Here is a 230,686-nt window from a genome sequence, read left to right as displayed (position 1 = left end):
CCATAAGTTGGATTTTTTTCTTTTTGAGTTAGATTCTCTTTTTTATTTTTGTCACTTTATAGATCAAAATGATTTTGAGTTTGGAGTTGCACGCTACTCAATGCCCGATGTAGCTAAAAAATACCCTGAACCCATTCGATAAACCATAGCATCTCAGGTTCAACCACTTAATCTTAGTGTTAAATTATTTAGCAAAATCACTGATGTTTCATCCATCAAAATGAACGGAATGGTTCATCACATTAATACCAAATTGATGGCATCCCATTGTTGACATAAGGATCGAGCAGATCAATAATTAAACATATGGATAAATAATTTAGCTCCTAAGGGATGTATAGAACATCAATCTAAAAGGGAGATGACAATCTTGATTCATTCCTTGAGAATTTATATCAAGCCCTTGTGTATACCAGTAAGCCTAAATGATCTGCACCGGCATCCTGGCTATACAAAAACAGATGTGTCCCGGAGAGCTGCCTGTAGAACTCGGAGTTAATGAAGCTTACTGATAACTTCTATAAAAGCCTAAAGATATATCTGAGGAGAAAAATGCTATGAAAGATAAGTCAGAAATTTTACCAAGCAAGCGTTCACCAAGACGCTCTCCTCCACGGGATCGTGTTGGAGAACACGTAGACCCATCCATATCTAGCAGCAACGAAGACAGCGAGACCCTAACCCTCGCGATAAAGCAAACTCTCTCAGCTCGCGCAACCCTATATTGGCCTTCGAAAGAACTAAGAGATGAACTAGCTCTAGCTGCCAAAGGATTGATGGGATACTTAGATTTCCTTAAAACACAAGAAGATGGTGACATGCTTGTAATCGGCTTATGTGCTCGTCTGCTTGGCCCAGAAGGTTTGGATCCTCAAGATTTCTTTCTCGAGGTAATTGAAAATAAGGGTGTTGTAGAGGATCCTAAAAAGCTAGCTAAGCTCTGCCTACATACGTTAGAAGGCCATCTCTTAGGCGTTGAAGATGGTCATAAAGGCCCGGAACTTGGACACTCACGCGCGGTAACAATTGCCCTTCTTGGCGATGTGGGCGCGTTTACGACTCACAGTGCCCCTGCCACAGGAACTGTGCGAACTAAAGAAGTGCATACTCGACTTAAAGAGTCATTCAGTGATTATGCGCTCCAACTCGAAGGCAAGAGTAGTGAATATAGACAATTGGTTGATCAATCAACAAAGCGTGCTAGAAAATTTGGTGGTGGAGAGATTGTTGGCCCAACAAAAAGCCAAGAAAGAAGGCGTGTTGAGGAAGAGAGTCTACCAAGGACGGGAATACACGACTGCGGTAAAGATGTAGATGAGTTGCTTGGCCGATTTGAGAAAGAAGGACATCTCGTACCAACGAAATGGTCATCCGCTCGACTGCATGTAAAACGGGTGGAAACGATTCAAGAGCCTTTGGCAGGACATATGTCAGCATCACCATCCGAGATTCTTTGGACTTGGGATATACTTGCAGGCCGAGGGCTGGATTGTGCATATACAGGTAACCCTGATAAGGAAACAGACTTTTTTTCCTCAGCCCGAGCAGGAGGAACATGTGCATTTTTAATAGGTTGTGGATACCACAGTGCCCTGGAGGTACTGCACGGGACAATGCTCTATGTTGGTCAAGATCTTCAGCATGTGCTGCCTGAGGCCGTAGAAATTAGGGAGAAAGAGACCGGATTTAAAGAACCACTGGATGCAGGGACTCTTTTTCACTCCGGTGCTGCGACAAGTTTAGTCGAAGATCTCCTAGATGATATGACTTCAACTGTTGGACGCGAAACCAAGTCATCTATAAAAATTGTGCAGGAAGAAACGCCTTCCATAGAGATGGTGCACAAAGAAAAGTTTAAAGAAAAGTCTGTCCTGAAAGAATCTGTTGAACCTAAAGTATCTACCAAGAAAAAACCAATGTGGCAAATACTGTCTGATCTGGGGTTCGAAAGTGTTGCTGTCCCTATATTTAGGGTAGCCCATCAACTTGAAGAATTAAGTAAAAAAAACCCGAAGCAGGCAATTAAATCTGGCGAAGAATACTTAGCTCATAAAACACATAAAAAAAATACAGAATATGTTCGAAAAATCCAAAGCTTTGTGGATCATTTAAAAATGGAGCAACTTAAACAAGTGAAAAATGAATTACATAAATTTAAAGAGGAACAAAACCCGAAACATGACAAAGATAGCCAATTTAAAGTTTAGTATTATCTTGGCATCCTAAATTTGTGCTCAATTTGATATTCCACGCGATTTTGAGATCAAAATTTAGCGATATGCTTTCGCGTGGAATCGCACCATTTCAATAGGCTAGTGCTATTCAATAAACTATAACACCGATGTTTCAATCCTTTAGTATTCAACACCATCATTCCTTGGTTATTTTCTCACAAGAAAGAAGAATCTGACTTATTTTTAACTAGTTTGTTTGAAATGAATGCTATATTACATTAATATTTAATTATAGTGACCAACTTGTGCGCAACCATGAAGAAAAAGATAGAGAAAGAGAAAGTAACCCTACCTATCTCAGTAAATAATTCTTTCGCAGAGGAAAACCGTTCAAGTACGGTTTTAGAGGACTCACAAAAAGATATAAAGTATCCTTTTACTATCCTTGAGCACTCCATGACGCCTTGGAATGTACTTAAAGACACTTGGCGTACTTATCAGCATGCCAAAGTAGAATTTAGACATCTTGTTGCGTTAAAGCCGGAACGACTCATTTTTCATGAGCTTGTAGCGAGAATGCAAGGACTTGTAGTACAAGAAGACTCTCCAGCGAAAGGAGAGGAAATTTTTCAACAAATGATCAAGATAGCAAGACAAGACGTTGTTGAAAATGAAGATTATGAACTAATAATAGAAGCAATTAATAAGGAGTATGACGAGTTATGCGAACTACTAGCTCCCATCAAGGAGGGCAATTACAAGGCATTAAAATTAGATTTTGAGGGACAAAAAATTGCAGAGCAATTTTTAAAAGAGGCTATAAAAGCGAATCGCAATGAAGAGTTGACCGAAGAACAAAATGCGGCCTGTTTTCAAAGAACGCTCGCCACCCTTTATACGAGAAAAGCGAGAGAGCTTGCAGCAAAATTTATGAACGAGAAGTTACCAGAAATTTTAAAAAAACATGACTGGGAATTTCTACCTACAAAACCTGTCGACGAAAGTATTTTTTTATTTACAACGGGAGGCTCTGCTTCGGGTAAGACCTCATCTCTTATAAAGGTAGCTACGGGAATAGAAGAAGAGCATCATGTTCAATGGAAAGATATGTCACATCACAACACGGATAGGTTATGTACCATTGTATTTGATAAAAAGGTCGATCCGAAACAATATTTTTACCTTGCCGGCGATGAAGCACGTTTGATAAAAGAAAGAGAGTTAGAGGTATGTGATGAACTTACCACTCAGTATGGATTGGCTGTTGACGAAGTAGATGATGCCGTTAGCATTAGGCTCGATCGATTTGAAGATGCAATTAATAAGAGAAAAGAAGTTGTGGTGTGTGCGGTTTCTACTGATACTGAAACGGCATTTCACCGAGCCTATTCGAGAGGTCAGCAAGCAGAGCGCTTTACCAATGCAAGTGCGTTATTAAAATCCCACAAAGACGCACCAAATAGTTTGAAAGAAGCCTTTTCTAAGTTTAAGGAGGATACAGATAATGTATCTATTCTCATGTATGACAATAATAGTGATATAGAAGGTGAGTCTGATCTTTTCTGTACGATTAGTTCAGGTTCAAAAAGCATCAATGTAATTGATTCGTCTCAATTGAATTTATGGTTAAAAAAATGCAACATGAACGTTGAGTTAGGTAAGCTTGAGAATGATGAATATTATGAGTTGGACCTGTATTCACAACCACCAATAACCCCAGAAGAATACTTTGAGCCATTGCTTAAGTTAGGTTATAAGATAAACTACACCAAAAAATTGGAGAGCGAAACCACCCATTCTGATGTATCTGTCGAGCAAGAGTCTGTTGAGCCTAAAGTGTCCTCAAAGAAAAAACCAATGTGGGAAGTATTGTCTGATATGGGGTTCGAAAGTGTTGCTGTTCCTATATTTAAGGTAGCGCAGAAACTTGAAGAATTAAGTAAAACAAATCCGAAGCAGGCAATTAAATCTGCCGAAGAATACTTAGCCCATAAAACACATAAAAAAGATACAGAATATGTTCGAAAAATACAAAGCTTTGTGGATCACTTAAAAATGACACAAAGCAAACTGGTGAAAAGTGAATTACATAAATTTAAGGAGGAGCAAACCCCTAAACCCAAAGACAGCCAATTTAAAGTTTAGTATTATTGTACAGGGGTCTAAAACTATTGATTTAATCATGTGAATTAGTTTCGACTTAATCTGACACAAGTACTTGAAAAAGAGAGAGTTTCCGGTTTTGATAGAAGTGCGAACTTGAAACAAAACCAAAAGGAAAACTCTCATGATAGATAATACAGTTAAAATTATTAAACATAAAGTTGGCTTATTAAACCTTGCTGAAGAATTAGGGAATGTATCTAAGGCATGTAAAGTAATGGGCTTATCCAGAGATACATTTTATCGCTATAAGTCGGCAGTAGAATCGGGAGGAGTTGATGCTTTATTCGATCAAAGCCGAAGAAAACCTAATCTAAAAAATAGAGTAGAAGAAGCAATTGAACTCTCGGTAAGGGAGTATGCGATCGCATTTCCAGCCCATGGTCAGCTTCGTACGAGCAATGAGCTTCGTAAACAGGGTATTTTTGTTTCTCCAAGTGGAGTTCGTAGCATTTGGCTGCGATATGAGCTTGCCAATTTTAAAGACCGCTTAAAAGCATTAGAGGCTAAAGTAGCTTCTGAAGGAATTATATTGACGGAAGCGCAGGTCGTAGCTTTGGAGAAAAAGAAATTTGATGATGAGGCATGTGGTGAAATCGAAACAGCACATCCTGGTTACCTCGGCTCGCAAGATACTTTTTATGTGGGTACGCTTAAAGGAGTCGGTCGCATTTATCAGCAAACTTTTGTTGATACCTATAGTAAAGTGGCATTTGCCAAGCTTTATACGACTAAAACGCCAATTACTTCAGCAGATTTACTGAACGATAAGGTTTTACCCTTCTTCGAACAACACGATTTACCTATACTGCGTATTTTAACAGATAGGGGTACTGAATATTGTGGCAAGGTAGAAGAACAGCATGATTATCAGCTTTATTTGGCAATTAATAACATTGACCATACAAAGACAAAAGCAAATTCACCTCAAACAAATGGGATTTGTGAACGTTTTCATAAAACGATTTTACAGGAGTTTTATCAAGTAACATTCCGAAAGAAAATTTACGAATCAATCGATGAATTGCAAAAAGATCTGGACGAATGGATGGATTACTATAATAATCAACGTACTCATCAGGGTAAAATGTGTTGTGGACGTACCCCAATGCAAACTTTGATAGAGAGTAAACAATTCTGGATGGAAAAATTTATAAACTAAATTTGACCTGACAGACACTTCTTAAAAACCGGTAACTGTCAGATCAAGTTGGAACTACTACAAATCATGTGATTCCCATAAAGCGCTTCAATTTTTTCATACTCAAATCGGTATAGGATTCAAACGCGTTTTTTAGAACTATTGATTGAATCAAATTTCGAACAAGATCTTTTTTTATTACACCAAATGTTCTTTTATTGTCTTTACTGTGTTGTTCATGTGATTTATACTAGCGCAACTATCTGACTATACATTAATTCACAATAAAGAGATTGTATGCCAACACTTAAACTACCCGAACGCTTTCAATCCGCTCCGTTTAATGGCAATTATTATAAGATATTAGGACTTAACAATAATCCTTCGCCCACGAGAGAACAAATAACTACTGCTTATCACTTAACAGCCATTCAGTATCATCCTGATAAAATATCAACATCCTCTGTGAAACCACCATTAAGTATCGAAGAAGCTAACGAATGCTTTAAAGCGATCGGTGCAATTAAATCCATTCTATTATCTCAATGCGCAGAGGTTATCTATACTTCAGTAACATCTGTTGGTAAAGCATCAAGTGTAAAAGAAGAAATACGCTCCGCTGACGACTTGTCTCCTGGAGAACAATTAAAAGCGGTTATGCTTGCCTATGTGCGCTCTGCAAGGTTTTGTGACTATGCTCCAGGTACAGGTCCTGGTGTAGGTGGATATTGGTCTTACATCGTGGGGGGGAAGAATGGTATTGAACAAGGGACATCTAAGTACAGCGGCAAATATGCTATTGCTACTGTATCTTACCAAGTCGAGCTTGATGACACATGGGAGCAGCCTCTAACTGTTTTGAATAAAAGCACGAAACCGTTTACAAAAATCCAGGATCCTCGTGTAATAAGCGAAGTGTTAACGATGTTGGCTGATTCAATTCCTAAAAAGCTCCGGGATCATTGTGCAAAAATTTATGGAAGTCATGTGCGTGAAGTGCCTGTTTTAGCAGCAAAAGAAACTCCTGTGATGGTGACCTCTAAGCCCTATGTTATTATAGATCCTCAAGGGAATAATTATGCTGATGGGATTCGTCAAAATAAAGATCATTCATTTACAATTTTTGGTAGAAATTGCAATGGTCAACCGAGAGAAATCACTCTCTTCCAAGATGGCCAAGTTTTAGGTTTTAATCGAAATCCAAATCTTGGAGTCGTAGGAAATCAATTTTTTGAAAACAGAAAGGAACTATTTCAGCATTTCGGTCTAGATATATCTGAAGCAATACCTAGCCTAAGTAGCCTAAAACCCCTGAGCTTTTAATGTGCGCTATGTGAATAAAATAAGTGATGAGACAATTGGCAGTGTCAATCAAATTCAATAAAAATCTTATTGAATCGGATTTATTCAACTGCCAATTCGATAGGTCATTTTTTTGCAACGTATATGAACCATCCCTTCTTGCAAGCTAATTTTTTCAGAAAGTTATAGATAATAGTTGCTGTCGTATATTCGGCGTTCAAGCCAAGTTTGCGCCCTGATGTAAATTCGCACTCTATTTCCTAATCGGAGCCAAGGCTTCAAGAGCCGTGTTGCAAAACAGGTTTTAACAGAGTTAGTTTTACCTATTAACTATCATTAAAAATTAACCAAAGCACACTTAAGAATTATATTTTATGTTAAATTAGGGTCTGTTGACAATTCACCTGCCGCCTACGTGCCGCGGCTTGTCCGCGGCATCCAGTAGATGGTCAAATTAAAAGCTGAACAACCTAATTGATTGATTAATGGAAGCAAACTCATAATATAACGGCTCAGATACCAAGTATAAAACGAGTTTGCAATGCTTAGACTTATGCTCAATGACGAGCGTTGGTCAAAGCTGAGGGAGAGCATGCTACAGCACAGAATTTATGACAAGCCCAAGCTTCGTAGGATAGTTGAGGCAATGTTATATCGCATGCGGGTTGGGTGTCCTTGGCGTGACCTACCGATAGATTTTGGATGCTGGAATTGAATTTATCAACAATTTAATCGATGGTCATCTCAAAAAAGTTAATTCAAATTTTTAAAACGCTTGTGCAAGAGCCCGATTTAGAATGGGAGTTTATTGATGGCAGTATTGTCAAAGCTCATCAACATAGTGCTGGCGCGCCTAATAAGGAAGAACAAGGCATTGGTAAGTCGGCTGCTGGAAATACAACGAAGATTCATATGGCCGTTGATGCTCACGGATTACCTATTGATTTTGAAATAACAGGTGGCGAAGTGCATGATTGCAAAGTGGCACCAGAATTTATCGAAAAGTTACCTGCTGCAGAACATACTATTGCAGATAAGGGTTATGATGACAGGCCATTATTTGTGCTCGATCAAAACATAAGAATCACGCAAAATTTACTCTCAGCCATTAAAGTACTTGTGTCAACTACATTATCTATACATCCAGCGCTGAGGTATATGGCGATCCATTAATCATTCCAACTCATGAAAAACATCCAATTCATCTCACAATGGATGATCGCGATTCTTATGCGGCTTCCAAAGCTATAGGAGATTTTTATATACGCTTATTTTCAAAACAGAATAACCTCTCCTATTTAATACTTCGAGTATTTAATTTGTATGGTGAACGAATGATCGGAACTAAATATGGACAGGTTATCCCTGAATTCATTCATCGTATATTGTATGAAGACAAATTCACAATCATTGGTAATGGCAGCAACACACGTAGTTTTTGTTATATTAAAGATGCAACATGGGCAATAAGAGAATTAGTGGAAAAAAAATATCAGGCGTAGTTAATTTAGGCAGCGATAAGGAAATATCCATTTTAGAACTGGCCAAAATGATTCATCATCTTGAAAAAAAATCATTTAATCCTGCGATTCTCCCAGCTCGACCAAATGACCATGCAAGAAGACAACCCGATATATCCCATTTAAAATCGATTTTAACAAACATATACTTTACTGATTTAAAAACAGGGTTAGAAAAATTGCTTTTATATTATAAATTTATTAGGTCTAGTGCTCCGAATTCAAACCCCACACAAATTTAGCATTCATTATGAACCAATCATCTATATTTAGCTCAATTAGATTTTTTTGAGACTATTTTCCCTACAATCAAATATTGCTAAGCAATTTTTTCCATCATCGCGCAGTTCACCATTGGGCGATACGTGTCTATATAGTGTTTGCTTTGTAATCCCAAGCTCTTCACATAAGCTGCCAATTTTAGTTTCGGTTTTTCCCATAGCAGCCATGACTAGACGAAGTTTTGCAGCTGTCATTTTATAAGGACGCCCGCCTTTTCGGCCACGTGCTCTTGCAGCTTGCATGCCTGCAATCGTTCGTTCTTTAATCATTTCTCGTTCAAATTCGGCGAGAGTCGCAAAAATACCAAATACTAATTTTCCGCCAGGCGTTGTTGTATCAATAGCTGCACCATGGCCAGTGAGCACTTGCAACGGAGCCCTTTTTATTCCTGAGACATTCTATGTTGTATTCTTATAACCACATACGCTGAAAAACTTTGTCTTTGTTAATAACAAGATGTTTCATTGCAGCAAGAATATGAAGTGCGATTAATACAACTAAAGTCCATGCAACTACCTCATGCACTTCGAAAAACTGTTCTGATATAGCATGACTTTTATTAACCCAACTTGGTAATTCTACTCCAAAAAAAATAACACCATGCTTGCTATATGAAGCCCCGATAAAGCCAGTAATTGGCATTATGAGCATGCATAAATAAAGCAACAAATGAATTGCTCTTGATAATATTGCTTGCCAATGTGGAACACTCGATGGAAGCGGAGCGGGTTTATGAGTAAACCGCCATATCAATCTAAAAAAAATCAGCATGGCAGCGATAAGGCCAAATGATTTATGAAGGTTAAAATACCAACCACTATAAGGCTGATCTTCAATGGACATCATATACCAACCTATACTAATTAATCCTATCAAAAGGAACGCTATCACCCAATGAAGCAATCTAGTGATAGTGTCATAATGCCAATTTTTATTGTTCTCCATGACAGTTCCTTTCCAACCGGTTTATTTAATCCTTAGCAATTTTTCTAGGTTAAGATATATATCAGTATTAAACAAGCATATAAATTGATATATTGAAAGTAGCTAATTTAAATTATGGAGAGCATATATGAGACTAAGCGGAATAAAAATAGCCTTTATATCTACATTATTAGTATCAGGTTTTATCTCACCATCGTTATTCGCAGGATCTAAAGAAACAGCAATTAATAATAAAATAAATGCAGTCATTTCCCCAAAGGTTTTTGAAATGGCAAAAAAGAATGAAAACTGGAAGTTAGCACTGGTGACAGGTAAAGATGCGCAGGTTGTTTTCATGAATATCACTCCTAAGACCAACCCCAACAATGAGATAGGGATCGAAACACATCAATTTGATCAAGTTATCTTTGTTGTTGAAGGTCAGGCTAAATCTGTCCTCAATGGCAAAAAATCAACTGTTACAGCAGGTGATATGATTTTTATCCCTCAAGGGATTCCTCATAATTTTATTAATCTCAATGTAAAGAAACCATTCAAAATAATTAGTGTTTATTCGGCTACAGATATCCCTGAAAATGCGGCATATAAACAGAAATCTGATACACCACAAGAGTGACTCTGTAATAAATTGACGCAGATTTATTTAGTGTAGGAGTTCTGATATAAATGCAACATAAAGAATATCATCGAATTGAGCGAATTGGCTGGTTACGAGCTGCCGTATTGGGTGCAAATGACGGTATTATCTCTACTGCGAGCTTATTGATTGGTGTTGCTGCTGCTCATACACCTTATAGTGGAATATTTGTAGCTGGGATTGCAGGATTAATTGCTGGCGCCATGTCTATGGCTGCAGGTGAATATATATCAGTAAGCTCTCAAGCGGATACAGAAAAATCTGCCTTACGACGTGAAAAGGCAGAACTTGCAGAGAGTTTACCCAATGAAGTTGAAGAGTTAACCGCTATTTATATTAATCGTGGATTGGAGCGTGATTTTGCTAAAGAAGTTGTAAAACAATTGATGGCTAAAGATGCATTAGGAACTCATGCTCGCGATGAGCTTGGTATTACTGAAGTAACTAGTGCTCGTCCACTTCAGGCAGCGCTTTTTTCAGCCTGTAGTTTTACACTTGGCTCATTATTACCACTATTAATGATTTTTATTGTTCCTAGAATCTACCTTGTTCCATCAGTATCAATAATGGCTGTTCTATTTTTGGCATTACTCGGAGCAGTCGCAGCAAAGGTTGGCGGAGCTCGAATAGTATCAGGAGCATTGCGTGTTGTGATATGGGGAACAATAGCAATGCTTGTAAGTGCAGGTATTGGCTCACTCTTAGGTATAACTGTGCAAAATTAAACCACAAGGCATGCAATCGATCCAATCATTTTTTAAGTAAGGAAATGAGCATTACCTGCCCCCCCCCGGCCTTGAAATAGTTGGATGGGGTAATTCGTCCATTAATAAAATTAATAATATCTTCTTCTTTATCCTCCTGCTATTATCCCAAAATTCTTGCATGTGAGGCTTGGCAAGCCGTTCAAAAATAATGCTTTCGCGATGATGATTAATTTTCTCAAAAAAGCAATAGATTGGAGCTATTATGTAGACTCATAATGCCTCCTTTAATTTGTTAATTAACGCTTTAAGTGATAGATATTTTCCATAACCTAAATATGTTGCAATAATTTTTTGGATGGGTACGCCTAACTGATAAAGATGAAAAATTTTTTCTCTGTCTTGATCATACATTGAATCTTGTATTACCCCTTTGGGTTTACCAAGCTTGATGCCTTTGGCGGCGCGTGCACGCACCCCCTTTTTTGTTCGCTCAGAAATAAAATCTCGTTCTAATTCAGCAAGCATTGAAAAAATAGTAATGCGTACTTTGTTTGCCACGTTATTTTGGCATTGGAGTTTAAATCCAATTTTGCTTGATAAGTATGAGTCTAGATAATTTATCCTGGACAATTGTTTCTATAGTATTCAGTGGTACTTTAATTGATCGACCAAGCCTTGATAATTCAGAAGCAATAACAACATTATCAGGTGACAATCTGTCTAGTAACTCATCGATGCGACGTAATGGGTTGACTTGCGTGACGACATTTCTAACTCAATCCATTCATCAACCATTAGTTTTTGCTCAATGCAATAACGACTAATGCTGATATCACCTGGTTCATTTTGAATCTCCCATCCAGTTTCAAACAGTCAAACAGTCAAACAGTCAAACAGTCAAACAGTCAAACAGTCAATTTGAATACTAAGCTGGTTACTATTAAATGCCAACTCAGTGGGTGGAATGGTTCATTACATTGGAGCCATGGAAAACACGTGAGATTTATCGTACTGGAGCATTTTTCATGTAATTAGAGTCTATTGACAATTGACGAGTCACAGAAAGGTGGCGGGTAATTGTCAACAGACCCTTGAGATAACTTTATTCTTGCTCTCATAGGAGCCGTCTTTTTTCAAGACATCTCACTCTCCTTCATAGAGAATAAAATTAGATTAACTGTTACCTATGTATCCGGTGTTACCCGGGTTGGACCTTCCTCACAATCTTAGTACGGGAGAGAATAGATCGAAGTAAATTCAAAAAATCCGTGAACATCTTAAGAGACAATAGCGTGTAAAAAACTTCAGGGACGTTACCTATTTACTTATTATTTTTTTTAACGCATGGTCGTATTTAATTAAAGTTGGAATTACTTGACCTAACGTGTCACAATTTAGCTTCTTTTTTATGCTTTCGAAATGCCTTTCTACGGTACGTTTGGATATTTCCAAAATGGAAGCAATACGCTGTAGACTAAAATCATTGAAATACAAATATATCATTTCTTTTTCTCTATGAGTCAAATCTTTAGCTGCTAAAAAAGTAAACGGCAGCTGGTTATAATCGAAAACTTCATCTTTGATAAGTTCAACCATATTCTGATGAGAGGATTTTAAAATCAGATCTTTTAGATTGTCCTTCTTTGTTTCAGAGCCCTTACAAATTTGTTCATTCATCCGAATAATGCATTCTTTTGGAAGAATTAAATAATTATCTTTTGTGTGTAACCTTCTAACTCTATTCGACAGATTGGCAGCAATCATATTTAAGAAATCAATATTATTAAAAATAAAATTATTTGTGTCATTAGGACTGTGGGATGAGGCGAAAGTTACCATTTCCACTCGATGTGTGTCTTGACGAATAATATCAACAAAATAGGTATAATCACGATTAAGTAGACAGTCTTTTATTCCTGAGGCAATGATATTATCACTATCAACATTGCATACATAAAAACAATCATGTTGGTAATTTTTTTTGCACAAATTCTGCTCAATGAATAATTCTTTTGACAAAATATCCGTTATAATTGAGTTTTCCGAAATCAGTTGTAAATAACGTCCTTGAAAATCGAAATATAAGTAACCCCAAAAGTCTATTGGGGTATTTATGAAAATATCCTGATAACAATTAAATAAATAACTGGTATAGGATTTCATTGTGGATACAGCATTCATTGACGCATATTTCCTAATATTTTAAATAATTATAGAACAATTTGTATTTATTTTTACACAAAAGAGTGCGTAAGTCCTAAAATCTGCTGTATCAACGATGTAATTTAACTGAGGGATTGGTTTACATGAAAAATGAAACTGTCTATTTGGGTTATTCAAATTAGTTCCTTTAAGGTGTTTTAATCGTTTCGAACATATCGAAAGCCCTCCCTGGCAACCGATTTACCTAAACAGAAGTTGGGCTTAATCGTGTCATTTCATTTATTTTTTCATCGGCTTATTGTAATACTTCTAAAGCTTCTTTGGAGGGATTCTCTCTCATTTGTTTTGATAAAGTGCTGAAGAACAACAACTCATTTTCGAGCTTCTTATCTCTCTGTATTCTAATATTTTGGTCTAAATACTTGAACTTATCTTTTAGTGAAAACATATTTGCGTTATTTTTGTCCAACATGTTTGATGCCTTATTAAAAAGTCTCTAAATTAAGATACATGATTATAAAAAAAATAAAGAGGCTTCGCTTTGGAAGCCTTGTCAAAAATGGAGTTTTATATTTCAAATCGGGATTTAGTAGCAGGAGTTTCTTCAGTTTCTTGTTTTAATTGCTTAAAGAACAAATAACCCAATTTATTGTTTCATTGGGATTGCTTGCCCTCAAGTTTTTCCCCAATGTGCACTACTTGCTCTCCAACTATATCTAACTTTTGTTCAAGCTTTTCTGGGCATTTTGTATGTCATCATATTCTTTGCCAATTTTGGCTACTTTTCCTTCAGTTTCGTCTATCGCAACATTAATGCTTATCCATTTATCTACTTCTTTAACAACTGATGAGTCCTTGTTTTACTTATTTAAAAAAGATTTCACTTTTTCTTTTTCATATCCCTCTGCATTAAACATTGAAAAGAATTGATCCTTAATGTGTTTTATAAAATTTTGCTCACCTGCTTCTTTTGCAATTTCTTCTTTAGCCTCTTCAAGTGCTTCTCTTATGCCCGCTTTTTTTTAACTCATCCTTTTTGGCACAGTCACAGTTTTCTTTTCTTGAGATTGCACAGAAGTTTGAGACTCAATCTGCTTTTATACCTTATTATATGTATCAAGCTCTTGTTGTAACAGGCTCTATTGAATACCCTCAAGTACTGCGGCTTTAGTTTGGTTTTCCAGCCACTTAGGATTATCCATCATTGGATTAGAAGAATTGCTATTCGCTTTAGTGGCATAAGGGCGAACAGATGCTCTACTTAAAATTCGGGGTAATTTGGTAAACATAATTTTCCCCTAATGTTTAAATTTAATTTTTTCAGTCTATATGTTAACCAATTGAGACTAATGTTAAATGAGCCTTAATGTCGTAAATACGACATTGCTATTTATACTCAAGATTCAGATATTCCCACTTGAAAATAATGGGCTATAAGCGACTGCAGCACTTTGCTGTTTCTTTAAGGTACAAAATGCAATATGTAGCCGTTTGCCAGCAGAAGGAATTTGTATTTGTGCTGGATTGCCTTCTCTATTCCACGATCGGTATGTACATGCTTCATGCCCTTAGCATTTTCTACTAAAATCCTTTAACAGGGACATCTTTTGGATCAGGACTATTCACAGTATTTTCCAATTTTTTAGCCCTTTGAAAGAATGTATGTCCCGAAGACTGCCAAAATTTTGGTGTATTCCCGGTTATAGCAGAATAAGCAAGAACACCTAGGCCAGGAAGAATACCAGTCACCAGTATACTTAAAGCGATCATTGTATATCTTTTCCAGGCAGGATCTCGATGTGCCTGGATGAGTCGTTCTCCTTCATTTAATTGATTATAGAATTGACCCACTTTGATACTGGGCTTGTTCTTTGTTTCAAGGATGTCATACAACTCGCTAACCTTATCAAATTTCTGCTTTAGAATCTGAGTAAATTCGTTTTCTGGCCAGCTTTGAATTTTTCTTACATTGTTAACAAGATTAGGAAAGTCATTAATATCCAAAGAGGGATCCACATATTTTTTTATTTCTTTAGCTAAATGAGCTAAATAATCTTTAGTTAATGGAGTGAGCTCTCTTTTAATAATGATTTGAAGATCAAGCTCACGCTCATCATCAATTGTAGCTGTTGCGCTTTGTTTTGCTTTTAATAGGTTCAATTGTTGATGGAGATGAGCTATGTTGCTCCGAAGATTAGGATTTTCTTCCTCAAGCAAAGTATTTACTCTATCTAATTCGCCAATTAACTTGTCTTGCTCTTCATTGGTAGAGGTTAAGGAGTTGACTAATTGCAGTTGCTGGTCCTTTTCATCAGTCAACAAGACAATCAGTTTTGCTTGCTCTTCAACGTTAAGCTCTAATTTGTTAATCAGTTCTGCTTTATCTTTAACCTCAAGTTGCAACGTGCTAATCAACTCAGCTTGTTGTTGCCTATCTTGCGTCAACAGCGATATCTGATTTGCTTGTTGTTCGTTAGTTAAAGATAACTCGTCAATCATATGTAATTTTTCTTGAATAGTTAACGTTAAAGGATTACCTCCCCCCATTCCTGTAGCTAGTCCTTCAATTTGTTGGAACAGATCTTGATTTTCATCTCCAAATATTCCTTTAACATTTTGTAAAGGTATCTTATGGTGATAAATGTATTGAGCTACTAGATAAATGACCCGCGATTTATATTCTTCCAACTCTGTTTCAAATTGTTCGTAATTAAGGGTACTCTCAAGTACTTTGAAATCCGGAAGCGCTTTTCTAAATTTATCGAGTTCATTGGAACATGAAATAACTTCTTGAATAATATGGGGTAATAAATAAGTGAGATTTTCATCCACCGCTTCCTCGACTACTAAGCAAGACCACTCACGGCTATTTACAGCTAATTCACTGGAAAACTCAAGTTTGGATAATTCTGAAAATTCTTGAGTCAAAAATTGTTTCACCTCATAAGACAGTGGATTCTTTTCCTGAAGTTGTTTGGATCTTGATAGAAATCTTTTTAATTTTTCTATTAATAATTCGTTTTCGAAGGTATTTCCCTCTGCCCTCTTCTCTTCGAGGTTATCAATAATCTTCTGAATTTTACCATCTAACTCGTTAATAAATCGTTTTTCTTTTAATTTATTGGCCAGCTCCTGGTATTGACCTTTTAGAATATTGCGCTTCATGGTCAAAGTGGACTCTAAATCAGATTTTAATTGCTCAAAAATTTTTGTGACTAATTCATTATGGGGATCGTTTTGAATAAAACTTGAAAACGCAGAAAATGTTCTTTGAACTGCTTCGTAAACAGCTAATTGTTCTTCGGGATTTATTAATTTATTTTGTAAATAGGATTGTCTTACCTCTTCAATAAGAGTAGTTATACCTTGTAGAAGTAAATCAAACCCCTCTTTAGAATCGACAGCATGAGCAATTTTATCAACCATGATGGATTCACTTATGTCCTGAAGTACTACTTTTGGCTCGTTTTGTTTCGAATCTTTCAACCCTTGCAACTTCTTTGTGTGTTCACAAATTTTGACCAAACGTTGTGTAGCAATATCTAAAGTCTCACTAAGGGGCATATCATCTGATAAACCTAACTCATGATTTAAATGCATGCGCGCATGCTCGTAATTGAGGAAATATCCACCTGGAACAGGTGGAATAATTGCATCTAAAAAAGTATCATTATGTGCTAAATAGTGCACGATCCGCTGATCAGTAACATTCCATATTAATTTGAGTAGCGCTTGTTCTTGCCCAAGTACTGCATAGGAAGTTTTATTGTAATTTAAGTAAGCCTCCCTATTTTCGATAATCTGATTGTACAATTTAAAATACAAATCTTTTAATCGTTTTCCCCAAGAAAGAAACTCTTTTCAAAGAGCGCAGACATTAATTCAGCAAACGGATCATCTTTCTGCGCGCGGGGAGTAATGTTTACTCCATTTCGTTTTAAGAAATCAATAAGTTTAACCAAAGCAAGTTCTTGTACATGAGCCGTTGATTTTTCAGATGGATTATTACCTCTTTGTTGAGCCAAAAGATTTCCAGAACCTGTTCCATGATGCCCTGGTAAACTTTGTAGTTTAAATTTAGTTTCTGGAGAAAAACATTTAGGTACGATTGGTTTAAAACAACGGGTACGCTCATTTTCATAAACAACCTGTTCGTATTCTTTAACAATTTTTGGCACCTCATAAAAACGAGGATCTCTCCATGCGAGTGAAAGAACATGAGTAACTCCTACATAATTTCCTCCAGGGACAGGATCAATATTCAACATAGATATTTTTACATCATCTATATGTTCAATGATTTCATCCCATTTTAAATTCTCAAAAACACCTTTATGAGACCGAGACATCGCCGTTTTCGTATACTTACATACACTATTTAAAATTTCGGGACTAAAACTGTCTAATCGCTTTTCTTTTATTAGATTTTGTAGACGTTCTAACTCATGAGCAACCAATATCGACTCAAAAGCGCCTCGGCTATGATCAATGATATTGATATGAGTTTCTCCTCTGCTTATTGCCTCCAGTACTGCAGCAACTCCCCGTGCAATTCTATCGCCAACCTCTGAACACAAAGTACTGGGACCATCAATCACAGCTACGTCTTGGTTTCTAAAGCGAATCACATCATCCGTAGGCATTGTCGATTCTTTGTTAATTAGCGTAGAAATGTAACTTAATGTTTCTGCTTTCTCATATGCATTTTCCAAGTGCTCTGGCGTAAATTGGGTATCAGTACCTAATAAAGTAAGAGTGAAAGGCATAATTAATCCAAAATAAATCTAGATTTCTTGAGTATAAAATGAGGATGTTAAGTAAATATTAATTCCGGACTACTTAACTCGCATGCAAAGAACAACTTTTGTATGGGGCAAAAATGAAGAATATATGAGTTAATTCCTTGTGGTTAATTTCTAGAGCGCCAATTTCTTTAAAATTTGGCAGACTTCAACTGTTAGACAATAAAAGCTCATCACTTTCTATTTCAATTACGCCAAGTAATTTGACAGTATATAAACAGACTTATCCACAGAAAATGTGCATAACTTAGTGAAGATAATTTGATTTAAAATAACAATAAGCCTAGATAAGACAAGGATCTTAGAAAGATTTATACTTGAGTGCACTTATTGGGTTAAATAAATATCCACAGAACCGGATATTTGAAAAGGATTAAAGCGTGGCTATTTTAACAAACAAAAACTAAAAAAACAGTCTTGACTTGAACTATTTTTTTATTTATTTCTATACCTCCTGAAAAACTAAATATCTAAATAAAAGTGATGGCTTCGTTTTTTCATGTATTGCATTTGTATGTGGTTGAGCTTTAGCATTGATCCGCTCCAAAACCTTAATAGTCAAATTAACAACAAACTCTATTTTTCTTCAAATGCAACTAGAATGGGACATAGAGCCGAATCAGTTTTTTTACACTCGTTAATTAAACGGTAAAGAGACTCTCGAGCTTTTGTGAGTTCAGCAATTTGGGCATCCAGTTTTGTAATGCGGTTTTGAGCGATGCATCTCACTCGCTCACGATCATTCATTGCATCGAGCTCTAATAATTCTTTTATTTCCTTTAGAGTAAACCCGGCTTTTTTTGCTGAAAGAATAAACTGTAAACGTCGGATATCATGCTCACCATAACGTCTGACTTTTCCGGAGTGAAACTCTTTTGCAAGCGATGGGGTATTAAGAATTCCTTGTCGTTGGTAATAACGTATCGTTTCTACACCAACCCCGCATGATCTAGCAAATTCACTAATTGTTTTATCATTCATTACTTGACTCCGTACTATAGTACATACTCTATATTATTTATAGGCTATGAATCAATGGAGTACTCCAATGAGTAATACAGCAGATAAAAAAGCAACTCTATATCGCATGGTAATACCAAATCATATATGTCCTTATGGCCTTAAAACCAAAGATTTATTGCAACGCCAAGGTTATATTATCGAAGATAAATGGCTAACCAGTCGTGAACAAGTTGATGCATTTAAAGAAGAACATAACGTGAAAACTACACCTCAAACCTTTATCAACGGAAAACGGATAGGTGGTTATGACGATTTACGCCGCTATTTTGGAAAAAAAGTGCAGGATCCCAAGGAAAAAAGTTATCGCCCAGTCATTGTTCTTTTTCTGTGACTGCACTTATGGCACTTGCTGCAAGCTATGCATCCACTGGTATCGTGTTTACCACTCAGACTTTAAGTTGGTTTATTTCCTTTAGTATGAGCGTTCTTGCGCTTTTAAAGCTACAGAATGTCGAAGGATTTTCAACCATGTTTCTGAATTATGACCTCTTAGCCAAGAGATGGGTCCCCTACAGCTACATTTATCCTTTTGCGGAAGCATTAGCGGGGATTCTAATGATCGCAGGGGGCTTTAGGTGGATTTCAATTCCAGTTGCTCTGTTTATAGGAACAATAGGCGCCATTTCTGTATTTAAGGCAGTATATATTGAGAAACGCGAATTAAAATGTGCTTGTGTCGGAGGCGATAGTAATGTTCCATTAGGATTTATTTCACTTACCGAAAATTTGATGATGATTGGAATGGCAATGGCAATGTGGTACATGTATTGAAGCCATCTCTCTATTTCCTTAAAGCAATATTAATACATTAGATTCATCCGTTAACATATCAGGAGTAAATGCATGCGGTATTTATATGTTCTATTCTATTTGGCACTTATGTTTGTCGGAGCCCTAGCATACGCTCAAGGGCAACACGATCATGCCCACCAATACCCAGTAAAAAATGAAGCGAACAACAGTAGCATTAGGATTTTTCTTGAAAAAGAGCCCAAAATACTCACTGCTAATAAACCAGTAACCCTCAGATTTCAAGTGCTAAAAAACAATAAGGTGCTTACATTTGATGAGTTAAAAGAAGTACATACTAAGAAAATTCATGTATTAATCATTGATCCCTCTCTTAGTGATTATCATCATATTCATCCGGTGATAGATAATAAAAAGCAAGATTTTGTATTTAGTTTTACCCCAAAAAAGACTAGCTCTTATCAAATGTGGGTGGATATTACTCCTCTCCAAACGAATAAACAGGAGTTTTTAGTCACTGATTTAGGCTCTTTTTCCCCGCATCCTTTGATTAAAGAAAAAGTAGTATTAAACACTGCAATGGCTCCTTATGAATTTACTTTAAAACTAAACAGTGAACCTAAAGCTGGACGGGAAGTTATGGCAACCATTACTGTTACAAAGAATGGCAAACCATACAAGAAGCTAGAGCCTGTAATGGGAGCATTCGCTCATGTTGTTGGTTTTAGTGGGGATCATTCATCGATTCTTCATATCCATCCGATGGGAAAAGAACCTACTACGGAATTCGATCGCGGTGGCGCTGAGCTAATGTTTCATATTGGGCTTAAAAAAACAGGCTTTGTGAAGTTATTTGCGCAATTTCGAATTAATAATCAAGATGTATATGTTCCTTTTGCAATTAGGGTGAGTTAAGAAAAAAATCGATTGTGAGTAAGGCTTTTTTCGTAATATATCGCGTGCTCTATGTGGATTTGATTATACCATGGAGAGCGATACTCTCATTCCTATGTTTCTCTTATTTTATTAGGGTCTGTTGGTTTGATTTAATTATCATAAAAGTTTGACAGAATATAAACAGACTTATCCACAGAAAATGTGTATAACTTAGACGCCTCATTACAAGAGCGGTGAACGTCCACTTATTTTCTCTATTTATAAATCAAATTCTGAAAAATGAATAGGTTCTAATTTAAGTACATAGTATTCTTGTTGAAATAACAATCCACTTAAAATACCAATACCATCTTTTATCTCAATGATACAATTCAAGCTTATTCGAAGCGCATTCCTTTTTTCGGAAAAATCAAACACCTTGACAACAAACATGCCGCACTGTAAAAATTAAAACATTAATAGGGAATAAAAAGGGATAACGTTATGGAAGGAAAACTAGAACTTTATCAGCAGGAAATTAACTCTCAAACTCAAGCGATTTTTGCGCGTCTAGAATACTATCGTAAGGCCATGTTTGAAATAAAAAATTATTAAAGGATTATTTCTTTAATACATGGCGAACACAAAAACTTACAGAAGTTGCCCAGGGAGATGAAGTCGTTTTTAGTTTCAACATAGTCCAGAAAGCCATGGAAAATTGCTTGGTTGATGAGATAATATTAGTAGAAGATGCTCAGAAAATGGCAAAAGAAGGAGAAAATCCAAGCCTTATAGCCGCTTTTGATCCTTATGTTTTAAAAAGTGGTTTACCATTGGAGTTATATCAAGAAGATGGTTTGTTTCTCTTTAAACCCGAAAAACCATACACACCTATGGCCCAAGTTTTTATGTGTCAATTTGCTTATGCTCTGAGCATTTATCGTGTAAGTTTAGGTCTTTGCGAAGCTTATTGTGCTATTTATAGCCATCAAGTCATAGAAACCCAGCGACAGAAGCAATACATTGAGTCAGCAACTTTTTTAAAGCAACAACTTACTGAAGAAGTTGATTTAATTTCTTTAAACCAAGAAATAATAAAAATTGAAAATGAAATCTTAAGCTTGCTTTGCACTGAAAAAGTTCATGAGGGATTAGATCAATTTAAAAAGGATATTGACACACTTAAAATTAAATTGGTTACATTATTGGAGTCTGGAGCAAATTATTTACAAAACTCCTATAAAGAATTCCCTAACAATCCCATATTTTGGATACTTCATGATCGAAGTTGGCATGCACTACTCAAGACAATTTCAGGCCTCCTTTATGCACAGCAATATAACTATTCTACTTGGGATGGTACATTAGTAATTAAGAAAGAGTTTATTAGTTTAATTAAGACAGAAATAGAAAAATTTGATACCACTGTAATAACGCAAACTCCTTTACTTAAAATTGAATTATTAAAAAAAGCAGCAAAACTTATTAATGAAATAAAAATTGATACGCTAGCGGAGCTTTCTGCAAGAAAAATGGAAGTGATTGAAACACCCAAAGTCGCTATCTCTTCTTCATCATTATCTAATAATATCTATGGACTCTATTTTGCTTATCATAAAAGTCAGCTGCCCAATAAAGACCCTGCAGAAGAAGAGCGCATTGAAAAAGATGAGGAAGTACACGCTTTGATAAATATGTAGTGACCAATAATCTCTACAAGCCGGTTTTACAGAGTCTCATTTACCGCGGGCTTTTGACCATAGAACCGCCTTTTAAATCATCCATGCCTAGGCGAAACAACTCTATCTTCAGTCATACATTCATTGCCAAAACCAATATGGAAGCGGCAATTGCATGCTTTTCCCTGAAAAAATCACTTTAGTCCATAAAGTATGATTGCGTTACAGTTTAATATTCGTCTATGATTTTCTTATTGCCTGATGAGTCAAACCAGGAATCCCTCAGCAATAATTAATCTTGAAGTAAATAATGGTTACTCTCCTCCATGAATCATTTCACTCAAAAAATAGTTGCATGTCCTTATGTGGAATCCCGGCATCCATGTATTCATCACTGCATATCAGAAAACCCAATTTTTCATAAAAGGGGATTGCATAGGTTTGTGAACTTAATTTAATTTTTTTTATCAATGTACGCTCTTGAAGATCAGACAAAATAAATCGCATGAGTGCAAATCCTAATCCTTTTCCTTGATACTCATCCAATATAGCTACTCGCTCGATTTTAGCAAAATTCTCTACATACCTCACCCTGACCGTCCCACAGGGATGCTCATGGTACCATAAAAGATAGTGCTCACTCTCAGTATCTTTTCCATCCACCTCTTCCTGTAAGGGAACATGCTGGCCTTCAACAAACACCTTGAAGCGAATTTCCAAACATTTTTTAATATCCTCATCAGAAGAGACCTTTTTTATAAAAATTGTCATATTAGAATCCATGTTTATTTATGGCTCATTATACTTAACTTGACGAGCAACCTGCTAGTGCAGCATATTAAAAAAGACACACTGGAAAATGATACAGCACCTCTTTTGCAGCTAATTATCACGAGGAGTTTGACAATCTATAAACAGACTTATCCACAGAAAATGTGCATAACTTAGAAAAGTAGTTTCCAATTTAAAGCACACAAAACCTTGATAAAATCAAGACTTAAGAGTGTATTTAAAGTTTGTTGAATATTAGGCAGAAGAAAATATCCACAGGATTGGACATTTGAAAAGAATGAAAAACTGGACATTTTAAACAAACAAATTTAAAAAAAACAGTCTTGACTTAATTATTTTTGATAAATAGTGTTATAGCTCCTTAGCTAAATAGCATGAATGAGCAAGCACTTCGCAACTTGTACTATAAATAAAAATTTCAGCCTAATTCATGGATTTCAATTCGATGTTTGTCCTTATTTTTAATATTACTGGGATTTAAATTAGAATTAACTTCGAAAAAATTACCTCCTTGCTCTTCTCTTAAATAATTTAAATAAGATGAAACCTCATTATAGACAGTTGGAATTTTAATATCTTGTTCATTTAATAAATCATAACGAGTACAAGAATCAACAAATTGTAGCATTGAATTAAAATATCCTTCTATGTTAATCAGCCCAAAAGGTTTTTTAATAACTCCTATTTTGATAGCACACCAAGTTTCAAACAGTTCATCAAATGTACCAATTCCTCCAGGCATCACGATTAACTGCGATGATTTTTCATGAATTAAACGTTTTCGTTCATACATAGAGCTCACTACATACAGTTCATCCAAAAACTCACTTGGCGTCTCTATTTTAGCAAGATATTCAGTAGTGACTCCGATAACGGCTCCACCATGAGATTTAACCGTTTGAGCAAGAAGTCCCATTAAACCAGTTCCTCCTCCACCATACACCACCGTATAACCTTGTTTGGCTATTCCTGCTCCTAAAGACGCGACGGCATCTTTAAAAGATGGATTATTTCCCATACTTGATCCTAGGTAAACCCCAATTGTTGGAGAAACAATTACTTCTGTATTATTCATAAACTAAATACCTTGTAGTGGTGACCCAATAGATTGAGCTTATTGCGTTTTTTATATCGACATTTCTATAGTTACTTGATATTTCTGCTATAAAATTAAATAAGCATTGATACTTTTTTTCAAACTGATCAACTACACGTGAAAAAATTATGGCTCGTAATTTTAAAATCAGCATACGCATTAGTATCATGGCCTTATTTGTATTTTTGTTAAGTCTGATAGGTTTTACCATTATTGGTATTAATTATCTCGCTTTCAATAAGGTTCTTAATAATAGTGCAAAAGATTTAATTGCAAAAACATCTTTATTCGTCAACGAGCGATTTCAAGCTTATTTAGATCCCTTAAACCATAATCTAATTGAAATTCGAAATGCGATCAGGAGTGATATTATCAACTCTAATAAAGAAGGGTTATTTGAGCAATTTCTATTCGATACAATCCAAGATAACCCAGAAATATTTATGATTCACTACGGAGCAGCAAATGGTGATTTCTTTGATATAAATAGAAAAGAAAAAAGAGGATTGCAATTAATCCACACAGTGAACTCAAAGCCCCCTTTCGTCAACATTCGTTATGAGTTGGATCAACAAGGAAAAATAATTAAAAAAGAATCGATAACTATTCCCTATGATCCAAGAAACCGTCCTTGGTACCAAGAAGTTGTTCGCTATAAAAAACCGATATGGACCAACACCTACAAATTTTATTTGTTTGGTAAAAGACCCGGTGTTGCTGTTGCTGCTCCCGTATATGATAAAAATAATAATCTAAAAGGTGTTATTGCAATTGCGTTGACCACCACCGACCTTCAACAATTTATAAGAGAGTTGGAGTTAACGAAAAATACAATGATTTTTGTCATTAACAATGAATCAAATGTCATTGCCTTTCGTGATCCTCAGACTTCGGAAAACATTTTAGGAAAAAAATTAAATCCTGATTTACTAAAAAAACTTAATATTTCATCAACGATACTCAATGAGCGTTTTCATTCAAAAATACAATCCTATGTGTATGAAGATCAGAGATATTTTTTCTCATACCAACCGATAATAAATAAATTAGGGATAGAGCCTTGGCATATTTTAATTGTTACCCCAGAAAGTGATGTCATTAAGCCTCTAAAAAATTTAAGTAAAGGGTACATCTTGTTAACTATTGTAGTTTTATTTTTTGGAACACTCTTAGTTCGCATCATCTCTCAGAAAATATCAAATCCAATCATTCAATTAGCCGAAGAATCAAAGAAAATTACTATGTTTCATCTTAAATCCAAATCTCCACTCAAAACCATAATTAAAGAAATCAGTTATTTGGATAAAGCCTTATCAACCCTGCGTTCGAGTTTAACGTCCTTTCAGCGTTATGTTCCTCACTCTTTAGTTAAAAAATTAGTGCATACTGGACAAATAGCTCAGGTTGGTGGCCAAAATCAAATCATTACTATTTTATTTTCAGACATCAAAAACTTTACAACAATTTCAGAATCAACATCTCCTCAAAAACTTATGACTTATTTATCTGATTATTTTCAGTCAATGACAGAAGCCGTGATTCAACACGAGGGTACCCTGGATAAATACATTGGTGATGCCGTTATGGCTATATGGAATGCCCCTTCAAAAGATGTAGAACATGCATTTCATGCTTGTGAAACTGCCAGAGTCATGCTGGAGCGTCTTCAAATATTAAATCAAAAACATAAGAATGACGGGTTTCCAGAATTTAAAATTAGAATAGGTATTCACACTGGCGAGGCAATTGTTGGTAATGTAGGTTCTGAAGACAGACTGAGTTACACAGCCTTAGGTGATACGGTTAATTTAGCAAGCCGCTTGGAATCAATAAGTAAAAATTATAATACGCAAATTATTGTTAGCCATGCAACATTTAATCATGTATCCGATAAATTTCTTTTTCGCTTTCTAGATGAAGTTGCTGTTCGTGGTAAACAAGAAAGCATTGCAATTTATGAGCTGATCACTACTCAAAATATTGGAAGCCTGGAGCAACACAAACAAGAATTTACAAAAGCCTTTTCCCTGTATCAAAAAGGCCTATGGGAAAAAAGCATAGAAGCTTTTATGACACTTACTCCTGCTTATCCTGGCGATCAATTAGCTTCGATCTATATTGAGCGCTGCCGCCTGTTAGCTCATACCCAACCTGCTCATTGGGACGGTGTATGGCGCTGTTAAAGTGAAAAAAATTGCCTGCTTGTAGCAATATGTTCATTGATTTTCCTATAATAAATAGTATGAATAAAGCAAAGGATGAATTCATGGAAGTACAATTCTTAGGCGCTACTCAAACAGTGACAGGGTCGAAATATTTAGTAGAAACTGAAAATATGAAAATTCTTGTCGACTGTGGTCTTTTTCAAGGTTATAAAGAACTTCGATTGCGAAATTGGGCTTCTTTACCTGTTAATCCTCAAAATATTAATTATGTTTTGCTAACCCATGCTCATATTGATCATAGTGGATATATTCCCTTGCTGGTGAGAAATGGATTTCGTGGAAAAATAATTTGTACCGAGGGAACCTATGATTTGTGTAAAATTCTATTACCCGATAGCGGCCATCTTCATGAGGAAGAGGCTTATTATGCAAATAAAAAAAAATACTCCAAGCACCATCCCGCCCTCCCTCTATACACGCAAGAGGATGCTGAACGCTCACTAAACTACTTTCAGCCTACAGACTTAAACAAACCATTTAAAATGCATAAAGATTTTTATGCAAGCTTTCATTATGCAGGCCATATTCTTGGCGCATCATTTATCCAGATTTGTCATCATAATGTATCTTTGCTCTTTTCAGGTGATCTTGGCCGAACAGAGGATCCAATTATGAATCCACCTCAAGCGCCAATAGAATCCAATTATTTAGTAGTTGAGTCAACCTATGGCAACCGTTCACATGATAAAACAGATCCTGAGAAACAACTTGGAGAAGTAATTAATCGTACAGTGACGCGCGGTGGTATTGTTTTAATCCCTGCTTTTACAGTGGGTCGCACTCAATCTTTGTTATATTACATTCAACAATTAAAATCAAAAAAAATAATTGCAGATATTCCTGTTATTGTTGACAGTCCAATGGCTACTAATGCAACAGAACTATTTTCTCGTCATACCAATGAAAATCGATTAACTGCCCAGCAATGCGCAGCACTTTGTGGTAGTGCACGTTACATTCGTACTACAGAAGAGTCTATTGCCTTAAGCCACCAAAAAATGCCCATGATCTTAATCTCTGCAAGTGGGATGGCCACAGGAGGTCGGGTGGTACATCATATACGAAATTTTGCCCCAAACCCTAGAAATACAATCCTGTTTAGTGGCTTTCAGGCGGGTGGAACCCGTGGTGATCGAATGGTCAGTGGTGAAAAAGAAATAAAGATGTTTGGGCAAATGGTGCCAATTCAATCTGAGGTAATTCAGATGGAAAATATGTCTGCACATGCAGATTATACTGAAATACTCGCTTGGTTAGCCCATTTAAAAAATGCACCCCGAAAAATTTTTATCACTCATGGTGAAAAAGAATCATCCGAATCTCTGAAGGTAAAAATAGAGCAGAAATTTCATTGGAACTGTGTGATTCCTAACTATTTAGATCAAGAACAATTAAAATGAATACGCCAAAGAGATCCAATAAGTTAAAATTAGTTAAATTAGGGATTGATACAAAACAGGAGTTTATTCTTTTTATACGCTCAGATTGTTTTATTTGTATTTCAGAAGGATTTGAAACACAGGCCCGAGTTATCGTTCGGTTAAATAAAAAATCGATTATTGCAACCATGAATATTATTCACTCTCAGATTTTGCAAGACTCCGAAGCTAGTCTTTCCGAAAGTGCCTGGGAAGAACTCAATGCTAAAGAAGGCGACTGTATTAATATCTCTCACCTACTTCCCGTAAAATCTATAGACTACGTACGCTCTAAAATATATGGTAATACGTTAACCGCATCACAGTTTTATGAAATTATCAGTGATATAGTAGCCGGCAAATATTCCGATATTCATTTATCAAGTTTTATTACTGCTTGTGGTCATGATAACCTCAGCATTGACGAAATTATTTACCTGACCCAATCTATGGTTAAAACAGGCGAGCAATTGCATTGGAACCATCCGATTATCCTTGATAAACACAGCGTTGGTGGTATTCCAGGCAATAGAACTACTCCTATTGTTGTAGCAATTGTGGCTGCAGCCGGTCTCATTATTCCCAAAACTTCGTCACGCTCAATCACGTCTCCTGCAGGAACTGCTGATACCATAGAAACGATGACCGCAGTAAATCTACCTCTTTCTAAAATCCGTAAGGTAGTTGCGCGTGAAGGAGGTTGCATGGTTTGGGGTGGTGCATTAGGCTTAAGTCCGGCAGATGATATTATTATTCGAGTAGAAAGGGTGCTGGATATTGATCCAATGGGACAGATGATAGCCTCCGTTCTTTCTAAAAAAATTGCAGTAGGCGCAACACACGTGCTTATAGATGTACCCGTTGGACCAACAGCAAAAATTCGTTCTGAACTTGAATTTTTCAAATATCAAAATTATTTTTCTTTAGTAGGTCAAGCCCTCAATCTGCAAGTTATTACTTTAAGAACAAATGGCAACCAACCTCTTGGGATCGGTATTGGCCCCGCATTAGAAGCAAAAGATATTTTGTCCGTGCTACATAATAATAAAGACGCCCCTATCGATTTAAAAAATAAAGCCATTACACTTGCTGCGATCTTGCTTGAATTGGGAAAAAAAATATCGCGTCAGGAAGCTACAGAGTTAGCAATAAAATTACTGGAAAGCGGCATTGCTCTAAAAAAGTTCTTAGCAATTTGCGAAGCTCAAGGTGGTTTTAAAATCCCATCTACTGCATCATTTACACACGATATTATTGCAACACAAAATGGGATTATTACCGAAATTGATAATAGAAATTTAGCGAAAATTGCAAAATTAGCGGGAGCTCCTTATGAGCCTGCTGCAGGCATTGAGTTTTATGCAAAATTAAATACTCAAATAGAAAAAGGACAATTGCTGTATCGCGTGCATGCTGAATCTAAAGGGACTCTAGATTATGCCTGTACTTATGCTTCATCTATACCCAACATTATTAAAATCACGCCCGAACTAACATAGTCTAAGGGTAACCCTATGGATAAATATATTCTTTTTTCATTACCAGGAAATTCAGAACTTACAAAAAAGTTAAGCACTAACCTCGCTATTGAAATCGGTAAAGCAGAAATACGAACCTTTCCTGATAAGGAATCTTATATTCGCATTCATTCAAAAATTAGAAATAAAACAGTTTTTTTAGTCTGCACACTTGCTCATCCTAATAACAAATTACTGCCACTTGTATTCATGGCAAAAACTCTTAAAGAACTTGGAGCAGATAAAATCTGTTTAGTATCGCCTTATCTCGCATACATGCGACAAGATAAGCGTTTTCATTCAGGTGAGGCCGTTACCTCGATGATTTTTGCTCAATTACTTTCAAGTTGTCTTGATGGGATGATTACTCTTGATCCACATTTACATCGAATACATCAACTTTCAAAAATATACACGATGTCCCCCCTGTTAGTACTGCATGCTACAAAAAATATCTCGGAATGGATTTCTCTCCATATTAAAAATCCTATTTTAATAGGGCCCGATGAAGAAAGCAGGCAATGGATTTCTGAAATTGCTCATTTTAACAATCTGCCTTACGTAATTGCTCAAAAAAAACGTTTAGGCGATAAGCATGTTGTTGTGTCCCTACCTGAGATAGAGAATAGCAAGGGCACGGCAGTCCTTGTTGATGATATTATTTCTTCTGGAGCAAGTATGTTAGATACGCTAAAACAAGTAATAAATTATGGCTTTAAAAATTCAATATGTATCGGCGTCCATGCCCTTTTTAATCTCCAAACGAAAGATATGCTCTTAAACGCAGGAGCACAACAAATAATTACCTGCAATACCATCAGACATTCCACTAACCAAATCGATATTTCAAATATTCTTGCAAACGGATTGTTAAACATTATTAAAAAATTTAACCCAGGGCATGAAAATTAAAATCGATTTACCCAATGCGTTTTAATGCCCTAATCCAATGCAATAAAATTGGATGGCTCTCTGTCAATAAACCGTTTGATTAATTGCTTCCAAAACGGACGATATAAGACATTAAATAAAGGATGTGAATCATCAATAGGAAAACATGGTCCATGATTCACTTCCAATAGCCAAAGCTTATTACCCTCTGCTTCAACCATAAAATCAAAACCAAAACAAGCAATTCGAGGCTGGCTATCTTGCCAGACAGTGGCAAATTGCTTTTTTAAGCTCTTCACTACAAGTTGGCACATAGAAATAATGCCCTGCTTATAGGGTTGAAAAATGGCCATATCATCACTTAAACGTTGGACAACATTAAGCCGCTCATCACTAAGATGTTCATTGGTGAGATGGGCTTCTAATAGATTAAAATTATCTTCTTGATAAGGTTTTAAGGCAATATTTAGATAACCACTAGGAAAAAGAGCTGAGCCTACATGGGTAGATACCACGAGCAATTCTCGAATAGAAAACTTATGTCCAAATGTAGGGCCCTGAATAAGTTGCGGCTTATCTATATAACGCTGTAACACTTGCGGCCCCCCCATTCGATGGTGGGAAATAAAATGTGTTTCAACATCATTTAGGTCATGAAATATATGAATATGTTGTCCATTATTCAACATGGAGGGTTTCAAAATCCAAGGTAAGTTAGCAGATTGTGAGCTGCCAATGTCAGCCAATACTAAAGGCCAGATTTGATCATCGATAAAAAAAGTCTCAGGCATCAAATATCCGAGATCATTTTCTTGGAGGAAGGATGCCAGCAGATGCTTATACTCCAATGTTTCACTAATCACTGGGGAAAACTCAAGCCACTCTTCATTCACTGACGCCAAAGCCGAAAACTTGCTTGGTTTCCATCCCTCTGCTTTCAAAAAGCGTATCAAATTAGCATGTGTTGGCGATTTGTCTTCTACTAAATGAAATTTTCTCATCATCTTATGCTATTCATTTTTTCAACTCTGTAGTTTATAAACAAGTATAGCCTTCATTAAATGCATTCGTAATCCATAATTTTAGAGAAGGCCGTGTTTAGAGAAATATGGAGTTCTATTATTAACATTATTTATCTTCTTTGATGACTGACCAATAGCCTATATAATCTTTATTTACAAATTCATATTAAGGTTAGGCTGCTAAAGCTCAACCATAGCGAAGCTAAAGGATAACTATGTTTCAATCCATTTTAATACTTGTATTAATGACTTTGAGCGTCATCACCCAAGCAGCCCTTCCCAATGATTCAATCCAACGTTGTTTGGATATTAGAAGGCTTGCAGATTTTACTACAAGACAAAAAATGGCTGCCAAAGAGCCTGGGGTATTACGTTTTAAATTTCATAAAATTTCAGCATCAGAATTACCGTTAGATAATCCTGTGGGAAACATGGATGAAGTAATTAAGGCATTAAATAATCAGATTGAAAACTGTAATAAAAAACACGCTGAATTTCAAACAGTTACGATTGCTGGTCAAAAATTCAAGCGCCAAGAATGGTGCCTTAATACCAACAAAAAAATGCTTGCTCTTGCAAAAGAAGCCCATGGTAATTTTCAAAAATATCTGGCATCTATTAAAAGCGAGTTTGACTGGTATAAAAGTGATGGCTGGCCTGAAAATCATGCAGGATTTAAAAAAGGCGAGTTCCAATTTACTGCTTATTACGCGCCAGCCCCTCTTGAAGCTCGTACCAAATATGATGGAACATTTTTATACCCCATTTATAGTAACCCAGGAGTTGTCCAAGCAACATCGGAAAGCAAAAAATTTCATTTGCACACACCTCTTTGTGGCGTGGATCCACTGACTAAAGTGGCACGTGGATTTTGCTTGAAAAATGCCAATAACACCTACTCTTTAGTGCCGGATCGAGAGGAAATTAATCATGGAGCTTTAAATTCAAAATATATTATTGGTTATGTTAAAGATCCCAATGATCCAGCTTTTTTAATGCTTCAAGGCTCTGGTTCATTGCTTCTAGATGGCAAATTATTTCGTTTAAATTACGATGGTGCTAATGGCAGGCCCCGGACTATGCTTGGCCGCATAGTTCAATGCGCCCAAGACCCGACTTGTGGCGGCAATCTGAATACAATTGAACGTTGTGCTAAAGATCCAAAATGTCATGATGAAGCTAAATTACGCTGTAACGTGTCTAAAAGAATTAAACAAAGTGGGGGATCAGAAAAACTAATTCGTCAATACTTAAATACGCTACCCCCGGAAAAAGCTGATGATTTAAGAAATCGTGATCAAAGTTATGTTTTTTTTGCTAAAGAAGATGGAGGGCCGTATGGTTCAGATAATATTCCTCTAACACCTCATGCCTCATGTGCAACCGATCACAGGGTCATTCCTATTGGAATGAGTTTTATTTATCAATCCAAAAAATCTACTTCCTGGTGTGTGGCTCAAGACGCTGGTGGAGCTATTGTAGGGGCTCATGTTGACGTTTATAAAGGTGAGGGAAATCAAGCAGGTATAGAAGCCAATGGGTTAAATCACGCAGGCTCATTATTTGTGGCTCTACCCAAACATCAATAGGACCTGGTATCTGCACCTTAGTAATAATGCTGCTCACTGGTGAATCAGCGATCTTTGCTCATCCGCGCTTGATGTCGAATTAAACGTTAATTGAATAGCGTATGTTGCAAAATGCGGTTAAAACAATACTTGTGGATCCTCAACCCTCTGCCTTTTCGCGGAGGGTAACTCACTTTATATTTACAACATTAAGTAGAGCGCCGCCCTCTGCGAAAGGAAAAAGTCTATTTAAAAAGCACCTAAATGGTTAAATTTAGAATCAACCCTCTTGAGCCTAACCCCTTTTTGGCAGAGAACTCATCTCAACGTAGCAAAATGCGGGATAATATTCGAGAAATGGAGTTTCGGGCCAACGTTGTTTTAACTCACTTAATAGGGCTATCGCCATCTCGCGTAAATGAGGTAATTGCTGATGGGATGTTGTTTTATCAATAAATGCTTGTAACCTTGAAAAAACTCTTGGTCTTACCCAATTATCTTCTACCTTCCATAAAGAATTCTCAGGTACAGGCCCAGAAGGTCCATTTCTGTCTTTTTCCCAAATTGACTCAATGAATGGTATTGTTTGTTGCAAAATCCAAAAACCACATGCATAGGTATAGGCTTTCTCATATTCCGCATTATCTGCGGCTGCCGGAATATTTTGTTGGAGCTCATCTCTATAAATGAGCTCTAAATGCTCGATAATATCAAGAGGAATTGCTTTTGCACACCAGCAAGTAGGCATACTCATACGTAAATAGGTTCCATCTAGCAATGCATTGCGTACAACACACCATTCAAAATCAATAAGCTGTAGATCTTTGGTTTCTGTGTGGTCAAACACATTATCAGGGCAAATGTCACCATGTGTCAGAACGGTAAAGGGTCCTGGTTTTATCACGTACTCAATGACAGACTTCGCTTCATCAATGCATTCATCGGTCAAAATGAAACTTATTTTTTTATTTACAGCATCCAATTTTGGTAACAAATCAGTAAGCATGAAATCACGTTCGCTATCAATTGATTGAGCATCTTGATTAATGGATATTAAGATACGCTCATAAAGCTCAGTATTTCCAAAACTTGCTGCATGAAAACTGCCCAGAGCTTTCACGAAACGAGTCAATGACGCCGTAGCTATCTCCCGATTTGCTGAGGTCAGCGAATCAACTAAACTAATATGTGGCATCCCCAAGTCTTCAATTAGAATAAATCGCTCCTCTTTATCGCCCCCATAAAATTTTGGTACATTATGACTCGTTTGTTCAATTCGACTTGCAAACTCAAGGCCAGCCCAATCCCGAGCAAATCGCGCATACGCCTCTTTATCATCAACATCAGTTTCCTCTCGTAAAGATTGCTTCAAAATAATACTAGCAGGTACTGTTTCCACTTTGCTTGATAAAACCAGTCTTACGACACTGTTTCTACGCTCTGGCTCACTTAAAAACTGAGAGGAGCATACCTCAATTTCTGCAGCAAATTTTGTGTTTAACAGATGGGTAATCTTCTCAAGCATCTCAGGATTAAAAGCTGTCTTTTTTATTGTCATAAAGTAATCCGCTTTAATTAATACGCCCTTGTGTTTCCGGCTCTTCCTCAAAAAACTTAACAAAAAATGTTTTAGAAAGCTCGGGGTTCTTTTTATTAATTCGAGTAAATTCCTCCTGAAAACCACACTTTTTATAAAATTCTGGAGCTTGAAAAGCACTGGTACATAAATTAATGTTGTTAAAACCTTGGCCTTTGAAATGGACTTCAAGAGCTTCTATCAATTGCCGTCCATATCCTTTACCGCGATGATTTGTATCGACCCAAATATCATCAATATAAATTTCAGCAAAAACAGTAAATGCATTGATAACACCGCATACTTCATTTACTTCATTAGCAAGCACTACTGAAAAGCGTTTATAATTGACATCAATTCCATGCTTTCTTTCATAAGCAATTAGATCGTCAGTCATGTGTTTTTCGAGCGACTCACTGAGTTGATCGACAAAAGTAATTCGCGACACATTACGCTTTAGATCTTGAGATTCAGAAATTTTTGTTTCAAAATTTAAAATAATTCGCTTTGGCTGATATGGATCATAATCGATTTTTTTTACCACCTCGCTATATTTTCCCTCAGTATATACAGATATTGTTTTACGCCAAAAGGATAATCCATCCTTATTTTCAGGAAAAATAGAAACCTCCCAACGCCCAGGATAGGTGTTCCAAAGGTCATGAGCCACTAATCGGCCTATACCCTGCCTCTGAAATCGTGCAAGAATAAAAAATTCGCCGACACTCCAATGAACATCGGAAGACGTTGCAACTTGATTCAAAAGCACAAAACCGGCCAATTCATCTCCAATTTTAATTAAAAATGCTTTTCTGTCCGCATCTTCAAAATAATTTTTACAAGCAAACGCTTCATAAAGTCCATCGACAGGAATGGCCCAATCAACTGAGCTATGCCCACAATTTCGTGATAAATCATAAACATAAAATCGGGCCATATTTCGAATTATTGGATAATCATTTAAACTAGCTGGAATTAATTGTGGTTTTATTGCCACAGGAGTGTGATGCATGATTTATAAAAGCTCTGAATTACAAAATACTTTATTGTACCAAGCACAAATAACTTACAAAAGTCACACCTTGTCTCGTACACAAGATACCGACAAAGGTTATGAAAATCGATGTTCAGACCAATATCGCTAACTTCCATGAAGAATATGAATCATGCAAAACACAAAAAACAATAAGGTAACTACAGCCACTATATTCATAATATTTTGGAAGCTGGGGTGTATTAGTTTTGGCGGCCCTATTGCACATATTGGTTATTTTCGCCATGAGTTCGTAAATCGTCTAAAATGGTTAAGTGATTATGCTTATGCTGATTTAGTCGCATTATGCCAATTTTTACCAGGGCCTGCGAGTAGTCAGGTGGGTATCGCTCTGGGTTTGTCAAAGGGTGGTATTCGGGGTGCCATCGCTGCATGGCTTGGGTTTACCCTGCCCTCTGCCTTACTGATGGTATCGTTTGGTCTCCTTTTTATCAAACTGGGAATCCATGATAATGCTCCTTGGTTGCATGGCTTAAAAGTAGTCGCTGTTGCAGTTGTTGCCCAAGCAATTTGGGGAATGAGTGTCTCGTTATGTCCCGATAAGACAAGAGTAAGTCTTGCCGTATTTGCTTGTATTGGTTCAAGCATCATCCCTTATGCTGTGGGACAAATACTCATGATCATTATTGGTGGTATTTTTGGTTTACTTTTTCTGCATACCAAACAAGCACTCCCAACAAGTGAGCTGGTGATTAACATCCGTAGAGGCACAGGCATTTTCTTATTATTTTTTTTCTTTATCTTACTGATTTTTTTACCCATTTTAGCTTCTTATACTGCAAATTATCCTTTGCAATTATTTGATGCATTTTATCGCTCAGGCTCTCTAGTTTTTGGAGGAGGACATGTTGTTTTGCCTCTATTACAAGCAAAGGTTGTTCCCAATGGATGGGTGGATAATTCTCTTTTCCTAGCTGGCTATGGTGCGGCACAAGCATTGCCTGGCCCACTTTTTACTTTTGCAGCATTTTTAGGTGCAGTATCAACGCAAGTCCCCCATGGATGGCTTGGAGCGCTCATTGCATTAGTTGCTATTTTTTTGCCCTCTTTTTTACTAATAGTTGGTACATTACCCTTGTGGAAAAATCTACGACAACATCCATCGATGCAAAGAGCAATCCTTGGAATCAATGCTTCAGTTGTTGGACTGTTGTTAACAGCGTTTTATCAACCGGTTTGGTCAAGCGCTATTTTCTCATTATATGACTATTTATTAGCAATTACGGCTTTTCTTTTGCTGCAATTTTGGCGAGTTCCAGCTTGGGTTGTCGTACTTTTTTGTGCGATTATCTCCCAAATTTGATCTCAAGCTCCATTCAAACTCATTCCAACTCTAACAGGGTCAATGATTCCTTTCATAGAACCATGTTCTTCCATAGGTCAAATTTATCTAAAGTTTGGGTATTAATTTAACGTGAGTTCGATTCATCCAAAGCATGTTCCATACAATTTTTTAGTATTATTTGTTCGTTTGATATATGAAATAAGTATTTTTTATTGGACTAAAAATAATCCTTTAGATTTAATGTATACCATGAAATTCATTTTAAATACAAAAAAATATGCCAAGATATCAAGATATTGCCTCGAAAACGATCATGGGCTCCATTCCTCATGGGAAAAAAGTGTTTGCTATTAAAACCGAAAAATCTCCTCATAAATATGCTGCAGAACTTATTAAACATCAAGATGCACATTATCATCTCAATTTAACAGTGCATGGTCGAAGTGGTAAAAATCAACGAGATGGAACGCTCAATGATATTGCAGAATTTATAAAGGAGGTTAAAAACAAATTTACACCAGATGAGTGGAATGCCATCAGTGAGATCACCTTTGGCGGAGATGTCAATTTTGCAACAGTGACCAATCAGGTAGCTGAAGCAGGAATGGTAATTGAAAATCGAGAGAAACTACATTACGTTTTATCTACCGAATTTTCAATGGGATATGATATCAGTGTTTGTTATCCTACAGAGGTTACGACTCAAAAACGCGCTGAAAAGTCATCACAAAATTCACAGTATTTTAAAAATGGCGCCACTGACGAAAGTACCACAGATGTCATGGTTGGTGTGTTGATCACAAAGAATCAGACTCCAACAGAGAAATCTCCTCCTATCCAAATAATACAAGGTCAAAATCCCGTTGCTATGCATTCTAAAACATACCAAGCAGCGACTAGTTGTCCAGGAGCAGGAGACCTAAAATCTTGTCTTGATCATAGTATGGTATTTATTCAAAGCCAAAATAACCTGAATGTTTACGTAAATATAATACCCGCCCGCGGCTGGAATGGTTTACAAGCGCCCAAACCAGGAATTAATTCCGCAGTAATCGAGAACCAATATGAAGCGCTTCAACTTAGGATGGAAGATGAATGGCTAAAAATGAAGGCAAAACTAACCCCCGAAGACTCTCGGACAATTAAAGAGTGGCAATACCTATTTTCTAAACCAGTTACGCAAGAACAATTAGATAAATGCAGGACCGGGATTCGCAGCTGTATCGAAGCAATTTTCCTATCAACTGAATACCAGATTATTGCTCAACAATTGTTTCACGCAATACCACCACAAAATGAAGAAGAAAAGAATGATCATGGGAAGGAGTTTATTTTACCAACAGAAACCGAAAAAGAGAAAACAGGCGCGTGGCGTAAGCTCGGTATTTATCTAAGTGGTCAATCAGAAGAAATGCTTCATCAGCTTATAGATCGATATATGTATAACATGAATACCTCTATGTCTCGACTTGAAGGTGATATGCAACATAATCCAGAAATGTATAAAGAATATAAATCATTTACATTTAACAATATAGCCAATGATATATTTACAGCCCTTGGACAGCAAATGTTAGGTGGATATCCTGTACCCGAAGACATTGCTAGCAGAGCAAGAGCAGCCGCTTCGTCATTAAATCCCAAAGAAGAAATCGATGCCATTTGTAACGAAATGGAAGATGCTCAACTTGCACAAATTGAACAGGCTATCCGACAATATTTGTGGGACAACCAGGTTCCAGAAAGTATGGAAATCGTAGTTCACGCTGTAGAAATTGGAGATAATCAACGCTTTAATGCGGAGATAACACCGCATCCTCAATTACCAAAAAACTGGATAGGCCAGGATTTAGCACAGCGACGAGGCATCAATATCAAACTCGGTTTAAACGCAATTAAAAATGAGGACTCTATTCCAAAAGCGGAAATTAGTTTGCGTCCGCTGGTATTGTAAATACGGTATAAGCTATCAAGATTTAGAAGAAATGATGGCAGAGCGTAGACCGAGTATCGACACGCCAATAATTCATCCAATACTTAAGGATGATTTGATAAGTTGAATTATTTTTTTACTCACAGGATTTTTATGTTTTTCAGGCCTGTAGACTAAACAAATCTCATCGTGAAATACAGGAGCATCTTTTAATTTTTTTAGATGAGTATATTGAGATGCGACTCTTGAAGGTAAAAAGCCGTATCCAAGGCCTAGTGATGTTAATTTAGCAACAACCTCAAGGTTTGCAGAGTTAAGCACACCATTAAAAATTATTTTCTTACCTAATTTTTTAAGTATATATTGTGATTGGGCGAGGTTTTGATCATAAATGAGTTTATCTTGAGCATTCTGAGCATAAAAAACTGTGACTTCATCCTCACGTAACTTGTTAATAACAAGATCAGGATGCTTTATAGGGTTAACAACGATCCCAAAATCAGCCTCCCAACTGATAATTTTTTCATTCATCTCTCTAGAAAGACCATGAATAAAATTAAAATTAAGCTTTGGAAAGTTACCCTGGAGTTGTGGCATAAAGTATTCGAGGGTATGAAGAGCAACTGAAGGATGAATAGCAATGGTGTAATTTGCCTGTATAAGCCCTGATTCAGAATTAGCTAAATTTTGGGCCTGCTCCCACTCATATAACAAACGATAGGAACGTCGCTTAAACTCCTCTCCAAGTTTCGTTAATTGAATACCCGTTTTAAGACGAATGAGTAGCTGTCCACCCAGTTTACTCTCTAATCTTTTTACAGCATAACTGAGCGCAGGTTGAGATATTCCTATAATTTCAGAAGCCCGCGTGATGTTAAGGGTTTCACTTACAATTATAAAATATTTTATGTCATCTAATAATAAAGCCATAAAAAAATTTTATCACAACAATTAAAATAAGTCATTTTATTTATCTCTTGAAAGTAAGTAATCTAAATTCAGGAGAGAAAAAATGAAAAATAAAACATTATATTTAAGTACAATTCAGAAGCAGTCGATTAAAAATTTTGAGCTTAGAAAATCATTAGATCGCAATTCAGTTATTGAAATGGCTAAAAAAATATTGGCTGAGTTCATGGTTTTTCGTCGTGCTCCAAAGTCAATAAATACTTGTAGCGATATAAATTGCCAAAAATGTTCTTCACCACATTTACCAAATATAATTTCAGCAGTAAAAAAAAATGAACCCGTGACTTTTGTATTGCCGGCTTTCCCAGGAAAGTCTCCAAACCCTGAAAAAGTACTGAGTCATTTCCCTGATCATGCAGAAAAACTTGCACTAAATTTTCTTGGAACTCTTTGCCAAAAAATTAAAAAATTTTATCAGCCTGGAATTAAAATCATTCTGTGTTCTGATGGAAGAGTATTTAGTGATGTAGTTGGAATGAAAGAAAGTAATGTAACCGATTACCAAGTTGAATTAGATAAACTGATACAGGAAATGACCCTGGCAGACCTATCAACATTTAATCTTGATAACTTTTATAGGGGACTTAACTTTATTCAAATGCGTGAGGAACTCATGAAAGGTTATGGCCAATCACTAGATTTTCTTAAATATAAAATCCGCAATGGCGCAAAATCTACTGCAAGCCTAGATGAACAAGAGTCAAATCGTATGTATTGTGGCATCACTCGCTTTTTATTTGAAGACTCAAAATATCAAGGTCAAACTAAAAGCCGTACTACTATCCAAAAAGAATCTCGTTCTAAAGCATACGAGGTTATAAGAAGAAGTAATGCCTGGAGTCAGTTAATTGCAGAGCATTTTCCTAAAGCCGTTCGACTGTCTATTCATCCGCAAACTTGTGGTGCAAAAAAATTAGGAATTCGTTTAATTGGAAATGAAAGCTGGATGACTCCTTGGCACGGCGTTGTCATTGAAAGCAGGAAAGGCTATATATTGCTAAAACGCTCTGAGGCTGAGGCCTTAGGTGCTCAATTAATTTATGCCACGGATGGACGTCCAAGCCATTATAAATTAATTGCAGATTAATGCTTATCGATAGAAAGGATAGAGTATGAATTACAAAGTTACTGATCTAAAACCATTTGGTGTGCTCTTAGAGCCTCTGAGCGAAAAAAAGTATGTTGGAGATCTTCATATAGAAAATTTACGTCATTTATTTTGGAAGAATCAACTCGTTGTATTGAGAGGGTTTGATACATTTCAGAATGCGGAAGATTTTTCTAATTATTGCGAACGCTGGGGAGAAGTGAGTATCTGGCCATTTGGAAAGGTCCTTGAATTAATTGAGCAAGAGATCCCAGAAGATCACATTTTTGATCATAGTTACATGCCACTACACTGGGATGGTATGTATCGTCCCCAGGTACCTGAGTATCAGATTTTTCATTGTGTCAAAGCACCTTTACCGGGACAAGGAGGAAGGACAACTTTTTCAAACACCATTTTAGCTTTAAAACATACATCTTCTGAAGAAAAAGAGCTTTGGCAAAAGGTAACTGGTACCTATCAAAGAGAAATGAAATTTTATAATAGCAAAACAATATCACCAATCATTACGGACCACCCTCAAAAAGGTTTTTCAGTTATTCGCTACAATGAGCCCCCTTCTCAAAATAAAGGCCATTTCGTCAATCCACCAAAACTTGAATTTACAGGCATTAGTCATGAAGAATTAGATGTCTTTCATGCAAGCTTGGCAAAGGCTCTTTATTCTCCTGGTAATTTCTATGCCCATGAATGGCAAACTGGAGATATAGTTATTGCAGATAATTTCTCACTTTTACATGGACGAGAAGAATTCACCTCTAAGTCTCCTCGCCATATTCAACGGGTTCATGTTTTGAGTAACCCTCCTTTTGATAACCCAGGTTTGGAATCTTACACATGAGTACACTAACAACAGATATTGTAATAGTTGGCGCAGGCCCAGTAGGGCTTATGTGTGCGTACTTAGGACAACTTTGTGGTATGCAAACTGTTATTGTCGATAAATCTGATGGCCCCTTAGAAGTTGGGAGAGCCGATGCCCTTAATGCACGTACATTACAACTTCTTGAACTCGTTGATTTATTTGATGAACTCTATCCTTTGGGAAAGACATGCAACACCAGTGCCGTATGGGCACATGGGAAATTCATTTCACGCCAATCTTCGTGGTGGGACGAACTCCAAGGATGCCTCCATAAACATTTCCTGATGCTTGGCCAGTCCTATGTAGAAAAGCTGTTGGATAGGAAGCTTAAACAAATTGGCGCATCTGTAAAACGTTCCGCTGCAGCTGAAAACATTACACTCAATAAAGAAGGATGCCTCACCACACTTTCAAATAAAGAAAGCATTAAATCACGATTTGTCATTGGTGCCGACGGATCTCGATCTTTCGTTAGAAATCACTTTAAAATACCTTTTGAGATCATAAGACCACAGATTATATGGGCTGTAATTGATGGCATTATAGATACAGATTTTTTAAAAGTTCCTGAAATCATCGTTTTTCAAGCAGAAACATCGGATGTAGCATGGATTCCAAGAGAAGGTGAAATTGATAGATTTTACATACGAATGGATACTAAGGAGTTTACCCTACAAGAAGCAATTGACAAAATTAATCATGCTATACAGCCTCATACCTTACGCTTTAAAGAAATTGTATGGTTTTCACATTTTTCAGTCAAAGAATCTTTAGCCGAGAAATTCTGCGTACAAGATCGCATTTTTCTTGCGGGCGATGCATGCCATATTCATTCCGTAAACGGAGGTCAAGGTCTTAATACAGGTCTTGCTGATGCATTCAATCTCATATGGAAGTTAAATATGGTAATCAATTATGGTGCCTCTCCAAAACTTTTGCAAAGCTATGAAAACGAGCGTAAACCGGTTGCGCAAAGTGTGATTGAAACATCAGGAGAACTGGTTCGTTCTACTAAGTATTCACAGAATGGAACCCATGCCCAGGATTATGTAAAGATTGTACAAAAACGCGCGGGGAATATTACAGGAATGGGAGTTTGTTATGGTCATGGCGAGCTCAATGGCTCTCGACTTTTTGACTTTGAAATTTTTAAGGGGATCATAAAAACCCGCCTTTACTCTCTTTTAGATTATACCCAATTTACCCTGTTAATTTTTAATGATTATGCCGTTGATCTCAACGTACCTGAATTCATAAAAGTTATTCAAATTTACTCATACGAACAGCAGGCAAACTATTGGACCCAGCACACTCAATATAGAAACCATGCAATTTTAGTCAGGCCGGATTCCTATATTGAATCGTCGACGTCGTTCGATAAAGTGGAATCGCTATGTGATTGGAGTTTTGGCAAGACTCGAATCATGTTGATGAAAAATTTAAATAAGGAGGTAGTAGGTGAATAGACCCGTCGTCATCGTTAATCCATTATCATCAGGAATAGATTTAGCGCCTGCTTTTAAAGCTCGAGGAGTACCTGTTATTGCAGTCACTCTTCAATCTATAGAAGAAAGTGGATTTGGATTAAAAGTTCAAACTTCAGATTTTATCGAAATTATTCCCGACCATCCAAATCTAGTGGAGGATCTTAGAAAGCACCATCCTATTGCGATTATTCCTGGTGACGAGTTAGGAATTTCTTTGGCAGAGCGTCTAACGGAGGTTTTAACGCCTCAATTCGCCAATGACCCCAAAAAATCGCTTAATCGATTACACAAGGCCCTTATGCAAAATGCTTTGAAAGAAGCTGGTGTTCCTGTTCTTAAAACGCTTAATACGTCATCGGAACATGAAGTGGATACCTGGATTAAGGAAAACGACTTAGTTGATGCTCCGCTTGTAATTAAACCACCAATGTCTGCTGGTAGCGATAAGGTCTTTCACATTCCAGCAAAAGGAGATTGGAAACTGGCCTTCAATCGAGTTATGACCGAGCCCTCTAAAGTTACTGGGGCGATTAGCGAAACCGTTGTCGTGCAAGAACAAGCTATTGGTACTGAGTTTGCTGTCGGAACTGTAAGCGCTCAAGGCAAACACTATTTAGCGCATTTAATCAAATATAATAAGATCCCATTTAATAATCGCCACACTGTTTACGATTATGTTGAATTTGTACCCTATAGTGAACACGTGTATGGGGAATTATTTGATTATACCCAAAAGACGTTAGATGCTTTAGGAATTCGTTGGGGGGCTACGCATACTGAAATTATGCTTACAAAGCAAGGACCACGCCTTATAGAAACAGGTGCTCGAATGTGCGGCGGTCCAGTTGTGAGGTTTGCACGAGCAGCAAGCGGTAGTAGTCAGGCAGATAAATTAGTTGAAATTTATATTGATGGTGATGTACTCACTAAAAAATATCTATTCAAAAAATCAGTGATACCCGTTTTTTTGAAAGCGGTCGCTCAAGGTATCATATCAAATGTTGAAGCTCTTGCTGAAATTTCTAAATTACCGACCTTTCTCAGTGAACATATTTGGTTTAAAAACGGGGATCGGGTACCCCAGACTGTAGATTATCTCACGAGTATTGGAATTATTGGACTAGCTGGTGATCGCGAATCAATTTTATTAGATTATGAAAAAATTCGAAGCATGGAATCGAAATTAGTTATTTCATAAGGTAGACACATTGCCAGTCGAACCTTTAACTATTCCATTCTACATCCATTTGAATGAAAAAAAATTGTTAATATTGAACAATATTTATCCTTACAAAATGGGCTATGTTATACTAAAACAAAATTATTAGCATAGCCTTCTATGGAAAACTCACCTACTTCGCAGATTTATGCTAGAGCATTTACAAAAATGGATAATATGGTTTATCTCATTGATAAAGATGGTTTTCTTATTGATTGTAATGCTAATTTATTACGCTTTTTAGGTTGTAGTCATATCGAAAATAACTCCATATGCTCGATTTATGAAATGATGCGTCAACAGGGTTTATGGACTTCTGAACAAATTGATAGCGTTCAGCAGCAGGACATTGCCGCCCTCATATCCGGGAAAAGCGAAGTCGAACCACAGGCAATTATCAAAAATAATGGTAGTATTATTTATTTTGAAATTTCACGAATTCCCTTGGCAGATAAATCAGGAAAGGCTCTCGGTCTGGTTGTGACTATCCGAGATATATCCAAGCAAAAACAATTAACAGATCAACTAAAAAATTTAAAATCCCAAGTTAACTACAATCATAAAACAGTTACAAATCATCTTATCTCTGAAACAACAGGACAAACCAATAAATTAAAAATTTTGCTTATAGAAGATAATCTGATTGCACAAAAAGCAGAAAAAACAATTTTAATGAGCTGCAAATGTTTAACAGATGTTGTTGCCACACCCAGCCAAGCATGTGAGATTTTTAAACCAGCAAAATATGATTTGATTTTAATGGACTTAACTCTAGAGGAAGGAGATGGCTATACTTTGACAGCAACATTAAGAAGCAAAGAACAAGGAACACAGTGCAGGGTTCCTATTATTGCTTTAACAGGACATGATCCAATGGATGTTGGTTTTAACTGTGAAGATGCTGAAATGGATGGTATTCTTCGCAAACCGCTCACTATCGAACAAGCAAATCAACTGATACAACGCTATATTCGCCACATTGATATCAAAGTTAAAGGATTGATGGAGTTTAAACAATGATACATAGCAAGCGTTTATGCCAGGATCAAAAGCCCCTAATCTAATTTTATTTTTAGTGTGTTTTTATAAGGAAGTATATGAATAAAAATAACAAATCCCCGATTACCATTGTGGCGAAAAATACACCAGCGCGTAAAAAACCTTCTGTTTATCCAGAACCATTTGCTTCAATGATGGCTGGGCGAGAAAAACATCCATTAGGCGATCTATTTGGGATAAAAAATTTGGTGTCAATTTAACTCGACTTGCTCCCGGAGCGCAATCGGCATTACTCCATCGACATTCAGTACAAGAAGAATTTATTTTTATTTTAGAAGGACAACCATCATTAGTGACTGATGTTGATGAGTTTCAATTGCAACCAGGGATGTGTGCTGGGTTTACTCCTGATGGTGTAGCACATAAATTAATAAATCGAACATCGAGTGATGTTATTTACCTGGAAATTGGCGACCGAACTGAAGGAGATAAAGTACATTATCCCAATGACGATCTAGTAGCTGTCTTTGATTCAAATGGGCAGTGGCAATTTTCTCGAAAAAATGGTGAATTCTATTAAAGAGAGTCTTATGGATAATTAGATAACGAGCTAATTCCACAAAAAAACTTAATTTTTTGCTAAATGAATGTCTTAAGTCCGGCGGCTTATTCATAAAACCAACTGTACTCTGATCATTGAGTTAACTAAAAAAACAAATTGACCAAATAATAACACAGTGGTATAATTTTTAATCTTATTGAGTTGTATAAATAGCTTTTATGATCCCTGAAAAACTCTTGACCTATACAAAAACAATTTTTGAATATTCCCATAGTACCGTATACATCAAAGATAAAAATTGTCATTACCAGTATATGAATAATAATGGGCTCAAACAATTGCAACTACAAGAGCAAGATATTCTCCACATGCCAGATAAAGCACTTCCCTTTCGAAAGTATGCGGATTTTTATAATAGCCATGATTACTCCGCAATGGAAGAAATTATTTACTTTCAATTAGATGATTGTATTACTAAAAATGGCGAAAAACTCTTTGCCTTATCTCACAAATTACCGCTTAAAGATGAAGATGGAAAAACGCATGGCGTCATTGGTTTTACCAAATTTATGACTCTCCAAGAGCTGATTAGTAACCTCAATTCAAAAAATACTTTTTTAGCACCTAACCTTAAAATCAATATTAATATTGATGATTGGTTAAAAACAACGATTAATTTGTCTCGCCGGGAGATGGAGGTTTTGTATTATTTTTTACAAGGCAAAACCATCAAGATCATTGCACCATTACTTCATATAACTGAAAGAACAGTTATTTTTCATCTTAATAATATAAAAAGCAAATGGGGTTGTTACAATAAAGAAGATATTTACACTAAAGCCATTGAAAAAGGCTTGAAAAATCTTACAATTATCTGGGATTTGTTAGCGATGCGTTCCTAACAATCCCGGTAAAAAATGAATATATTATAATTTAAAGCTTGAATTGGTTAAATTTCGATACTCAATATCTTGTAAGAAGCCATTTATTTTTCTTATAATATTAGCCTCACTGGCATGCATCGATTTATTCTGATGATGAAGAATAAAATCATATAATGCCTGAGGTATGTCTTGAGACTCTTTTTCATTCATTATCTGATTTAGTTCATTCATCATTTTTTGTATTGTGGTAAAGCGCCCCACTGTTTTTTTAAAAAGTGTATTACTGCGATAATGAGAATATTGGCTGGGAAGATACTCTAATAACTCCAGTAAATCTCTTTTGATATCTTGTTGAATACTTAATGATTTAGGATAAGAACTTCCTGTGCTTTCAATTCGCGTTTGAAAAAAGTGGTGATTATTAATAGGTGCATGATTTTCTATTGTAAGTTTAGGTAATTTATGTATCGGTGCATTAATGGCTACTAGTCGCTCGAAATGGTTTATTGCGGAATCAATATCTGTTCTATCATTTTGAGTTTTTGCTAACATTGGCTTCAAAAATGGTTCTACCCATTTAGCATCTGCAGGCAAATTCAGGTTTTTTGCTGCATTTTTGCTTTTCTTAAAAGGATTACCACTTAAATAGTTTTCAGGACTTTCGCCCCATAAGAAAGCAATTACTCTTCCCATTGAAAAAATATCCGCTTTATTATCATGGGGTGAGCCGGTAAATAGTTCAGGTGCTGCCCAAATTTCGCTTCCAGGGAATAGTCCATCTTCTTCGCCTGCTTTTTTTGCAAGTCCGTAATCAAAAATATTTACTTCAACAGGCTCCGCTAGTTTAACATGAATATTTTCAGGCTTTATATCTCGATGAATAATTCCTTTATCAATCACCTGGTTTTTCAAAGCCAACAATAAGGCATAGGTTATCTGAATTTTTTGATTATCTGTAAGACAATCAGGATCATCCATTAATTTACTAAAGATATCCTCTAAATTCTTCCCTGGCATTCGTTTCATTGTCAGATAACATTTATTATTCTCGTATACCGGCGGTTTTATACTTAAATGCCCTGCTTTTCGACAAAAATCAAACTCTTTTTCAATTAAATTTTCTATATTTAAGTCATGATATTTGTTTTTAAGTTTATTTAAATTAAATTCCTTTGTTACAAATTTTTTATGGTGAGTAGATTTTTTAGCTATGCCAGTTTCATCTTGTCGATATAAAGTGACCGGATAAACAGAAGCAAATCCACCTTCTCCTATTGGCTTTTTATCAATAACTGAAAAAAGATGTCCTTGTTTTGCCCTTCCTTTTTTATCAACTTGATTTCTAGGACCGCCGATAATTGTTCCGGTATGAGGAAGTACATCCTGTTCTTGTAATTCATTGATTATTTCTTTTAGATTGTTATCAAGCATGTTTTAATTACTCCAAAATAGTTGTTAATGATTTTGCTATCTCTTCTAAAATTGAAAAATTTAATCAAATTTTAATCATTTTGAATCAAAAATATAACTGTTAAAATCCAACAGTTATGAGATTTATTCATTTTACTTATAATCGCGCCGGCAGCTTATTTCTGCTTTTATCATTTAAAATAACAGGACTTAATATATGAAAATTACTGGAACAATTAAGATGCTCCAAACCCCTGGGCGAACAGATAAATTTGTGAAAAAGCAACTACCAAATGATTATTTTTTAGCACTCGAAATTACTGATATTGATGGGAGTCCCATTTCAACCTTATCAAGTGTTTTCAATACATTAAAACCTAATTTCCCCTCAATTCAAGTTAATAATGAAGAAGTGAGTGATTTGTTTGACACATATAAATTATCCGTAGGAATGACCGATGTATGCCATCTATCTCTTGCTTATTTTGGCGATTTTAGAATAGAAAGAAATACGGATAACGATCTTGATCAACAAAAAGTTGATACTGCTTATGAAGAATTAGATGGGCAAAAAATATCGTTTGAAATTGATGGCTGCCCTTTCCAAATCGTATCAACAAGTAAAGAGTTCAATAAAATAAGCACCGAAGCTAACTTGGCTTTTGCACCCAATGTAGGCATGGGTAGAGATACCATTGTAAATCTTTTACCCAGTAAAAAAATACAGGATATGTTTTCTAATAAACTTTCTTGTGTCTTTGGTGAAGGATTTAAAATTTGGAATAGTCAGAAAAAGGAAATCCCATTCCATGTCACTATTGCACAAACTGATAAGTTAAATTTAAAGTTAGCTGCACTTCAAGATAATCTAGAAAACGTTGAAATGGCTCGCACCTTGGCTCTGTAAACACTAACAGAATCTTGATTATGGATTAATTGTAGGTTTTTTCCTAAGAAAGAACTTACAATAATCGATAAAAAAATTTAGAAATACCTGCATATCTCCATTAGATTACTCTGATTCCATTCTTTTTATACTTAGACTCTTTCAATTCCACTGTAAAAACATGACAGTTATTTATTTTACTTTACCGGGGTATAATTGAAAAAAAATTAATCTTTATGTTTGGTAATTGATTCATTAAATTATTTAAAATTAATCAAGGAGTTAACTATGACCAAAGAGCTAATTTTTATTGATTGGGATGATACCTTAGTTAATAGAGAGAATGCAGAGGATTTTGAATCGGTAACAGACGAAAACAATACCCTATATCAAATGTCACCTATGTTCAGTGGGGCAACAGAGGCACTGAAACAACTTCAAGAAAAATACCATGTTGTGATCGTCAGTTCACGAGGAGAGTTAAATAGATTAAGACAACTCCAATTACAAAGTTATGGTCTAGAATCTTCTGTTATGCCATTAGACAACTTCACATTTGAAGAGAATGATACTCGTCTATTGTTTACTCGATATGGTGAAACAAATTTTCCTGATAAAGCAAGTTTCATCTTATATATCCAAAAAATGAGTGGCAATAAGATTAAAGTATTTATCGATGATGATCATACAGAAATTGAGGCTGCGCAGACAAAAGGAATTCCCACTATTCACGCGACTCATAAAAATTATCTGGAAAAATCAGAGCAATTTTTTTCTGGCTTAATTCATCGAGTAAATAATATGGAACTTTCTCATATTTTTAATAAAGTAGCAGCTGAAATACGTAACAACTCTCGTTCAATGTATTGGGGAAGCAAAATTGCTGGCTTCTTTTCACTTCACCTGCCTGCAGCAGAAAGTTTGGATACTTTGGCATCAAAATTACAAAGAAAATCTGCCAAAGAGGTTAGCGAAGAATTCGATCGATATCTTGAAAAAATAGCTTATGATCCAAATAAAAAAGGAGATATAACAGGAAGTCTAACTAAAGCTAAAACAGCAATAGATAACTCTCTGTCAGCTCCGATTGAACTCCAAAATGAGCAACAATTTCTCAATAGAATGCGTTAATAATTGATTTTAGCCACAGAAGTGTTGGCATGTACTAGCACTTCTGCCACTAACTTAAGCTCCCTCCTTAAGCGACAGCCCGCAGCGACTCCGGAATATAATCCGGCTGAAAGACATCGGGGTCTGTAAACAAATGCAGGATAAAAAATTAAGGATCTACTCCTTAATCCAGCAGTAATGGTCCTCAAAAAGAACTCATTGATTGATGTATTTTAATTCAATATCCCAGAATTTAATTTTATGCCTGTTAACTTAATGCATTTCCAACATCATTTTTATGAAGTTTAAAATGCAAAGAGAGCTTTTCACTGGCAAATACTTAATTTACTATGAATTAGTTTATATCTAAAAAAATAAGAAATTCATTAAGTGAGAATCCCATGAGACTCTGGATGCGGTACCTATTTAGAAGATGTTATATAGCAATCTTTTTATTAGCCGTTAACCCTATTCTTTTTGCAAAAGCAATCATTGATATAGATGTTCTCAATACGGTAAAACATTTAAAACACTCCAAAAGATTAGAAGTAACTCATCCCCCCTTATCACTCCTCATTTTTTTACATAATTTTTCAGAAAAAGAATCCTTTATTGAGGAAATTAAAAAAATTAGAGGAGTACGAGTACAAGATTTAGGCTTCATGCCTGCTGTTGCAATACAACTTCCCATGAATAGTAGTTTAATCGAGCAAATTGCTAATTTTGATGCCGCTGCGCAAATCTCTTTACACAGAGGAGCCGAGACCGAATTAGATATTACTATTCAAGCTTTAAAACTAGCGCCCTCTCCTTTTTATCCTAATGTAGATAATTGGTGGACTCATGGCTATACAGGACAAAAAGGAATTATTGGTATTATTGATACAGGAGTAGATCCATTACATCCTGCTTTATCTAACAAAAGGTTAATTGTCCGCCAAGATGTAGGCTCAGGGTATTCCAATCATATTAATGGTGTAAAAGAACCCCATGCGACAGGTGTCGCATGTATTTATACAAGTACCCATGAAAAATATAAAGGCATAGCATATGGAGCATCCACTATTATTTCTGGGTTAGCAGGAGAAGAAACAGCCGATCCAGCCAGTATTTTGCTTACTATGGAAACATTAGATTGGATGTTGAACCGTTCTGAAGTGAAGCCCACCCTCATTAATTACAGCATGGGAAACGGCCGATTAGATTTAAATTGTCCTTCTTGTCCTGAGTGGAGTGGTCTTGCAAAAGTCATAGATTATGTCGTAAATACAAAAAAAATCCTTTGGGTAAAATCAGCTGGAAATGCTGGATATGTTGAAGGGACGCAACAGTTTCCTTATGCTTCTACGCTGACTGTTCCAGGGGACAATTATAATGGGTTAACTATTGCTAATATGAATACGCTTGTCATTGAAAATGATATTGCGATTAAAACTCCTGATAGAAGAAAGCATCTTATAAGAAATACCAGTAGTCGAGGCCCGACCCCTTTTGGGAGACGTAAACCTGATTTAACTGCTCCTGGCCATGATACGATGACCTGTGCCCCTGATCCCGGGGTTTATGGCTTTATTTACTCCAATGCAATGAACTATAAAGACGGTTATCGTCTCATGGGTGGAACTAGTTCCGCAGCACCACATGTAGGTGCTTCCGCACTATTATTACAAGATGCAGGAATTCAAAATCCTATGGCAATTAAAGCATTGCTTATCAATAGTGCCGATACGTGGACTGATGCAGGGACTGCTACCTCCAAACATTCTAAAATTATGGGCTCAGCCTGGAATAGAACTTACGGCTGGGGTTATCTTAATATGGAAAAGGCGTTCCAACAAAGAAACGATATTGTAGAAGGTGAACTCAGTGTAGAACATCCTATATGGGAATATCGTACTGTACTTAAAAAAGGACAAAAAATTACTTTAGTTCATGAACGACGCGTAGGATATACTCCTGAAGGATACGAGTGGCAACTGAGTCATTTAGAATTGACCGTTTTTGATTTGAAAAAACGAAAAATGATTGATAAAGACAGCAGCCCTGTAGATACGGTTCATCAAGTTTCAAATTGTAAACGCGAATTGTATGACATAAAATGCTCCGAAGACAGTCACACTACTGAGGTTTTAATACGAGTCAAATTGTTAAGTAAAACCATAGATGGTAGTTCTATCGAACCTTTTGCTATCGTAGTCCCTCCGGCAAAAGTTGAAGCCAGTACACTGTAAAACGCTCAAATATGTTTGCTCTTTATGCTATAGTTTTCACATCCTAAATTCGTTAGAGAAGCTTAATTATGCACAAGGAATATCAAGGTGTTATTACACGGTTTCTTCGTAAAGATGAGCGGCTTATTTTATCTGAAGAAGAACAAATGCCGTTGGTTATCGAGGCTGATAAATCTGCTGATCTCGAATTTTTGCACCAGTTTCTGAAATCTTATTCTCCTCAAATTATTCAGGATATGGCTCAATATGGTGCCGTGCTTTTAAGAGGATTTAATATTGATACTGAGGAACAATTTGAAAATATTATTTTAAGTATTCCTGAGTTTCGTGGCATTAGTGACGCTTTTATGTCTGAAAACGGTCGCGTCCATGTTGGTGATCTAAAATATGTTTTACATACCAATTCTATTTACAAGACCGGTGGGACGTTATACCTTGGAGGGTTTCATACTGAAAATTATTATTCCACTGATGTGCCTAGTTATTTATGTTTTTGCTGTTTTCAGCCTTCCGCATTGGGCGGAGAAACCGGTTTAATTAATACACAAAAAGTCTATAATCATTTATCTAAAGAATTAAAAGAAAAATTAGAGAAGAGTTCTTTTTTGTATGTCAATGGTCAATTAAAGAGATTGCCGAAAGGTATCAGATTGCTGAAGATGAGGCAAAAAAAAAATGCGAGCAATTTGCTCTTCCTATTGAAGGTGAAGGAAGTGAGTCTTTTGCTGTAATGTATAAACCAAGCGTTTTAGAACATCCCTTAACTCAAGAAAAGGCCTTGCAAATCAATTTGTTTGAACTTGCAGCCTTGAATTATGAATTAAGAAAGTGTTTTATGAACGATTATAAAGACAAGAAATGGTTTTGGCATCGTTTCTTTTGGAAACTGCCCACCTCTATTTTTAATTCGATAGAGTTTCTGGCTATTCTATTTATTTCTTTTTTTAATTCTCCAAAGAATTCTTATAAAATTTTGCGCACCAAATTTTATAATTTTAAAGCAAAAAGAAAAAATAAACTTAGGTCATCAAATAAGAAAAAGGTAGGAAGTTGTTTTAGCCATCAAGAGGTAAAAGCGCTTGCACAAACAATGCGTCATTATTATTCTTCATGTATCTGGAAAAAAGGAGATCTGTTGCTGATTGATAATAAAAAGGTGATGCATGCAGGAATGCCAGGAATAGGTCCCCGATTGATTCGAGCAATGATTTGTAATCCTTTGGCTATGAATTATTACTCTTCAGCGTCAGGTACTTCAGTAGCTACTGAGCGAGTGACCGAAACTTTAGGTGCATCAATGACTGTAAAACCTCCAGATTAATATTGGTGTATGATCATTTGATTTTAAACTGGGAAAAGAAACGTTAAATTTATAATACTCTTTATACATCGCTACTGGACCTAACCCGTTAATTACTTTGCACTGCTAAGGCTAGATTTAGTGATATACCTCCCATTATCTGCAAAAATTCCTGTGCTATTTTCATTTTGAACTCCGGAGTTAAATTTGCCGAAATTACCAAATAGTAGGCTTTTTGATCTTCATCATATAGAAAGCATGCTTCAAAAATATAATCGATAGCCAATAAATCTCTCTGCTGGAGATCCGCACACTGGTTTTTAAGACCAAATAACTGGGTTTGGTTTTCATCATGAGCTAGAAAATTATTTCTGACATTCAGATTGATAACAAAATAATGATTGCGTTTAAACAACATGAAACGACTGATACAACGTTGTAATATTTTGCGATAAATAAGTGGGGTTTGCAAAATCTTAGTAAATACTGGAGTTACCAACTTAATTAAAGAGCTTTGAATTTTTTTCTTTTTTGTATTTAAGGTGCTCACTGCACTCAGTTTGATAAGATTAGAGCAATGTTGATGGTTACTCGTTTCAATGATTGATTGTTGGATTTGCTGCGATAAACTCTCTAAAGTCTCATTATTATCTAAAGCAACTTTAATGGGTTCAACTCTTAAAAAACAACCAATTGAATTATCATAGCTCGGATTATCTCGCGTCGATTTAATAATATTCATAACCTTGAAAGACTTATCATCGCTAAAACTGCCGCAGCAATTACGCAAGGCCAATGCAAGTACCGTGCATAAACCATTATTCATGCTAATATGATGCTGTTCGCAAAAATGTTTTAGCTTACTCACAGTTTCTATGGGTATTGGCATGTATGTCGAATAAGCAAGATTTTCTTTTTTCATATTACGAACGATGTGCTTTTTAGGGAATGCAAAAAAAGAGGCATTGTGCAAATATTTTTCCCAAAACTGACTGTCTTTCTCTAAAGAGCTTTCAAGTAATTGCTGCTCCGTAAAAATATATTTTCTAAATTGCCTATCCACTTCTATTGCTGATAATAGCTCATTTGTCCCGGAAGTAGTTGGAGACCCTATTTCATTTAATTTCTGTAAATAGAATTTTGACAGATCATTAAACAAAATATCCACTGATGCATTATCAGAAATCAGATGGGGCATACAAATCTGTAACTCAGACTCTTGTTCATTTAAGTAAAAAAGACGAGCAAGTATCAAGGGAGCATTTTTTGGCCAACGCTTAAAATATTCCAACTCATGCATTGATTGGTCAAGACTTTGCTCTGTTTTAGCACCAGACAAAGTACGAAGATCTTTTGTAACTAATTTGATGGATAAATTTTTACTTGATTTTTGTTTTGGTTTTAACTTAAAAAGATAATACATGAGCACTTCATGTCTTTTTAAGACAGCTTGAAATGCAAAATCTAAAGATTCTTTATCAAAATGGCCTTTCACGCGCTTTCTGGCAATAATATTTAATCTTTTTGCCTTAGGCTCAAAAGTATCAGCCATCCACAGTACAAATTGGAAATCACTTAACGGTGTTGTTTCTAATGTCTTTTGATTAACAATAACTTTTGTACTTCTTTTGGTGTGTTGCAGTACGGGGATTAAATCAGCAATACACGTAGCTTTATAAAAATCATAAAGTGTAATATCTCTTTTGAGGGTATGATTGATTTTACACACCAGACGTGCAGCAGAAAGAGAATGTCCGCCCAGCTCAAAAAAATTATCTTTTAAACCAACTAATTTTACTCCTAATTCTTCAGCCCAAATACGCGCAAGCTGTTTTTCCAAAACGGTTACAGGTTCAATATAATTATGACTTACATGCATTTTAGGCAAGGGTAACGCTGATTTATCTAACTTTCCATTTGCAGTTAACGGTAAAAAATCCACCCTTATAAAAACTGAAGGAATCATATAATCAGGAATTTGTTTTTCTAAAAATTGACGTAATTGTGTGGCATTTAGTTCAGGATTTTTATTGTCCAGAACATAATAAGCTACTAGTTGTTGTTCTTTTTGTTCATTTTCTTGCGTCACCACAGCAACTGACTTAATTAAAGAATGGCTTGCCAGGCAGTTTTCTACCTCTCTTGGTTCCACGCGAAAACCTCGTATTTTAACTTGATCATCGATACGTCCAAAATATTCAATCACGCCATCCACACGTTTTCGGCATAAATCACCCGTTTTATAAAAACGACTATTTGCTTCCTGGTTGGAAAAATCCGTAATAAATTGCTTTTCAGTTAAATCTGGACGATTCAAATAACCACGTGCAAGACAAATGCCACCTATAGCCAGTTCACCTTTATCACCATCAGCTACTGGTTGATGGTATTTATCGAGAATATAATATGAAATTTGTGGTCCAACCTTACCGATAGGCACGTGGATATCAAAATCCGTAATACCGTCTCGGTGTACTTTATATACTGAAACCGCAACTGTCGTTTCTGTAGGTCCATATTCATTATATAATATATGTTCTGGGTATAACCTAAGCCAGTCTTTGCATTCAACAGCAGCAAGATTTTCCCCACCTAAAATAATCGATTTTAAGTGAGGTAAGGCAATAAAATTATTCTTAGCTTCTTGAACCAGGAGTTTAAAATAGCTGGGCGTGAGCTTAATCGTATTAATTTGTGAATCCGCTAAATATGCTAAATATGCTTTAGAATCTTTTTTAATTTCTGTATCACAGATGACAATGGTTAAACCTAACATGAGTGGCGCTAAAGAAACAGAAACTGCCATATCAAAAATAGGACTGGCAGAAAAATCTATGCGTTGTTGCACTTTACTTTGAGTATATTCTCCAAGCCATTGATAATAATTTATAATGGATCGGTGCTCGATGAGCACGCCTTTAGGCGTTCCTGTAGAACCTGAAGTGTAAATGATATAGGCAAGGTGCTGGTCAGAAATCAAATTTGATGGATTATTACTAGGTTGCTGATCGAGTAATGCTTGACTCTTATCCAGTAAAACTATCTTACCCTGATATTGTGAGAAGTGATGAGCAGAAGCAGCTTTAGTAATTAAAATCGGGGCTTGGCTATCATTTAAAAGAAATAAAAGACGCTCTTCAGGTTGTGAAGAGTCAATAGGCAGATAAGCACCACCAGCTTTTAAAATGGCTACGATAGCGATTAAAAAATCAAAGGAACGCTCGAGACATAATGCAACCGGCGTATCAACATTAAGCCCCAGGCTTCGCAAATAATGCGCAAGTTGATTCGCTTGTTGATTTAATTGATCATAAGAAAGAATTTGTTGGCCATGAATTGCAGCAATATGAGCGGGAAACTGAGCAGTATAAGCTTCAAACCTACCGGGTATTGTATTTTTATTATCCATTTTGATATCCCTTATCATTTGGGTAATACACAACCTTGCCATTTAGGCACATACCAGTTCCATAATTGAACTATCGCTTTAGTGGCTGGTACTAAAAAGACATCTATAAAAAGAGTAACAACACTACCTAATCCAAATGCTTTAACACATCAACCTGAAGCACTACGACTAAGTGTATTCATTAAAACTGCTTCTAATAGTAAGAAAATGGAGCTAAATAATAAAAAGTATAAGATATGAAAATTCGATTATCCATTTTATGGAGTGAGATAATATTAACAGATGATATTTAGAAACATTCATACTAGCGATAGCTCCATTAGGTAAATTCTATCGTGGTAATCCTAGCTGCTATCTGCAATCAAAATGAACCAATCAAAAACAATAAGAAAATTAATAATTCAAAATAAATAATTTTCAAGCGTTCTTAAGGTTATCTTAATGTTTAGAATATATCATATCAGCTCAATATTTGATCTTTATGATTTATTTTTGCATTCCACGAGTTTATGACTAAATAAAGCTCGGGAGATTAAATAGAAAATCAAAAAATTCATTGGAGTACTATTATGCCGCACCCCCTAACTAATGATATTTTGAATATCATATCTGAACATCGAAAAATTCCTGACAATGAAAAAGAAAGTCATACAGTCGCCGAATTTTCAGAGGCAATTATCAATAAAATTGATAATATGGTACTTGAAGGAAAAAAAATACGACTTGTGGCACCAGCTTTCCCAGAAAAAGCACCAGTACGCGGTAAGACTTTAGGCGACACTCCTGATATGGCCGAATTAGTCTCCTTACAACACTTAAATAATATTTGTAAAAAAATTGCGGCTGTTTATGGCCCTGGAGCCGAACTGGTAATCTATACAGACGGATTTGCATTTGCAGAGGTATTCCCTGATATTCACACTAAAGAAAAACGTGAAAGCTATCTTTCAAAATTAAATGAAATGATAGAAAAAAACGATTTAAAAAATATTAAAGTTATTAACCTGGCAGGCACAGTTGATTTAAACGAATATGCAGAATCTGAAACAAGTTTCAGACAAAGAGTTGCAAAACCGAAAAATGATGATGATATAAATAGCCTTAATTTATACCGAGGCCAAATTCAATTTTTTACAACAGAACTCAGTATGGGCTATCCAGAAAAGACGAAATCAAAAATTAAAAAAGAAGCTGAAATCATTTCTCGTGGTGTAGCACGAATGAGTAACGCACTTAGCAAATATTTATCAATAATTGAGCCAGAAGCACTGCGATTGTCATGTCATCCTAAAACAATAGCTGCTGACAAAATTGGAATATGGTTTAATGAAGATCATGCCCCGGGTGGTACACCTTGGCATAATGCTGCTGTTTATGAGATCAGTGACGCAACCAACAAATGCGTGGTCTCCTTTATGAAGGCTCAAGAAGCACGTGAAAAGGGTTACCTTTTAAAATCGGATCCGGAAGGAAAACCAAGTCATTTTGTATCAGAAACTGTCTATCGTCATGCATGTACATTACAGTCTTTTTTTAGATCAATACACAATAAAAAAATGGAAGCGGAATCTCCGAAGGAACCGATGAAATCAAGCAATCTCGAGCTTATTTAATAATAACTTTAGGTTGGTCTTGCAAAATGACTAACCTAAAAATATCTATTCTTTGTTGTGCCATTGCTTTACTGAATCCATTTAAGTTAAAGTATCAATCCACTCAATGTTTAAAATTAAATCATAAATGCAACACTTTTTTGTTAACTAGCGTAGATGAAGGACAATTAATGAAAATTTGGATTGATGGTGATGCCTGTCCAAAGGCAATTAAACAAATTTTATTTCGTGCGGCCATGAAACGCCATATTTTAGTCATTATTGTTGCGAATCACTTAGTAACTATCCCGCCTTCACCGTTTATTAAAAGAGTTAAAGTTGAAGCAGGGTTTGATGGGGCAGATAAATACATTCTTGATCAAGTACAAAGCAAAGATCTGGTAATAACCGCTGACATTATTTTGGCAGATCATATTATTACAAAACAAGCGTTTGCACTTAACCCACGTGGCACGCTTTATTCTACCGATAATATAAAACAAGTTCTCACTATGCGTCATTTAAATGAATCTCTAAGAGAAAGTGGTTTAATTCGCGGAGGATTAGACACGTTAAGCCCTAAAGAAATTCAACATTTTTCAAACCACTTGGATCGCATGATTACTCAATTACATATATAACTCACTCATGTTATACGTTGAAAGTGAGATTAGTCCGTCTCTTTACCTAATCAAGTTAATCATAAAACCAATGAGCATAGTCTCTGTAGCCTAAAGAACCAAATCTCATTCCTGTTTGGATAAGCTCAGCAGGTATAAGTCTTTATTTCTTAAAATTGGTTTTTCGTACCCCTCACGAGCAATTTTTATCATTGCTTGTCCTAATAATTGAGTCGACGAAATAAGATTGGGAAAAAAATAACGCAACATTGGAAGCATGGGCTTTAATACACGATACCCTAATCGATAGAGACGGACTCTACTCTGAATCCCATTCAAAGGTTGAATTATCCCTGGGCGAACAATATAGACTCTCTTAAATGGCATTCGAAGTAATTCATTTTCAGTTTGACCTCGCACTCGCGCCCACATTAAAGCCCCTTTCTCACTACTATCCGCTCCTTCTCCAGAAATGTATATAAAAGAAAGTTGGGGGTTTAAGCGCAATAAAAGTTGTGCTGCGGTTAAAGTCAGATCTTTGGTAATTCGAGTATACTCAGCTTCAGTTTTTCCAGTCGATGGAGTACCAAGACAAAAGAAACACGCGTCGATTCCACTTAGTTGTTCTTCAATATTATGATAATCGAATAGATCCGCACGTACAATTTCTCGTAGCTTGGGATGAGTCTGGCCTATAGGTGTACGGCCGATTACAGTAACTCGCTCAATATGGGTATCTAATAGGCTTTCCCTCAGCACTCCTTGCCCAAGCATACCTGTAGCACCATAAATTATAATCGACTTCATTTTTGTCCATGAATTTTTCTTTCAGCCTACTTGAATACGAATTAAAAATCTACCATTAACCTTTAGGCCCTGGCATTAATTTTTATCTCCTTAAAACTCTAAAATACCTAAAGTTGCTTTTCCTAAAGCTTACAGTGAGTTAACATAACGAACAATCTGGAAGTTATATGTTTTTGTAATTACAATATTGTGCATCACAATAGGAAAAAAGAAGACTTATCCTTAAAAAATGATTTATTTCCATATTGCATAAAAAACACTAAGCCTAGATCACTAAAGGGAGGTACAATGGGCATTTTTAGAGAGATTGCAATCCGTTATTGTGAAAAAATATACGATGCCTACAAATTACAAGCGGATGAAAAAACCTATAAAGGTAAGGAAGCAGAATTATTAATCGAAAGAAATGAGTTCGCTCGATGTTTAATTAAAACACTTAAATCCAAGGAATTTAATGATGATTATAATGAGTATTTTCAACAACTTTTGAGTGAAATTGCCTCTGCACTAGAACACGTGAATACTACTGTTATTGATTATAATAGCAAATACAACACCGCATTCACTTCCGATTTGTATGAAACATTTTTACGTCCAGTTTGAAAAACTTTATTAACGCTTTAAGCGAGCTATATCAAAAGAGTCCTGAAATCATCAAGAGCATTCAAGACAATTCATCGTTTAACAAAAATAGAAGTATCCCCTGGATTTACCAATTTTCTTTTGTATTGTACGAATACATCCTTGAAAAAGAATTCGAACTGGCTACCAATAAAAACAGTAGAGATATCTTTGATACAAAAATTCAATTGATTCTTAAGTATGTCCAAAATGCTGCAAGTCTGTATTCACGTTTTGAAAATAATGAACATGATAGTGAATACAAAGAATTGATGAAAATGTTATTGCAAAGAATGCAAACAGATGAAAATGATATTCAACGGCGTAAATCTCAACAAAGCAATACAAGCTCGGTGTATTCTTATTTTTCGCAAACATTTTATAAGGCCAGTGAAACAATCATGGGGAAAAGTCAGTTAGGAGAAACAATTGATTTCTTGATAAAGGAGTTTAATGAGCGCTCCATGACAAAGACGCTTCAGTGTTGTTAATCTGTAACTATCTCCTTAATTAATGTGAAGATTATCTTAAACTCTATTGTCATACATCATTCAAAGTTAGATGTATTTTCACAATAAAGCACAAAGATGAGATCGATCAATAGCTGCAGATGAGCTAACTCCCATCAAAGTCATCGCAATAGCCATTTCATTTTTAATTATATCGAGCAGATGCTCCACCCCTGCTTGTCCTCTTGCAGCTAAAGCATATACTGAAGGTCTACCCAGAAGTATTGCTTGAGCTCCTAGAGCAAGCATACGTACCACATCTAATCCCGAGCGAATTCCAGAATCAACTAGAATAGTGAGATCTGAACCTATTTTATCAGCAATCATGGGCAGTGCTTTCGCCGTGGATAATACCCCATCAAGTTGTCGACCGCCATGATTAGAAACAACAATTCCATCTGCACCAAATCTCACCGCATCTTTTGCGTCTTCGGGATCAAGTATTCCCTTAATGATCATGGGCCCTTTCCAATAATTACGGATCCATTCAAGATCAGACCAACTGATCGCAGGGTCAAAATTTTTATTTAACCATCCAATATAATCTTCTAAACCTATAGCGTTCTTCAAATAAGCAGAAATGTTTCCCAGATCATGCGGACGGCCCATAATACCAACGTGATACGCCCATGAGGGTTTCATTATGGCTTGCAAGAAGCGACGCTCCCGGGAAAATGGACCAGCCATTCCTGAGTGTAAGTCTCTATAGCGTGCACTTGGTGTCGCCATATCTACAGTGAATACCAGATGAGTAGCACCACAGGCTTGTGCTCTATCGAGCATATTCTTCATAAAACCGCGATCTTTGAGTATATAAAGCTGAAACCAGATGGGTTGAGCGCTCTGACGAGTAACTTCCTCTAGAGAACAAACAGAAACCGTAGATAGAGTAAAAGGAATGGCTTTTTTTGCAGCAGCTTTAGCTACTTGTACTTCACCTCGTCGTGCGTACATCCCTGTAAGGCCTATAGGGCTTAAAATGAGAGGCATTCCAATTTTTGTCCAAACAGTTCAGTTTCAAAATCAAGGTGCTCTATATTTTTTAAAATACGTTGTCGCACAATAACCTGTTGAAGATCCGATGTATTGGCTTTCATTGTCTGTTCTGTATAAGACCCGCCATCAATATAATCAAATAAAAAACGAGGTAATCTTCGTCGTGCAGCCTCACGGTAATCAGCAATAGAAGAAATAATCATATTAAAATCCAAATTTTTAGCTCGCTCCCTACTACTCAGCGAATATTATAAAAATCCTTTGCCGTATCCGCAAAAAGAAATTGTTGTTCTTGTAGTGAGAAATCTTTAACAATCGATTGGTATGCCTCATAAAGCGCCTTCGCTCCTTTTGAACATTTAGCAATGGGTAAATGGCTACCAAACATACATCGTGTCGGGCTAAAAAGATCAATCGTTGTTTTTATCCAAGGAGTAATTTGGGTTAAAGACCATTCAAGACCAAAAATACACTCGATAGCGGTGATTTTCACATAGACATTCTGGCATTGGCTTAAACGTTGCATCTCGTTTTTCCATTTTGCAAAACCAGTTCGAGTCTGATCTAACGGCCAACCCAGACAATGTAAGGCAAATTTAATCTTAGGAAATTTTTGTGCATAATGAAGTACTGTGGGTATTTCATGTGCATAAACTTCAAATTCAAAATTAAAAGGATAATCTTGAAGTATTGTAAACGATTCTTGCACGATAGGTTCGAGAAGAATTCCCTGCCTGTCTGTGTAACATCGATTAGGATTATTAGGATCCCAAAGCAAATGATCACGAACAGAGCGTATCAAAGGAATTTGACGATATTCTTTAAGAACTAGCGACAGATTTTTATCTCGTAAACTAATATTTGCAATTGCTGCTGATAGGTGTTGATTCTTATTAGCAATATTACTAGCAAACTGCATTTCTTTGAGTGGATCGGTCGAAACCAACTCAGCCATAACCAATCCCTCTATTTCTACTTCCCCCATATCTTTAAAATAATCGGCAGGAAGATAAGACTCAGGGAGTTTCTGCTGATAGTTTTTTCCCCACAATAAGGCAAGTTTCTCATCATAATTTGTTAAAAAAGGGTAATTATGTATTTTCTTATCATAAAAATGAAAATGAGAATCTACGATTTTTAGTGCCATTTATTTCTCCCTACTCTATATTGTTTAAGCTGGGATTCTGCAATGATAGAAGATATAAATATACATCTCATTATTAACAAGCACCAAAGAAATAGCATCATTTTTTAGGATCTCTTCCATGATTTTTCAATAATCTTAAGATTTTGGATTTTTGAGTCATTATGGATAATAATATAATTATTATGAATAAGTTTCATCCTCGTGTTGTTTTAGATTCCCAGACACTCTTAGGTGAAAGTCCGTTATGGTCACCGCATGAGGGTGTGTTGTATTGGTTGGATTGTTTACAACCCGCGATACATTCTTTTAATCCTCAAACGGGTATTAACAAATCTATTGTCTTAAACCAAATTGTCACGAGCATCTCTTTATATTCTGCAAATAGTTTATTAATTACTGTTGAAGAAGGATATGCTTTTGCAAATCTTTTAACCGGCTCCTTAACGCTTATTGGCAACCCTTATGCACATCAAGCAGTTATTTTTAATGACGGTAAGTGTGATCGTGAGGGGCGTTTTTGGTCGGGTACCGCAGCAAAAGATTGGCAATCTCCCATAGGAGTGCTTTTTCAATTATCCGCTGATTTAACATTTAAACCTATGGACAAGGGCTTTATCTTGTCAAATGGTATAGGCTTTAGCCCTGATAATAAATATTTGTATTTTTCTGATTCATTAGCTCACACCATATATCGTTATGATTTTGATTTATCCTCTGGAGCAATTACAAATAAAAAATCATTTATTAAAATCGCCGACTCTGAAGGATTACCTGACGGTATGACTGTTGATGCTCAAGGTTTTTTATGGGTTGCTATGTGGGATGGGTGGAGTGTTAATCGTTATGATCCCCAAGGGAAGAAAATGGACTCTATTAAGTTACCGATCCCTAGACCAACTAGTGTTGCTTTTGGCGATCGTCATCTTATTACCTCAGCGCGTATGGGACTTAGTGAGGAACAATTACAACACAGCCCTTTATCTGGAAATCTATTTGCAATCAAAACTTCTTTTAAAGGTTTGCCTGAACCCTGCTTCAAAGTGAACTCCAAACTCTCTTACTGAGTTTTCAATGAAGCATCTATAGTACAAAACTTAGGATACAATTTTATTTCAATGTTACGTGTTTTGGTCAAAAAGAGACACGTTATTGTACTTAATTGAAACAAAACATTAAAAAACAGCTCTTTTTCTATTAAAAGCATATTGAATAAAGCAGACAAATGATATTACCATGAGCAATTTTTGGTGCTTATTTAATTCGAGCAATATTTTTATAAAGAAATAGGTTTAACTAGATAATGAAGAAGAGTTTTTTTCAAGGTACAAAACGATTTATCTATTCTATTTTTTTATTATTCCTTTTTAAAAGCTCCTTGGCAGAGCATCGCTACGATACCATAATTATTGGTGCTGGAGTATCTGGACTCACTGCAGCAAAACAATTGCATCAGGCACAGCAAGATGTACTTATTCTTGAAGCAAAAAATCGTATCGGCGGCAGAGTAGATACAGACTATAATTGGGGATTCGCCATTGAATTAGGTGCCTCTTGGATTCACGGTATTGAGCACAACCCATTAATCCCTTTACTGGGAAAATTATCTATTGCAACAACAAGCTATGATAATTCTAATCTAATAGCAATGCTTGAGGATTTTGCTTTATATGGCAACAGCGGAAAACCTGTATCGAACTATGAGTTACATCTATTTTCTAGCTTAGCCTACGAGTTCTTACAGTATTGCCAAACGCGTAACACGTTAATCTCCTTTGAGCAAAATTTTACTGAATTCGCAAAACAAAAAAAATTAACCTCAAAACAAAGTTCCTTGTTATATTATGCCTTGGATAATATTTATACTTACGAATTTGCAGATAATTTGCCTCAATTGTCTCTTAACTCCTATTTCGTTTCTGAAGAATCAACTGCGACTGGCAAAAACGCCATTATTCCAGCAGGATATTTTCAGATTTTCCAACAATTTTCACAGCATATTCCTCTATATTTGAATCAAGTTGTTCGAGAAATTGATTATGATGCAGATGGAGTTACCATTATTACCCAAAATGATACCTATTATGCCAAACGAGCCATCATCACTGTCTCCTTAGGAGTACTTAAATCTAATAAAATTCTATTTCGTCCTCGTTTACCTAAAGAAAAACGGGATGCAATTGCTCAATTGCAAATGGGTAATTATGAAAAACTGTATTTATTATTCGATAAAGTCTTTTGGGATAAAGATAAAGAGTGGATTGGTATGTTACCTCGCAATAAAGAAGAAGCATATAACATATTCAATCTTTACAAATACACTCAAAAACCGATTCTTATCGTATTTACTAGTGGCAAGCTGGCACGCAATATGGAAAAGGGTCCCCTCATCCACTGGGTTATGCACCATCTACGACAGATTTATGGAAGTAATATTCCTGAGCCGATCAAAACAAAAAGAACCCATTGGGCTAGTGATCCCTATACTCTGGGCAGTTACTCCTATTTACCGAAAGATATCGATAAAAAGATGATTACCCTATTAGCCAAGCCCGTTGCAGGAAAACTTTATTTTGCAGGAGAAGCAACTTCTACAACGGATCTAAGCACCGTTCATGGGGCGTATTTATCAGGAATGAGGGTGACACAGGAAGTGCTCCGCGATGTCAAAAAAAACAAAAATCATTCTAAAGTTAGGAATTAATGTCTGGGAACGTTTAGCGACATAAAAGATATGTCTATGCCTTATGTCGCGCTCAGGTCAAATAATGTACTGCTGCAAAAAGTCATACGCTTTTTTAGCATACTCAAGTGGAGGCGCTTTGGCTGGATCTTGTTCCGCCTCAACGATCATCCATCCAGTATATTGATGTTTTTGTAAGGCTTTAAATATGGATGCGAATTCAATAGCACCATCGCCTGGTACTGTAAAAACACCATTGCGTACCGCATCCATAAAACTCAGTTGCTCCCTCTCAACCTTGTTCAGAACATTTATGCGAATATCTTTCAAGTGAACATATAAAATCCGCTTGCAGTATTTATTTATCAAATCCACAGGATTCATACCAGCAAACACAGCATGCCCAGTATCCATTAATAAAGAAATTAATTGGGGGCTAGTGTTCTCCATTAAAAAATCAATTTCATGCTCATAAAAAACTCCTGTTCCTGCATGATAATGATAAACAAGATGCATATTAAAATCATAGGCAATACGCCCAATAGCATGAAGTCCCTGAATCAACCTTTCCCACTGCTTTTCGTTAAACTTAGGTTTGTCAGAACCTAAAATAGGTGATCTTGTTCCTTGAATTGCGTGTCCACATTCACATATATTTATGAAGGATGCTCCCATAGCTTTCATAAAGCTTAAGTGTTCCATAAACCGTGCTAAAGTATTTTCATACTGTGCTGACTCTGTAAAAAAAGTACTAAACCAGGAACTGGATAATTGTAACCCATAATTATTGAGTGCCTTTTTTAAAACAGACACATCCCGAGGATATTTATTACCTAGTTCTGTACCACTATAGCCTGCCTCTGACATCTCACGAATACATTGCTCGAAACTAATCTCTTTACCCAACTCTGGATCATCATCATTACACCAATTAATTGGTGCTATTCCCAATTTGATGTGCATCAATAATTCCTCTATTAAAATCAAAATAATTTGACTGAGAGACTCTCAAAAAATTTAAACTAAAAAATACTTCTGATCCATTTGCTATTGAGATCGCTCGTACTGAAGAAGCATTGGGTTCCCGCTTTCGCGAGGACGACAATAAGCCCCCAGTTTCTTCAATATTCCCTGATCTGTTTCAACTGATTGCACATCACTTGATGTGCCCTAGTCACTTCTTCAGAATTCGATATTTCTGCAACCGCTACTCGCCACCAAGTTTGATAACCATTACTCATAGTTTTAGGCAATATCGGTAACACAAGTACCGCAGAATTTGTTTCATTTCTAGCAGCCTCGATTGCAATACCCAACTGTTCATAAGAGTTCACATAGAAAGAGCGAGCACCTAATCCTTCAGCATACTTACAAAAATCTATAGGTAAATAATCTCCTGATAACCGATTCGTTTTATTCTCTCGAAAACGAAACTCATTGCCGAAACCTTGGCTACCATGGCTTTCCTGTAAATTTCTAATACATTGAAAACCATGATTATTAAAAATAATGATAATTATTTTCTTGTGCTCTTGAATGCTAGTAAGCAGCTCTGAATGCATCATCACAAAACTGCCATCACCTACCAAAACAAAAACCTCGCCTGGATTATTTTCTTTAGCTAATTTCACCCCAAAGCCCGCCGCAACTTCATAGCCCATACAGGAATAAGCATATTCCAGATGATAATCTTTAGGAGCTTTGGAGTGCCAAAATCGATGTAAATCTCCTGGTAAACTCCCTGCCGCACCAATAATTACATCATCTTCAGTCACCATTTCATTCAACAGACTAATTACCTTAATTTGAGATAAACCACTTACTGAAGCCTGAGTTGTCGCACAAATATGTTTTAGCTCCTTCTGCCATTCATTTTGATAATTCCGCACCAATTGCTGATATTCATTGGTTGTTTGATAACTTCCTAATTTTTTTCCTAATTGTTCTAAACCTGTTTTTGCATCCCCTTTCAACATCAAGCCATTCATTTTTAATGCATCAAAACGGGAAACATTAAGGTGTATGATTTGACATTCTTCATTTTTAAAACCCCACTTGGACGCTGTAGTAAAATCCTGCAAACGGGAACCTATTGCTAGAATTACATCAGCTTGTGCGGCAAGAATATTTGCTACTTCAGAACCAGTAACCCCTATTCCTCCTACATTCATGTGGTGACTTTCTGGTAAAGCACTTTTACCCGCTTGTGTTTCAGCTACTGGAATCTTATGGTGTTGCGCGAACTGCGCTAAGACATTTGTAGCAAAAGAATAATGGACTCCCCCCCTGCTATGATTAATGGCTTTTTTGCTTTAAGAATAAGTTGAATCGCATCATCAAGGGCGCGCTCACTGACAGGCTCTCTATCAATGTACCAAAAACGCTTTTCAAAAAAAGAATTTTCGTAATCATATGCTTCTGATTGTACATCTTGAGGTAAACATAGCGTAACCGTACCTGTTTCAACTGGATCTGTTAACACTCTCATCGCATTCATGCAAGCAGTCATCAATTGCTCTGGTCGAACAATTCTATCCCAATATTTACTCACTGGTTTAAAACAGTCATTCACGGATAACGTATAATCATGTGATATCTCAAGTTGTTGTAAAACAGGATCCGGTTGTCTGCAGCTAAATACATCCCCTGGCAATAACAATAAAGGGATTCTATTTGTGGTTGCCGTAGCCGCAGCAGTAACCATATTGGTTGCACCAGGGCCTATAGATGAAGTGCAAGCAAAAATGCTTAATCTATTTTTTTGTTTTGCATAAGCTGTGGCGGCATGCGCCATTCCTTGTTCGTTATGACCTTGATAATAAGTCAAACCATAACTGTCATATTCAAGTGCCTCACCTAAGCCAGTCACATTGCCATGCCCAAAAATTCCAAATACTCCTGCAATAAATTGATGTTCTTTGCCATCCATTACTAAGTATTGATTCGCCAAAAATCGCAATAATGCCTGAGCCATAGTTAATCGAATTTTCATTAATACTAATCCTTAGTTTTCCAAACCCTATTATTTGCTTTACTTGTTCTTGTCCATTCATGCTCTTTTAGAAAAGTTGGCGTATTGTAAGGATTGTCGGTTAAATGACGGATAAACCATAGTGTATAAAGAGCATATCCTGGAGCCGTACAATGAGCATGAGTTTGGCCCGGAGCGATTTGATACGTATCATAATGCTCAATACGTAAAACCTCTTTCCCATTTTCGCCAAATGCGTAGCCTTGCGGCTCTGAGAAACGATAGTGATAAATTTCAGGTTGATCATGATAATGAGAGGGGTAACTTGACCAACGCCCCTGAAAAGTAATAATTTCCCCAACGACCAAATTAGACTCTGGTCTATTACGTTTATCAAACACCGTTCTTACAATACGATAGGAACTGTCATTTAAAATATCTTTTCCTCGATTATCTAACTCCAAAAGGTTCGATTTGTCGAATAATATAGGAGCAAATGAAGCATTATTTTCTGTTTCGATCAATAAAATCTCACAATCAGTCAGCGCTTCAACTGAAGCTATTTGGCCTGAAGCACAGTGCAAAACTATAGGCTCTTGGAGAAAATAATCATATCGGTACACTTGTTGGCTTTGTTCACCATAATGAAATACTACCTTTCCAGTCATTAGTAAAGCAGCGAATTCATAATGGTCATTAAATGAATATTTTTCCCCAGCAATCAATTTTAAAGCACTAAAACTCATGCTGTCCTTTACTACAGGATTCATAGTCACAATAGGATTACATCCTTGATTAAAACCTTGTGAATTCTTAATAAGACAATGTGCATTTCGCATCTCTCTTATTTGATGCATTTGCATCAAATAAGTACTCTTCCAAATCTGCGGCTGTTCATCAAAATGTTGAATGAAATAGTTCAGCTCCTCTTTATAAGGAATAGCTGGAGCACAGCCATGACGTGTTACTACTAATGCACCGCTTGCATTCGCATAAGTAGTAGCAATCTCCCACGGCTTCCCATACAAAAGAGCGGATAAAAGACCGGCCATAAAACCATCTCCTGCACCAAGTACATTAAGCACTTCCACCGGGAATGGTTTCGTCTTTAAAGGTTGATTATACTTTACAAAATAAACGTCACAACCCTTTTCACCTAGCTTTACAACTACAGGTGCCTGAGTTAATGCTCTTATTTTCTCTAATGCCTTTTCGACGTCATCACAGCCACCCGCGATACAAATTTCCTCTTCAGTACCTACAATTAAATCACAAAACGATAAAATACGTTGATAAGTAGTACTTACACTCTGGCTCTGAGCATATCTCGTTTCTCCATCACCTACCTGCATTAATCCCCACAGAACAGGACGATAATCCAGATCAAAAATTACAGCTGTTTCGGCATGTTTTGCAAGTTGGATCACTTCTTCTGTTGTCTGTAACATAGCAGCTGTGGATAAGCCTGTCCCTGTCACTAAAATGGCTTTTGCCTTCTGGAGTACTTCACTGTTTATATGATGCGCCTTAATTTGCATATCCGCACAATCAGTACGATAAAACATTAAGGGAAATTCTTTAGGGGGGTTTATACCTAATAGTACAAGTCCGGTTAAATGATGTTCAGTTTCTTGTAGTAAATCCGTATTTACCCCTTCCGATTCTAATTCCTTTTTCAGAAAATATCCCATCTCATCTTTTCCAATACAAGAAAACATCATGCACTTAAGGCCAAGACGAGATCCACCCACAGCAATATTTCCAGCACAACCGCCCAAATATTTTTTAAACCTTTCTGCATCCCTTAATGAAGTTCCAATTTGTTCTGAATAAAGATCGACTGCCACACGACCCATACAAATCAAATCTATTGGTCGTTTTGCATCAAAATAAAATGGTGGGTAAATCATGTCGCTCCTCAACTTAAAAAAACAGGTAATTTACTCGCTAAAGATTGTTTTGCTGCTTGGGCTATTCGCAAAGCTTGCAAACCATCTTTCCCGGAAGCAGGGCTGGGTTTGTTATTCAACCAAGCATCATAAAACGAACGTAACTCTGCTATAAACGCTTGATGATAGCGTTCAAGAAAAAAATATTTTGGGTTTGCTTGTTCAGTACCCGTATTTGAATAACAAAACACGGAATGCTTTAGTTGATTTGTAGCTAATAGCATCCCTTCTTTACCAAATACCTCTATACGTTGATCATAGCCATACACGGCCTGGCGGCTATTATCAATAACCCCCAGAGCGCCGCTTGCAAAACGCATTTGTATTATTGCAGTATCCACATCATCCAGAGCTTCAAAATCAGCATTGATGAGTACCGCACCTGTAGCATAGACCTCAACAACTTCTGATTGCGTTAAAAAACGCGCCATATCAAAATCATGAATGCTCATATCCATAAATATGCCGCCTGAGTTTTTACAATATTCATGCGTTGGACAAGCAGGATCCCGAGAGGTAATTTTAACCACATGAACAGCACCAATTTCCCCCGCCTGCACCTGTTTCTGCAAATAAGAAAAATTTGGGTCAAAGCGTCGATTAAAACCAATTTGTAATAATGTATTGTTAGCTTCAATTGTATTTAGGGCATCTACAATTTCTTCTTCACTCAATCCTATGGGTTTTTCACAAAAGACCGCTTTATCTGCTTCGCTAGCTGCTTTAATTTGTGCTACATGTAAATTCGCTGGGGAAGCAATAAGGACAGCATCTAAATTTTGATGAAAAAGTACCTCTTCAGCATGATTATACTGCCCTTGAATTGACAGTTGGCTTGCCCATTCTCTGTCTAAATAAGGATCTGCGATGGCCTGCAATTCATATTCTGGTAAATGATATTTAATATTTTCTGCATGCAATTTACCAATGCGTCCTGCGCCAATGATACCAATACGACATCTTCTTTGCTGATTGATACTATCCATTTTAATCTCTCATTAATTCAAATTTTTTAGTTTTTAGTGGATTCGATAATTGTTTGCCAATAGCTCTAATTTTTTTGCCTGACATCAAATTTTTTTCTATTTTCTCCAAAGAAACGCCGGTAGTTTCTGGTATAAAATGGTAAATAAATAAAAAAGCGCATAAGCATAGTGAACCAAATAAAGCAAAAGTAAGCATTTGCCCTAAATTTTGGTAAATAGCCAAAAAAGATATTGAAACTAAAAAATTAGCTCCCCACTGCACTACTGTAGCAATGCTCATCGCTAAGCCACGTATATGCAAAGGGTAAATTTCAGAGATTAAAACCCAGAATAAAGATCCTACACTAATACAATACCCCATAATGTAGAGTGATAAGAAACCCAATATCCAGAATTTTTGCCCAGGCATGGCCGAATTAAATAATAAGGCAACCGCAAAGAGACTAAATGCAGCAATAAGAGTACCACCTAATAATAAAAAACGTCGTCCAAATTTATCAATATAAAACAAAGTGAGTACTGTAAATAAAAAATTAACCACTCCCATACAAAAAGTTGCCAAAATGGCCTTAGAAACTGGATAAAAACCTGCTGATTCAAAAATAACTGGCCCATAATACATTACAGCGTTAATTCCTGAGAGTTGCTGGAATACACCTAAAATAATCCCGACTGCTAAAACATAAACAATTGGCGGTTTAAGTAATAAATCATAGCCTGGTTGAGTTTTTTTGATGTGGCAACCAATTTCATCTATTTCTTGTTGAATGTTATAACCGGATGGACGAATACGTTTTAAAGTTTTTATTGTTTCATCCACCCCATATTTTTTCATTATCCAACGAGGTGAATGAGGCACAAAATACATTCCTATAAATAATACCAATGCAGGAATACCACCTATTGCGAATAAAAATCTCCAGCTGTTTGTAGAGCAATCATGAAGAAAATAACCGATTAAATACGCGATAGCCTGACCGGAAGTAATCGTTAAACCATTGATCAAAACTAATGTTCCCCTTCTATTCGGAGGAGCGATTTCTGCAATAAATAAGGGAGCGATATAAGAAGCAATGCCGATACAAATCCCAATAATAAAGCGTCCTGCTAATAATACGATTAAAGAATTGGTCAAAGCACATAAGATTGTTCCTACAATAAAGCCCAGGGCAACTGTTTTTAAAAGACAGCGTCGACTTATCTTATCCGCAAAAAAACCACTTACTGGAATACCAAGAATACACCCAATTAAACTAATGCTGACTACCTGAGACCATTCCCACCCTGTCAGGGACAATTGCACCACAATCTGATCTTTAACATCTGCAATAACACTGGAATCAAAACCAAATAAAAAGCCACCAAATCCAGCAATCGAGGCGACAAAAAAAATAAATGAATTTACTCCCTTATTCATCAGCGCTACTTTCCTTAGCTCATACTTAATCGTTGATGATGTTATCACCTTCTATAGGGAATAAACAGCAAATAATGGTACTGAAAATAATCATTTTTTCATTAAAATATGCATTCTCTTTGGAGATAAAAAAAGTGGCTTTGTGGGAGGAATAAACAATAAAGTCAAAGCAGCCCAAAGTCATTGCCATGGCTTTAAAACCATTTTTCAGCGTTTGATTATTGACGTTCAACGGTTAGAAAATTTGTACATCACTAATTTTACAGAGGCTCAAAAGCGTCATAAATTTCTTACCCTTATGACCTAATGAGTTGACTTTACTCGCACTGTATTCGCTAAAATACGTGTGTTTTGAACCATGTCTCAGTTCGACAGATACGGAAAAAGAACGTTCATTTGTTGTTCCTATTAATCCCATATATCAATAAATTTCATAACCCGCAGTAAAACTATTTCTTTGCTATTATTAAATAAAATATTGCTTAAATCTGGAGAATGAATTATGGCTGACATAAAGACATGGGGAGAATTTGAAGGTGCAATAAAAGAAATAATAACTGCAATTGTAAATAAGACTAACCCACCTAACGATTATCAGGCAACAGTACGCACACAATCTTTGTATTCTACACTTTCACCAGCCATCAATGAATATTATAGACAAATGAAGACCGGTGAGCTTGGTGAACCTAATGAAGAAAATCTTAACAAAATGATGAACTTGTTTTGGAATAGGTTGAAAAATAACAGCTCTGTCGAAGATCAAAGAATGAATAAAGAGGGTTTTTTTAAGGCAATGAATGAACAAATAATAGATCATCAACAGCAATTTGCAAATCACAAAAATACTATTGATTCTATAGCCTGCTTTAGATTTGCTGCAGACGGCAGACTTGATGATGGTGAATATTGGTCCTTAGAAAATTTAGGTAATTTGGCAAGCACCATGGAGTCCTTAGATGTTCCCCTTACCATCGACAGCAAAGATGTAAGAAAAGCGATTATGGGTGAACTAGGTAATCACGCAACCAGACAATGTGGTCAGCCTGTGGATGAAGAAGAGGTCACCGTCTATCTTTGCGGTGGTTATGGGGGCGGAGGTAGTTCAGAAGAGGATAAAAATGACATAGGCCATGGGCAGCTTCTACCCGAACATATGTGGATAGAAGTACATAGAAAGGGTAAACCTACAATCTCTATAGATACATTCCCAAGTAGACCACCTCATGCAATGATCGGTGCGAGACTTAATGAAAATTTTGAGGGACCTCCCTCTGAGCCTCGTCGTATTCATACCGATGACAAAACATTTAAACAAAAAATTCCCGGATTACCATTAGGGGTTATGCAAGCATTAGCTAAGGAAGATTATACAATTCATAACAATAAATATATGAGAACCGTAAGTAATCCTGGAGGGTTATTTATAAAGCCAGACGGGACTTTATTGAAAAATGCTGAAGCGGTAAACGCATTTGATCGACTGACAAATCCTTTGAATGCATTGCTTCAAGACTGCAATGCCATTAAGCCTGAACGAATAACAAAATCTAAAACGATGAGAGAAGCAACTGAATGTAAGAATGAGTTGCTCGAAGAATTAAGAAATCTTGAGAGGCAGAAAGATACCTTGGTTAAGGGAGAAGATAAAATTGCACTTCAAGAAAAAATTGACGAAAAAAAACAAAAAATTGACGAACTATTTACAGCAAAGGAAAAGATTGGCAATACCATAAAGAACGTAAAAACCGCTGCAGAAAAATACTTACAATGGTCCAACGCAAATGCTACAGGGTGGCGACTCTCTAATTGGTCTTATGGTTCGTATGGAAGAGAACAAGCAGACAAATTAATAAAAATGATTGAGCAGGATAAGCCTATGGCCGAAATATTAAAAGCAACACATGACATAGTGAACACTTCAGGTGTTAATGCAAACTCATTTACTCGTTATTTACATGATGCACTTCACACTGAAGAACCAAAGCTAGTTGGCCGAGAGACTCTTACGGAGAGATTTAAAAGCTATAAGGAAAAACTGCAAGGTGAATTGAATGATTTGGAAAGAACAGAGGAGAGAAACAATAGAGTGAGACTTAACTAATGAATTACATGTAGTAGTTCAAATTTGATCTGACAGTTACCGGTTTTTAAGACGTATCTGTCCGATCAACTCAAGTTTACAAATTTCTCCATCTCGATGAATTATGATTTGCGCCTAAAATGTCGAGATGGAAAAATTCTGATGACAGACCCTAAAGATAGAATTTAATGAATTAATTAAACTTCAGGCCACCAATATGTTCAATAAACTCTTCAAGGTGTGCTTCTTTTTGTTTTATCACTTCATCCATATCTTTTATAAAATTAACCACATCCGCAAGAACAAAATTCCGACGTTGATGTTTGACATAACCAATATAGCGTTGGGCTATTTCTCTACACTTCTCCGGAGAATACGCCTCATTCCCACTCACACCCTCTTGATACATTTTTCTTAACACCTTTGCGACGCTCGGTCCTGTTTGTTTGTTTTCTCGAATATATCTGGCAATTTCCTCAGGATAGGTTTTATGAATTGGTGCAGAAGGTATTTTGAACAAGGTATGTTGAGAAAATTTACTAACCAGGCCTTTTTGAGATTGGCTTGCGCTTTCTTCGTGATTGGCAACCTTGGGAGGTAATGATTCTTTATGTTCAGATGCTTTTGGTAATTCTTTTCTTTCTGAACTGAATGAAGTAGGACGTGGTCGTGTAGTGATCAATGATTCACATTGAATCAATCCCGAACTTATTTTCTTATCTGCCATAAAGATAGGAATACATTCGAGCAAAGCAGAGAAAAAATGAGAGAGCATAACTCTCCAATAAGGATAATTACCTAATGTCGGCATCATCTTACCAAGAATTTGCATTGAATCGCCCATTGCCTTTTCTTTCATTTCTCGGCTAGGATTATCTTTCATGGTACCCAGTTGAGCTCTTAAAGCAAGAAGCCACTCATTCGAAACAACGACCTGTTTTTCTGAACCTTGAGGTATACTTTCATATTCCATCTGCATGTCATCAAGCAATTGATAAAGTTTTTGCTCTTGAGGAGTATACTTTAATACAAATATTGAATCAGGTATTATCGAAGTCCAATGAACATTACCTTTATTATTCACAATCATTTCGGGACTTCCAGATTGATCATAGGAAATTCCATCATTTCGATACAGATGTAAGATAATCTCTCTATCATATAAAACTTGGGCTCTCCCCTCATTTCGAACTACATGTTCTCCTTGAATCGCCCGATGTAGCACGAAAAGCGTTTCTTCGGTACCCCAAACGCCCTCTTGTTGGAGATGATGAACATATTGATCCAGATGCTTGTCTTCTTCCCCTAAAAAAAACTCGATTGTTTCATTTCTCAGAATTTTATCTAAAAGAGTTCTTTTTTTAGATTGAATCTCGCGTTCAGTGAGTTCTTTTTTCTGCTCAATAAATTCTTGTTCTTTAATACTCCACTCACGATTGAATTTTTCAATAACATAAGGCAATCGAGCGAGAGAATACTCTTGCATTGCCATATCCATGCCTTTGACTTTATAAATTTCTGCTCCAATATAATCTGGATTATCAAACTCATGCTCGATGAGATGTGACAACTCCGAACCATTAATCCGCATAGAACATTTAAAACAAAACTCTAATCCATAATGAGCGGAAGAAAATAAAGGAGCATCTTGAGGAGATAATTTAAATTCTTTTTTTGTATATTCTGCCGCTAAAGTGCGAGTTGCTTTTCCAAGAATGGGTTCAATGATGTTTTTAATTTCAGATGAAGAAAACTCTTGTTCTGACTTTTTAGATAATAGAATTCGTAGACGAATCTTTTCCTCTTCTCCAAGCTTTAATGTATTAAAAATATCTTCAGTTACCTCAGGAATATTCTTGGCTCGTAGAAAATACATTAAAGAAATACTATACGCATAATACATACAATTGCCTTTACCACTATTATCCACTTGAAACATATTTACTCCTTTTTGGAAATTGTTAATCCCTTCGTACAGGACAATTTGGTGTTTGAACTTAACCACAGTATCTAGATCACTTATAGAAGCTATGGACAAGACACAACGGATAGGGTTTAAAATTTTTGCCCAGTGCAAAGCGTTAATCCTTGATTTTGCTCTCTGTTAATAATTTTTTTCTATCCTCCTTGATAAAATAATGAGTATTGAAGCTTAGTTTGTTTTAGCGGTGCGAAGCTAATATTGATCAGTCATATAAATCATTGGTGCGTCACGCTGTATCTCTCACCCTAAGAGTCTTTTGACATTAAATGGAGCATTCATTCTAGCGAAGTAAACGTTGGCATTTTCGTCCATGGCGTCTAATTGAATGAGGAGATCCCAATACGTTGACACAACATTAATCCTTTAGTTTTTATTTAGCATAAAATGCAATTTATACGATCAAAATGATATATGCAATATCTTTATGCCATTATCCGATCAACAAGTGCTAATTGTGATATAAATTGATTTCCTAAAATTCTGAGTTTTACTAACCCGGTTCCAAGGCGCCTTGCCGGCAAACACTTTTGTATTGTATTCTGAGTGAGTTTCTGGTTTGGATGCTCATTTATGAAAGGATACACCAACTTTTTAGAGTTATTAGTCATTATTTTAATCTCGCTACTCATTCTTGTAGCAGTATGGAATATATCCCAAAAAAAACACACCATTTTAAGGAACTTTCCTCTTATTGGTTATATACGGTATATTGCCGAGAGATTAGGAGTGTACTTAAGACAGTATTTTTACGCTCGAGACCGAGAAGAGCTGCCCTTTAACCGCACTGAACGTACATGGGTTTATGAAGCAAGCAAAAATACAGACACCACCATAGGATTTGGATCCACTAGAGATCGCAAACCGATCAATACAATATATTTTGTAGATTCTCCATTCCCAGTACTTAAGCGTGATGTCGTAAAATCTAACTCGGTTACCATAGGCAACCATTGTGAATTTCCTTATACAACAAGCTCATTAATTAATATTTCCGCGATGAGCTATGGAGCCATTTCAAAAAATGCAATTTTAGCCTTATCACATGGTGCTCAAAAAGCAGGTTGCTGGCTTAATACTGGTGAGGGCGGGTTATCCCCTTATCATTTAGATGGTGGTTGTGATTTAGTTGTCCAAATTGGCACTGCAAAATATGGATATCGTGATGAACATGGCAATTTATCAGATGAGAAATTGAAAGAAGCTGCAGCACATCCTCAAATTAAAATGTTTGAAATTAAATTAAGCCAAGGAGCAAAACCTGGAAAAGGAGGATTATTACCCGCAGTAAAAGTTACTCAAGAAATTGCTAAAATTCGCGGAATTAAACCTCACCAAGACTCAATAAGCCCTAACCGTTTTCCTGAAATTTCAAACTCTTTTGAATTGCTCAACATGATTCACCATATAAGAGAAATAACGGGTAAACCTACGGGATTTAAAGTCGTTTTGGGAAATTATGAATGGCTCGATGAGCTTTGCCAAGAAATTATTAAAAGAGGGGTTGAATATGCGCCTGACTTTATAACATTGGATGGTGCTGAAGGCGGGACAGGAGCCACTCCACTTACTTTAGCAGATTACATGGGATTGCCTTTAACAGAAAGTCTCCCTGTTCTTGTTGATAAACTTGTTGAATATGATTTACGTGAACGAATTAAAATTATAGCATCAGGAAAATTAATAACTCCTGGCATGGTTGCATGGGCGCTCTGTGTCGGTGCTGATTTTGTAAATTCCGCACGTGGCTTTATGTTTGCTCTCGGCTGTGTTCAAGCATTAAAATGCCATAAAAATACCTGCCCTACAGGAATTGCGACTCACAATAAATGGCTTGTTAGAGGTTTAAATCCCAAAATTAAAGCAAACCGTGTATATCACTATGTAAAAAACCTTACTTATGAAGTAGGCGTCATTTGCCATTCCTGTGGCGTAGAAGAGCCACGTGAATTAAGGAGGCAACATGCTCGGATTGTCTCAGAGCATGGTACTTCTGTATCCTTAGCAGACATATATCCACCCAAAGAAAAAGGTTTAAAAATTAAAAAAACATAAATCACAACTGCAATTTTTAAAGCTTTTGATGAAGTATGCAACGATGTGTCGAGCGTAGCAGATGGTGCTATTACAATGCTATAAAAAGATATATTTCTGTAAGAAGACTTTATTAATTGTATTTATCGTTCTACCCATAAATAAGTGAAATTTCCCATCGTCAACAATATACTGCTTTATAAATGGATGACTTAAATAACTTTCTGCCTTTTTTCCAAATTTAAAAAGTATATCTTCCAGTCCTTTCTCAGAAAATTTAATTCCAGAATGGGATGCTTTATTTAGAGTATCCATAGCAACAGTTATATTTATCAAATTCTTACTTGTTCTTTCTATGTAAGATTGTCTCTCCACTTTTGGTATCTGAAGTCTGTTTGTAAAAAACTCATCTCTAATTGCGATTTCAAAAGCGAGGTTCTTAATGAGACTATCAACTACTACTTTTTTTCATGTAAGGTGCAGCATGTCCGTTCTAAATAAACCCTATCTTCTATATGCTCTTGAAGCAGTTTATTTTTCTCTTTTATTATTTCTTGAATTATGTATTTTAAGGTATCCAGACAACTCATTTTTTCATACCCATTTTGTCTTAATCGCGTTCTGATTGCTTCAATAAACCAAATTTCCACCATCAGTTTGCTACAGCTAATTTTCACTTAATTTAAACATTAAGATCAATTAATATCCAATTGATTGTTCTTATATGTTATACGAAAATTTCAAATATTAATTTATTTTCAACATGTTAAAAGATTAATTGCCTACTTTCTCATACTAATTTTAGATACCACTATGACTAATTAGCTCATTTCATAGCACCAAGAACTGTATAAAATAAATAAAAATGCACAAATTAATGTTTACTGTTCTATTAAGGATTGTTTATAATCTATCTTAAGCTCCTCTCCCCAAAATTATGAATTGGAGCTAGCATGGTTATCGATGGTGCTTAATGCCAATAAATTTGGTATTAAGTATCAAACCATGTGTAAGGTGTACTATGTAAGTAAGGCAAAATGTAACATCTCTCAGCTCGTAACACGTAACACATAATTTTTCAATATAAGCTTTCCATAATTTTGGATATTTCAAAATGAGTCATTTCTTAGATTTTTCTCTACTAAAAAAAAATCGTGATTTTCGATTGCTCTATTCAGGGCAATTCATTTCATTTATTGGTACCATGATCACTAGTGTTGCCCTGCCCTACCAAATTTATCAAATAAGCCATTCGAGCTTTATGGTTGGACTATTAAGCCTTGTGCAATTATTGCCTCTCTTAATCACTGCATTGATTGGAGGGGTATTTGCCGATCGGTATAATCGTAGAGGATTATTAATTATCAGTGAACTATTTCTGACTGGAGGCTGTTTCTTACTGGCATTAAACTCTTATCATGCAACTCCGTCTACATGGCTCATTTTCATTGTTTCTGCTGCAATGTCAGCCATTAATGGATTACATCGCCCTGCTTTTGACAGTGTTATCCAACAGATTGTCAAGCCAAGTGATTATAAAAAAGTAGGGGCACTCGCCACATTTAAATTTAGTTTTTGCATGATCTGTGCGCCTGCGATTGCTGGGCTACTCATTGCCCATTATGGCATTGTGGTTACTTATTTCATTGATTTAATTACTTTTTTCTTATCGTTAATTACCTTGGTAAGAATGCGTACTTTACCTAAACCCGAAATTCAAGAACACCCATCAATTTTATCCTCTCTAAAACAAGGAATTTCTTTTGCTTTTAATCGACAAGAATTAATGGGAAGTTATTTTGTTGATTTTTTTGCTATGATTTTTGCTTGGCCCAATGCATTGCTTCCTGCTTTAGCACAATCATTTGGTGGCGCAAAAACTTTAGGTTTACTCTACTCTGCTCCAGCAATTGGTGCGCTTTTTATTTCTTTTTTAGTGGATGGACTTCAAAAATAAACCAGGATGGTAAAGCAATTGCAATAGCTGCCCTACTTTGGGGTGCTTCAATTATTGGATTTGGATTAGCAAGTTCCCTTTGGGTAGCCCTGATCTTCTTAGCTTTGTCGGGTGCATTTGATGCCATAAGTGGTATTTTTCGCACTACCCTCTGGAATAATACTATTCCAACTGAATACAGGGGAAGGTTAGCGGGTATTGAAATGATTAGTTATTTAAGTGGGCCTAAATTAGGAGATACACGCGCCGGATTTATCGCCTCTTCTCTTGGTATTTCTACAGCATTGATCTCAGGCGGAATATTGTGCATTGTTGGAGTAACTGCATGCTGTTTGTTATTACCCAAATTCTGGCATTACCAATCTCATGCGGCACCCTCCAAGGATTAAACATAAGGATCGACCTTATCCCAACTTACATTGACTTATGGTTTTCGTCATTTTGCAAAGGAAATCCATTTTATAAGGGTACTATGCCTCCACCAATCTGGGTTCGCAATTGCATGAGGATGAGTACATGTTCCTTCGCTCCAGACCATTGGCGGTTATGAATAAACACTTTACGTGCTCTTATTCAAATTTCGACACGAAGAAATCAAATCAAATGTTGAATTATATTCTTTTGTTTTCACATCAAAAAAAGCCAGTAATGTAGAAAAAAGATAGTCATGAGAGAGAGAATGCGATTGTTTATCGCGTAGACAGTCCTCTTCTATTACTAATTGTTTTGCAAGCCCTCGGGACATCCATAAAATCATGGGAACTTTTTTTTGTTCATCAGGAGCCATAAAATAGGGTAGTCCATGTAAATACAACTTATGTTCTCCCAATGATTCCCCATGATCAGAAACATAAATCAGTCCTGTATCATGAGTTTTAATCGTATCCAATAAATCAATAGCATCCGCTAACATTGTATCAGTATACAAAATAGCATTATCGTAAGTATTGATCAGAGCTTTTTGCGAGCAACTGGATAAATCCGTGGTTTCGCAGGTAGGTTGCCAATGTTTAAATTGCTTTGGATAGCGTTCATAGTATGCTGGACCATGATTACCTAACATATGCAGTATTATTAACTGATCTTCTTTGTTTTTAACAATACGTTGCTTAAGTTGATGTAAAAGAATTTCATCAAAGCAACGCCCTTTTTTGCATAAGGCATCTATTTCCAATTTTTCAGTGATTAAGCCGTCGCACACACCTTTACACCCGGATTGATTATCACGCCACAATATTGAAATATGAGTTCGATCAAGGAGATGGAGTAAAGACTCTGTTTGATTTATTTTTTGACTGTCATAAGCATGGATTCCATAAGGAGAAAACATACAGGGTAGAGAAACGGCAGTCGTGGTGCCGCAACTCGTTACTTGATTAAAATTAATGACATGACGTTTTGCCAGTTCAGGAGTTGTTTGCCTGTGATAACCATTCAATCCCCAATTTAGTGCGCGAACCGTTTCACCAACAACAAGTACCATGACCCGAGGTTTGCTATTTTCTACACGTGGGAGCTGATATGCATCTTCTCCAATTTTGATTTTTGTTTTATCTGCTTGAACAGAGCGAGTTTTACTATATGCTTTTACAGAAGATGAAATTAAATTTAAGGGAGTGATCAAATATGCAATTTCCTTTCGCTCTCGATGTATGGGGCCAAGATCATGAAATACGGCCCATCCGCCCCCAAATACCATACATAATGATAAAAAAATTGTTCCTAATCGTCCGATCCAATAAGAAATCAGACTTCTTTTATAAATTTTAATGTGCCATATAATCGAACAAGGAAGGACACCCAATAATAAAAAATAAGGCAGAATTCGCCATTGCAGAAACTCTCTACTTTCATGATAATCCGTACTCATGATATTAGTGATCATTGTTGAATCAATGTACACATGAAAAGTACTCATGAAATAAACTGCAATAGATGTAATCAAAAAAAGACAAATGGTAACCCATTTAAAAGTCCAGCGATTAATCACTAATAAGAGCAGAAACCATTGTAATCCAGTGATTGCGATTGCTGTACCCAAAATAACAAACCAAGTATGAACATTCATCAATTCCTTATTGCGCAATAATTCAGTCCAAAAAGAGCTATTACATGCTAAGGTAAAAAAATGCTGCATAATAAAGTGATTAATTCACTAGACCAATAACTAGTATGTTTCAATATGATGGTTTACTCCTTAAAAGGGAGCATAGTTTACAAATTTTTTTATTATTTAGATAGGGGTTGCCTGGTTAAGCCTTGAAAACCAGCAGAGTTAAATTTTGCAAGCTCAGTATCGCTACTGAAGCAAAATCAGCTTAAATTATCTTAATTAGAATTAAACCTATAACTCCCAGTAGGTGATAGTCCACCTACTGGCTCATAAAGACATCGATATGATTCAAGCAGGATATTTAAACCAGATTGGCATAATCTTATTAAGATAGACCATAAACTTCCATAGTCCTACCTGAGATTCTACGTTACCATAGATATCAGCTCTGGTTTCAGGATATGCAATACCCAGTCCAAATAATCCTGGGCCAATAATACCCACATAAGGATTATGATGAGAATATTCATAATCACCGATAACAATCGTTTTACGTCTCTCAAAACCTACGGCATAAATGACATGCTCACATTCAGGTAAAAAACGTGCAATATTGGGTTCACTCACATTATAACGTATAAGATTGGGAGGTAAAACTCCATCAATATTTTCTCGAGCCCATAACGCACTTTGACCTTTAAGTCCCGTATTATCAAAAAGAATCCAATCATCCATTTCAATGGCATAACAACAAGGCGAACGATAAAAATTGATAACTTTTTTTGCACCTAACTCGACTAAATGTTTTAGGATAATCATTGCGGAATGAGACGAACCGAATACTCCATAGGTTTCATCTCGATGAAATATTGAAGACAATTTGTCTTTATCAATCGCAATATCAAAAGGAATGACATTGACTCCAGGATAATTAAGCGTGGAAGGCAATGCTCCCGTGGCTAAAATCACATTTTTAGCCTGATAGGTTTCTGTTTCTGAACTTAAGGACCATAATCTATCAGATAAAAACATAGTATGAATTATTGTTTTTACAGACTGTACTTTTTTTAGAAGATGGTCAGTAACCCATTGCAAGGGTTCAACCGCATAACCTAAAGTACACGTTTCATCTTCTGGTAATTGGTTTAATTTAAACTCAATAGCAGCGTCCTTGTAATGAAAGGAGTGAGCCGCTAATAAGAAATTTTTAAAGAGTTTTACTTTAGTATTACTCGAAACGTTAGGCCAAAAAAGACCCAAATCACCCACTTTAAAATGCGGATCTAACCAAAGAATATCCTCTGGCAAGACACCGTGATCCAGTAACTTACCTACGGCTGCAATTCCTGCCGGTCCTGCTCCGATTACTGCCCATTGAAATTTATTATTATGCATAATCTGTCTTTATTCACACGTATTTACTAACATGCATGTACCTGTACTGCAATCATCGATTGTTTGACATGAAGGATCATAATAGCCCTCATCAGGCACCCCTACTACTCCATTTGTATCATCATTTAGATTATTATCATACCAAATTCCATCATCCCATGAATTGACATCTACAGTTCCACCATACCAAACGTTATTGTGATAGCCGTTATAATATCCATTGTGTTCATAATTACCGCGATAGTAGCTCCCACCAGAATGATATCCACCATATTCATAAGCAAAAGCCGAGGTATTTGAAAATAACAATAAAAAAATGAGAGAAGAGATATGTATTTTCATTTTATTTCCTTAAGATGAATGAGCCTTATTTAGTAAGTATAACCGAATTGATTGAAAACTATCTTTGATTGCAAAAGCAATTCGATGACATACAAAATCAGTTATGCTAAAATTGTCCGCGTTCCAGAAAACATCATTTATCTCATATCTCACAGTTGAAGGTATTTTTGTTACATCGAAGCAATATTGAATAAGAAGCGGCGGAAAGTCATTTTTAATGAAAGAGTAACAAAAAATCATCTGTGATAAGTGATTGATAATGCCAGAAATTTTTGTTTAATTTAGCCACTCTATAAACTATGGAACAATAATAAATAACACTTTTTGGATGCATAATGGCGGTTACAATAAAAACTCCTGACGAAATAGAAAAAATGCGTATCGCTGGCAAACTTGCCGCAGAGGTTCTTGAAATGATAGGCCCTCACGTACAAGAAGGTATTACAACTGATGAGCTTAATACCCTATGTCATGACTACATTGTAAATACACAAAAAGCCATTCCAGCCCCTTTAAATTATAATGGTTTTCCAAAATCTATTTGCACTTCCGTGAATCATGTCGTATGTCACGGAATACCTGGGAAAAAAATTTTAAAGGATGGAGACATCATCAATATCGATGTGACTGTCATAAAAAATGACTATCATGGTGATACCAGTAAAATGTTTTTTATTGGCAATCCATCAGTTAAAGCCAAGCACGTCGTCCAGGTAGCCCATGATTGCCTTTTTATTGGAATAGAGATGGTAAAACCAGGCGTTCATTTAGGAGATATAGGCTATGCAATTCAACAACACGCTGAGAAAAGCCGTTGCTCCGTTGTTCGCGACTATTGCGGCCATGGTATAGGTCGTATTTTTCATGAAGATCCCCAAGTATTGCATTATGGAGTGCCTGGAACTGGAATGAGACTAGAACCAGGCATGACTTTTACAATTGAACCAATGATCAATGTTGGAAAACATCATACACGGTTATTACCTGATCATTGGACAGTAGTCACCAAAGATCACAGCCTTTCGGCCCAATGGGAACATACCTTATTGGTAACAGATAACGGTGTAGAAATTTTAACTCTGCGCAATGAAGAACGAAAGTAAGCTTTCTACTACTGCTCATTCCCTCTTATCCGGGATGTCAGTAAATTTAAATCAGCTTAAAAATTCGGTTAAAGAGTTTAAAGAAAAACTTAGGGAAGAGTTTGATTATAAAACAAATGTTACTACAATCATTCGCAAATTGGTCGCCTTTATTGATGAGTTGGTGATCGCCCTTTTCATAAAAAACAAATTGGACCATGATGTTTTTTGTTTACTTGCTTTAGGTGGTTATGGACGCCGGGAGTTGCTGCTTTATTCCGACATTGATTTACTTTTACTCCATACGGATAAAGTTTCAAAAGCACAATTACAACATGCGCAAAATTTCATACAAGACTGTTGGGATGTAGGCTTAAACCTAAGCCATCAAATTACAAGTGTTTCAGATTGCGCAGAATTAGCAAGACAAGATATTACCGTCATCTCTAGTCTTATGGACATGTTTTTATTATGTGGCCGTGGTGCATTGATGGAAGAATTAACTTATCAAACTCATCCTTTGCATATGTGGACCAGTCATGATTATTTTTTAGCAAAACGTCAAGAACAGGAAAAACGTGACGCCAAATATGGTGAAACAGCATACAACCTAGAACCCAATGTTAAATATGGACCGGGAGGATTGCGTGATTTACAGATTTTACTAAGTATAGGTAAACGTCATTTTAATATTAAAAAATTAGCAGATGGTATTAGCTACGGATTTATCACTGATAAAGAATATGAAAATCTAATGTATTGCCAACATTTTCTTTGGCGCGTACGTTTTGCCTTGCATGTATTGGCTGAAAAAGCAGAAGAACGTTTATCTTTTGATTATCAAATTAAATTGGCTCAGTTTTTTGGTTATAAGGATAAACCTCATTCATTAGCCATAGAACAATTTATGAAAGATTACTTTAAGATCATTAAACGTAATAGAGAACTGAATGAAATGTTATTGCAATGGTTTGATGAAACTATTGTGCATGCTCCTAAGCAACAACTGTTCCATTTAGATAATGAATTCCAACTCTGTAATAATTATATTGAAGTAAGAAACTCTCGTATCTTCAGCCAACACCCCCAAGCACTTTTAAAATTGTTTCTTTGGATTGCAAAAAGAACCGATATTGAAGGGATTAGAGCAAATACGATTCGATTAATTAGAGAATCGCTCTATCTTATGAACAAGCGTTTTAAAAGCTCCCAAGAAACAACAGACCTATTTATGAGTATACTTAAAACAGAGAATGATCCTTATAAAGCACTTCATAGAATGAGCCGATATGGTGTTTTAGCTCATTATATTGAATGCTTTGCTATGGTTACTGGACAAATGCAGTATGATCTTTTCCATGTTTATACAGTTGATCAACATACTTTGTTTGTAATTCGTAATCTCTCTCGCTTCAAACAAGAAAAATATGCAAAACAATTCCCTCTTTGCTCTCAAATAATGCCTACCTTGAACAAACCCGAACTTTTATATCTAAGTGCATTATTTCATGATATTGCCAAAGGGAGAGGCGGTGACCACTCGGAGTTGGGAGCCATTGAAGTACTTAATTTTGCGCAAAATCATCATCTTAAGAAAGAGGACTGTGATTTACTTGTCTGGCTTGTACGCAATCATTTAATCATGTCACAAACTGCACAACGACAAGATATTTACGATCCGAATACAATAAAAAACTTTTGTCAACTATTACCTCAACCCTACTATTTAGATTATTTATACTTACTTACCGTAGCGGATATTTGCGGTACTAATCCTACTTTATGGAACTCATGGAAAGATTCTCTGCTTAAAGAGCTATATCATGCAGCAAAACATATGCTTCATAAAGAGCAAGAGTTAATGGATGAATCCATGCTCATCAGAGTGCGAAAGCAAAATGCCTTATCAGCATTAATTGCTGAAGGTGTAGCCTCTAAAACAGTAGAGCAGTTATGGATGCAATTTAAAGATAAGTATTTTTTGCATGAGTCTTCTGAAATCATTGCACGCCACACCAAGGCAATATTGGCTTGCACTCATTTCCCATTAGTCATGATTATGCCTCATCATAGTCAGGGTGGAACTGAAGTATTCATCTATATGCCTCATTGCGATGATCGGTTTGCCATCGCGACAACCGTATTAAATAATCACAACGTTACTATTCAGGAAGCAATGATTCTAACTTGTGATAATCAATACGATTTAGACACCTATATTATATTAGACGAACAAAATCAGGCATTTTTTGATACCCAACGCTCCATCGACATTCAAGAAGCATTATGTATTCATTTAGCTCAAAATAATCAATTGCCCGTTGTAGTAAAAAGAAGATTACCTCGTGCTTTAGCGCATTTTAATGTTAAAACTCAAATTCATTACTACGATGAAATTGCGAATAATCAAACTCGCTTGTTTTTAGTTACGGGGGATAGACCAGGGCTTCTAGCAACAATTGGCAGAGTATTTTCAACACATAAAATTCATTTACATAATGCTAAAATTGTAACTGCTGGAGAACGCGCTGAAGATACGTTTTATATTACAAATCAAAAAAATCAAGCATTAATTCCTGCGGAAAAGGAAGTGCTACGTGAAAAGCTTATTGAGGAGCTTTCCAATGCATATTAAAGCTGCTCAAGTCATTTCTTGATAAAGTTGCGTTAACACTGTGTCAAACGAATCAACACGTATAAAGCCAAGACGAGGGAATTCCATATCAATAATAATATAAACGGTGGTTGCTATAACGAATGCATAGCTTATAAAGTGTAAAATACTGCCGTCATTTTTTTCTCCAATATTATACCCTGCAATTAAAGCCCCAAGCAAAGCAAGTCCTACAAGTAATATAAAAACAATCAATGGTGGATGAACATAAGAATTTTCGTATCGAGTATTAGCAACATCAAACATATTATTTAAACTAGATAGAAGAAGAGAACACCCATACTGTTGCTCTTTAGAGACACATCCTTTTGATGCTAATTCCCATATTTTGCGCTGCATCTCTTGCGTTTTTTCATGAGTTGATCTAAAAATACCAAGATCAGATACGTTTTTATAATCATCGATTTGATAAAATAAATACTCTTTAAGTACTTGGCGTAAGCTTTTTTGTATTTCGGGGTTTACTAAATCTACTCTGAAATATGCCGCTCTAATTGCATTTGCTTCTTGAATGATTACATAGCGTCGATCATCAAATCGTTGATTAGCCGTAGAAAATGTAAAGGCCACGATTAATCCTAGTAAAGTAAAAATTGCCCCCTCTACAATTTGTAAACCCGAGTTAGTACTTATTTTCTTATTTTTAGCATTGCGTTGTGCACCATAAATACCTAAGTACAAAAATAATAAGATACATACGAAAAAAAAGATAAGAAAAAAGAATGCAATCAATTGAAACTTCATAAGAATTTGCTCCAATTCTACATCAGTCTAATCTTGGTGGTAATTTTGAGTCAACAAACACAAGTTCTTATATTATTTAGAGTATAGGCTCATAATTTTAATATTTATACACTATTATATTATTCTCAAATTTTTATTACTGTTTACTGATTAAGCCATCGAGTAAGATATTCTCTTCAATGGGTAGTGTTTAAGTTTACCTTTTTAATATAGATGTCTGCATGGCATTATAAATTTATTACACTTAAAAAAACATCTTCAGAGTAGAGACTCTTTTTATCTAACCTCATTCGCACGCAATTTTTCATTATTTGTTATGTTATAACAATAAAATTTGGTATCAACAGCCATAATAGGAAAATTCTTAGGTAAAAATTCTTTTTCAATTTCGATAAATCCATTTTTTTCATAAAATCGATGTGCCGATAAAAACACTGATCTTGTGCCAAGATAAATTTCTTTGATGTTTTTAACCTTGCTCCATTGAAGCATCACACCAAGCAATTCATTAGCCACTCCCTTTTCTTTTCCTCTGTGATCTTTTGATACAAACATTTTTCTTAAGGCGCCTTGATCATGATCTATATCAATTAGCCCTATTGTTCCTACTATATTATTATCTAGTTTAGCTACCCAAAAGTTTCCTTTGCTTTGTTGATAAAATGATTTGACATTTTCAAGATCTGGCTGATCTTTTCTACCAATTGGTGAGCTAAACTCGTTAATTTGAATATCTAAAATCAGGTTGATCACCTGCTCTTTATATTGATCTTTAAATGGTTCAACAACTAACATAATTTTCTCCTCAGCTTATATTTTTATAACTCGCTGTCGTAGATAACAGATAACCGCCTTAATAACTTTTTATAAAATACTCAGCTTGTTCGGGTAGTCCTCATTTTTTGAAAATGTAACTATGTGGTGATTATGTCCTAATTTTTTTCATTTCTATGGCTCATTTTTTTGATGAGAAAATTATAATCTCCCACGCATTAAATATAGCGTCTATTAGTCGTTATTAGGAGGAAGTATTAAATGAAATTTTTATCAGGACAACTACAAAATTAAAATAAGAACAAATTTGTCGCTAAACCAGTCTGACGTATTCACCAGGACTTACAGTTGATCTTCATCTATTTTTAATCCCCGAAACTTAAATAAATTTTCATGTAACACTTTGAATAATAACTAATATTTAAATTAATTATATTAGTTATAAAAACATCCAATTAGACAGATATTGCGCAAAGTGCGCATAATAACAAAAGCAAAGTGTGAGAATACTCAACAAATATTTTTACATTTTTAGATCAAATCAACGTAAAAGAGGCACTATCATGACTGCAAATTTACAGCATCTATCTAAGACCACAGGGATCAGCGAAACTGTATTAGAAGCTATGCAATTTTTACACCAAAGCAAAAAAATAATAATGTAGTGCCTGAACAGCGAGACTCTATTCAAAAGATGCTTGCTGATTCTATAGGAAATATGGATCTTAATAAAAAAATGGGACTCATTGATAAGTTTGAGTCACGCGTTTCGGGGATTGGGGCGATGACCACCAAAGACATCAAAGCACTCTCCTTTAGGACGCGAAATCTTGAATTAATTGCTCCTAGAATTAATTTACTCTTAAACAACATCAATGATGTAATAGAAAAGGAGAGAAGGCTAGATACGAACCAAAAAATCTCACTTAAAGAATATGGGATGCTTTATGATTTATCCAATTTATACGCTGAGGTCATGTGGGACTTGGATAAAATAGGATTAATTAAGGGTAATGAAAAACTTGAGCAAATCTATACCTATGCTGAAGAAGCTCACGCGATAATTTATTTTCTGGATTCTAAATTTAATCAGCAATTTAGCGCGCCAACAGGATCGGTCGTATTTGATCACACTAAGGATAAATCAGAAATCTATGGAAAAAAATTGAATTTTATGGAACAAGTGGTTGCAAAGGTAACCAAATATGGTCATGCATCAAAAGCAATAACGATAACAGACGCTAACGATAACCACTTGAATGAAATTTCTCATATTAATCCTGGATACAAAGAAGAACAATTCTCTCTTCGTAATTTTTTATATAGTGATGTATACAAAATTAAGCTTGAAAATTTAATTGATAAAGTGAATCAAAAATTACTACAAAATAGTCTAGGTGAAAATTGGTTGCAAATATTAGAGCAAAGATATGGGCAAATAGAACACCAAATACATCACCAAGCCCGTGAAAAGCATGTGCATATAAGCGCCGAAGGTGGGGTGGCAAGATTTGCATCGATAGGAACAAACAAGTTACATGGTGGATATAAAAACTTTATACTTCATGACCATAAAAACTCTGAAATTAGAGACGATATTATGGGAAACAATATTACAGACGAAAATCGTGAACAAAGCAAAGTGCTGTGCTCTGAATTTATAAGTAAAACATTAATTGCAGCCATACAAGAATTAAATGATTGTTTTGTTAAAGAGTTACGTGACATTCATGGAGTTCAAAATGTTCCTGATCGGCTTATAAAATCTCCTATTAGCCAACGAGATAAACTAGAGTTAATGACTCCGGAGCACTTATTTAAGACTTTATCAGAACGTAAAGCGATTGAAAAAGTAGAAACACCATCAGTAATAGATGAATTAATTCATAAAAATAGAGATGTTATTACTCCAAGCGTTACCTCACGCTTTAAAGGACAACTAAAGGCGATGAAAGAAGAAACCAAGATGAGCGAGGAACAAGAAAATTCGATGATTACCTACTCACACTAACCTATTAAATCATATAGGGTTGTTATTAAAAATAAGGAAACAATGATGAAATTTTTTAAATTAGAAAATAAAGATGATGTAAGGCATGTAATTGTTTTAGGAAATAATAATAGTGGTAAAAAATCTTTTCTCTTATTCTATAAAGATGGAGAGTATGCAGCTGATCGAAATATACCACCCTTTAATAATATTTCTTATAGAATGGTAAATGGTCTAGCACATCCTACTTTTATAAGTTTTGACTTAAATAATCCAAATGATAACCTAATTCCATCTTTAGTCTATAAACACAAGAAAGTGGATGCTGTGCTTATTCTTGTTGATCTCTCTTCTTCAACTGCGAAGGCTGATCTGGCGTTTTATACCAAATTTGCAAAAATACATTATAAGGATGTAAATGCCTTATTGGTGGGGACTAAAGCGGATAAACAGCATCAAGAGAATGATATTACCGACCTGATAGTTACTTCTGCAAAAACTGGGACAGGTTTTGCAGAGTTTCATGACCAGTTACTCGATTCCCTTTCATTAAAGCATACGCCTAGCGCAGATTTAAAAACTTCATCAAAAAATTAAAAAAACTTCTTACTCCCTTTTTTATGCACACAATTAACTCATTGTGTGCATAAGTTAACAACCTTATTTTTAATTAGTTTCCTTGTCTTATTTAAGAAATAGAAACAAAAGATAACTTATCGGCAGGCTTTAAAAAACTCGCTTAATAAACTTGCGCACTCAGCTTGCATTATTCCTTCATCGACCTGAACTTTATGATTGAGCGGATAACCTTGTAATAAATTATAAACAGAACCCGCTGCTCCTGATTTAAAATCACGTGTTGCAAAAACCAATCTACTAATGCGCGCATGAATCATAAGTCCTGCACACATAGCACAAGGTTCCAATGTTACATATAGAGTTGTGTCCAACAAGCGGTGATTGTGTAAGCGTTGCGATGCCTGTCTGATAGCATGAATTTCTGCATGGCTTGATGGATCATGACTCTGTTGGATAAGGTTTCTCCCCGCGCCTAATAACTGATTCTCTTTACTCACTAATACCGCGCCTACAGGCACCTCTCCCTCAGTTTGAGCGAGAAGTGCCTGCTCATAGGCCTGACACATCCAGTATTGATCGTTCATTTCATAAAGACAATTTAGATAACTTTAAAAAAACGCAAGTTATAGCCGTGCGCGGTATATGTCATTCCCATTCAATAGTAGCTGGCGGTTTGCCCGAGATATCATAAGTAACACGTGATACACCATCCACTTCATTGATTATACGATTAGATACTTGGCCAAGAAAATCCCAAGGTAGCTGTGCCCAATGTGCGGTCATAAAATCAATTGTTTCGACGGCACGAAGGCAAATGACATAATCATATTTACGACCATCTCCCATTACCCCTACACTTTTAACGGGTAAAAATACTGCGAATGCCTGACTCACTTTATAATAAAGATCGGCTTTTCTCAATTCATCGATGAAAATGGCATCTGCCTTACGTAAAATATCAGCATATTCCTTTTTCACTTCAGCTAATATTCGTACCCCTAAACCAGGGCCTGGAAATGGATGACGATAGATCATATCATGAGGTAAACCCAGTTCAAGACCTATATTACGAACCTCATCTTTAAATAATTCACGTATAGGCTCTAATAATTTCAAATTTAACGTTTCAGGCAACCCGCCGACGTTATGGTGAGATTTAATAACCATTGAAGCACCATTTGTACTTGTTGCGGCAGATTCTATGACATCAGGATAAATAGTTCCTTGAGCGAGCCATGAAACACCAGGAATTTTGTGCGCTTCTTCATCGAATACCTCAATAAAGGTATGACCAATAATTTTTCGTTTTTCTTCAGGACAGGTGACGCCTTTCAATGCATTTAAAAATTTTTCTTCAGCTTTTACAGCAATAATTTGTATTCCCATGTTCTTGCCAAACATATTCATAACCTCATCTGCTTCATGAATACGTAATAAGCCTGTATCTACAAAAACACAAATTAATTGCTTTCCAATTGCTTTGTGTAATAAAGCAGCAACAACTGAAGAATCTACACCCCCAGATAATCCCAGTAAAACTTTCTCTGTTCCTACTTTAGACCTTATTTCACTAACCGTTTCATCGATAATAAGCTCAGAAGTCCAATTGGTCGAAGCGTTACAAATATCCACCACAAACCGATGCAAAAGACGCAATCCTTGTAAAGTATGTGTTACTTCAGGATGAAATTGCACCCCGTACATTTGACGACTTTCATCTGCCATTCCAGCAATAGGAGCATTGCGTGTTTCACAAACAATCTTAAAACCGGGCGGTAATTGCGTTACCTTGTCACCATGACTCATCCAAACATCTAATAACGCACAACCTTCAGAATTGATACGATCTTCGATTTGTGAAAACAATTGGCTGTGGCCATGTAGTTTTAATTCCGCATAACCAAACTCTCTAAGTGAAGAAGATTGAACCTCTCCTCCCAATTGAACGGCCATTGTTTGCATTCCATAGCAAATTCCTAAAATAGGTATCCCAGTAGTAAATAACCATTCAGGCGCACGCGGGTTCATATCATAGGTTACTGTTGCAGGGCCCCCGGATAAAATCACACCACATGGATTTAGTGCAATAAATTTTTCTTGATCCATATTAAAAGGATGAATTTCACAATACACACCTAGTTCACGAACACGTCGTGCAATCAGTTGTGTATATTGAGAACCGAAGTCAAGGATTAGCAAAGGATGCTGTTTTAAATCTTTCATGATTAATTATCCACCTGATAATTTGGTGCTTGTTTTGTAATATTTACGTCATGAACATGCGACTCCCGCATCCCGGCACTCGTCACTTGTACAAACTCAGCTTTAGTATGCAATTGCTCAATGTTTTCACACCCAGTGTAACCCATACAAGAACGCAATCCCCCCAGCAATTGATGGATAATTGCTTGAGTTAATCCTTTATAAGGAACACGTCCTTCAATCCCTTCTGGAACCAATTTTTCAGAGCCTAATGATGCATCCTGAAAATAACGATCGCTTGATCCTTGGGATAACGCCATCGCACCAATGGATCCCATTCCTCTATAACTTTTGTATGTTCTGCCTTGATAGAGTTCTATTTCTCCTGGAGACTCCTCTGTTCCAGCAAACATACTGCCCAACATTACAGTATCTGCCCCTGCTGCAAGCGCTTTACAAACATCGCCAGAAAAACGAATACCTCCATCAGCGATAATCGGAATTTTACCTTTAAGTTCTTGCGCCACATTCGCAATGGCACTAATTTGAGGAACACCTACACCAGTTACAATTCTTGTAGTACAAATAGAACCTGGGCCTATACCTACTTTTACAGCATCTGCGCCGGCAGCATACAAATCTCGAGCAGCAGCGGCAGTAGCAATGTTACCACCAATTACTTGTACATCAGGGAAGAATTTTTTTATCCATTTAACGCGATCGAGTACGCCTTGTGAGTGTCCATGTGCCGTGTCAACAACAAGAACATCAACACCCGCTTCGACTAATGCTTCAATACGCTCATCTGTTCCCTCACCCACACCAACAGCAGCACCAACACGCAATTGCTCTGCTTCATCTTTACATGCATAAGGATTTTCTTTTGCTTTTTGTATGTCTTTTACAGTAATCAATCCTCGTAAGTGAAAAGCATCATTAACCACGAGTAGTTTCTCGATACGATGCTTATGCAATAGACTCAAAACCTCTTCGCGGCTAGCACCTTCTTTAACAGTAACTAGTTTTGTTTTAGGCGTCATAACCTGCTCTACATTCAAAGACAGATTTGTTTCAAAGCGTATGTCTCGGCTGGTTACAATACCTACTAAATCTTCGCCATCGACAACTGGGACACCTGAAAAATTATATTTTTCCATCACATCCAATAACTCTCTAACAGTGATATTGGGAGTAACTGTAATTGGATTTCTAACCATACCACTTTCAAATTTTTTCACTTTTCTAACTTCATCAGCCTGAGCCGCAATTGTCATATTCTTATGAATAATACCAATCCCCCCTTCTTGGGCTAAAGCAATCGCTAAACGGGCTTCAGTTACAGTGTCCATAGCAGCTGAAACAAGAGGGATATTTAGCTCAACACCTCGAGTCAGTTTTGTTTTTAAAGAAACATCTTTAGGAAGTACCAAAGAATGGGCGGGAATAAGAAGAACATCATCAAAAGTTAATGATTGCTGCACAATAGAAAGAGCCATTTTATTCTCATCACTACGGAGTTAAATTAACAGAGTAGTTTACCATAAATAGTAGACAAATTAAACAGATAATTAACAGTAAATAGGCTTATCGGCTGATATTTTGTTATAATTTTAATTGTTTTGCTCTCTAAGTTAAGCAGATTAAAAAATTCAAAAAATACTCACGATTGTAGAATGAGCCTACAAAAATCAGAATCATTTTTTATAAATGATTATTAGAATCCGCCAAGGCAAATCATTAAAAAATGTTTTTCATAGATCCGAATACAGCACTTGAATTACTTATTGATTAACGTGTACACTGTTGGTTAAATATTGTGTTGAATCAAAAAATAGGATGGGTTCAGCGTTGGCTAAGATAATTGTTATTACATCAGGTAAAGGTGGAGTAGGAAAAACTACTTCTTCTGCCGCTATTTCTTCGGGTCTTGCTCTTTTGGGGCACAAAACAGTTGTCATTGATTTTGATATTGGTCTAAGAAATCTAGATATCATTATGGGATGCGAGCGCCGTGTTGTCTATGATTTTGTTAATGTTATCAATGGTGAAGCAAGTCTTAATCAGGCATTAATTAAAGATAAGCGCATTGCAAACCTTTACATTCTTCCTGCATCTCAAACTCGAGATAAAGATGCATTGACTCTTGAAGGCGTTGAAAAAGTACTCAAAGATCTCTCTAAAGATTTTGATTTTATCATTTGCGATTCCCCTGCGGGAATTGAAACTGGTGCATTAATGGCTATGTATTTTGCTGATCATGCAATCGTAGTGACTAATCCAGAAGTTTCTTCTGTACGTGACTCTGATCGTATCTTAGGAATACTTGCCAGCAAAACAAAAAGAGCCATTGAAAATGCAACACCAATACAAGAACATTTATTGTTAACCCGTTATGATCCAGAACGTGTTGAACGTGGCGATATGTTATCAGTTAATGATGTAAAAGAAATATTGGCTATTCCCTTAATTGGTGTCATTCCCGAATCAAAATCAGTGCTTAAAGCTTCAAACACAGGTACCCCAGTAGTGCTTGACGAAACCAGTGATGCCGGCATTGCTTACCAAGACGCAATTGCTCGTTTTCTCGGTGAAGAGAAACCAATGCGTTTTATAAGTAATGATCGTAAGGGATTATTGCGTCGCTTATTCGGTAAAAACAAGGAGGAAGTAACCGTATGAGTATTTTTAATTATTTGCGTAGAAGGAGTGCTACTGCATCCGTTGCTAAAGAACGTTTACAGATAATCATTTCTCATGAACGCTCACAACGACATACACCTGATTACTTACCCAAACTTCAAGAAGAAATTTTGGCGGTAATTGCCAAATACGTTCATGTTACTCGAGATCAGGTCAGTGTAAACCTTGAACGTATGGGTGATAACTCCGTGCTTGAATTAAACATTACTATGCCGGATGATGCCTTAGAAAGCGCATAACAATTAATTTTTTAATTACCACGCAAAATTTGATGACTATTTAAGAAATTCTTGGATTAATCAATCTCATAATTTGGCCGCACGTATATTTTCTAAAATTGTTTTTGGTCCTGAAGTTTTGACACACTTTTGCATCTTCAATTTGCCACCGATTTTGAATTTATTTCGGTCTACCCCCTCACCTGCGCTATGAATTTAAGTGGTATGATGATGCTTTTGGCAGCAGAAGAATTAGTGAGAGGAAATGGACAAATCGATGCTAAGACAAATAACTCGTGATTTAAGGTAAATACGATTCAAAATGATTTGTTAAATGATAGTTTTTATCCTTTTCCCACATTTAGTGGTTATCAAAATTTACATTAGATACGGAATTAATCATACCTTGATTGGACGTTAGATTTGACTTTACGTCCATGATAAAGCTTTAAATAAGAAATGGCTGAACTTTAGCCTCTATTACGGTGAAGCATCAGGCACTTGAGAAGATCCTGGTGGTGTTTGTTTAATGACAGACGATGGGTATTGATTAGAATCTTTAGGCTCAACTTTCTGGAACACATCATTGAAATTTTTTTTATTTTTAGGCTTAACTTTTTGAAATATATCATTGAAATTTTTTTTATCTTTAGGTTCGACTACTTGAAATACATCATTGAAATTTTTTTTATCTTTAGGTTCATTTTTTTGAAATACATCATCGAAATTTTTTTTATCTTTAGGTTCATCCTTTTGAAATACATCGTTGATAGTTAAAGGTTGATTCGATGATACATCCGACCAATGAGTTTTTGGGGAGGGTAGATAACTTAGCCCTCCATTAATCGAAGTAAGCCTTACTGTTTGATAGAAAGATGCTGCAAAGGTCATGGTAGAGATGAAACATGCGAAACCTCCCAGGAGAGAAGTCCACATCATATTATATTTTATGGTTCCAAATTCCATACGCTACTCCAGAAACAAAATGAGCCTAGCCCCTTCTCTATCTTATCTATTAATTATAGCTAAAAATCAAAACTCTTCTCCGTCACGAAGTCGGCGACTTAACAACTCATCTATTTTAAATGGCTTCTCAACCAACTAAAGTTTTTCAATAAAAAGATAATGTATTGATGTTAAGAGAGATTGCACTTAGTTTTTAGCCATCCGCTGTTCCCCCAGTAAAACTGTATTTTATTCGACCCGACCTCATTTTTATATTGAAAAGGATACTTTCGTCTCCTCACCACTGGCTTATTACAGCTAGTTATATCCGATAAACAATAGAAATGCATCGCTTAGATTCCCTTAATTACCAATTGATAGAATAAAAAATGAGCAACATAAATCACTGTTATTTAAATAATAGTTTGGGGGTATAAAATGAAAATTGTAGTTTTTAGTAGCTTCTGCAATAATTTTGGCGATCTAGCGTTTGGTAAAAAAATTGGATTAAAACTAAGGGATAAATATCCAGAGACAGAAATTTCTCTAGTGACAGATTCTAAAGAAAGTCTTAAAGGAAGACAAGCCAAAGACCATCTTGAAAAAATCAATAAAGATTCAGAGTTTCCTCTAGTACCAATTGATGATTATCAACAAAATTATCGATACGATGTTCCTGCTGATTTAATCATCATAGGCCCTGTTTTAAATTTTAAGGTAGATTTAGTGATTAATGTTTTAATCAACAATAATCCTAAGGTACCTATTGTATTGATGACTGAATATAATTTTCCTGATTGGGTCATGAGGGATTTAATAGATGGAATAATACAACAAGAGGGATTTTCCGGTTCGATTCTTTGTTTACCGACGGGTATCAATAACCCTGGCGGCATTTTTATTGAAAACTCACTTGTTGATTGTGATTTAAAGAAGGACAAAACGCGACAAAATATTTTTAATAGAATGCCCCTGTCAAGTGAAATTATACTAGGAAAATCAAGCAGTTACGACTACATAAATAACACAAATATTGCTGTTAATTACAGTCATAATAATGCTCGTCGATTTTTAATAGTGCATAGTTTAACAGCAATTCCTGTTACAAATGTCGATGTAATTAATCTGGGCGATAAAAATCAAATTGACAAAGTAGTATTAAAAGAACAATCAGATATGCTATTGCAGAAAGGTTTTTCTAAGGTCATTTATGCGTCTGTAGAAAATGGCTCAGAACTTATTGCCGAAACCAATAATAATGGCCCCATTTACCGAGTGGTCCATACAGGCATGGTTTCAGCTGATGAATCGCTTGCGCTACGTCAATTATGTGGTGATTTTGGAGGCGCAACGGGGGATCAGTCCTATAGTGAAGCGATTTCAAAGAGTTCTATTGTTGTGTATGAATGTCAAACGTGGAAAAACGATTTTTTAATGGAGATGATTTCACTAGGGAACGATATTGATGCGAGTGGCAAATTAGGGGAAACAATTAGATTGCTAGGCACTGCTAATAGTGAAAAAGAATATGCAACGCTATCCTCCAATCTGATTGACGAAAATATATTAAAGGGGTTGCACGATTTTCGCTTCACCATTTTACAGAACCACAACTTATCGATAAACCTTCATAGATACTTAGATTATTTTTGGGAGAAAGATATAAAAAGGAAATTGATTGATCAGCTAAGTGATTTCTCTTATCAAATTAAATTAGAATCAAAGAATGAGTATAGTGATGTTACTGTGACTTTAAACGATCTTATCGGTAGGGTATATGACAGCCTCAAAAATGAACAGCCTTTATCCGAGGTAATACAACGTTGGAAAGTTGATAATACTCATGATCTTGGAAGGAGCAATTATGAAGTATTATTCCATAATAAAAATAAAATTTCTTATCAAATCAAATGCGCGATCGACAATTATTTTTCTAAAAGCCAAATAATAGATAAAACGAACATCGAGGAAAATTTTTACGTTGATATGAAACAAAGTATAACTTTTCCTGATTACCATAAAAATCAACCACAAACTCAGATAACTAGAGAGTCAGCAAAAGAGTATCTTAATGTAATTCTAAAATTCGTTAATGATCTAGAGAATCATTTACATCAAAACAATCCTCAAACCAACCCAAGCAAAAAGCTCCTGCAACTATACAATGGATTAAAACACGAGATCAGTAATACCCTAATTGCATTAACCAATGAAAAGGCAATGAATCCAAGTATTTTCAATTTTATTGTCTCAGAATTTAAAAACAAAATTACTGTAAAGCTAAATAACTTTCAGGCTCATTCTATCCATTTATTACCGAGCAACAGTTTGAATACATTTGATTTACTTAAATTTACAATCCAAAGCCCTATAAATGAAGGTATTTCAAATTCCAATAGTGGGATCCAAAAATTAATAAACTCTAGGATTATTAAAAATGCTGCTGTATCTAGTGAAGAGATTGACGTATTTACTAATTCAGCGTTCCCTAAACGAGTAAGCATAGAAAAAGCTACTCAAAATATAGAGAACAAAGAGCAAGCTACAGCAGCCATGGGACTTTATCATAAACAACAATCAATGCGGGGTACTATCAAAGAGATTCGTAAGTCAAATGACCCTATATCATTAAATAATTTAAAATTTACATAAAGAACATAAATAGCGAAACTTTATGGATATCCTAATTAAGATTCTCGAGCTCATTAAAAAAATGATGCTATTGTAATGAAAAGGTAAGCACTCAATGTCGTTAAAAGTTACATTCAACGAACATTAAAAAGAACGAGGTTAACGGTATTATCTACTATGAGAGATTTCTTATTAAGTTGATTAAAGATTACCACTTCTATCAACTGGAAACTCTCATCTTTTCATGTCATGCGTCTGATTAAATCAAAAAAATACGCATTGTTTTATCCTAGGGACATTATTTAATGTAATCAGAATCAATTATGAACTTTTGATAGCGAATTGTTTCCATCCGGAAGATGCATTGATAAATTGTTGTAAATACCCTATCAGTAGCCTAAGCATTCGTTCTTCTTTGCGTTTCATTAAAAAATATACATGAAAGTCGATATACAAATCACTGCCTTCAACCTTAATAGGCGATAAGCCGGGCGTCAATAAACGTTCATAAATCACTGACCACCCCAATCCTTGTTGGGTCATGGCGATATTATTATAGATAGTATTGGCTTCAGATATCACCCTTAGGTTCAAATTATTACTCCATAGAAGCTCGTCAATTTTCTGGCGTATTGCTATTTCTTTTTCCATCACAACAGCATCATAGAGAGCTAGTTCCTCCAGTGTTACATTTTCTTTATGGTGGAGAGGATGATCATCAGCAGCAACAATTATAAGTTTTTCTCTCCACAATGGAGTTGAAGCTACCGTTTTTGGAAAACTAAAGCACAAAGGAGAAATAATCACATCAAAATTACCGCTAAATAATCCATCGGCAACATCTCGTTCATGAATTAATTTCACATTCATGAGCAAATTAGTATTAAGAGAACTTATATATTTTTGAATCTCAGGAAGTACCGATTGTGCGATATAAACTGAAGCACCAATATTGCTAAGCAAACGTGAATGGTCATCTTTTCCTGCCAGTTGAAACATTAATCCCTCATAGGTATGCAGTAATTGCCTAATATAAGGAATACTTAGCTTACCTTTGTCAGTTAATTCCGTTCTCATGCCTGATTTTTTGAATAACTGTACTCCAAGCTCTGCCTCCAACTTTTGTATGCGCTTGGTGATTGCAGGCTGAGTAACATTCATTTTTTTAGATGCCAAAGAAATGGAGTGATATTCAACAACAGCAAGAAATGATTTTAATTCAACGATATTCATTTTTATCCGATATATATGTTTTGCTGATTAATTACAGCATCCTTGTTTGTATCGTACAGCCACTTGATCAACTTTTCAACATGATGGATCTATAACATTTTCATGAATTAATGAGCAGCCTTCTGCGGCATACATCTTGAATTAAGCCCGAAAAATAAATTAGATCATTATATCCTTCATTCGCTTTGTTTCATATTTTTCGTGGGGATATATCAGTTATCATAGCAATAATATCTTGTCTGAAATGTTGAGGTTAAGATGTGTCAGAGTACCAACACACCTTAGAAAAGCCTGCAAAATTTTTTTCACCATTTAAGTAAACTGGCAAAAAAATGGGCTAAATAACTTCTGACTCCATGCCATCCTTAATTTTTTTGCTTTGTACCGGTTTTGTTGACATAGGACGACGCAGATCCTCATCATTGAAATCATCTACCTTGATTACTTCTTGACGAGCCAATTCAGCTTCTTTTAATTGGTTTGCTTCTTTTTCGCTGAGTACCCCACAAGCCAAAGCCTCATCGATTTGTTCAAGCAAAGTAAGAGACTTTAAAACATTTTCTTTTACTGCTCGCATTACCTTTCTTTCTAACTCTTCTGCAGCACAAATTTTAAGGAATGCTTCTTCCGTACGACCTAAGGGACAATTCTCCCCAGCTTTTTTATAAACTAACCGGGTTAAACGTGCTCGAGTTTCATTAGGTTCAATTAAAAGGCGTGCTAACTGATGTCCCAATTGATCATCTGGTTTATTTCTACGATTACCTAATGGCTTGATAATCAAGCGTAAGATAATTCTAGCCCAACGCGCAGGAAAATTAACGATCACTCCCTGCATTGCTGTCTCACAGTCATACAATAATTGCTGACAACTCCATTCAACCAAAGGAAAATCAGCTTTTGGCTCTCCATCCTCATGAAAGCGTTTCAAAACAGCCGAAGCTAGATACAAATTACTCAGCATATCCCCAAGCCGTGAAGATAATTTTTCTTTACGCTTTAAAGCCCCCCCCAAGACAGTCATTGAAAAATCGGCAAGAAATGCCAAATGAGTACTGTATCTATGGACTAATTGATAATATCGTTTTGCGCTACTTGCAGGTGCTTTGGATAAATAAGCATCCGTCCAAGCAAAAATAATGGACTTAGTCAAATTAGCCAGGAAGAAACCTGCATGTGCAAAAAAAGCCTGATCAAAATCCACGAGATTATTATTTCGGATACTCTCTAGCTCATGATACACATAAGGATGACAACGTATCGCACCTTGACCAAAAATAATTAAGCTTCGGGTTAATATATTTGCACCTTCAACAGTAATTCCGATAGGAGATCCTTGGTAACCTCGGCCTAAATAATTATTAGGACCAAGACAAATTCCTTTGCCGCCATGAATGTCCATAGCATCGAATGCAATTTGTCTTGCACGTTCAGTTGTATGATATTTTAGGATAGCCCCAGCAACAGAGGGCTTTGCTCCATGATCAATAGCCGCAGCAGCCATTGTTAAAGCAGCATCAATAATATAAGTATTCGCAGCAATACGTGCTAAAGGTTCTTCAATTCCTTCAAATTTCCCTATAGGTTGATTGAATTGTTTTCGTATGCGTGCATATGCTCCTGAGACCAAAGCTACTGCCTGGGCACCTCCATTAGCACTTGAGGGCAAAGAAATTGCTCTGCCAGCACTTAAACACTCCATAAGCATACGCCACCCACATCCTGCCATATCAGCGCCACCAATTAGATAATCCATAGGTATAAATACATCTTTACCTTGAGTTGGCCCATTTAAAAATCCGGTATTTAATGGGAAGTGCCGGCGTCCTTTAGTAATTCCAGGTGTATTGGCTGGTATTAATGCACAACTAATACCCACATCTTCGCCGCGACCTAATAAATTCTCAGGATCGAATAATCGAAATGCCAGACCGATTACTGTAGCTACTGGGCATAAAGTAATATAGCGCTTGTCCCAATTTAAGCGTATTCCTAATATTTTTTGGCCATTAATTTCTTGATGGCAGACAATTCCTTTATCTGGAATCGACGCAGCATCTGAGCCTGCATTAGGGCCAGTCAGTGCAAAACATGGAATTTCTCGTCCATCCGCCAAACGTGGCAAATAATAGTTTTTTTGTTCGTCGGTTCCATATTTCAGTAACAGCTCACCTGGTCCCAGTGAGTTGGGAACAGAAATAGTTGTTGCTGCAGTGATGGAACGTCCATAGATTTTTACTAAAACTGACATTTGAGCTGTGGCAGAAAATTCAAGACCACCATAACTCTTAGGGATGATCATACCTAAGAAACGATTTTCTTTAATAAATTGCCAAATTTCAGAAGGTAAATCGGTAAGATTGTGAGTTATATTCCAATCATCAATCATGGAACATAAAGTATTCACAGGCCCGTCAAGAAATGCTTGTTCCTCAGCGGTTAAATGCACAACTGGAGCATTTCTAAGTGCGGAAAAATCAGGAGCACCACTAAATAAATCACCTTCCCAACTCACTGTCCCTGCTTCTAGAGCTTCCCTTTCTGTGACAGACATAGAAGGCATTGCTTTACTAACCGCTCTTAAAAAGTACTTAGACAATAATTCTCTTCTTAAAGGCTTTATAGAACTGATAATTAAAATGAGTTCAATAATAACAAGGGTCATTTTAGTGAATAAACCGGGAGAACCATAGGAAAAAATAAGTGCACTAAATAAAGCAAAGCTAATAGCCCAAACCGAAATGGCTGCCTGTCTCGTGAGTAAAATTCCTGCTGCTCCAACGATTATGAGCACTAAAATAGCATGTAGCACAGTATTCTCCTTAATTAATGAAACGTTTGATATAAAAATGACGCCCAGTTATATCAAACTGATCTTATTTGGTACATGTAAAGGTCTATTGAAACAAGAGACAATTTTTATAATTTGCTTTGCCGCCAATTCAGGATGCTCCATAGGAAATAAATGGGTTCCTTGAATCCGATGGTTGATTACATTGAAATATTTTTTCATGTAACGTATATCCATTTTACCAACCACAGTACTTTTGTCACCATAAATTAATGCTGTTGGAATGAAAAGCTTACCTTCAAAATTAGGAATGACATGAGGGATCGTACGATAAATTTGATATTCAATATGTCTGTCGAAGCGTAAATAATAGCCATCGTCCATATGTTCTAGTCCATAACTAATATAATCATTTAAACACTCATCAGTAAATGTTTTAAATAAATCTCTTGTTTTCAAATAGCTAATTAATTGCTCCTTATCTTTCCAATACATCCGGCGTCCTCGTGTCCTTTGTGCTGGTGTTATCCTATCAATAATCCCCAAAGTTTTTGCAAGACGAACCATACTTGATTTAAAAGTACCAAGTAATGGCGAGTCTAACATAATTACCGCTTTAAATAATTCGGGTTGTTCTATTGCGGCTAATAAACTTAAAACACCCCCTAAAGAATGACCAACTGCAATAACAGGGCGAGTTGCCTGGTCTTTTACGCTATCAATAACTTCCAACACCAGATTGTGCCAATTTTCACCCACTGGAAATAACGGATTGTGTCCAATCCTATCTATATAACAGTAATCAAATTGAGTCTCTAGGCAATCCAGCATTTGTTTATAGCACAAAGCTGGGAAGCCATTTCCATGAGCAAAATGAATCAATTCTTTCATAAAGTCACCACTTCTTCTTATGATTGTGGAAACATTTTAATTCAATCATGTCCTAACAACTTTTTTACTCTCCGCGCGCAGAGCAAATAGAGCATAACTGAAATACCCAATCAGCAAAAATAATAAAATAAATCCCGAGCCGGGAAATATATAATTAGATGTTAATAAAAGAATCAGCGCGATCAGCATTGGTGTTGCTGCAACAATTAAAAGTCGGCAAGATTGCTTGAAAGTAATACTAAAGGAAAAAAATACACTAGAAAAAACTTGTCCTAAAAATCCAAATACTAAAAAAAACGTAATAAACATTGAAAAAAGTACCGCAACAATCATGGGATACATCAATACTTGTGCAAAGTATTTCATATTTGTTATTGTTTTTTCTTTTGCAATCATTTTACCATCAAATACAGCATTATCTTCCTTACTAAACTCTTGCACCATTGGAGGCCCACTACTAAATTGAGCTTGAGGCATATTAAATAATTGTAAGTTAGGTATTTTTAAAGAGATTTTATTTTTATTGACCAAAATAGCGAGCGAGGGATATTTAGAAAAATCATTAACTTGTCCTGTAGTATCTATAATAATATTCACCTGTCCTTTATCGTTTTTGACTAAATAAGGCATAGGTTTGTCAAAAACAACATTCCCCTCCTGGATATAAAAAATCGGAATTTCCTCCAAAGGTTTAATAAGTTGTTCATTAAAAGAATTATTGAAACTTAAATCCATTCTTATAACAAATGGAATTGAAAACAAAGCTATAGCCAATAAAAGATAAAGAAAACCGAGTCCCTTCCAACGCTTTCCGACATCGACATAAAGAAGTCTGGAGTAAAGTGACATATACAACGCAGACCAATAGCGATAATTGGGCGTATCAATTGATTTTAGTTTGTTTTTTTCTTTACTCATATCACATCTCCAATTCGTTTTCCCGATTGATGCTGAAATAGATGTATCTTTATTTTAGGTAGCGCTACATAAAATTGTCCACTAGGAAGAAATTGATCAGCTGTAATGCGCAAATTCAAAATCAATCCATTTTTATTCGTTTTAGCTCTTATTAATTTATCGGCTCCCATATCATCCACAAACTCAGCTTGGATTGGTATTGCTTGTGGTTCTTTTTCTGAGCAAAGTAACACATGCTCCGCTCGAATCGCTAAAATGACGTCCTCTTTATCTTGTAAATTCTGAGTCAAATAAGGAACAGGAAAACTCAATCCTAATTCAGTTTGTACGCAATGGCTGTTTTTATCATAACAACCAGGTACAAGATTCATAGGGTAATGACCTGTAAACCCTGCTACAAATAACGTTGCAGGATTTTGATACAACTCTTGTGGTGTTCCTATTTGTTCAACAACTCCTTGATTGAGTACCATTACCCGGTCTGCCATAGTCATGGCTTCGGTTTGATCATGTGTCACATATAAACTCGTTGTATTCAACTGTTGATGTAAGCGTCGAATTTCATGTCGCATCTCAGTGCGCAATTTTGCATCTAAATTAGATAAAGGTTCATCAAATAAAAAAACAGCAGGAGATCGCACCATCGCTCTTCCCATAGCAACTCTTTGTTTTTGCCCTCCAGACAGTGCTTGCGGTTTACGTGCCAAATAAGGAGTTAAACGTAATAATTGGGCTGCCTCATGAACTCTTTTTTGAATCTCTGCTTTCTTAAATCCCCTCATTTTTAATCCATAAGCCATATTTTCGAATACAGTCATATGGGGATAAAGTGCATAATTTTGAAAAACCATAGCCATATCTCTTTTTGCGGCAGGAATTTCATTCACACAGTGATCATTGATTAAAATTGTACCTGAGCTTAGATCGTCCAAACCAGCAATTAAGCGTAATAAAGTTGTCTTTCCGCATCCGGAAGGACCAACAATTACCATAAACTCACCTTTTTTAATACTTACATTAACGTGATTTAAGATATTTGTTTGTCCAACCCGTTTAGATACCTCAATTAAATTGACTGTTGCCATATTTATTTTAACCCTTTTTCAAACCAGCGCTGCATCAACATCACAACTAAGCATGGTGGAATTAATGCAATTAATGCAATAGTCATAATATAATGCCATTGAGGAATTTGGTCAGCGACTCCAGCAAGATAGCGAATCCCCATTACTACGGTAGCCATTTTCGTTTCTGTAGTGATCACTAATGGCCAAAGATATTGATTCCAACCATATACAAATAAAATTACAAATAGTGATGCAATCTGTGTTTTAGATAAAGGTAAAAGAATATCAAAAAAGAAACGTATCGCCCCTGCTCCATCCAATTTCGCGGCATCAACCAACTCTGCAGGGATAGTTTTAAAAAATTGACGAAATAAAAATGTACCCGTTGCCGAAACAAATAAAGGTAAAGTTAACCCAGTGAATGAATTTAACAATCCAAAAGAAGCAACCACCTGAAAAGTTGGGACAATTCTGACTTCAATGGGTAACATCATCGTGGTAAAGATTAATGCAAAACACAGTTTTTTAAAGGGAAAATCAAAATAAACCAATGCAAACGCAGAGCCTAAAGCAAAAATAATTTTGCCAAAAGCGATTGCTAAAGCCATACATAAGCTATTGAACAGCATGAAAGTTATCGGTTCCCCTCCCGTAACAGATAGACCTTTTGTCAGTACCGTTTTCAGATTTTTAAATAATAACGACCCAGGAACCATAGGAATATGGGATTGCATCATGATACTACCGTCATTACTGGCGGCTACAAGTGCCAAATATACAGGCAACAACATTAAAAGTACGAAAATACATAAAAAGCCATGAGATAAAGCACACGTGAAATAACGTTTCATGCGTAATGAACCTTCTTTTCAAGGTATTTGAATTGCAGCAGAGAAATAATGGTAACAATAACCATTAGTAGTACTGACTGAGCCGATGAGCTTCCTAAATCCATCCCTTCAAACCCATCTTGATATACTTTATAAATTAAATTAGTCGTACTATTACCAGGACCACCATGAGTCATGACTTGAATAATGCCAAAAGTTTCAAAAAAACCATACATTAAATTCATAATGAGTAAAAAAAATGTTGTTGGAGATAAAAGAGGAAAAATAATCTGCCAGAAGCGTTGCCATACAGAAGCACCATCAATAATTGCTGCCTCAATTAACGAGGGTGGTATCGCTTTTAGCGCGGCGAAATAAAATAAAAAATTATAACTAAATTGCTGCCAGCTCGCTGTAATTATAACTACTAAAAGTGCTTGGTTTACATGATTAACATAATCAAAATGTATTCCAATTGATTGCAAAAAATGAGTCACCCAACCCAAAGTTGGGTGACATAAAAAGCGCCATAAAATTGCAGCAACTGCAGGCGCTACAGCATAAGGCCAAATTAATAAAGATTTATAAACCCCTTGCGTCTTACCTCGATTATTCACTAATATGGCAATAAAAAGGCCTAAACTCATAGTGAGAAACGTGACACTAAAAGCGATGCTAAATGTAACCCCAATTGCCTTGCTGTAACTTGGATCTCGAAAAAGATCTAAAAAATTGGCAAGCCCAGCGAAACGTTTATGTAGACCAAAAGCATCTGTATAAAAAAAAGAGTGCAGTAATGCATTGCATGCAGGCCAAATAAAAAACATCAAGGTTACAATAAGTTGAGGAATTATAAAAAACCAAGCATAGAGACGTTGATGATTGAATTTAGCCATTGCCCAACGAATAAAAAGGTAGGTATAAGCATTATATAGGGATAGTTATTGAAGTAAAGTGGGGGTTATTTACATTTTGCTTGCTCAAATCCGAATGATTGATTTTCAAATCAACACGCGGCAAAAGAAACCATGCGAGAATCGGTGCTGAAGATTCACTTAGTTTGACAGAGATATATAAGCTCGCTAGTAATCTAAGAGAATGGAATGCGAAGACAAATTGCAATTTAATGGATCAGGCATAACCTAGGTACAGCGAAACGAAACCCAGGTTTAACTGGTATAAGAGTCCTGGGATTCGCGTGCTGCGCCCAGATTATGGTAAAGAAGGAATATATGCGCTACGTACACATAGACAATCCTGGGTCACATAGTCGGTTAATTATTGAAAACGGCATCAAGCCTGAATACAGCGACTCACAAATTCTGGTGCGGGTTCAAGCAACAGCCCTGAATCGAGCAGATATTATGCAACGGTATGGAAAATATCCTCCTCCCCCAGGAGAATCCGAAATTCCCGGCTTGGAGTTAGCAGGGGATGTAATCGAGGTTGGCACAAAAGTGAGCCAATTCAAGCCTGGGGATAAAGTCTACGGATTAGTGGGTAGTGGAGCATATGCTGAGTTTTGTCCTGTAGAGGCATCGCTTGCACGCCACATTCCTGAAAACTGGGATTATATGCTCGCCGCAGCCCTGCCTGAGGCATTAACCACTGCTTATGCTACCCTGTTTGATCTGGGAAATTTTCAATCGGGACAAAATCTACTTATTCATGGTGCAGGAAGCGGCATCGCTTCACTCGCAATTCAAATGGCAAAACTTGTTCATGGAAATATAATCACAACTGTAGGAACAGATGACAAAGTAGAAAAAGCAATCACATTAGGTGCAAACCAAGTTATCAACTATAATAAACACGATTTCGAGGATTTAATTGCTGATCACAGTATTGATTTAATCGTTGATTTTATTGGCGGCGATTATTTTAATAAGCATTTGCATCTACTTAAACCAAAAGGCAAATTAATTCAGATTGCTTGTCTTAAAGGTAGCACTGTTGAATGCAATTTGGCAGTGATTATGCGTAAGAGGCTGAAAATTATAGGTTTTGTACTTCGCGCTCAAAGTATCGAAGAAAAAACGAAACTATGGGATGATGCCCATAAGATGTGGCTTGAGCCCCTCAAAATAAAACAACTTACTCCAATTATTGATTCCAAATTTAATCTGGAGCAAATTGAAGAAGCTCATCAATACATGCAATCAAGTGCTCACTTTGGAAAAATTGTGGCACTGGTAGGCTAAAATTATTACAACGCTGCTCTAATAGCCTCACCAAACTAAGTTCTAGACAAGGCGCAAGTAAAATGAATATCAAAAGTACATGACTGTGCTGAATAACCTTACAACATGTATAGAACTTAGTAGACGATGCGATACTATCTTATCTTTTTATTTACAAGAGTCCTATGCAATAGCTGCTCATAAATTGGGCCATTCGGAGCCAGCTGCAACACAATAGTTGCTGTAATACAAGCCATCATTACAGGAAATATAAGATAATAATTATGAGTCATTTCGACCACTAATACTGCTCCAGTGATAGGAGAGCGAGTCGATGCAGCAAAAAGCGCTGCCATTCCTGCGATAGCAAACATACCTGGTTCTGTTAAAAAATCAATGTGCATAAATTCTAATATACGGAACATCGCTAATCCAAGAAGCGTGCCTAAAGAAAGAATAGGAGCAAAAATTCCTCCGGGTACAGCCGTCCCATAGCACGCCATCATACCTATAAATCGGACAATCAATAAAAAACACAACAGACTAAAGCTTGGCGATAATGTGATTGCCTGATGAATAATGTCCATTCCACCACCTACCGACGCAGGATGATGTACTGCCAGAAAACCGACTAAAAATCCTACCATTAAAACATAGCATGATTTCTGTTTTGACGTTAATTTATCCAAAAGCTGCAAAGTCTTCATTAAAGAGAGATTAAACAAAAGTCCTAGCAAACCAACCACAATACCAAATAAAGCAAATAGCCATAAAGCGTCAAGCTGTGGGAACTCAAAGACATTCATTGGAATAGTTGGCTGCGGTCCAATTATAAAATCTAAAATTACTGTGGCTGTAATACAACAAATAACTACCATACTGAAACTTGTGAAAGAATAGTTAAATTGGTTACGCATTTCTTCCATAACAAAAATTACTCCTGCTAATGGAGCATTAAACGCAACAGACAAACCCGCAGCAGCTCCTGCTGCAATCAAACTATCTTTTCTCCGTCGAGCCAAATTAAATAAACCACCAAGCATTTCTCCCAAATTACCACCAATATGAATGGTAGGTCCTTCCCGGCCTAAAATCATTTTTGCGCCAAGCGCTAAAATACCAAAAAAGAATTTTACGGGTAATAAACGTCGCCAAAATATTGGTCTTACATGGAGTAATGCCCCCTCTATTTCTGGAACTCCGCTTCCTGAAGCCTCGGGGGCAAAATGCTTCACGGCAAGATAAGCAGCATAAACCATAATCATAGAAACTAATCCAGAAATTAGTCCTGATGGCCATCCATTGATACTTAGAAAATGATAAAAGTGATCTAATAAAGCACTCAATACATCAATGGATAAACGAAAAGTTGATCCCACTAAACCAACTACGATGCCCAATACAACAGATACAACATAGAGTATCAATATTTTATTGCGCATTCTTTTATATCATCCCCATCAGATTTGTTATAATTTTTATTCCTGCCTGGTTTACTAAAGATAATATTGTTTCAGGATGAAATTGCACGGCATGAATCGGCAAACTCTGGTGTGAGACAGCCATCACAATACCATCATCACTCACTGCAGTAACATTCAATACTTCAGGCATAGTTGTTAACCGAGCATAAAGCGAGTGATACCTACCCGCTTTGAAACTCTCACCTAAACCTGAAAATAAACGGGAATCATGCGTCACCTTAACGATGGATGTTTTGCCATGCATAGGATAATCAAGTACATCTAAAACACCACCAAAATGTTCCACAATACCTTGTAAGCCTAAACAAACACCAAATAAAGGAATACCTCGAAAAACTACTGCAGCTATTGTTTCTGAAACATGAAAATCACTGGGTTTACCTGGGCCGGGAGACAAAACAACAAGGTCATAATTTTGTTCTTGTAAATAATGTAATGCCTTATCAAATCGTATGGTGCTTACTTCAGCGCCTGTTTGGCGGATGTAATTTGCCAAGGTATGAACAAAAGAGTCTTGGTGATCAACAAGTAAAACACGTTTCCCTTTTCCAGTTAAGGGCAAAGAAGGTTTAACTTGCGGATTAACTCCCTTTTTTTGCAGTATGTCTAAAAAAGCAGATGCCTTCAAACGGGTCTCTTGCTCTTCAGATTCAGGTACTGAATCATAAAGCAAAGTAGCTCCTACTCGGATTTCTGCTATTCCTTTTTCTATGCGAACGGTTCGTAATACCAAACCTGTATTTAAGTTGCCATCAAAACCAAACCATCCCACCGCACCCGCATACCATTTACGTGGCGATTTTTCATGCTCTTCAATAAAATTAAGCGCCCAGATTTTCGGAGCACCGGTAACCGTTACCACCCACATATGAGTTAAAAAAGCATCAACCGCATCAAAATCTTGTCTTAAAATTCCTTCTACATGATCTACGGTATGAATGAGCCGAGAATACATTTCAATTTGTCTTCGTCCAATGACTCTCACTGAACCTGCTTCACAAATTCGCGACTTATCATTTCTATCCACATCCGTGCACATTGTCAATTCAGATTCTTCCTTTTTTGAGTCGAGTAAAGCCTGAATATTTTGGGCATCTTCAATCGCGTCGGCACCTCGTTTAATTGTTCCCGAAATAGGGCATGTTTCTACTCTTCTTCCTTGCACGCGTACATACATTTCTGGGGAGGCGCCAACCAAATATTCCTCTTCACCTAAGTTAATAAAAAAACCATAAGGAGAAGGATTTAATTGCCTCATTTGTTTGAATAAAGCAGAGGGCAGCTCGGTATAATGTGTATAAAAGGTTTGACTAGGAACTACTTCAAATAAATCACCACAAGCAAAACGATTTTTAGCGATATTGACTATTTTTGCATATTCTCCAGGCAAATGATCACAGGTTGTTTTAGGTTTTTGCAAAGCCTCATACGGCACAGAAACGCCTTCTCGCACTAAAGATCCAGTAGATAAGTTTTGAAATTGAAACTCATAACGACGTACAAAGGCTTCTTCTTTTTGATGGTTTACGACAAAAATTTCATCAGGAAAATAAAGAACCATATCTCTTTGCGATAAATCTCGCTCTTTATGTTTTTGCAAATCTTCAAAGTGAAAAATTAAATCAAAACCAAAAGATCCATATAATCCCAAATAAGATTCATTTTCCATTTTAAAAAAAGCCAATAGCAAACGGATGACAGTAAAAACTGAGGGTTGATGACTACGCTCTTCTTCACGAAACACCTGCTCAGAAGCTTGAATTTTAATTTGCACGGAGGAATTATTTTGCGTCACAAGTTGCAAAGAATTCTCTTTTGCCAATAAAGGAACAATAAAAGCCAACAATATATGCCCCCGCTGATTCAATGCATCGATTTGCACTAAGTTTTTTCGACAGACAAGAACTAAGGGAGGATTATAAAAACCTATATCCCAACAGGTATAACGTCCTGGATATTCAAAACTTGAAGCAAATAAAGCGCCTCGTTGCGTGTCTAAGTGTTCAAGAAGATTTCCTATACCTTGGGCATAATCTAAGCTTTGTTGAGTACACTCAATCTCAACACCGCCTTGGGTTTTATATTGTTGCAACATAAATAGCAAACTCAAAGAATGATTAGGATGACTTATCATTGTACTTTAAAAATGCTGTTCTGCAAGAATCTCAATTTTGTACCTAATTTAATCACTTATATGCCAAGATTTTTCCAACTCTGCCTGCAATTTTAGCCGCACTTAAAGTCCAAATAACGATCAGATAGATTAAAAAATTGTGAATCAGATTTTTTTCTGTTATAAAGTTAGAGACCGAGTCATTAGTCGAGTCTGGCCATACAAATAGGTGGCTCATCATATGAACGCTGGTTTATACTTTTTTTGAGAGGCATGGCAATAATGAACTTTTTTGAAAAATTAGACTTACTTTTAAACGATGTCGGAATTAAGGATCGGAATCTTTTTATACATTGGGTTATGAAACAAGTTCAATTGGAACTTGATGAAGATACTGTGTCTATTGAGCAAGCACATCATCAATTATTATTGAAGGTGAACCACCTTTCAGAAACGGATCTAACGAAGCTGTTGTTATTTTTTAATCTTCCAGAAAGTACTCTGCCAATCGAAAACAGAATAGAGCTCAGTGATCAATTCCTATCAGAGGTAATTTTTCCGCAATTTGAAGAGTACGTGAGAAATTTAGCTGCAAATAAGACTGAAGTAGAGAGCTCTGAGCAAATCACTAAGTCACTCGATGAAGTGGAGGAAGAGTTTACTGACATTGATGATTTTATTCTTGTCGACAGCAATGGAGATCAAGAAGAAGAAATTGATTACGAAAGCTACCCTTGGTTGAACCCCTCTCATCCCTTGTATTTTCCCGCAACTCAAGACACGAATCCGACTTCGTTAACCAGATGGGAAGCAGTGGATAAGTTTTCAGTAGAAAATTGGTATCCACATTTGAAAAAGTATACATTCGAATCTTGCTTTTTCACACTAGACCATGCTGACATTCAGTTTTTACTCGGCAACGGCTCCTCCGAATACCAGAGTACCAAATTAGAGCAGAAATTTGACAAACTCCTTTCCCAATTCAACAATCAAGAAGTATTTATGAGGTTGTCTACGCGCAGCCCTAAAGATTCCAGATATCTATTTGATGAAGCTGCAACCATGATGAGTCATGATTTCTCTTATTGGAAAGATACAGACAACAAGAATCAACAACTCGTTTCTTTTGTCGCATCAATGGCAAAATCAATGAAAATTAACAACGGCAAGAAAATAATTCAAATGATTCAAGAAAGTCCTAGAGTCCAAAACGATTTATTTGCGCTTCTTAATTCAGAATCGCCTTCTGATTGTAAAACGAATATTGTTTTGCGTGAATGGCATAATATACGTCCCGATCATGAGTTTAGGCTTTTTGTATCAAGACGTTGTCGTGAAGAAAGTATTGTGACGGCTGTATCCCAATATTTTCACTTTTTGTATTTTGATAAAGCCCCTGGAGATTGCTTTAATTTTTTAGATGAATCAATAAAAAAGAGTCTTATTTTAAAATTTCAAAATTATGTTCTGAAGTCCATAGATCCTGCCGTTGCGAAATTCTTAAATTTTTCAAAGGAACAAGACGATGATAATTCTATAAATTGTATTCGTGAATATATTGTTGATTTAGCCCTAGTCCCTATAAGCGAATATCATGGTGAAGTAACCGATGAAAATAAAATTGAGCTGGGCGAAAACACTTATATCCTGATGGTAATAGAACTCAATCCATTTGCACCATCAGCAACCGGATGTGGTTTATTTAATTGGGAAAAAAATTTAGACATCCTTTGGGGAAAAGCTCCCTGTGAGTATCCTATATATAGTTTTCGTACAAAACCTCGAGAAAATCTCAGTTCAGTGACTTTGTTGCCGTCAAATTATGAGCAAGTTATTGAACGTGCACTTGACAAAAGATTGGCGGCCTCTCTACCTTCTTTAGATCCACAAGTAAGTCCCTCTATGAGTACAGCAAGCCATAGCAATCGATTTTTTACTGCGCCACATCAACAAATTGATGATACTTCTTCTTTAGGGCTCGTTCATGATGGTATGAGGTGTTTTCCATAATCAAAAAATTGGATTTCAATGCTTATAGTGCTTAAATCACAAACCTAGAAAAAACTGGACCATTCAATTGTTTTTTCTAGGTTAAAAAAGTTTGCTTAATTATCTTTTTCCTAACAAATGATGTTGATTTTTTCTCGATGCCTTGATAAAGTACTATATGATTAAATAAAATACGAATATAGCATGAGCCATGCACGCAGAACTATTTTTACTCTTCTTACTTTAAGTGACTTTTTAAAGTTAAATTTTTTAGAAGAAATGACCCTTAAGAAGATTAAACAGGGATCGTTTGATGAGTCAGCCTTTTTTTCCTCTGCAAAATCTGTAGCGGATATTGGTTTTATTACCAAAATGTCGTATGCAAGTTCTGAATTTGCAACGATGTGTAAAAAAGATCTATATCGGCAATTATGGAGTGATTTATATTCTCAACTTGGGTTGTCTGTATCTGCTTTTACCGAAAAACAAATTACTTTTTACGAACATGAGAATATTGATAGTTTTGATTTGCTACGAGGCACTTATTTTTTCTATCTTTCCCAGCAAGTAAAAGCAGCATTGCCAAATAAGCTTTCATACAGTGAACTTCGCTTTTTGAAGGAAGCAATTCGTTTTAATTCAGTTCATGCGGTACAACGATATAATGTTGTTTTATTCGATAAAGTGACTCATGAGCAGTTAGAAGAGGACGAGAGCGCTAAAGAATTGCTCATGGAGGCTATTAATAATGCAAAATCCCTATTGGAGCTTTATGGTAGTTATGCGTACATGTTATTGGCTGAAGCATATTATCAATATGCTCAATGGGCTCAAGAGCATGAAAGTATTACTACCTATCGTCGTGCGTTACAAGCAGCTATTGCCTCTTGCGATAATGCCACGAAATATTTAGATAAAAGCCAATATTCAATTCATAATGCCAGCTTTGGCCAAGGGCTAGGTTTTAGCAATTCCTTTGGTCTTAATTCACCAGCGAAAGCAAAAGAAGTTCTCGAAGACATGTTGAAACAAAGTTTAGAAAAAATTGCTACTGCAAAAATGAGCTAAATTGAAGAAATTTAGCTCCTTCATACTGCTTGAAAAAGTTTTACAAAATAAGTTTTTTGCAAGTGATAATTGGGGGCTTGTTCGATATTTTTATTCAGCAAAATTCAGCAGTGAGTGCTGTTTGAGCACTCACTGCATTAGTGTTTATTTAATGCAACAATAACACTTATTTTCCTGCGCTCACTGATATAACATTATGATTGGGCACTTCTTCTTGTTCTTTTTTAATTCCTATTAATCTATCTTTTATGTCTTGGGTCACTCCTGAATTATTTATTGGATGCTGTCTGTTTTGCGCCAGTTGATCACCAGTGATGTCCTCTACAAGGAATAAATCATCTTCAATTTCAATAATTTCAATATTTTCTGGTGATTTATTCTGAGTAATCAGTGTACTTAGCGATCCGTAACCTAGATTCGCCATTCCTTCATTAATGATTTTTTTCAAGCGGCTGTCACTCAAATATGCCATTTTTTGTTCTATTGCCAGTAAATTGTCGGGCGTATTTGCATTTTGTAATTTATGGACCAAAGCAATTAACTCTTTAGTGAGCTCAATCTCTTCTTTTCCGGTATTAAGGTATTGCTTTTTAAATTCTTCTTGTCGTATTTGTAAAAAATTTTCTAAATTTTCGCGAAAATGGCCAAGCGCCTTTTCTGGAGCTACTCGTTCATCTCCAGAACGAAATATTTTGTCGCCATATTTATCAATTTTTCCAAAAATTTGGTTAAATGGCTCGCTGTAATTACTCAACTTGGTGATATCAACGCCAGCTACTTCTGCAGCCATCCAAGTCATCACAAATCTGCCGCAGTGAGTTTGTAAGGGTAATTGCAGTTTTAGGTTACGGACGTTGGTTGAAATAGGCTCCATCTCTAAGCCCTTGCTAGCGAAGAAATCACTAACTGTTTGTTTTGTTTGTGCTACACATTCCAGTTCTTGAGCTTTAAAGGGATCGCTTACTAATCCTTCATATAAAGTCACATCACAGTTTATTTTATTATCCACCATAGTCAAGGTAATGGCTTGCATAGTTACGTGACTGTAGGAGGGGTTTCTTACTGTAACCGGGGATAAAATTTTTATTGTTTTTGATACTCCACCAGTTATTTCTCCATCTTCACCAAAATGTTGAAGTATATAGTTATCAAAAAGTCCCTGATCTATAATATCCTTCAAACAAGAATTTATATTAGTTGTTATATAAGTATCCTGTGAAGTGCCCTCATAGAATGCGAACCCTTTTTGATGATCATATTCCTCCATAAGTCCTATTTCATAGGGTACCGATGTGGGAATCCTTCGGTCTGTAAGTAGTAGATTATCTGTTGCTGAGTTTTTCAAGCAGTCTAGAGTAGAAGAAAGTCCTCCTTGATATAAACCTTGCTCGTTTTCTTGCTTATGTTCTTTAAAATAATCAATTAAAGAATTCATTTTATTTAAATCATCTTTAGTTTGAAAAATACATCGTTCCCACTGATGCTCACGCGTCCCATTAACGTTGTTGAAATTATATTTATTGCAATTGAGCCATACTAAAGGATAACCATATTGTTTACCCATCGTGTTTGATATTTTAGAGGTATAACTATCGTCATCTGCTCTAAGTTCTAATCGTTCCAGGTTAGGGTATTTTTTTGCTAAATATTCACTGATGCTTACCTTATCCAAGGACGTGCTATCGAGCTCATCTTGAGTGCTGGGGGTTATTCCATAATTGCCTTCCAAGAGCTTCTTTTCTACATCTTTGTATATAGATACAATTTCTTCAGAACCACGGACGCCTATATAATCTCGAGTATCTCTCTTATTCTGCACATTTTCATGTGCTACATCACTTTTAATTGTAAATAAGTATTTACCATTTACATATGCGTGTATGTTCATCTCTAGGCCTTTATTTTAATGTTGTTAATCAATTTTACCTTACTAAGATTAAATAAAGATTAATATGTTTGTTTTTTGATCTACAGACAAATGAGTTACACGGATTGAAAATACGCGCGTAACACAGGTAGCATTTTTGGTCCAACAGGATTGGATTTAGTGAAAATAACTCTAATGAAAACATCCAGGAACTACTTGGTGAATTTCCCCATGAGCTAAGTTTTCATCGCATCAGAGGCTTGACTGCCAGTTTGTCAGCCAATGTAATGAAACTGTCTACATTCAAGTCAAATAAGTTCTCGGGGGCTGTGTCTGGCTTACTATTTGGTCCCAATTCCCATGGTCGACTAATAAAGGCCGTTCTCATTCCAAACGCTTTGGCTGCATACAAGTCATATTTGTGACAAGCAACCATCAGTATCTCATTCGCATTAAACCCCAGATAGTCTACCGCCAATTGATAAACTGCGGGTGCCGGCTTGTAATTTTGGATAAGCTCAGCGCTAAGAATTGCATCAAAAGGAAGTTTGGCATTTTTGGTAATAGATACCAAAGCCGCCATGCCTGCATTGGACAAGGTGCTTGTTACAAATTTTTGCCGTAGACGTTCCAGCCCTTCGATGCTGTCCGGCCAAGGATCAAGTTTCAACCAAATAGTATTCAACTCATCGCGCTCTTGTGCAGTAAAATACGTGGATAACTCCTGCTCGTTAAGCAGGATATCCAGAGCTTCCCGATATATTCTGTCTACCCGCTTCCAGGGCCTTTTTCCCTGGATGATGGCATTAAGAATATCACGATAAAGCATGCGCCATTCTCTTGATACCAATGACCAATCAATTGACAGTTGTTTTATTGTGTTAAATAGCTCACCCATTCTAGAAAGTGGTTGATAAAAGTCGGCGCAGGTACCTTGTACATCAAAAACAATCGCCCGAATAGATTGCAGTTTTTTATCCACATGCACCTCAGCTTTTGTCATATTATTTCTCCTGAATCTTTAATAACATTTTTCGACCATTTACTTCGAGTTGTTCCAGCGCTAATACATAAGCGGCGCAATTTTCAAGTTCTACATGATTGGGTTCGGATAATCCTTTGACTCCCATCAAAATTTCCAGAGCCTGTTGGGCGTAAAGATGATCAGGAACCAACATAGAGCAGCTAGGCTTGGAACAATACAGTTCAAGAATCTTGCGCTCAAGCACTGACAAATCTATACCGTATGTACTTGCTGATTTTATAGCACGTTTTCGATCCATACTTTCCCGTACATTATTAAGGGTAACTTGTATGGAGTTGAGCAGTCTTTCCATTTCGATTGCCCGGTCAATTTGCCATTGCCGTGGGGTCCATTGTGTTCTTGGTGTATGCACTAAAGCATATTTTTGTGTCGCATTACTCAAAAGCTCACGGCAGGTCCAAAAGGTATCTATCAAATCAAGGTATTTTGTTTTCTTATCGTTCTCTGCTAACAAGCACGCTACATTATGGGCAAGATTTAATTGTAATTTGGATAAATATCGGCAAATCATATCTGTCAAACTCATCCTACAAATTAAATTAGCTACCACAAAACTTGCGGCTATACCAATCACAATCCCTGCCATTCTCTCTATTGCAGGCAAGACCGTCATCACTGACGCTCCATGTTCAGCCATTACCAGAATGATGGCAACGTTCGCCTGCATTCCTAAATATGCATAATTAATGTGCCTGAAAGAAAATAGACTGAAAGCCCAAACAGTAAAAAAAATAATAACAAGAAGAAGGTAGAGGCTCATGGTAAAGGTCATTATGAAATACAAACCTGTTCCGCCTCCCAATAAACATCCTAACAAGCGCATAGTTCCAGTATTTTGCATGTCATACAGATTTCGTCGTGCTGAAATGACAATGCTGCTGATAATTCCGTTTAACCCACCTGGCAGAATCATAAATAACCATAAACCTAATGCCAGCATTGTAGTTAATCCAGCCTTTATACTGTGGGTAATCACATTGTAGTCATGTTTTAATTGCTGGCTTGTATTGATGCAATCTAGATTAGAATGCTTATAACTTCCTTGAAGCGAAACTTGAATTCCAATCAGCATTCGGTTTGTTTGATAAAAAAAATGACGCCAGGCTTTTGCTGATTTGAAATCATTAGGGGTTGCCCATACTGCCCACGAGTATTGTTGGTCAAATTTATTTAACGCAGACTCTGTTAACAACGTTGTGGGGGGGGAAATGTTAAAAAAATTAGCCTGTAAATTTGAAATATCGAATCTGATGGCAGATATGGTTTCCTTGATGGGCAACGTGCTAATCGCTGCAAAGGTATTTAATGATAAAAAATAGTTTAGGGCACGACAAAATATGAGACAAGTATCAAGCAAAAAACGATATTGATTCAATTGAGTTTCATCGAGCTCAAATTCATAGCGTATTAAAACGATCGTTTGTAGGGATTGGCGAGCCCGGTTTTTCAACTGAGAATTTTGATCTTTGATATCCTGTATTATTGAACGATCTTGCTCCATCAATAACCGATCCAGATTAACAAAGAGAGCATCAACAGTCGCAAATATCAGGTTTACATCATGCACTGTTTTATCAGTAATCCGATTTGGCAAAACAAAAAAGGCGAATATTGACGATACTATTACACCCAATGCGATTTCAATAGGTCGCCAAATAGTAGAACTCAGAACGTCCTCGGGTGTGATGGCCACACCCGAAATCACAATAAATGCAGCAATAGCCCCCAACAACCAAGCATAGGCATACTTGCTGCAGTTATAATAATAAACAGCAATCGCAACAATGAAAAAATTCAGGCAAAAATACAGCAACAAACTGTCCACAACAAAAGCTGACAAGAAATAACCAATTAATGCGCCAATCACAGTTCCTAAGATGCGCATTAACGCCTTAACCAAAATATCTCCCGTATATAGATTAGCTACAAGCACGACTGTCATCCCAGACCAATATGGCTTGTCCAGATGACATATAAAGGCGATGATTAGTGAAGTTACAGCTGCTAGAGCGGTTCGTAGTGCTGCTCTATTTTCTATGGTTAATGAACTCACATCATGGCCTATATACAGTCGTTGTTGCGCTTGCTCCCAAATGCAATGGGTATGCGGGATCGACAGCGTCTACACGGATATGTACCGGAAATCGTTTGGCTATTTTAATCCAGTTTTGTGCCGATTGTGTGTGGGGTGAGAGGCCGCCAGACGCACCAGCTGCCCAATATATACGCTCCACATGCCCCGAAAACTCAACTCCCGGATACATACTTAACCTGATTTTAGCTTTATCACCAGGTTTTATAAGACGGATGGCTGTTTCACGATAGAGCGCCTCAATCCAGTAGGATTGAGGCTTGATAATAACCAATACTCTGTCTCCAGGAGATAGATATTGTCCAGGTAGGACCCGAATCTCACCGACGATACCATCTGTAGGAGCCAACAAGGTAGTATGGTCATAATGGTATTGAGCTAGAGCAAGGACTGCCTTAGTCACACTAAGTTCATTTTCAGATGAGGACTGCTTGTTTTTAGCGAGATTATACTGAGCTTTCGCAAGTTCCAGTTCATAAAGGTAGAGAGATTTGTCCAATTCGATGAGTTTGTCGCCTTGTTTGACGGACTGATTGGTTTCCACATAAACTCTTGCAACAGAGCCTGGAACCAGCGCTGATAAATGAGTTATTGCTCCTGCCACAAACGCATCAGAACTGTGTGTATCATAGTAAGTATTATATCGATAACCAGCTATCGCTAAAACAACAATCAACGCGGTTAAGAGTTGGGGCCAAAATTGAAAGTTGAACAGTCGATTGCGAATCATCAGCAGGTTCCTTTTGCCAGATTTTTTTCATGCTTTCTTTCTACAGTTTATATGGCTCAAAATATGAAAACAATACAAGTGGCGATAGAAAACGCCATCTTGAAACGTTCCTTATCTTTATATTTTAATCTACCCAGTCTTTACATTTGAAACAGTAATCTATTTTCTTGATACCTCAATCTCTCAGAGGGCAAAACTGGGTTTTACAAGTACAAGTGATACAATTTCACTGAATACGTCGTTTACGAAACTTACATTTTCAACACAAATTAATTGTTTTCACGATAAAATTACTCAATAAACCATCAAAAGGCACACGCTTATTTTGTATCATCACGACAATATTGAGATGGATAATTCGTGGTTACAACCCAAAATAGCTCATCAATTCTCCTTAAAATTTACAATACTACCATAAAATTTTCCTTGAAAAACAGACCAACATTTGAACTATACAATCAAAATCAACTCAATGATAAATTGATCATTCCCACTATTTGGTCTACCTCCATCCTTTTCGGAATCTATACATTTTATTAATAAAAATCAAAACTACTCCGAGGATTGAATTTATTTATCTATAGCCTCGTGATAAAATCTGCCCCCATTAATTGCGAAGGTGTTCTATAACCACCTTTTACTTTGTTTTTTAGCAAATACTCAGCAATCTTTAGGCTACTGGCTACAGTGAGAGCATAGCCATTAGCAGTTGTAATCCGAACTGTTTTGCTGATGCCGTGTGCGTTTTTTGCTTCACCCCAGACATACGTTAGCTGGCTTTTAAATTGTTCCGTATTAGGCCCCTTTTGCCCAGCAGCTTTCTTTTTAAGAAAATTTTGTATCAGGCTCAAACCTAAAAGCCATCGTATATAATTGGCTCGTTTCAAAATAGATAATCTCTTAGGGCTTATTGGGACATATACTTCAATATTAGGTATGCCTGTAGTGTAAAAAGCCGTACTTATATCTCCCCAAGGAATAGTGGTGGCTAATTTTTCGCCCCTACCAAAGTCAATGAAGCGAGTTTTCCAGGCCAGAGGGACTATTTTTATTTGACCGTTAATGCGAACTTTTCCACCAAGAGCTAAACCTTCTACAGCTGTTTTTGCTGTACCAGGTGACATGGCGGAGTTCGAATCAAATCCCAGAGCCAAATAATTTGCATCAGGAAGCATTTGTTTTAATTGAGCTGCGATACAGTCCGTTGGTGTCACATCAAATCCAACTCCTGGGCAAAGAACAATATTAGACTCCTCTGCTCGCAGATTTTGATTATGGGCGTATTCAAAAGTTGAGATTTCGCCAGTAATGTCGATGTAGTGACTTCCAGACTGAATACATGCTGTTATCATTTGCTGGCTTGTGGCAGAAAAAGGACCTGCGCAATTTAAAACCAATTGAACATTAGAAAGCTGGCTAATTATATTTTTCTGATCACTGAGGTCAAAAACACGGCTATTAAATCCCAGTTCTTTTGCTAATGATAAGAGTGCTTTCTGGTTGCGCCCGGCGAGGATAGGATTAAGTCCTCTAACTTTTGCTTCTCTGGCAATTAATTCCCCAGTATATCCATTTGCTCCGTAAATCATCCAATTATTCATTTCATTATTCCCTTGATTTATCTTCGCGCAGCTTTAGTCCGTATTTCTCTAATCGTTTGGGGAGTGCTTTGTAGCGCCTCTCCTCATTCTCACTGAGCATTGTTGCATGGATAAATAAATGGTGCAAAGCGACGCGTTATAGGAAAATATCGAAGCAATTCTTAAAAGCTGTAACAACATCACCGTGGTGGTAGACGACATGAAAAACTGCCTCCAATTATTCAACCAGGTTTTCAGTAACTCATTTCAAAAAGCGTGAACTTAATGGAACCATTTTTCAAAATCTCTAAAGGCTGTATATCCCGTTTTACACGTGATATACAGCGAATAAGCCAAAGAGTTACTCAAAAAGCATTTCATTGATTTTTAATAATTTCACTCAAGGAACAGTTATGTTCTATTGCTTCTTTAACCCACGATCCAACTTGATGGTGTGCGTCCCTAAAGGGTACTCCCTGCAATACCAATGATTCTAAAAGTGCCGTAGCATCCAAATAGCCACTACTTGCCTTTAATTGCATCACCTTTGTATTAAATTGCAGGCTTTGTAAGAAAGGAATCATAATTTCCAAACAAACACTCAAAGTATTTACAGTATCAAACAAACATTCCTTGTCTTCTTGCATGTCTTTATTATAAGCCAAGGGCAAGCTTTTCATTACGGTCAAAATACCCATTAGATGCCCATAAACACGACCACTTTTTCCCCTGATAAGTTCTAAAACATCAGGATTTTTTTTATTGGGCATTAAAGAAGAGCCTGTAGCAAATGCATCATCAAGTGTGATAAAACCAAATTCTTGTGTCGCCCAGAGAATTAAATCCTCAGATAAACGCGATAAATGCATCATGATTATTGCAGCAACGGAGCAAAATTCAATAATAAAATCTCTATCGCTTACTGCATCTAATGTATTTTGAATAATCCCTGTAAATCCCAACGTTTGCGCTACCCATACTCTGTCGAGAGGTAAAGTGCTTCCTGCCAAAGCCCCTGCTCCTAAAGGAGAATAATTCATCCTTTCATGCCAATCGTTTAAGCGGTCTAAATCTCGATGAAACATTGCTTTATAAGCTGCAAAAAATTGACCTAAATAAATAGGCTGAGCCTGTTGCAAGTGAGTATAACCAGGCATTTTATCCTGAGCATGGTATTTTTCGAGATCTTCTAAAACACAGAGTAGATGATTTAAAAGCTTACTGATATGCATTCCCATATCACGCGAGTATAACCTTAAGTCCAAAGCAACTTGATCATTACGACTGCGACCTGTATGCAGCTTTTTACCTACTTCACCAATTTTAACAATCAATAATTGTTCAACGAGCATATGAATGTCTTCACAAGTCTCATCAAACTCGTGAATTTTATTTTCGAGCTCCTGACCAATTTCTTCCAAAGCGCTACAAATACAGTCTGCTTCACTTTGAGTAATTAGTCCCTGACGAGCAAGCATTTTTGCATGCGTCTGGCTTCCCAATATATCATGCTTAAAAAGTATCTTATCAAAAGGTAATGACGCATTAAAATGCATCACTCTGGGATCCAGTGCTTTCTTAAATCGTCCTCCCCACGTTTTATGACTCATTGCAGCTCTCCTTGCTATTATGTACCTTACCATAGACCTGAGCTGACAGAGAAAATAAATTAATAAACCCTTCAGCATCTTTTTGATTATAAACACTATCCTCTTCAAAAGTAGCTAAAGCTGGATCATGAAGGCTGTAAGGTGAATGCATACTCTCAGGAATTATATTCCCTTTAAATAACTGCAGAGCTACAGTACCTGTAATATGCTGTTGTGTCACATCGATTAAGGCATCCAATGCTTTTTTAGCATGAGAAAACCAACGTCCCTCATAAACAAGATTGGCATAAGTGTGTTGCAAGGATTGTTTTAAATGCAATGTTGATCGATCTAAGCATAAACTTTCTAGCATTTGATGTGCTTTGTAAAGCACTGCCGCCGCAGGAGCTTCGTACACCCCTCTGATTTTCATTCCAACCAATCGATTTTCGACAATATCCGCCACACCTATTCCATGTGCTCCTGCTATTTGGTTTAACTCTTGCAGCAACTTAACTGGCGTTGTTTTTTTAGAATTAAGTGCAACAGGTATACCTTGTTCAAAATCGATGTATACAAGCTCTGAGTGATTAGGCGTATGCTCTAAAGCGGTTGTCATTAACAACAGATCATTCGGTTTAGGGAGTCCTGGATCTTCCAATACACCACCCTCGTGGGAAATATACCAAAGATTATGATCTCGCGAATAAGGAGATTTAGGCGTTACCGGTACTTCTATTCCATGTAATTGGGCGTATTCTATTGCTTCTTGTCTTGACTTTATCGTCCAAATTCGCCATGGAGCAATGATTTTAAGTTCTGGAGCTAGAGCTTTTATCGTATATTCAAAGCGCACCTGATCATTACCCTTACCAGTTGCTCCATGAGCTATTGCATCTGCATTTTCTTGCAAAGCAATTTCAACTAGTTTTTGCGCGATTAAAGGTCGAGAAATAGTACCTAAAACATATTGATTTTCATAAAGTGCTCCTGATTTTACTAAGCGCCATAGATAGTTACTTACAAATTCTTCTTGAACATCCATCACATAGGCTTTTGTAGCACCACTTTTAATTGCCTTTTCCTTAATTGAAGATAAATCCTCATTTTGTCCTAAATCACAAACCATCGCGATAATTTCTGCTTGTTGATAATGCTCCTTAAGCCAGGGAATCATCACTGAAGTATCAAGGCCACCTGAATAAGCAAGAACAATTTTTTTTATGGATTCAGTCATCGTTTACTCCTGATAATATTGTTTTAAATGTGCTATTGGTTCAGCTAATTCTTTAGGTACCACATCTGCTACTAATTGGCCGTCTTTAAGAATAATTAATCGATCAGCCATCTTGCTTAAGAAATCAAGATCATGCGATGCAATGATCATCGTAACTCCTAAGGATTTTACTGAATTTAATAAACTAATCACCTCATCAATTGTTGCCAAATCAAGTCCTGATGTAGGTTCATCACAAAGCAGCAATTGCGGTTTCATCATCAAACTTCGTGCTAAAGCAACGCGCTGTTTTTGTCCACCAGATAACTGTTGAGGATAAACATAGGCCTTATCACTAATACCCAAACTTTTTAAGAACGCATGTGCTTGCTCTTCATGGTTTACGTTTTTATGATGTAATTGTGGTGCGTATACTAAATTTTGCATTACGGTCATATGAGGAAAAAGTTGAAAATCTTGGAACATGAAACCACTTTTACCTACCACTTCAATTGTTCCAGAATCCAATGTTTCTAGTTGTTGGATACAACGTAATAATGTAGATTTCCCACTTCCAGATGGTCCAGCCAAACCAAGAACAGTGTGCGCTTTAACATGAAGGTCTAAATTGTTTAATACCGGTAACTCACCAAAGTACTTACATGCTTTATTAATAATTAACATAAAGCCCCCTTTGCTCTATTTTTTTGCCTAAAGATTCAATTAGGAGAACCAACGCATAGTAATAACAGCCCGCAATACAAAGAGGGATAAAATAAGTAAATTGTTCCGCAGCAACAGACTGTGCTCTACGCATCAAATCCATACCGCCAATGGTCGCAATTAAAGCAGTTTCTTTGAGCAGCGCAATCATTTCATTAATAAATGCAGGCAAAACATTTTTAATTACTTGTGGTAAAACAATATCCTTCCATAAATAAAAATTGGGGATGTGTAATGTTTTTGCCGCTTCAAACTGCCCCTTTGGTAAATGGTCGATCCCTGCTCGTAAAATTTCAGCTATATATGCAGAACTGTTCAAACCAAACGTGATTAACCCTGCCACCATAATATTTGCTTTAATTCCAATTAATGCAGGTACTGCAAAATAAATAAAACTTAGCTGTAAAATTACCGGGGTTCCTCGCATTATCGAAATAAATCCATTAATAAGGGGTTTCATTATTCCTTGATAACGTAATAGCGCCAGCAAAGTCCCCAATAAAGTTCCTATCAACAGCCCCCCAAACAATAGGATTAGTGTCACTAAAATCCCTTCACCAATATAGAAAATGTCTTGATTTAATTCTATCATTGGTCACCCCCGAACCATTTTTTCTTCAGTTGGGATAACTCACCACTTTGATCTAAATCATGTAAAACATTATTGAGTTGCGGCGTTAAAAGTGATCCTTTTTTTAGGGCAATACCATATCCATCTGCTGACTGAGCAATAACAGAAAAAGACAATTTAGGATTTTTTTGGCTGTAAACAGCCCCTTGTACTCCATCGACCAAGACCAAATCCACATGACCTGCTTTTAACGCGGCTATAGTTTGATTGTTATTATCCATCACCAGTATGTTGGCATTAGGCACGTTCTTTTTTAACCAAATTTCCATCGTAGTTCCCAATTGCACGGCTATTTTTTTATCAGTTAATTCTTTTACATCCTTAATGGGTTTTTCTTTTGGAAATACTACCGCCATGCTTTCGAAATAATAAGGGTCTGTAAAATCAAAATTCTTTTGTCGTTGTTGGGTAATCGTAATTGTAGAAATAGCAGCATCAACTTGTCCCAAGCTTAATGCAGGTAAAATACCGCTAAATTGCATCGCATCGAAGTAGGCTTCTTTACCTAATTTTTTAGCGATTAAACGTGCTAGGTCAATGTCAAATCCTTTAATCTCCCCATAATCATTATATTCAAATGGTGGATATTCTGCGGCTACGGCAAAGTGAATTGTTTTTGTGTTTTCATCAGAAGAACCTGCATAGCATAGGGTCATAACACAAATTAAGCTTGCTAAAAAGATAGAGTAAATTATTTTCATTTGAATTTAAATCCAGTTTTTATTCGTTTTTTAAATTTAACAACACCTACTTGTTTTGTCAAGAAATTGTGAATATAATTTCTTAAAAATGACTATATATTCAAAATATCGCGTGAAAGGGAGCGAACTATGAGCCAAGATCCAGCTCTGGATGGACATATATTAAATATTGTGCAGACAGAACAAATTGAAGAACAAATAGATTTACAAAATGCTTTAAAAAAACGAGGTTACACGATTCCTCAAGCAACTTTATCACGCCGACTCAAAAAATTAAAAATTGCGAAAATTGGTGGCACTTATCAAGTTATCGATTTTAATCTACCTAATTTACCTTTGGTTCTGAACCTGCAAATTTCAGAATATGGATTAATAATACTCCATACTCATCCCGGAAACGCAAACAGTCTTGCTTTTTATATTGATAGAAAATATGTTTCTTTTTCACTTCAGAATACACAAAACTCGGGGATTTTAGGGACTATTGCCGGTGATGATACAGTGCTTCTCATCATAAAAAATAAGGAGTTACTGCCTACTGTAGTCCAATTGCTATACGATGAATTTCCTTATTTAAAAAGATAATTGATGAGACATTAGCCACAATTTCATCTTAAGAAACTTAAAAATGAGAAGTCCATTTCTCTGCAGAACCGAGACATTGCCATTGACTTAAAGAATCTTTTCTTATTTCTACATCCCGCAGAAAATAGATTAAAATCATTTTTAATTTAATTTTGTGAGCAGAACTCCGTTCCAGGAACTGATAACCTCTACTTTCTGGCCTCATGGTTTATCCTACGATTACATGAATGAGCTCATCTCACCAGCAATATAATTATATTTGTAAGTTCTTACATCCTAGATATAATAAGATTTCAACGTGCAAGGTACCTAATTTATGACCATCTCAGTAAAAGAGTTAGAGAAGATTTCTCAACTAGCCTATCTCGATACGGATATAGAGCATTCACACAAACTTATCGAAGATATTAATGCCATTATGAACTTTGTCGATCAATTGCGAGCTGTTAATACTGAAGCAGTAGAACCACTTTTTCATCCACTTGCTCTCAATCAAAGCCTAAGACCTGATGTAATTACGGAAGAAACCTGCGTGACTGAATTAGCAGCACTAGCCCCAAAATTTGAAAATGACCTTTATCTAGTACCACAAGTAATAGAACAGAGTAAATAACTATGGAAATCCTATCTATAAAACAATGTGCTCATGCTTTGCGTCAAGGTGAACTTTCTAGCGTTGAATTAACGAAACATTATCTTGCTCAAATTGCAAAACAAAGCGATTTAAATGCCTTTATTAGCCTTGATGAAGAGCATGCTCTAATTGCAGCCCAAAAAGCCGATCAAGAATTAAAAAATGGTCAAGGAAAAGTGCTCACTGGAATTCCAATGGCCCTGAAAGACTTATTTTGTACTAAGAGAATGACAACGACCTGTGCTTCTAAAATGCTTGCTGATTTCCGAGCTCCTTATGAAGCAACTCTGGCGAATAAACTTTTAGAACATGGTTCCATCCTTCTTGGTAAAACCAATATGGATGAATTCGCCATGGGCTCATCCAATGAAAACAGCTACTTCGGTATCGTCAAAAATCCATGGGATAAAGAACGTGTTCCAGGAGGCTCTTCTGGAGGTTCCGCGGCTGCTGTGGCAGCAGGCCTAGTGCCTTTTGCGATAGGATCTGATACCGGTGGTTCGATAAGACAACCTGCTGCTTTATGTGGAATAAGTGGAATAAAACCCACATATGGCCTTATTTCTCGTTATGGAATGATTGCCTATGCATCCAGCCTGGATCAAGCGGGACCTTTGGCCCGAAGTGCTGAAGATCTAGCTCTAGTGCTCCAAGCTATAGCTGGACATGACCCTAAAGACTCAACTTCCGTTGCATCAGCAATTCCTAATTATGATGAAGAACTCAATAAGCCATTGACCAAGCTAAAAATTGGTCTGCCTTCATGTTTCTTTCAACCCCAAGTAGAGCAAGGAGTACAACAAGCAATTCGTAGCGCAGTGAACGTTTTTGAGGGAATGGGGGCAGAAGTTATTGAGTTGGATTTGCAACTACAACCATTATGGGTGCCTTGTTATTATGTGATTGCATGCGCTGAAGCATCATCTAACTTATCGCGTTATGATGGACTGCGTTTTGGTTACCGCAGTGATAAAGCGAAAAATTTAACCGATCTAATTCGCAACACACGAAGTGAAGGATTTGGTATTGAAGTGAAACGCCGTATTCTTACTGGAACTCATGTACTTTCTTCCGGCTATTTTGATGCGTACTACTTACAAGCACAAAAAATTCGTCGTTTAATTCAAGAAGAACTCATTACTACCTTAAAAACGGTCGATATAATTTTAGGACCAACCTCTCCAACATGTGCCTTTAAAATTGGGGAAAAAACTGCAGATCCCATTCAAAATTATCTTGCTGATGTCTTTACTGTAGCTGCTAATCTTGCTGGACTGCCTGCAATTTCCATACCCGCAGGATTTACTCACGGATTGCCCGTAGGACTGCAACTTATGGGCAAGCATTTTAGCGAACACCGTTTACTGCAAGTTGCTCATCATTATCAACAACAGACCAACTGGCACTTAGCCAGTCCAAATCAATAAGGGTGAACTATGGAATGGGATACTGTCATTGGGCTTGAAGTTCATATTCAGCTTAAAACGAAATCTAAGCTTTTTTCTGGCGCATCTACCGCTTTTGGCTCCACTCCTAACTCACAAACATGCTTCATTGATGCAGGACTTCCGGGAGTTCTGCCCGTATTAAACCGAGAAGCGGTAATTATGGCGATTCGATTTGGTTTAGCCATCCAAGCAGAAATCGAGGATCAATCCGTTTTTGAGCGCAAAAATTATTTTTACCCAGACTTGCCCAAAGGATATCAAATCAGTCAATTTCAAAAACCAATTATCAGCAACGGTAAATTAACCGTCGTTTTGGATGATGGCAGCGAAAAAGAAGTTTTAATTGCTCGTGCCCATTTAGAGGAGGATGCGGGTAAATCATTGCATGGCGTGTGTTCTGGTTATAGTGGAATTGATCTGAACCGTGCAGGCACACCATTGTTGGAAATCGTAACAACTCCTTGCTTATCTTCAAGTCATGAAGCGGTTAGCTATCTCAAAAAACTGCACCAATTAGTTCAGTTTTTGGATATTTGTGATGGAAACATGCAAGAAGGTAGTTTTCGCTGTGATGTGAATCTCTCATTAAAACCCAAGGGATCTGTTGCATTAGGAACACGAACAGAATTAAAAAACCTCAACTCTTTTCGCTTTATTGAAAAAGCAATCGCGTATGAACAAGTACGACATATGGATTTATTGGAAAGTGGGCAACAAATAATCCAAGAAACTCGTCTTTATAACCCTGATACTCATACTACTCATGCAATGCGCAGTAAAGAAAATGAAAATGATTATCGTTATTTCCCCGATCCTGATTTATTACCCATTCAAATCCTTCCCTCCCTTATCGCTGAAGTAAAAAATAATTTGCCTGATCTTCCCGATAAAATTCATCTGGAATTAAAAAATATTCCTTCATTAAATGAAAACGACATCAATTTTATTCTTTCCTCGCCAGCTACTTATTATTTTTATAAAGAAATAAAGACACAATGCCATGCCTCTGAAAAAATGATCATCAATTGGTTGAAAGGACAATACGCTGCGGCATTGAATGAAGAAAATCTAGCCTTCGATACACCACGTGTATCGGCAAATCTTATGGCAAATCTACTCAATAAGTTGCAGGATAATATTATTTCTCTAAATAATGCACGCACCATTTTTACATTATTGTGGTCTGGTGAAAAAGATATTGAAGCAATCATTGAACGTGAAGGGTTTCGTCAATCAGATAACACTGCCCTTTGGGAAGATATGATTGTGGCATTAATAAATCAATATCCAGAGCAAGTTGCCGATTATAAAGCAGGAAAAGAAAAATTATTGGCCTTTTTTGTTGGGCAAATAATGAAACAAACCAGGGGAAAAGCAAATCCTGAGCAAATTAATCTTCTTTTGAAGAAACATTTAAAAGGAAATTAATCGCATTTATCGCGGTATTGAAAATTCACTAAATAACTTTGAGGTGTTAAGAATTTAGCATTTTGCTGCTTATTGGATATTTCACTTAACTTAATTCCACTTATGCTCAAACAATGGTGTTTTTCATGACACCATTGGCTGAATGTTTATCAAAAAAAGTTTCATATTTGGTCATTTTGTATTATAATTTTATATCACAATTTTAATGGATAAGGTGATGAAAAGATATCTAGATAAAATTAACGCTCAGGGTCAATACACAGAGTTTCCTGGGGTTACAGTAATTGCAAATGCATCAAAAAGCGACAGTGCTTTTTGGAGTAAAATTCATAATGTTCTTAATTCAAACTTAGTATCTAGCTATTTTGCACCCCTTCCTCCCAAGAGTTATCATATGACCGCAATGGATCTTTATACCGAGATGGCTGATGGAGGCGATAACTGGGGAAAATTTATAACCGAACGATTAAGTGCATTTAGAAAATTATATACTGTTTTAGAGGAAAACAAAATTTATCCTCAGATTAAGCTTAAATCTATTCGTACATCCAGTGTGATCCAGCTTCAAGTTGAAATACCCCAAGAACAAAGAGCAACAATTGAAGCAATTGCAGAATTATTTAATATTGCCCATAAAATTCCTAAAGAGATGCATATTACCCTAGCCTATCAATATAAATTGGTGGCAGGAGCTGATGGAGAAAAACTTAAAAAATATCTTGAAGAAGAAATTCAACGTCTTTTTGATGAGCACCCTTCGATTACACTAGATGCACCTCAATTATCTTATTTCAAAAATATGGAAAAATTTGTGCCTTGGGATGGTAAAAAAAATCCATTCACTCCGAAGCGCTTCACATTATTTCAATGTTTTAGTACCACTGATGAAGGGGATAATGAAGCAAGTGAAGAGTCCAAATTGAAATTAAATTAATTTAGTGTTTAATCTTTTTATATTGCTATCATTTTAAGTTTTTTCAGTCAGACAATAAACTAATTCACTTAATTAAATAAAGGCATTTCATAGATAAAAAATGCCTTTATTTTTTATACTAGTTCGGCTTAGAAAGCACTATATTTTCTGAAGCAATTTGTTGTACGTTTTCATTTTGCTCTATTACTGGTGCTCTGAGCTGTTGAAGTCGTTCTTTAAAACTCAAATTGGCGCTGGCTATATTGTCTTTTTTTGCAAATTTGCCGTCTAATTCTGAAAGTATCTCATGTATTTCTTTGGCCATTTGGTATGATTTTTTTTCTCCACCAGTAAATCCTTTTTTTCCATAGTCCTGTTCTAACTTATTCATGAGTTTCTCAGACATGCTCAGAGCATCTTTTACATTTCCTGTTTTTAACTCCGCTATAATTTCCTCTATTGCTGGTTTTATTTTGTCAACTTTTTCACTTGCAGTTCTATGGCTGGAAAAAAACATTTTGCCAACACTAGTTTCATATTGTTCTGCTTTTTGTGATATATCATTAATAGCTTTTGCCAATAACACTTTATCTTGAAATGATCCTACAAATTTGATGTCTTGGTTCAGTTTCTGTCTTTGTAAAAATTGTGCGTTATATGTTATCGCATCATTTAATGCATCATCAAATGCTTTAGCATTATGATCAAGGAACATTGTGCCCAGATCAAGTTCCGTAAACCCATCCACTCCCGAAAATTCACTACGTACTTCGTCTAACTGTAATGGATAAGTGTACTCATTGAGCGAATGTCCGCCGCTTCCATAAAGCATGGCAGCAATAAATACTCGAGAGTATTTTTCCATTTCTGCTGCTGAATCCGTTATTCCTGATGCATTAGCTCTCTCCCCATTTTGTTGTTCGGCTAAATTTCTTAATTGGCAAAGCATTGTTCCTGAAATCGCGTTAGAAAATGGATGAACTAATCCTGCAAAATTCATTTCAACCCATTTAGCATAATTCCCATCATCTTTATAAGTCGCTTGATCTGAAGGCTTAACAGGTGGTGCTGCACTAGTGGATGTGGCAATATCGTGCTGACCAACAGGCATATAGTTTTTCATCAACCCCATATGCGCGTTAGCAGTAGAATCTTGATCTTGAACAAGTTCTTTTCCTTTCCAATTGTCAGAATAAAGTGGTGCAGTCTTATAAATATCTATAGGTAGCTCTTTAGGTCTTGCTTGTGCATTGGCAACCCCTAATAGAGAACTTTGTACCAACAAAATGATTTTTTCCCTTTGCTCATCATTTAAATCACCATACAATTCTTTGCTTTTAATTTTTGCAATATAATTAGCATACTCTTTGTGAAGTTTAGAGTCTTCTTTATGAATGTCTCCGGAAAACACTCGCATACAATCTTTCGCATCTTTCGATTCTGGATCATTCTTCGTTAGTGCCGCAGTCAGAAGCTCTACTTGCTTTTGTAAAAGTGCTTTGTCAATACCATCAATTTGATTTTTAACAGTTTCATAAGCAAGATGTGTTTCAAAATACCTGCGTGTAGGATCATTATTGATTACTTTTTTATCTCTTGAAACTTCATAAGCTGCTAAACAAGGATCTGACAGATACTTGTTCATCTTACTTAAATCCTCTTCGTTTGGTTCAAATTTACGCGCTTTATTATCCCCTTGACCTATTCTTACCCCAACTAAGTATAGTTTTTTTAACTCAGCTACTTTCTCAGGGTCATTTTTATAATGATCGATTAATAAAAGCATTGCTTGTGAGGGAGAAATAACTTGTTTTTTATGTGAAGGTGGCTCTACACTTTGTATATATTGGACATGTGAATATTGAGATAAATTCTCACTTATTTTTTCTTGATCTTTCTTTGAATGTTTTGAGATTATCCATTGGCCTAATTCACTTTTAGGACCAAAAGCATCATGAACTAATTTTTGACATTCAGGATGTTTTTGAGCAATTTCAATCGCTGCCTGTGCCATATTGTAAGCACCTAAATATTTATCTGTAGTACCAATTTTTTGAGCTTTATATGCCTGAGCCAATTCAATGTAGGCTTGAACCTTATCCTGGGCACTAAAATTTTCATCTATTGGTTTGACGCTTTTTAGCACCAACCAAAGTGCATTCTTATCTGCCTTATATAACTCATCTAAAGTTTTAGCATCAAATTGAGCCGGATCTAATTTTATTTGACTTGATTCCTCATCTAAACCAGAACCAACAGCTTTATGAATATTTTTAGTGCGATCATTATCCACGCCTCCTTTTATAATAAGTTCTTCTTTTGAATTAAGTGCAAAAGTATCTGGATAACATTGAACTAACACAGCTTCCAAGTAAGCTGGAAAATCTTTAACACGAGCTTCACCCGTATTGGTATTTGGTGCGTTTAAATTAAGATTTAAAATTTCTCGCAAGAAAAAAGCTTGTTTTTGTTCAACACTGGATCCGGACTCTTTTTTGGAATATAGAGCTTCCGCTTGATTTGCAACCGTTTTCTCGCCAATCTTTTTTTGCAGTTCAGAGTTTTTAGGTCCTGAACGTTCAAGACATCCAGCAGTCTGTGCGAATAAACTTTCAATAGCTACATTTGGTGTGTTAGGTTCTTGTTGATCAAGATGATAATCAGGTGCTGGATCAGCATCTCTAAATCTTGTTAATTGGTCATTTATCGCTCTAACTACCATTGATACTCTTGGCAAGTTTTGCGCTGGCATAATTGTAAACGTGGTTATATCTCTTGTTTGGGTACCTCTCATTGGATTATTGGGACTGGAGTTAGGATCTAAAGTGGTTCTTGCTTGATTATACACAGCATTTTTTCTTATCAAGGTATCTTCATATTTTTTACATACAGTATTAACTTTTTCTCGGTCATATTCTAAGCTAGCTAGCTGTTCCATCATCTCATAAAATTTTGGATCATTGTATTTTTCATTTAGTCTTTGTATAACTTCCTCTGGACTTGTATTTTTATCTGTAATTAATGGATGACTCTGATTCAATTCATCGTACAATCGAACCAAATTGTCAATTTTTTCAACATATCTGTCGATAATTTTTTGTTCCTTCTCATTTAGTGAGCTGTTTCCTGATAAAGTTATTAATAAATTTTTCACATGCTGCATATCAGCACTAAATTTTTCTTGGACTAGAACAGCCTCTTTTACAGCATTAATAATACCTGCAGACAAATGATCTTTTGTACCCGCTTTTTTCAGTTGCTCCTCCCCCCATTCATTAGCGAGTATTAATTTTGCATCCAGTTTTTCTTGTATTTTTTTATTTTCTAAAATCGGAGAATAATTTTTTAATTTCTTTGGCATATTAAGGCTCCCAGAACATACAGCTTCTCCTCTAATTATGGTGTATAAATATTAAGCGTTTATTATCAAATACAGATCTTAATGAATATTAAAAACACAAGAGCACTCGCAGGGAAAAATTGCTTGATTTGTCTGATTTAATTTATGATAAGCTTCATGAAATAGCATAAGGATTGCTAAATGGAGCGACATCGAATTGATAAAATAGGTATTGTAGTTTTAATTGCTTTAGCTACGAGAATAAGTTATGCGGGCTCTCCCGTCTGAACATTCACACCGGATGCCAATTTTCCCCCGGCAGTAACAGTCGGCAAAGCGAATACTGCCACGATTAAGTAACCTATTCCCATAACCGATGGACAATTAAACCCCGGAGGAGATGGATTAGTAGCATTCGTTAGTATGGCAAAACCCAAAGACGCTTAATTATGCTTAGTTTTTTGCAACCGGGTTTGTATCAACCGTGTTGCAAAAAACCAAGGATCAAACCAATAAATTTGAGTAATACCACCCCAGCCCCAATAATTTCTTTATAGTGAGCAATTTGCTTGAAATAATAAAAATTTGATACTAAGTATTATTAATCACATCACAATAAATTGAGAAAAAACAAGTAACCAACCGACTGAAATAATTAATTTTGCGGAAAGAAATTCTGTGTCTCTTTAATATGGATCAGTATTAATTTGGGAGAAGTTAATATGGCTAAAAAGATGCAAGGGAAGCCAATATGGGATAGAGTCGCCTTCTTATTTCAGGGAGGAGGAGCTTTAGGAGCTTTTCAAGTTGGCGTTTTTGACGCCTTACAACAAGCAGGATACCATTTTGATTGGGTGAGTGGCATATCAATTGGCGCAATTAATGCGGCTATTGTTTCAGGAAATAAACCAGAAGATCGGGTGAAGAAACTCAAAGAGTTTTGGCAAATAATTAGCTCCCCTGAATCCTTGAATTGGTGGCATCATTTGGGTTCAGAAGAAATCCTAAGGAAATTGTATAATCAATGGCACGCTCATGCAACGTTACTCTTGGGGCAACCTGGTTTTTTTCAGCCACGCATGATATCCCCTCATTTTCTCCATCAAGCGCTCCCCGAGGAGATCAGCTTTTATGACACCTCCATGCTTCGTACTACGTTGGAACATCTAATCGATTTCGATCTTTTAAACAGTGGTAAAACTCGCCTCACTCTATCTGCAGTAAGAGTAGATAATGGGCAAGAAGTCCATTTTGATACAAAAAACCAAAAGATATATCCCGAGCATATTATGGCTAGTGGTGCTTTACCACCGGGATTTCCTGCAGTAAAAATTGATGGGGAATATTATTGGGATGGTGGGATTGTCAATAACACACCAATTGAAGTAATTTTGAATGATTTACCACGCAAAAATACTTTGTGCTTCATGGTGCACTTATTTGATCCGGATGGAGACTTGCCCTCTAATCTAGACCAAGTCTTATTAAGGCATAAAGATATTAGTTATGCGAGCAATTATAAACGCGTAATAAAATCCTTTAGTGAAGCTCACGAAATGCGGCATGCAATTTCTGCTCTTTATGATATGCTTCCAGATAAAATAAAAGAAGAGCCCCATGCTCGACAATTAAGAGCACTAGGCTGTAAATCGACAATGCTGATGGTACGTTTTCATCGCCATCATACATCAACTGATCTCTCTTCCAAAGACTATGCCTTTTCACCCGCAGCAATACGCGAAGGTATTGAAATGGGGTACGAGCAAGCAGCAATGGCCCTTAAAAAATCCCCTTGGCTTAAATCGATACCCAAAGATGTAGGAGCGGTTTTATACGATATGCATTTGCACGATGAGTCACTGGCTCATCATAGGTGAAATCACAACTATATTTGATTAGCATATTATTTAATAAGGAGTTAGCCATGAAGGATTTCCGTTGGATTTGGCAAGGGGCTGTTGCAGGAATCATTGCAGGTATTGTGTTTGCATTTTTTCTTGTTCATGCGGGTATGCTCGAGACATTAGGAAATATCATCAACCTTCCTACTGTGACAGGTGGTTTATTAGTTCATGCTGTCGTAAGTATAGGGGGTGGTATCGCATTTGCTTTAATTTTAGGATGGTTAATTAACTCCTGGATTTCGGCTATAGGTCTTGGTGTACTATTCGGTTTTGCTTTATGGGTAGGAGGTCCTATGACGCTACTGCCTGCACTTTCTTCAGGCGCATCTTTGTTTGCCAAATGGACTGCTGAAGGCATCAAACAAAACATACCTGCGTTGGTAGGACATATTGTATATGGTGTTGTCTTGGGCATTAGCTATTTTATACTGAAACAAAAAGCTAAGTAAGTGACAGAAATTTGGTAACCATGGAGTATTAATTAAGGATAAATTAAAATGAGTCAAGAATTACATCATATCGTAGTTGTCGGTGGAGGAGCTGGTGGAGTTGAGTTAGTTACTCGTTTAGGTAAGGATTTAGGCAAAAAAGGACTAGCAAACATTACTCTTGTGGATAAGCAAGAAATCCATATATGGAAACCGTTATTGCATGAGGTAGCTGCAGGTTCACTCGACTCCAACATGGATCAGCTTAATTTTTATTCTCATTCAGTATCACATCACTACAACTACCAACCAGGCGCTATGATAGGCTTGGATCGTAAGGAAAAAATCATTCATATTGCTGCTCTTGTAGATGAAGAACAAAATATTATCGTGCCTGAACGAACCTTAAAATACGATACATTAGTGATTGCCGTAGGAAGCCAAAGCAATGATTTCAATACTCCTGGAGTTAAAGAGCATTGCTTAAGCATTGACAATCTTGATCAAGCAAATCATTTTCAAAAAAAATATGTAGATAAATTATTATCCCTACAATATGCTCCTGAGGGAGAAGCCCCGTCAGATTTTAATATTATAATTATTGGCGGAGGAGCCACCGGTATCGAATTAGGTGCAGAATTACTCCACACCCTCAATCAAACTGAAAAATATCAATTTAATCATATGGTTAGAAAATTAGCGAAAATTACTATCATTGAGGGAGCTCCTCGGATTTTACCAGTCCTTCCTGAGTTACTTTCTGCTTCAACTACTAAAAAATTACGAGAATTAGGAATTGAAATTTTAACAAATGAAATTGTAAGTCAAATTGATCGTGAAGGAATTCACACTAAAAGTGGGAAAACTTTACCTGCAAGTATCTGCGTGTGGGCTGCTGGAGTTAAAGCTCCTGAGTTTTTATCTACCTTAGACGGATTAGCCGTAGATAATTTAAATAGAATAATGATCAATTCAAAACTACAAACCACGAATGACGCACATATTTTCGCGATTGGCGATTGTGCTCAAGTACTAGATGTTGCTACTGGGAAACCCGTACCACCACGAGCACAAGCGGCTCACCAGCAAGCTCAGCTCCTGGCAAAATCATTGAAGAATAAATTGAGTAATAAGGAGCTACTTGATTTTAAATATGAAGATCGAGGTTCTTTAATTGCACTAAGTTGTTATGGAGCCTATGGTGATATTTCAGGTATGGGCAAAGTACGTTACTTTCTAGGGGGCAAAGTTGCTCAACTTGCTTATCGTTCATTATATTTAATGCATTTATCCGTATTGTATGGGATATGGTGTTCATTTTTACTCCGAATAGCGAATAGGATGCTAAGCCGTGCACGACCAAAATTAAAATTACACATTAGCAAACACTGAAAAATGAGAACTTACATTTTATATTTGAAGATAGAACATTTGAAATAAGAAGAGTCGGTCGATAAGCCGGGTTCTGTCGTGGACAATCATTCATCTGGGACGTGTGTCACCACACGCCTCAAGCAACCTACCCGAATCCCGTGTGGGCCACACGTATTAGCCATTATAGCTAAATGGATTCCTATTTGGTCTTGCTCCGAGTGGGGTTTTCCCTGCCACGACTGTTACCAATCGCGCGGTGCGCTCTTACCGCACCATTTCACCCTTACCTATAATAGGCGGTATATTTTCTGTGGCACTTTCCGTAGACTTACATCTCCCAGGCGTTACCTGGCACTCTGCCCTTTGGAGCCCGGACTTTCCTCCCTTTGCATCAGCAAAGAGCGATTGCCTGACCAACTCTGTTATCAATAGTAGCAGAGTGCCTACCGAAAGACCACTGTTTGGGGGTAATAAATTGAAAAATGCTATTGAGAGTTTTAGGTTAAATTAATTAGAAATCACGAGTTCCAATAAATTCATCGTCAAAATAGCGCTTCAACTTAGTACGTAAAGTTCCACGACTTACCCCAAGAACACGTGCTGCTTTTGATTGATTGTAGCGAGTTAATTCCATAACAGTTCGAAATAAAGGTGCTTCGACTTCTTCAACGATCAATTGATATAAATTCAAATTAGAATCTTTATTGTTAACACTCGTCAAATACCCCTTAACAGCACGAATTACTTGATGTGAAAGTGCTTCGCTGCTTTGCACCATTGTTTCTGTGCTCATTTAAGTCTCCTAGTACAAATTAATAAGTAAAATTATGCCCAGTACACACACTCACCGAACACCATGGTCTATATAGTATCAAACATCTCAAAGAGTGTAAATATTGTTTTAATGATATTCATTTATTAAGGAAATATTAAGTTAAAAAATTCTACCATTTTAACTGTTAAATGGACAAGGTGAATTTATTAATTAATTAAATTGCTGCATTTTGTGGTTCGCTCAGTGACATAAATATAAGTACAACAAGCACCCTCGAAATATATTTTTGTCACACACTTAAATATTCTGCGGCAGCATAGACAGGTCTTGTGAATCGGATTAATGCTTGAAGTTCTATGCTCATTCAAAAAGATCGAACAAAGCGCGCTGTCGCGCGCAAAGTCGTTAGGTTTTGTATCATTTCTGAGAAGTATGGGGATGTATCAAAACTTCAGAGATATTATTTCCTCGTCTTATTTCAAAGCAGGAGAAATGGTTTGCAATAAAGATTTAAATACCTTAGGAGTTCCTGCAACAATATCCCCATATTTAATAAAATCATCTCCTCCTTGTAAATCGCTAATCAACCCACCCGCTTCTCTGATTAATAGTGAGCCTGCAGCAATATCCCATGGGCGTAAACCAATCTCCCAAAAACCATCCAATCGTCCACTAGCTACATACGCTAAATCAAGAGCAGCAGATCCTGTTCTTCTTATACCAGCACACTTACCCAATAATGCTCCTAATGTAGGTAAATATCTCTGCGCCACATGAACATCTCGGGATGGAAATCCTGTTCCTAGTAATGCGGCCATCAGTTGAGTTTGTTTCGAAACACGAATTCTTCGGTCATTTAATCGAGCTCCTCGCCCGCGACTGGCAGCAAAACACTCATGCCGTAATGGATCATAAATTACTCCATGCTCTATTCTTCCTTTAATCTGTACCCCAATAGAAACTGAAAAAAAGGGGAACCCATGTAAATAATTCGATGTTCCATCCAAGGGGTCAATAATCCAAACTGTTTCTCCATCCCCTTCTTTTATACCGCTTTCTTCAGCTAAAATTCCATGCTCTGGATATGCTTTATGAATGGTATTAATAATGGCCTGCTCGGCTTTAATGTCTACTTCGCTAAAATATTCATGGTTATTTTTAGCGGTAATTTTAAGACGGTCCACTTGCTCCATATGACGAATTATTATATCACCGGCTTGTCGTGCTGCATTAACTGCTATATTTAAAAGTGGTTCCATGAATATACTCTATGTAATCTACAAAGTTGGCGATTCTATCATACTTTTTTTGCACAAAGAGAGTTAAATGTTATGATCGCATGATCGAAATGCATTAATTACTATTTTTTATGACTCTAAATTCTATTCGCATCATTTTAGTAGCAACCTCTCATCCAGGTAATATAGGCTCTACAGCTCGAGCAATGAAGACTATGGGGTTAAAATCTCTTTATTTAGTTAAACCCAAATCTTTTCCTGATCTGCGCGCCCAAGAAATGGCTGCGGGAGCAGATGATCTTCTGAGAAGTGCCGTAGTTACAGAATCATTAGACCAGGCATTGGTGGGATGTCAACTCATTTTAGGTACCAGCGCAAGACCTAGAGGAATTTCTTTGCCAGGTTTAACTCCCTCATCTTGTGCTGATTTAGTCAATCAACAAGCAGATAACACTCAAATTGGTATTGTATTTGGGCGTGAACATGCGGGTCTTACTAATGAAGAACTGCTAAAATGTCATTATCATATAAATATTCCAAGTAATCCTGAGTACAGTTCGCTGAATTTAGCTCAAGCCGTACAAATCATTGCATATGAATTGCGTATGAAATTGTTAGCACCTAAAGCAGAAGTAGCGTTACGACAAGATGAATATGCAACCGCAGAAGATATCGAACTGTTTTATGAACATCTCAAAGAGGTTTTTATTAAAATTCAATTTTTAAAAACGTCTAATCCACGACGTTTAATGCAACGTGTCCGACGATTGTTTAATCGCGTGAGCTTAGAGAAAATGGAAGTGAACCTTTTAAGAGGAATGTTAAGCCAAGTCCAAAAATCAATTGAATGGGCAAATAAAAGAGGCAGGAGTGAACACGATCATTAAAAAACCAATTTATTTTGATTACATGGCGACAACACCTGTTGATCCACGTGTTGTAGCGCGTATGCTCTGCTATTTAGGACCTGATGGAGATTATGGTAACCCTTCATCAGCTACTCATGAATATGGTAGAACCGCGGCACGTGCTGTAGAACATGCCCGCACACAAATTGCAGAAACAATTCACGCCTTACCTCAAGACATTGTTTTTACATCAGGGGCAACTGAAGCAAATAATTTAGCAATAATTGGCGCCGCCCAATTTTACCAAAATAAAGGAAAACACCTCATTACAATGAGTACAGAACATAAAGCCGTACTCGATAGTTTTAACCGCCTAGAAAAGGATGGTTTTGAAGTAACCTATCTTAAGCCAAAAACCAATGGTTTATTAGATCTTGAACAATTAGCCCAAACATTAAGGCCCGATACCATTTTAGTATCTATTATGCATGTAAATAATGAAATTGGAGTTATACAGGATATAGAGGCTATAGGCTCATTATTACGCCACAAAGGAATTATTTTTCATGTGGATGCAGCACAAAGTGCGGGAAAACTTCCCATAAATTTAACCCAGTTGTCTGTAGATTTAATGGCATTTTCAGCACATAAAAATTATGGGCCAAAAGGTATCGGTGCATTGTATGTCAGACATAAACCTAGAATTCGTCTTCAACCCCAAAGTTTTGGAGGGGGGCATGAAGGAGGACTGCGCTCAGGAACATTAGCAACCCATCAAATCGTCGGTATGGGAGAAGCATTTGCATTAACTGAACTCTTGCGTCAAGAAGAACAGGCACGTATCTTAAGTTATAGTAAACGCTTATGGGACGGTATAAAGCATTTACCTGGTATCCAGCTTAATGGTGATGCACATCAACGAATTGCTGGAAATTTGAATATGAGCTTTGCGGGCTTGGATGGTGACTCGTTACTTTTAGCATTAAATGAATTAGCAGTTTCTACTACATCAGCATGCAGCTCTGCAAGCATCCAACCCTCTTATGTGCTTAAGGCATTAGGATTAAGTGATGATCTTGCACAAAGTACAGTGAGGTTAACCATTGGGCGTTTTACTAAAGAAGAAGAAATTGAATATGCAATTAATATAATTCGTACTGAAGTCACTCGATTACACGAAATATCACCATCATGATGTATAATAAAATAGTGCAAGATTACTTTTTTTTACCAAAACATGTAGGTGTCATTGATCTCAATCATGCTCTTACTGTAATGGTAAAAAATAGTCAAAAAAATCAGGGAATAATTGAGTTATACCTGCAATGCGACTCAGAGGGTAAAATTCTGCGTGCTTGTTTTAAAACCAATGGAAATCCATACGTGATTGCAGGTCTGGAATGGTTATGCAGGCAATTAGAAGGAAAGGCTATAGATAATGTACCACAGATTGATCATTTGCTAATTATTAAAAACTTGGATATACCTATTGCCCAATACCCTATAGCATTAAGAATCCTAGATATTTATAAAGAAGTCATGCTTTTAATAAAAAATAAACCTCTTACATAGCCAGTAAATTTTGCTTTATTGCAAATCAAAGGCAATATGAAAGAGGTCAACACATAAATTGAGAGGTAGTATCATGAGCGTCATCATGCATCATGCAGAAAATAAAACACCTGAAATCAGTTTTACTGATGCAGCTTTAAAACACGTAGTATCTTATTTACAAAAAAAACCTGGACATGCAGGAATCCGTCTGTCAGTAAAAAAAACAGGATGTTCGGGTTTATCCTATGTGGTAGATTATGTGTTGGCCCCACTTGAAGGGGATTTAATTCTCCCTTTAAATAAACAATACGTTGTCTGTGTTGATAAAGCCAGCTACCCATTTCTAAAAAAAATGGATGTTGATTATGTAAAGCAAGGATTAAATCATAAATTTGTATTTAATAATCCCAACCAGACAGGCCAATGTGGTTGTGGAGAAAGCTTTACTGTCGATTAATCACACCCCTACAAAACGAAGTATAACCGAAACCCCACACCAGCAGGGTTTCGGTTTAAATGGTGGTTCTGAGTAGTTATTTTCCTCAATGCTCTTTATCATTCGGATTTATTGACAACCTAATCTTGCTAACTTGTTGCACTTAAACCTATCTTCATTATCCAAAAGCCAAAATCATTTTAATAAAAATAGTAAAAAAATTCATATAAAATATAGAGTAATAACGAATCAAACCCATTAAACCCCCTGCTTTCTTAGCGGGAGAAGCCATCCTACGCAGCACTTATTAATAGAACTGCCTTTGTAACTCAGACCAGTCTGACTTTTAATCTCATCTCAATCAGTTCGGGAGCAGTACACAAAAATACCCTACTTACTTAAATCCTTGCCTTGCTCCAAAACTTAAAGGTAATTCGTCCGCCATAGCAGTACCAATATTTTTAGTGACGCGATCAAAAAGGTTTTGTTTATGAGTGTAATCAATAACTTCTGGAACATTAATAATTTCACGAGCCAATTGTCCACTGCTAGCATACCCATCAATTAAACCCATAGTCAAAGCTTGCTCACCAGTCCAAAAAAGCCCTGAAAAAGTTTCATCATCGATATGTAACCGGCTTCCTCTCCCCTCTTTCACACGGTTAATAAATTGTTGATGTACTATATCAAGCATCGTTTGTAACTTTTGCTTTTCAAAATCGGTTTGCGGAGAAAATGGATCTAAAAATCCTTTATTAACACCGGATGTTTGTAAGCGACGCGAAACCCCGATTTTACTCATCAAATCAACCACTCCAAACCCATTGTATAAAACGCCAATCGAACCAACCATACTTGCGGGGCTTGCATAAATAGCATCAGTAGCAACAGCTACATAATAAGCAGCAGAAGCACAGGCATCGACACAAACTGAATAAATTTTTATATCAGGGTGCTTTTTTTGATAATATTTTATGGTGTTATACATATATTCAGCCTGTACCGGACTACCGCCAGGACTGTTAATACGCACAATTAGTGCTTTTAATCCTGAGTTTTTATAAGCGGTATCAAGCCCCTTCGCAAAATCATCGGAGTTAGCAGGTTTTGCATCAGCCATTTCACCATTAATGTCAACAATGCCCACATGCGGCTTGGTATTGGTCCCCACTTCCTCATTTGAGCTTGCAGAAAATTGATAAACAATATAAGCAATAATTAATAAATAAATGACACGCATGAACCATTTCCATCTGCGCTTTCTTTTGGCTTCTTTCATATAATCAATGATGATTTGATTCAGTAAAGCTTGTGAATCCTGACTCGAATTAGAAGAAATATCATTTGTCATATTAAAATCACTTGAAATTATTTAATTAAGCCTCATTTTACGGTAGATAAAAGAAAATTAACACCCATTAAATAAGGTGAATCGTTATGAGAATGGATAAACTGACATCAAAGTTTCAAATCGCTTTAGCAGATGCACAGTCTCTCGCTTTAGGAAGAGATAATGGTTTTATAGAACCTGAACATTTAATGAAAGCGCTTTTGGATCAGGAGGGAGGCAGTTGTAGACCTTTGCTCAGCAAAGCTGGGGTGAATATCCCTCTTTTAAGAACGTTACTCGATCAGGCTTTGGATAAGCTTCCTAAAGTAGCGGGTATGGGAGGCGATATTCATATATCCAATGCGTTAAATCGTCTATTAAATCTTACGGACAAATTAGCACAACAAAAAAAAGATAACTTCATTTCTAGCGAGCTTTTCATTTTAGCTGCAATAAGTGAAGAAGGTGTTCTTTCTCGCATGCTCAAGCAAGTTGGCGGTGACGTTAAAGCTATAGAAAAAGCCATAAATGAGTTAAGAGGCGGGGAAACAGTGACCGATCCTAATGCTGAAGAACAGCGACAAGCACTTGAAAAATATACTCTGGATTTAACTGCACGTGCAGAACAAGGTAAATTAGATCCTGTCATAGGACGCGATGATGAGATTCGTAGAACGATTCAAGTACTGCAAAGACGCACCAAAAATAATCCTGTTTTGATAGGTGAGCCAGGAGTAGGTAAAACCGCTATCGTTGAAGGATTAGCGCAACGGATTATTAATGGCGAGGTTCCAGAAGGTCTAAAAAATAAACGATTACTTGCTCTGGATATGGGGGCATTAATCGCCGGAGCAAAATTTCGCGGTGAGTTTGAAGAGCGACTTAAAGCAGTGCTTAATGACTTAGCCAAACAAGAAGGTCAAATCATCCTCTTTATAGATGAACTCCACACTATGGTCGGCGCTGGAAAAGCAGAAGGGGCAATGGATGCAGGAAATATGCTTAAACCTGCTTTAGCTCGGGGTGAGCTGCACTGCATTGGTGCAACTACGTTAGACGAATACCGGCAATACATTGAAAAAGATGCGGCTTTAGAGCGGCGTTTTCAAAAAGTTTTAGTTGATGAACCGAGTGTTGAAGATACCATAGCCATTCTTCGTGGATTAAAAGAACGCTATGAGGTTCACCATGGCGTTGAAATTACCGATCCGGCAATTGTTGCAGCTGCTACTTTATCACACCGGTATATTACTGACAGACAGCTGCCTGATAAAGCAATTGATTTAATTGATGAAGCTGGAAGCTTAATCCGTATGGAAATCGATTCAAAGCCCGAAAGCATGGATAAATTAGAGCGACGTTTGATTCAATTAAAAATTGAACGTGAAGCACTCAAAAAAGAACATGATGAAGCCTCTAAAAAACGACTTGAGGATTTACAACATGCAATTGACGAATTAGAGCTCAATTATTCCGATTTGGAGGAAATATGGAAAGCTGAAAAAGCAACTATGCAAGGAGCAACTCAAATTAAAGAAGCGCTTGAACAGGCAAAACTTGAAATGGAAACTGCTCGACGAGCAGGTGATTTAAGTCGAATGTCCGAATTACAATACGGACGTATTCCAGAACTTGAAAAACGCTTAGCACAAGTAGCAACTGCAGAATCGCATGAAACCAAATTAGTCCGTAATAAAGTCACTGAGGATGAAGTTGCAGAAGTTGTTTCTAGGTGGACGGGTATCCCTGTTGCTAAAATGATGGAAGGCGAAAAAGAAAAATTACTAAAAATGGAGGAGGTATTGCATCATCGTCTCATAGGACAAAATGAAGCCATAGAAGCAGTATCTAACGCTATTCGCCGCTCACGTGCAGGCCTATCTGATCCTAATCGTCCAATTGGCTCATTTTTGTTTTTAGGACCAACCGGTGTCGGAAAAACAGAATTGTGTAAAGCCTTAGCCACATTTCTTTTTGATACAGAAGAGGCAATGGTGCGTATTGACATGTCTGAGTTTATGGAAAAACATTCTGTTGCTCGTCTCATTGGCGCACCTCCAGGCTATGTCGGTTATGAAGAAGGCGGCTACTTAACAGAAGCTGTACGTCGCAGACCCTATTCCGTCATTTTGCTCGATGAAGTAGAAAAAGCACATTCCGATGTGTTTAATATTCTTCTCCAAGTCATGGACGATGGCCGTTTAACTGACGGCCAAGGACGTACTGTAGACTTTCGCAATACCATTATTGTGATGACATCCAATCTTGGTTCCAATCTGATTCAGGAAATGGGTAATAAATTCAAATACGAGCAAATCAAAGATGCAGTAATGGAAATGGTCCGACAACATTTCCGTCCTGAGTTTATCAACCGAATTGATGATACCGTTGTCTTCCACGCCTTGGCCAAAGAGCAAATCGCAAAAATTGCTGCCATACAAATCAGCTATTTACAAAAACGCCTAAAACAACAAGACATCCATCTTGAGGTCACCCAAGAAGCGTTAACGCATTTAGCTGAAGCAGGATTTGACCCAGTATATGGTGCCAGACCTTTAAAGCGAACCATCCAGCAACAATTAGAAAATCCCCTGGCCCAAGCAATCTTAACTGGAAGATTTAAATCAGGTGAAACCATTGATGTAACTTATCAAGATGGTGAGATGGAGTTTACTGGTCACGAATAGATCATCCAATTAAATTAATGAATTGGTAGCCTGGATCCAGCATAGTGGAATCCAGGCCACAATGAATTGAATTAGTTTCGACTAAACCTCTTGCTTAGGTCACGAAAAGTTAAATTGAGGTGGCTCTGGAGCGTATTCCACTTTAACTTCTCTTTTTTCCTCGAGCACCTTCTTGAAGTCCCGAGTTTTTTCCGACAAATCGGATTCTTTAACTTTTGCTGCTATTCCCGTTCCTATGCTAGCCGCTGCCAGTGCCCCAGCTACAGCCATAGCAATAATAAACCCAAGACCTGTAGGAGCAAGAGCAAATGCTACTATTGTTGCAATAACAGCAAATACGCCACATGCCGCAGAGACTGCTTGCAACTTCTCAGATTTTGCTCCAACAAGCTCATCAGAAAGATAGGCAAGTTCGCACAGGGATTTTGATTTGGATTTAGGGTCTACATCAGGAGCTGCAGCATTTCTCGCATGTCCTACTAAACTATTCAATTTTTGACAATCTTGTAGTGTTATAGGTGAGTTCAATGCATCACTAATGGTGCTACACAGTGCATTTCTTGGTTGTTTTATGCCGTTATTTATCTCCATCTCGGCTAAAGATTTATTTCCATCGCGAATTTTTAGCTTATAAAGATCAATTAAATAAGACTCTATTGCAGTTCTCTTTTCAAGCTCATTCTCATTGCTCAATTCCAATAATTTTTCATTTATTATGGTATTAATAGTTTTTGTAAAACCTTTAAGAAAAGATTCTATTTGCTGACGTACTTCCTTACTTAACTCTTCTTTAAGCTGATTGACTTTGTTTTCTATGATTTGTTTAATTATATTATCTTTATTTTCATTCCCATTAAGGATTTGAACTACCGCTTGGCTACTTATTTTGCTCTTAGAAAGTACTTCAACACTCTCTTTATTTCCCATTTTTGAAAGATTGTGCTCAATGAATTCTTTCACTCTTTTAGCAGGTAAGTGAGTGTCGGAGTAGGATTGCGATATAAGTTCTGTAAAACTGAACTCACTAGCAACTTTCATTGCTTTCCAATGCTTCGCATCGGGACTCATTGAAGCTTCCCGAACTGCTACATAAAGAGGTTTCCAATCAGCTACTTCTTTTGGAATACTACCTTCGCCTGGTATTGAGGCTATTAATGTTGGACTTCCATAATTATAGATTTTATCTCTTCTTGTTACTGGAATAGGCAAAAAATGGTGTTTTTTTAACTCATCAAAAATTTCCATTTTTTTTGATGTATTATGTCCTTTAATCCCTTTAAGCTCCGGAAAAACCTCATCAAATTTAGAGGGGTCTAATCCCTTTATGTTTCTATTAAAGTCAGCGAAGTCCCAGTCTCCATTAGAAGCACGCCGATATATTTTAAATTTTTCCTCCTCACCTGGAATTTTAATTAGGATAGGAATATTGTGTTTTTTGGCTTCCGATATTGCATTCTTTGTTTCTTCACTTTCAAGATCTATTGTTGTGTGTGTTAGAAAATTAAGGAGATTCTCATTGGCTTGTTCTTGAGTTAATTGGGGTCCGGAATATCCCCTTAAGTTTAAGATTACATTCTTAGGAATTAATTCGGGATGCTCTTTAAAAAAATGTTCCATACTTTCGACGATATCTTTACGATCGTCGTAAAAATTAAATTCAATGATATCTTCAGGATTTTCCATGGCAGCATAATGCATTTGAGCCAGCGCCAAGGAGACTTTACTTTCATCATCCATTAACTCTAAAAATCCATCCTCATTAAATTTAGTTGATTTTATTCCCTCTTTATAACTCCCATTCTCATTTAAATATCCCTTCTCATTGAATTTTTCAAGCGTTTTTCCTGCCACAACCACATCACTCTCTAAATCCGGAAGCAGAAAAGGATTAAATGTTGCATTTTCTCCCAAGTCTTTAGCAATAGCGTCCATTCTCGGGTAAACGGAGCCAGGCGGATAGTCCGTGCCAGTTCCATTTTTAAAATCTATATAAGGTGATTGGCGATTAGAGCCAATAAAAAGAACTGTTTTATCTTTTGTTTTCAGAGAATCTAGAAATTCACGATTTGCCTCTAGATACGCTTTATTGGATTCTTCAAGTGTTCGTTCTTTAATCCAGTTTCTACCAAGATTAAAGCTTGATGCCTCGTTGCTATAACATCCATCAAAATCCAGAGAATGATAAACCACTTTATTCATATCCAAGAGCAGTGCGCCTCCAACTATGGGTCCCCACGATTGGTTTTTTCTAATTGCATCTCTCATGTTGTTATGCTGCTTTTCACGAGCTTCCCTGGTAGGATTCTGGATAAAAGCTTTTGTATCATTAAGGTATGTAGTTATTCTTTCCAAATCAGCTGTACTTAAATCACCATTATCTTTAAGCTTTTTAACAGCGCTTAAAAGGTTTCCAACTTTTGGATCGGTTTTTTCTAAATCCTCATAAGCCTTGTCGAAAAGCGTCTCAATATGTAATGCATTGACTCGAGCCTCTAAATCCTCATCCAATGGAACAAGTGAAATATTTTCTTCAACAAGTTGATATAATTCTTCGGCCTTTTCTTTAGATAACCCTTTTAAATTCTCTTCTTTTAATGCCCAGCTTAATGCATCTAAATAAGTTTTAAGAGCTTGTATCTTGCTTATTTCAAAAGAATCACCAAATGCATCAAACTTATTCTTCAGTGCTTGAGGAGCATTCTCATTCCCTCCATATACATTCATTAACTTCTGCATACGGGATCTTTGCTCTTCTTCATCTAAAGGTAAGGGTTTCTGCGCAAACTCACTAAGTCCATTAATGTTCACTAGTCTGCTTACTATTGTAAACTCAGCCCCCTCATTATTGAACCATGATATTTGCACTGTTGGATCTTTGTCTTTCTTAACTTTGTCCAACATTTGCTGACTATAACCCACAACTATTGCTTGTATAAAGAATCTTGCAAGTTGTTGAGGGTCATTATTTGCTCTTTCCAGCATAAGGCGATAGTTTTCTTTGTTATTGTGATTAATCGCGTTAATTATTCTGGGATTTAAACCCGTTTTATCTTCATTTAAAAGCTCAGGTAAAAGTTCATCCATTAAAGATTGCATATACACACCAATACAACTTGGTGCTTTTATATATTTTTTAAACTCATCATAAGAGAGTAAAGGAATTTTATATTCATCAAATATACGAGAAAGAGCAGCCTCTGTGTTTTTTGTTCTCTCTATGACCCTATACGGTTGATTGTCTGCTCCTTTTGGATCATAGGGCAACTTCAGATGGTTTTCTAAATTTAAAAGAAATTTTTTTTGAAAATCCTGTTTATATCTTTGAAAACCCTTATCGGTTACAGGACTTGTTTTATCAAACATACATATTCCTTTTAGCTTAAAATTAATTTTGCCTAACTAAAAAACGCTTTATAAATGAATAAAAATTACATATAACACCAATTATAATTCAAATACATTAAGCAAGTATTATCAGTCTTCCAATACAAAATACCGCGTTACCTCAAATTACCTGTTGCCTAAGGAAGGAAAGTGGCATGGGAGGATGGAGGATGGCATTATATTTAAAAACACAGCGCTTACGTTATCGCCAGGGTAATCGTGCTGTAAAAAAATGTATTTGGATGAATTTTGCGACATGCATGGTTATCATAGTAAATTGAGGCAATAGGTAATGAATAATACTATAGGACCTGTTGTTGAAAAAATGACCGTAGAAGGTTGAATCATCCAGTCTTAACCTCTCTATGAAAGCTCAATTTGAGATAAATTTCAGAACAGGTTTAAAATCGATTATTTACATACAGCTGTATTAACCGCGCTTCTAATCTTTTTTTCATTTCGGGCCATTCTTCTGCCAAAATACTAAATAAAACGGTATCCGTTACCTGACCATTATGATGAGTCATATGCTGGCGTAAAATACCCTCTTGTACTGCACCTAATTTCTTCAAGGTATTGTAATTTTTGATATTACAAGGATCCGTTGCAATCTGCGCACGGTTGATATGCCATTCTTCAAAAGCATTTTTAAATAACAGTAACAAAGATTCATGATTATAATGCATTCCCCATGTTGAGGGGGTAAGCCAACCATAACCTACTTCTAGTTTTTTATGCTGTAGTTCGATTTCATAATAGGCGCGACTGCCAATCAATTCATTATCTTTTAGTCTTCGTATCACATAAGTTAGCATTGTGCTTGCCGCTTGTTGTTGTAAACAATCCTGAAACCAACAATCGTAAAAGTCGCTATCCGCCCTACATGGCATATAAGTCCAAATTCGCACATCATTTGCCGGGTATCGTAAAAACTCATAATGATTCAGAGTAAGCGGTTCTAATTGAATCGTTTCACCACGAAGGGTTTTAAGCTCCAAGTCACTGATCTGTGGTTTTCTTTTAGGCATAATAGACACATCAAACATTCTTTCTTAAAGAAGATAAATAAATTATTTCCGTGTATAAATCAACTCTTAAAAATGCCAACCGCAATTGCGGTGTATTCATATTTCTGATGCAGATTTTCTTTCTATGATATTTTGTACCGGGTTTTTTTTATCATTATTTCATTTTATTGATGAAGATGTAGGATACAATTACTGTTACCAATCAATTTACTCCAAATATTTCCTAATAAACACATAGACTCCATGAGTTAATTCCTTTAAAAGTAAAACATATTTGAAAAATGTATATGATATATAAATACAACTCATTGTACAAAAATAAATCTAAAGATTAAATTAAAAATACGAAGTTAATTAGGGTTCATTAATGAATATACAAGAATATCTTGACCATTTAAGAAATGGTAATTTATTAAAAGTCAATAATATAGCTCAGGAAATTCAAGTCAAATATCAAAATATTGCTTGTGGATGCTACCTCCATTCAATGCAGGAGTTGCCTGACAATTATGGTGATGAATATACAGATGGCTTTATATATTGCCAGAATAAGCTTTACTATATTGGAACAGATAAAGTTGCAGCAGAAGTATCTAATTTCAATAAGAGTCAACTTGAGAGCACTCTCAATGAAATGGATCAACAGGCTTCTGGGTCATTGTATCTAACAGAAGAACAAGTTAATAAATTGGTACCTAATAAGGAAGGACTTAATACTCCTGATCCAATATTTAGTAAGTTAGGAGCAGATGACATTACCCCGCTTATAATTTATGAGCTGTGCAAAACCGATGTAACGGAAAAAGATCTTGATTTAATGAAGTTTTATGAAGAAATTATGTACGCGAGTTTCGAAAATTCGCAAGCAATGTTAAGTTGTATCGCTACTTTGCAAATAGCAATGAAATTTGCAGTAATTCTTAGAAAAGATTCAGATTACTGTACCCAATTAGATAGTGAAACTCAGCTAAATGATAAGAAGGCAATTCAAGCTTTTGTTGATAAAAGAGCTCCTTTTGCGCTAAAACTCAATTCATTGACTATGGAAAAAGATAAAGCGATTGCAGATCCAACAAGCTACTTAAAACAAAATATTGGGCAAATGAATTATAAAACGTTCTTCAATCTCCTAAATAATGTTACCTCGATGAGAAGAGATTGCGAGGGCAATAGGGATATATTTCAACTTCTGGATGTTCACTTCAACAACAAAATGCATGATAAATTATCTGCTCTTATAACAAGTAAAGAACGTATTAAAATAGACATATTCATTAAACAAGTTAGAGATGCTAAAACCATTGAACGTGTTGCCGAGGGTAAGACACTTTATGACTTGGCGCTCGAAAATGGACTGTTTGACGTTGCAAATACATTGAGCAAGAAACATACGGAATTAAAATGTAACGAAAAAATACCCAATAAAGAATATATAAAGGATTTAGCTTATTGTAAAAAAATTCAAGCTAAAACCGATTGCCTAAGAGCTTTGGGAGAAAAAATAATTTTAGATTCTGTTGCAATGAAGGAACCTATAAAGCTGCAAGGGAAATTTCTTGATTTAAAAGAAAAGAAAATAACCATAGATGAGTTAAAATCATTTTTAGAAAAAATAATGAGCTCTATAAAATTAATATGCTAGATTATAAGATAGCCAAAGCATTCGAAGTGATACAAAAAGCGCAGAATTTAGATAATCTCATCTTAAAATATCAACACACTCCCATAAGCTCTTCTAATAAAATAACCTTGGATGAGTTTAAAAAACAATCCACTGATATTTTGAATACCGAAAATCACCGTCCAGAAGATAGTTTTTTTACCAAAATCAAAGAAATTGTAAACTCTATCCGTATCAGCATTAATATTTACAGAACTGCACAGGATATTTCCAACCCCAGTTTAAATCAAAAGGAAATAAGGCGGGTTTTAAAGGAATATAGAGAACAACAAAGTGAATCGAATAATAATGAGAATACAATTCAATATTCCTTCTAAAACTCTGGGCTTTGTTTCTTCATTACATTCAACAAGAAAATCAATTTCGTAAACATCCCGGATCATGATGTCCGGGATTGTTTTTTGGAACCTAACAGGATAATGAGACTGAGCTTTCAGAACTTTCCAGAACTGCCTCTTTGGTCAACTCTTTTTCTGCTCGTGCCAAGAGCGTCTCCATTTTATCTCTGCCCCCAAAAAACTCACAATCTAAAACAACGCCTGGTTCATGTTCAAGAAATTGTTTGAGAAATCTAACTCCATTAAACATATCTTTTTTGCTTAATTCATCCAAAGAGCATTCAAGACCTAATGCTTTTTGCAAAATAAACAGCAAGTTGTCATCCAGTCCCCTTGGTTGCTGTAATAATAAGACATATCCGCCAAAAAGTTTATAACTGCATTTTTGATCATAACACTCCTTGATCTTGATCAACAAAGTGCTGTAATCGGTAGATTCAAGATTATCTTGAATCCATGGTGTGTAATATAAATCATATATTATATTTCTTGATTTTTCTGACTCAACATATTTAATAATACTGGCGTTAATTGCCTCATCATTTAATGCCCTAAAATTATTAAAATCCTTGTGATCTTTTGCCACCGCTTTGCACCATTTCTCTATATCTTTTTCAAGCTGCTGTCGCTCATTTTCAATTTGCTTTATTAGAGATTGGACAAAAGCAATTGCTTTAAACCGATGCAAAATCGCAGCACCACGTCTCGTTTGTTGCTCAATAATATCCTGCAAGTATTTTTGGAAATTTGTATCCTGAGCAAAATGAGGATATTTCATATAGCGAAGAACTTTTTCTTTGTCTTCGACAAACATATTGTCACGAAAGGCCTCTAATGCCCGTACAATTGTTACTACATCAAGAATCTTTAAGTCATCTTCTTTGAATTTCTTTTTAGGAATGTACTCTATTTCTTTAAATTGTAATGCTCTTCTTATCGCCAGGAACAATTTACAATTAGTGACATCACATGTACCAAAATAAGTCCAGGATGCATACCCATTGTAATCATCATACTCCTTGATTAGCCGAAAATAACGATGAATTAATGCTCCTAATAAAAACAAAGTACCTTGGGTAGTTTTTTCTTTATCTTCTTTAGGAATTTGCCGTAATTCATTAACTAATAAGTTAAATACTTCACGCTGACTTTCTCTATCCGTCTTACATTTTATTACTTCATTTGTTCTGGCTATTAATACTTCAAGGCTAGTTTGTTGCACTAAATCACTACTCCGTGCGTCAACCACTTTATATCTGCCTAATAAAGTAGAATATGCAGTATCCAGGTTAAGAGTATTGACTCTAAATGTCGCAAATGGTGGTGGGGTATAAGTCATACAACCTCCTTATTACATATTCAATCCCAAGGAACCCATGATCCCTCTATAAATCCCGTACAACGCTGAAGAACCATTATGAAACGATAAGTGTTTAGCCTCATGAATGTCTTTTTGAATTGTTACTCCTAATTGTGTATTTAATTCACTATATGTTTTTTCTTCACGTCTTTCATAAACAAAAGTGCAATAATAACTAAGATCACTCAGACACGAATCAAAGAACCTCTTATCTATCTCTTCAAGTGACTGTACCCCCAAATGACTGCGAAACAAATCAATCAAAGGTTGATGCAAATAACTGTTTATTATTGAGCTATATTGAAACCATTTTAACAAATAGATTCCAATAATAACTTTGGTTCTAAATTCATTGAACTCATCGAGAGTTAACTTAGGATCCCGTTTAACGTCTTTAACATAATTGAGTAACTCATAAGTCTCATCTAAACTCTGAGCTAGGAGACTTATTGTACCCGCATCATCCATGGCAGCATTATCAGGAATTAGTATTGAAAAAAAACTTAAACAGCCCGCATGTTGTCCATAAGTTCGTGCTAGACACATTGCTAATCGTTTTGCTTTTTGCTGAAACTTGGCAAACTGAGTCATTGCATCCCTCCTGCAAATAGTGACCCGCAAAACTGCAACGCGTCATTTATGTCCTAAAATGTAAACGCCTCCATTTTTTATAACAACCAATAAAAAATATTGCAACTATTAATTTAACGAATTGAACATAAAAAGAATTAAGCGTTTCTTTTTCTCAATTAATGCTTGAGTTTTAACTGTTCAATGAAGTGTCATTTCATTAAAATTTTCCCCAATAACACTACATCGCAAAACGCTCATCAATTGACGTAATTAGCTTTTGATGAATACCGTTAAAACCACGGTTACTCATAACCAATACAGCATCTCCTGCTTGTACTGTTTTTGAGACTTCATGAACAATATCATCATGGCTTTTACAAATGGTATAAGGGCAGGTCCAATGATCCAGGGTTTTATGTAAATCAAAATCTTGAGGCTCCAAAACATAAGCACCATGAACTGATTCCAAAGCGTGTGCCATTTCTGCGGCATGAACGCCTGTACGCATGGTATAAGAGGCAAACTCCAAAACTGCAAAAATTCGTTGATGTCTATTACTTCGTTTTAAAGCATCAACAGTGCGCATTATGGCGGTAGGATGATGAGCAAAATCATCATAGACTGTAATACCATGCTTAGTGGAACGAACTTCCAATCGTCGTTTCACGGGCGTAAAACGTTCCAAAGCTTCAGCAGCAACTTCTGGGTTCACTCCTGCATTTACGCTCGCAGCAAGCGCTGCTAAACCATTTTCCACATTAAAACGGCCAATTAAGGGCCAATTCACTTGCGCAACCTCTTTTCCCAGATGCACTACTTTAAATGATGAACCATTCTCTTCAAGTAATTTTGCAGACCACTGAGCATTCCCATCCAAAGAAAGCTCTTCAATTCGTGAGTATTGGCCTCGTGCAATTACTTCATTTAACGCCTTGTCATGACAAGGTTTGATCGCAACACCACTTGCAGGTATCGTTCTTAGTAGATAATGAAACTGCAATTGAATTGCGGCAAGATCAGGATAAATATCCGCATGATCAAACTCTAAATTGTTTAAAATAGCTATTCTTGGTCGATAATGCATAAATTTAGGGCGTTTATCAAAAAAAGCACTGTCATATTCGTCTGCTTCAATAACAAACCATTTTCCTGGACCTAAACACGCACTGGTTTTAAAATCTGATGATACTCCACCAATCAAAAAGCCAGGATTCAATCCTGCTTGATGTAAAATCCAAGCAATCATAGAAGTAGTTGTTGTTTTTCCATGCGTTCCTGAAACAGCAATCACTTGATAATTGGATAAAATGTTTTCAGCGAGCCATTGAGGCCCTGAAGTATAAGGTTTTCCTGACTCCAGAACAGCCTCAAGTACAGGCATTCCTCTTTTAATTGCATTACCTACAATAATTAAATCAGCCTGCAATGCATAACGCGTATCCACATAACCTTCAGTCCAATCTATGCCTTTTGCCGCAAGTAAATCACTGACAGGCGGATAACAATCAGCATCGCTGCCAGTAACTTTATGCCCTGCTTCACGAGCAAGCAAAGCAAGTGCACTCATAAATGTTCCACTGATACCTAATATATGTAAATGCATAATAATCCTAATCTCATTGTAATAAAGAAACCGTCAAAATATTAACAGCAACTAAACCAAAAGCAGTTAATACAGCTTGAATCATCGTCACATTTAATGCAAATTTATAAATATTAGCTGTAATAACAAATTGCCAAACTGATAACCCTAAACTTAAAAATAAATAAATAATGCCCAGAAATAAAAATAAAGGAGTTCTTAAATGAAACTGAGATAAATACGGCGCAATCAACAACAATGGAAGAACTAGTAGATGAATGATAATGTTGATAACAAATAATGAAGTAACAACTTGTACAAGTCTTGCTGCAAATCCCTTAAAGGACAAAACCAGATAGGTATAAATTACGTCAGAAAAAATCAAGAAGATAGAAATAAGTGCACTACTCACTACATCATCGGAAGATTTAAAAGAAGTAAGGTCCCATTCAATCATGATAAGCAAAGCCAAAAAAAAACCACTCAAAACCATTCGAGAAATAGAATAAGAAGTATTTTCAGGGCTTTCCTTTAATAAACAGATATCCCAGTAACGATCAAATATAAGATGAAACATTATGTCTTCATTTTTGAATGGTAGAGTATTCGTCCTATTACTATTAAGTTAGTCCACAACCCTCTTCATTAATTTCTTCACCATGCTAAGCTGCTGAATCACAGGCTCATTCCATGGCCCTGATATTTTATAACTGTACCCAGAAATTTTTTGCATACTTTGACTTATAATATTATTCGCAACCCATGCTGCAACACCAGCAACAGGACCGCCTGCAATGGTCGCGACAACTGGTAAACTTGCAGTTATATGGGGTGAGATCTTTAAGTTCAAATTGTAAGTATGCTTGGGTAAATTTAAATCTCCTTTCATACCGGCATAAGCAACTGGGCCATCCAAATAACTGTCTTGGGTGCTCATGATTCCATCATTAATGATAAAATTTCCCTGAAAAATGTCAAAGCTATATCCTTGATGAGACAAATCACTAAAATCCAATTGCAATCGACGAGGAATGGTCTGTAAACTCAAAATACTTAATAGCTTGCCTAAACCTAATTTTTCTTCAGTTGCCTTACTTAAATGAGTAATCCTTCCATTTTTAAGTTGGAGATACATCTCTCCATTTAATGAGGCAAGAGAAAAGTTATATATTCTATTTTTCCAACCCCCGTGAAACTCCATATAACCTTTTTTAGCATGGACTGCAGGAGTAATATTCCAGCGCTCTAAAGTTTTTGATAGTTGCGTCATGTTTAATTTAACATCGAGTTTTGTTTGATTAACTTTATTTTTTTCGGTCCACTCGCCCTGAACATCAAACTGATAAACTGGAGAATCAATTCGGCAATAATTTATTGTCCATTTTCCAACACTGGACTGACTTTTCATAGTAACATTACCAATTTGTAATTTATTCACTGATAAGTTATCAATACGCAAATTGAGATTTGGAATTTGATGTGGGTGAATTTGTACTGAATCAACATAATCCTTATCAGCAACATAGATTTTATCTAAATTCAAATACTGGACATGGCCACTCAACTCGTCGGTTGGTGCATGATAAACCAAATCGGCAGCAATCATTTTTTGCTTTAAACTAAAAGACCAATCCTTATTTGGCAGTATTTTTGCTTTAACAGCCATTGCATTGAACTGTTGTTTTAAAAAGCTAAATTTATCAATGGTTATATTAATGATACGTAGTTTATTTAATAAAGATGTATTCGTTTGTGTTGTAGAAAACCGTGTATATATATCCTTCCAATCATGTAAATCAAAACCTTTTAACGAACCTACTAGTGAAAGCCCAGGTAAATTCTGATTTACCGCATTTGCACTTCCCAAGCGTAACTGTCCTGAACTAAAAGCCAACCCCTGTTTTTCGTTTTTAAACAATAGATCGGCACTGAGTCGTACATCATAATTTCCTCTTAAACGCATTGATTCTCTTTCATTAAAATCAATATTTAAGTTTAGAGGGGTTTTGTCATCTGCCTCTTTTCCTAAAGGTGCAGGTAAATGAATCGCTAATCCCTCCAAAGAGCTGCTTAAATTAATACTGTCTGCTTCGGAAGGTTTATCCGTGAGTTTTAATTCTGCATTCACTAAAAAAGAACCATCAGCTAAAGCAAAAATAGGTAATTTAAATTGATCCTTTAAAGAATCAACGCTACATTTTCCATTTACAGTAATCGTTGTAGCTGGTTTTGGCTGTTTAATAGATTGAACTTTAATTTTCATTGGATTTTCAAGAATGTCAGCAGACATAGAACTATCAGTGACCCCTGTTTCATTAAACATTAATTCACCTGATAAATTCTTAACAGTAAACTTGCTTAATTTATGATTTACAGTGATGGTATTATTTTTAAAAATCGCATTTCCCAGAGCAAGCACCGTATCATTTTCAGGGTATAAAGGAGCCTCTACCCTTAAATTAAGCAATGCAGTTCCCTTAACAGACAACATTTTCAAAAGAGAAAGTTTTTTCTTGAGAGGAGAAGCCATAATATAATTCATCATTTTTTGAACTGATGCATTAATTTTTCCAGTAACAATCAAATTTTCTTTATTCTTCCCTATATCATCAATACGCAAATGCATTTGTTTGGCCACAACACCCTGAAAATTAGCATGAGCTATATCAATATTTAAATTACGCTTATTGAGGTGAATATAGCCATCGATGTCTTTAATCACTTGCCATTTAGAATTGATTGCAAGCTCTCCTCCACTCGCAAAGCTGTCTATAGTAAATTCACCTGTATTATCATCAAAAGGAAAATCTTTCGCTAAGCCATTAACCCTAATTTGACCACTCGCTTCAGAAATGCGTTTTAAATCATTTTTTAACCAAAGATATAATTTGGGTTTTAAATATTCTTTAGGAAGAAAAGCAACCCATTGCTGCCAATTTTTCCCAGAAAATTCGGCGCCCAAACGAATATGACCTATAGATTCACGACTTACCTGATCGACAACGCCCTGCATGCTCATAGTCAACTCGGGCTGACTAAAAACAAACCTATCTATGCTAATACGCAAACCGTCATTCAAGTTTTTCCAATCAAAAGCGCCATTGAGTAATGATAAATTTTGTTCTGGATAACCATTTACCTGTATGGAAGTGTTCTCGGAGTCAAGCTCTAAACGTCCTTCGTCTGGTTGCCAATTAATCACGCCTGAAAGATTATGTACTTCAGGAATAGAATCTTTGGCACTCCATCCCAGCTGTTCGAAACGTGTTAAAATATAATTAATGGAATAATCATTAAAAACTATTTCATTACCATCTTCTTGTAAACTATCTTGAGTATTTTTCTTGTTCTCATTAACCCCTGCAAGTTCTATTTGAGGTAACGTATCTGCACCTACGCTCAACGTATTAAAATTTGGGATAGGAGGAATACTTGAAAGATTGGCATTCGCAGTAATCATGATCTGAGAATCGTGCAAGACTCCCTGAGGTTTCATATCCAACAGAGCTTGCATACTTTTAGGCCAGTCAATTGCATGAGACAGTAGGGACTCAATAATAATTGACTTCACAAATAATTGATAACTTTGTTGCTCTTTCTTGTATTTAAGTAATAGCTGATTTTCAGGCCAACTTATTCCTCCCATACGCAATTGAATGTGATCAGCAAGCAATTGCCATCCCAGATTATCAGGGTTCCAGGATAAGTTAGCAAAAAAAGACTGAACCAATTGGCTTTGTTGATTACGTAATAGACGCCAAGCCAAGCGTTTAAAATCCACCTGTGCTTGTACCGAAGTAATCGAACCATGGCGCATATCAACCCATACAGCAATGTTCCCTTTACCCCCTTCCAAGTGTTCTGTTGCTTGAGGAAACAAACTTTGCCATTGAGCAGGTACAATATTTTTAGCTGAGAAATAAAACCGGCCTTTTATCTCCTCAAAATGATCCGGATCAAAATATCCATCTCCTAATAGCTGAAAATCAGTACTGTTCGTTTGGGCGAGTCTAGCTCCTCCCTTAAATTTATAATGTCCACCGCTATTGGCAACGGATACATTTAATCCATCGACTGGAATCAATCCCCCATCGCTAAAATAAAAATAAGCTGAAACATGTTTAATAATTAAACGTTCTTGTTGTGATAACCAAACTAAAATTTGTTTGGTTTTTTCGGGGGTCATATCGCTATTGAGCGCATTAGTAGTAATACCATCAATAGTCCAATGAGCATCTTTTTCTCTGAGATTAAGATGCATATCATCAATATAAAGAACACCTGGCTGTATTTGCCAATTCCATAAAGATTTGAATAGATTAATCCCTACTAATAATTTATTGACATGAAAATTATTATTTGCGTCATCGCCTAAAGTCACTTGATTTAATTTAAGTACAGGATGAAACCAATACCATCCTGTCTCTATAGTCTGAATGGTAACTGGCTGGCCAAGAAGAAGGGATAAATGTTGTTCAATCTCTCCTTTATACTCTTTCGCCCATGGAGTCAGTGCACGGAAAATGCTGGAGAAAACAGCCATAAAAATAATGAAGACTGCTAAATACATCCAGATTCGTTTAAATACTTTACTCACGCTTGTGATTCGGTTACTCATTAATTGTTTTACTATACCATTGCTTTCTTGCTCATACTACTTTTTAAGCTTTATACAGTGTAACCTTCCTCACGCATTTTCGCTAATTTATAACGTAAAGTTCGCTCGCTTACTCCTAATAAAGCAGCTACTTTTTGTCTGTTACCTTCATTTTCCAATAATGTTTTCTCGATCAATTCAAATTCATGGACTTGTAAGTTTTTACTGTGTGCTGTTGAACTTGTATCTGGAACCAAAGGGGCATTTAAGGATAATTGTAAATGTTCCGCTTCGATAATACCTTGTGTTTGCAACACCAATGCCCTTTGAATGACGTTATCAAGTTCTCTTGCATTTCCTGGCCACGGATAAGCTAACATCAGCTTTTGCGCAGCAGGACTAATTACCGGAACTACCGGTTGCTTATGTTGGCAATGTTTACGCGTTAAATAATTGGCTAAAGGAATAATATCATTTTTTCTCTCCCGCAGTGGATGCCATTGCAAGGGAAAAACATTCAAACGATAGAACAGATCTTCTCGAAAACGCCCGGCTTTCACCTCATCTTTAAGTAGTCTATTTGTTGTAGCCAAAATACGCACATCAAGATTTATTGTTTTGTTAGCACCAATGCGCTCAACCTCTTTCTCTTGTAACACACGAAGCAATTTCGCTTGCAAACTTAAAGGCATCTCGCTCACTTCATCTAAAAGCAAAGTTCCACCTTGCGCTTGCTCAAATTTTCCTGGAGTAGATTTATATGCTCCAGTAAATGAACCTTTTTCATAACCAAATAAGGTTGCTTCAAGCATTTGTTCAGGAATTGCTGCACAATTAATTGCAATGAAGGGTTGTTTTTTTCGCGGGGAATGATCATGGATAAAATGAGCCAACACTTCTTTCCCAGTTCCGCTTTCACCACTGATCATGACTCCTACATCAGATTGAGCAACTTTTAATGCCATAGACAATAATGCCTGGCTTTTTGGATCTTGGGCTATGGGTTCTCCAGTATTTTCATCAAATTCAACTTTAATGTATTGATTGATTTTTTCAGTTAATACTTGGGCACTAAAAGGTTTTTGTAAATAATCTACAGCACCATGATGAATAGCCGTCACTGCGTCTTGAACGGAACCATAAGCAGTCATTAAAATAACCGGCAATCCGGGTCTTTTTTTTTGGATTTCTGATAATAACTGATTTCCATCCATTTCATCCATGCGAATATCGGATAAAACAACGGATGGATTATGGATTTCAAGAAGAACTAAAGCTTCCTTTCCATTTTTGGCTGTAATATAGGTATGGCCAGAAATAGTCATTGTTTCAGCCAGAGCTTCCCTTAATACCGGATCATCTTCAACGATTAAAACATGACTCATAAGATTTCCTTTTCTAAAAGTTAGTACCCCTCCTAGGGTAAAAACAAATTAACTTGTGTGCCAATTCCTTCCGTAGACTCCAAACTCACTTGACCACCATGTGCTTTTACTACGGCATAAACAACTGCCAAACCCAGACCGTTGCCTTGAGCTTTTGTAGTATAAAAAGGTGAAAAAGCCTGGTTCTTCACCTCTTCTGTCATCCCTTTTCCATTATCCTCTACAGTTATTTGTATACCTGAATTGTCAGTAGATGCAAGTGTTAAATTAATTTCTGTTGCCTCTGATTGTAATGAATTGATCACTAAGTTTAAAACTGCGCCAAGGAGTGACTCCCCATGGATTAATGCCTCACATGTGATAAGTTGGTTATTCACATTAAACGATACTCCTCGGGCCAAAACATAAGGTTGAGCACGTTGAACCAGTAAAGAACACCAATCGGTTACATCCATGCGTGTTGGTTCGATGGTAGTGCCGCGAGCAAATAATAATAAATCCTGAATTTGTTGTTCAATACTACTATGGCATTCTTGCAATCTCAGAATCCAACTTTGAGTACGAGAATCCAAATCAAGAAGATTATTCAAATGTTCTGTATACAACATAGCGGAAGCTAGAGGTGTCCTGATTTGATGGGCTAACTGAGCTGTCATTGTACCAATAGAAACTAAACGCTTTTCATTTTCCTTTGCTTTCTCATAATCTCGTGTTGCCGTAATATCTGTTAAACTAACCAGAATACCAGGCAAACTATCCAAAGTAGCAACTGCTACATGAACGCGCCGTCCGTCCGCTAGAGAAACTTCATGACCATCATCAACACGCGGGACAAACGCCCGCAGAATCACATCCAGCCATAAAGAACCGAGTAACCCATAACCTAGCATCGCTTCGGCAGGTGGGTTTAACCAAACAATTCGCCCTTGAGAATTAATAATGACTAAAGCCGTAGGCAAACTCGATAGAATATCCCACTCAGAAAGAGGTATTTGCGGTTTTACAGCACAAGTTTGGTAATTAGAATAATGCATGCTAGATGAAATTATTATAATTAATAGATTGACTCTAACAAATTTAGATCCAAATGAGAATATCTAAAAATTATCTAATTAATTATAATCCATAAATATTTCAGTATTTTTCAACTAAAGCTTCGTCGATTCTCTTTTCCAAACGCTTCTTGAACAACAGTTTTTTTTATTGAAATTAAGCCATGTTTAATTTTATTACCTCGTTTAATTGTATTCACTATGTCGTCTACATTTAGAGGTACCCTAGTAATAGATTGGTCAGGTAGTGGCTGTTCTAAAGAAGTTTTATCCTTAAGCGAAGTCTTTGTTTTCTTTATACCCTTATCTATTTTTTTTTCATCCATATCATAAAGAGGCATATCACACGCTTCATTTGTATCTGTATCATGAATTATCACATCACATATATCATCAAGAACTCCATATGAATTACTATTTTCTGATTTATTCAGGTGGTGGCGGTTAGATTCCTCAACCTTTGTTGATGCTTGTTTCACCACGTTTTGTTTAAACACACGAAGCTCTTGAAATAAAGCACTTTTGTTTGCATCAAGCCCTGGAAAAATTTTATTACCTGCCAATTCGCTTAAATGAAAACATGCCTGCGTTATTTTAGTCATCTTAGGTAAATTATCTTTCATATCATTAATACGACTAACCCTCGGCACCCTAAAAAATCCAAGAGAAACTATATGAAGAAACCATCTAAAGTTATTGGCGTTTTCTAAATCTTTGACTAGTAATGCTTTATCTAAAACGTTCAAATATTGATTCACATGAGTAAGTGCTTTGCCTTTGAACAATAACGCTGAATTAAGCCTCGGATCTTGAAGTGATTTTTCTAAATGAGCTGGCACCATTTGCTCTAGTTTTGCTTCTAATTTAATATTTAGACTATCTGCAGTTAAAATTGTTTGAATTAATTTTATATCTTCATAAGTGCTTAATTTAGGTGCAGGAGATAATTTTTCTATCTCATGTAGAAACATATCGGGTGAGAATGCTACCTTCTCTAATAATGTTTGAAAATGTTTGATAGATAGCCGATCTTTTGAATTTTCTCGAGTTAATTCTTGAACAAGTAATGATAGATTCGTTGCCTCGTATATTGCGGGTTGAGACTTTACAAATTTACTTAATAATTGCCATTTAACAAACTTTTCCTCAAAGTCTTTTTCACTTTCCGCGTTATAAGGTATAAGATTACTTTTGAGCATAAACTCTTTTAAAGCCGTACCTACTTGAAAAGACATATAAGAAGGCATATCTAGTTTTGTAATAAATGCTTTAAAATTGAGGCCGATACTAGCCGATCTAAGACAATTTTGATACTCGGGCGCTCCATAAGCAGGAGAACTGGAAATTTCATTTACTTTTGGATCTCTTTTATCAGTGACTGTTTTTCTATCACTAACAATAAGTCGCTCACCATCAGTTAAGAAATTGGATAATTTAATATCAGGATGATAATGCCCTGAGTCTATCAATTGGACACAAAAATCGCTGAGCTTTGCCATAAACTTCCGTGTTTGCTCCAAAATTTCTTTTGGATCTCTACCCTTCAGTCTTTCAGCATAACGAGCTAAATCTCCTTGTGCTACGAACTCACTAATCACGACGGGTTGATACATTGTTTCGTCATCCTCATTCCAAAAGGGAACCATAATCGTTACATAATCTTCAGAGAAATATTCACTTACTTGATGTGTTTGCAATTGTTGTTCTTTACCAATCGTATTCCGATCTTCTACTCGGATTACGGTGCTTACTGGTTCACCTTCAATATGAAAAGTAAAGTTCTTATTGTTGCTCTCGGAATTACCAAGAGCTGTGGTTTCATATTCATCAAACGCTTCATGGACAAATCCCTGTATGGCATCAACTTTTGCATAAACAAGTGATAAATAATGCATATGCCTTTGAATTTTTTCTTGTAATTGGTGATTCTGTTGATAATAAGCTTTTATGGTTTGATTATACTCAATATATTTCGCAATATTTTCCTGAGTGGAATCGTCTGTAAATAGTTGATCGCGCTCTTGCATTGCTTTATAGAAGCCTGTTTGCGATGTGGCTTGTAAAGGACTTAATGGAGAAAAAACGCGATATACAGCATTGGCAAATTCAATACTTTGCAATAATTTTGATGAATCACGATGTATTCCATATTTTTGTAAATGACTCTCTAATCCATTTTTGTCGGGTTGATTTCTCCATTGAATTACTTTATTGATTGTACTGAATTGAGTTAAGTAATTAATTTTTTGTAGATAAAATAGCTTTTTTAATTCGACATTTTCTTCTTTATCAGAAATTTCATTATATTTTAAAATTAGCTTTATGAGTTCTTTTGAGGAGTTGGAACTTGGGATATCTAAATGCCTAGACATGGAACAAACCTTAATGAATTATGATTTTCATTGTCAACACAATTGTATGGGAAGTATAAATTCAACTGATTGTTCAACATTGAAAATTGACTACTATTTCTAATAACGATATTACTGTATTTAATTATTTTTTTTATCCAATGATCTTAAAAAAGCGAGTTTCTCAGCGATTTTTATCTCTAAACCGCGTTCAACTGGTTTATACCATTCCGGCTCTTCCATTCCTTCAGGCAAATAGTATTCCCCAGAAGCATAAGCATAGGGCTCATCATGTGCATAACGATACTCTTTGCCATAGCCAAGTTTTTTTAACAATCGAGTTGGTGCATTACGTAAATGGATAGGTACTTCTTGAGATTTGTCCTGTTTTACAAAATCCATTGCTTGATTAAAAGCCATATAACCCGCATTACTTTTCGCGGCTACGGACAGATAAATAACTGCTTGTCCCAATGCAAGTTCTCCTTCGGGAGAGCCAAGACGTTCGTATGTTGTGACAGCATCATTAGCAATTTGTATTGCCCGTGGATCAGCCAAACCAATATCCTCCCACGCCATTCTTAAAATACGTCGTGCTAAATATAGAGGATCTACTCCTCCATCTAACATGCGACATAGCCAATAAAGTGCCGCATCAGGATGAGAACCTCGCACCGATTTGTGCAATGCAGAAATTTGATCGTAAAAATTTTCTCCACCTTTATCAAAACGTCGCGTATTTTTTGCCAAAGAGTTTATAACAAATTCTTTGGTTACATGTTCAGTATTCATTGCAGTACATGCAGTTTCTAATTGTTCCAGAGTATTTAACAATCGTCTAGCGTCTCCGTCAGCAAACCCGATAATCATTTCTATAGCATCTTCATCAAATTGAAGAAGGGATAAAACTGCTTGATGCGCTTTTTGGAATAATTGCCGTAATTCGTCATCCGTTAATGGTTTTAAAACGTATACCTGGGCTCGAGAAAGTAAAGCAGAGTTAACTTCGAACGAAGGGTTTTCCGTTGTAGCACCTATAAAAGTAACTAAGCCTGATTCTGTATAGGGTAATAATGCATCTTGTTGTGCTTTATTAAAGCGATGAATTTCATCAATAAACAATAAGGTATGTTTACCATAAATTAAGTTTTCTTGTGCTTTTTCGATCGCAGCACGAATGTCTTTCACTCCCGAAAAAACTGCCGATAGTGCTATCCATTCACAATCAAAAGTATCTGCGGCAACACGGGCAATTGTTGTTTTGCCAACTCCAGGTGGGCCCCATAAAATCATGGAGTGAGGTTTTTTTCCTGCAAAGCTTAATTTTAAAGATTTACCCTCGCCTAATAAATGGCTTTGCCCAATCACCTCATTGAGACTCTTGGGTCTTAAAAGTTCTGCCAATGGTGGTTTAGGTTTTTCCTGAAACAAAGTCATTGTTGAACCACATCCACCCCTTTAGGTGTTTTGAATTGAAACATATTGGAAGCCAATTTAGGGTTCAATTTAATTTGAGATAATTGAACAGTAGTTACTTGTCCTAATTGATCATAAAGTTCTAATCCTGTTAAGAGATCTTGTCTAAAACTCAATTTAATTCGTTGAAAACTTGCCTTAGAAGATTTTGATTTCAAATCAAAAACTAATTCACCACCCATTTCATTTTGAGATACATTAAAATCTCGAGTGACTGTATCGTCATAACCACTTAAGAATAAAGCAGCCGTCCCCCCTAAACCTTTACTTTGTTTTTTAACCGTTACTTGTTCTAAATCTTTATCATAAACCCAAATTTTTTGACCATCAGCAACCATCAGCTGTGCCATCGGTTGCGCTGTTTGCCAACGAAATCGCCCTGGTCTTTGCAAAGCCATTGTACCCGATGAGCGCGATACGACTCGATGTTTTGCTTTCACTGATTGTTTGAAATTGGCAGTCATTGCACGAATTCCATTAAGTTTCGCCTGTAATAATTCGCCTGGTGTTTGACAAAATACCGCTGTAGAGATACTTAATAACAATGCACTCAATATTTTTTTCATAGTTAATCCTCTGTCACTGATGTCACTAAGACATCTCGATATCCCCCTTCTAAGGGTCCAACAATTCCTACACGCTCCATTTCTTCAATCATTCGTGCTGCTCGGTTATAACCTATTTTCAAACGTCTTTGTACTGCAGAGATACTTGCCTTACGTGTTTGAATGACAAACTCTACAGCTTGGTCATAAAGAGGATCATCATCTTCTGCTTGACCTTCTTCATCAGAACCGCCTTCATTTCCTTCTCCAGGCATTTTTAGAATAGCATCGATGTAATCAGGTTCGCCACGAGCTCGCCAATCATCCGCTATACGATGTACTTCCTTATCATCAACAAAGGCGCCATGTACCCGTAAAGGAGCACCGCTACCTGGTGCTAAGTATAACATATCTCCGTGTCCCAATAATTGCTCGGCACCTTGCTGATCTAATATAGTTCGAGAATCAATTTTTGACGAAACTTGGAAAGACATTCGCGTTGGAATATTTGATTTGATGAGACCGGTTAAAACATCTACAGAAGGTCTTTGGGTAGCAAGAATCATATGAATTCCTGCAGCTCGAGCTTTCTGCGCAATACGAGCAATTAATTGCTCTACTTTCTTACCTACAACCATCATCATATCTGCAAGTTCATCAATCATGACTACAATACAGGGCAAGGGTTCCAATTCTGGAGCTACCTCATCCATTGAATCAGTAGGCTTCCATAAAGGATTCACTAAAGGTTGACCATTAGCAATACATTCATTAATTTTAGCGTTGAAACCGGCTAAATTTCTTACCCCTAATGCAGCCATTAGCTTATAACGTCGCTCCATCTCCTCAACACACCAACGTAAAGCACTAGCAGCTTCTTTCATATCAGTAACTACTGGAGTTAATAAATGGGGAATACCATCATACACTGATAACTCGAGCATTTTAGGATCAACCATAATCAAGCGCACTTGCTCAGGGGTCGCTTTAAACAAGATACTTAAAATCATGGCGTTTATTCCTACAGATTTACCTGAGCCTGTGGTACCGGCTACAAGTAAATGAGGCATTTTTGCCAAATCGACCACGACTGGATGGCCTGCAATATCAACTCCTAAAGCCATGCTGACAGGCGAATGCGCCTGCTGATACACATCAGCCGATAAAACATCAGACAACCGAACAACTTCGCGTGAATGATTAGGTAACTCGATACCAACTACAGTCTTACCAGGAATAACTTCAACAACACGTACCGAAATTACCGACAAAGAACGGGCTAAATCTTTAGCTAAAGCAGTTAATTTACTGACTTTTACTCCGGCAGCCAATTGCAATTCAAAACGAGTAACCACAGGACCTGGATGTACAGCAACCACTCCCGCCTGAATGCCAAAATCTAATAAATGTTGCTCCACTTCACGTGATAAATTTTCTAACTCCTGGTGCGTATATCCCCCCATAGGTTTGCCAGGCTGCCCTTTATCTAACAAGCTAAGCGAAGGCAAATCGCCTGAAGTACTCACTTTAGGAGGCCGAATTTCTTTTATTTCTTTAGTAGGTTTAATAATTTCAGGCTTTGCTTCATTGGACATTAAAACAGGGGTAGCTACAATTGTTTCTTTTTCAGTCACTACTTTGGGTTTAAATAATTTAGGTGCAGGTTTCTCACGAGGTGCATTCAGAATCTTTGTTGCCTTTTTTGTTTTATTTTTATCAATCTGCGATTTGATGAACAGCCCTGCTTTTTGTAGGATTTTGGTCACATAATTTACGACAAATAACGTATAAAAACCGATTACCTCAATCGCATTTATCCAAGACAAACCAGTGAACCAAGTCGTACCCACTAAAAGTATTGCTAATAAAGCGAGACTTGCTCCATAGACATTGAGCATTTGGTACCAACCACCACCTACTGCCTGTCCTATAAAACCTCCAGGACCACGAAGAGAATTTAATTGGCTCATCTCCACTTGCAAACTTAATAAACCACAACCACCTGCAAAAAGAAATATCAAGCCAATAGAACGCAACAATAAAACTCGCTTATCGAGAATTCTTAACGCGCGGAAATCGTGTAAAATAAACCAGGCAATGTAAACAAAAGATATAGGTACTAAATAGGCAAAATATCCGAATGTAAAATAAAGTGCATCTGCGACATATGCACCGACCTGCCCCCCCGAATTAGCAACAGCAATGCCCTTCAATGAGGCATGGGATAGGCCAGGATCACTTATTTTATAGGTAAATAAAGACAAAAGAACAAAAAGAGCGCTGGTTAAAATGAGTATAAAACTCCCCTCACTGAGTCGTTTCATGACATAGTTGGGCATGTGTTTTTTAGTTCCTTGATTTTTTTTTCCGGGGCGTTGTTTTTCCATGGGTATTTTCATATCTTTATTTTTATCATAATATTCGCCATCTTAACACAAAATATTAAGGAAGGCAGAGAGATGAGCGCAAGCAATCACCATCGCTTAATCATATTAGGTTCAGGTCCAGCAGGTTATACCGCCGCTGTCTATGCTGCAAGAGCCAATCTTAATCCCGTTTTAATCACCGGCATGCAACCTGGTGGTCAATTAACGACCACAACAGAGGTAGATAATTGGCCTGGAGATGTTGAGGGATTACAAGGCCCTGCCCTGATGGAGCGCATGCAAAAACATGCAGAGCGTTTCGAAACACAAATCATTTTTGATCATATTGTTAAAGCTGATTTAGCACAAGCACCTTTTACTCTTCAAGGCGATAGTGAAACCTATACTTGTGATGCTTTAATTATTGCTACTGGAGCCTCCGCCCGTTACCTAGGGTTGGAATCTGAATCTGCCTATCAAGGGCGAGGCGTTTCTGCCTGCGCGACTTGTGATGGTTTTTTCTATCGCAATAAAGCAGTCTGTGTTATTGGCGGGGGAAACACTGCCGTCGAAGAAGCACTTTATTTATCAAATATTGCTTCTTCTGTGACTTTGGTTCACCGACGCGATAGTCTACGTGCTGAAAAAATTCTTCAAGATAAACTTTTTGAGAAAACTCAAAATGGAAATATCAAAATCATATGGAATTCAACATTGGAAGAAGTCCTTGGCGATGGTAAAAAAGTAACTGGCGCCTTAATTCGCAATGTACAAAATGATAGTAAAGAATCTTTAGATGTAGATGGTGTATTTATCGCCATTGGCCATACACCTAATACTGATTTATTTAAAGATCAACTCATCATGAATAATGGTTATATTGTTATTAAATCAGGACTTGATGGGATGGCCACTAGTACATCTATCCCCGGAGTGTTTGCATGTGGTGATGTGGCTGATCATGTTTATCGTCAAGCCATTACTTCAGCAGGTTTTGGGTGTATGGCAGCACTTGATGCAGAAGAATATCTAGATTTAAATTTAAATAAATAAGACACCAAATTGTAGCTTGGGTCGATTACGCCCAAGCTCTGATTTTTGGATAAGTAACTGCTTAATCCTGATAAATTATTTTGATCTCATATCTGACACCAAACATTTCAACTCAACGAATTCGTACTTAAAAATGCCAATAGAGTGTTCTTCCTAATACTTGCTTATAATCACTGTAAGATGCAATTTTATAGAAATCAAAGATCAGGAGATTAAGTTGAGTAATAATGAACAATACTCTTTCCCAAACCCAGAAAATAGTGATGATCATGGTTTATTGATGGTCGGAGGAGATCTATCTCCTCAACGTATACTCCAGGCTTATAAGCAGGGAATTTTTCCATGGTATGAACCTGAAATGCCAGTACTTTGGTGGTCACCTAATCCCAGACTCATCTTAATTCCTAATGAATTTAACTTATCTCGAAGTTTAAAAAAGTCTCTAACAAAAGGATTTAGCTGTACCATCGATACCGCATTTAAACAAGTAATTACCGCTTGCGCTACTTGTTCCAATCGCGTTAATAACACTTGGATTACCGAAGAAATGATAGAAGCCTACACAAATTTGCATCTTTTAGGGTTCGCTCATTCATTTGAAATATGGTATGAAAATAATCTTGTGGGTGGTCTTTATGGAATTAATTTAGGACGGGCTTTTTTTGGTGAGTCCATGTTTCATAACATGACGGATGCTTCTAAGATTGCCCTTTATTATTTATGTAAAACGTTAACAAACTGGAGTTTCGATTTTATTGATTGTCAAATCCCTACAAATCATTTACAAAGTTTAGGCGCTAAGATAATTGATCGCAAATCATTTCTATGTTTATTAGAAAAGACTTTAATAAACCCTACGAAACAAGGCCTATGGGATTTCGATTTTTGACGACAAATATTTTCAATTAGTAGAACTATACTATTAGAAGGCTGTATAAGGTAGCTAATAGTCAGCCTTTTTGCCATAACTTACTGATTATGGCATAGCTTTAATATGATTTAATAAACCGGAGTACTTTATGGAAGCAATGCAAAAAAATGAGCCAAACTCCAAGATCCCGATTATTTTTGGATTAATCAACAGCTACCAAATACATAATCTCCTAGAACAGCATAATGCAAAAACAAAAGAATCTAAGGCAGTATTTTTAATTAGAGACAGCTCCACTTATCCAGGCTTAATTACTGTTTCCTATTACTGTCAAGAACAAGATATAGTGAAACATATTCGATTTGGACTCACTGAGAAAGGATGGAAAACGGCTCCCAAGCCGCCCCAAGAACCTCTAAAAGCTGATTCAACTGAGATTAAAGAAAAATATGCTTTAGACAAAATAAAGTTTGATAAAAAAATGAAAAAATTTATTAATACTGCGAAAAAACTTTTTGAACAACATCACACGGCGGAACCTTTCAAAACATTAATCTTAGAATTACAAAAACACGAATTTAATTTAGAAGGACTCATAAAACCCCAACGATCTCAAGCAAGCCAAGAAAAACATTTTACTGGCTATGTTTGATAAATTTTTTACATTTAGAAAACATTTAACACAGGAAAATAGATTCTAATCATGAAATTTAATATGCTTAGATTGCCATTTTATTTATTTTAGTGCAGTATACATGGCTGCAAGTACATGTATAATTATGCATAATAAACTTTATCAATTTGGTACATCACTGAGAGACCTATGGCAAAAGAAGATCATATAGAAATGGCTGGTACTGTTATAGACACCCTACCCAACACCATGTTTCGTGTTGAATTAGAAAATGGGCATATTATTACTGCTCACATTTCTGGTCGTATGCGTAAAAATTACATAAGAATTTTGACTGGAGATAAAGTCAAGGTTGAGTTAACTCCTTATGACCTAACTAAGGGCCGCATTATCTTCCGCGATAAAAATTAGTCCAATTGAGAATTAGTTTGTGGCTTCATCATATCATCCTTCAAGCACATCGCCTTGAAGGAGCCCTCTAGTAATGCAAACTAAATTTTTAGATTAAACCTGCCTCAGAATTTACGGATTTAATCAACTCCAATTTTCCAGAATAGCAGCTTAGTGTTCGAAAAAGAAACTCTGGTTCCTAGGCTTTCACTAAAGGAGATGCTCTGTGTTCATTGTGGCCACACAAGGCCCAATCCCCAGAGCGTTAAGGTTATGTTCTTTTCGCGAAAACTGAAATCCATTTCTATCATAACATTCTCAACGTTTTGGATAGTATCAATGAAAGAGTCGATGAAGACCTAAATAGGTAATTCTAAAAAGACAAAATCTATATTTATTAATGTTAATGACACAATAGTGCCAAAGTTGTTGGCACTATTGCATAAAAAAATTTTATAAAGCTTCAAATATTGCAGCAGCTCCCATGCCCGTACCAATGCACATGGTAACCATCCCATAACGGCCTTTAGTTCTTTGTAACCCATGTAATAAAGTCGCTGTCCTTATTGCACCAGTAGCTCCTAATGGATGGCCCAAGGCAATGGCCCCTCCTAGGGGATTTACTTTGTCACGTGGAAGATCAAGCTCTTTGATCACCGCTAAAGCTTGAGCTGCAAAAGCCTCATTAAGCTCTATCCAATCCAATTGATCTAATCTAATGCCCGCTCTTTTTAACGCAATAGGAATGGCTTCAATGGGTCCAATTCCCATAATTTCAGGAGGAACACCTGCTACTGCATAACTTAACAGTCGCCCTATTGGTTTTAACTTATAATAATGCAGCGCCTGCTCACTAGCTAATAAAGCAATGCCTGCTCCATCACTGGTCTGCGAACTGTTTCCAGCAGTGACCGTTCCTTTTGCGGCAAAAACGGGTTTTAACTTAGAAATTACTTCATACGAAGTGTCAGCCCGTGGACCTTCATCTTCGCTTATCAATTTTTTCTTAATTGATACAGTGGAGTTCTCTAAATCTGCATGTCTTACCGTGATCTCAACAGGACTAATCTCTGCCTTGAAGTCACCACGTTGCTGTGCTGCGACAGCTTTTTTGTGGCTTTCAGTAGCAAATTCGTCTTGTTGCTCTCGCGAAATTCCCCATCTTTTAGCCACATTTTCAGCAGTAATTCCCATACCATAAGCAATCGCTATATCTTCATTATTAAAAATAGCTGGGTTCGCTGTGTACTTATTCCCACCTAAAGGCACCATCGACATGCTTTCCACACCACCAGCAAGGGCCAAATGCACATCGCCACTTCGAATAGAATCTGCAGCTAGAGAAATACTTTGTACACCTGAACAACAAAAACGGTTAATCGTCATTGCAGGAACTGATTGAGGCAAATCGGCAAGCAATGATGCGATACGTGCTACATTCATACCCTGCTCAGCTTCTGGCATGGCACATCCGATAATAACATCCTCTATTTTTGACTTCTCTACGGACAAATTGCGCTGCATTAAATTTCTGATTACATGTGACAGCAAATCATCAGGCAAAGTGTGCTTGAATACACCACGAGGTGCTTTACCAACTGGAGTACGTAATACGTCAACTATATATACATTAGTCATTTTCAATCTCCCTTAATTACGTAGTGGCTTGCCGGTCTCAAGTAAATGACTAATCCGTGCTTGCGTTAACGGTGTCGAAGCAAGATTAATAAAAGCCTCTCGCTCTAGTTTAAGCATCCAATTCTCATCAACAACTGTATTTTGATTGAGATTGCCCCCACAAAGCACTGTTGCCAACTCTGTAGCGATAAAGTAGTCATGCTGAGAAATAAATCCTCCTTCTAACCAATTTACTAAACCTGCTTGCAATCTGGCTTTACCTTCAATGCCAGCGATTTTAAATTGTTTTTTCAATGGAGGAAGATAGTTCTTTGCATGCATGGATTTTACTTGCTCTAACGCAACATATAGCACCTCATTCGCATGCATTATGTAACTGTCGGTATCGCGCAAATAGCCCATCTGCATCGCATGAGCAGCTGAGCTAGCCACTTGAGCAGTTGCAATTTGCTGAAAATAAACTCGTATCACTGACAATAAATCACCTTGAGGGAAGAGTTGTGCTGCACGCATTGCCATCTCTTTACATCCACCTCCAGCTGGAATCACGCCAACACCAAACTCTACTAAGCCGGGATAAGATTCAAAAGCAGCGACTACAGCATCACAATGCATCATTAATTCACAACCACCACCTAGAGCCCGTCCTCTTAAAGCAGCAACAACTGGGATAGGACTATATTTTAGGCGCAAAGCTACATGCTGAAATTGAGCAATCATCGCCTCCAAATCACGCATTTTATTATCTTGAATTAATTTTAATACGCCGCGTAAATCAGCTCCAGAGGAAAAGTTATTGGCATCTTGTTGATGTAGAATTAGTCCACAGCATTGTTTTTCCGCTACATGCAATGCTGCTTCTAAGCCGTCAAGTACCGATTGACCTACTGTATTTGCTTTACTCTTAAAGTTCACTACAGCAACATCATCTTGTAAATGCCACAAACAAATCCCTTCATTTTCATAAAGCACAGGTTTTGAATGAACAGACTCTTTGATAACTTTGTCTGGGAAAAACTGACGCTTATAAACAGGTAATTGGCTTCTTGATTGGTAATTATCAAGTTGTGGCGAGTAGGCCCCTTTTTCAGTATAAAAATGACTAATTTCAAAAAGCCATCCGGGTAAAGACGCTGAGCTAAGAGTTTTATTGTCTTTTATTTCACGATAAATATACTGGGTCATCGTTGCCAAATCAGCGAGTTGCCAGGTTTCAAAAGGACCTTGCATCCAACCAAATCCCCAACGAATTGCTAAATCAACATCTCTTACGTTATCCGCAATTGAAGCAAGATGATAAGCACAATAATGGAACAAATCTCTAAAACATGCAGCTAAAAATTGTGCTTGCTTGTCCTTAGAGGTAATTAAACTTTGCATACGGGCAACTGGATCTTGGTTTCCCATGATGGCTTTTAATTCATCACTCACAGAAGGTTCAGCTGGACGATAAGTTGCTGACTTTACATCGTAAACCTCAATTATTTTACCATTTTTCCGGTAAATACCTTGGCCAGTTTTTTGTCCCAAATGTCCCTCTTTAATTAAATGAACAATCCATTCTGGCAATTGAAAACTATGATGCCATGGATCATCAGCTAATTGCTGCTGCATCGTATTTACTACATGTTGCATCGTATCTAAACCCACAACATCCATCGTCCGAAATGTAGCGGATTTAGGTCTGCCTAATAAGGGGCCAGTTAATGCATCAACCTCATCCAACCCCATGTCCATAGCAAACGCATGGTGTAAGGTTGTTAATAAGGAAAATACCCCTATACGATTCCCAATAAAATTTGGAGTATCTTTTGCCCTGACTACTCCTTTACCTAAATAGCGAGTTAACCAGGTTTCTAAATGATTCACTAACTCTTCATCTGTAGCTTCGGCAGGAATAAGCTCAGCAAGGTGCATGTAGCGTGGAGGGTTAAAAAAATGAACTCCGCAAAAATTCTTTCTATGTCTCTCAGGCAAAACGAAGCTTAAGGCATTAATACTCAGCCCTGAAGTATTGCTCACAAGAATCGCTTTTTCTCCTAAGTAAGGCGAAATACGTTGATATAAATCCTCTTTCCAATCTAAGCGCTCAGCAATCGCTTCAATAATTAAATCACATGAAGACAAATCCGAAAGGTGTTGATCATAATTTCGTGCTTGTAATAAAGCAGCAGTTTGGGCTGTTGCAAGAGGGTCTGGTTTTAGTTTTCCTAAATGAGCTATTGCTTTGTCAACAAAAGCATTAGGGCTCCCCTCTTTTGATGCTAAATCAAAAAGTAAGGTTTCTACACCTGCATTCACTAAATGCGCAGCAATTTGTGCACCCATAACACCAGCCCCTAGAACTGCGGCTTTTTTTATAAAAAAAGATCCCTGCATTCTTTTTTCCTTATTCATTTATATTATCTGAGTAAGCGCCATGAAATTTAGAGATAAACACATTGAAATACCTCCCCGTCACATGGCTGTGAACAGCGAGGTAAAATATCTTTAATTAAATGGTAGCTATGCTTCACAGTACCAAACAACAATTTTATCAAGACAGATCAAAACGAATACCTTGAGCTAAGGGCAACTCATTACCCCAGTTAATTGTATTGGTTTGTCGACGCATATACGCCTTCCAAGAGTCAGACCCTGATTCGCGCCCACCACCAGTTTCTTTTTCTCCTCCAAATGCGCCACCAATCTCTGCACCTGAAGTACCCAGATTAATATTGGCAATTCCACAATCACTGCCCCATGCACTTAAAAAATGTTCCGCATTTTTCAAATTTTGGGTAAACATCGCTGAGGACAATCCTTGAGGCACATTATTTTGCAAGGCAATGGCTTCATCTAAAGTCTGATAAGGCATCACATACAAAATAGGCGCAAAAGTTTCTTCTTGCACAATATCCCAATGATTTTTTACATCACATACTAGAGTTGGTTGCACAAAAAAACCTGGTTGATGCAATGATTCCCCACCAAATAAAATACGGCCGCCAGCTGATTTAATACGAGACATTGCCTTGTTAAATTGTTCTACAGCTTGCTTATCAATAAGAGGTCCCATTAAATTGTGTTTATCCAAGGGATCACCAATGGTTATTTGTTCATAAGCAAAACGTAAGCGCTCAATCACATAATCATACATAGAATGGTGTACAAATAAACGGCGTGTCGAAGTACATCGTTGGCCTGCAGTACCTACCGCTCCAAAAACTATTGCCGGTATCGCTAAATGAAGATCGGCTGTTTCATCCAAAATAATTGCATTATTACCACCCAACTCAAGAATAGTTTTTCCTAATCGAGCCGCAACTTTCGCAGCAACTTGTTTCCCTACAGCTGTTGAACCAGTAAATGAAATGAGTGGTATCCGATTATCATTAACCATCGTTTCGACCACATCGTGTTGTTCAGGAATAATTAAACTAAATATCTCAGGACAGCCATTGCGACTTAATACCTCATTACAAATTTGTTGCACAGCTATAGCACATAAAGGTGTTTTTGCTGAAGGCTTCCATAAAGTAACATTGCCACATATAGCGGCTAAAAAAGCATTCCAAGACCAAACAGCAACGGGAAAATTAAAAGCCGAAATAACCCCAACAATTCCATAGGGATGCCACTGCTCATACATTCTATGCTGAGGTCGCTCTGAATGCATAGAATTGCCATATAACATTCGTGATTGACCAACTGCAAAATCAGCGATATCAATCATTTCTTGAACTTCACCATCACCTTCTTGCTTTGATTTACCCATTTCTAAGGAAACTAAACTACCTAAGGCATCTTTATGTTCACGTAACGCTTGACCAATTTGCCTGATAATTTCTCCTCGCTTCGGAGCTGGGACTTTTTTCCATTCATGTGCGGCATATTGCGCACGTTTCATTACCTCTTCATAATCTTCTATAGTGCACGTTGCAACTTCGGCAAGCTTTTCCCCATTTGTAGGGTTAAAAGAAACTAGCTGATGCTCATGAACCTTGCTTTGCCATCCCTGACCACTAAATGCTCCAGGGTTAATAGCATGAATTTTTAAATGCTTTAATATATCCATTGATTATCTCCGTAATAACCCAAAACTATATCATTCAACTTGAGATACGACCGCTAATGAACGGCCGTGGATAAGAACGTGTGATTGTGATCGATTATGCGTAATAACGACCAAAACGATTTTCCAATACAGCAGATAGTTGGAATTTTTCTTGTAAAACCAAACCTTTATATTCATTGGCTTGACCAAGCGTTAAATCAACAACTGCACAAACACCTGAGGCTGTACTCACTTGAATAGCAGACCACTCCAATCCACAAATTTCGACTGGATAAATCTTCTTTACATAATTTCTTTCTGTAAGCTCACCACGTTTAATTCCTTCAACCGAAACATAAACAATCACAATATCTTGATAAGTTTTAGGAATAGCATTTTCTAAGATCCGCTTTAATGTAGGCCGGTCTTCATTTAAACGCAAGTCATTCATTAATAGACGCATTTTTTGACAATGCCCTGGATAACGCATCGTTTTGTAATTCATGGTTTGTACTTTGCCTGCGTGCATTTCTGCCAAACTTCCGAGACCGCCAGAAGTATTAAAAGCCTCATATTCACAACCATCAATTTGAATCGTTTCTAAACCTTCTAATGGAGCTAAAGTAACTGCTTTTCCATATTTAATGGCGTAGCAAGGATTACCATATTCATTAATTACCCCATCGGTCGACCAGGTTAATGAATATTGCAGCGCATTGTTTGCATTTTGAGGAAGTGCGCCCACACGTAATTTTACATGATGGCATTCTTCAAACTCTTGCATTAAGCTATTAGCAGCGATACTAATAAATCCCGGAGCTAAACCGCACTGAGGTACAAATGCAGTTTCAGCATCTAAAGCTATTGCTTTGACTGCCTCGGTAACAGCGGTATCTTCAGTCAGATCAAAATAATGTGCTTTAGCTGCTTTTGCGGCTTCAGCAACATGCGTATTTAAAAAATAAGGAAGGCTTGAGATGACAGCCACAATTCCATTCTTTTCCATGTAGGCTTGGGTTGATTCCTTGTCTTGGACATCTAAAGCCACAGTTTTTATTTGTGGTACAGCATCCAATAACCTTTTCACATCTGATCCATTAAAGTCTATATCTACTAAATGGACTTGGTAAGAACCGCTTTCTGACAGTAAGCAAGAAATTAAACTACCAATTTTCCCTGCGCCAGTAATCATTACATTATACATTTAATCCCTCTCCCATTATAAAACGGGATCATCCTACACAAATTCTTAAGGCTTGGATAGTATTCTCTAAATCTAAATTTTGTACATGAATAAACTAAAGGAAGTGATTCTGGTATTATTATACTTTTCCTATGCAACACCCATCCCTCTATAAATGCGTAGCTTATAAAAGAGATCGACCCTTTGTTCCCAACTCCAATATAGTTTATTAAAATTCCATCAATCAAGACAACTTTATCTTTTTGAATTTCAAAATGTTCTACTTATATGAATGAAATCTCTTGAGCTAGGGTATGGTGACAATGAGCAGCCAATTGTCCAAACACCCTATAAATTAATCCTAAAAACAGCCCCCCATTACGGATTATCTTTATTCATTTTTGCTCGCTTCAGATCATTTCAACAAAAATCTTTTGTGCCTTATTCGCAGCTTGAAAAAAGCGCAAGTAGTTTATCTGCGTCGAATATGTTTTTTTGTCTATAAATTCAGTAGGATTAAGCCCTGCTTAATTGAAATGGTCGCTTACACCATTTTTCCCAATAGTCTGTTTATGTGTTCCAGGTTCAACTCCATTTATACCCCACTCCATGAGGCATCCTAAAAAGAGCTCAGCGAAACTTAACTCTGTTTTATTATCATGACGACACTGCACATTTTCCCCTAAAAACACCTTTTCCTTAATTAGCAGCTTGTAATTCCTAGCTGCTGTGCCCATCTCAAAACAAATTTTTAACCCAGAAATATTTTCTTTAATTGGGAAATAATCTTTTTTTTCATTTAGTTAATATGATCTTGATTGCTCTTGGTCCTTGATTAGGATAGATGAGTTAGATAAAGAAATTGCTTGGTAAGCAATGGTGCAATATCAAGAGATACATGTTATCTTTCAATTTTAAAGAAAAGAATTTACTAATTCTTGACCTAAATCCAGTACTCATTTATCTTACCCTTTTATAATTTGTTGATAAAATATGAAGCAAACTGCTTTGGCGAATGGCACAACGCTTAAATCATCAATACGACTTGGCTATACAAAATATCTATTTATATTTATAGCCGGACTATTGTCCCCTTTTGGTTTTGCACCTTTTCACATGCCTGGCCTCACCTTATTAAGTTTGGCTTCTCTTTATTTCAGCCTGAAAAATTGCTCTATAAAACAGAGTGCCTATCTAGGATTCATTTATGGATTAGGTTTTTTTGGCTTCGGGGTTTCGTGGGTTATCATCAGCATCCATGATTATGGCCAGTTAAATTATTTTGGCTCAGCATTGGTCACACTAATTTTTATCATGTATCTCTCGCTTTTTCCTGCTCTTGTTACTTACTTATACAAACTACTTGAATTAAGACACCGAACACTCCTTTCTTTGCTCATATTTAGCACTCTATGGTGCCTCAGTGAATATTGTCGCGCTACATTATTTACTGGATTTCCATGGTTATTAGTGGGTACAACCCTTATTGATACACCAATTAGATTCCTTGCCCCTATTTTAGGAATTTACGGGTTAAGCTTAATCTGTGTTTTTATCTCTGCGTTACTCACCTTGGCTGTTTCACCAACTTATCCAAAACGTTATTATTGTTTAATTGCTTTCATACTCGTCATGATAAGCCCTGCGCTGTGTAAAAATGTTTCTTGGTCACAGATAAAACAAGAACCGATTAGTGTTGGTGCAGTTCAAGCAAATTTATCCATGCGCGATAAATGGGATGAAGCATTGTTTTGGAACTTGTTAAAATATTATGAGAACGCAATAAACAAGCTTTTAGGAAAACAGCTTATTATTTTACCTGAATCTGCAATACCACTTCCTGCGAGTTATCTGGATAAATATCTGCTTAAATTAAATAAAAAAGCCACAAAAGCAAACAGTGCGTTAATGTTAGGTATACTTCAACCAACAAATGACAGTGAAACCCATTATTATAACTCCATCATCACTTTTGGACAGGCAAAAGGAAAAAAGTTTAAACGCCAACTAGTTCCCTTTGGAGAATACATACCTAAGCCTTTAATTACGATTTATCAATGGTTCAATTTACCTGAAGCAAATTTATTACCCGGAAAAAAACAACAGTCTTTAATTAAAATCGCTAAACACCCAATTGCAAGTCTGATTTGTTATGAAATTGCCTACCCCAATATTTTGCGTGCACAAATGCCCAAAGCCCAATGGATAGTTTCTATCAGTGATAATGGTTGGTTTGGACATTCACTAGCAAGTTATCAGCAGTTACAAATGGCTCAACTTCTCTCATTATTGACTGGGAGATATCAAGTGGTGGTTAACAACGATGGTTTATCTTCAATAATTGATCCCCATGGGAATATAGTAGAAAGTCTTCCTCCATTTAGTTCTGGATTATTACAAGGTACAGTTTATCCTGCCCAAGGTTTTACTCCCTGGATTATTTGGTATGAGTATCCTTCGTTGCTTTTCTGCTCATTATTTATAATTTTTATACTTTTTATTCAACTTCGTCGCTTATTCCAGCAATAATCTATTGCTGGCAAGCACAAGAGGAGTTATCCTTAGCGATTTAGAGTCACTTAAAAAATTGGACCATGGATAAAACCTATATACCACAAGAAGTTGAGGAACAAGCTCAACAATATTGGCATAAAAAACAATCATTTAACGTTTCGGAAGATTTAAACAAAGAGAAATTTTATTGTTTATCCATGTTCCCCTACCCGAGTGGAACATTGCACATGGGGCACGTGCGTAACTACACGATTGGCGATGTGATTGCTCGCTACCAACGTGCTTTAGGCAAAAATGTCTTACAACCTATAGGTTGGGATGCATTTGGTTTGCCTGCTGAAAATGCAGCGATAAAAAATGGTATTCCTCCGGCTGAATGGACTAAAAAGAATATAGAATCCATGAAAAAGCAGTTTTTACGTCTTGGTAATGCTTATGACTGGAAACGTGAAATTTGCACATGCACCCCTGATTATTACCGGTGGGAGCAATGGTTTTTTATTCGACTATTTGAAAAAGGCTTAGTCTATAAAAAGAATGCCGTGGTAAATTGGGATCCCGTTGATCAAACTGTCTTAGCGAATGAACAAGTAGTTGATGGACGAGGATGGCGATCTGGGGCTTTGGTTGAACGAAAAGAAATTTCTCAGTGGTTCATTAAAATTACGGCTTATGCTGATGAGTTATTAAGTTCATTAGATAGTTTGGATGAATGGCCAGCTCAAGTAAAGCAGATGCAGCGCAACTGGATAGGACGCTCTACCGGGACTGAAATTTACTTCAATGTCAATAACCACCCCAAAAGGTTGAAAATTTATACCACTCGACCTGATACGCTCATGGGTACAACGTACCTTGCAGTAGCAACAGATCACCCTATAGCCAAAGAAGCAGCTAATAGTCGCAAGGAAGTAAAAGAATTTATCGACAGCTGCCAAGGCACCAAAATGGCTGAAGCTGAGTTAGCCACTATGGAAAAACGCGGTGTAGATACTGGAATGACTGCAATTCATCCTATAACGGGAGAAAAGCTGCCCATATGGGTAGCGAATTTTGTACTGATGCAATACGGCTCTGGTGCGGTCATGGCAGTCCCTGCCCACGATCAAAGAGATTGGGAGTTTTCAAAAAAATACCAATTACCTATTAAAGCAGTTATAAAACCAGAAAATGAAGTAGTACACGATTTAAACCTATCAGCCTATACCGGGGAAGGTACTCTGATTCAATCAGGTCAGTTTGATGGATTAAGTTCTAGTCAAGCTATGGAGGCCATAACAAACTTCCTCGAAGAACATGATGCGGGTAAGGCCACAATTAATTACAGATTGCGTGACTGGGGTGTATCGAGACAAAGATATTGGGGAACGCCTATTCCAATGATCTTATGTGAGCAATGTGGCACAGTACCTGTTCCAGATGAAGATCTTCCAGTAGTACTTCCAGAAAATGTTTCGTTTACCGGAGCAGGCTCTCCTTTAGCTCAATGTCCTGAATTTGTGAACATCTCTTGTCCAAAATGCGGGCAGGATGCATATCGTGAAACAGATACATTTGATACCTTTGTCGAGTCCTCTTGGTATTACGCTCGTTTTGCGTGCAAAGGTCAAGAAAATGCAATGCTCGATGATCGAGCAAAATATTGGACGCCTGTAGATCAATATGTAGGGGGTATTGAGCATGCCGTAATGCATTTACTTTATGCTCGTTTCTTCCATAAATTAATGCGTGATGAAGGCTTAGTTAATTCAGATGAACCGTTTAAAGCTTTATTAACCCAAGGTATGGTTTTAAAAGATGGGCATAAAATGTCTAAATCAGTGGGCAACGTCGTAGATCCAAACCACCTGATTAATACTTATGGAGCCGATACAGCACGTCTATTTGTTATGTTTGCAGCACCACCTGAGCAATCTTTAGAGTGGTCAGATACTGCGGTCGAAGGCGCACATCGTTTTCTTAAACGAATTTGGTTTTTTGCTTATCAGCATCAAAATATACTGATTGATATAAATGATCTTATCCTTAGTGGTAACGGTCATGTAAACTGGCAGCAAGCAGAAAGTCGCTTAAAAAAATCACGTCATATTGTGCACCAAATTTTAGCCCAAGCGACCCATGATTATGACCGTAATCAATTTAATACAGTTGTTTCAGGATGTATGAAGTTGTTTAATGAATTATCAAGTTATTCTATAGAAACTGAAGAGGATAAATTCTTTATTCATTCCGGAATGAGTATATTACTTCGATTACTCGCTCCTATAACCCCACACATCACGCATTACTTATGGCAACAATTGGGCTTTGAAAAAGCAATTATTGATGCGAACTGGCCAAGAGTCGATAAAGGGGCGTTAAAAACAGATGAAGTCGATTATGTAGTTCAAGTAAATGGTAAACTTAGAGCACAATTTACTGCTAGTGTAGATGCAACAGAAGAAGTATTAATTGCTGCAGCGAAACAACATGCCAAAGATTTTATAGCGAATCAAACAGTTAAAAAATCGATCGTTGTTGCGCACAGACAATTAATTAACTTGGTTGTGGGTTGATGAAATATAGCTACGCAAAGTTTGAATCTTTGATTTTACAAAGTATTATTACCGCAGTACTGGCTTTTTCTCTATCTGCCTGTGGGTTTCATCTGCGTGGCGTGAGTAACGTACCTAGTTGGCTTAATAATATTGCGCTCATTTCTGAAAATAACGACAAGCAATTTATCTCCATAATAGAATCACGATTGGAAGGTTCAAAAATTCAAATTAATGAACCTTCTCATGCTCAATATTGGCTTTTAGTTAATGAAGTGAATCTGCAACAGCAAATTATTAGTGTAGGAGCGAGCACCAATCCCAGACAATATACGTTAACTTTAACCGTAATCTATATGTTGAAAACTCGAAAAGGCCAAGAGTTAACACCTCCTAGCAGGGTTAGTGTATCCCGTCAACTTACCTTGAATAATGATAGGATTCTTGGTTCTAAGGATGAAGAAAGCATATTAATCGGAGAAATGAAACAAGATGCCGTGACTCAAATCTTGTATAGACTGAGTCATCTACAAAAACCTTCATTTTAACCTGATAGCGGAGTAGTCACGCCTAACATAGCTTGGTCAGTAAAATGAGGATGGAGCTCCTGATTAACTGCCTACATCAGTATATGACGCTTATGAGTATCAGATTTTCGCGCAAAACTTGCCTAGATGTGCATAGATCATGATTACTTACGGCAACTAAAACAAATGGTGACCTGTTTATATGCAAATCAAACAACAAATGCTCGCGCAACAAGTCCAAAAAAAAATTGCTCCACTTTACATGCTTATTGGGCAGGAAAATTATCTATTAGAGGAGTCTCTAGCTACAATAAAATCTGCCATCAAAAAAAAACATTATTATGATGAAAAAATCATCTCCATCCAGTCTACCGAAGATTGGAATAGCATAAAAGAAGAGGCAAACAGTTATTCTTTATTTTCAGATATTGTACTTTTAAATGTTTTTTTTGATAAAAAAACAATAGATGCTCTAGGAAAGAAAATTCTAGTAGAATACCTTAATTCTATTAATCCAAGATGCTTTATTATCATAAGAGCACCTTATTTATCGCTAAAACAAGTACAATGGCTTTCCTCTCAAGAGCACGCTGTAGTTACTATTGCTTATCCACTTAATACAGATGCGATGAAGCATTGGATAATCACGCAATTAAAAAGGAACGCTATCCAATTTGACCCACAGATTCCTGATTTAATCCACCATTATACTCAAGGAAACATGTTAGCTTGTGCTCAAGTTATTGAAAAAATAGTACTTTCTAATAATGGTAATCACAAGATTGATATCCTACAAGTACAAGAGCATTTATCAGATCAATGCGAGCACGATCTTTTTGAATTAGTTAATGCATGTTTACTTGGGCAAAGTGATAAAGCAATTCAAATTTTACGCCATGCCGCGAATAATAAAACTGAAGCTACTTTGGTATTATGGATACTGAGCCAGGAAATCAGAATAATCATGCAACTCCATCATCTCTTGGAGCATAAAATTGATATCAAGAGCGCTTGCGATCAATTAAAAATATGGCAACAACGTATTAGTCTTTATCAGACATGTTATAAGCGATTTAATAAAGAAACGTTAATAAAATTACATAGCTACTGTTATTCTATTGATGAACGTATTAAATCAAATATAAATACGCAAGTATGGAATACTTTGGAAAATATTGCTCTTTCATTGTGTCTAGGAAACATAATAGGTGATTTATGTACAGCATAGCTATTTTCGGCGGCTCATTTGATCCGATTCATAATGGACATTTGCAAACCAGCTTAACCATACAAAAGCATTTCGGCTTTGATTCTTATATTTTTCTTCCTTGTAAAATACCAACAATAAAACCAGCCACTATTGCTAATAGCAAACAACGAATCGAAATGATTCTACGTGCAATAAACCGCTATAAGGAAAATTTCAAATTGGATTTGCGTGAAATAGAACGTAATACTCCCTCTTATATGGTTGAAACTCTAGAAAGCTTTAGAGCAGAGTATCCAGAAGCATCGATTACTTTAATTATTGGTTATGATGCTTTTCTTTCATTATCGCAATGGTATGAGTGGCAAAAAATAATTACACTTGCCCATCTCATGGTAATCAATCGATCAGAATTTTCGAAGCAACCTATTCCAGAAATCATGCAAGAATTTTTGAAGAAATACCAGAGTGAAAATAAAATGGAACTTTTGAACACTCAAGCAGGGAGTGTGTTTTTATTTAATGCCGGTGATCATGAAATTTCATCTACTTCACTGCGTGAAGCGATAAAAAAGGGAGCCGACGTTAAAAATAAGCTCCCTTATTCAGTCTATGAATACATTAAGCATCAGGGGTTATATCAATAAGATTAAAAGATTTATTGTTTGCGGCCATTTGTTTCGCTTGATTGAGGAGTCCCGGTAAATATCCAGAGATCCAATTAATCACTGGTGTTAGCTGATTATACACTCTAGAACCTTGAACATATTGCTGATAAGGCAAAGAGGTCATGCTTAATATTGCAAAGATAAGTGACAAGATAAACACTCCTCGGCCAAAACCGAAAACACCTCCAAGGACTTTATCCATGGCACCTAAACCACTCCCCTTTAAAAAGAGGCCGATGATAAAATTAGCAATACCACCGCCGATTAAAACGCCAAGAACCACAACCATAAAACTTACTATTGAAAGGATTGATGGATTCTGTATGTAAGGTTGTATATAGGGAGTAACGCTACCCGAATAGTTATAACCCGCCCAAACAGCTAACATCCACACTCCTATTGCAATAAATTCTTTAACAAATCCTCTTAACAAACCAGTAATAGAGGATAGCCCAATTATTATTATAAAAATTATATCAACCCATTGAAATTGCATCGTTAGCTAACTCCAGTATTGACCACTAAACCATTCAATTGCATCACACTTGCCAATTGAGTTTGTACTCTTACCACATCACTTTTAACAGGTGAGTGTCCTACATAAACTTTATAAATAACGCCTCGCTTTCCATTTGTTTTAAGGTAATTCGCCTTATATCCTTGGCTTTTCAACCTGCTAACTAAAGCTTGAGCATTAGAAAACTTTGCAAAAGATGCTAATTGAACTGCATAAATACTTTTTTGACTTACAGAAGGATTCTCATTTGCTTTAGCAATAACTGGCGCAGAAACAACTTTTTTAGGTGCCATTTGTCTCTGTACTTTGACGGGTTTGACCAGTTTCACAGGTTTCTTTGCGACCTCATTTATTTGCTTCTCTGCTGCAATTTTTGCGCCATTATTTAATGCAAGTTCTATAGGTTTAGCAACCTCTCTATTCGGTGTAGGTTCTGATTTAGCTACCCGAATTCCTTCATCATCAACAGCTTGAACAGATTGAATAAAATCTTCTTTATCGAGATCAGATCCCTTTTGGTCTAAAACAGGAGGAATTTCAACTTTAGCTACTTTTATAGTTTCAAACATCTCTTTTTCATCGGACATAACCACGTTAGGAGCTGTTGGCTTAGGAGGTAACTTTACATTGACACTAAAATTATTTTCAAAGCGCTGGCTGGATTTTTTCATCATTGAAGGAAGAAAAATGGCCCCCAAGGATAAAACAACAGCCATGCCAACCAAACGATGTTTTAGCTTTTCATCAATTACTAATTTCATTGAATCTCCTATTGGCCATAACATGACTTACTGTGAAAAAAGACCCGTAAACAACAATTAAGTCGCCAAGTCTAGATTGCTTTAATGCGGCGTCAAAAGCAATCAGAGGACTAGTATAGCAAAATTCCACAGAAATTGCTGCATCTCTTAAAATTGTAATCAGTAAATCAGCTCCAGCAGCTCGTTTATTATCCAGTTGTGCAGGATACCAATAATCGACGCAATTCTTTAGAGGCATCACTAAATTATAAATATCTTTATCCTTTAATGCAGAAAAAACCGCATGCACCTTTGTCTTTTTCATTTTTTGCACAGTTTCAGCAAGTAATCTTGCTGATTGAGGATTATGAGAAACATCATATAAGACATCCACAGTACCTCGATGCAACTGTAGACGCCCTGGAATAAAAATACGCTGCATTGCGGCGTACAAATGAGTATGATCTATGGGTAAGTATTGCTTCAATAAAAAACATGCAGTGATTGCCGCTGCAGCTGCTTTAAGCTGTATAGATGGTTTAGGTAATTCATCAATTGAAAAAAGTCCAGTCTTTTCTCCATAGTGAACACCCCAGGTAAAATCGTTTTCCTTAATTGAAAAATCACGACCATAAATATATGCAGGAGAAGCTAATTGTATCGCTTTCTTAGTTACAGAAACAGGAGGGTTATTATCTGCAAAAATGAATGGCTTACCAGAACGAAGAATTCCAGCTTTTTCATAACCAATGGCTTCAAGTGTATCGCCTAAATAATCCTGATGGTCATAATCAATGGTTGTAATAATGGATAAATCAGCATCAACTATGTTTGTAGCATCTAAGCGCCCACCCAATCCCACTTCCAGAATAATGACATCCAACTTCATTTTTTTGAAATACCACAGAGCTGCTAAAGTAGTCATTTCAAAATAGGTCAGGAGAGTTTCTCCTCGAGCATTCTCTATAACACTAAATGCCTGACATAAATCCTCATCAGAAATTGGCGTCAAATTGACTTTAATACGTTCATTAAAATGAATAAGATGAGGCGAAGTATAAGAGCCTACTTTATATCCAGCAGAATGATAAATTGTTTCAAGAGCAGTTACAGTTGAACCTTTTCCATTAGTACCAGCAACAGAAATCACTCGACACCAAGGAAGTTGCAAATGCAAAACTTGTGCAACTTCTTTGATGCGAGTTAAACCCAGTTGTATCTCTTGAGTATTTCTGGTTTCTAAATCATGTAACCATTCATTAATGCAATGATATTTTGGCAACTAAACCCCTGTGGCTTGACGTGTTAATTTGGAAACTAATTCTGCGACAACAGGACGAATATTCTTTCGTTCCAAAATCATATCAATATGGCCATGCTCTAATAAAAATTCACTACGCTGAAACCCTTCTGGGAGAATTTGCCTGACTGTTTGCTCAATCACTCTGGGGCCAGCGAAACCAATTAAAGCGTTAGGTTCAGCAACAATTACATCACCAAGGCTTGCAAAACTAGCAGATACCCCACCCATAGTGGGATCAGTAAGAATTACGATAAACGGCAACCCTGTTTCTGCAAATTTAGCTAAAGCAGCTGAAGTTTTTGCCATTTGCATTAAGGAAAAAAGCCCCTCTTGCATGCGTGCACCCCCACTGGCAGTAAAGCAAACATATGGTCTTTGTTCTTTAGTTGCAATTTGAACGGCACGAACGAATTTTTCGCCTACGGTGGCCCCCATGGACCCACCCATAAAGTTGAATTCAAAAGATCCAACTACTACAGGCTGTTGTAATAAAGTTCCTTTGACAACAACTAACGCTTCTTTCTCACCAGTTGCTTTTTGAGCCTGGGAGATTCTGTCTTTATATTTTTTAGAATCTCTAAATTTTAACCGGTCATGAGGTTCTAACGAAGCAGCGATTTCTTCTTGACTCCCTTCATCAAGAAATTGCTTAATTCGAGTTCTAGCAGATATCCTATGATGAAAATTACAGGATGGACAAACCATCAAATTTTTTTCTAACTCGATACTATAAAGAACCTCATTACAGCCAGAGCATTTCAGCCATAAGCCTTCAGGAACCCCTTTTTTTTGAGAAGTATCTGTATTAATTCTTGAGGGCAATAGTTTTTTAAACCAACTCATAATTGGAACCTAATTTAAAAAATTTCATTATTATACACAGAAAAAAATATTCTTAAATCCACATGTTGCTCATGTGATAATATCTTCTTATATTTTAACAGAAACTATCGATAAGCTTATCGAGGTTTTAAAGCTTAATTATTGTTTCATTTCAATACACTTAAAGTTATTACTTAAAATGCCGCTAAAGAAAATACAGCGACCTAAATTGAGATTCATGTATGAAACTTATAATATCAATAATAACATTCATCTGTTTCTTAGTTTCTAGTCAACTTGTTCTCGCTCATAGTCGATATGGCGAAACATTGTGCAATTCACCCGATTATTTTTGTATGAAAATTAAAAGTGGTGAGAGTTGGGATAAACTTTTTCCAAATGAAGAAGAACGAGATATGGTGAAGCGAATTAATCGTATGAATATTGCTTTACGTCCTGGATTAACTATTGCTGTGCCTAAAAATATCGATCGCTTAACCATTTATGATGTCTCTCCATTTCCCCGATACATAGAGTCCAACGGTGAAAAAACAATTTATGTCAGCCAAAAAAATTAGCCTGGGCAGCATATGACCAAGATGGAGAGTTACTCTGGTGGGGACCAATTTCTTCAGGAATGGGAAAATGTCCTGGCGTTCTTGGCGGATGTACTACACCTACAGGCTCATTTCGAGTGATCCGTAAACAAGATATAGATTGTGTTTCAACTGTATTTCCCAGGCGATCTGATGGGAACGATGGTGGTGCTTTAATGCCATATTGTATGCATTTTTATAGGGGCTATGCGCTTCATGGCAGTTATGAATTACCTGGTTATAGAGCAAGTCATGGTTGTGTCAGGATGTTTATCGAGGATGCGCGTTGGCTTAACGAAGAATTTATTGATTTACCTGGAGGTGGTATGAAAGGAACTCGAGTTGTTGTAGATGAATTAAACGACCCTAACGAGCAATAGACAAATAATAGACAAGCTGTTAATATTTTAAAAGGTGAATTTTATACATTAGTGTGATAAGGTTGTCTGTTAACATTTGTGATCGAAAAAACTGCATAATTAGGCATCAGAAAGTTTATATCGATTAACCTAAAGCATGGAGCTACTCCCAATTTTCGTCAAAATCAATAGGGTTTACACCTGGAGAATGATAAAAGAATGGCACATTACAATACACAGCCTGAATCAATAACAAATTTTGGAATACAATCAATTATGCCCTGGATGGTATGGGGCTTGGGTTGTTTATTTTATTTTTATGAATGTCTCTTACAAGTATCTCCAAGTGTTATGAGTCACGAACTGATGAGAGACTTCTCAGTCACCAGCCAAACTTTAGGAATTTTATCGGGTATCTATTTTTATTCCTATGCCGCCATGCAACTGCCAGGTGGTGTATTAATGGATTATTTTGGCCCCCATCGCCTGCTCACATTGGCTACTGTAGTTTGTGCTGTGAGTACTATTGCTTTTGGTATGACTGACAGCTTTTTTATGGCTTGTGTAGCACGTTTAATGATAGGTTTTGGTTCTGCTTTCGCAGCTGTTGGAACAATGAAGCTAGCTGCCAATTGGTTTCCAGCCCAACGTTTTGCCTTATTAACTGGCCTTATGGTAACCTTAGGAATGCTAGGAGCAATTGGTGGAGAGGCTCCTTTAGCACTACTAATCGATAACTTTGGTTGGCGTCATAGCATGCTGATCATGGGAAGTACAGGACTCGTACTCGCCGTTTTACTCATTTTTATCGCCAAAGATACTCCAAAAAGTCATGAAGCTACTACCTCTCACCCCACTGAAGAAGAACAATTAATACCAAGTTTACTCGCGTTAATGAAGAATAAACAATTGTGGTTAGTCGCTTGCTATGGTGGTCTCATGTACATGGCAACTCCAGTTTTTTGTGGGCTATGGGGTGTTCCTTTTTTAATGAACAAAATGATGATCACCAAAACTACAGCAGCAAACTATATTTCTCTAGTCTTTGTTGGCTGGGCAATCGCCAGCCCCTTATGGGGAATATTTTCTAACCGTATTGGCCTACGTAAACCCCCTATGTATATAGGATGTGTAGGCGCTCTAATTTGTTCTTTACTCTTTATTTTTGTTCCAATTAATAGGGCAATATATATGGAGCTCCTATTGTTCGCATTTGGTATTTTTTCTGCAGGATTTTTGCCGGCATTTACCGTTGCTAAAGAGTTATGCAATAAAAAGTATGTTGCTACGGGTTTAAGTTTCATGAATATGATGAATATGATAGGTATAGCTTTAGCGCAGCCACTTATTGGTTATATTCTTGATAAAATGTGGGAAGGGGAAATTAATGGTAATGTCAGAGTTTATCCCTTGGAAGCATATCATACTGGTCTTGCTATTCTTCCGTTAGGAATGCTTATTGCTTTAATTATTTTGCCTAAAATCAAAGAAACTTATTGCCAAAGTGCACAGTAATGAAATAATACGAGGCTCCCTGAGATTATATAACCTAACCTAGATGCAATAGAGTGTCTCTCCCAATAATAGAGAAATGTAGTTCTACTCTTTGCACCTAAGAGTACATTTTGAAAGTAGATTTTAAATATGGCTAAAAAATTATATATCAAAACTAACGGCTGTCAGATGAATGAATATGACTCATCTAAAATGGCAGAGGTTTTGTTGCAGTCACATGGTTTGGTCAAAACAGACCAAGTTGAAGATGCTGATGTGATCTTGCTTAACACATGCTCTATTCGGGAAAAAGCACAGGAAAAAGTTTTTTCTCAATTAGGACAATGGCGTGAATATAAAGCAAAAAATCCGCATGTTGTGATTGGCGTAGGTGGTTGTGTAGCAAGTCAAGAAGGTGCAGACATCATTAAAAGAGCACCTTTTGTTGATCTTGTTTTTGGACCTCAAACATTACATCGACTCCCTGAGTTACTCAATGAACGCATGGAAAAGAAAAAACCAGTCGTTGATATTAGCTTCCCAGAAATCGAAAAGTTTGATCATCTCCCTCCTCCCAGAGCTGAAGGACCAACAGCTTTTGTTTCCATCATGGAAGGTTGCAGCAAATATTGCAGCTTCTGTGTTGTCCCATACACTCGCGGCACTGAAATTAGCAGGCCTTTTGATGATGTACTTGCAGAATGTTATCAATTAGCCATGCAAGGGGTAAGAGAAATTAATTTATTGGGCCAAAATGTTAATGATTATCGCGGAACAATGGAAAATGGCGATATTGCTGACTTAGCACTTTTAATTCATTATCTTGCCGCCATAGAAGGTATAGGTAGAATTCGTTTTACAACATCACACCCTCTGGCTTTTTCAGACAACCTAATTAATGCATATGCAGAAGTTCCTGAGTTAGCGAACCATCTGCATTTACCAGTTCAAAGTGGTTCAGACCGTATTTTAGGTTTAATGAAGCGAGGATATACCGCTTTAGAATTTAAATCTAAAATTAGAAAGTTACGAAAAGTACGACCGGATATTCGTTTATCTACAGATATTATTGTTGGTTTCCCAGGCGAAACTGATAAAGATTTTCAAGATACTATGGATTTAGTCCACGAAATAGGTTTTGATACTTCATTTAGCTTCATTTATAGCCCAAGACCCGGTACTCCAGCTGCTAATTTGCCCGATGAGACACCTTTAGAAGTTAAAAAACAAAGGCTCCAAATTTTGCAAAATAGACTCTTGTTACAAGCTTCTCATTATAGCCAATCGATGGTAGGCACCCTACAGAAAATATTAGTTACTGGTTATTCTAAAAAAGACTCACAACAACTCTCTGGACGTACTGAGTGCAATCGAGTAGTCAATTTTGATGGCCCCGCACATTTGATTGGCCAATTCGTTGACACACAGATCAGTGATGCACTACCAAACTCATTACGAGGACGCCTCATTGCCGTTGAGACTGAAACGATTTAATGATAGAACATATTCAAAGACAATTAACCATCCCTCGCGAGTACCATAATCAACGCATAGATAGTGTACTCGCACATCTACTTCCGGATTATTCGCGCTCGCAAATCAGTAGCTGGATTAAAGCGGGCACAATCACGCTTAATCACCAATCGTGTAAACCTAAAGATAAAGTTGAGGATGGTGACTTAATCGAGATTAATGTTGATTTTAATAAAACAGACTCTCATTTAGATCATTGTGCCCCAGAAGAAATTCCTTTAAATATTATCTATGAAGATGAGGATGTTTTAGTACTCAACAAACCAGCAAATATGGTTGTACATCCTGGTGCAGGAAATAAAGAACATACATTAGTAAATGCGTTATTACATCATGCACCCTCACTCACTCATTTACCTCGAGCGGGAATTGTCCATCGACTCGATAAAGACACAACAGGTCTTTTAATTGTAGCTAAAACCTTAGCCGCACACACCTCGTTGATACGCCAAATGCAAGCACGGGAAATTAAACGTCATTACATTACTTTAGTGCAAGGCCATATTATTTCAGGCGGCATTATTGATACAGGTTTTGGACGTCACCCTAGAAATAGACTCAAAATGGCTGTACAAGAACATGGAAGGCAAGCCATAACTCATTATGCAGTTAAAAAGCAGTATCATGATTTTACTTTGTTGGATGTTAACCTCATGACTGGTCGAACACACCAAATCAGGGTTCATCTAGCATACATCCACCATCCTGTTATTGGTGATCCACTTTATGGGACACGCATGCGTTTTCCAACGCAAGCATCTGAACACTTACGCACCCTATTTCAAAACTTTAAAAGACAAGCACTGCACGCACGAACACTCTCATTTTATCATCCAAAAACAGAAAAAGAGTTGACGCTTATGGCCCCTATACCCGATGATTTTCAACTCCTTCTCAACACTTTAGACGAGCATTATGAAGACTAAATTAGCGAATTGGCTTGCCCCAAAAAATATCACAGCCTTGAGTACTACTCGGCTTTCAGGATTTAGCCAAGCACCTTATGAAAGCAACAATATGGGCTTAGGCATTGGGGATGATGATGTGCACGTGATGCAAAATAGACAACAACTGATCGAACGATTGCACTTGCCTGGTGAACCTCAATGGTTAAAGCAAACACATAGTACCCATTGTGTCATAGCCGAAGAAGATTCTAATAGAAATGCAGATGCATCAATAACTCGATCGAAAAACCACCCTCTAGTAATTCTTACTGCGGATTGTTTACCCATCATGCTATGTAACCGCCAAGGTACAGAGATTGCTGCAATTCATGCTGGATGGAAAGGATTGGCTTATGGTATTATTGAAAATACGCTGAATAAAATGAACAGCCTGGAATCGGAACTATTGGCCTGGATTGGACCATCCATTTGCCAACAATGCTATGAAGTAGGTGATGAAGTCTATCAAAAATTCATAACCACTTATCCTTTAAGTAAACAAGCGTTCAAGCCCGTGAAGGAAAAGTGGCTCGCTAATTTACCTTTAATTGCCGAAGTTGTTTTAAATGCTCAAAGAATTAAAACAGTATATCAATCAGGATTATGTACTTTTGAGTTAAAAAATGAGTTCTATTCCTACCGAAGAACCTCACAAACAGGTAGAATAGCTACCTTAATCTGGTTTAATGATCAACCTCAGGACTAAAATATGATAAAACGTATCAAATTATTTATAAGTACCCTGCTTCTTTTAACCGCCTCAGTTACCTATGCGGCTAATGAAGCTCCCTCAACTATACCGAGCCTTGCCCCAGTTTTAAAGAATATAATGCCGGCTATCGTAAATGTTGCGGTACAAGGTTATTTGCCTTCTGATGCCACCCCACCCGGAGCTTCATCCAGGAATGATGATGAAGCATTGAATACTCGTCGCCCCCATCAAGCTGTTCCGGAAAAGGGGCGTAAGTTCGAAAGCATTGGTTCTGGTGTTATTTTAGATGCCCAAAATGGGATCATTATCACGAACGATCATGTCATTCGTAATGCGACTCTCATCACAATAACCCTACAAGATGGCCGACGATTGAAAGCAAAATTGATTGGTAGTGATAGTGAAACTGATTTAGCTGTGTTAAAAATCAATGCTACAAATCTAAAATCTTTACCTATAGGTGATTCAGATCAATTACAAGTGGGTGATTTTGTGGTTGCTATCGGTAATCCTTTTGGTCTAAATAGTTTTGGTAATAGCCAGTCAGCAACATTTGGTATTGTAAGCGCTTTAAAACGCAGCGATTTGAATATTGAAGGCGTAGAAAACTTTATTCAAACTGATGCAGCAATTAACCCAGGCAATTCTGGTGGGGCATTAGTAAATACCAAAGGAGAATTAATAGGAATTAACACTGCAATTCTTTCACCTTATGGTGGTAATGTAGGTATAGGATTTGCCATTCCTGTTAATATGGCTAAAGATGTAGCACAACAAATAATTAAATTTGGTTCTATACACCGTGGATTAATGGGTATCTATGTCCAACATTTAACTCCAGAACTTGCCCACTCATTAGGTTATTCTGAAGATTTTCAAGGAGCATTGGTATCACAAGTCAATCCAAACTCGCCTGCTGAGCGAGCTGGTTTAAAGTCAGGTGATATAATTACGCAAATTAATAACACTAAAATCACCCAGGCAACTCAGGTAAAAACAACTATCAGCCTCTTACGTGTAGGTTCAAATGTTAAAATGATCGTTCAACGTGATGGAAAACCCATTACCCTGGATGCGGTTGTGACTGACATCAAATCTCATGAACAAAAACTCCAGTCTGAAAATCCATTCCTTTATGGATTAGCATTAAGAAATTTTGAGCAAGAAACCCCACCTCATGGTAATGTCATAGGTGTACAAGTTGTTGGTGCTTCAGAAACTAGTGCGGGATGGCGTGCTGGTCTAAGACCTGGGGATATTATTATTTCTGCAAATAAAGCCCCTGTAAAAGACGTAAAATCTCTGCAACAAATCGCACTGCAGAAAAAACAAGAGCTACTGGTTCAAATATTACGAGGACCTGGCGCAATGTATTTATTGATTATCTAATTTTTTCTATAGCCTGGGTCAAGAAGCACCCAGGCTCAAATTGCTTTATTAATTAGTGTCACACTCGACACCTACAATAAAAAATCTACCTTAACTCATTTTAAATAGCATTTTTGATCCGGTTAAAAATCAACCCATTCAAATCAAAAATTACCATTATTTCCTGAATTTAAACTCATATTAAATAAAAATATAAAAAATTACCTTAATAGACTTGACATACTCTCATTAAAGCGACAAAATCACGCGTCTTGTGGCTATGTAGCTCAGCCGGTTAGAGCGCGGCACTCATAATGCTGAGGTCGGTGGTTCGAGTCCACCCATAGCCACCATTAAAAGTCTGTAATTTCAAAAATTTCTAAAGATACAATATCCGAACAACATCAAAAAGGCTCATCCCCATTTCCGGGGGCACTAATCAAGAACACAAAACCTTAACCCTTAATCTGTAGTTTTCAAAATTTCTAAACCCATAAGCACGTCTTTGAATCAGCTTCATCTTGCGATGGAAACCTTCTGTAATGCCATTGTTTTTAGTAAACCGCCACATTCTAACCACTTCTTCCCGCCATTGATATAATGTTTTACCTAGAGTCTTTAGTGATTCGAAATGACTTTCCTTCAGACTGGTAACGAGTTTAAGAAAGAGAGGGATTAAACGCGTACACTGTTTTGCGGTACGATGTTTTCGCATGAGTAATCGATGTAATCGCTGTTTAAAGTAATATATTGCAGCAATGACAGGCTGTTGTTGCAAATAACGCTCTCGTCTATTGAGCCGCTTTACAGTGAGGTTATTAGGATTGGTTCTCAATGCGGCCAAGAGACCTCGCTGATATTTCATTTCAGGGTCAATCTGCTGATAAGTCTGTAAACAGAATTGGTTCAATAAACGAATCACATGAAAGCGATCGGCAACAATCATCGCATTGGGAAAGTAACGCCTGATTAACTTGCGGTAACTGGAGCTTAAGTCAATACAAACTACCTGTACCTTATCTTTTCCTTCTAACGTGTTGAGATAGCCTTCTAAATCCTTTTCTGAACGCCCCTCAACCACATCAAATATTTTGTGTTTGGCCAAGTCACAAAAGGTTGTGGCATAACCTACTTTCCTATTGAATGAATGCTCATCCAGACCAAGAACTCTTGGGCAAGAACGGTTTAATATCTTTTTATGACGAAGCTCATAGCCGTAATGATACCAGCGCTCTACAGTGGATTTACCCAGCTTTAAATCACGTGCTAAATCCTTTTGACTCACTCCTTTGCTATGGTAGTGAAACACCTGCTTTCGTAAACTCTCGCTGGCTCTTTGGTATTTACCAATCCCCGGGAAACGCTGATTAAAATAGCGACCACACGCAGGACAATAATACTTATGAGCCTTGATACACAAGTAACTGCGACGCAATCCAATCGACTCATGGCGGATTCGCCTTATGAAACTGTCTTTTTTACGTAACTTCTTATTGCCACAATGAACGCATCGAACAATACAACGATAAGTGACTTCGATATAAACCGGGTTCTCTCCACTTACCTTTTTAATAGAATATCCCGGTAAATTTAGGATACAATCTTTCTTAGGCATTTTAATCTTCCTTTTGACCGTCAAATCAAAAGCTTAGTCTAGACTAACTTGATTAAAATACCCCTTTATTTGGGGTAGAGCCCAAAAGATCATTTTATTAATCCAGTTCAATCTAACACGCCAATTATTATTTTTACCTATGGATAAGGGCAGTAAAGTTAGCACTCTACGAAGCTGAAAATCCTTACACTGCTCATTTATCATTCATCCACTTAAAACATCAGATGCATCCTGAGACGATAAAATACTGGGAATTTAAAATGCCTAATGAAGAGTTTATATGTCCGTATAAAAATAACTGTCACGCTTATACGACATCTTCTTTATAATAAAGGGTTCAGCACTTATGCTGAATTAAAATGTGAACTTCCATTAGCCCTTGCAAAGAAGCCTAATCAAAAAGATTTACCGTTAAATCTTTTTGATGTACGTTGCTAAACGTATGGTTTTTATTTCCCATTAAATTGAGACAAATAACTACTAAATAAGCATTTGGAACAAACTAGACTCTCATGAAGAGGAATAACCAAACATCTAGTCTATATGTAAAATATTGAAAATAAAAACATATCAAATTATTCAATACAAGATATCAATAAAATTAATTGGATTTACTCCTTATCATTTTGATTAATATATTCCAATTTGATTTTGGATGATATTTATGAGCCCCCCAGCAAACAAAAGCCAAAGCACTACATATCAAGACTGCGCATTCGAATCAGTAATACTGCGTATGAAACAAAGCGATTTAAAAGCAAATGCATCTAGAGCAACTTACATTTCCTACAGCAACCAGTTGAAAGGCAAAAACATTGGTAATATTACCGCTTTATTAACTGAGATGCTGAATAATCATATGTTTCCTAATACGGTGATTTTGAATCAACTCATTAAACGTTTGGCTCAATTGCATCAACATCAATTCTCTCTGGATGTGCATCAAATCGCAGTGACCAGAGGCTTGGCTGATGCCATTACCTACGCCAGCACCCTGGATGCAATTGCCAAGAGCGCTCAGCCTGATACACAGCTTGCGGTGAGGCTGCTTGAGGAAGCCAAGAAAGCAGGCTTGGCTGATGCCATTACCTACGTCAGCACCCTGGATGCAATTGCCAAGAGCACGCAGCCTGATGCACAGCTTGCGGTAAAGCTGCTTGAGGAAGCCAAGAAAGCAGGTTTGGCCAATGCCATTACCTACGCCAGAACCCTGGGTGCACTTGCCAAGAGCGTGCAGCCTGATGCACAGCTTGCGGTGAAGCTGCTTGAAGAAGCCAAGAAAGCAGGCTTGGCTGATGCCATTACCTACGCCAGCACCCTGGATGCACTTTCCAAGAGCGCTCAGCCTGATACACAGCTTGCGGTGAGGCTGCTTGAGGAAGCCAAGAAAGCAGGCTTGGCTGATGCCATTACCTACAAGAGCACCCTGGATGTACTTGCCAAGAGTGCGCAGCCTGATGCGCAGCTTGCAGAAGGATTGATTGATGAGGCAATAAAGCACTTTAAACTGCGTGATATGAGGAATGGAATGATACTAGACTTGCATGGCCTGTCTTTTGGCATGGTTTATTTTGGACTCAAAAGACGTGTGAAGCAGGAAATGGATGCAAACCATTTTATTTCAAGGCTTACTTTAATCTATGGAAAAGGGATACATAGTAGTTCAAGAGAAGAGATTCATCCAGTCAAATGCGCGGTATGGCGTGTGGTCAGTGAACTATCAGGACAAGGGATTTCTGGTCAAGAAAACAAAAGCAATTCAGGAGTATTTGAGTTGTCCCTTCGGCCTGTTAGCAGCCAACCCAACGCGTCAAACTCACATCGCCTGTTTGCCAGTAAACTCAATCCAAATGCAAAGCCTTTTACACTGACGCCTAATCAAAACTTACAGAGAGGGGACCGACAACTTGGCTTTAAGGTAAACTGAATTGAAAAGAACTCAAAAAATATCGTTTTTATTAAATCATCAAGCAGATTTAGAAATGAATTTTCTCCACATATTCTGCTTTAAATTGAGTTGATTTGAGTTCAATTCAAGCCAGGGATTGTCATTTTTTGAGCTAAAACAAGAGACTTATAAAAATCCCTGGCCCATATCTTTCAGAATATGATGTAAAATTGGACAAGTCTCGCATTAGCTCCTGCCTGGATGTTGAATCATCGATCATTAGGTTATCTAAAGAAAATTTAACACCAGGAGATAAAATAAAGCGAACCAGATGTATCAAAATTTTAGATTAAATTGGGGAAATAATAAAAGCCCAGCATCTAAAGATGCTTATTAGCAATATATTGGGTAGTAAAAAATCAAACCAAAGATACATGATTAGTTAGTATGTTGCGTCACATCAGATGTTTCAAAATTTAAACATAGGAGAAAATCTCATTTTACGCCATATCCTTACTATTGATTTCTATCCCATGACAATGCAATTAACATTGCACTAATATCGATTAAATGGAGGCAACAAAGAGCAGCTAAAAGAGGTATTACCTTATTAATTTAACCCATTTCTTCTGTCAGAATTGTCAACGGTTTAAGTGGATATAGAGACATCCTTGATTTAGATAATCGCGTCCATTACAAATATAAACAACTAGTGCTGTAAGCATGGAAAATCCCTGTTCAGACTTGATTAGATATAGCCGAATTAATCATATTGTGTGTCAGTAGGATAAGTAATGAGTTCATACAAACGTTCTAATTGCTTTTGTGTAACCCTATGGACAGATAGCTCTGGAAGCTGATGGAGAGGGAAATAATTCAAATCAAGAATCTCATTGTTAGGCGTAAAGTGTCCGGATAAAATTTGGGCGTAAAAAAATAATTTATAAGTATGTGGCCATTGAGGTGGATGATCATGTTTTAATTTGTCCCAAACAGCCAGCAGTTTTTTAATTTTAACATCATAGCCCGCCTCTTCACGGACTTCTCGAATAATAGCTTCTGAAGGAGATTCACACACATCGCTCCAACCTCCTGGCAAGGACCAAAGTCCATCTGTTCTTTCTTTGACTAGTAATATCTTCTCATCCTGGAGAATAACTGCCCGAACATCTACTTTTGGCGTAGGGTAGCCTTTTTCTATTTGAAAATGCTCTTGGATAGCATTTATCGATTGTGAGGAACAGTAAGCTGCCATTTGTGCCACAATTTGTTCAATTCGCTGAAATCGTTCGATGTCGTAGCTATTCTTCGAATAGGTTAGGCCCGCTTGGCAAAGTCCTTGCAGCTCAGTTATCCATTTGAACCAATACTGTTTGTCCATTATCACATTCATTGATAAAATTTATAAAATCATGAAGTACATGATGCTTTATAGATAAGATACAATATTTTTTCTATTGATTCCAATTGATTACTTCCACTCACTCTTTGATCTACGGTACAAGTATGTATTAAAGTCCTTATCATTTGATTATAAAATTAGTTCAGCTGCCTACAATATCAATGCCTCTTAAAACTATTCTATACTTTCATAAATAACGCAATTTTCATTATTCAGGAGATCTCAATGAAGATAGCTTCAATAAGTTTATTCAGCAGATTTAAAATAGATTTTTGTCTCCTTATTGTTTTATCTTTTTTTTCACTCAATACCGCTTTTGCTGAACCAGAAAATAATTCCTGTGCTTATGCCTGCATGGATTGGACTTTAGGCAGCACGCAAATGGAACAAGCGGAACAAAACTTTAAAAATAAGACAGGGCAAGATGTGCATTTTGGTGTCGGAACATTTATGGGAGAAGGCGATCAAGTTGGCACAGATAAGCATTTAGGGAGTTGCTTTCGGTTAGTATTTACAGATGGCCAAAAGGACATCATAGCACAAGTAGTAAATACAGGATATGACATGAATAATCCCAATCAATTTGATTTACAAATGGGGGCTGGTGGCATGGGCGCATTCAATGCTTGCGCAGGAGATCCCAATATTAGCATGTATTCTGGAAATAAATTTGCATGGGGTCTTGTATACGGTGGCATTCAAAATGAAATTGATTGCAGCAATTTACCGGAATATCCAACAGTAATAAATAGCAATGGTCAAACGAATAATCTTCAAATGCTGTGTAAATATGGCTTTGACAATAAATATAGAGGCGATAACGGTTTAAATTATAAATTTAAATATGTACCAGAGCGAGTAAAATGCCCTGATGAACTCACTCAACTCACAGGATTTAAACGTAAAGATGATCCATCTAGTTATGAATTATCGCTTTTTAAACCCTGTAACCTTGGAGATAAATACTCCATCTCTTGTGCAATGACTCGTATGATGGATTGTGCGAAACCCACAGCATCATGGACTGATCACGTTAAAGATTTAGCTGTTTCAGGACCACTACCGGCTTGCCAAAGAGATGGTTATACGCGACAGAATAACGTAAATGCTCCTTCAGCTGCCTCACCTCAGTGTACTTCAGGACCACCACAGAGTTCTTATTGTAAAGATCATAAAGGTTCAGATGTCGGTTTTTGTAGTTGGGATGGAGGAAACTCTACTGGTGGTGACTACTGCAATATTGATAGGTCTCATTGTTTAAGTTGTGGTGGTGGCAGTTGGTGTACTTGTAATACGGGGCAACTTAGTGGTTGCACTAATTCCTAGAAGAATTTTAAGCTGCCATGTGAAATTTGCTTTTTCTTTAAAGATAGTGCATCGTTTATTAATGCTCATAAGCCAGTAAAAGAAAGGATATCAAATGCCAACACAAGAGTGGCCAGCTCATGATTATGCAATTGGCTCCTATATTCAAGCAAGTATAGCGAGTAACTATTTAAAATATTTAGATATAAAACCAACGGATTATGTTCTAGATATTGGATGTGGTAATGGATCGTTTAGTCGCAAGATTTTGAATAAATTTCCTCAAAACCACTTTTTAGGTATAGATGCTTCGGAAAATATGTTGGCATTAGCACGAGAAGAATTAGCTGATTATCCTAATGCTAAACTGCAACATGCCGATGCATTAACTCTGCCATTTACCAATGAATTTAATTATGTTGTCTCCTTTTGGTGTTTACAATGGTGTGCCTTCGCCATAGAAAAAGCATTTCTAAATATCTATAGAGCATTAAAAACGAACGGAAAAGTATTCACACTCTTTCCTGCTGGCGATGACCCCTTTATTCTCAGCTATTATCTAGTAAAAGAGTCGAACCAATTTTCTTGTCTCAATGAATTTAAACCACCCGTGGAGTATAGCCACTTTCAAAACTTAGAAGAAAAAATACACGCGCTCCCTTTTAAACACATTAAACTTGAACGACTAAAACATCAAATCCGTTTACCTAATCTGGATATTTTTCGCAAATTTGTAAATGGTATTGCCTTTTTTCAAGGCCAAGCCCCTAATGAACAAATACCCCTTATTAATGAGTCTTTAGTGAAAGTTTATGAACAAGAATGCCAAGAAAAATTCGCCGGTGAGTATTGGTTTATTTTTACTGTTTATTTAGTACAAGGTGAAAAATAATAACTCTAGGTAGTGTAAGCCTGTGTAACAAGTTTCAATATTACAGGCTTGTATTTATAAAACACCTGGAAAATTAAATTATAATTAATTTCAAAATCAGTTCTTGGTATTGAGAAACTCTTGAATATTTTTTAATGTCAATAGCCCTTTTGTTCTAAGTGCTTCCTGAGTATTAAAACCTATATGTGGAGTAGCTATCAGATTAGGAGCATCAAAAAGACTACAATCAGTGGGAATTGGTGGCTCCATATCAAACACATCTATCGCTGCACCAGCAATTAATTTTTGTTCTAATGCTTGTTTGAGATCACTACTTACAATAATAGGACCTCTGGCACAATTAATTAAATAGGCAGTTTTTTTCATTTTAGATAAAAGTTTTAAATCAACCATTCCGCGGGTGTCATTAACTAGAGGAACATGTAACGTAATAAAATCCGATTGTGAGAATAAGTCGTCTAAAGTGAATTGTGAATTTTTACCATAAGCCATAATTTTCATTTGAAATGCTTGCGCGAGCTTTTTAACTTCTGAACCAATCGCTCCTACGCCTACAATACCTAATGTTTTATTTTTTAATTCAATCCCTGTGTTTGTCGTCGCTTGTTGTCTCACCTTCTGGTTATTTCCTGGAATATCGCGGGCTAAAGAGATCATGAACCCAAACACAAGTTCTGCTACTGCGGTATTTGCATATCCAGCAGCATTTTTCACTAAAATGTGTCTTTTATTTGCAGCATCCATATCAATATGATCAATTCCTGCAAATGCAACTGCAATAAACTTCAATTCTGTTGCTGCATGAATCACGGCAGCAGACAAAGTGCGATTGGTAAGTGAAATAATATGAGCATCTTTGATATGCTCGATTAATTGCTCATCAGACCAATTGCGACTATCACACTCCATAACCATGTAATTTGCTAGCTCAGAATGAATTTCTTCGCTAGTGATACCTATTGGTTCAATAATCGCTATTTTCATTTTTAATCCTTTAAAAATCGGCATATTTAAATATATGCTGTCTCTAAATTTTAAGATACATCCATTAAATCAATTACCTGATTTAACCGGCCCCAAATTTCATCCATCCAATCTAAATGTTCCGATTTCATCAAGCAAGAGCGTAAAAGTGTGACAAACTCATCATCCCATATCAAGTCTGACCAGTGCGATTCTAATATTGATTTTGGCAACTTAATTAATGCTAAATGTAAATCTGATTGTGCCGATAATTTAAAAAATTGTTGACTAAGCTCTGATATCGCTTTTACATTCGATGCTTTAGGGGCCCATACAACGATATCTAACTCAGGAGGCATTGCCACTAGAAACTGGGGATGATGCGCAAGATTATGATACAGCATCGATGCCGCTTGTCTTGATTTTTCCAAGTCCATAGCAAATTGAGCATTCCGTATTAAAGGTAAAAACTGATGTGTTGCCCATAATGCGACTGCAGAAGCGCCGGGTCTTGAGCACTCTAAACTGATCTCACCAAGATGCAGATCAGCGGAGCTAAAATAAGTATAAGGAGAATCATGTTTATAAAACCGCCCTATTGATGTATCTTTAAATAAAACGCACCCACATCCATAAGGTTGCAGCCCATGCTTATGAGGATCGACCACTAAAGAATCTACCTCAATCAGATGACTAAAATGCTCCATTGCTGAAACTGATAAATTACTGCATAAAGTAAAATAACCACCATAAGCACAATCAGCATGAATTCGAAAAGAATAAGTCGACTTGAGCTTCAAAATTTCAGTAAGCGGATCAAGCGCACCAATGCCAGTAGTGCCCAAAGTCACAACTACTGCTCCTACATCTCCGACTTTCAATTTGTTTTCAAGATCTACTAAATCCATTTGTCCTTTATCATTAACATCGACCACCTCAAAAGGAATTCCTAAAACAGAACAAAGACGCTGATGTGTATAATGTGCCTGCGATGAAGCTAGAATTTTTTTACCTGGATTAAGTTTGCTGGCAATCCATAATGCTTCCAAATTTGCCATTGTTCCACCACTACAGAGATGGCCTAAATGTGTTTCCCAGCCAAACATCTGGGCAATGTGAGCAACAGCTTGCTTTTCCATGTGTGAACTGGCCCTCCCCCATCCATCGCATGATTATTAGGGTTCATCCATAGTGCAAGGGTATAGGCTAAACGGGCAATTGGATGTGGCGGTTTAAGCATTTGCCCCACATAGAGAGGATGAGGATAAGGAAGATTATCGCGCATTTTTTCAGCTACTGTAAGTAACACATCCCGTATCGATTCTATATCTACTTCTTGCATATAAGGAGGTAGATGATCAAATCCAGACTCCAGGCAATTAAGAATTTCAGGTATTAAAGATAATGAATTTTTTTCTAACATGAAGCATCCTTTGCAAGTGGTTATATCAGAGGCTGCTCCGCAGCCCCTAATCAAATCCTATCACATCCAAGTATTCATGCTTGAATTGTACATAGAAAAAGATTTACTTCTTTTATGTAGTGATTAATTAGCAACATCAATACAAGAGTGAAATCGTTCATTAGTGCTCTGGTCTCTTCCCCATTCTGCGTAAATGACATGATGGCCGGTACGCTCTGGAACATTGCAGGTCATATGAAATTTATTATTGGCCTTATCTGCCCAAATAGTATTCTTATCTTGAGATGGATTTTTATCATCCCATCCATATTCACAGAAAGGTTCTGTTTCAAAATCGCTCCATTTGAGAGGTTCATTTTTATTAAATTGATAGTCGGATTTAGTAATCCAATAGCGAAAATGCTCCGTGTCACTGAAGTGAGGGCCATACGAAACATCCCATACAAACTCTTGAGCATTGTTCATTCCCTTATTGGTCGGCCAATCAATCGCAGCATCCCAAGGAGAGGCTTTTCCTTTAAATGTTTCACTATCAAAACCACAAACATGTTGTGGTAAATTAGCATTTTGATAATAACCTCGAGTATGACTTAATACACTCATAAATTGGTAGACTTCATTGTTGTAGCTCCCATCTTCCTTTGTCAAAATAGGGCGACATTCTTCATACGGGAGTTTATTGCCTGGTTCGATATGATGTGGTTGAGTTGTTTTACCACAGAAATATTCTCGCGACATTGGTTTTTCTATTAAGCCATGGCTGTGTGCTGACAGTTGAAATAACATTAAAAAGCCACCGATAAATAACAAATCATACCGAGTAATAAACATACTAAAACCTCAATAATTAATTACAACGGTTTAATTTAGCACAAAAATGAACAATATGCAGTTTTCTTTTAAAATTTTTAAAAATTTCTCGCATCATTTTTAAATTTTCAAGTGTGATCTTACATGCTGAGCAATCATCAACTCTTCATTTGTCGGTATCACACCAACTAAAACAGTGCTGTCTTTTTCACTAATAATTGTTGCATTATTGATGTTCGCTTCATCATCAATTTTAACGCCTAACCAACTTAATTGCTCACTGATTTTTTCCGTATCAATGGAGCATGTTCGCCAATTCCTGCAGTAAATACAAGCACATCACAACCACCAAGAGCCACTAATAATGAGCCTGTTTCCAGAGCTGCACGATAACAAAATAAATCAATTGCCTCTAATACTCGTTCGTCATCTAGATGTTTTAATAATTCGCGTACATTATTACTCAATTCCGATACACCAATTAAACCTGACGCATTGTAGAGCAACTGAGTTACTCGCTCCGTTGAATACTTTTTTTGCTCTAGTAAATATAAAAGCACTCCAGGATCAATACGTCCACATCGAGTGCCCATCATCAATCCATCCAATGCGGTAAATCCCATTGATGTAGCGACACTTTTTCTCTGGTACATAGCACACATGCTTGCACCATTACCTAAATGAGCCATCATGACACGTTTATTTCCTATTTCACCAATATAATCGGTGATTACTGATGCGATGTATTCATAAGATAATCCATGAAATCCATAGCGTATGATCCCCTCATCGCTTAGCGATCTTGGTAGTGCAAAAAGAGTAGCTACCCTCTTTTGAGTCCGATGAAAAGTAGTATCGAAACAGGAAATCTGTGCTAAGTCTGGATATAACTGACTAATAATTTTAATTGCCTCCAAATTATGGGGCTGATGTAAAGGAGCCAGCGGTATTAAACTTGCAATTTTTTGCATTACCTCATCAGTAATCAACGTAGGATTGGAAAAAAATGTTCCTCCATGTACGACTCGGTGCCCTACTGCCGTGAGCGTAATGGAATCAGATAAATCATCTAACCAGTTAAAAAGTATCTTTAAACCTGCTTCGTGCCCTTGTGTAGTAATTACTTGATTGAGTACCTGAGCTTGGCTTGCATTAAAAATATTAATTTGAGGTGACTCATAAAGATCTTGAATTTGGCCATGGTAATACAAATTCAAACCCTGCTTATCACAAGCAAAAAGCGAAAATTTAATACTTGATGAACCCGAATTAATCACCAGAATAAACTTATTCATTGATAAGGTCCTGATTTCGTGCATAGATTAAAGCCATAGCACAAGAAGCTATACGAGACCCCCCATCACTGCTGCGACTCGTCAAAATGATAGGCACTCGTGCTCCAATTACAATACCTGCAGCCTCAATACCCGACATAAAAGTCATTTGTTTGTACAGCATATTGCCCGCTTCTAGATCGGGTACAACAAGAATATCCGCATCACCTGCAACCTGAGAATAAATTCCTTTTTCTCGAGCTGATTCAATGGAGATTGCATTGTCAAATGCAAGCGGTCCATCCACAATTCCTCCAGTAATTTGGCCTCGCTCTGCCATTTTACATAATGCGGTGGCATCCAAAGTAGATGGAATTTTCTCATTGACTGTCTCTACCGCCGATAGAATTGCTACTTTGGGCTGTCCCAGACCTAATCTACGAAATAAATCAATCGCATTTTGCACTATGTCCTTTTTGGCTTGTAAATTGGGTTGTATATTTATCGCGGCATCAGTAAGAAACAATGGTTTAAAATAGTTCGGCGTTTCCAAAGAAAACACATGGCTCATTCGTCGCCCCGTACGTAAGCCATTTTCTTTATCCACTATAGGAGTCATCAATTCATCCGTATGAATTTTTCCCTTCATAATCGCTTCTGCTTTACCTTCTTTAATCATTTGAACAGCAACCTCCGCTGCTTCATGACTGTGTTTTGTTGGTACTATTTCATAGGAAGAAAGATTAATATTGGCCTCTTTTGCCGCACTTTGGATTTTTTCGGCGGGACCAATAAGTATGGGGACTATTAAATGTTCTTCTGCAGCATCAATTGCGCCTCGAAGTGAAAGCGCATCTACTGGATGCACCACGGCTGTTTTAAGAGGAGCGTAATTTTTTTTCATTTTAATCAGTTGCCTATACCATGAGTCCTTAGCCTCTTGAAAAATTACCTTAGGCAATTCAACACATTTTCTTTTCACTTTTTGTGTTGGTGCAATTACCGTTGCAATCCCGGATATGACTGTTTGTCCCTGTTGATTAATACATTTACAGTCCAAATTGATACGATGATTTTCAGCTATTTTTTCCAACACAGTCACAGTAATCGTCACCGTATCTCCCGGAACTACCGGCGCAGTAAATTTAAGTGTTTGATCCAAATAAATTGTTCCTGGTCCAGGTAATTCAGTTCCCAATACTGTAGATATTAGCGATGCGCCCCACATCCCTTGAGCAATAATTTTATGAAATTGAGTATCTTTCGCGTATTCTGCATCCACATGAGCAGGATTAACATCACCTGACATAATTGAAAACAGCTCAATATCCTTTTCAGTAAGTGTTCGTTTTAAACTGGCGAAATCTCCAATTTTAAGTTCATCGAACGTACGATTTTCTATATATCCCATGATGAAGCGCTCCTAATTCAATAAAACATGCTCGATTGATTGTACTAGTATAACAATTTTAAAACGTATACTAAGGGAAAATTCAGAAACCCATAACCTGGTTTACTCGATTACACAGCAGATTGACAACATAACACCAAAATAGTCTGCTTTTAACTGTGAATATAGACATACGCACTAGATCCAACACTTAGCGGATATTTTTCAGGATCATAATCCGTTATTATAATTTGAACTGGGAAACGTTGCGGTAATAAAAACCAATTATTTTCACTATTTGTAACAATTTGCTCTTGACTGCGTGGGTCGGTTACTTGACGACTCGCGGCCCAGTTTTTAGAAATAATGACACCGTGATAGGCTTTTTTCCAAAAATAAATCCGTGGATAAATTGTAACTTTATCGCCAGCTTTAACATTTCGTAAATCGGTTTCATTAAAATTAGCCTGAATAAACATATGATCCGTATCAATGAAAGAAAATAAGGGCTTTCGTATTTCAACAGGTGCCCCCAAGGCAACAAACATATTTTGTATAATGCCATTATTTTTTGCATATACTGTTGTTTCATCTAAATCTACTTTAGCATTACGCATATGCGCAATTAAAGACTTAATATTCATCCGCTGCACAATAACATCTTGTTTGTCTTTTTCTAGCGTTTTTTCTAATGCCTTTAACGTACTCCAAGCTGTATTTTTTTCTTGCAGCAAATTATGTACAGTAACTTTAGGCACAGCGCTGTCTCTAAGGGCCAATTGATAATGTTGGTATTCAAAGGCAACTTTCTTATAAACATCGCGTTGTGCTTGCACGCTATGTTGCGTTATTTCAACTTGCTTTTGTAAGGAAATTAATTGTGCTTTTGCGCTAGCGACCCTAGCTTTATAATTTTGATAAGCTAATTCGTAGGGTTTCTTAAATACTGTGAATAATGGCTGGCCAACCTTGACATACTCTTCATTTTTTACATAAATATCAGTGATATAACCTGATACATTTGCAGCAACAGGACGGATGTTAGCCGCCACAAAAGCATTATTAGTGAAGGGAAAATAATAGACAAAATAAAAAATGAACACCACGATAAAAACACAACCAACTGTTTTAATTGGAAAATTATTTCTAATTTTAGATATTCTAAATGAAATCTTAGATAACATGAGTCAACCCTATGTTAAGCAATATTTATTCGAGCGAATTAAAAGAACGTCATCGATTATTTGTTTTAACTCTCCTAATTCCTTGGCCAGCTCGACAAACATAATATCGAGGAATACTTCTGGATCATCTTCTTTTAAAGAGTCTTTTTGTATTTTATTAAGCACTAAGGGTGCTAATTGTGGGGATACAGGAAGTTCAACATTAAGGAGTCTTACCCGCAAAACACTTAAATAATTCCGTACCTGCGTAATATTATCATCGATAATAACATAAGATCGCAGCTCCTCGTTTGCTAGATGGAAAACAAGCACACTGACTAAATGATAAATACGTTTTGTATAACCCAGAGCACTTATATTCTTACTGGTAAACGAGGGGGCTTTTCGAGTTTCAAATCGAGCTTCCTCATTAAAACGATTAAAATTCGTGAGATCAGCAAGAAACTTATTTTCATGTACAAGAAAATTATCTTTAATTGTTTGTACTGATTGAGATTTATTTAGAAAATCATTCAAGATATTTATAAGTTGCAGAAGCATATCTGCTTGAGTTTTGATGACTAAATCGCGCGCGTATTGTGGATAGAAATACCGCATAAGACTTAAAGCGATGATAAGACCAATAATAATATTAAATGGTCGCAATACAACTACATCAAGATTGTTATAATTAATAAGCATCATCACCAGGGTTAAATTTCCTAAAAAACCTCCATACTGAAATTTACTTCCCATGAAAAAATATGCATAGATAAATATGCCGCCAATTAGGGCAATCAGATTTAGAATCGCAATATTTGCAAAAAAATAAACAACGACAATGCTGTAAATAACTGCTGATAATGTTGCCGTTATACGTAAAAAACTCTTGGTGAGTACTCCACCTACAGTAGAATATTCAAAGAGAACAGATAATGCGGTTACATAACACCAACCAGGCTCTGGAATAACCAAATAGGTCGTTATCCAAAATATAATCAAATAGGCCAAAGATAAGCGCATCGAACGGAGTAGTTTTTGCGAATCAAACCCCATGATAGCCACCACCTAAATCTTGAAATAATACAACGAGCGTTAGCATTTTTTCCAATTTATTTTGATTAATTATCAACTTGAAGTAATCTAATTTAATCTGACAAGACACCACTTCAGATAAACTGACAATACCCCGACGATACCGAGAGTCAACCAAAGCACAACGCTTTTTTTCATCCAAAAATCCAGATTGATTTTTGAATAATTGTTCGCTATATGCCGAATAAGCAGATAAAGCATTATCCACTTCCTTTAAAGCCTTTTTTACCGTATCCAGATATGCATAATAGATTGCTTGCGATCGTGCTTGACTTGCTTTAATGAGTCCAAAGACTGGTGGATTAATCGCTGGTGTATTCATATAGGCTTCATTTAAAGCAAAAGCACCGTTTGAGATTTGACTGAAGCCTAAGAGCGAGTCAAGTCTGACAGAAGGTAATAAATTCGCCCACGCAACGCCTATATCCACATTCGCAGCTTTTAATTTTGCTTCTGCTTCACGTACATCGGGACGATTTTGAAGCACTGTGGCTGGTAAATTCCCTGGGATTATTTTTAAATCTTGCACTTGATTGAATGAGACTTTATAAGGTAAGGAGCCTGGATTTTGATTTAATAAAAAATGTAAGGTGTTTTGACTTACAATGATATTGTGCTGCGTTATAACGTATTGTGATTGTGTTTGTTTCATTTGGCTGGTTAATGTATCTATTTTATCTTTCGAAATGAGACCAGCACGGTATTGGCTTTGATATAATGAAATTAATTTATTTTCATCGTGTAATAAATGTTGGTATATTTTTTGTGCCTCACGCTGTGCCAAAAGAGTAAAATAGCCGGCTGATACTTGACCTATAAGGACTAACCGTATGCCATCTTGGGCATGAGCACTTGCTTCGACCTGGTATTTTGCACTTTTTTGTTGCTTTATTTGTTGAAAAATATTGAGAACATATTGTGGAAATAAAGCCACAAATGCACCCGGATCTCCTAAATTAGGCATTTGGCTATAACCAGACAAGATGCTCATTCCAGGTATCCAATTTAATTTAACTTGCTTTAGTTGTGCTTGTGCATATTGAAGATTAGCCGCGGCAATGTGAACGTTACTATTATTACGAAGTGCTTGTTGGATCAGTTGATCTAATTCAGAGTTATTTAATTGTCGCCACCATGCCATGTCAGGCAAGTCGATGCGATCATCCATTTTTACTTGTTTGGTTTGCTGAGGCCATTTTTTAGGAACTTGAGGCGATGGTTGATCCTGTCGCGATGAGAGACAGCCTTGTAAAACAATTCCTATCAGAAAAATTATAAAAATTAAAGGATTAAATTTTGCTAGACAGCGCACCATGATGAATCGAAATTTTAATATCGTGATTTTTATCATAAGGTCATCATCTTAATAAATAATCGATTTTGATGACAAAGTTGATTTATCCATGGGCGAATAGTACACCTTAAGGAGTTCGAAAAATTACATCATTTTGCAATATACCAGTGGGTTTATAGGATCGCAACAAATCGTTTTATTCGCTTGTCATTAATGAAACCAGGGTTTTTAACGTGCCTGCAGTGTTATATCATTACTATTTTTTATTTGATAATAACTTATGCTTCATATTGCCCTTTATCAACCTGAAATCCCCCCAAATACGGGAAATATCATTCGCCTATGTGCCAATACAGGAGCACAATTACATTTAATACACCCTTTAGGTTTTTCATTACAGGAAAAAGCATTACGACGTGCAGGATTAGATTATCATGAGTGGGCTTGCATTTCACACTATGAAAATTGGGAAACATTTATTCTGCAACATCAGCAAAAAACAATTTATGCGTGCAGTGCCAGAGCTGAAAAATGTTACTCGAAAATGCAATATGCCACCGAAAACATGTTTTTATTCGGACCCGAATCCAATGGATTACCAAAAGAAGTGTTAGAGAAATTTACATCCCTTTATATTCCAATGCGTGAACATAATCGCAGCTTAAATCTTGCGAATGCAGTTGCTGTTATTTTATATGAGGCTTGGAGGCAATTAGGCTTTGAATGAAACACCACTAAAAAGTATCGTTCCCAAGACATGTAATCCATTGAAACATATAAATAATTCCAATTATTTTTATTTTATGTTAAAAATACAAAGTTTTATGAGATGCCCTCGCCATATTGACTTGCAAAAAACAAGAGTTCATCAATAAGTTCAAACCTATTCTAGTTTATTGCTTACGAATAATGATGTTGCATCTCGAATAAAACAAGGATAAAGAGATTAACGAACAAGGAAATTACGTTAAATCATAATCCTAGAAACGCAAATAAACTGTCCAACTAAAAGGAATAAGAATAATGAAAAAAATAAATCTCTTCATGATCCTGTATTTCATGATTACCCTCTCTTGTTACAGTAACAACCGTTATTTTCTCTGTGGTCCTGATGAAAATGGTTGTTTTCCTGATATCTATCGATACTGTGCATGCATCCCGTATGATGATTTGGAAGCAAATAACCCTTACTGCCTGGATTTCGATAAACTCATTTGCACTCCTTTATCACAAACCAAGCATTGCGACTCAGCTTTAATTTTTAAGAATCAAGGAGAGTGTTTAGCAACCATTTTCCAAAGCGAACCTACCCCTCCTTGTCAAATCACCACACATCAATCGTGTGTTGAGCACCATACCCCTATCTGTAATAAGACAGGTCAGCCAAACTCGTGTCATTAGAGATGATGAAAAGGCATGAACATGCCTTTTCACTAAAAAACATTATTTTGTAAATCGCTTAATCATGAGTTAAGAATTTTTGGGGATAGTCAGAATGAAAGTAAGGGCTCGCAGCGTTTGACAAAGCAACCAATAATTCCTTTTGTTATAGGCTTTGTTAACCCTAAAGAAATGATCCGCCCTTTTGTAACTATCCCAAACCGTGCAAATGTTCTAATCATCAGTCTCAGAATTTTGGAGACATATACTGAGGAGATCCTCTGGTTGTTTCACAAGATAAGTTGGTTGATACTGTAATAAAATTCTCTCGGAATTATAGCCCCAAGTGACTGCAATTGACTGAATATTATTCCTTTTTGCAGCCTCAATATCTCGAGCCTCGTCCCCTATATAAAAAACCTTATTTTTATCAATTTTATACTTCTTCAATGTCCTTTTCAGCAAAGAACGTTTCGAAAAATGAGATGATTCATCATGGATAAAACTAAAAAAGTGATGAATTTGATTCATTTCCAGCCAAACACGAACATTTTCAATCGAATTGGAAGTCAAGATCCCGAGACAATATCCAGAGTTATAAAAAGTCTCTAACACTGGAGAAATATTAGTGACGGGTTGTATATTTATCATTTGATCAAATAAAAGCCTTCTAATTTCCCGTATTAGCGAAGGTATTTTATAAAAGGGAACCCCCAAAAAACTTTTTACTTCTAGAAATGTCAGATCACGAAGATGTTCCATTTCATGTTTCTCGATCTTCCTTAAGTTAAATTGTTCGGCCAATAAGTTGGTTGTTTCAATAACACAGTCATAACTATTTACTATGGTTCCATCAAAATCAAAAAGTAAATACATAAGTAAATATCCCAAACCCTCGATCGATTATTTCTAAGTGTGACATGGTATAATAGATTTGGCCATACCAACTTAGTGACAATAATCATCTTATAGTTTATTTCTGTGGGCAGCAGAATAGAGGTTACAACTTCGTCATTCCTTTTCTTTTATTTCTAATGAGATACTTTGAAAATCAAGCACACGTAAAAAGACTAACCCGATTATATTCAGGTTCAAGATTCATAGGCTCCGACAAAGAAACTAAAGCACACCCAATAGCAAAAACAGTAGAAGCTAAAGCCCATCCAGCCAATATCGCGACACCAACTTGAGGTACGCCTAAAGCCAATGATAAACCTACAGCAATCAATGAGGTTAGAGGAGAAACAATAAGAAGTGGTACCGGATCAATTCTTGGCCCCCAAAACATAGTTCCTAAAATCCATCCAGTCATAAAATCATTATGATGTTTTTCAGCATAGGCGAGTAATACAAGATCAATCGCTATGGTTCCTATCGCAGCCATAATGAATAGACCCGCGCCTCCACCATAAATTAAACCTTTGCCAATGATTAAACTAAAATCTGCAATACCTTTTTGAAGCGAGGATTCCAAAGACATATATTAGCCCTATAGAAAATGGTTTATTTTAGAACAGACACAAGAGAAACTCAACTTATAATTAAGACAGTACATGATGCAATCCAGGACGAGTCAAAAGACAATGCATCCTGATACATCATCTCATTGAAACTAATTTATTAATGAATCAATTTGATTTAGTATACACTTCGTTTTTCAACTGATGATCATATTGTCATCTCCTGATATTATTTCAACTAAGGGGTCTATAAATGCGAAAGTTATTGGCGTCATCTTTCTTTTTCCTATTTGCACTGTCCTACGCGACTGCTAATAGTTATGGCGTTCATGAAGATCATCCTTATGATTTTATCGTTACGAAACATATTTATAAACTTTCTGAAATTTATCAAATTAAATCCACTCAAAGAGAAACCTATCCAGGCTCAGTAAAAAAGAGTGCATTTCGTATCCGTACGAACTATGATTTATCGAATAAAAATGGCTGGCAAGCCACTGGAATTACACGAATTATTTCTTTAGGTTCTTTATACAATTGGGCTAAAGAAATTGATGTTTATGACACTCGTGGTTTACAAATTGGATTTATAGACGGAAATTTAGCGACCCTTGAATCAGCAAAATTTACTATTTATGAATATGATGAATCAGGAAAAGCTACTGCAATCGGGTTTGCCTACGCCAATTCAAGCTTTGACCGGTTTGTCATTTTACCATCAATAAATAATCCCCACCCAATTGCCGAGTTCAATCGAAACTTCCATGACAACAACTGGAGTGTCACTGTGCACTATCCTGAACAAATTGATGATCGAATCATTCGAATTTTTGCCGCTTTTGTTCTTGATCATGAAGATAAATTTTTAACAAACGCAGATGATTTCCAAGAAGAATAAATAACGCCATAAATAGTCCACAAAGTATGATTAATAAAGAGAAATGGGATAGGCTAGCAGAATTAATGATGAAATTGAGCATCAACGAAGCATATCTCATTGAAAAATTTATACTGGGCAGTGGTAAAGGGGGGCAGAAGCTGCATAAAACTGCCTCAACTGTTTATTTAAAGCATGAACCTTCTGGCTTGGAAATTAAATGCCAGGAATCAAGAAGCCGTGAAGACAATCGATATTTTGCAAGAATACGGCTTTGTGAAAAATTAAATGCGATTTTGAACCTTGAAAAATCACAAAAACAGCAAAAAATTGAAAAATTAAAACGCCAAAAGAAAAGGCGCTCAAGACGTGCCCAGCAAAAAATCTTAGATGATAAATCCAAACATAGTGAGCTAAAAATACTACGAAAAAAACCTCAATCCCATGAATAATTAATTTGTGTGGCTGCAATTAATGTTGGGCCTATGCTTAACATGTAAGGTTAGCCTAATAAATTATTAATTATCCAATTATAAAATAAAGAAATATTTTCAATAAATTGGAGTTTAATAATGGCTGCAAATGAAGAAGTGATTAAAGAGTATTTAAACAAAGATTATTATAAAATTCTTGGTATTGATGACAAAGAAAAGGCTAATGATAGTCAATATTTAAAGCAAGCCTATAAGAATAAATCCCGAGAGGTTCATCCAGACAAGCATCAAACAGAAAAAGAAAAATGGACTGAGGCATTTAAAAAAGTTAATGAAGCATATACGGTTCTCTCCGATCCGGATAAAAAATCATTATATGATCAATCCATTGCCAGTAATGAAAAATTGCGTCCGGAAAATTATAAACGGTTCTTTCATAACGCAAAAAAAGCCAACAAAGATAACGGCACTAAAGACTCAGCCAAGAAAGATAATGACGGAGGATACTCTGCCTTGAAACCCAATGAGCTTGCATCAGATCTCAGACTTGGTAACACCAGAGTCTATATTTATATTCCCCCTGATTTTCTCAATATGGGAGTTGCTACAAGAACTCATTGTCATGGACGTGATACTTCCGTCAGTTTTGAGGTTGATTTTCCAGAAGGTTATTACACAAGTGCGCAAAATTTATCATATAACGAAAGCCAGGACAGTATTAATATTACAATCAGAAAGTTCAGAAATTTTACAGACACATTTCCATCAATCAATTATAATTTAGAAGCAAAGACCTTTTTACTCGCCATGCAGAAAAAGGATGATTATGACTCATCTCCCTTGGTTATCGGACTTATCACTGTAAGTGAAAATCATAAATTTGCAATTTTTAGTTTTATTGAAAATCTGCCTGAAGAAACCATCATAGAAGGATTATTATGGGATGGTTTTAAAAGTCTTCCTAATGAATTCGGAAGTGCATATAGAGCAGATAAGAATAGCTATTTTAGCATCACTCAAAATTTAGTGACCTCCAATGAACATACAACTTTACTACGCCAAAAACAAGAAGAGCTAGAAAATCCAGGAAAAAAACCCACATTTAGTATGGAATTATTCAAAAAAGAACTTGCACAAGCACAAGAAGACAGCATGAGAGTCAGGTTTTTTGGCACAAGTGAGTTTGTTTCTGATTTATTAAAAGGCAAGCCAATTAGCTTTCATGAGATACAGGCTCATGCTCAAAGTTTCCCATTAGGTACAGTGAAAAAAGTATTGGATAAATTTGATATTAGTAACCAAAAAATAGCACTTGATTTTAAGCCTTGACTGTTTAAAAAAGAACAAATCAAGTGCGTAGCTATCCCGTATAAATACTATGTATACGGGATAGGAATTATTGATAAGCCGTGATGATCTCAGAATTTAATTTTCTACCCATTGCAAGATAATCCGTATTATGCAGCAATGACATTGCATCGATAATCGTTTTAATGCCACGAACATCAACACCTAAACTCTCACCTAAGGTATACCAAGGAACTAATATAAATGGCACATCTTCTTGGACATATCGGGTTTTTGTAGACGCAGGAAAAAATGAAATGGAATTATGAATCGGTGAGTTTTTAAAATAATCATAAATGGATGTAAATTGATGTCCATAATACCTATTTAAAACCTCATAGTGAGGAGGTATGTCATACCCTAGTTTATTGCCTATTAACAAACGCTCCTCATCTAAACGCATCAAGACTTGGGCTGTTTCTTCTGAAATCCCTTGATTATAAAAATAAAACATATCTTGATTGCCAATTCTCGCTGCATTAAACAAAATTGCTGGGGTATGGCCGATACCGCTAGTATTATAAAGACCCACTTCAAGCACACTCGATTTGGCATACAATGGGCAGGGTATTACATCAGATAATTCTTTGATTATTTCATAAATCTGATTTTTAGGTACACTGGCAATACCAACAAATTGTTTGGTTGCGACAATATGTACACCACCTTCATTATTTGCTCTACACGCGTAAGGAAAAGACGTAAGCTCGGCTAATCTGATCTCTTTTTCGTAAGAACTATTGGTTATCAATTGATGGGCAAAAACAGAGGAAAAATACCCTGCTAAATTAACAATGATTTGACCTGCACGAAGATAGGGTAATAAATCAGGCATTAACTGCTCGCATGCAAAAGCAGGTAAAGCCATAAGAATAACTTCTGCTTTTTCTATACAGGGTTGCAAATCAGTATGCATCGCATGGATTGGTGCAAACCCCTCTATTTCACCAGTTAAGTAAATGCCTTTTTGCTGGTAAATGGCATGAAAAGCGCCTGGATGTTGCGGATCGGCATACAAAGATACCTCATGCCCCATAAGACTTAAATGTCCTGCCAGTGCTTGACCACCATGACCACAACCTAATACTGCTATTTTTTTCATATGCATCTCCAATATCAATTAGCTATGGCAATGATCTCTTTAGTTGGCGTATTGCCTAGAAACCCCGTTTGAATTCCTTCTTGATACATTAATGTCAAAGCTTCAAGCCCATGCGACTTACCCCATATGTTACGATCCGCGAAATAAACTTTATGATTTTTAACTGCATTCAGTTGTTGCCATAATGGATTTTTTTGAAAATTGACAAAAGCACTGCGATCATCACCTGTCAGCAAAATAACGATTTGATCGGGATTTTTTCTTAGTAAACCCTCCAGCGAGAGCTCATACAATTGACTCGAAGTATCTTCCGTAATCATGTTATGTTTTTCAAATTGGTCGAGAATTTGGCTGGTAATTGAGTTATGAGCAAGAGCATTGAAGCTGTTGTTGGCCGTAGGGAATCCGATAAGCACTTTTGAGTGCCCTCCTTTTTTAGCTAGCTTTTGGGCCACTATATATTGCTTTTGATAGTTTGCTACAATTGAAGGAACTTGAGACATGGTATTCGTTTTCTGAGCGATGATGTTAAGGTTGTCTATCTGTTGTTCCGGCAAGCCAAAAATTCCTTTTAACAAAATTGTAGGTGCAATTTTTTCCAATTGCGCTTGAATCGCTTGATTAAAATCAATATCTCCAATAATTAAGTCAGGTTTTAAAGAGGCTATTGCTTCAAGATTAGGTGCTTCACGTGCACCAACGCTCGGAGTTTTCGCTATAATTGATTCTAAATAATCAGGATCTGCCCCCTCATATAAAAATCCACTCGTTCCAACACCCACTGGTTTTAAACCAAGCTGATTTAAATTATCCAGCAAACTAAATTCTAATACTACAATGCGCTTAGGAATTGCCGTCTGGTCCATGTGAGAGTGGGAGCTAGCATGAGCAAAATTACATAGAATTCCAATGGAAGAAAGGCAGATTGCTCGCCAATATTGTTTTATTTGGAACATCACTTCACTCATTTGTCATGTTAATGAAATTGCATTCTAGATCAGTAAAATTAATATTGCAAATGATAATCATTATCATTTATGATGTAATCCTTTCAAACCATAACTCGGGAAAGCAGTGTGTTGTAAGATTTTAAGTCGTGCGGTAATACTCGACCTCTTTTCCTGGTTTAACCGAAATGGAGAAATTTTATGAACAGTAAACGCATCGATTTTATTGGTGATTTATTAACTGTGCGTTTATTACCAATAGAAGTACTCAAACCCCATGAAAAATTTTGCCCAAATAATTTTAGTTATTGGTTGAAAAAAATTACGTCCATGCAGTGTTGGACACATCCATTATTGGTTGATAAAAACACTAAAGTGATTATGGATGGCCATCATCGTCATCAGATTGCACAAAAATTAGGACTGAAATATATTCCTTGTATTTTGACCAGCTATAAAAATCCTTATATTAAAGTTTATTTCTATAAAGATAACGCTGAAATAGATAACCAATTAATCATCAACGCCGGACAAAGCGGTAAATTATTCGATAGCAAATCAACACGACATGAAATAACCATTAATTGTATTCCACAAATCAACGTCCCTTTGGCTTTACTACAGTAGATAGAAATCATGAGAAATAAATTACAGCGCATAGATGAATTAATCGGTAACACACCAGTCATAGAACTCACCCACCCTCTTTTATCGAGTAGAAAACAACTCTTGTTAAAATTGGAGTCTTTTAATCCAACTTTTAGCATTAAAGATAGAACTGCATTAGGCTTAATCCAACATGCTTTTTCCTCAGGAAAACTACAACCAGGAGGCATAGTCATTGAGTCGACATCAGGTAATTTAGGTAAATCATTGGCCATGCTCGGCGCAGTCATGAACTTTAAAGTAATATTAGTCGTTGATCCCAAGGTTCCACAAACATTTAAAAATTGGTGTGAGGCTTATGGGGCTGAAGTAGTGATTGTGACAGAAACCGACGACGAAGGAGGATATCAAAAAACAAGAATTCAAAAGGTACGCGAATTGCTAGAACACTACAAGCATGCTTATTGGCCCAATCAATACGACAACCAAGCCAATCCAAACTTTCATTTTTCCCAAACAGCTAAAGAAATACTTGATCTTGAGATGAATAGCATTTTTGGAGCAGTCAGCACTGGTGGGCATATGACAGGCATTGCTCGATACATCAAATATCATAAACCCGATGTCGAAGTGATTGCTTGTGATGTTATAGGTTCAGCAATATTTGGTAAGCCATTTAAACCTTATTTATTAAATGGTGTTGGCTTGTCTTGGAGAAGTGCGAATGTCGATTTAGATGTTTTTAATAAAGTTTGTCATGTGAGCGATCAAGATGCAATTTCAATGTGTCATTTAATGGCAAAACATGCAGGAATGCTGCTCGGTGGCTCCGGTGGTTTAGTCCTTTTTGCCGCAATGAGCTATTTATTACAGGATTATGCAGATAAAGCGGTATGTATTATTCCAGACAGTGGCATCAATTATTTACATCAAATTTATGATAAAGGTTGGTTAGAAAAACAACAAATATGCTTATTAAATCAAAACCAATTAACCAATAATTTACAATATTTCTCATTTAGAGATGATTAGAAAATGAAGCTATTTGGCACTTATATTATGTTGGTAATGGTTTTACTAGCTTTGATACTGAGTTCTTTAAGCATTGGAACTATCCCCATTTCTATAAGCAAAATCATCAATTTTATACACCATAAAGATATGAGTATAGAATCGATTCTTTTAGAAAGCATACGTATTCCCCGCACTGTTTGTGCAGTCCTTGTTGGAGCTGCTCTAGCATTAACAGGGGTAATCTTATTTTATATTTCAGGTAATGAATTAGGTTGTCCTAGTTTGCTTGGTATTAATCAAGGGGTTTTTGTTGGAGTTATCGCCAGTGTTGTGTTGACGCAGTCTATGATGATGAAGAATCTATTTCTTTGTGGGATTCTAGCTGGAACAGGTGCTGGGTTAGTGACTTTTCTCATGTCGTTCAAACTGGGGTTTTCTCCATTGAAATTAATACTCATAGGACAAGCTATCAACTTGTTCTGTTATGTGCTCTGTCAATTATTGCTCATGCTTGCCCCCCAATATGCAGACGCATTATTAGTAAGTTTGAATGGATCGTTAGCGAACAGTAATTGGACATTATTAGAAACTTTTGGTTCAGTTCTTTTATTAACAAGTGTGTTAGCCATAGTTTTTATGAAGCAAGGTTATCTTTTATCTTTAGGTACTGATGTTGCAAAAAATATAGGTGTACAGGTGAATAAAATACTGTGCTTATTTTTAGGAGTCATTTTGATCCTAAGCACAAGCTCAGTTTTAATTGTCGGGCCATTATTATTTTTTCCGCTTCTGGCCCTACACTGCAGTAAATTATTCATTTCAAGTAATAAGCCTCATCATTTTGCTTTAGTCACTGCCTGTGTGGGGAGTATATTGTTATTAGCTAGTGATCTGTGTATGCGCGTTCTTTATCCAGATTGGGAAGCACCGCTTAATTTATTTATTGCCATACTAGGTGTACCCTTGTTAATCATACGAGCAAGGAGTTTGCACTAAATGCGGTTTAAAATTGTCCTATTAGTTGCTCTCGTTATTACTTTATCAATTGCAACACTGCTCTTTGGTAAGACAACATTCTCATTACATGACTTATGGCAAATGAACCACTTGGATAAAAGCAATTATTTCATCCTCTTTGACATCAGAATTCCACGCTTAATCACGAGTATTTACACTGGGATATTATTTGCTTTAGCAGGCAGTATTTTTCAAGCAATACACAAAAATCCAGTAGCATCTCCAGATATTTTAGGAGTTAATGCTACTGCCATTTTTGCTATTCTATTTTTTTCTCATGTCTTTGATACTCAACAAGGTGTATTAGGATATGCCTTAATCGGAGCACTCTTTGGTTTTGGATTGACCACCATCCTAAGTACAAGCAATCGCCAAATTGATAACATTCGTTTGATTATTATTGGCATTGCCCTAAGCATTTTATTCAAAGCCTTGAGTCAATTTTTAGTGATTGAATCTAAGGAAAACATTCATACCCTCTTACATTTTTTAAATGGGACTTTGTACCAGGCCAGTTGGCAACAGCTCGGCTTTATGACTTACTCCGTTCTAATTTGCATCACTCTTTGTTTATTTTGTGCTCCCTACCTGGATGTCATCATGCTTCACACAGATATTTCCCGATCAGTTGGATTACCATTGAGATTTTGGCAAATTTTTTTCATTGGATTAGCGTTGTATATGTCAGCAAGTGCCATAAGCACTTGCGGCAGTTTAGGGTTTATTGGCTTCATTGCGCCCAATATGTCTCGAATTCTCTTTGGCCATAGTCATCGCTCTAACTTATATGGTTCTCTATTGATCGGTTGCTGTTTAGTCCTCGGAGCAGATTTAATCAGCCGCATTATGTTCTATCCTTTAGAAATTCCCATAGGAATAGTCTTAATTTTTATAGGGACACCATTCTTTCTCTATTTGTTAAAAACAATGCACAGGAATTATTATGGTTGAAATTAATGCAACAAATCTTAATGTTTTTTCAGAACGCACTCATATTATTAAAAACTTAAGCCTAAAAATCCCTGCAAACCAAGTAACTGCAATTATTGGACCCAATGGTTCTGGCAAGTCTACACTGTTGAAAACACTGTCAGGCTTGATGAAACCGCACAGTGGCAAGGTATACATTGATAAGCAATCAATCGATTTCTATAGTCGCAAACAATTAGCACGAAAAATGTCGTTCTTAATGCAAAACCCGGAAGCGCCCGGATCAATGACCGTTAAAGAGTTAGTCAGTTTTGGGCGTTTTAGCCATCAGACTTGGTTTGGATTCAATGAAAACGGACAGGATCAAATCCATTG

The 230,686-nt window shown here is 36.6% G+C and carries 183 protein-coding genes, 1 tRNA gene, 1 other RNA gene and 8 pseudogenes (1 of these 193 cut by a window edge); 98 read left to right on the top strand and 95 right to left on the bottom strand.

Annotated elements, in window-relative coordinates:
• Window positions 1–557 precede the first annotated feature (557 nt).
• The 7 genes and pseudogenes from EL220_RS07505 to EL220_RS18165 all read left to right on the top strand — a co-directional run bounded on the left by EL220_RS07505 (window position 558) and on the right by EL220_RS18165 (window position 8,542).
• Entirely contained in the window at window positions 558–2,207 is a 1,650-nt protein-coding gene (locus EL220_RS07505; protein WP_027271984.1) for a hypothetical protein, read from the top strand.
• Window positions 2,208–2,489: 282 nt separating this feature from the next.
• The gene (locus tag EL220_RS07500) at window positions 2,490–4,319 is read left to right on the top strand and encodes a hypothetical protein (protein WP_027271985.1); all 1,830 of its coding nucleotides are present in this window, start codon (window positions 2,490–2,492) and stop codon (window positions 4,317–4,319) included.
• 142 nt (window positions 4,320–4,461) lie between these two features.
• A pseudogene (locus tag EL220_RS07495) lies at window positions 4,462–5,524 on the top strand (IS481 family transposase).
• A 251-nt stretch (window positions 5,525–5,775) separates the two neighbouring features.
• Window positions 5,776–6,801: a DnaJ domain-containing protein gene (locus EL220_RS07490; protein ID WP_027272411.1), complete on the top strand. Its 1,026-nt coding sequence runs from the start codon at window positions 5,776–5,778 to the stop codon at window positions 6,799–6,801.
• A gap of 520 nt (window positions 6,802–7,321) precedes the next feature.
• A pseudogene (locus EL220_RS07485) lies at window positions 7,322–7,833 on the top strand (IS5 family transposase); the annotation flags it as partial.
• A 77-nt stretch (window positions 7,834–7,910) separates the two neighbouring features.
• Entirely contained in the window at window positions 7,911–8,282 is a 372-nt protein-coding gene (locus tag EL220_RS07480) for an NAD-dependent epimerase/dehydratase family protein (protein WP_081779042.1), read from the top strand.
• Window positions 8,240–8,542: a Rossmann-fold NAD(P)-binding domain-containing protein gene (locus EL220_RS18165; RefSeq protein ID WP_155833959.1), complete on the top strand. Its 303-nt coding sequence runs from the start codon at window positions 8,240–8,242 to the stop codon at window positions 8,540–8,542. Before EL220_RS07480 ends, EL220_RS18165 begins: the two co-directional genes overlap by 43 nt.
• A 36-nt stretch (window positions 8,543–8,578) precedes the next feature.
• Here the strand turns inward: EL220_RS18165 and EL220_RS07475 are convergent, their stop codons facing one another.
• Both EL220_RS07475 and EL220_RS07470 read right to left on the bottom strand, forming a co-directional pair.
• Entirely contained in the window at window positions 8,579–8,947 is a 369-nt protein-coding gene (locus EL220_RS07475; RefSeq protein WP_462138149.1) for a recombinase family protein, read from the bottom strand.
• A gap of 46 nt (window positions 8,948–8,993) precedes the next feature.
• The gene (locus EL220_RS07470; RefSeq protein WP_027270064.1) at window positions 8,994–9,527 is read right to left on the bottom strand and encodes a cytochrome b; all 534 of its coding nucleotides are present in this window, start codon (window positions 9,525–9,527) and stop codon (window positions 8,994–8,996) included.
• A 268-nt stretch (window positions 9,528–9,795) separates the two neighbouring features.
• Here EL220_RS07470 and EL220_RS07465 point away from each other — a divergent pair, with 268 nt between their 5' ends.
• The gene (locus EL220_RS07465) at window positions 9,796–10,143 is read left to right on the top strand and encodes a cupin domain-containing protein (protein ID WP_232002692.1); all 348 of its coding nucleotides are present in this window, start codon (window positions 9,796–9,798) and stop codon (window positions 10,141–10,143) included.
• Window positions 10,144–10,193: 50 nt separating this feature from the next.
• Window positions 10,194–10,889, top strand: a complete 696-nt coding sequence (locus EL220_RS07460; protein ID WP_027270066.1) for a VIT1/CCC1 transporter family protein — start codon at window positions 10,194–10,196, stop codon at window positions 10,887–10,889.
• Window positions 10,890–11,141: 252 nt separating this feature from the next.
• On the opposite strand, the gene EL220_RS18330 is transcribed toward EL220_RS07460, so the two are convergent.
• Window positions 11,142–11,429: a recombinase family protein gene (locus EL220_RS18330; RefSeq protein WP_197720979.1), complete on the bottom strand. Its 288-nt coding sequence runs from the start codon at window positions 11,427–11,429 to the stop codon at window positions 11,142–11,144.
• A 44-nt stretch (window positions 11,430–11,473) separates the two neighbouring features.
• Here EL220_RS18330 and EL220_RS18325 point away from each other — a divergent pair, with 44 nt between their 5' ends.
• Window positions 11,474–11,695: a hypothetical protein gene (locus EL220_RS18325; protein ID WP_197720978.1), complete on the top strand. Its 222-nt coding sequence runs from the start codon at window positions 11,474–11,476 to the stop codon at window positions 11,693–11,695.
• 493 nt (window positions 11,696–12,188) lie between these two features.
• Here the strand turns inward: EL220_RS18325 and EL220_RS07450 are convergent, their stop codons facing one another.
• Window positions 12,189–13,052 carry a helix-turn-helix transcriptional regulator gene (locus EL220_RS07450; protein ID WP_027270068.1) on the bottom strand — a complete coding sequence of 288 codons (864 nt, stop codon included), beginning with the start codon at window positions 13,050–13,052 and terminating at the stop codon, window positions 12,189–12,191.
• A gap of 732 nt (window positions 13,053–13,784) precedes the next feature.
• Here EL220_RS07450 and EL220_RS07445 point away from each other — a divergent pair.
• Window positions 13,785–13,964: a hypothetical protein gene (locus EL220_RS07445; RefSeq protein ID WP_027270069.1), complete on the top strand. Its 180-nt coding sequence runs from the start codon at window positions 13,785–13,787 to the stop codon at window positions 13,962–13,964.
• Window positions 13,965–14,173: 209 nt separating this feature from the next.
• On the opposite strand, the gene EL220_RS18160 is transcribed toward EL220_RS07445, so the two are convergent.
• The 4 genes from EL220_RS18160 to EL220_RS07435 all read right to left on the bottom strand — a co-directional run bounded on the left by EL220_RS18160 (window position 14,174) and on the right by EL220_RS07435 (window position 18,817).
• Complete coding sequence (locus EL220_RS18160; RefSeq protein ID WP_155833960.1) at window positions 14,174–14,323, bottom strand: hypothetical protein; 150 nt, start codon at window positions 14,321–14,323, stop codon at window positions 14,174–14,176.
• A 292-nt stretch (window positions 14,324–14,615) separates the two neighbouring features.
• Window positions 14,616–16,859 carry a hypothetical protein gene (locus tag EL220_RS07440; protein ID WP_232002691.1) on the bottom strand — a complete coding sequence of 748 codons (2,244 nt, stop codon included), beginning with the start codon at window positions 16,857–16,859 and terminating at the stop codon, window positions 14,616–14,618.
• A 5-nt stretch (window positions 16,860–16,864) separates the two neighbouring features.
• Window positions 16,865–17,800 carry a hypothetical protein gene (locus EL220_RS18785; RefSeq protein WP_232002690.1) on the bottom strand — a complete coding sequence of 312 codons (936 nt, stop codon included), beginning with the start codon at window positions 17,798–17,800 and terminating at the stop codon, window positions 16,865–16,867.
• A 612-nt stretch (window positions 17,801–18,412) separates the two neighbouring features.
• A complete protein-coding gene (locus tag EL220_RS07435) occupies window positions 18,413–18,817 on the bottom strand; it encodes a MerR family transcriptional regulator (protein ID WP_027270070.1) in 405 nt (134 codons plus the stop codon).
• Window positions 18,818–18,884: 67 nt separating this feature from the next.
• Between EL220_RS07435 and EL220_RS19645 the strand changes: the two are divergent.
• The 3 genes and pseudogenes from EL220_RS19645 (at window position 18,885) to EL220_RS07420 (ending at window position 22,185) form a co-directional block, all read left to right on the top strand.
• A pseudogene (locus EL220_RS19645) lies at window positions 18,885–19,630 on the top strand (MauE/DoxX family redox-associated membrane protein).
• A 72-nt stretch (window positions 19,631–19,702) separates the two neighbouring features.
• Complete coding sequence (locus tag EL220_RS07425) at window positions 19,703–20,524, top strand: hypothetical protein (RefSeq protein WP_027270072.1); 822 nt, start codon at window positions 19,703–19,705, stop codon at window positions 20,522–20,524.
• 683 nt (window positions 20,525–21,207) lie between these two features.
• Window positions 21,208–22,185 (top strand): hypothetical protein, encoded by a 978-nt coding sequence (locus EL220_RS07420; RefSeq protein WP_232002689.1) that lies wholly within the window; start codon window positions 21,208–21,210, stop codon window positions 22,183–22,185.
• A gap of 315 nt (window positions 22,186–22,500) precedes the next feature.
• On the opposite strand, the gene EL220_RS07415 is transcribed toward EL220_RS07420, so the two are convergent.
• Together EL220_RS07415 and EL220_RS07410 are read right to left on the bottom strand one after the other, a co-directional pair.
• The gene (locus EL220_RS07415; RefSeq protein ID WP_027270074.1) at window positions 22,501–22,935 is read right to left on the bottom strand and encodes a GNAT family N-acetyltransferase; all 435 of its coding nucleotides are present in this window, start codon (window positions 22,933–22,935) and stop codon (window positions 22,501–22,503) included.
• A 439-nt stretch (window positions 22,936–23,374) separates the two neighbouring features.
• A complete protein-coding gene (locus EL220_RS07410) occupies window positions 23,375–24,031 on the bottom strand; it encodes an LOG family protein (RefSeq protein ID WP_027270075.1) in 657 nt (218 codons plus the stop codon).
• 149 nt (window positions 24,032–24,180) lie between these two features.
• Between EL220_RS07410 and EL220_RS07405 the strand changes: the two genes are divergently transcribed.
• The 4 genes from EL220_RS07405 (at window position 24,181) to EL220_RS07390 (ending at window position 30,124) form a co-directional block, all read left to right on the top strand.
• Window positions 24,181–26,235 carry an adenylate/guanylate cyclase domain-containing protein gene (locus tag EL220_RS07405; protein WP_027270076.1) on the top strand — a complete coding sequence of 685 codons (2,055 nt, stop codon included), beginning with the start codon at window positions 24,181–24,183 and terminating at the stop codon, window positions 26,233–26,235.
• Between the two features lie 83 nt (window positions 26,236–26,318).
• The gene (locus EL220_RS07400; RefSeq protein ID WP_027270077.1) at window positions 26,319–27,677 is read left to right on the top strand and encodes an MBL fold metallo-hydrolase RNA specificity domain-containing protein; all 1,359 of its coding nucleotides are present in this window, start codon (window positions 26,319–26,321) and stop codon (window positions 27,675–27,677) included.
• Window positions 27,674–29,194, top strand: a complete 1,521-nt coding sequence (locus EL220_RS07395; RefSeq protein ID WP_027270078.1) for a thymidine phosphorylase family protein — start codon at window positions 27,674–27,676, stop codon at window positions 29,192–29,194. Before EL220_RS07400 ends, EL220_RS07395 begins: the two co-directional genes overlap by 4 nt.
• Before the next feature lie 15 nt (window positions 29,195–29,209).
• Window positions 29,210–30,124 carry a ribose-phosphate diphosphokinase gene (locus EL220_RS07390; RefSeq protein WP_027270079.1) on the top strand — a complete coding sequence of 305 codons (915 nt, stop codon included), beginning with the start codon at window positions 29,210–29,212 and terminating at the stop codon, window positions 30,122–30,124.
• A gap of 29 nt (window positions 30,125–30,153) precedes the next feature.
• Here EL220_RS07390 and EL220_RS07385 read toward each other — a convergent pair whose 3' ends face one another.
• Window positions 30,154–31,107, bottom strand: coding sequence for an ATP-grasp domain-containing protein (locus EL220_RS07385; protein WP_035905727.1), 954 nt, complete (start codon window positions 31,105–31,107; stop codon window positions 30,154–30,156).
• 233 nt (window positions 31,108–31,340) lie between these two features.
• Between EL220_RS07385 and EL220_RS07380 the strand changes: the two genes are divergently transcribed.
• Complete coding sequence (locus EL220_RS07380; RefSeq protein WP_027270081.1) at window positions 31,341–32,714, top strand: MltA domain-containing protein; 1,374 nt, start codon at window positions 31,341–31,343, stop codon at window positions 32,712–32,714.
• A 274-nt stretch (window positions 32,715–32,988) separates the two neighbouring features.
• Here the strand turns inward: EL220_RS07380 and EL220_RS07375 are convergent, their stop codons facing one another.
• Both EL220_RS07375 and EL220_RS07370 read right to left on the bottom strand, forming a co-directional pair.
• Entirely contained in the window at window positions 32,989–34,251 is a 1,263-nt protein-coding gene (locus EL220_RS07375) for a phosphotransferase (RefSeq protein WP_051544708.1), read from the bottom strand.
• A gap of 13 nt (window positions 34,252–34,264) precedes the next feature.
• Window positions 34,265–35,281, bottom strand: a complete 1,017-nt coding sequence (locus EL220_RS07370; protein WP_027270082.1) for a GNAT family N-acetyltransferase — start codon at window positions 35,279–35,281, stop codon at window positions 34,265–34,267.
• On the opposite strand from EL220_RS07370, the gene EL220_RS19530 reads away from it, so the two are divergent.
• From EL220_RS19530 to EL220_RS07360, 3 genes are all read left to right on the top strand, one after another.
• Window positions 35,280–35,414 (top strand): hypothetical protein, encoded by a 135-nt coding sequence (locus tag EL220_RS19530; RefSeq protein ID WP_261975397.1) that lies wholly within the window; start codon window positions 35,280–35,282, stop codon window positions 35,412–35,414. The genes EL220_RS07370 and EL220_RS19530 overlap by 2 nt on opposite strands.
• A gap of 21 nt (window positions 35,415–35,435) precedes the next feature.
• Window positions 35,436–36,626: a chromate efflux transporter gene (gene chrA / locus EL220_RS07365; RefSeq protein WP_027270083.1), complete on the top strand. Its 1,191-nt coding sequence runs from the start codon at window positions 35,436–35,438 to the stop codon at window positions 36,624–36,626.
• A 259-nt stretch (window positions 36,627–36,885) separates the two neighbouring features.
• Window positions 36,886–38,562, top strand: a complete 1,677-nt coding sequence (locus tag EL220_RS07360; RefSeq protein WP_027270084.1) for a hypothetical protein — start codon at window positions 36,886–36,888, stop codon at window positions 38,560–38,562.
• 72 nt (window positions 38,563–38,634) lie between these two features.
• On the opposite strand, the gene EL220_RS07350 is transcribed toward EL220_RS07360, so the two are convergent.
• On the bottom strand, window positions 38,635–39,471 hold the full coding sequence (locus EL220_RS07350) for a LysR family transcriptional regulator (RefSeq protein ID WP_027270085.1): 837 nt from the start codon (window positions 39,469–39,471) through the stop codon (window positions 38,635–38,637).
• 82 nt (window positions 39,472–39,553) lie between these two features.
• On the opposite strand from EL220_RS07350, the gene EL220_RS07345 reads away from it, so the two are divergent.
• From EL220_RS07345 to EL220_RS07315, 8 genes are all read left to right on the top strand, one after another.
• Window positions 39,554–40,597, top strand: a complete 1,044-nt coding sequence (locus EL220_RS07345; RefSeq protein ID WP_027270086.1) for an L-tyrosine/L-tryptophan isonitrile synthase family protein — start codon at window positions 39,554–39,556, stop codon at window positions 40,595–40,597.
• 25 nt (window positions 40,598–40,622) lie between these two features.
• Entirely contained in the window at window positions 40,623–41,459 is an 837-nt protein-coding gene (locus EL220_RS07340; RefSeq protein ID WP_027270087.1) for a TauD/TfdA dioxygenase family protein, read from the top strand.
• Window positions 41,456–42,949 carry an FAD-binding protein gene (locus EL220_RS07335; RefSeq protein ID WP_027270088.1) on the top strand — a complete coding sequence of 498 codons (1,494 nt, stop codon included), beginning with the start codon at window positions 41,456–41,458 and terminating at the stop codon, window positions 42,947–42,949. The genes EL220_RS07340 and EL220_RS07335 overlap by 4 nt, the downstream gene beginning before the upstream one ends.
• Window positions 42,942–44,168, top strand: coding sequence for an ATP-grasp domain-containing protein (locus tag EL220_RS07330; RefSeq protein ID WP_027270089.1), 1,227 nt, complete (start codon window positions 42,942–42,944; stop codon window positions 44,166–44,168). Before EL220_RS07335 ends, EL220_RS07330 begins: the two co-directional genes overlap by 8 nt.
• Before the next feature lie 141 nt (window positions 44,169–44,309).
• Window positions 44,310–45,209 (top strand): response regulator, encoded by a 900-nt coding sequence (locus tag EL220_RS07325; RefSeq protein WP_027270090.1) that lies wholly within the window; start codon window positions 44,310–44,312, stop codon window positions 45,207–45,209.
• 77 nt (window positions 45,210–45,286) lie between these two features.
• Window positions 45,287–45,448, top strand: a complete 162-nt coding sequence (locus EL220_RS19525) for a hypothetical protein (protein ID WP_269471010.1) — start codon at window positions 45,287–45,289, stop codon at window positions 45,446–45,448.
• Window positions 45,406–45,768 (top strand): cupin domain-containing protein, encoded by a 363-nt coding sequence (locus EL220_RS07320; RefSeq protein WP_331852664.1) that lies wholly within the window; start codon window positions 45,406–45,408, stop codon window positions 45,766–45,768. The genes EL220_RS19525 and EL220_RS07320 overlap by 43 nt, the downstream gene beginning before the upstream one ends.
• A gap of 200 nt (window positions 45,769–45,968) precedes the next feature.
• Window positions 45,969–46,652, top strand: coding sequence for a LuxR C-terminal-related transcriptional regulator (locus EL220_RS07315; RefSeq protein WP_027270092.1), 684 nt, complete (start codon window positions 45,969–45,971; stop codon window positions 46,650–46,652).
• Window positions 46,653–46,676: 24 nt separating this feature from the next.
• Here the strand turns inward: EL220_RS07315 and EL220_RS07310 are convergent, their stop codons facing one another.
• Window positions 46,677–48,065, bottom strand: coding sequence for a protein kinase domain-containing protein (locus EL220_RS07310; RefSeq protein ID WP_027270093.1), 1,389 nt, complete (start codon window positions 48,063–48,065; stop codon window positions 46,677–46,679).
• A gap of 196 nt (window positions 48,066–48,261) precedes the next feature.
• Here EL220_RS07310 and EL220_RS07305 point away from each other — a divergent pair, with 196 nt between their 5' ends.
• The 5 genes from EL220_RS07305 (at window position 48,262) to EL220_RS18775 (ending at window position 53,592) form a co-directional block, all read left to right on the top strand.
• Window positions 48,262–48,951 carry a hypothetical protein gene (locus EL220_RS07305; protein WP_027270094.1) on the top strand — a complete coding sequence of 230 codons (690 nt, stop codon included), beginning with the start codon at window positions 48,262–48,264 and terminating at the stop codon, window positions 48,949–48,951.
• Between the two features lie 267 nt (window positions 48,952–49,218).
• Window positions 49,219–50,061: an HAD family hydrolase gene (locus EL220_RS07300; protein ID WP_027270095.1), complete on the top strand. Its 843-nt coding sequence runs from the start codon at window positions 49,219–49,221 to the stop codon at window positions 50,059–50,061.
• Between the two features lie 380 nt (window positions 50,062–50,441).
• Window positions 50,442–52,271 (top strand): S8 family serine peptidase, encoded by a 1,830-nt coding sequence (locus EL220_RS07295; protein ID WP_232002688.1) that lies wholly within the window; start codon window positions 50,442–50,444, stop codon window positions 52,269–52,271.
• A gap of 68 nt (window positions 52,272–52,339) precedes the next feature.
• A complete protein-coding gene (locus tag EL220_RS18780) occupies window positions 52,340–53,002 on the top strand; it encodes a TauD/TfdA family dioxygenase (protein ID WP_232002687.1) in 663 nt (220 codons plus the stop codon).
• A complete protein-coding gene (locus tag EL220_RS18775; protein WP_232002686.1) occupies window positions 53,002–53,592 on the top strand; it encodes a hypothetical protein in 591 nt (196 codons plus the stop codon). Before EL220_RS18780 ends, EL220_RS18775 begins: the two co-directional genes overlap by 1 nt.
• Before the next feature lie 88 nt (window positions 53,593–53,680).
• On the opposite strand, the gene EL220_RS07285 is transcribed toward EL220_RS18775, so the two are convergent.
• Window positions 53,681–56,980 carry an amino acid adenylation domain-containing protein gene (locus tag EL220_RS07285; RefSeq protein ID WP_035905729.1) on the bottom strand — a complete coding sequence of 1,100 codons (3,300 nt, stop codon included), beginning with the start codon at window positions 56,978–56,980 and terminating at the stop codon, window positions 53,681–53,683.
• Window positions 56,981–57,549: 569 nt separating this feature from the next.
• Here EL220_RS07285 and EL220_RS07280 point away from each other — a divergent pair.
• Window positions 57,550–58,593, top strand: a complete 1,044-nt coding sequence (locus tag EL220_RS07280) for an L-tyrosine/L-tryptophan isonitrile synthase family protein (protein WP_027270099.1) — start codon at window positions 57,550–57,552, stop codon at window positions 58,591–58,593.
• A 170-nt stretch (window positions 58,594–58,763) separates the two neighbouring features.
• The gene (locus EL220_RS07275) at window positions 58,764–59,213 is read left to right on the top strand and encodes a YaiI/YqxD family protein (protein WP_027270100.1); all 450 of its coding nucleotides are present in this window, start codon (window positions 58,764–58,766) and stop codon (window positions 59,211–59,213) included.
• A 105-nt stretch (window positions 59,214–59,318) separates the two neighbouring features.
• On the opposite strand, the gene EL220_RS07270 is transcribed toward EL220_RS07275, so the two are convergent.
• On the bottom strand, window positions 59,319–59,999 hold the full coding sequence (locus EL220_RS07270) for an NAD-dependent epimerase/dehydratase family protein (protein WP_027270101.1): 681 nt from the start codon (window positions 59,997–59,999) through the stop codon (window positions 59,319–59,321).
• A 288-nt stretch (window positions 60,000–60,287) separates the two neighbouring features.
• Between EL220_RS07270 and EL220_RS19520 the strand changes: the two genes are divergently transcribed.
• Window positions 60,288–60,602 carry a hypothetical protein gene (locus tag EL220_RS19520; RefSeq protein ID WP_269471009.1) on the top strand — a complete coding sequence of 105 codons (315 nt, stop codon included), beginning with the start codon at window positions 60,288–60,290 and terminating at the stop codon, window positions 60,600–60,602.
• Window positions 60,599–61,111: a hypothetical protein gene (locus tag EL220_RS19515; RefSeq protein ID WP_269471008.1), complete on the top strand. Its 513-nt coding sequence runs from the start codon at window positions 60,599–60,601 to the stop codon at window positions 61,109–61,111. Before EL220_RS19520 ends, EL220_RS19515 begins: the two co-directional genes overlap by 4 nt.
• A gap of 78 nt (window positions 61,112–61,189) precedes the next feature.
• Here the strand turns inward: EL220_RS19515 and lldD are convergent.
• Window positions 61,190–62,328, bottom strand: a pseudogene (gene lldD, locus EL220_RS07260) (FMN-dependent L-lactate dehydrogenase LldD).
• A gap of 35 nt (window positions 62,329–62,363) precedes the next feature.
• The gene (locus EL220_RS07255; RefSeq protein WP_027270104.1) at window positions 62,364–63,272 is read right to left on the bottom strand and encodes an amidohydrolase family protein; all 909 of its coding nucleotides are present in this window, start codon (window positions 63,270–63,272) and stop codon (window positions 62,364–62,366) included.
• A 161-nt stretch (window positions 63,273–63,433) separates the two neighbouring features.
• On the opposite strand from EL220_RS07255, the gene EL220_RS07250 reads away from it, so the two are divergent.
• Window positions 63,434–64,336: an SMP-30/gluconolactonase/LRE family protein gene (locus EL220_RS07250; protein WP_232002685.1), complete on the top strand. Its 903-nt coding sequence runs from the start codon at window positions 63,434–63,436 to the stop codon at window positions 64,334–64,336.
• Window positions 64,337–64,572: 236 nt separating this feature from the next.
• Window positions 64,573–65,973, top strand: a complete 1,401-nt coding sequence (locus EL220_RS07245) for a flavin monoamine oxidase family protein (protein ID WP_027270106.1) — start codon at window positions 64,573–64,575, stop codon at window positions 65,971–65,973.
• Window positions 65,974–66,030: 57 nt separating this feature from the next.
• Here the strand turns inward: EL220_RS07245 and iolE are convergent, their stop codons facing one another.
• From iolE to EL220_RS07220, 5 genes and pseudogenes are all read right to left on the bottom strand, one after another.
• Complete coding sequence (gene iolE, locus EL220_RS07240; protein WP_027270107.1) at window positions 66,031–66,915, bottom strand: myo-inosose-2 dehydratase; 885 nt, start codon at window positions 66,913–66,915, stop codon at window positions 66,031–66,033.
• Between the two features lie 158 nt (window positions 66,916–67,073).
• Window positions 67,074–68,944 (bottom strand): annotated as a pseudogene (gene iolD / locus EL220_RS19640) (3D-(3,5/4)-trihydroxycyclohexane-1,2-dione acylhydrolase (decyclizing)).
• A gap of 5 nt (window positions 68,945–68,949) precedes the next feature.
• The gene (iolC, locus tag EL220_RS07230) at window positions 68,950–70,833 is read right to left on the bottom strand and encodes a 5-dehydro-2-deoxygluconokinase (protein WP_027270109.1); all 1,884 of its coding nucleotides are present in this window, start codon (window positions 70,831–70,833) and stop codon (window positions 68,950–68,952) included.
• A gap of 8 nt (window positions 70,834–70,841) precedes the next feature.
• Window positions 70,842–71,858 (bottom strand): inositol 2-dehydrogenase, encoded by a 1,017-nt coding sequence (gene iolG / locus EL220_RS07225; protein ID WP_027270110.1) that lies wholly within the window; start codon window positions 71,856–71,858, stop codon window positions 70,842–70,844.
• A 1-nt stretch (window position 71,859) separates the two neighbouring features.
• Window positions 71,860–73,275: a sugar porter family MFS transporter gene (locus EL220_RS07220; RefSeq protein WP_027270111.1), complete on the bottom strand. Its 1,416-nt coding sequence runs from the start codon at window positions 73,273–73,275 to the stop codon at window positions 71,860–71,862.
• A gap of 502 nt (window positions 73,276–73,777) precedes the next feature.
• Between EL220_RS07220 and EL220_RS07215 the strand changes: the two genes are divergently transcribed.
• The gene (locus EL220_RS07215; protein WP_027270112.1) at window positions 73,778–75,379 is read left to right on the top strand and encodes a hypothetical protein; all 1,602 of its coding nucleotides are present in this window, start codon (window positions 73,778–73,780) and stop codon (window positions 75,377–75,379) included.
• Between the two features lie 172 nt (window positions 75,380–75,551).
• Here the strand turns inward: EL220_RS07215 and EL220_RS07210 are convergent, their stop codons facing one another.
• The gene (locus EL220_RS07210) at window positions 75,552–77,297 is read right to left on the bottom strand and encodes a hypothetical protein (RefSeq protein WP_027270113.1); all 1,746 of its coding nucleotides are present in this window, start codon (window positions 77,295–77,297) and stop codon (window positions 75,552–75,554) included.
• A gap of 615 nt (window positions 77,298–77,912) precedes the next feature.
• On the opposite strand from EL220_RS07210, the gene EL220_RS07205 reads away from it, so the two are divergent.
• A complete protein-coding gene (locus EL220_RS07205) occupies window positions 77,913–79,394 on the top strand; it encodes an FMN-binding glutamate synthase family protein (RefSeq protein ID WP_027270114.1) in 1,482 nt (493 codons plus the stop codon).
• Window positions 79,395–79,831: 437 nt separating this feature from the next.
• Here EL220_RS07205 and EL220_RS18760 read toward each other — a convergent pair whose 3' ends face one another.
• Complete coding sequence (locus tag EL220_RS18760; RefSeq protein WP_232002683.1) at window positions 79,832–80,026, bottom strand: hypothetical protein; 195 nt, start codon at window positions 80,024–80,026, stop codon at window positions 79,832–79,834.
• Between the two features lie 461 nt (window positions 80,027–80,487).
• Between EL220_RS18760 and EL220_RS07195 the strand changes: the two are divergent.
• Window positions 80,488–81,719, top strand: a pseudogene (locus EL220_RS07195) (MFS transporter).
• 170 nt (window positions 81,720–81,889) lie between these two features.
• On the opposite strand, the gene EL220_RS07190 reads toward EL220_RS07195, so the two are convergent.
• The 3 genes from EL220_RS07190 to EL220_RS07180 all read right to left on the bottom strand — a co-directional run bounded on the left by EL220_RS07190 (window position 81,890) and on the right by EL220_RS07180 (window position 85,120).
• Window positions 81,890–83,467 carry a phosphoethanolamine transferase gene (locus tag EL220_RS07190; RefSeq protein ID WP_232002682.1) on the bottom strand — a complete coding sequence of 526 codons (1,578 nt, stop codon included), beginning with the start codon at window positions 83,465–83,467 and terminating at the stop codon, window positions 81,890–81,892.
• 264 nt (window positions 83,468–83,731) lie between these two features.
• Window positions 83,732–84,778, bottom strand: coding sequence for an FAD-dependent oxidoreductase (locus EL220_RS07185; protein ID WP_027270118.1), 1,047 nt, complete (start codon window positions 84,776–84,778; stop codon window positions 83,732–83,734).
• A gap of 9 nt (window positions 84,779–84,787) precedes the next feature.
• Window positions 84,788–85,120: a hypothetical protein gene (locus EL220_RS07180; RefSeq protein WP_027270119.1), complete on the bottom strand. Its 333-nt coding sequence runs from the start codon at window positions 85,118–85,120 to the stop codon at window positions 84,788–84,790.
• A gap of 335 nt (window positions 85,121–85,455) precedes the next feature.
• Between EL220_RS07180 and map the strand changes: the two genes are divergently transcribed.
• Entirely contained in the window at window positions 85,456–86,223 is a 768-nt protein-coding gene (map, locus tag EL220_RS07175; protein ID WP_027270120.1) for a type I methionyl aminopeptidase, read from the top strand.
• A gap of 34 nt (window positions 86,224–86,257) precedes the next feature.
• The gene (gene glnD, locus EL220_RS07170; protein WP_027270121.1) at window positions 86,258–88,837 is read left to right on the top strand and encodes a [protein-PII] uridylyltransferase; all 2,580 of its coding nucleotides are present in this window, start codon (window positions 86,258–86,260) and stop codon (window positions 88,835–88,837) included.
• Window positions 88,838–88,843: 6 nt separating this feature from the next.
• Here glnD and EL220_RS07165 read toward each other — a convergent pair whose 3' ends face one another.
• Complete coding sequence (locus EL220_RS07165) at window positions 88,844–89,620, bottom strand: bestrophin-like domain (protein ID WP_027270122.1); 777 nt, start codon at window positions 89,618–89,620, stop codon at window positions 88,844–88,846.
• A gap of 276 nt (window positions 89,621–89,896) precedes the next feature.
• A complete protein-coding gene (locus EL220_RS07160) occupies window positions 89,897–90,415 on the bottom strand; it encodes a GNAT family N-acetyltransferase (protein ID WP_051544709.1) in 519 nt (172 codons plus the stop codon).
• Window positions 90,416–91,058: 643 nt separating this feature from the next.
• Here EL220_RS07160 and EL220_RS07155 point away from each other — a divergent pair.
• Entirely contained in the window at window positions 91,059–92,405 is a 1,347-nt protein-coding gene (locus EL220_RS07155; RefSeq protein ID WP_232002681.1) for a hypothetical protein, read from the top strand.
• 42 nt (window positions 92,406–92,447) lie between these two features.
• Entirely contained in the window at window positions 92,448–92,981 is a 534-nt protein-coding gene (locus EL220_RS07150) for a hypothetical protein (RefSeq protein ID WP_232002680.1), read from the top strand.
• Between the two features lie 116 nt (window positions 92,982–93,097).
• On the opposite strand, the gene tadA is transcribed toward EL220_RS07150, so the two are convergent.
• The 3 genes from tadA to guaB form a co-directional block, all read right to left on the bottom strand.
• A complete protein-coding gene (gene tadA / locus EL220_RS07145; protein ID WP_027270125.1) occupies window positions 93,098–93,547 on the bottom strand; it encodes a tRNA adenosine(34) deaminase TadA in 450 nt (149 codons plus the stop codon).
• A gap of 61 nt (window positions 93,548–93,608) precedes the next feature.
• Window positions 93,609–95,186, bottom strand: coding sequence for a glutamine-hydrolyzing GMP synthase (guaA, locus tag EL220_RS07140; RefSeq protein ID WP_027270126.1), 1,578 nt, complete (start codon window positions 95,184–95,186; stop codon window positions 93,609–93,611).
• Between the two features lie 2 nt (window positions 95,187–95,188).
• Window positions 95,189–96,661 (bottom strand): IMP dehydrogenase, encoded by a 1,473-nt coding sequence (guaB, locus tag EL220_RS07135; protein WP_027270127.1) that lies wholly within the window; start codon window positions 96,659–96,661, stop codon window positions 95,189–95,191.
• 352 nt (window positions 96,662–97,013) lie between these two features.
• Between guaB and minD the strand changes: the two genes are divergently transcribed.
• Together minD and minE are read left to right on the top strand one after the other, a co-directional pair.
• Complete coding sequence (minD, locus tag EL220_RS07130; RefSeq protein ID WP_027270128.1) at window positions 97,014–97,844, top strand: septum site-determining protein MinD; 831 nt, start codon at window positions 97,014–97,016, stop codon at window positions 97,842–97,844.
• On the top strand, window positions 97,841–98,104 hold the full coding sequence (gene minE, locus EL220_RS07125) for a cell division topological specificity factor MinE (protein WP_003636261.1): 264 nt from the start codon (window positions 97,841–97,843) through the stop codon (window positions 98,102–98,104). Before minD ends, minE begins: the two co-directional genes overlap by 4 nt.
• A gap of 459 nt (window positions 98,105–98,563) precedes the next feature.
• Here minE and EL220_RS07120 read toward each other — a convergent pair whose 3' ends face one another.
• Window positions 98,564–99,049 (bottom strand): hypothetical protein, encoded by a 486-nt coding sequence (locus tag EL220_RS07120; RefSeq protein ID WP_027270129.1) that lies wholly within the window; start codon window positions 99,047–99,049, stop codon window positions 98,564–98,566.
• Between the two features lie 417 nt (window positions 99,050–99,466).
• Between EL220_RS07120 and EL220_RS07115 the strand changes: the two genes are divergently transcribed.
• Window positions 99,467–101,680 (top strand): hypothetical protein, encoded by a 2,214-nt coding sequence (locus EL220_RS07115; protein ID WP_232002679.1) that lies wholly within the window; start codon window positions 99,467–99,469, stop codon window positions 101,678–101,680.
• Window positions 101,681–101,980: 300 nt separating this feature from the next.
• On the opposite strand, the gene EL220_RS07110 is transcribed toward EL220_RS07115, so the two are convergent.
• From EL220_RS07110 to EL220_RS07080, 7 genes are all read right to left on the bottom strand, one after another.
• A complete protein-coding gene (locus tag EL220_RS07110) occupies window positions 101,981–102,892 on the bottom strand; it encodes a LysR family transcriptional regulator (protein ID WP_027270130.1) in 912 nt (303 codons plus the stop codon).
• Between the two features lie 337 nt (window positions 102,893–103,229).
• Entirely contained in the window at window positions 103,230–105,704 is a 2,475-nt protein-coding gene (locus tag EL220_RS07105) for an acyl-CoA dehydrogenase (protein WP_027270131.1), read from the bottom strand.
• Window positions 105,705–105,752: 48 nt separating this feature from the next.
• Window positions 105,753–106,574 carry an alpha/beta fold hydrolase gene (locus EL220_RS07100; protein ID WP_027270132.1) on the bottom strand — a complete coding sequence of 274 codons (822 nt, stop codon included), beginning with the start codon at window positions 106,572–106,574 and terminating at the stop codon, window positions 105,753–105,755.
• Between the two features lie 45 nt (window positions 106,575–106,619).
• A complete protein-coding gene (locus tag EL220_RS07095; protein WP_027270133.1) occupies window positions 106,620–107,492 on the bottom strand; it encodes a DUF1189 family protein in 873 nt (290 codons plus the stop codon).
• The gene (locus EL220_RS07090; protein WP_027270134.1) at window positions 107,489–108,577 is read right to left on the bottom strand and encodes an ABC transporter ATP-binding protein; all 1,089 of its coding nucleotides are present in this window, start codon (window positions 108,575–108,577) and stop codon (window positions 107,489–107,491) included. The genes EL220_RS07095 and EL220_RS07090 overlap by 4 nt, the downstream gene beginning before the upstream one ends.
• A 2-nt stretch (window positions 108,578–108,579) precedes the next feature.
• A complete protein-coding gene (gene ugpE, locus EL220_RS07085) occupies window positions 108,580–109,410 on the bottom strand; it encodes a sn-glycerol-3-phosphate ABC transporter permease UgpE (RefSeq protein ID WP_027270135.1) in 831 nt (276 codons plus the stop codon).
• Window positions 109,407–110,285 (bottom strand): carbohydrate ABC transporter permease, encoded by an 879-nt coding sequence (locus EL220_RS07080; RefSeq protein ID WP_027270136.1) that lies wholly within the window; start codon window positions 110,283–110,285, stop codon window positions 109,407–109,409. Before EL220_RS07080 ends, ugpE begins: the two co-directional genes overlap by 4 nt.
• A gap of 336 nt (window positions 110,286–110,621) precedes the next feature.
• Here EL220_RS07080 and EL220_RS07075 point away from each other — a divergent pair, with 336 nt between their 5' ends.
• Window positions 110,622–111,590 carry an NAD(P)H-quinone oxidoreductase gene (locus EL220_RS07075; protein WP_027270137.1) on the top strand — a complete coding sequence of 323 codons (969 nt, stop codon included), beginning with the start codon at window positions 110,622–110,624 and terminating at the stop codon, window positions 111,588–111,590.
• A 134-nt stretch (window positions 111,591–111,724) separates the two neighbouring features.
• Here EL220_RS07075 and clcA read toward each other — a convergent pair whose 3' ends face one another.
• Window positions 111,725–113,011, bottom strand: a complete 1,287-nt coding sequence (gene clcA / locus EL220_RS07070; protein WP_027270138.1) for a H(+)/Cl(-) exchange transporter ClcA — start codon at window positions 113,009–113,011, stop codon at window positions 111,725–111,727.
• 4 nt (window positions 113,012–113,015) lie between these two features.
• The gene (locus EL220_RS07065; protein ID WP_035905735.1) at window positions 113,016–115,148 is read right to left on the bottom strand and encodes an anthranilate synthase component I; all 2,133 of its coding nucleotides are present in this window, start codon (window positions 115,146–115,148) and stop codon (window positions 113,016–113,018) included.
• A gap of 300 nt (window positions 115,149–115,448) precedes the next feature.
• Between EL220_RS07065 and EL220_RS07060 the strand changes: the two genes are divergently transcribed.
• Window positions 115,449–117,176, top strand: a complete 1,728-nt coding sequence (locus tag EL220_RS07060; protein WP_035905774.1) for a cell division cycle protein 123 family protein — start codon at window positions 115,449–115,451, stop codon at window positions 117,174–117,176.
• Window positions 117,177–117,359: 183 nt separating this feature from the next.
• Complete coding sequence (locus tag EL220_RS07055; RefSeq protein ID WP_035905736.1) at window positions 117,360–118,223, top strand: DUF5630 domain-containing protein; 864 nt, start codon at window positions 117,360–117,362, stop codon at window positions 118,221–118,223.
• 166 nt (window positions 118,224–118,389) lie between these two features.
• Here the strand turns inward: EL220_RS07055 and EL220_RS07050 are convergent, their stop codons facing one another.
• From EL220_RS07050 to EL220_RS07005, 10 genes are all read right to left on the bottom strand, one after another.
• Window positions 118,390–120,111, bottom strand: coding sequence for a hypothetical protein (locus tag EL220_RS07050; RefSeq protein WP_027270142.1), 1,722 nt, complete (start codon window positions 120,109–120,111; stop codon window positions 118,390–118,392).
• A gap of 223 nt (window positions 120,112–120,334) precedes the next feature.
• On the bottom strand, window positions 120,335–121,093 hold the full coding sequence (locus EL220_RS07045) for a haloacid dehalogenase type II (protein WP_035905737.1): 759 nt from the start codon (window positions 121,091–121,093) through the stop codon (window positions 120,335–120,337).
• A gap of 1 nt (window position 121,094) precedes the next feature.
• Window positions 121,095–123,188 (bottom strand): FUSC family protein, encoded by a 2,094-nt coding sequence (locus EL220_RS07040; RefSeq protein WP_035905740.1) that lies wholly within the window; start codon window positions 123,186–123,188, stop codon window positions 121,095–121,097.
• A gap of 1 nt (window position 123,189) precedes the next feature.
• Window positions 123,190–123,957, bottom strand: coding sequence for an HlyD family secretion protein (locus EL220_RS07035; protein WP_027270145.1), 768 nt, complete (start codon window positions 123,955–123,957; stop codon window positions 123,190–123,192).
• A 578-nt stretch (window positions 123,958–124,535) separates the two neighbouring features.
• Window positions 124,536–125,558, bottom strand: a complete 1,023-nt coding sequence (locus tag EL220_RS07030; RefSeq protein ID WP_027270146.1) for a saccharopine dehydrogenase family protein — start codon at window positions 125,556–125,558, stop codon at window positions 124,536–124,538.
• 356 nt (window positions 125,559–125,914) lie between these two features.
• On the bottom strand, window positions 125,915–127,147 hold the full coding sequence (gene argH / locus EL220_RS07025; protein ID WP_027270147.1) for an argininosuccinate lyase: 1,233 nt from the start codon (window positions 127,145–127,147) through the stop codon (window positions 125,915–125,917).
• Window positions 127,137–128,363: an argininosuccinate synthase gene (locus EL220_RS07020; protein WP_027270148.1), complete on the bottom strand. Its 1,227-nt coding sequence runs from the start codon at window positions 128,361–128,363 to the stop codon at window positions 127,137–127,139. The genes argH and EL220_RS07020 overlap by 11 nt, the downstream gene beginning before the upstream one ends.
• A gap of 3 nt (window positions 128,364–128,366) precedes the next feature.
• The gene (locus tag EL220_RS07015; protein ID WP_027270149.1) at window positions 128,367–129,026 is read right to left on the bottom strand and encodes an amino acid ABC transporter ATP-binding protein; all 660 of its coding nucleotides are present in this window, start codon (window positions 129,024–129,026) and stop codon (window positions 128,367–128,369) included.
• Window positions 129,013–129,657: an amino acid ABC transporter permease gene (locus EL220_RS07010; protein WP_027270150.1), complete on the bottom strand. Its 645-nt coding sequence runs from the start codon at window positions 129,655–129,657 to the stop codon at window positions 129,013–129,015. The genes EL220_RS07015 and EL220_RS07010 overlap by 14 nt, the downstream gene beginning before the upstream one ends.
• Window positions 129,654–130,397, bottom strand: coding sequence for a substrate-binding periplasmic protein (locus EL220_RS07005; protein ID WP_027270151.1), 744 nt, complete (start codon window positions 130,395–130,397; stop codon window positions 129,654–129,656). Before EL220_RS07005 ends, EL220_RS07010 begins: the two co-directional genes overlap by 4 nt.
• Window positions 130,398–130,526: 129 nt before the next feature.
• On the opposite strand from EL220_RS07005, the gene EL220_RS07000 reads away from it, so the two are divergent.
• The 5 genes from EL220_RS07000 (at window position 130,527) to EL220_RS06980 (ending at window position 135,426) form a co-directional block, all read left to right on the top strand.
• Window positions 130,527–130,982 (top strand): arginine repressor, encoded by a 456-nt coding sequence (locus tag EL220_RS07000; protein WP_027270152.1) that lies wholly within the window; start codon window positions 130,527–130,529, stop codon window positions 130,980–130,982.
• 316 nt (window positions 130,983–131,298) lie between these two features.
• On the top strand, window positions 131,299–131,595 hold the full coding sequence (gene gatC, locus EL220_RS06995; protein ID WP_027270153.1) for an Asp-tRNA(Asn)/Glu-tRNA(Gln) amidotransferase subunit GatC: 297 nt from the start codon (window positions 131,299–131,301) through the stop codon (window positions 131,593–131,595).
• Window positions 131,596–131,597: 2 nt separating this feature from the next.
• Complete coding sequence (gene gatA, locus EL220_RS06990) at window positions 131,598–133,043, top strand: Asp-tRNA(Asn)/Glu-tRNA(Gln) amidotransferase subunit GatA (RefSeq protein WP_027270154.1); 1,446 nt, start codon at window positions 131,598–131,600, stop codon at window positions 133,041–133,043.
• A gap of 9 nt (window positions 133,044–133,052) precedes the next feature.
• Window positions 133,053–134,492 (top strand): Asp-tRNA(Asn)/Glu-tRNA(Gln) amidotransferase subunit GatB, encoded by a 1,440-nt coding sequence (gatB, locus tag EL220_RS06985; RefSeq protein ID WP_027270155.1) that lies wholly within the window; start codon window positions 133,053–133,055, stop codon window positions 134,490–134,492.
• A 217-nt stretch (window positions 134,493–134,709) separates the two neighbouring features.
• Window positions 134,710–135,426, top strand: coding sequence for a DUF1868 domain-containing protein (locus EL220_RS06980; protein WP_027270156.1), 717 nt, complete (start codon window positions 134,710–134,712; stop codon window positions 135,424–135,426).
• Window positions 135,427–135,544: 118 nt separating this feature from the next.
• Here EL220_RS06980 and EL220_RS18150 read toward each other — a convergent pair whose 3' ends face one another.
• Window positions 135,545–138,559: a hypothetical protein gene (locus tag EL220_RS18150; RefSeq protein WP_162162562.1), complete on the bottom strand. Its 3,015-nt coding sequence runs from the start codon at window positions 138,557–138,559 to the stop codon at window positions 135,545–135,547.
• Between the two features lie 908 nt (window positions 138,560–139,467).
• Here EL220_RS18150 and EL220_RS06970 point away from each other — a divergent pair.
• Genes EL220_RS06970 through EL220_RS06960 form a run of 3 tightly spaced genes read left to right on the top strand, consistent with a single transcriptional unit; the run spans window position 139,468 to window position 142,469 of the window.
• Entirely contained in the window at window positions 139,468–140,622 is a 1,155-nt protein-coding gene (locus EL220_RS06970) for a patatin-like phospholipase family protein (RefSeq protein ID WP_027270157.1), read from the top strand.
• A gap of 47 nt (window positions 140,623–140,669) precedes the next feature.
• Complete coding sequence (locus EL220_RS06965) at window positions 140,670–141,098, top strand: hypothetical protein (RefSeq protein ID WP_027270158.1); 429 nt, start codon at window positions 140,670–140,672, stop codon at window positions 141,096–141,098.
• Between the two features lie 48 nt (window positions 141,099–141,146).
• Window positions 141,147–142,469: an NAD(P)/FAD-dependent oxidoreductase gene (locus tag EL220_RS06960; RefSeq protein WP_027270159.1), complete on the top strand. Its 1,323-nt coding sequence runs from the start codon at window positions 141,147–141,149 to the stop codon at window positions 142,467–142,469.
• Between the two features lie 46 nt (window positions 142,470–142,515).
• On the opposite strand, the gene rnpB is transcribed toward EL220_RS06960, so the two are convergent.
• The 3 genes from rnpB to EL220_RS06945 all read right to left on the bottom strand — a co-directional run bounded on the left by rnpB (window position 142,516) and on the right by EL220_RS06945 (window position 144,485).
• Window positions 142,516–142,872: RNase P RNA component class A (gene rnpB, locus EL220_RS06955), an RNA gene on the bottom strand.
• A gap of 90 nt (window positions 142,873–142,962) precedes the next feature.
• Complete coding sequence (locus EL220_RS06950) at window positions 142,963–143,244, bottom strand: helix-turn-helix domain-containing protein (RefSeq protein WP_003636152.1); 282 nt, start codon at window positions 143,242–143,244, stop codon at window positions 142,963–142,965.
• Between the two features lie 455 nt (window positions 143,245–143,699).
• Complete coding sequence (locus EL220_RS06945) at window positions 143,700–144,485, bottom strand: inositol monophosphatase family protein (protein ID WP_027270160.1); 786 nt, start codon at window positions 144,483–144,485, stop codon at window positions 143,700–143,702.
• 110 nt (window positions 144,486–144,595) lie between these two features.
• Here EL220_RS06945 and trmJ point away from each other — a divergent pair, with 110 nt between their 5' ends.
• The 4 genes from trmJ (at window position 144,596) to EL220_RS06925 (ending at window position 147,323) form a co-directional block, all read left to right on the top strand.
• Window positions 144,596–145,351 (top strand): tRNA (cytosine(32)/uridine(32)-2'-O)-methyltransferase TrmJ, encoded by a 756-nt coding sequence (trmJ, locus tag EL220_RS06940; protein ID WP_027270161.1) that lies wholly within the window; start codon window positions 144,596–144,598, stop codon window positions 145,349–145,351.
• A 22-nt stretch (window positions 145,352–145,373) separates the two neighbouring features.
• A complete protein-coding gene (locus tag EL220_RS06935) occupies window positions 145,374–146,507 on the top strand; it encodes an IscS subfamily cysteine desulfurase (protein ID WP_051544710.1) in 1,134 nt (377 codons plus the stop codon).
• Window positions 146,504–146,884: an iron-sulfur cluster assembly scaffold protein gene (locus tag EL220_RS06930; RefSeq protein ID WP_027270163.1), complete on the top strand. Its 381-nt coding sequence runs from the start codon at window positions 146,504–146,506 to the stop codon at window positions 146,882–146,884. Before EL220_RS06935 ends, EL220_RS06930 begins: the two co-directional genes overlap by 4 nt.
• A gap of 73 nt (window positions 146,885–146,957) precedes the next feature.
• On the top strand, window positions 146,958–147,323 hold the full coding sequence (locus EL220_RS06925; RefSeq protein ID WP_027270164.1) for a HesB/IscA family protein: 366 nt from the start codon (window positions 146,958–146,960) through the stop codon (window positions 147,321–147,323).
• A gap of 373 nt (window positions 147,324–147,696) precedes the next feature.
• Here the strand turns inward: EL220_RS06925 and EL220_RS06920 are convergent, their stop codons facing one another.
• Window positions 147,697–148,653, bottom strand: a complete 957-nt coding sequence (locus EL220_RS06920; RefSeq protein WP_027270165.1) for a S49 family peptidase — start codon at window positions 148,651–148,653, stop codon at window positions 147,697–147,699.
• 86 nt (window positions 148,654–148,739) lie between these two features.
• Between EL220_RS06920 and clpB the strand changes: the two genes are divergently transcribed.
• A complete protein-coding gene (gene clpB, locus EL220_RS06915) occupies window positions 148,740–151,319 on the top strand; it encodes an ATP-dependent chaperone ClpB (RefSeq protein ID WP_027270166.1) in 2,580 nt (859 codons plus the stop codon).
• Between the two features lie 99 nt (window positions 151,320–151,418).
• Here the strand turns inward: clpB and EL220_RS06910 are convergent, their stop codons facing one another.
• The gene (locus tag EL220_RS06910) at window positions 151,419–154,682 is read right to left on the bottom strand and encodes a hypothetical protein (protein WP_065236243.1); all 3,264 of its coding nucleotides are present in this window, start codon (window positions 154,680–154,682) and stop codon (window positions 151,419–151,421) included.
• 422 nt (window positions 154,683–155,104) lie between these two features.
• Window positions 155,105–155,731 (bottom strand): GNAT family N-acetyltransferase, encoded by a 627-nt coding sequence (locus tag EL220_RS06900; RefSeq protein WP_027270167.1) that lies wholly within the window; start codon window positions 155,729–155,731, stop codon window positions 155,105–155,107.
• A 367-nt stretch (window positions 155,732–156,098) separates the two neighbouring features.
• Between EL220_RS06900 and EL220_RS06895 the strand changes: the two genes are divergently transcribed.
• Entirely contained in the window at window positions 156,099–157,373 is a 1,275-nt protein-coding gene (locus EL220_RS06895; protein ID WP_128130849.1) for a hypothetical protein, read from the top strand.
• Window positions 157,367–157,729: a hypothetical protein gene (locus EL220_RS06890; protein WP_232002678.1), complete on the top strand. Its 363-nt coding sequence runs from the start codon at window positions 157,367–157,369 to the stop codon at window positions 157,727–157,729. Before EL220_RS06895 ends, EL220_RS06890 begins: the two co-directional genes overlap by 7 nt.
• Before the next feature lie 91 nt (window positions 157,730–157,820).
• Here EL220_RS06890 and EL220_RS06885 read toward each other — a convergent pair whose 3' ends face one another.
• The 11 genes from EL220_RS06885 to EL220_RS06835 all read right to left on the bottom strand — a co-directional run bounded on the left by EL220_RS06885 (window position 157,821) and on the right by EL220_RS06835 (window position 175,058).
• Window positions 157,821–159,089 carry a hypothetical protein gene (locus tag EL220_RS06885; RefSeq protein ID WP_027270169.1) on the bottom strand — a complete coding sequence of 423 codons (1,269 nt, stop codon included), beginning with the start codon at window positions 159,087–159,089 and terminating at the stop codon, window positions 157,821–157,823.
• Window positions 159,090–159,101: 12 nt separating this feature from the next.
• The gene (locus EL220_RS06880) at window positions 159,102–159,701 is read right to left on the bottom strand and encodes a hypothetical protein (RefSeq protein WP_027270170.1); all 600 of its coding nucleotides are present in this window, start codon (window positions 159,699–159,701) and stop codon (window positions 159,102–159,104) included.
• A 220-nt stretch (window positions 159,702–159,921) separates the two neighbouring features.
• Entirely contained in the window at window positions 159,922–161,286 is a 1,365-nt protein-coding gene (gene mpl, locus EL220_RS06875) for a UDP-N-acetylmuramate:L-alanyl-gamma-D-glutamyl-meso-diaminopimelate ligase (protein WP_027270171.1), read from the bottom strand.
• A gap of 13 nt (window positions 161,287–161,299) precedes the next feature.
• Window positions 161,300–161,842: a hypothetical protein gene (locus EL220_RS06870; protein ID WP_027270172.1), complete on the bottom strand. Its 543-nt coding sequence runs from the start codon at window positions 161,840–161,842 to the stop codon at window positions 161,300–161,302.
• Between the two features lie 48 nt (window positions 161,843–161,890).
• Window positions 161,891–165,883: a YhdP family phospholipid transporter gene (locus EL220_RS06865; RefSeq protein WP_027270173.1), complete on the bottom strand. Its 3,993-nt coding sequence runs from the start codon at window positions 165,881–165,883 to the stop codon at window positions 161,891–161,893.
• A 50-nt stretch (window positions 165,884–165,933) separates the two neighbouring features.
• Window positions 165,934–167,247 (bottom strand): sigma-54-dependent transcriptional regulator, encoded by a 1,314-nt coding sequence (locus EL220_RS06860; RefSeq protein WP_027270174.1) that lies wholly within the window; start codon window positions 167,245–167,247, stop codon window positions 165,934–165,936.
• A gap of 32 nt (window positions 167,248–167,279) precedes the next feature.
• Window positions 167,280–168,281 carry a sensor histidine kinase gene (locus EL220_RS06855; RefSeq protein ID WP_027270175.1) on the bottom strand — a complete coding sequence of 334 codons (1,002 nt, stop codon included), beginning with the start codon at window positions 168,279–168,281 and terminating at the stop codon, window positions 167,280–167,282.
• A gap of 110 nt (window positions 168,282–168,391) precedes the next feature.
• On the bottom strand, window positions 168,392–170,671 hold the full coding sequence (locus tag EL220_RS06850; RefSeq protein ID WP_027270176.1) for a hypothetical protein: 2,280 nt from the start codon (window positions 170,669–170,671) through the stop codon (window positions 168,392–168,394).
• 120 nt (window positions 170,672–170,791) lie between these two features.
• Window positions 170,792–172,087: a replication-associated recombination protein A gene (locus tag EL220_RS06845; RefSeq protein ID WP_027270177.1), complete on the bottom strand. Its 1,296-nt coding sequence runs from the start codon at window positions 172,085–172,087 to the stop codon at window positions 170,792–170,794.
• Complete coding sequence (lolA, locus tag EL220_RS06840; protein WP_027270178.1) at window positions 172,084–172,692, bottom strand: outer membrane lipoprotein periplasmic chaperone LolA; 609 nt, start codon at window positions 172,690–172,692, stop codon at window positions 172,084–172,086. Before lolA ends, EL220_RS06845 begins: the two co-directional genes overlap by 4 nt.
• A gap of 2 nt (window positions 172,693–172,694) precedes the next feature.
• Complete coding sequence (locus tag EL220_RS06835; protein ID WP_027270179.1) at window positions 172,695–175,058, bottom strand: DNA translocase FtsK; 2,364 nt, start codon at window positions 175,056–175,058, stop codon at window positions 172,695–172,697.
• Window positions 175,059–175,130: 72 nt separating this feature from the next.
• Here EL220_RS06835 and trxB point away from each other — a divergent pair, with 72 nt between their 5' ends.
• The 4 genes from trxB (at window position 175,131) to infA (ending at window position 178,006) form a co-directional block, all read left to right on the top strand.
• Window positions 175,131–176,090, top strand: a complete 960-nt coding sequence (trxB, locus tag EL220_RS06830) for a thioredoxin-disulfide reductase (protein WP_027270180.1) — start codon at window positions 175,131–175,133, stop codon at window positions 176,088–176,090.
• A 280-nt stretch (window positions 176,091–176,370) separates the two neighbouring features.
• Window positions 176,371–176,979, top strand: coding sequence for a leucyl/phenylalanyl-tRNA--protein transferase (gene aat / locus EL220_RS06825; protein ID WP_414092923.1), 609 nt, complete (start codon window positions 176,371–176,373; stop codon window positions 176,977–176,979).
• Between the two features lie 130 nt (window positions 176,980–177,109).
• Window positions 177,110–177,613 carry an SH2 domain-containing protein gene (locus tag EL220_RS06820; RefSeq protein WP_027270182.1) on the top strand — a complete coding sequence of 168 codons (504 nt, stop codon included), beginning with the start codon at window positions 177,110–177,112 and terminating at the stop codon, window positions 177,611–177,613.
• 171 nt (window positions 177,614–177,784) lie between these two features.
• Window positions 177,785–178,006, top strand: coding sequence for a translation initiation factor IF-1 (gene infA / locus EL220_RS06815; protein ID WP_003636112.1), 222 nt, complete (start codon window positions 177,785–177,787; stop codon window positions 178,004–178,006).
• Window positions 178,007–178,438: 432 nt separating this feature from the next.
• Here the strand turns inward: infA and EL220_RS06810 are convergent, their stop codons facing one another.
• The 4 genes from EL220_RS06810 to EL220_RS06795 form a co-directional block, all read right to left on the bottom strand.
• Complete coding sequence (locus EL220_RS06810; RefSeq protein ID WP_027270183.1) at window positions 178,439–179,623, bottom strand: acetyl-CoA C-acyltransferase; 1,185 nt, start codon at window positions 179,621–179,623, stop codon at window positions 178,439–178,441.
• Between the two features lie 12 nt (window positions 179,624–179,635).
• A complete protein-coding gene (locus EL220_RS06805; RefSeq protein ID WP_027270184.1) occupies window positions 179,636–182,002 on the bottom strand; it encodes a 3-hydroxyacyl-CoA dehydrogenase/enoyl-CoA hydratase family protein in 2,367 nt (788 codons plus the stop codon).
• Window positions 182,003–182,159: 157 nt separating this feature from the next.
• A complete protein-coding gene (gene amaB, locus EL220_RS06800; protein WP_027270185.1) occupies window positions 182,160–183,680 on the bottom strand; it encodes an L-piperidine-6-carboxylate dehydrogenase in 1,521 nt (506 codons plus the stop codon).
• Between the two features lie 94 nt (window positions 183,681–183,774).
• Window positions 183,775–184,863: a saccharopine dehydrogenase family protein gene (locus tag EL220_RS06795; protein ID WP_027270186.1), complete on the bottom strand. Its 1,089-nt coding sequence runs from the start codon at window positions 184,861–184,863 to the stop codon at window positions 183,775–183,777.
• A 972-nt stretch (window positions 184,864–185,835) separates the two neighbouring features.
• Between EL220_RS06795 and lnt the strand changes: the two genes are divergently transcribed.
• The 5 genes from lnt (at window position 185,836) to nadD (ending at window position 192,271) form a co-directional block, all read left to right on the top strand.
• On the top strand, window positions 185,836–187,371 hold the full coding sequence (gene lnt, locus EL220_RS06790) for an apolipoprotein N-acyltransferase (RefSeq protein ID WP_027270189.1): 1,536 nt from the start codon (window positions 185,836–185,838) through the stop codon (window positions 187,369–187,371).
• A gap of 65 nt (window positions 187,372–187,436) precedes the next feature.
• Entirely contained in the window at window positions 187,437–189,911 is a 2,475-nt protein-coding gene (gene leuS, locus EL220_RS06785; RefSeq protein ID WP_027270190.1) for a leucine--tRNA ligase, read from the top strand.
• Complete coding sequence (locus EL220_RS06780; RefSeq protein WP_027270191.1) at window positions 189,911–190,438, top strand: LPS-assembly lipoprotein LptE; 528 nt, start codon at window positions 189,911–189,913, stop codon at window positions 190,436–190,438. The genes leuS and EL220_RS06780 overlap by 1 nt, the downstream gene beginning before the upstream one ends.
• 181 nt (window positions 190,439–190,619) lie before the next feature.
• Window positions 190,620–191,645, top strand: a complete 1,026-nt coding sequence (gene holA / locus EL220_RS06775) for a DNA polymerase III subunit delta (protein WP_027270192.1) — start codon at window positions 190,620–190,622, stop codon at window positions 191,643–191,645.
• Window positions 191,633–192,271, top strand: coding sequence for a nicotinate-nucleotide adenylyltransferase (gene nadD / locus EL220_RS06770; RefSeq protein ID WP_027270193.1), 639 nt, complete (start codon window positions 191,633–191,635; stop codon window positions 192,269–192,271). Before holA ends, nadD begins: the two co-directional genes overlap by 13 nt.
• Here the strand turns inward: nadD and EL220_RS06765 are convergent.
• The 4 genes from EL220_RS06765 to accD are packed head-to-tail and all read right to left on the bottom strand — an operon-like array spanning window position 192,246 to window position 195,695.
• Window positions 192,246–192,788 (bottom strand): CvpA family protein, encoded by a 543-nt coding sequence (locus EL220_RS06765; RefSeq protein ID WP_027270194.1) that lies wholly within the window; start codon window positions 192,786–192,788, stop codon window positions 192,246–192,248. The genes nadD and EL220_RS06765 overlap by 26 nt on opposite strands.
• Window positions 192,789–192,790: 2 nt before the next feature.
• Window positions 192,791–193,570, bottom strand: coding sequence for an SPOR domain-containing protein (locus EL220_RS06760; protein ID WP_027270195.1), 780 nt, complete (start codon window positions 193,568–193,570; stop codon window positions 192,791–192,793).
• Window positions 193,554–194,831 (bottom strand): bifunctional tetrahydrofolate synthase/dihydrofolate synthase, encoded by a 1,278-nt coding sequence (folC, locus tag EL220_RS06755; protein WP_027270196.1) that lies wholly within the window; start codon window positions 194,829–194,831, stop codon window positions 193,554–193,556. The genes EL220_RS06760 and folC overlap by 17 nt, the downstream gene beginning before the upstream one ends.
• Window positions 194,832–195,695 carry an acetyl-CoA carboxylase, carboxyltransferase subunit beta gene (accD, locus tag EL220_RS06750; RefSeq protein ID WP_027270197.1) on the bottom strand — a complete coding sequence of 288 codons (864 nt, stop codon included), beginning with the start codon at window positions 195,693–195,695 and terminating at the stop codon, window positions 194,832–194,834.
• A gap of 221 nt (window positions 195,696–195,916) precedes the next feature.
• On the opposite strand from accD, the pseudogene EL220_RS06745 reads away from it, so the two are divergent.
• From EL220_RS06745 to EL220_RS06715, 7 genes and pseudogenes are all read left to right on the top strand, one after another.
• A pseudogene (locus EL220_RS06745) lies at window positions 195,917–196,650 on the top strand (L,D-transpeptidase).
• A 198-nt stretch (window positions 196,651–196,848) separates the two neighbouring features.
• Window positions 196,849–198,144: an MFS transporter gene (locus tag EL220_RS06740; protein ID WP_027270199.1), complete on the top strand. Its 1,296-nt coding sequence runs from the start codon at window positions 196,849–196,851 to the stop codon at window positions 198,142–198,144.
• A gap of 129 nt (window positions 198,145–198,273) precedes the next feature.
• The gene (gene miaB / locus EL220_RS06735; RefSeq protein ID WP_027270200.1) at window positions 198,274–199,617 is read left to right on the top strand and encodes a tRNA (N6-isopentenyl adenosine(37)-C2)-methylthiotransferase MiaB; all 1,344 of its coding nucleotides are present in this window, start codon (window positions 198,274–198,276) and stop codon (window positions 199,615–199,617) included.
• On the top strand, window positions 199,617–200,582 hold the full coding sequence (rluD, locus tag EL220_RS06730) for a 23S rRNA pseudouridine(1911/1915/1917) synthase RluD (protein ID WP_027270201.1): 966 nt from the start codon (window positions 199,617–199,619) through the stop codon (window positions 200,580–200,582). Before miaB ends, rluD begins: the two co-directional genes overlap by 1 nt.
• The gene (gene pgeF, locus EL220_RS06725) at window positions 200,572–201,309 is read left to right on the top strand and encodes a peptidoglycan editing factor PgeF (RefSeq protein WP_027270202.1); all 738 of its coding nucleotides are present in this window, start codon (window positions 200,572–200,574) and stop codon (window positions 201,307–201,309) included. Before rluD ends, pgeF begins: the two co-directional genes overlap by 11 nt.
• Before the next feature lie 3 nt (window positions 201,310–201,312).
• Entirely contained in the window at window positions 201,313–202,704 is a 1,392-nt protein-coding gene (locus EL220_RS06720) for a Do family serine endopeptidase (RefSeq protein WP_027270203.1), read from the top strand.
• 255 nt (window positions 202,705–202,959) lie between these two features.
• Window positions 202,960–203,036: transfer RNA gene (locus tag EL220_RS06715), tRNA-Met, on the top strand.
• Window positions 203,037–203,122: 86 nt separating this feature from the next.
• Here the strand turns inward: EL220_RS06715 and EL220_RS06710 are convergent.
• Window positions 203,123–204,298 carry an ISL3 family transposase gene (locus EL220_RS06710; protein ID WP_128130819.1) on the bottom strand — a complete coding sequence of 392 codons (1,176 nt, stop codon included), beginning with the start codon at window positions 204,296–204,298 and terminating at the stop codon, window positions 203,123–203,125.
• Window positions 204,299–204,962: 664 nt separating this feature from the next.
• On the opposite strand from EL220_RS06710, the gene EL220_RS18755 reads away from it, so the two are divergent.
• Window positions 204,963–206,225: a hypothetical protein gene (locus EL220_RS18755; protein ID WP_232002677.1), complete on the top strand. Its 1,263-nt coding sequence runs from the start codon at window positions 204,963–204,965 to the stop codon at window positions 206,223–206,225.
• A gap of 724 nt (window positions 206,226–206,949) precedes the next feature.
• Here the strand turns inward: EL220_RS18755 and EL220_RS06695 are convergent.
• On the bottom strand, window positions 206,950–207,567 hold the full coding sequence (locus EL220_RS06695) for an NUDIX hydrolase (RefSeq protein ID WP_027271087.1): 618 nt from the start codon (window positions 207,565–207,567) through the stop codon (window positions 206,950–206,952).
• Between the two features lie 246 nt (window positions 207,568–207,813).
• Between EL220_RS06695 and EL220_RS06690 the strand changes: the two genes are divergently transcribed.
• Complete coding sequence (locus EL220_RS06690) at window positions 207,814–208,914, top strand: endoglucanase (RefSeq protein WP_027271088.1); 1,101 nt, start codon at window positions 207,814–207,816, stop codon at window positions 208,912–208,914.
• A 94-nt stretch (window positions 208,915–209,008) separates the two neighbouring features.
• A complete protein-coding gene (locus EL220_RS06685) occupies window positions 209,009–209,785 on the top strand; it encodes a class I SAM-dependent methyltransferase (RefSeq protein WP_027271089.1) in 777 nt (258 codons plus the stop codon).
• Between the two features lie 96 nt (window positions 209,786–209,881).
• Here EL220_RS06685 and EL220_RS06680 read toward each other — a convergent pair whose 3' ends face one another.
• The 9 genes and pseudogenes from EL220_RS06680 to EL220_RS06645 all read right to left on the bottom strand — a co-directional run bounded on the left by EL220_RS06680 (window position 209,882) and on the right by EL220_RS06645 (window position 219,218).
• Window positions 209,882–210,769 carry an NAD(P)-dependent oxidoreductase gene (locus EL220_RS06680; RefSeq protein ID WP_027271090.1) on the bottom strand — a complete coding sequence of 296 codons (888 nt, stop codon included), beginning with the start codon at window positions 210,767–210,769 and terminating at the stop codon, window positions 209,882–209,884.
• Window positions 210,770–210,819: 50 nt separating this feature from the next.
• Window positions 210,820–211,887: a pyridoxal phosphate-dependent decarboxylase family protein gene (locus tag EL220_RS06675; protein WP_232002676.1), complete on the bottom strand. Its 1,068-nt coding sequence runs from the start codon at window positions 211,885–211,887 to the stop codon at window positions 210,820–210,822.
• Window positions 211,830–212,171 (bottom strand): type 2 periplasmic-binding domain-containing protein, encoded by a 342-nt coding sequence (locus tag EL220_RS18750; protein ID WP_232002675.1) that lies wholly within the window; start codon window positions 212,169–212,171, stop codon window positions 211,830–211,832. Before EL220_RS18750 ends, EL220_RS06675 begins: the two co-directional genes overlap by 58 nt.
• A gap of 123 nt (window positions 212,172–212,294) precedes the next feature.
• Entirely contained in the window at window positions 212,295–213,002 is a 708-nt protein-coding gene (locus tag EL220_RS06670) for a lytic polysaccharide monooxygenase auxiliary activity family 9 protein (protein ID WP_027271092.1), read from the bottom strand.
• 99 nt (window positions 213,003–213,101) lie between these two features.
• Window positions 213,102–214,276 (bottom strand): annotated as a pseudogene (locus tag EL220_RS06665) (acetate/propionate family kinase).
• Window positions 214,269–215,666 carry a bifunctional enoyl-CoA hydratase/phosphate acetyltransferase gene (locus EL220_RS06660; RefSeq protein WP_027271094.1) on the bottom strand — a complete coding sequence of 466 codons (1,398 nt, stop codon included), beginning with the start codon at window positions 215,664–215,666 and terminating at the stop codon, window positions 214,269–214,271. Before EL220_RS06660 ends, EL220_RS06665 begins: the two are co-directional and overlap by 8 nt.
• A 152-nt stretch (window positions 215,667–215,818) precedes the next feature.
• Entirely contained in the window at window positions 215,819–216,829 is a 1,011-nt protein-coding gene (locus EL220_RS06655; protein WP_027271095.1) for an HlyD family secretion protein, read from the bottom strand.
• A gap of 9 nt (window positions 216,830–216,838) precedes the next feature.
• Window positions 216,839–217,864, bottom strand: coding sequence for an FUSC family protein (locus EL220_RS06650; protein ID WP_027271096.1), 1,026 nt, complete (start codon window positions 217,862–217,864; stop codon window positions 216,839–216,841).
• The gene (locus EL220_RS06645) at window positions 217,854–219,218 is read right to left on the bottom strand and encodes a TolC family protein (protein ID WP_065236240.1); all 1,365 of its coding nucleotides are present in this window, start codon (window positions 219,216–219,218) and stop codon (window positions 217,854–217,856) included. Before EL220_RS06645 ends, EL220_RS06650 begins: the two co-directional genes overlap by 11 nt.
• A 259-nt stretch (window positions 219,219–219,477) precedes the next feature.
• Between EL220_RS06645 and EL220_RS06640 the strand changes: the two genes are divergently transcribed.
• Entirely contained in the window at window positions 219,478–219,924 is a 447-nt protein-coding gene (locus tag EL220_RS06640; RefSeq protein WP_027271098.1) for a tRNA (cytidine(34)-2'-O)-methyltransferase, read from the top strand.
• A 296-nt stretch (window positions 219,925–220,220) separates the two neighbouring features.
• Complete coding sequence (locus EL220_RS06635) at window positions 220,221–220,598, top strand: hypothetical protein (RefSeq protein ID WP_035906048.1); 378 nt, start codon at window positions 220,221–220,223, stop codon at window positions 220,596–220,598.
• A gap of 213 nt (window positions 220,599–220,811) precedes the next feature.
• On the opposite strand, the gene EL220_RS06630 is transcribed toward EL220_RS06635, so the two are convergent.
• Both EL220_RS06630 and EL220_RS06625 read right to left on the bottom strand, forming a co-directional pair.
• Window positions 220,812–221,453, bottom strand: a complete 642-nt coding sequence (locus EL220_RS06630) for an HAD hydrolase-like protein (RefSeq protein WP_027271100.1) — start codon at window positions 221,451–221,453, stop codon at window positions 220,812–220,814.
• A 175-nt stretch (window positions 221,454–221,628) separates the two neighbouring features.
• Window positions 221,629–222,057: a hypothetical protein gene (locus tag EL220_RS06625; protein ID WP_027271101.1), complete on the bottom strand. Its 429-nt coding sequence runs from the start codon at window positions 222,055–222,057 to the stop codon at window positions 221,629–221,631.
• A 233-nt stretch (window positions 222,058–222,290) separates the two neighbouring features.
• Here EL220_RS06625 and EL220_RS06620 point away from each other — a divergent pair, with 233 nt between their 5' ends.
• The 3 genes from EL220_RS06620 (at window position 222,291) to EL220_RS06610 (ending at window position 224,677) form a co-directional block, all read left to right on the top strand.
• Window positions 222,291–222,935: a hypothetical protein gene (locus tag EL220_RS06620; RefSeq protein WP_027271102.1), complete on the top strand. Its 645-nt coding sequence runs from the start codon at window positions 222,291–222,293 to the stop codon at window positions 222,933–222,935.
• Window positions 222,936–222,961: 26 nt separating this feature from the next.
• The gene (locus EL220_RS06615; RefSeq protein ID WP_027271103.1) at window positions 222,962–223,366 is read left to right on the top strand and encodes a peptide chain release factor family protein; all 405 of its coding nucleotides are present in this window, start codon (window positions 222,962–222,964) and stop codon (window positions 223,364–223,366) included.
• Window positions 223,367–223,486: 120 nt separating this feature from the next.
• Window positions 223,487–224,677 carry a J domain-containing protein gene (locus tag EL220_RS06610; protein WP_027271104.1) on the top strand — a complete coding sequence of 397 codons (1,191 nt, stop codon included), beginning with the start codon at window positions 223,487–223,489 and terminating at the stop codon, window positions 224,675–224,677.
• A 67-nt stretch (window positions 224,678–224,744) separates the two neighbouring features.
• On the opposite strand, the gene EL220_RS06605 is transcribed toward EL220_RS06610, so the two are convergent.
• The gene (locus tag EL220_RS06605) at window positions 224,745–225,797 is read right to left on the bottom strand and encodes an NAD/NADP-dependent octopine/nopaline dehydrogenase family protein (protein ID WP_232002674.1); all 1,053 of its coding nucleotides are present in this window, start codon (window positions 225,795–225,797) and stop codon (window positions 224,745–224,747) included.
• A 14-nt stretch (window positions 225,798–225,811) separates the two neighbouring features.
• A complete protein-coding gene (locus EL220_RS06600) occupies window positions 225,812–226,753 on the bottom strand; it encodes an ABC transporter substrate-binding protein (protein WP_232002673.1) in 942 nt (313 codons plus the stop codon).
• Window positions 226,754–226,945: 192 nt separating this feature from the next.
• On the opposite strand from EL220_RS06600, the gene EL220_RS06595 reads away from it, so the two are divergent.
• The 5 genes in view from EL220_RS06595 to EL220_RS06575 are tightly spaced (at most 9 nt apart) and all read left to right on the top strand, a layout consistent with a single transcriptional unit that may run on beyond the window.
• A complete protein-coding gene (locus EL220_RS06595) occupies window positions 226,946–227,371 on the top strand; it encodes a ParB N-terminal domain-containing protein (RefSeq protein ID WP_027271107.1) in 426 nt (141 codons plus the stop codon).
• Between the two features lie 9 nt (window positions 227,372–227,380).
• Window positions 227,381–228,382 carry a cysteine synthase family protein gene (locus EL220_RS06590; RefSeq protein WP_027271108.1) on the top strand — a complete coding sequence of 334 codons (1,002 nt, stop codon included), beginning with the start codon at window positions 227,381–227,383 and terminating at the stop codon, window positions 228,380–228,382.
• 3 nt (window positions 228,383–228,385) lie between these two features.
• Entirely contained in the window at window positions 228,386–229,360 is a 975-nt protein-coding gene (locus tag EL220_RS06585) for an iron ABC transporter permease (protein WP_027271109.1), read from the top strand.
• Window positions 229,361–230,332 carry a FecCD family ABC transporter permease gene (locus EL220_RS06580; RefSeq protein ID WP_027271110.1) on the top strand — a complete coding sequence of 324 codons (972 nt, stop codon included), beginning with the start codon at window positions 229,361–229,363 and terminating at the stop codon, window positions 230,330–230,332. It abuts the gene before it with no gap.
• Window positions 230,325–230,686, top strand: partial view of an ABC transporter ATP-binding protein gene (locus tag EL220_RS06575; protein WP_027271111.1) — the start only. 430 nt of this gene lie beyond the right edge of the window; only the first 362 of its 792 coding nucleotides appear in the window; its start codon is at window positions 230,325–230,327; its stop codon lies off the right edge, out of view. The genes EL220_RS06580 and EL220_RS06575 overlap by 8 nt, the downstream gene beginning before the upstream one ends.

This window comes from Legionella sainthelensi, assembly GCF_900637685.1.
Classification (GTDB): domain Bacteria; phylum Pseudomonadota; class Gammaproteobacteria; order Legionellales; family Legionellaceae; genus Legionella; species Legionella sainthelensi.
Note: the sequence above shows the minus strand (reverse complement) of the source record. Positions and strands in the feature narration are given on the sequence as shown.

Bases quoted from the DNA above. Each gene is read 5' to 3' on its own strand.
- EL220_RS07505 (WP_027271984.1), top strand. From the start codon at position 558: ATGAAAGATAAGTCAGAAATTTTACCAAGCAAGCGTTCACCAAGACGC.
- EL220_RS07500 (WP_027271985.1), top strand. From the start codon at position 2,490: ATGAAGAAAAAGATAGAGAAAGAGAAAGTAACCCTACCTATCTCAGTA.
- EL220_RS07490 (WP_027272411.1), top strand. From the start codon at position 5,776: ATGCCAACACTTAAACTACCCGAACGCTTTCAATCCGCTCCGTTTAAT.
- EL220_RS18165 (WP_155833959.1), top strand. From the start codon at position 8,240: ATGGGCAATAAGAGAATTAGTGGAAAAAAAATATCAGGCGTAGTTAAT.
- EL220_RS07470 (WP_027270064.1), bottom strand. From the start codon at position 9,527: ATGGAGAACAATAAAAATTGGCATTATGACACTATCACTAGATTGCTT.
- EL220_RS07465 (WP_232002692.1), top strand. From the start codon at position 9,796: ATGGCAAAAAAGAATGAAAACTGGAAGTTAGCACTGGTGACAGGTAAA.
- EL220_RS07460 (WP_027270066.1), top strand. From the start codon at position 10,194: ATGCAACATAAAGAATATCATCGAATTGAGCGAATTGGCTGGTTACGA.
- EL220_RS18325 (WP_197720978.1), top strand. From the start codon at position 11,474: ATGAGTCTAGATAATTTATCCTGGACAATTGTTTCTATAGTATTCAGT.
- EL220_RS07450 (WP_027270068.1), bottom strand. From the start codon at position 13,052: ATGAATGCTGTATCCACAATGAAATCCTATACCAGTTATTTATTTAAT.
- EL220_RS07445 (WP_027270069.1), top strand. From the start codon at position 13,785: ATGTCATCATATTCTTTGCCAATTTTGGCTACTTTTCCTTCAGTTTCG.
- EL220_RS18160 (WP_155833960.1), bottom strand. From the start codon at position 14,323: ATGTTTACCAAATTACCCCGAATTTTAAGTAGAGCATCTGTTCGCCCT.
- EL220_RS18785 (WP_232002690.1), bottom strand. From the start codon at position 17,800: ATGCCTTTCACTCTTACTTTATTAGGTACTGATACCCAATTTACGCCA.
- EL220_RS07435 (WP_027270070.1), bottom strand. From the start codon at position 18,817: ATGAATGATAAAACAATTAGTGAATTTGCTAGATCATGCGGGGTTGGT.
- EL220_RS07425 (WP_027270072.1), top strand. From the start codon at position 19,703: ATGCGGTATTTATATGTTCTATTCTATTTGGCACTTATGTTTGTCGGA.
- EL220_RS07415 (WP_027270074.1), bottom strand. From the start codon at position 22,935: ATGACAATTTTTATAAAAAAGGTCTCTTCTGATGAGGATATTAAAAAA.
- EL220_RS07410 (WP_027270075.1), bottom strand. From the start codon at position 24,031: ATGAATAATACAGAAGTAATTGTTTCTCCAACAATTGGGGTTTACCTA.
- EL220_RS07405 (WP_027270076.1), top strand. From the start codon at position 24,181: ATGGCTCGTAATTTTAAAATCAGCATACGCATTAGTATCATGGCCTTA.
- EL220_RS07400 (WP_027270077.1), top strand. From the start codon at position 26,319: ATGGAAGTACAATTCTTAGGCGCTACTCAAACAGTGACAGGGTCGAAA.
- EL220_RS07395 (WP_027270078.1), top strand. From the start codon at position 27,674: ATGAATACGCCAAAGAGATCCAATAAGTTAAAATTAGTTAAATTAGGG.
- EL220_RS07390 (WP_027270079.1), top strand. From the start codon at position 29,210: ATGGATAAATATATTCTTTTTTCATTACCAGGAAATTCAGAACTTACA.
- EL220_RS07385 (WP_035905727.1), bottom strand. From the start codon at position 31,107: ATGATGAGAAAATTTCATTTAGTAGAAGACAAATCGCCAACACATGCT.
- EL220_RS07380 (WP_027270081.1), top strand. From the start codon at position 31,341: ATGTTTCAATCCATTTTAATACTTGTATTAATGACTTTGAGCGTCATC.
- EL220_RS07375 (WP_051544708.1), bottom strand. From the start codon at position 34,251: ATGACAATAAAAAAGACAGCTTTTAATCCTGAGATGCTTGAGAAGATT.
- EL220_RS19530 (WP_261975397.1), top strand. From the start codon at position 35,280: ATGATTTATAAAAGCTCTGAATTACAAAATACTTTATTGTACCAAGCA.
- EL220_RS07370 (WP_027270082.1), bottom strand. From the start codon at position 35,281: ATGCATCACACTCCTGTGGCAATAAAACCACAATTAATTCCAGCTAGT.
- chrA (WP_027270083.1), top strand. From the start codon at position 35,436: ATGCAAAACACAAAAAACAATAAGGTAACTACAGCCACTATATTCATA.
- EL220_RS07360 (WP_027270084.1), top strand. From the start codon at position 36,886: ATGCCAAGATATCAAGATATTGCCTCGAAAACGATCATGGGCTCCATT.
- EL220_RS07350 (WP_027270085.1), bottom strand. From the start codon at position 39,471: ATGGCTTTATTATTAGATGACATAAAATATTTTATAATTGTAAGTGAA.
- EL220_RS07345 (WP_027270086.1), top strand. From the start codon at position 39,554: ATGAAAAATAAAACATTATATTTAAGTACAATTCAGAAGCAGTCGATT.
- EL220_RS07340 (WP_027270087.1), top strand. From the start codon at position 40,623: ATGAATTACAAAGTTACTGATCTAAAACCATTTGGTGTGCTCTTAGAG.
- EL220_RS07335 (WP_027270088.1), top strand. From the start codon at position 41,456: ATGAGTACACTAACAACAGATATTGTAATAGTTGGCGCAGGCCCAGTA.
- EL220_RS07325 (WP_027270090.1), top strand. From the start codon at position 44,310: ATGGAAAACTCACCTACTTCGCAGATTTATGCTAGAGCATTTACAAAA.
- EL220_RS19525 (WP_269471010.1), top strand. From the start codon at position 45,287: ATGAATAAAAATAACAAATCCCCGATTACCATTGTGGCGAAAAATACA.
- EL220_RS07315 (WP_027270092.1), top strand. From the start codon at position 45,969: ATGATCCCTGAAAAACTCTTGACCTATACAAAAACAATTTTTGAATAT.
- EL220_RS07310 (WP_027270093.1), bottom strand. From the start codon at position 48,065: ATGCTTGATAACAATCTAAAAGAAATAATCAATGAATTACAAGAACAG.
- EL220_RS07305 (WP_027270094.1), top strand. From the start codon at position 48,262: ATGAAAATTACTGGAACAATTAAGATGCTCCAAACCCCTGGGCGAACA.
- EL220_RS07300 (WP_027270095.1), top strand. From the start codon at position 49,219: ATGACCAAAGAGCTAATTTTTATTGATTGGGATGATACCTTAGTTAAT.
- EL220_RS07295 (WP_232002688.1), top strand. From the start codon at position 50,442: ATGAGACTCTGGATGCGGTACCTATTTAGAAGATGTTATATAGCAATC.
- EL220_RS18780 (WP_232002687.1), top strand. From the start codon at position 52,340: ATGCACAAGGAATATCAAGGTGTTATTACACGGTTTCTTCGTAAAGAT.
- EL220_RS18775 (WP_232002686.1), top strand. From the start codon at position 53,002: ATGTATAAACCAAGCGTTTTAGAACATCCCTTAACTCAAGAAAAGGCC.
- EL220_RS07285 (WP_035905729.1), bottom strand. From the start codon at position 56,980: ATGGATAATAAAAATACAATACCCGGTAGGTTTGAAGCTTATACTGCT.
- EL220_RS07280 (WP_027270099.1), top strand. From the start codon at position 57,550: ATGCCGCACCCCCTAACTAATGATATTTTGAATATCATATCTGAACAT.
- EL220_RS07275 (WP_027270100.1), top strand. From the start codon at position 58,764: ATGAAAATTTGGATTGATGGTGATGCCTGTCCAAAGGCAATTAAACAA.
- EL220_RS07270 (WP_027270101.1), bottom strand. From the start codon at position 59,999: ATGAAGTCGATTATAATTTATGGTGCTACAGGTATGCTTGGGCAAGGA.
- EL220_RS19520 (WP_269471009.1), top strand. From the start codon at position 60,288: ATGGGCATTTTTAGAGAGATTGCAATCCGTTATTGTGAAAAAATATAC.
- EL220_RS07255 (WP_027270104.1), bottom strand. From the start codon at position 63,272: ATGGCACTAAAAATCGTAGATTCTCATTTTCATTTTTATGATAAGAAA.
- EL220_RS07250 (WP_232002685.1), top strand. From the start codon at position 63,434: ATGGATAATAATATAATTATTATGAATAAGTTTCATCCTCGTGTTGTT.
- EL220_RS07245 (WP_027270106.1), top strand. From the start codon at position 64,573: ATGAAGAAGAGTTTTTTTCAAGGTACAAAACGATTTATCTATTCTATT.
- iolE (WP_027270107.1), bottom strand. From the start codon at position 66,915: ATGCACATCAAATTGGGAATAGCACCAATTAATTGGTGTAATGATGAT.
- iolC (WP_027270109.1), bottom strand. From the start codon at position 70,833: ATGATTTACCCACCATTTTATTTTGATGCAAAACGACCAATAGATTTG.
- iolG (WP_027270110.1), bottom strand. From the start codon at position 71,858: ATGGATAGTATCAATCAGCAAAGAAGATGTCGTATTGGTATCATTGGC.
- EL220_RS07220 (WP_027270111.1), bottom strand. From the start codon at position 73,275: ATGAATAAGGGAGTAAATTCATTTATTTTTTTTGTCGCCTCGATTGCT.
- EL220_RS07215 (WP_027270112.1), top strand. From the start codon at position 73,778: ATGGCTGACATAAAGACATGGGGAGAATTTGAAGGTGCAATAAAAGAA.
- EL220_RS07210 (WP_027270113.1), bottom strand. From the start codon at position 77,297: ATGTTTCAAGTGGATAATAGTGGTAAAGGCAATTGTATGTATTATGCG.
- EL220_RS07205 (WP_027270114.1), top strand. From the start codon at position 77,913: ATGAAAGGATACACCAACTTTTTAGAGTTATTAGTCATTATTTTAATC.
- EL220_RS18760 (WP_232002683.1), bottom strand. From the start codon at position 80,026: ATGGTGGAAATTTGGTTTATTGAAGCAATCAGAACGCGATTAAGACAA.
- EL220_RS07190 (WP_232002682.1), bottom strand. From the start codon at position 83,467: ATGCAGCATTTTTTTACCTTAGCATGTAATAGCTCTTTTTGGACTGAA.
- EL220_RS07185 (WP_027270118.1), bottom strand. From the start codon at position 84,778: ATGCATAATAATAAATTTCAATGGGCAGTAATCGGAGCAGGACCGGCA.
- EL220_RS07180 (WP_027270119.1), bottom strand. From the start codon at position 85,120: ATGAAAATACATATCTCTTCTCTCATTTTTTTATTGTTATTTTCAAAT.
- map (WP_027270120.1), top strand. From the start codon at position 85,456: ATGGCGGTTACAATAAAAACTCCTGACGAAATAGAAAAAATGCGTATC.
- glnD (WP_027270121.1), top strand. From the start codon at position 86,258: ATGTCAGTAAATTTAAATCAGCTTAAAAATTCGGTTAAAGAGTTTAAA.
- EL220_RS07165 (WP_027270122.1), bottom strand. From the start codon at position 89,620: ATGAAGTTTCAATTGATTGCATTCTTTTTTCTTATCTTTTTTTTCGTA.
- EL220_RS07160 (WP_051544709.1), bottom strand. From the start codon at position 90,415: ATGTTAGTTGTTGAACCATTTAAAGATCAATATAAAGAGCAGGTGATC.
- EL220_RS07150 (WP_232002680.1), top strand. From the start codon at position 92,448: ATGATGAAATTTTTTAAATTAGAAAATAAAGATGATGTAAGGCATGTA.
- tadA (WP_027270125.1), bottom strand. From the start codon at position 93,547: ATGAACGATCAATACTGGATGTGTCAGGCCTATGAGCAGGCACTTCTC.
- guaA (WP_027270126.1), bottom strand. From the start codon at position 95,186: ATGAAAGATTTAAAACAGCATCCTTTGCTAATCCTTGACTTCGGTTCT.
- guaB (WP_027270127.1), bottom strand. From the start codon at position 96,661: ATGGCTCTTTCTATTGTGCAGCAATCATTAACTTTTGATGATGTTCTT.
- minE (WP_003636261.1), top strand. From the start codon at position 97,841: ATGAGTATTTTTAATTATTTGCGTAGAAGGAGTGCTACTGCATCCGTT.
- EL220_RS07120 (WP_027270129.1), bottom strand. From the start codon at position 99,049: ATGGAATTTGGAACCATAAAATATAATATGATGTGGACTTCTCTCCTG.
- EL220_RS07115 (WP_232002679.1), top strand. From the start codon at position 99,467: ATGAAAATTGTAGTTTTTAGTAGCTTCTGCAATAATTTTGGCGATCTA.
- EL220_RS07110 (WP_027270130.1), bottom strand. From the start codon at position 102,892: ATGAATATCGTTGAATTAAAATCATTTCTTGCTGTTGTTGAATATCAC.
- EL220_RS07100 (WP_027270132.1), bottom strand. From the start codon at position 106,574: ATGAAAGAATTGATTCATTTTGCTCATGGAAATGGCTTCCCAGCTTTG.
- EL220_RS07095 (WP_027270133.1), bottom strand. From the start codon at position 107,492: ATGAGTAAAGAAAAAAACAAACTAAAATCAATTGATACGCCCAATTAT.
- EL220_RS07090 (WP_027270134.1), bottom strand. From the start codon at position 108,577: ATGGCAACAGTCAATTTAATTGAGGTATCTAAACGGGTTGGACAAACA.
- ugpE (WP_027270135.1), bottom strand. From the start codon at position 109,410: ATGAAACGTTATTTCACGTGTGCTTTATCTCATGGCTTTTTATGTATT.
- EL220_RS07080 (WP_027270136.1), bottom strand. From the start codon at position 110,285: ATGGCTAAATTCAATCATCAACGTCTCTATGCTTGGTTTTTTATAATT.
- EL220_RS07075 (WP_027270137.1), top strand. From the start codon at position 110,622: ATGCGCTACGTACACATAGACAATCCTGGGTCACATAGTCGGTTAATT.
- clcA (WP_027270138.1), bottom strand. From the start codon at position 113,011: ATGCGCAATAAAATATTGATACTCTATGTTGTATCTGTTGTATTGGGC.
- EL220_RS07065 (WP_035905735.1), bottom strand. From the start codon at position 115,148: ATGTTGCAACAATATAAAACCCAAGGCGGTGTTGAGATTGAGTGTACT.
- EL220_RS07060 (WP_035905774.1), top strand. From the start codon at position 115,449: ATGAACTTTTTTGAAAAATTAGACTTACTTTTAAACGATGTCGGAATT.
- EL220_RS07055 (WP_035905736.1), top strand. From the start codon at position 117,360: ATGAGCCATGCACGCAGAACTATTTTTACTCTTCTTACTTTAAGTGAC.
- EL220_RS07050 (WP_027270142.1), bottom strand. From the start codon at position 120,111: ATGAACATACACGCATATGTAAATGGTAAATACTTATTTACAATTAAA.
- EL220_RS07045 (WP_035905737.1), bottom strand. From the start codon at position 121,093: ATGACAAAAGCTGAGGTGCATGTGGATAAAAAACTGCAATCTATTCGG.
- EL220_RS07035 (WP_027270145.1), bottom strand. From the start codon at position 123,957: ATGATTCGCAATCGACTGTTCAACTTTCAATTTTGGCCCCAACTCTTA.
- EL220_RS07030 (WP_027270146.1), bottom strand. From the start codon at position 125,558: ATGAATAATTGGATGATTTACGGAGCAAATGGATATACTGGGGAATTA.
- argH (WP_027270147.1), bottom strand. From the start codon at position 127,147: ATGAGTCATAAAACGTGGGGAGGACGATTTAAGAAAGCACTGGATCCC.
- EL220_RS07020 (WP_027270148.1), bottom strand. From the start codon at position 128,363: ATGACTGAATCCATAAAAAAAATTGTTCTTGCTTATTCAGGTGGCCTT.
- EL220_RS07015 (WP_027270149.1), bottom strand. From the start codon at position 129,026: ATGTTAATTATTAATAAAGCATGTAAGTACTTTGGTGAGTTACCGGTA.
- EL220_RS07010 (WP_027270150.1), bottom strand. From the start codon at position 129,657: ATGATAGAATTAAATCAAGACATTTTCTATATTGGTGAAGGGATTTTA.
- EL220_RS07005 (WP_027270151.1), bottom strand. From the start codon at position 130,397: ATGAAAATAATTTACTCTATCTTTTTAGCAAGCTTAATTTGTGTTATG.
- EL220_RS07000 (WP_027270152.1), top strand. From the start codon at position 130,527: ATGAGCCAAGATCCAGCTCTGGATGGACATATATTAAATATTGTGCAG.
- gatC (WP_027270153.1), top strand. From the start codon at position 131,299: ATGACCATCTCAGTAAAAGAGTTAGAGAAGATTTCTCAACTAGCCTAT.
- gatA (WP_027270154.1), top strand. From the start codon at position 131,598: ATGGAAATCCTATCTATAAAACAATGTGCTCATGCTTTGCGTCAAGGT.
- gatB (WP_027270155.1), top strand. From the start codon at position 133,053: ATGGAATGGGATACTGTCATTGGGCTTGAAGTTCATATTCAGCTTAAA.
- EL220_RS06980 (WP_027270156.1), top strand. From the start codon at position 134,710: ATGAAAAGATATCTAGATAAAATTAACGCTCAGGGTCAATACACAGAG.
- EL220_RS06970 (WP_027270157.1), top strand. From the start codon at position 139,468: ATGGCTAAAAAGATGCAAGGGAAGCCAATATGGGATAGAGTCGCCTTC.
- EL220_RS06965 (WP_027270158.1), top strand. From the start codon at position 140,670: ATGAAGGATTTCCGTTGGATTTGGCAAGGGGCTGTTGCAGGAATCATT.
- EL220_RS06960 (WP_027270159.1), top strand. From the start codon at position 141,147: ATGAGTCAAGAATTACATCATATCGTAGTTGTCGGTGGAGGAGCTGGT.
- EL220_RS06950 (WP_003636152.1), bottom strand. From the start codon at position 143,244: ATGAGCACAGAAACAATGGTGCAAAGCAGCGAAGCACTTTCACATCAA.
- EL220_RS06945 (WP_027270160.1), bottom strand. From the start codon at position 144,485: ATGGAACCACTTTTAAATATAGCAGTTAATGCAGCACGACAAGCCGGT.
- trmJ (WP_027270161.1), top strand. From the start codon at position 144,596: ATGACTCTAAATTCTATTCGCATCATTTTAGTAGCAACCTCTCATCCA.
- EL220_RS06935 (WP_051544710.1), top strand. From the start codon at position 145,374: ATGGCGACAACACCTGTTGATCCACGTGTTGTAGCGCGTATGCTCTGC.
- EL220_RS06930 (WP_027270163.1), top strand. From the start codon at position 146,504: ATGATGTATAATAAAATAGTGCAAGATTACTTTTTTTTACCAAAACAT.
- EL220_RS06925 (WP_027270164.1), top strand. From the start codon at position 146,958: ATGAGCGTCATCATGCATCATGCAGAAAATAAAACACCTGAAATCAGT.
- EL220_RS06920 (WP_027270165.1), bottom strand. From the start codon at position 148,653: ATGACAAATGATATTTCTTCTAATTCGAGTCAGGATTCACAAGCTTTA.
- clpB (WP_027270166.1), top strand. From the start codon at position 148,740: ATGAGAATGGATAAACTGACATCAAAGTTTCAAATCGCTTTAGCAGAT.
- EL220_RS06910 (WP_065236243.1), bottom strand. From the start codon at position 154,682: ATGTTTGATAAAACAAGTCCTGTAACCGATAAGGGTTTTCAAAGATAT.
- EL220_RS06900 (WP_027270167.1), bottom strand. From the start codon at position 155,731: ATGCCTAAAAGAAAACCACAGATCAGTGACTTGGAGCTTAAAACCCTT.
- EL220_RS06895 (WP_128130849.1), top strand. From the start codon at position 156,099: ATGAATATACAAGAATATCTTGACCATTTAAGAAATGGTAATTTATTA.
- EL220_RS06890 (WP_232002678.1), top strand. From the start codon at position 157,367: ATGCTAGATTATAAGATAGCCAAAGCATTCGAAGTGATACAAAAAGCG.
- EL220_RS06885 (WP_027270169.1), bottom strand. From the start codon at position 159,089: ATGACTTATACCCCACCACCATTTGCGACATTTAGAGTCAATACTCTT.
- EL220_RS06880 (WP_027270170.1), bottom strand. From the start codon at position 159,701: ATGACTCAGTTTGCCAAGTTTCAGCAAAAAGCAAAACGATTAGCAATG.
- mpl (WP_027270171.1), bottom strand. From the start codon at position 161,286: ATGCATTTACATATATTAGGTATCAGTGGAACATTTATGAGTGCACTT.
- EL220_RS06870 (WP_027270172.1), bottom strand. From the start codon at position 161,842: ATGTTTCATCTTATATTTGATCGTTACTGGGATATCTGTTTATTAAAG.
- EL220_RS06865 (WP_027270173.1), bottom strand. From the start codon at position 165,883: ATGAGTAACCGAATCACAAGCGTGAGTAAAGTATTTAAACGAATCTGG.
- EL220_RS06860 (WP_027270174.1), bottom strand. From the start codon at position 167,247: ATGAGTCATGTTTTAATCGTTGAAGATGATCCGGTATTAAGGGAAGCT.
- EL220_RS06855 (WP_027270175.1), bottom strand. From the start codon at position 168,281: ATGCATTATTCTAATTACCAAACTTGTGCTGTAAAACCGCAAATACCT.
- EL220_RS06850 (WP_027270176.1), bottom strand. From the start codon at position 170,671: ATGTCTAGGCATTTAGATATCCCAAGTTCCAACTCCTCAAAAGAACTC.
- EL220_RS06845 (WP_027270177.1), bottom strand. From the start codon at position 172,087: ATGACTTTGTTTCAGGAAAAACCTAAACCACCATTGGCAGAACTTTTA.
- lolA (WP_027270178.1), bottom strand. From the start codon at position 172,692: ATGAAAAAAATATTGAGTGCATTGTTATTAAGTATCTCTACAGCGGTA.
- EL220_RS06835 (WP_027270179.1), bottom strand. From the start codon at position 175,058: ATGGAAAAACAACGCCCCGGAAAAAAAAATCAAGGAACTAAAAAACAC.
- trxB (WP_027270180.1), top strand. From the start codon at position 175,131: ATGAGCGCAAGCAATCACCATCGCTTAATCATATTAGGTTCAGGTCCA.
- aat (WP_414092923.1), top strand. From the start codon at position 176,371: ATGGTCGGAGGAGATCTATCTCCTCAACGTATACTCCAGGCTTATAAG.
- EL220_RS06820 (WP_027270182.1), top strand. From the start codon at position 177,110: ATGGAAGCAATGCAAAAAAATGAGCCAAACTCCAAGATCCCGATTATT.
- infA (WP_003636112.1), top strand. From the start codon at position 177,785: ATGGCAAAAGAAGATCATATAGAAATGGCTGGTACTGTTATAGACACC.
- EL220_RS06810 (WP_027270183.1), bottom strand. From the start codon at position 179,623: ATGACTAATGTATATATAGTTGACGTATTACGTACTCCAGTTGGTAAA.
- EL220_RS06805 (WP_027270184.1), bottom strand. From the start codon at position 182,002: ATGCAGGGATCTTTTTTTATAAAAAAAGCCGCAGTTCTAGGGGCTGGT.
- amaB (WP_027270185.1), bottom strand. From the start codon at position 183,680: ATGGATATATTAAAGCATTTAAAAATTCATGCTATTAACCCTGGAGCA.
- EL220_RS06795 (WP_027270186.1), bottom strand. From the start codon at position 184,863: ATGTATAATGTAATGATTACTGGCGCAGGGAAAATTGGTAGTTTAATT.
- lnt (WP_027270189.1), top strand. From the start codon at position 185,836: ATGAAGCAAACTGCTTTGGCGAATGGCACAACGCTTAAATCATCAATA.
- leuS (WP_027270190.1), top strand. From the start codon at position 187,437: ATGGATAAAACCTATATACCACAAGAAGTTGAGGAACAAGCTCAACAA.
- EL220_RS06780 (WP_027270191.1), top strand. From the start codon at position 189,911: ATGAAATATAGCTACGCAAAGTTTGAATCTTTGATTTTACAAAGTATT.
- holA (WP_027270192.1), top strand. From the start codon at position 190,620: ATGCAAATCAAACAACAAATGCTCGCGCAACAAGTCCAAAAAAAAATT.
- nadD (WP_027270193.1), top strand. From the start codon at position 191,633: ATGTACAGCATAGCTATTTTCGGCGGCTCATTTGATCCGATTCATAAT.
- EL220_RS06765 (WP_027270194.1), bottom strand. From the start codon at position 192,788: ATGCAATTTCAATGGGTTGATATAATTTTTATAATAATAATTGGGCTA.
- EL220_RS06760 (WP_027270195.1), bottom strand. From the start codon at position 193,570: ATGAAATTAGTAATTGATGAAAAGCTAAAACATCGTTTGGTTGGCATG.
- accD (WP_027270197.1), bottom strand. From the start codon at position 195,695: ATGAGTTGGTTTAAAAAACTATTGCCCTCAAGAATTAATACAGATACT.
- EL220_RS06740 (WP_027270199.1), top strand. From the start codon at position 196,849: ATGGCACATTACAATACACAGCCTGAATCAATAACAAATTTTGGAATA.
- miaB (WP_027270200.1), top strand. From the start codon at position 198,274: ATGGCTAAAAAATTATATATCAAAACTAACGGCTGTCAGATGAATGAA.
- rluD (WP_027270201.1), top strand. From the start codon at position 199,617: ATGATAGAACATATTCAAAGACAATTAACCATCCCTCGCGAGTACCAT.
- pgeF (WP_027270202.1), top strand. From the start codon at position 200,572: ATGAAGACTAAATTAGCGAATTGGCTTGCCCCAAAAAATATCACAGCC.
- EL220_RS06720 (WP_027270203.1), top strand. From the start codon at position 201,313: ATGATAAAACGTATCAAATTATTTATAAGTACCCTGCTTCTTTTAACC.
- EL220_RS06710 (WP_128130819.1), bottom strand. From the start codon at position 204,298: ATGCCTAAGAAAGATTGTATCCTAAATTTACCGGGATATTCTATTAAA.
- EL220_RS18755 (WP_232002677.1), top strand. From the start codon at position 204,963: ATGAGCCCCCCAGCAAACAAAAGCCAAAGCACTACATATCAAGACTGC.
- EL220_RS06695 (WP_027271087.1), bottom strand. From the start codon at position 207,567: ATGGACAAACAGTATTGGTTCAAATGGATAACTGAGCTGCAAGGACTT.
- EL220_RS06690 (WP_027271088.1), top strand. From the start codon at position 207,814: ATGAAGATAGCTTCAATAAGTTTATTCAGCAGATTTAAAATAGATTTT.
- EL220_RS06685 (WP_027271089.1), top strand. From the start codon at position 209,009: ATGCCAACACAAGAGTGGCCAGCTCATGATTATGCAATTGGCTCCTAT.
- EL220_RS06680 (WP_027271090.1), bottom strand. From the start codon at position 210,769: ATGAAAATAGCGATTATTGAACCAATAGGTATCACTAGCGAAGAAATT.
- EL220_RS06675 (WP_232002676.1), bottom strand. From the start codon at position 211,887: ATGGAAAAGCAAGCTGTTGCTCACATTGCCCAGATGTTTGGCTGGGAA.
- EL220_RS18750 (WP_232002675.1), bottom strand. From the start codon at position 212,171: ATGTTAGAAAAAAATTCATTATCTTTAATACCTGAAATTCTTAATTGC.
- EL220_RS06670 (WP_027271092.1), bottom strand. From the start codon at position 213,002: ATGTTTATTACTCGGTATGATTTGTTATTTATCGGTGGCTTTTTAATG.
- EL220_RS06660 (WP_027271094.1), bottom strand. From the start codon at position 215,666: ATGGGATATATAGAAAATCGTACGTTCGATGAACTTAAAATTGGAGAT.
- EL220_RS06655 (WP_027271095.1), bottom strand. From the start codon at position 216,829: ATGTTATCTAAGATTTCATTTAGAATATCTAAAATTAGAAATAATTTT.
- EL220_RS06650 (WP_027271096.1), bottom strand. From the start codon at position 217,864: ATGGGGTTTGATTCGCAAAAACTACTCCGTTCGATGCGCTTATCTTTG.
- EL220_RS06645 (WP_065236240.1), bottom strand. From the start codon at position 219,218: ATGGTGCGCTGTCTAGCAAAATTTAATCCTTTAATTTTTATAATTTTT.
- EL220_RS06640 (WP_027271098.1), top strand. From the start codon at position 219,478: ATGCTTCATATTGCCCTTTATCAACCTGAAATCCCCCCAAATACGGGA.
- EL220_RS06635 (WP_035906048.1), top strand. From the start codon at position 220,221: ATGAAAAAAATAAATCTCTTCATGATCCTGTATTTCATGATTACCCTC.
- EL220_RS06630 (WP_027271100.1), bottom strand. From the start codon at position 221,453: ATGTATTTACTTTTTGATTTTGATGGAACCATAGTAAATAGTTATGAC.
- EL220_RS06625 (WP_027271101.1), bottom strand. From the start codon at position 222,057: ATGTCTTTGGAATCCTCGCTTCAAAAAGGTATTGCAGATTTTAGTTTA.
- EL220_RS06620 (WP_027271102.1), top strand. From the start codon at position 222,291: ATGCGAAAGTTATTGGCGTCATCTTTCTTTTTCCTATTTGCACTGTCC.
- EL220_RS06615 (WP_027271103.1), top strand. From the start codon at position 222,962: ATGATTAATAAAGAGAAATGGGATAGGCTAGCAGAATTAATGATGAAA.
- EL220_RS06610 (WP_027271104.1), top strand. From the start codon at position 223,487: ATGGCTGCAAATGAAGAAGTGATTAAAGAGTATTTAAACAAAGATTAT.
- EL220_RS06605 (WP_232002674.1), bottom strand. From the start codon at position 225,797: ATGAAAAAAATAGCAGTATTAGGTTGTGGTCATGGTGGTCAAGCACTG.
- EL220_RS06600 (WP_232002673.1), bottom strand. From the start codon at position 226,753: ATGTTCCAAATAAAACAATATTGGCGAGCAATCTGCCTTTCTTCCATT.
- EL220_RS06595 (WP_027271107.1), top strand. From the start codon at position 226,946: ATGAACAGTAAACGCATCGATTTTATTGGTGATTTATTAACTGTGCGT.
- EL220_RS06590 (WP_027271108.1), top strand. From the start codon at position 227,381: ATGAGAAATAAATTACAGCGCATAGATGAATTAATCGGTAACACACCA.
- EL220_RS06585 (WP_027271109.1), top strand. From the start codon at position 228,386: ATGAAGCTATTTGGCACTTATATTATGTTGGTAATGGTTTTACTAGCT.
- EL220_RS06580 (WP_027271110.1), top strand. From the start codon at position 229,361: ATGCGGTTTAAAATTGTCCTATTAGTTGCTCTCGTTATTACTTTATCA.